This is a genomic window from Mesorhizobium sp. CU3 (genome assembly GCF_006442965.1).
Lineage (GTDB): Bacteria > Pseudomonadota > Alphaproteobacteria > Rhizobiales > Rhizobiaceae > Mesorhizobium.
Window position 1 is genome coordinate 1 of sequence record NZ_VFWX01000011.1, and the last position, 227,141, is coordinate 227,141.

Consider the following 227,141-nt stretch of genomic DNA (forward strand, 5'->3'; position numbering starts at 1 on the left):
GGTGGCCGCTGGCGAGCGCCCGCGCACGGCTAGCCTGCGGCACCTTCTTCAGCGTCACGTCGAGCCCGTGCTTCTCGAACAGCCCGGCCTGCTTGGCCAAGGTCAGCGGCGCGAAGCCGGTCCAGCCGCTGATGCCGATGGTGACCGCAGTGGCGGCCATCGCCGGCGCGGACAATGTGGCGGCGGCCATCATCGCCGCCGCGAAAATGGTGGGTCTTTTCATGGTGGTTCCCCTGTTTTAGGTGAGGCGCAATTGTGTCACAGAGGCCCAAAGGCTTGTCAATGAAGTGACGTTTCAACGAAACGTCATCCTGATCGAGCTGGAACTCAGCCAGCTTTTCCAACCCTCAGGGCGTGCCCCACCCGCGGTTGCGCCACATCCTCTCGCCGCTCAAGCAGTCGACGGGCGGCTGGTCTTCGGCCAGCGCCACCGGCGGGTGCGCGGCCTCTTCCGCCGCCCATTGCGGCGAAGCCGGACCGGCAAGCTCAAGCACCAGCTTGCGGCGGATCGCTTCGGGAAACTGCGTCCAGTCGTTGACCGGGATCATGAAGGCGCCCGGGCCGCCGATGACGCAGTTACTGTAATAGCGGTCGAGATTGGCAACGTCGAAGGCGCTGCCGAATCCGCTGCGCGTCATCAGTGGCAGTCCGTTGATGGTGATGCCTTGCTTCACCACTTCGTCGCGCGTGAGATTGACCGGTGGCCCCTGGTTGTTGGGTCCGTCCCCCGAAACATCAATGACGCGCTTGGCGCCCTGCACACCGCTTTCGGCGAAAAGATCGCTGGCAAAGGTCAACGCGCCGGAAATCGAAGTACGCCGCGCGCTGTCCGGATCACGCGCATTGAGCTGCGCGACGAAGCGTTCGGCGTCGGCGCGGTTGGCGATCACCGTCCACGGCACGATGACGCGCTGCCAGGTCGTGCCGGCCCATTCGACATAGGTGACGGCGATCTTGCCATAGGCGCCGTCGGTGATCGCCTTCAGCACATTGTCATGCGTCAGCGCCGCGGCGTAGCCATGGCGCTGGATTTCGAGCTCGGCCGGCGACATCGACAGCGATACATCCACCGCCAGCACCAGCTCGACATCGACCGGCTCGGCGGGAGAAGCCGCCGGCGTCAGCCAAAGCGACAGCGCCAGGGCGGCGCCGCCTGAGACGATATGCCTTGCGCGGGCATGAGCAGACATCGGCAAAGGTTAAGCGAAAATCGCCGCCCGCAAAAGCCGGCAATTCCTCGGCCTGGATTCCGCTGGCGCCGACCTTCTTAAAAATAGCGGGCGAGATTGGAACGGATGCGCGCCAGCACCGTGTCGCCGGAAAGATCGGGCACGAATTTCGCGCCGGTGATCGCCTCATAGGCCTGGATATAGACCTGCGAGGCCTGCTCGACGATCTCATCGGGAATATGCGGGATCGGATCCTTGTAGGGATCGCAGCGCGCCGCCACCCAGGAGCGGATGAAATCCTTGTCGAAACTCGCCGGCCGCCCGCCGCTTGCGAAGGCTTTGTCGTAACTCGCCGCGATCCAGTAGCGGCTGCTGTCGGGTGTGTGGATCTCGTCGGCAAGCACGATATCGCCGTTCGGCGCCGTGCCGAACTCGTATTTGGTGTCGGCCAGGATAAGCCCCCGTTCCGCGGCCCGCTGCTGGCCGCGCTTGAACAGCTGCAGCGCATAATGCGAGACGGTATCCCACTGCGCTTGGCTGAGCAGCCCCTGCTCGATGATCTCGGCCTCCGACAGCGGCTCGTCATGACCACCGCTTGCCGCCTTGCTGGTCGGCGTGATGATCGCTTGCGGCAGCATTTCATTGTCGCGCAGTCCATCCGGAAAACTGTGCCCGTAGAAGCTGCGTTCGCCTTTGCGGTACTTGGTCAGGATCGAGGTGCTGGTCGTCCCCGCCAGATAGCCGCGCACGACCATCTCGACCGGTAGCATGTTGAGGCGTGTCCCCACCACGACATTGGGGTCGGGATATTCCAGCACGTGGTTGGGGCAGATATCGGCAGTTTCCTCGAACCAGTATCGCGCCGTCTGCGTAAGCACCTCGCCCTTGAACGGGATCGAGGCCAGGATGATGTCGAACGCGCTCAGGCGGTCGGTCGCGATGATGATGCGGCGCCCGTCCGGCAGGTCGTAGTTTTCACGCACCTTGCCGTTGTAGCGGTTGGGCAGCTCGGGGATGAAGGCGTCGGACAGGATGCGCATGGGCGTGTGGCTTTCGCGGGCTTTTGATGCGGCCACATAAGCCGCTGTCCCCCTGCTCATCAAGCCGAACAGCGGGCCTTCCTCCAAAAGAAGGCCGGCTGTTACGATCAGCTCTCGCCCATCGGCCTCAGCTCCTCGGCTTGAGGTTCTCCGGGTCGTAGAGCGGCTTGTAGCCGACGCCGGCGACCTCGACCGGATAGGTCTCGCCGAAATATTCGACATTGAGCTTGCGGCCTTCCTGGGCGAAGGCAAACGGCAGATAGGCGAGCGCGATGTTCTTGCCGATCGTCGGGCCATAGGCCACCGAGGTGGTGAAGGAGCGGCGGCCGAGTTCGTCGACCAGCGTCTCGCCGGTCGCCGGGTCGAGCACCGGCATAGTGCCGACCGGATAGCGCGCGACGCCCTTGGCGTCCTTGTTGTCGGTCATCACCAGCGTGCACAGCATCGCCGGCTGGTGCTCGCGGGCGCGATACTCGACATGCTTGGCCTTGCCGCAGAAATCGTTCTCCTTGACCTTTGGACGGGCTAGATCGGCTTCGAGCAGGTTGTATTCGGTCAACAAGTCCGCGTTCTGCAGACGCAGGCTCTTTTCCATGCGGCGCGTGTTGGCATAGGTCTCGACGCCGAACGGCATGACGCCGGTCGAGCGCAGCGCGTCCCAGACGGCGAGACCGTCCTCGTAGCGCATATGCAGTTCCCAGCCCTGCTCGCCGACATAGGAGATGCGGAAGGCGGTAACGTCCTTGCCGGCGATCTTGATCGGCTTGATCGCGGCGAAGGGGAAATTCTCCGGCGTCAGGCCTTCGGGATTCTGGACCACCTTCTGCAAGGTCGTGCGGGCATTCGGCCCCCAAATACCGATGGTGACGTATTTTTCCGTCACGTCGGTGACGGTGGCATTGAAACCCTTGTCCTGCGCGGTGCGCTGCATGTAGCGGAAGTCGCGCGGGCCGGCGTCCGCCCCGTCGATGACGCGGCAGCGATCGGCCATGCGGATCACCGTGAAGTCGGCGCGCACCATGCCTTCCTCGTCGAGGAAGTGGGTGTAGATGCCCTTGCCGATATTGTTGTCGCCGCCGATCTTGGCCGCGCACAGCCATTCGAGCAGCGCGACATGGTCGGGGCCTTCGACGTCGTACATCGAGAAATGCGACAGGTTGACGATGCCGCAATCCTCGCTCATCGCCAGATGCTCGGCATTGGAGACCCGCCAGAAATGGCGGTTGTCCCACTCGTTCTCGCGCACCGGCACCCGATTGCCGTACTTCTCCAGAAGGTGCTCGTTGGCGGCATAGCCGTGGGCACGCTCCCAGCCGCCGAGTTCCATGAAATAGCCACCAAGCTCCTTCTCACGCTCCCAGAACGGCGAGCGGCGGATGTTGCGGCCCTTCGAGAAGGGCTCGCGCGGATGGACCGCCGGATTGTAGACCTTCATCGCCGTCTCGGTGCAGCGATCCCAGATGAACTGCTCCTGCGTCTGGTGCGGGTAGAAGCGCGAATAATCGATCTGGTGATGGTCGATCGCGGTGCGGCCGTCGGTCATCCAGTCGGCGATCAGCTTGCCCATGCCGGGCCCGTCCTTGACCCAGATGGCGACGGCGTACCACAGGCCCCTCACCTTCTGGCTTTCGCCCATCGAAGGCCCGCCATCGGTGGTCACCTGCAGAAGGCCGTTGAAGGAATGGCCCTCATTGTAGCCCAGCTCGCCCAGGATCGGCGTCAGTTCCATGGCGCGCTCCAGCGGCGCCAGGATCTGCTCCATGTCGAGGTCGCGCTGCGACGGCGAAAGCCGCGCCTGGTCCTTTTCGAGCAGGTCGCGCGGATGGCAGAGGCGCGGGTTGGTCTCTTCGTAGTAACCCCATTCGATCTGGCCGCCCTCGGCGGTCTTCGGATCGCCGGTGTCGCGCATATAGGCCGAGTTGCCCTGGTCGCGCAGCAGCGGCCAGCCGATCTCCTTGCCGGTGCCGGCAAACTCGTTGTAGGGGCCGAAGAAGGTAAGCGGATGGTCGATCGGCATCACCGGCAGGTCCTCGCCGACGAGTGCAGCGGTCAAGCGGCCCCAGATGCCGGTGCAGACGACCACATAGTCGGCCTCGATCGTGCCGCGCTCGGTCACCACGCCCTTGACGCGGCCGTTCTCGACCACCAGCGACTTGGCCGAGGTGTTGGCGAAGGCCTGCAGCTTGCCGACGGCGACACCTTGGTCGACCAGCTTGCCGGCAACCGTCTGCGAGCGCGGGATGACGAGACCGGCGTCCGGATCCCACAGGCCGCCCTGCACCAGATGCTCCTCGATCAGCGGGAATTTCTCCTTGATCTCGGCCGGCTCGATCAGCCGTGCGCGGGTGCCGAAGGATTTGGCCGAAGCGATCTTGCGCTTGATCTCGTCCATGCGGGCATCGTCGCCGACGCGCGCCACTTCGAGACCGCCGACGCGCGCGTAATGGCCCATCTTTTCGTAGAAATCGATGGAATAGAGCGTCGTCCAGCAGGACAGGAAATCGTGGCTGGTGGTGTAGCAGAAATCCGAGGCATGCGCCGTCGAGCCGATATCGGTCGGAATGCCCGACTTGTCGATGCCGACGATGTCGTCCCAGCCGCGTTCGATCAGGTGGTGAGCGACGGACGCACCGACGATACCGCCCAGACCGACGATGACGACCTTCGCCTTTTTCGGAAACTCTGCCATGGCCCGCGACTCCAGAAGGATAAAACGGGCGCGTCCGCGCCCTTTCGAATGGCGCACAATATGCAGAGGACGCGGATCGGGCTACCGCCTGTTTGCGACACGAGGCACGTGCGGCGCGACCCAACGCGCCGACCGTGCATCGATGATCATTTTACTCAGGAAAAGGCCCAGATGTCCTCCGCCTGGAAGCCGACCTGGTAGCCGGCGGTCTTGAGCTTGACCACGACCTGGCCGATCTCGGCCGCCGGCAGCGCGCCGACCTCGACCTTGATCATGCCGGGGCGGTAGCGCTTGAGGTCGAGCTGCTCGAACACCATCCAGTCGGCGCCTTCGCAGTCCACCAGGAAAGCGTCGATATGGGTAATGGCGTTGCGGTCGAGCAATGTCTGCAAGGTCTCCGACGGCACCTCGATGTCCTTCAGATGCGGCGCGAACTTGTTGAAGTTGGCATCCGCCTCGCCCCAGGCGTTCTTGCCCGACATCAGATTGGTGTCGGTGACCGACGAGCAGCCGATGAACTCGATCGGCAGCGTGCCGGCCTCGAGCGCCGCGGCGTCGAACGTGTGCACGGTGATGGTGCCCTTGGTTTTCGTGACAGCCACCGGTTCGATGATGAAGCGGCTCGCATCCGGGTAATTCGCGCGCAGCCGCTTCTGGTTGTACGGGATCGGTTCGACCAGCATGGCGCGCGCGCCCGGGATGCGGTGTAGCCACGGCGTCACGTCGTCGAACAGCGCACCGTCGCAGGCGCCGACATTGACCATCTGGAACGGCCGGCCGCCGAAGCGCGCTCTCAAGGCCGCCTTGGCGAGAAATTTCGTGCCGTGCAGCGAGGGGCTGCGGTCGAGAAGCCCGGCGGGCAGGCCGAGCGACAGGACGATGCGCGCCAGGTTGGAAAGCGAGCTCATGACTTGTCTCCGGGAAAGACCTGCAGCGCGGCGCGCCGGCCGCCCTGGCTTGCAGACGTCCACAGCGCCGTCAGCGGCGCGACGAGCAGCAGGAAGGGCGGCAGGAGGTTGGGGAAATAGATGCGGGTGTCGTGGATCGGAAAGACGGTGAACTTCGCCAGCACGCCGAGCACCAGCGCCGCCAGCAGGATGCCGGCGCGCCGGTCGAGCCGGAAGCCGGCGCGCTCCAGACCGAACCAGCCGGCCAAGGCCAGCACCGAGACGCCGACCCAGCTGTTGACGCTAACCGCCCGCACCACCGAGGCGGCGAAGGCCTTCAGGTAGGCCGCTATCGAAAACGGCGGCTCGAACCCGTCCATATTGTAGTGCTGCTCGATGCTGGAGAACCACAGATGCGGCCACCAGCCCGGATGCTGCGCCCAATGCGAGATGGCGAAATAGGCAACGAAGGAGGCGGCAAAGCCGGCCAGCGCGCCCCATGCCTTCTGGCGGAAGGCGATGACCAGCACGGCGAAGATGGCGAGAAAGACGATGTTGTCCGGCCGCGCCATAAACGCCAGGAAAAGCAGGATCGCGGTCGCTGCCTCTTGTTTGCGCACATAGGCAAACAGACCGCCGAGGAACAGCGCGGAGCAAAGTAGGTCCGGCGTCGAAGCGCGCGCCGCGTCGCCGAAATCGGCCATGATCAGAATAGCGCCTACCACCGGCGCCAGCGCCAGCGCGCCTTCCGCGCGCAGCCAGGCAAGCGTGATGGCGCCGAACAGCAGCACGGAAAACACCTGCACCAACCGCATCGCCTCGACTGGCGAGACGACATGGCTCAAATTGGACAGGATCTCGGCATAGAGGAACTTGATCCGGTACATGCCGAGCAGCGAATGGAAGTCGGCGGCATTGTCCGTCATGTGACTGCGGAAGCCGCCGCCATCGTCGGTCAGCGTCTTGTAATCGCCGGCCGAAACACCTGCCTTGACGGTGCTGTAAGCATAGTCATGCAGCGCCTGCGGGCTCGGATAGGCCCCCTCCTCGGCGATCGCCAGATAGGGGAGCATGTCCCAATTGGCGTCGGGCATGAACCAGGCCGTACAAGCGGTCAGCAGGATGTAGAGCGAAAACGCAACGGCTCCGATCGACGCCGCCCACCGCGCGTAAGTCCCCTCGCCCCATGCCAGACCGGCTTCCGCAAGCCGGTCGACAGGGTTGTTGGCAGGGGGCGACTTGGTCAGCATCGTCTCGCTCTGCGGCCTTTACTTGCCGACTTGGCTTTTCACGAAATCCTTCACGATCGCCACGATGCCGCGCGACAACAGGCTATCGAAGGCATCGACGAAGCGATCGACATGCTCGCGCTGGCAGATCAGCGGCGGCTCGAGCCGGATGACGTTGCGGTTGTACTCGGTAAAGGCCACCAGCACATCGTAGTCGCGCAACAAGAGCGAGCCGACAAAGCCCGATAGCGAGCCCTTCAGCTTATCGTCGAGCACGCTCACCACGGGACGCAACACCATTGGCAGGGTCTGCGAGAAATCGTGGAACTCCAGCCCGATCATGAAGCCTTTGCCGCGCACATCCTTGATGATCTTCGGGTATTTTTCCTTGAGCGCCTTGAGCCGCTGCAACAGGTACTCGCCGGTCGAGGCTGCGTTGTCGATCAGCCCCTCGTCATAAAGCACGTTGATGCCCTCGATCGCGGTGACGCAGGCTTCGCCCATGCCGCCGAACGTCGCCATGGCATGGATCATCGCCGTCTTCGGCGTGCCATAGGCCTTCATGTAGACGTCGCGCTTGGCGATCATGGCGCCGACCGCCGCCTTGCCGGCGCCGAGCGATTTCGCCAGCGCCGTCACATCCGGCACCACGCCATAATGCTCGAAGGCATAGAAGCGGCCCGAGCGGCCATAGCCGCACTGCACCTCGTCGGCGACCCAAAGCACGCCATGCCGGTCGCACAGCGCGCGCAGCTTCTGCCAGTATTGCGCCTCTGCCTGGATGATGCCGCCGCCGCCCTGGATGGTTTCGAGCACGATGACGCCGATCTCCGGATCGCTCTTGAACAGGCGCTCGACGGCGACGATGTCGGCAAAGGGAACGCGCACCACATTGTCCGCCACCTTGAAGTCGGCGCGGTAGAGCTGGCCGTCGGTGATCGCCAGCACGCCCTTGGTCTTGCCGTGGAAGGAATTTTCGGCATAGACCACCTTCGGCCGCTTCGGTCCTGCAGCGCGCTCGGCAAGCTTCACAGCCGCTTCCATCGCCTCCGAGCCGGAGGAGCCCAAGAACACCATGTCGAGCTCGCCGGGCGAGCACTTGGCGATGTTATGCGCAAGTGCGGCCGCATATTGCGACATGAAGGCGATGGCGATTTCCTGGCGCTTCTCCTCCTGGAATTTCTTGCGGGCTTCCAGGATGCGCGGATGGTTATGACCGAAAGCCAGCGAGCCGAAACCGCCGAAGAAGTCGAGGATCTTGCGGCCGTTCTGGTCGATATAGAACATGCCTTCGGCGCGCTCGATCTTGATCTTGTGGAAGCCGAGCAGCTTCATGAAATGCAGCTGCCCCGGGTTGAGATGCGCCTTGAACAGGTCGGTGATGCGGGCGACGTCCAGCGCCTTGGCCTGTTCGACGCTGATCAGCTCGGGCTTGGCGATGGTCGCGGGCGACAGCGCCGGCGCGTCGACCAGCGTACGCATTCCGGTGTGTTCCGGCTTGGCCATGACGGTCATCTCAGATCTCCCCTCGTCGCCCTTACTCGGCGGGAACGTGTTTGGTGGCGACGGCGTGGCCGTCCTTCTTTGCGCGGTATTCGCTGTAGGCGGCGATCAGCATGTCCTCGTCGCGATATTGCGGCACCCAGCCGAGCTGGCGCTCGGCCTTGGACACGTCGAGCACGCATTCCTCGTCGGCGATCAGATACTGCTCCGGATCCATGATCGGCATGTTCATGAGGTCGAGCAGGTCGAGCGTGCGCTTGACCGCCCATCCCGGCGTCGGCAGCAGGATCGACTTCGAGCCGGCATGGCGGATCAGGTCGCCGAGCAGCTTCTTTACCGGCGGCGGGTTGAGCGAACCGAGATTATAGGCCTCGTTCGGCACGCCGGCTTTCCAGGCCGCGCGGGCGGCCTCGGCGCAGTCGAACACCGAGATGAACTGGTACGGATTCCTGCCCGAGCCGATCATCGGCACCGGCAGATTCAGGTCGATCAGCTTGAACAGCTTTTCCAGGATGCCGAGGCGGCCGGGGCCGATGATCAGGCGCGGCCGAAACAGTGAGATCGACATGCCGCGCTTGCGCCATTCGGCGGCAAGCTCCTCGGTCTTCAGCTTCGACAGGCCGTATTCGCCGAGCGGCGAGACCGGGTGATCCTCGGTCATCGGCAGCACCACCGTGTGGCCATAGATCATGTCGGTCGTGTAGTGGACGAGCTTCGAGGCGCCGGCCTTGTCCATCGCCTGGATGATGTGCTCGGTGCCATGGAAATTCACCGGGAAGAAGAAGTCGTGCCGCTTGGCCCGTACCTGGATCGGCGACAGCATCTTGGCCGACAGATTGTAGACCATGTCGTCGGCCTGAAGCCCGACGCAGGACACCGAGGCTGGCGCGGTCACGTCGCAGGTGACGAAACGGACGTTGCGATAATGCGCAAGGTCGCTCTTGACGATGTCGGCGACGATCACTTCCTCACCGTCGGCGACGAGCTTTGGCGCAAGGTGACGGCCGACGAAACCGTCGCCGCCGAAAATCACATGTCTCATCGAACGATCTCGTTTGTCTGGATTTTGTCGGACGCGATGGAAGCGGTCTGGTCCTCATGCCCGCGCCCGCTCTGGGCGATCAGCACGGTGCCGACGCAGATGCAGGCGATGCCGGCCATGCGCCAGCCATTGAGGTCCTCGCGGAAGACGAAATAGGCGAAGATCGCGACGGCGACATAGGCAAGGCTGAGGAACGGATAGGCGAAGCTGAGCTCGACCTTGGACAGCACATAAAGATGCGAAGCCATCGAGATGACGAAGGTGCACAGCCCCAGGAAGACCCACGGGCTGAACACGATCTGCAGGAGTTTTATGATCGGATTGACGCCGTCGAACGAGATCGGCCCGATAGATATCATGCCTTGCTTCAGCATCAGCTGCGCCGCGGCATTGGTCATGACCGTGAAAAGAATGAAGACGATATATTTCATTGTTGCCACCCCGCCCGTGAGCGGTCCTATTACAAACCTGCAAACATTTCGTGAAGCCACAAGAATGTTTTGAGTAAATCGCGGTTTAACACTCTATTTACCATGATTTATTCAAACCTTATCTACTCTGCGGCTTCGGCAGTCCCCCTTCCGATATCCAGTCTCTTTGCCGTGCGTGCCCAAAAACTCGACAGGAAAGCCGGGTCGCGCAGCGCCTCCAGCCGTTGCCATTGCGGGAAGGACGCGGCGAAGGTCTCGGCCGGCATACGAGCGTCCTTGTAGGGATTGACCGCCCCGCCGGCCTCAACTGTGATGCGGTCGAGATCGGCAAGCAGCAGCAAGGTCTTTTCGCCCCGGTTGGGGAAATCCAGCGTCAGCGTGTAGCCCGGCCGCGGAAACGACAGCAGCCCAGGCGAGCGGATGCCGCCGAAGCGTTTCAGCACGGTCAGGAAGGAGCCCTGCCCTGCCCGCCTTGCGGCTTCGAGCAGCGCCGGCACGGCATGACGCGCATTGGCCTCCGGCACCACGCTCTGGTGCTGGAACAGGCCGCGCGGCCCGTAGAGCCGGTTCCAGTCGCGCACGCCGTCGAGCGGAAAGAAGAAGCTCTGGTAGCCAGCCTGGCGCGGACCCTGCGACCGGCCTTTCTTCCAGCGGTAGGCGGCATTGAAAGCGGTCAGGAACGGCCGGTTGAGGACGTTGAAAGGCGGCTGCACCGGCACGGAAAACCGGTTGCCGGCGCGCGTCGCGATGTGCCGGCCGTGCTCCGCATGATTGCCGGTGAACAAAAGCCCGCGCCCGCGCCCCTGGGCGCCGGCGAGTTGGTCGATCCAGGCAACCGCATATTCGTTGGCCTGGTCGGCGGCTTCGGCAAGATCGAAGAATTCCGAGAGATCGCGAAACCGCGTCGCCCGTTCCATGATGTCGAGCGAGGGCACGCGCATCAGCCGGATCGAAGCCGACAGGATCAGCCCGGTCAGTCCCATGCCGCCGATCGTCGCCTTGAACAGGCGGGCATTGTCGGTTTCGGAGCAATGGTAGGTCTTGCCGTCGGATCGGAGCAGCGTGAAGGCCTCGACATGGCAGCCGAAAGTGCCGCGCCGGTGGTGATTCTTGCCGTGCACGTCGTTGGCGATGGCGCCGCCCAGCGTGACGAACTGCGTGCCTGGAACGACCGCAGGAAAGAAACCATGGGGAGCGGCATGCGCAATGATGTCGCAAAGCAGCGTACCGGTATCGGCTTCCAGCTCGCCGGTTTCGACGTCGAAGGAGCGTATGCGGTCGAGCGGCCGCATGTCGACCACCATGCCGGCATCGTTCTGGCAGCTGTCGCCATAAGAGCGGCCATTGCCATAGCCGAGCAGCGATCCGGGTTTGGCCGCGCCGCTTTTCAGGAGCGCGATCGCCTCATCTGCCGGGATCGCCCGGCGCGCCGGCGGCGTCGCCAGGCCGAAGCTGCCGAGGCGCCTGGCCTGCATCACCAGCCCCCGGCGACGAGGAACACCGCGCCGATGGCGACGACGATCTGGCTGCGCCAATCGCGGATGATGAAGACGACCGGATCGTCATTCATCTCGTCGCGCCGGGCGAGGATCCAGACGCGCATCGTGAGATAAAGCACGATCGGCGCCAGCGGCCATATCAGCCAGGGATGCGGATAGAGCTCGCGCACCGCCGGGCTGTCCATGTAGAGCGCCAGAACCAGCGCTGAGGAGAACGCAGCCGCCATGCCTGCCTGCGCGACGATCTCCTGATCCTCGGTGCGATAGCCGCGGCCGGCGATGCGTTCGCCCGGCGGGATGGCCGTGGTGCGCAGTTCGACGAAGCGCTTCACCAGCGCCAGCGACAGGAAGAAGAAGATCGAGAAGGCGAGCAGCCAGAACGAGACGTCGACGCCGGTGGCGGCGGCGCCCGCCAGCACGCGGATCGTGTAGAGGCCGGCAAGCGTCAGCACATCGACCAAAAGCATGCGCTTGAACGACAGCGAATAGGCGGTGGTGACGGCCATGTAGCCTAAAAGCACCCCCAGGAACTGGATCGGCAGGAAGAGGCTCGTGGCGACGCCAAGCGTAAGCAGCACGGCGATCGCGCCGAGGCCGAAGGGGATGGACAGCGCGCCACTGGCGAAGGGCCTGTTGCGCTTCGTCGGATGCTTGCGGTCGAGCGCCAGGTCGAAGAAATCGTTGACGATGTAGATTGCCGACGCCACGGCGCTGAACGACACGAACGCCAGCAGGCATTCCCAGATCATATTGGGATTGAAATATTCGTGCGACAGCACCATCGGCACGGCGATCAGCGAATTCTTCAGCCACTGATGCACGCGCAGCATCTTGATGTAGGTCTTGAGCGTCCGCTTCGGCGCCGGCATGGCCTCGGCGCCATGCGCCGCCTGCCAGCGCCTGGCGCTGCGGTCAGGCGCCACGACGATTGCCACGCGCGCCGCGTCGAAAACCTTGAGGTCGTTGCGGCTGTTGCCGATATAGTCGAAGCCCGCATCGCCATAGGCGGCGACAAGCGCTGCGCACTTTCTGCCCGAAGTCATGTTGTGCGGCCCGTCGGTTGCCAGCACCCGGTCGAAGATGCCGAGATGCGCGGCGATCGCTTCCGCGAACTTGCGCGGCGTGCCGGTGGCCAGAACGATCTTGCGCCCTTCGCGGTGATCGCCCTGCAACCGGTCGAGCAGGTCACGGCGATAGGGCAGCGAGGCCGGATCGATGTCGACGCGTCTCGCGATTTCCTGCTTGAGTCGAGCCGGCCCGCCGGCCAGCCAGAGCGGCACCAGAAAGAGATAGAGCGGATTCTTCTTGAGCAGGACGAACAGACCTTCCCACAGAAGGTCCGTTGCAATCAGCGTGCCGTCGAGATCGACCGCAAGCGGAATTGCGTTCCTGTCCGACCGCGCGTCCATTGTCCTGCCCTGCTCAGGCGTGACCCATTTCGCGACGGGTCATCGCCACTGAAATCCGCGCCGTGTTCGGCGTCTCGCATCGGATATAGCTGGGGACGGCGTAGCGAACGTTAAAACGCCCGGTTGCAACGCGCGGTCATACCGGTATTTCGGGCGTCATCGTTAAGCGACGGCTACCGGAAACGATAAAAGGCCGGACATCCGCCCGGCCTTTGTCGAGTGTGCTGAGACGTTTTACTTGATGCGGGCGGCGCCGCCCGAGATCTCGACCGTCTCCGAACCGGTCAGCGCCTCGAGGTCGCCATTCGGCAAGGTGACGAAGCAGCCATTCGAGCAGAATTCCACCGTCTCGCCGGCCGCGAGCGTCAACTCGCTCTTGGCGCCGCCCTCGGTCACGATCAGGGTCCGCGTCTGGGCGTCCTTGTTGATCGCGCTGGCGGCGAAAGCCGAACCGCCCATGGCCAGCAAAGCGATGGCGGCAACGACAGACTTCCACATTGCATTTCCGGTGTTCTCACACCGCCTCTGTTCAAGATTTGCAAGGCATTCTCGCCCTTTGCATCGAAGCTTATATGAGATGTTACCTGAACCGCAACTGAATGCCGCATTCATGCCACAATCGGTTTTCGGCCGGCGTCGGCAAACTTAAGTTGGGTCGGGCTTGCGGCCCTTGCGCTTCATCTTGGCAAGCCGCGCCTCCTCGGCCGCTGCCTCCGCCTCGAGCTTTTGACGCTCGGCGAACTCCGCCTCGATCTTGTCGTCGTCGATCGGCCAGGTCTCTTGCTTCCTCGACTCGACGACGGCGCGCGGCGTCGACGGGATCTCGATATGCTCATCCTCGAAGATATCGAAGATGGCGAAGCGGATGTCGTTCTGGACGACGCTGCCGTTCATGATGTCAGCGACGAACACGCGGACCTCGAATTCGAGCGCGGCAAGCCCGAAATTGGCGAACAGCACGAAGGGTTCGGGATTCTTCAGCACCATCGGATGAGCGCGCGCTATGTCCAACAGGATGGCGTGGACCCGTTTGACGTCGCTGCCATAGGCGACGCCTACCTTGATGTCGACCCGGCCGAGCTTGTTGCGATGCGTCCAGTTTCCGACCGCATTGTTGATGAGGTTCGAATTGGGCAGGATTACCGACTGCCGCTGGAAAGTCTCGATCTCCGTGGCGCGCACGCTGATCTTGCGCACCGTGCCGCTGACGTCGCCGGCGACGATCCAGTCGCCGACCTTGAACGGCCGCTCAGCCAGCAGGATCAGGCCGGAAACGAAGTTCGACACGACATTCTGCAGGCCGAAGCCGATACCGAGCGAGAGCGCGCCGGCAACCAGCGCAAGGTTTGAAAGATCGATGCCCGCGGCCGAGATGCCGACCAGCCCCGCCATTGCCACGCCGGCATAGCCCACCCCCAGGCGGATGGAGTTGCGCACGCCGGTGTCGACCTTGCCGCGCGCCATCACCGAACCGTCGAGCCAGCCCTGGAACCAGCGCGTCAGGAAATAGCCGATGACGAAGACGACGATGCCGGTGAGGATGCCGAGGAAGGAGATCGTCACCGAGCCGATCTGGACGCCGGTCGCGAGCTTGTAGGCCCAGGCCTGGATATCGCCAGGCTGGAACCCCCACATCAAAAGGATCAGCGGCAGGAACACCAGCACGATCATCACATTGATGGCGATGCTGACGACAAGGCCGAGCTGGTCGAGCGTGGTGTCCTCATAGCTGGAGTTCTCGGCGAGCCAGCGCCCGACAGAGGTGTCGGCGAAGCTGCCCTCCTCGCCGATCGCGCGCGCCGACAGGAAGCCGATATAGGCGGTGATCAGCATGGTACCGGTGACGACGACCTGGATCGAAACGAACAGCGCCAAGCCGATATAGCCGAGCATTGCCGCGGCGATGGTGAAGAGGCCGAGCCCTATTGCGAGGAAGCGCAGCCATGCGGGCCACGGCCGCCATGATCCGTCCTTGGCCCTGAAGGGTCTGAGCAGGCCCATCAGGATCAGGATGACGCCGACGATGACGGTGGCGACGAAGCTCCTGGCGATCGTCAGCGACAGCGGCGAGCCCATCTTCTCGTTGACGACCGAGAGGAAGTAGTTGAAGCCGAGCACGATGGCCATCGCCGTCGCCAGGCCGACCAGCCAGCGCGCCGCGCCGGTCGCAACCGGGATGAGCCGCCAGTTCGGCAGCCGCGGCTCGAGCGCCGAATTGGTCAGCCGGTTGACGCAGAACACCATGCCGATCACGGTCAGCAGAGCGTTGAGGAAGATGCCGATGTCGCCGCGCAACACGCTGTAATAGTTGAAGAAGAGGACCGTACAGGCGAAGAAGGCGCCGAGCGCCACGGTCGGCAGCAGCGTCGACCAGAAGGCGACCGACAGACGGCTGAGATAGGAAGGTTCTTCGACGGTGGGGTCGGGCTCGAAGATACGGCCGAACAACCGCCTTCCGCCGATGAAAAGCACGACCGCCAGCGCGAGCGCCATCAGCGTCGCGGCAAGGATCGCCTGGAATTTGAACTTGAGGGCGAAACTCAGCCAGGAACTGACGGCTTTGTATAGGCCGGTGAACTGGTCATGGGCGTCTGAAAAAGCCTGCGGGCTCAGTGCGTCGGTCAGCTCATACTGCTTGGTGAGCACGTTGCGGAAAAGCGCGCTGCGCAATTCCGCTATCTTATCGACCAGCCCGTTGACGCGGATCGATAGGTTCTGGGCGCTGGCGACGACCGCGTTGATTTCCGCCTTTTCGGCGGAGAGAGCGGCACGCTCGCTGCTGACGATCGCAGGCTCGGGCGGCTGCCCTTGCGCCGGCGGCGGTCCGAGCACTTCGACACGGGCATTGATGTCGGTCAGCCGCTGGCGGAATGCCAGCGCGCTCTTCAGCGCCGCCTGCGAGATATCCTCGAGCTGCAGGCGGATATCGACCAGCCCGGCATCGTCCTGGCCGGGATCGTTCATTTTCTTCTCCAGCCCGTCGGTCCTGGTCGTCAGGTCCTGGATGACCTTGGTCTGGTCGGCGATGAGCTGCGAAGAACCATGCCCGATCGCCTGCGCCATCGCGTCAAGCGACGGCTGCGCCAGCGCGGCGACAAGCAGGACCAGGATCAGGCGTAGCAGTCGAAAGACCATGACGTTGTGGCGACTCGCGGCCGGAAATACCTTCGAAAATCCCGCCCTTGATAAAGACCGCCATTCCAGGCGGCAAGCCGTTGCCGTTTCGTGACCGGTGCGCAGGCCGAAGTCGGCCTGTCGAAAAGCCATGGCGCAATCCTGGCTTTGCGCTTCCCGCCCGCTCTATAGTGTGCCGCTTCGCACCAACAGGACGATGGTAAGAATGGCGGAATATTCAGCCTTTTCGCTGCTCAAGAACGCGCTGACCGGAAACAAGGACTGGAAGCCCGCCTGGCGCAAGCCCGACCCCAAAGCCTCCTATGACGTCATCGTCATCGGCGGCGGCGGCCATGGCCTCTCGACGGCCTATTACCTGGCCAAGGAGCACGGCATCACCAAAGTCGCGGTGCTGGAAAAAGGCTGGCTCGGTTCCGGGAATGTCGGCCGCAACACCACGGCCGTGCGCTCCAACTATCTCCTGCCGGAGAATACCCGCTTCTACGAGCATTCGATGAAGCTGTGGGAAAACCTCTCCCACGAGCTAAACTACAACGTCATGTTCTCGCAGCGCGGCTGCCTCAATCTCGCCCATACGCCAGCCCAGCTTGACGATTACGCCCGGCGCGGCAACGCCATGCGCCATCTCGGCGTCGACGCCGAATTGATGAACCTCGACCAGATCAAGCGGCTGGTGCCGGCGCTCGACCTCTCCGGCTCGGCGCGCTTTCCCGTGCTTGGCGGGCTGATGCAGCCGCGCGCCGGCACCGCGCGCCACGACGCGGTCGCCTGGGGCTACGCGCGTGGCGCCGATCGACGCGGCGTCGACATCGTCGAGAATTGCGAGGTCACCGGCTTCCTGCGCGACGGCGACCAGATCACCGGCGTGACCACGACGCGCGGCGACATCCGCGCCAGGAAGGTTGCGCTAGCCGTCGCCGGCAGCACCGGACATGTCATGCAGCTTGCCGGCATCTCGCATATGCCGATCGAAAGCCATGTGCTGCAGGCCTTCGTCTCGGAATCGCTGAAGCCGGTCATCGACACCGTTCTGACCTTCGGCATGGGCCATTTCTACATCTCCCAGTCCGACAAGGGCGGCCTCGTCTATGGCGGCGACCTCGACGGCTATAACAGCTACGCCCAGCGCGGCAGCCTGCCGATCGTCGACGAGGTGATGAGCGAGATGCTGGCGCTGTTCCCGGGGCTCGCGCGCGTGCGCATGCTGCGCTCCTGGGGCGGGCTTTGCGACATGACGATGGACGGCTCGCCCATCATCACCACCGGCCCGCTGCCCGGCATGTATCTCAATTGCGGCTGGTGCTACGGCGGCTTCAAGGCGACGCCGGCTTCCGGCTGGTGCTTTGCCTACACCATTGCCAAGGACGAGCCGCACTCGTTCAACGCGCCGTTCACGCTCGACCGTTTCTACCGCGGCCTGATCATCGACGACAAAGGCCAAGGCGCCAATCCGCGGCTGCATTAGGGAACCATGATCCCAAAAAGTGGGAACCGGCTTTGGAAAAGATCATGGTTGAACAAGAAGATACAAGAGAATGCTGATCACCTGTCCCTATTGCGGGCCGCGCGACGTCATCGAATTCACTTACCAAGGCGACGGCAACCGCGAGCGGCCGCAGCCCGCCTCGCAAGACCTCGACGCCTGGAACGCCTATGTCTACGATCGGCTGAACCCGGCCGGCGATCATAACGAGATCTGGCAGCATTCCGGCGGTTGCCGGTCGCATCTGAGGGTGGTGCGCAACACGATCACCCATGAAATCCTGAGCACCGAATTCGCCCGCGGCGGCCATAAGGCTGGAGGCCGCTCGTGAGCCCGCGTCGTGCCGAAGCCGGCGGCCGGATCGACCGGCTGCGCACCATCCGTTTCACCTTCGACGGCGCGCCCTATACCGGCCATGCCGGCGACACGCTGGCGTCCGCGCTGCTCGCCAATGGCGTGACCCTGTTCGGCCGTTCGTTCAAGTACCATCGCCCGCGCGGCCTGCTCGCCGCCGGCGTCGAGGAGCCGAACGCGCTGGTGACGGTGCTGCGCGGCGAGGTGCGCGAGCCCAACATCGCCGCCACCATGGTCGAGATCTATGACGGGCTGGTTGCGGTCAGCCAGAACCGCACCCCATCGCTCGCCTGGGATATCGGCGCCATCAACCAGCTCGGCGGAAAAATCCTGTCGGCCGGCTTCTACTACAAGACCTTCATGGGGCCGGTGATCGGCCCGCTGAAGGGCACGCGCTTCTGGATGTTCTGCGAGCATTTCATCCGCCGCGCCGCCGGCCTTGGCAGGGCCGGCACCGCTCCCGACCCGGCCCGCTATGAGCGCATGAACGCCTTCTGCGACGTGCTGGTCGTCGGCTCCGGCCCAGCCGGCCTGATGGCGGCCAAGGCCGCCGCCGACCAGGGCGCGCGTGTCATCCTCGCCGATCTGGAGGCAGGTTTCGGCGGCTCCGCCAATTGGTCCGGCGAAACCATCGACGGCATGCAAGCCGCCGACTGGGCGCAACGCATCGTCGGCCAGCTCGAAGGCAACGACAATGTCCGGCTTTTGCCGCGCACGACGGTGTGGGGCTATTACGACGGCAACACGCTGGCTGCGCTTGAACGCGTGACCGACCACAAGGAAGCGGCGGCCAAGGGCGAGCCGCGCCAGCGCTACTGGGCGATCCGCGCCGGCACGGTGGTTCTCGCCACTGGCGCGTTCGAACGGCCGCTGGTGTTTCCGGGCAACGACCGTCCCGGCGTCATGCTGGCGCACGCGGCCGAACGCTACGCCTATGAGTACGGCGTGCTGCCCGGGCAGCGCATCGCGCTCTTCACCAACAATGACAGCGCCTACGCCTCCGCCGTTGCCTTGAAGAAGGCCGGAGCGGCGGTCGTCGCCATCGTCGATGTTCGCAGCGATGTGACCGGCGACATGCGCAGGCTGGCGAGCGAGGCGGAAGCCGAGCTGCTCACCGGCCATGCGGTGATCGCCACCGAGGGCGGCAAGGCCCTCTCCGGCCTCAAGGTGCAGCGCTTCGATGCCATGAGCGGCGCGCTGAGCGGCGACGAGCGCAGCATCCACGCCGACTGCCTTTTGATGTCTGGTGGCTGGTCGCCGACCATCCATCTTGCCAGCCAGGCCGGTGCGAAGGCCGAGTGGGATCCGGCGCGACAAGCCTTCCTGCCGCCCAAGCCGACGCAGCGCTGGCCAAATCAGCACTGGATTGGCGCCGGCGCTTTCACTGGCGCTTTCTCGACCGCCGAGGCCATCGCGGAAGGCCGCGCCGCCGGCGTTTCGGCAGCCGGCGGAACGGCGACGCCGATTGCCCTCCCAGTCGTCGAAGCGGCACCCGGCGATCCCGATCCGGCGCCGGTCTTCGAGATCAAGGCCAAGGGTAAGAGCTTCGTGGACTTCCAGCACGATGTCACCGCCGAGGACGTGCGGCTGGCGCATCGCGAAGGCTTCGTCTCGGTCGAGCATCTGAAGCGCTACACCACGCTTGGCATGGCGACCGACCAGGGCAAGAACTCCAACGTCCCGGGCTTGGCCATCATGGCCGAGGCGCTCGGCAAGCCGATCCTCGAAGTTGGCACCACGCGCTTCCGCGCGCCCTATACGGCGGTGTCGATCGGCTCGCTGGCGGCCGAACGCTTCGGCGACCTCAAGCCCGAGCGGCTGACGCCGATGCATGACTGGCACATCGCCAATGGCGCAAGGATGTATTCGGCCGGCCTCTGGTACCGCCCGATGATCTATGGGCATGCCGGCGAGACCGTCGAGCAGGCCTATGTCCGCGAGGCCAAGGCAACGCGCGAAAGCGCCGGCATCGTCGACGTCTCGACGCTGGGCAAGATCGCGGTGCAGGGGCCGGACGCCGCGGAATTCCTCGACCGCGTCTACACCAACATGTTTTCGACGCTGGCCGTCGGTAAGGCCCGTTACGGCCTGATGCTGCGCGAGGACGGGCTTGCCTTCGACGACGGCACCACCTGGCGGCTCGGCGAGCAGGAATTTCTGATGACCACCACTACGGCCAATGCCGGCAAGGTGATGCAGCATCTGGAATATTTCCTCGATGTCATCTGGCCGGAGCTGAAGGTCACCGTCACCTCCGTCACCGACGAATGGGCGGGCGCGGCCATAGGCGGACCGAACGCGCGCGCCATTCTTGCCTCCTGCGTGAAAGGCACCGCCGTCGACAACGCGACGCTGCCCTTCATGGGCATCGTCCACGGCGAGATCGCCGGCGTCCCGGTGATGATCTGCCGCCTCTCCTTCTCCGGCGAGATGGCTTTCGAGGTCTATTCAGGCGCCGGCTACGGCACCCACGTCTGGGAAGCACTGATCGAGGCCGGCAAGCCGTTCGGCCTGGTCACTTACGGGCTCGAGGCGCTGGGTACCATGCGCATCGAAAAGGGCCATGTCACCGGCGCCGAGATCGACGGCCGCACCACAGCGCGCGACTTGCATCTCGACTGGATGCTGTCGAAGAAGAAGCCCTTCATCGGCTCAGCCATGATGGACCGCGAGGGTCTTGTCGCAAATGACCGGCTGCAGCTCGTCGGCCTGATCGCCCTCGACAACCGCCCGCTCAACGGCGGCGGCCATGTCGTCGAGCAGCTCGACGAGGAAAATCCGCACGATTCGCTCGGCCACATCACCGCCTGCTGCTATTCGCCGGCGCTCGGCCAGTACATCGCGCTGGCCCTGGTCAAGGGCGGCAAGGCAAGGCATGGCACCCGCGCCTTCGTCTCCGATCCGCTGCGCGACCGGTTCGGACCGGTCGAGATCGTCTCCAACCATTTCTACGACCCGGACGGGAGCCGCATGCATGGCTGAGCAATTGCCCGACCGCTTGTCGCCGCTCGAGCCGGACTATCATCCCGGATCGCACGGTAATTTCGAACAAGGCGTCGACGTCATCCTGTCCGAGACGCGGCCGGGCTCGATCCTGCAGCTCGCCGCCTGGCCGGGCGAGGAGAAGCGGTTGATCGAGGTTATCCGCAAGATTACCGGCCTCGCCCTGCCCGATGGCGCGGGCGGCGGCATCAGCAGCGGCGTCCGCGCCGTCTTCGGCTTCGCGCCGGGGAAATTCACGGTGGTGGACGAAGCCGAGGGTTTGGCTCAGGCCTTCGCCGGCGCCATCACGCCGGCCATCGGCACGCTGACCGATCTGTCGCATGGCCGCACCGCGCTTCGCATCGCCGGACCGAAGGCCGAATGGGTGATGGCGAAATTCTTCGCCATCGACTTCGCCCTGCCGGCCTTCCCGCTCGGCGCTGGACGTTCGACCAACCATCACGACGTCTTCGCACAGATCCAGCGCAGCGGCGCCGACCAGTTCGACATCTACGTCTTCCGCTCCTTCGCCCGCTCCTTCTGGAAGGCCTTGTGCCACGCCAGTGAGGAAGTCGGATACGAGGTGCAGTAATCCCGCAGGCAGGTCAGGAATTGGTCCAGCTGGTGATCTGGCACTACGAACGACCACAACTGCTGCTTGAGCGTTGGGCCAGCAAGGACGATAGCTAAGGAATCATCGGCGTTTGCCAGGGCAGACGTCCGCTCAAGCAACGAATTCGACCAACTCTCCCATGACTTTAGAGACTTCGGCGACGGCCACGACCCGCTTTGCTCCGGCGGACGGCCCGTCAATGCTGCTGCCGGCAACCGTCGCCTGCGGCGTGTTCATGACCAGCCTCGACCAGAATGTCATCGTCACCGCGCTGCCCGGCATCGGCGCAAGCCTCGACCGCCCGCCGAGCCAGCTCGGCCTCTTGATCACGGTCTATGTCGCCAGCCTCATCGTCACCATGCCGCTTGGCGGCTGGCTGGCCGACCGTTTCGGCCTGCGCAATGTCTATTGCTTCGCGCTGCTGGTGTTCGCCAGCGCGTCGGCGCTCTGCGGCTTATCGGAAAACATCTGGATGCTGGTCGGCTCGCGCGCCTTGCAGGGCTGCGGCGGCGCGCTGTTGGGCACGCTCGGCCAGGTCGTCATCCTGTCGAGCTTCCCGCGCGACCGCACGTTGAAGATCAACATGTACATCTCGCTCGCCGGCCAATCCGGGCCGCTGGTCGGCCCGCTGGTCGGCGGCGCGCTGACCACCTACATCTCCTGGCGCTGGATCTTCTACATCAACATCCCGATCGCGCTGACGGCCGCGCTGCTGGCCGCCTCGCTGTTTCCCTCAACCACCAAGCCTGTGCGAACGCCATTCGATTTTCCGGGTTTCCTGCTCGTCGGCAGCGGCATGGGGCTGCTGGTGTTCGGCATGGATTCGCTTGCCGCCAAGGATGCCGCGAGCAGTGTCATCGGCCTCGAGCTCGGCCTGGCGATCGCCATCCTGGCGGTTGCCGCCTTCTACTGCCTGCGTGCGCGCAACCCGCTCCTCGATCTCAAGCTTTTGCGCATCCGCACCTTCCGCATCTCCTTCCTCACCGGCGGCGGCCTCGACACGATCGGCTTGAGTTCCGTGGTTTTCCTGTTGCCGTTGATGTTCCAGCTCGGTTTCGGCATGAGCGCCGTACAGGCCGGATCGCTGACCTTCGTCGCCGCGATCGGATCGCTGATCATGCGCTTCTTCATGCCGCGCCTGTTGAACCGCTTCGGCTTCAGGCGCGTGCTGATCACCAACACGCCGATCGTCGCATCACTGGTCGCCGGCTTTGCCCTGATGCAGGCGAGCACGCCGACCTGGATCGTGCTGGCCTACATCTTCACCTTCGGCGTCTTCCGGTCCGTGCAATGGGCCTCGACCGGCAATCTCTCCTATTCGGACATCGCGCCGGAGCAGCTCGCCCGCTTCAGCGCGATCTACTACATTCTGTGGCAGCTTGCGGTGGCGATCAGCGTCGGCCTCGCAGCGGCAGTGCTGTCGCTGCTCGCCGGCGGCGGCCAGGCCAGCGTCAACGACTATCGCATCCTGTTCGTCATCGAGGGCCTGATCACGCTCTGCGCTCTCTCAGCCTATCTGCGGCTGACGCCGCAGGACGGCGCCCATGTCAGCGGCCACGGCGCGCATATGACGACGGACTGACCGGTGGAATCACTCGGCGGCACTATTCGCTGAACGTCACCCAGTCTTCGATCGCCGCGCGGTCGGTGCGGAACTCGTTCTCGGGCTTCGAGGTGTCCTCGTAACCCAACGCCATGCCGCAGACGACGATCTCTTCGTCGGGAATGTTGAGCACCGGCCTTATCTGCCGGTGATAGGGCGCAAATGCGGCCTGCGGGCAGGTGTGCAGGCCCCTGCCTCGCGCCGCGACCATGATGTTCTGCAGGAACATGCCGTAGTCGATCCACGACCCCTGGTTCAGCCGCCGGTCGATGGTGAAGATCATGCCGACAGGGGCGTCGAAGAAGATGAAGTTGCGGTCGTGCTGCGCCCGCATCTTGTCGACTTCGCGCCGGCCGATGCCGAGCGCGCCGTAGAGCCCGAAGCCATTGGCGCGGCGACGGGTCAAATAGGGCTCGAAGAACTGGTCGGGATAGTAGCGATACTCGTCCCACTCGACCTTCTCGGCGCGGATGCCGGAATTGAGGATGGCGTCGCTGATGCGCTGCTTGACCTCGCCTTTGGTCACATAGACGCGCCAGGGCTGCATGTTGGTGCCCGACGGCGCTCGCGCGGCAACCGCCAGTATGTCGCGGATCGTGCCGTCGTCGACCATATCGGGCAGGAAGGCGCGCACCGAACGGCGCGATATGATCGCCTCGTCGACGATCGCCGCATCCGATGCGATCCGCGGGTTTTTCTCAAGCATGGGCCGTCCCTTTGCGCATGGCCCGAAACCCGCAACCCCGGTTTCCCTGACGACCACCCGCAGACTACAAGCTAAAACTGGTCCCCGACCCGACGCCCCACTCGCCGCTCGTGCGCGAGCCTTTGCATCAACCGGCAAAATCGCGCAAGCAAATCTTGTGGCCTATGAAAATGCCCTTGATTTTTTCACTGGCTTAGCCTCCCATGAAATTTATCCGGATTTTTTCATGGAACCCGATTTGACCCCGACCGCCGCAAGATCGGATAAGGACAGTGGCGACCGGCTGCTTGCCGGAGACATCCGCGCGCTGCGCAAGGCGCGCGGCCTGACGCTGGCCGAGATAGCGCTGAAGCTCGGCCGCTCCGTCGGCTGGGTCAGCCAAGTCGAGCGCGGCCTGTCAGTGCCTTCGCTCGGCGACCTCAGGGCGTTCGCCGACCTCTTCGGCGTGCCGATCAGCCTGTTCTTCAGCCATGACGTTCCGGCCGAAGAAGAGCGCGGCGTGATCGTGCGCGCCGGCCGCCGGCGCGTACTTGGCACAAATGAATCGGGCTTCGTGGAAGAGCTTCTCTCACCCGATCTCGGCGGTAGCTTCGAGATGGTGCGCTCGGTGTTCGCGCCTGGCGCGGAATTGAAGGTCGCGGCGCTGCGGCCGACCGAAGAGGCCGGATACATCGCGTCCGGCCTGTTCGACATCGAAATCGGCGGCGTCTGGCATCATCTCGGCGAAGGCGACTCGTTCCGTTTCGAAGGCAAGCCCTATCGCTGGCGCAATCCGGGCACCGAACCGGCGATCGTCATCTGGGTGGTGTCGCCACCCGTGTATTGATCGATGTATGTCGCCCAAAAGTGCGAAGCGGTTTGGGATGGCGACATGCATCAAACAAAAATCGAAGCGCGAAGCGCTGAGACTTTGGAGGGAGAAACATGGCCGGTTTGCCGACCACGGCGCGCGTGGTGATCATCGGAGGCGGTGTCGTCGGCGCCTCCTCACTCTATCACCTGTGCAAGGCGGGCTGGACCGACTGCGTGCTCTTGGAAAAGAACGAGTTGACCTCGGGCTCGACCTGGCATGCGGCCGGCAACGTCCCGACCTTCTCGTCGTCCTGGTCGCTGATGAACATGCAGCGCTATTCGACCGAGCTCTATCGGGGCCTCGCCGAAGCCGTCGACTATCCGATGAACTACCACGTCACCGGCTCGCTGCGCCTCGCCCACACCAAGGAACGGATGCAGGAGTTCCAGCGCGCCAAAGGCATGGGCCGCTATCAGGGCATGGACATCGACGTCGTCGGCCTCGACGAGATCAAGCGCCGCTATTCCTTCATCGAGACGCATGAACTGAAGGGCGCGCTCTACGATCCGAGTGACGGCGACATCGACCCGGCGCAGCTGACCCAGGCTTTGGCCAAGGGCGCGCGCGACATGGGCGCCAAGATCATCCGCTTCTGCCCGGTCACCGGCGTGCGCCGCGAGAACGACGAATGGGTGGTCGAAACGCCGCAAGGCGAGATCCGCTGCGAGATCGTCGTCAACGCCGCCGGCTACCGCGCCGCCGAGGTCGGCAAGATGTTCGGCCGCGAAGTGCCGATGATGGTGATGAGCCATCAGTATATCCTGTTCGAGGAAATCCCCGAATTGGCGGCATGGTCGAAGGAACAGGGCAAGAAACTGCCGCTGCTGCGCGACGTCGATACCTCCTACTATCTGCGCCAGGAAAAGACCGGGATGAATCTCGGCCCCTATGAGCGCAATTGCCGCGCACATTGGGCGACCCACAACGATCCGATGCCGGAGGATTTCTCCTTCCAGCTGTTCCCCGACGATCTCGACCGTCTGGAGCACTACCTCGCCGACGCGGTCGCGCGCGTGCCGATCCTCGGCACCGCCGGCCTGTCGAAAGTCATCAACGGGCCGATCCCCTATGCGCCGGACGGCAATCCGCTGATCGGGCCGATGCCCGGCGTTCCCAACGCCTTCGAAGCCTGCGTCTTCACCTTCGGCATCGCGCAAGGCGGCGGCGCCGGCAAGGTGTTGGCCGAATGGGTTACCGAAGGCCAGACCGAATGGGACATGTGGTCCTGCGATCCGCGCCGCTTCACGAGCTTCGCATCCGCGCCTGACTATTGCGTCGCCAAGGGCATGGAAATCTACGGCAACGAATACGCCGTCCAGTTCCCGCGCCATGCCTGGCCGGAAGGGCGCAACCGCAAGCTCTCGCCGCTGCATGAGCGCATCAAGGCGCTTGGCGGCCAGTTCGACGCCTATAATGGCTGGGAGCGCGCCACCTGGTATGCGAAGCCCGGCGACGACACATCGGAAGAATCCACCCTCACCTTCCGCCGCGAAGGTCCGTGGCACCGCGCCGTGCGCGAGGAATGCCACGCGGTACGCGACGCCGCCGGCATCCTCGACCTGCCCGGCTTCTCGCGCTTCAACCTCGAAGGTCCAGGCGCGGCCGACTGGCTGGCGCAGCAGGTGACCGGCCTGGTGCCGAAGCCCGGCCGCATCGGCCTCGTCTATTTCTCGGACGACAAAGGCCGCATCGTCACCGAAATGTCGGTGGTGCGCCATGGCGAGGAGCAGATGACGCTGATCACCGCCGCGGTGGCGCAGTGGCACGACTTCGAATGGCTGAAGTCGCGCATGCCGGCCGACGCGACCTTCACTTTGACCGACCGCACCGAGGAATATTCGACGCAGATCCTCGCCGGCCCCAACTCGCGCAAAATCCTCGCCGAGGTTTGCGCCGCCGACCTGACACTGCCCTGGCTGACGCATCAGGAAACCACCATCGCCGGACGCTGGGCGAAGCTGGTGCGCGTCTCCTTCGCCGGCGAACTCGGCTGGGAAATCCACACCAAGGTCGCCGATACGCTGGCGATCTTCGACGCCGTCTGGGCTGCAGGCCAGAGGCACGGTCTGAAGCCGTTCGGAATGTATGCACTGGATTCGCTGCGGTTGGAAAAAGGCTACCGCGCCTGGAAGGGCGACCTGTCGACCGACTATTCGATCCTGCAGGGCGGGCTGGAGCGCTTCGTGAAGTGGGACAAGCCCGACTTCCGCGGCAAGGCGGCTCTGCTCAATGAAAAGCAGCATGGCGTGAAGAAGCGCTTCGTCACTTTGGTCGTCGAGAACCCCGGCGATTGCGATGCGCCCTATATGTCGACGCTCTGGCATGACGGCAGCATCGTCGGCGAGACGACCTCTGGCGGCTGGGGCCATCGCATCGACAAATCGATCGCGCTCGGCATGCTGCGCATTGATCTGACCGAGCCAGGCACGGCCGTCGAGGTCGAGATCTTCGGCGATCGCTTCAGGGCGGTCGTGCAGAACGACGAGCCGCTCTGGGACCCGAAGAACGAAAGGCTGCGCGCGTGACCTCCGTGATCCTCACCGACGGCGGCATGGGCCAGGAATTGGTCCGCCGCAGCAAATCCGAACCGACGCCGCTTTGGTCGGCCAGGGTGCTGATCGACGAGCCGGACCTGGTGCGCGACCTGCATGCGGAATTCATCCGCGCCGGCGCCCGCGTCATCACCATCAACACCTATTCGGCAACGCCGGAGCGCTTGGCGCGCGAGGGCGCGGAGGACCTGTTCAAGCCGTTGCAGAAGCGCGGCATCGAACTGGCAAGGCAGGCTTGCAATCAGGCCGGCGACGCGGCCATCGCAGGCTGCCTGTCGCCTTTGTTCGGCAGCTATGCACCGGCGCTGACCATCTCCTACGAAGAGACGCTCGATATCTATCGCCGCATCGTGGCCGAACAGGCCGATGGCGTCGACCTGTTCCTATGCGAGACTATGGCCTCGGCCGACGAGGCGCGCGCGGCCGTCACCGCGGCCTCGGAAAGCGGCAAGCCGGTATGGGTGTCGTGGACGTTGGCCGATCACGGCGCGCCGCGCCTGCGCAGCGGCGAAACCATCGCCGCGGCGTCCGCCGCGCTCGGCGACCTGTCGGTCGCGGCACGGCTGATCAATTGCTGCCGGCCGGAAGCGGTCAGCGCCGCGATGGCCGAGCTGATCGCGCTTGGCGGGCCGGTCGGCGCCTATGCCAACGGCTTCACCTCGGTCGAGGCGCTGAAGCATGGCGGCACCGTCGAGGTGCTGCATGCCCGCCACGATCTCGACCCGGAGGCCTATGCCGAACAGGCCATTGGCTGGGTCGAAGCCGGCGCCCATATCGTCGGCGGCTGCTGCGAGGTCGGACCCGCCCATATTGTCGCCCTGCGCGACCGGCTCGAGCAGGCAGGCCATCGCATTTCGGGAGTTCAGTGATGCCAAGACCATCAAAGCGCATTACGGGCATCGTGCCTTCGGGCAAGGACGGATGGGAGGTTCACTCCGCCGCCTGGGCGCGCAAGCAGGCCGGCGAGGACATCATCATGCTGTCGGTCGGCGACCACGATTTCGATACGCCGTCGGAGACGATCGAGGCTTGCGTCAACGCCGTGCGCGGCAGCAACCACCACTATACGCCGCTGCCCGGCCTGCCGCGCCTGCGCAAGGCGATGGCGGCGGCATCCACCGCTTGCACCGGCATCGAGACCGATCCCGACGAGATCATCGCCACGCAAGGCGGACAGGCGGCGCTCTACGCCGCCGTGCAGACCGTGCTCGATCCCGGCGACCACGCCATCGTGGTCGCCCCCTACTACGCCACCTACCCCAACACCTTCAGCGCCGCCGGCGCGACCTTCACCGTGGTGGAGACGCCGGCCGAGGACGGTTTTCAACCGCGCGCGGACATGATCCGCGCTGCGCTCAAGCCCAACACCCGGGCCATCCTGATCAACACGCCGAACAATCCGACGGGCGCTGTCTATTCGCGCGAGCGGCTGGAAGAGCTGGCCGCCATCTGCAAGGAGCACGATCTCTGGCTGCTGTCGGATGAGGTCTACTGGACGCTCGGCGGTGGCGAGCACATCTCGCCGCGTTCGCTACCCGGCATGGCCGAGCGCACGCTGGTCATCAACTCGATGTCGAAGAGCCATGGCATGACCGGATGGCGCATGGGCTGGCTGACCGGCCCGAAAGAGATGATCAGGTTGTTCACCGACCTCAATCTGGTGACAACCTACGGCCTGCCGGCCTTCATCTCGATCGCCTGCGCCAAGGCACTTGAGAACCACTATGGCGTGAAAGAGATCGCCGAGCGCTATGCGGCGCGCCGCACCCTGATGCTGGAGGCCGTGCGCGGTATGAACGACGTCACCGTGCACGGCTCGGAAGGCGGCATGTATGTCATGCTCGACATCTCGTCCATCGAGCCCGACGACGAGAAATTCGCCTGGGGCCTGCTCGACAAGGAGAACGTCGGCGTCATGCCGGGATCGAGCTTCGGCGAGGCCGCCGCCGGCCATATCCGCATCAGCCTCTGCCAGCCCGAACCCATCCTCAAGGAAGCAGCACTTCGCCTGCGCCGCTTCGCCTCCAACTATCGCCGCGAGGCCGCATGACCAAGACTGTTCCTGCAAAAGCCCGCGCCGTGATCATCGGCGGCGGCATCTCCGGCTGCTCGGTCGCCTATCACCTGGCCAAGCTCGGCTGGACCGACATCGTGCTGCTCGAGCGCAAGCAGCTGACCTCAGGCACCACCTGGCATGCGGCCGGCCTGATCGGCCAGCTGCGCGCCTCGCAGAACATGACGCGGCTAGCGAAATACTCGGCCGACCTCTACGTCAAGCTCGAAGCCGAGACCGAAGTCGGCACCGGCATGCGCCAGGTCGGCTCGATCACCGTGGCACTGACCGAGGAGCGCAAGCACGAGATCTACCGGCAGGCTTCCCTTGCCCGTGCCTTCGACGTCGACGTGCGCGAGATCTCGCCAAGCGAGGTCAGTGAGATGTATCCGCATCTCAATGTGTCCGACGTGGTCGGCGCCGTGCATCTGCCGCTCGACGGCCAGTGCGACCCGGCCAACATCGCCATGGCGCTGGCCAAGGGCGCGCGGCAGCGTGGCGCGACCATCATCGAGAATGTCAAGGTCACCAAGGTGCACACGAAGAACGGCCGGGTCTCCGGCGTCTCCTGGGCACAGGGCGAGGACCAAGGCACGATCGAGACCGACATCGTCATCAACTGCGCCGGCATGTGGGCGCGCGAGCTCGGACGGCAGAACGGCGTCACCATCCCGCTGCACGCCTGCGAGCATTTCTATCTCGTCACTGAGCCGATCCCCGGCCTATCGCGCCTGCCGGTGCTCCGTGTTCCGGACGAATGCGCCTACTACAAGGAAGACGCCGGCAAGATGATGCTCGGCGCTTTCGAGCCGGTGGCGAAACCCTGGGGCATGGACGGCATCCGCGAGGATTTCTGCTTCGACCAGTTGCCCGAGGACATGGATCATTTCGAGCCGATCCTCGAAATGGGCGTCAACCGCATGCCGATGCTGGGCACTGCCGGCATCCATACCTTTTTCAACGGCCCCGAAAGCTTTACCCCCGACGACCGCTACTATCTCGGCGAGGCGCCGGAGCTCGCCGGCTACTGGATGGCGACCGGCTACAATTCGATCGGCATCGTCTCGTCCGGCGGCGCCGGCATGGCGCTGGCGCAATGGATCAACGACGGCGAGGCGCCCTTCGATCTCTGGGAAGTCGATATCCGCCGCGCCCAGCCGTTCCAGAAGAACCGCCGTTATCTGAAAGAGCGCGTCTCCGAAACGCTCGGCCTGCTATATGCCGACCATTTCCCTTACCGCCAGATGGCGACATCGCGCGGCGTGCGCCGCTCGCCTTTGCACGAACAGTTGAAGGCGCGCGGCGCCGTGTTCGGCGAGGTCGCCGGCTGGGAGCGCGCCAACTGGTTCGCTAGGCCCGGCCAAGAGCGCGAATACCGCTATTCCTGGAAGCGGCAGAACTGGTTCGACAACCAGCGCGAGGAACATCTGGCCGTGCGCAACGGCGTCGGCCTGTTCGACATGACCTCCTTCGGCAAGATCCGTGTCGAGGGACGCGATGCCTGTGCCTTCCTGCAAAGGCTCTGCGCCAACGACATGGACGTGGCGCCCGGCAAGATCGTCTACACGCAGATGCTCAACGCCAAGGGCGGCATCGAGAGCGACCTCACCGTGACGCGGCTTTCGGAGACGGCCTATTTCCTCGTCGTGCCGGGCGCGACGCTGCAGCGCGATCTCGCCTGGTTGCGCAAGCACATCGCCGACGAATTCGTCGTCATTACCGACGTGACCGCCGCCGAAGCCGTGATCTGCCTGATGGGTCCGGACTCGCGAAAACTGATCCAGAAGGTCAGCCCGAACGATTTCTCCAACGAAGCCAATCCGTTCGGCACCTTCCAGGAGATCGAGATCGGCATGGGCCTGGCCCGCGCCCACCGCGTCACCTATGTCGGCGAGCTCGGCTGGGAACTTTATGTCTCGACCGACCAGGCGGCGCATGTCTTCGAGGCGATCGCGGAAGCCGGCACCGATGTCGGCCTGAAGCCATGCGGCCTGCATACGCTGGATTCCTGCCGCATCGAAAAAGCCTTCCGCCATTTCGGCCACGACATCACCGACGAGGACAATGTGCTGGAGGCCGGCCTCGGCTTCGCGGTGAAGACGAGCAAAGCCGGCTTCATCGGCCGCGACGCCGTGCTGCGCAAGAAGGAAGCCGGCCTGTCACGCCGGCTGGTCCAGTTCCGCCTGAAGGACCCTGAGCCCCTGCTCTTCCACAACGAGGCGATCCTGCGCGACGGCCGGATCGTCAGTCCGATCACCTCAGGCAATTACGGCCACCACCTCGGCGGCGCCATCGGCCTCGGCTATGTGCCGTGCCAGGGCGAGAGCGAGGCGGATGTGCTGGCCTCGTCCTACGAGGTCGAGATCGCTGGAGAGCGGTTTGCCGCCGAGGCCTCGCTGAAGCCGATGTACGATCCGAAGGCGGAACGCGTGAAGATGTAGGTTTCCTCTGTCCGCTTGAGGCAGGATGCCCGTAGGCGTGATCGTGGGCCGTTGTTACTTGTCCGGCATGGTTGAGGGATCGCGAGCACCGTGGCGAATACCGACAATCACGATTTCGTCGGCGGGAGGCTCGTAGTAGATCAGGTAGGGATAGGGCCTCACGACGATCCGGCGCATCGGCCTTTCGTCTGTAGCGACGCCGCTTAGGGGATGTTCAAGCAATAGATCGATGACCGCATGGAGTCTGGCTTGGATGCGCTTCGCTCCTTTGGGTGACTGCAATGCGATATCGCCGAGAACCTCATCCAACTCGGCTAACGCTGCCAGCGTATAGCGAAGCTTCACAGGCCGTGCTTCGCCCAAACAGCACGGACTTCCTCGTCGGTTGCAAATTCACCACGCGCAGCCTGCGCCCGGGACATAGCGAGTGAGGCTTTTTCCTGGCGGTCCAGTTGATGAACAGGTTCATCCCCCTCATCACCCGCGAGGCGCAAGAGGACACGCGCATACTCGTCCTGCAATTCAGAAGGCAGGGTGCGGACACGTTGGACGGCATGTTCGAAGAGCTTGGTCATGCGTTTAATATGCACTTCATTTCCGCATAAAAAAAGGCATCCGTTCGGCGCGCTCCCGCAGGGAAGCTGGAGCCCCTAAAACCGCTCCAGTGTCTTGCGAACTTTGACCAAAAACGCCGCCCTCGTCTTCGGCGTCGAGGCATCCATCAGGTAGTGCGCCAGGAAAAACGTCTTGCAGCGCCTGGCGCAGATCGCCCGCATGCCGCGCAGAATCGTCTTGCGGCCCGGCTGGCCGACGACGACGCTCCACCAGGTCGGCGCGCCGCAGGTGGTGATGACGCCGACCTTGGTGACATGCGTCATCAGCGATTTTATCCCGCCCTTTCCCGCCGGCAGCTGGAAGGCGATGTCGGTCGCCCACACCCGGTCGAACCAGCCCTTCAGCATCGCCGGCAGGCCGTACCACCAGGTCGGGTAGATGAAGAGGATCGCTTCGGCCCATTTCAGCAGCTCGAAATGCGGCTTGAGCGCCGGATCCTCCGGCGCACGGTCGTTGTAGGAGCGGCGCTCCTCGCAGCTCATCACCGGATCGAAATTCTCGGCATAGAGATCGAGCAGCCGCACCTCCCAGCCACGCGCTTTCAGCACATCGAGGGCGGTGTCGCGGATCGCCGCGCAGTAGCTTTCGGGAACCGGATGGCAGTAGACCACCAGCACGCGCATCAGAACTGATCCATCTTGGCCGCGACCTTGGCGGTGAAGGCCTTGCGCGTCTCGTCGGTCGAGAGGTTCATCGAGTAATGCGCGAGATAGGAGACGGAGGCGCCAGGCTTGATGGTGGCTCGCAGCATGCGTTTCACGATCTTGCGCGGCGGATCGCCCATCAGCATCGCCCGAAAGCGGCTGCCGCCATAGGTGGTCACGGCTGCGAGCTTACGGATGTTGTGCAGCGTCGGCTGCACCTTGCCGTCGACCAGCTTGAACGACACGCCGGGCAGGAAGACACGGTCGAAGAAGCCTTTCAGGATGGCCGGATAGCCGTAGTTCCAGACCGGAAATGACAGCACCAGCGCCTCGGCTTTTTTGAGCCGTTCGACATAGCCGGCGACGGCGTCGGCAGGGCTCCGCTGATCATGGTAGCCGAGCCGCTCGGCCCGTGTCAGGCGCGGGTCGAAATCCTCCGCATAGAGATCGCAGTCGTCGACCGTATGCCCCTTCGCGGAAAGCCGCTCGACGATCGTCCGGTGCAGGCCGGCATTGAAGCTGGTCTCCACCGGATGCGCGTAGAGCACGAGGATGTTCATCAGCCGGCCTTCTGCAGCCCCTTGAACAGGAACGGCTTGCCCGAGCGATAGTCGTAGGCGGGGTTCTCCCAGGCGATCATCTTGCCTGGATTGAGCAGCCCCTGCGGATCGGTGTCGCGCTTGAAGGCAAGCTGCACGTCGTCCGTACGCTTCATGCCGCCCTCTTCCAGCGTGTAGCGATGCGGATTGAAGATCCAGCAGCCATTGTCCTCATGGATGCGGATGATCTCGTCGAGTCGCTCTTCGGTGGTGTAGCGCACCAGCGGCAGGCCTGCGGCGCCGATCGCGCCGTCGAAGCGGATGAATTCGAGATGCGCCGGCACCTCGTCACCGAAACGCTCGACCATCGCCCTGACGTGGGCGAGATGATCCGGCGACGGATAGCGCGTCTGCAGATAGGTGATCGTCGGATCGACGCGGATCGCGCGCAGCGTCGTGTGGTTCCAGGTCAGTTCATAGGCCGGCGGCAGCCCCTTGAGATCGGCCTCCTGGTCGGCCCGGAACACGATCTCGCCCCTGGTGCTGCGCACGAATGCGACAAAGGCGTCCATTGCATGCGGCGCGATCATGCACACCACGATGCTCTGCTCGCGCCGGAAGAATTTCTGGTGCCGCTTGAAATAGTCGTAAGGGATGGGCGCGGCGATAGGCGTGATCAGCTTGGCCAATATGCCGTCTTGCTCTGCAAGACCGTTGCCGAAGCCGGCCGCATCCATGAAATCGTCGAAACCGACGATGACGTCGATCCAGTCATATCTGGCCGTCAGCGGCATCTCGACCTCGGTGATGATGCCGTTGGTGCCATAGGCATGCATGACCTTGAGCACGTCCTCGCCGGTCAGATCCATGACGCGCGGCTCGGCCTCCATCGTCACCGTCCGCAGCCGGATGACGTTGCCGAGGTCGCGCAATCCACCCCAGCGGATCGAGCCGACGCCCCCCGAACCGCCCGCGACGAAGCCGCCGATCGACGCGGTGTTGTAGGTCGAGGGCGACATGCGCAGTTCCTGGCTGGAATGCGCGCGCGTCGCCTTGTCGATGTCGGCCAGCACCGCGCCCGGCCCGGTGACCACGCGCCCCGGCGCGATCGACTTGACCGCGTTCATCTCGGCAAGGTTGAGCACCACTCCACCCGACAGCGGCATCGCCTGGCCGTAATTACCGGTGCCGCTGCCGCGCGGCGTCACCGGCACGCCGTGCCGATGACAGGCGGCAAGCACGCGGATCACCTCGTCCTCGCTCTTCGGCGTGACGATCAGGTCGCCCTTGACATGGTCGAGCTGCGCTTTCAGCACCGGGCTGTACCAGTAGAAGTCGCGGCTCTTCTGCTGCACGATCGCCGGATGGTCGTCGATCTTGATCCCGTCGAGGTCGCGCTTCAGCGCTGCGATATCCATCGTCACACCATCAATTCGTCGAGTTCGGCATAGTCGGGCAGTTTGCGCTCGATCGCCCTGCCGTCGCGCACGACGATGCGATCCGATTCGGGCCGCGACAGCAATTCGGTCCAACTCCGCCCTTTGAAGAGGATGAAATCGGCGCTGCCGCCGACGGCCAGCGTACCGGCGCCGTCGAGCCGCATCACCTCGGCCGGTGTCGCCGCCACCGCCTTCGGCCAATCGCTTACCGGATGGTCGAAATGCAGGATGCGCGTCGCCATGCGGTAGACCTCCAGCATGTCGAGATCGCCATAGGCGTAGAACGGATCGCGCGTGTTGTCGGAGGCGACCGCCACCTTGATGCCCCTCGCCTTCATCTCATGCAGCAGCGTCACGCCGCGCCAGCGCGGCGTGGTCTGATCGCCACGCCGGTCCTGCAGATAAAGGTTGCACATCGGCAAAGACACCACGGCCAGCCCCGCCTTCGCCACCTTGTCCAGCGTGTCGAGCACCTCGAGGTCCGGTTGCCGCGCCAGCGAGCAGCAATGGCCGACGAGGATGTTGCCGTCAAAACTGTTCCACAGCGCGGCTTCGGCGATCTTCTTCAGCGAGATCGCGGCGACGTCGTCGGTCTCGTCGGCATGGAAATCGAGGTCGAGCCCGTGCCTGATCGCTTGCGCAAACACCTGGTCGAGCAATTCCTCTAGGTCCGGCACCATATAGGTGACGACGCCGAGCACGCCCTTTGCAGCGGCGACACGCTTCGCCAGCTTCTCGAACCATGCCTTGTCGCGCACGCCTTCGATGCCGAGCAGGCAGGCGGCCTGCAGATCGATCCGGCCGCGCCATTTTTCTCGCATCGCCTCGAACACCGGCCACGAGATTTCTTCCTGTGGTGGCACGCTGTCGAGATGGGTACGCACCGCTTTGGTGCCGTGGGCAAAGGCCGAGCGCAGAGAGAAATCCATGCGCCGCGCGACGTCTTCGGCGCTCCAGCGCGCGGCGCGATCGGCGCCGGTGGCGTTAAGCGCGCCCATGAAAGTGCCGTCGGGATTGGGTTTGCGCGGCCAGATGTGACCCTTGTCGATGTGGGTGTGGCAGTCGACGAAGCATGGCAGCGCGATGCGTCCGCCGAGATCGATCGCCTCGGTCTCCGGCTTCGATTTGCCTGGTGCCGCGATACTGGAAATCCTGCCGTCGACGACGGCTATGTCGACAAGCGCGAAGCCATCGGCATCAAAAGCCGCGGCTAGGCCGGGCGTCAGCGAAGCATGCAGCCGGACATTGGCGAGCTGGTATGAGGCTTTGTCCGGAATCAAATGCGGCTCCCTTGGGTGACGGAACAAACCACCCTAGCGCTCCTGCTTCAGCGCGCTCTCGTGCCAGCGGCGCAGTATGAGATGCGACACGAGCGACAGCACCAGGAAGATCAATATGCCGGTCAGCGAGATCAGGATCAGCGCCGCGAACAGGCGTGGCGCATTGAGCCGGTAGCCGGCCTCGATGATGCGGGACGCCAGCCCCGACGACTGCCCCTGCGCGCCGGCGACGAACTCGGCCACGACAGCGCCAATCAGCGACAGGCCACCGGCGATCTTCAGCCCGCCGAGGAAGTACGGCATTGCCGCCGGCAGGCGCAGGTAGCGCAGTTGCTGCCAGCGCGTCGCGCCGTTGAGCTTGAACAGGTCGCGCAGGTTTCGGTCGACCGAATTCAGCCCGAGGGTCGTGTTGGACAGGATCGGGAAGAAGGCGACGATCCAGGCGCAGAGCAAGAGCTTCACCGTCTGGTTGTTCACATAGATGTTGATCAGCGGGAAGATGGCGACGATCGGCGTCACCTGCAGCACGATGGCGAAGGGGAAGAACGACATCTCCACCCATTTCGACTGCGCGAACAGCACCGCCAGCCCGACGCCGCCGATGACCGCGAGAAGCAGGCTGAGAAAGGTGATCCTCAGCGTCACCAGGAGCGAGGAAAACAACAGGCCGGCATCATTGTGCAGCGTCTGCAGCACGACGCCCGGGCGCGGCAGAATGTATTGCGGGATCTCGTTCCAGACGCAGATGCGGTCCCACAGCCAGATCGCCAGCACCATGATCGCCAGCGGCAGCACCCATTTGCCGATGCGCTCCAGCCGCTCCTGGCGCACGCGCCGCGCCTCTTCGGGATCGAGCTTCAGCGTGGTTTCTTCAATGGCCGTCATGGTGCGGTCCGGCGGTTGAGTTGATGGCATTGACCAGCACGTCCGAGGCCTGGCGGCAAAGCGCTGCATAATCGGGAGAGGTTCTGAAAACCTCGTCGCGCGGATAAGGTGCATCGACGGTCAGCTCGCCGAAGACACGGCCCGGACGCGCCGCCATGACGACGATGCGGCTGGACAGGAACACGCTTTCGAAGACGCTGTGAGTGACGAAGACGACGGTGAAGCGCTCGTCCTGCCACAGTTCCAAAAGGTCGTTGTTGAGCTTGAAGCGGGTGATCTCGTCGAGCGCCGCGAAGGGCTCGTCCATCAACAGGATGCGCGGCTTGGTCACCATTGCCCGCGCGATCGAGACGCGCATCTTCATGCCGCCGGAAAGTTCGCGCGGCACGGCGTTCTCGAAGCCCGTGAGATGGACGCGCGACAGCATCTCCATCACCGCCGGCTCCGCCTTGGCACGCGACACGCCCTTCAGCCTGAGCGGCAGCCAGACATTGTCGAAGACGCTGGCCCAGGGCAGCAATGTCGGCTCCTGGAAGACGAAGCCGATATTCGAGCGGTCGGCCGGGCCGCGCCAGTCGAGCTGGCCGGAGGTAGGCGTCGACAGGCCGGCAATCAGGCGCAGCGCGGTCGACTTGCCGCAGCCGGAGGGCCCGAGCAGGCTGAGGAAATCGCCCTCGCGGATGGCGAGATCGACCTTGCTCAGCGCCGTCACGCCGTTGGAGAAGACCTTGCCGACATTGCGCAGCGAAAGCAGCATCGGGGCCTCGCCCGATGCCGCTTTCTGCGCCACTTTCTCTTGGATCATCTCAGGCGGGCCGCCTTACTTCTTCAGCTCCAGCCCGACACCCTTGTTGATGAAGGCCAGCGTATAGGCCTTCTTGATGTCGATGCCCGGCTGCGCGACCTTGGCCTTCACCATCTTGTCGTAGAAGCTCTGGATGCGCGCGTCGGTCATGGCGCCGATGCCGAGCTTTTCCGAATCGCCGGAATCGACCACGCCGAACTTCTTCAGCTGTTCGATCGAGAAGGCGATCTGCTCATCCGTCATGTCCGGATTGTCCTTCTTGATCATGTCGTTGGCGGCCTTGTTGTCGCCGTAGAGATAATTGTACCAGCCCTTGGCCGAGCCATCGACGAAGCACTGGACGACCTCCGGCCGCTTGTCGATCGTATCCTGCATGACCTCGACAGTCGTCGCATAGGTATCCCAGCCATAGTCGGCGAGCAGGAACTGGTTCGGCACGAAGCCGCCGGCCTTCTGCACCGCGAACGGCTCGGACGTCACATAGCCCTGCTGGATCGACTTCTTGTTGGCGATGAAGGGCGCCGGGTTAAACGTGTAGGGCACGCGCTTGGCGGCATCGAAGCCGAGTTCGGTGACCATCCACTGGAAGAAGGTCTGCGCGCCTTCGTCGCCCAGGATGTACTGGTCGGCATTCTTGAGGTCTTCCCACTTGTCCAGCCCCTGCCCCGGCTGGGACATGATGACCTGCGGATCTTTCTGGAAGTCGGCGGCGACGACGCGCATCGGAATGCCCTGCTGCACGGCGTCGAAGGCCGAAAGCAGATTGCCGCCCATGTAGAAATCGATCTTGCCGGCCAACAGCATCGGCCGGCCGCTGACCTGCGGGCCGCCCTGCATGATGGTAACGTCGAGACCGCAGGCGGCATAGGTGCCGTCCGCCACGGCCTGGTAGTAGCCGCCATGTTCCGGCTCGGCCAGCCAGTTCGTGCCGAACGTCACCTTCTCGTTCGCAGCGGCCGTCAGCGTGCCCGCCACCAGCAAGGCGATCGAGCCCGCCAGGATCTTCCCATTTCCGATCATAAACTCACCCTCTCTTGGCTCCGGCGCGCTGCGCGCTGGGCTCGACACCATTGGTTCAAGAAGCAAGACACATGCCACCGCCCGGGCCGCCCGCTTGCGCGGCAGTCATTGCCGAGACCGGAAGGGTCATGCTGTACGAAAGGCATCGTGCCTATTTTTTGGACGCCTGTCCATAATCGCCCTGGCGGCATGCACCGCATCTTGAAGCTTTCATGAATCGAGCCTTAGTTTGCGGCACACAGGAGAATGCCATGCTGAAATACCTCGCCCCCAAGTCGATCAAGCCGCCCTTCGCCCGCTACAGCCATGGGGTCGAGATTCCCGCCGGGAAACGCCTGGTGCTCTGTTCGGGCCAGCTTGGCATCGGACCCGACGACCATGTTCCCGAGGACACGGGCGCGCAGACGGAATTGTGCTTCAAGAACATCGCGGCGATTCTCAGCGAAGCCGGGCTGACGCTGAACGACATCGTGCGCATCAACGCCTTCGTCACCGGGCGCGAGCACCTGCAGGCCTATATGGACGTACGCAACCGGCTGTTTTCCGACCCCGCGCCGGCTTCGACACTGATGATCGTTTCGGGCTTTGCCCGCCCCGAGTTCAAGGTCGAGGTCGAGGTGCTGGCCGCTGGCTAGCGGTTGCTCGGAGCTGTCAGGCCCATTAGACCGCTCAAGGCCGAACAAAAGAACCCATCGGGAGACGACAGTGACGAAAAAACGAGTGTGGTGGGGCGATTACCGGACGACGGAATACGCCTCGATCGATGCCGAAGCGACCATTGCCGTGCTGCCGGTGGCGGCGATCGAGCAGCATGGTCCGCATCTGCCTGTATCGACCGACACTTCGATCATGACGGGCATGCTGGAGACGGTGATCGCCCGCCTGCCTGACGATCTCGATATCCGTATCCTGCCGATACAGGCGATCGGCAAGTCGAACGAGCATCTGCATGCGCCGGGCACGCTTACGCTGCCGGCAACGACCTTGGTCGATGCCTGGACCGAACTCGGCCTGTCGATCGCCCGCGCCGGCGTCAGAAAACTGATCGTCGTCAATTCGCATGGCGGCAACGAGGAGATCATGGGCATCATCACGCGCGAGTTGCGCGTGCGGGCCAAGATGCTGGCGGTGAAGACGAGCTGGCAGCGCTTCGGCCGCCCGGCCGGCATGTATACCGAGCTCGAGGACCGGCACGGCATCCATGGCGGCGATGTCGAGACCTCGCTGATGCTGCATTTTCGGCCCGATCTCGTCGACATGGGCAAGGCGGATAATTTCGTCTCCAATGTCGGCCGCGCCGAAAAGGAATTTTCGCTGCTGCGCCACACCGGCACGCACGCCTTCGCCTGGATCGCCAGCGACCTCAATCCGAACGGCGTGGTCGGCGATGCCTCGATCGCCACCGCCGAGAAAGGCCGGCTGACCGCCGAGCATCAGGCCGATGGCTTCATCAGCCTGGTCAGAGATGTGCGAAAGGCGAAGCTTGCGGAGTGGCTGTCGTAGCGGCAGCGCTACTCTTCGATAGCAAGCTCGAAGGGTATCCCTTCGAAAGCGTCGGCGCCGCGGCCGATCGCTTCGATCGCCGCGACCATGCGGCCGTCGCGCTTCAGCAGCGTGTCGGCCACCGCGATCAGCCGCGGATTGGGCGTCGCCGTCGGCGAAAGAAAGCGCAGCGTCTGGGCGAGTTCCATTTCGTCGCGCTTGGGCGAAAGAGCCGCCGCGATGATGTAGGCCGAAGCGGTCGAGCGGCTGACCCCTGCATAGCAATGCACGACCATCGGCTTTGCCCGGTCCCAGCGATAGGCGAAATCGAGCAAGGCACGCACATGCTCTTCGCCGGGCATGGTCATGCCGTCCTGCGCGACCGCAATGTCGTGCATAACCAGATGCAGATGGTTTTGCGCCAGGATCGAAGCCGGCCGGACCACCTCCGTGCCGGCGGCGAGCAGCGACAGCAGGCGCTGCGCGCCGGTCCTTGCTACGGTTTCGTCGACCTTCGACAGCGAGCAGACATGGATCATCGTGTTTTATCCTCTGCCCGATCGTCGCGCCGCGCGGCCCAGGCCGCAAGCGCCGATTCGAAACGCCGCCATTCTTCGTCGCTGCCCGGCAGGCCGACGCGCAGCACTTGCGGCCGTCCGGCGAAGTGGCGGACCAGAACGCCACGCTCGCCGAGTGCCGAAAACAGGCCCGGAGCACTGGCGAAAGACAGATAGCGGAACAAGGACGTGCCGCCGGCCACCGGAATGCCAAAGCGGTCGAAGAGCGCGTCGAGCCGTCCGGCATCCGCCGCCAGACGACGGCGCATATCGGTTTGCCATCTTGTGTCCGACAGGGCGCGGATGCCATATTCGAGCGCCGGCCCCGCCACCGCCCAGGGACCGAGCTGCGTTTCCAGCCGCTCTGCGGTCAGCCGATCCGCCAGTGCGAAGCCCAGCCTGACGCCGGCAAGGCCGAAGAACTTGCCGAAGGAGCGCAGCACGACGATGCCGCCCTCGCCGGCATCGCCAGCCAGGCTTTGCTCGATCGGACCCACATCCATGAAGGCCTCGTCGACGACCAGCAAGCCACCCTTGGCGCGAAGCCGCGCGGCAAGGTCGAGCAGGCGCGGCCTTTCGATCAGCCGCCCGTCCGGATTGTTCGGATTTACCAGCACGGCAAGGTCGGCACCCGCCAGCGCATCGAATTCACCCACCTCCGCCACGGCATGGCCGGCGATTGCCGCCGCCCTCGCGTGCTCGGCATAGGTCGGACCGAGCACCAGCGCCTTGCCGGGCTTCACCAGCGAGGCGACGCGCGGCAACAGGATCTGCGTGCCCGGCCCCGCCGCCACATGCGCCGCCGAAGGCGCGCCATAGGCTTTGGCCGCAATTTCGGCCAATTCGCGCAATCGTTGCGATTCCGGCAAACGTGACAGGGCAGTGGCGGGCAGGTCGAAAAGCGGGTAGGAGTGCGGATTGATACCTGTCGAAAGGTCGACGAAAGGCCGTGGCGCGTGGGGGAAGAGCGCGCTCGCCCGGCCAAGGGATCCGCCGTGATCCACCGCAGCAATCGCTCCGTCAAGAAGCTTCATGTCGATCCTGATCGCTTTCCTGTCACTCGCCGTTGAACGGATCCTCGGTTATCCGGACTGGCTGTTCAACGCCATCGGCCATCCGGTCACCTGGATCGGCAGGCTGATATCCTTTCTCGATCGCCGGCTCAACCGCGCCACCGATTCCGACGAAATACGTCGCCGCCAGGGTGTGCGGGCGCTGCTGGTCATCCTTTTGGTTCCAGGCCTCATCGGCCTCGCCCTGCATATCCTGCTCTGGATGATTTTTCCCATGGGCCTGATCATCGCCGCCATCCTCGGCTCAACGCTCCTGTCGCAGAAAAGTCTCGCCGAGCATGTCGAGGATGTGGCGGACGCCCTGGAAACCGGCGGTCTGACGCTCGGCCGCATAGCCGTCTCGCGCATCGTCGGCCGCGACCCGGAAAAGTTGGACAAGGCCGGCGTTGCCCGCGCGGCGATAGAAAGCCTGGCCGAGAATTTTTCCGACGGCGTCGTTGCGCCCGCCTTCTGGACCGGCATTGGTGGTTTAGGTGGCGGAGCCGCCTACAAGGCCGCCAACACCGCCGATTCGATGATCGGCCACCGCACGCCGCAATATGAGGCTTTCGGTCGGGCGGCCGCCCGCTTCGACGACCTGATCAATCTGCCGGCGTCGCGGCTCACCGGCCTGCTCATCGTGCTGGCGGCATTTTTCGTGCCCGGCGCCGACCCGCGCGCGGCTTGGCAGGTGATGCGCCGCGACGCCAGAAAGCACCGCTCTCCGAATGCCGGCTGGCCGGAGGCCGCGATGGCCGGCGCGCTGGGGCTGTCGCTCGCCGGGCCGCGCAGCTATGGCGGCGAAATGGTCGAGGACGCCTATATGGGCGAAGGCGGCCGGCGCGAGGCCGAAAGCACCGACATCCGCCAGGCGCTGAAACTCTACCGCGTCGCCGACGCTCTGCTGCTCGGCCTGTTCGCGATCCTGTCGACGGCGGTGATCTACCTGACCATGATGATAAGCGGCCAGGGCGCTAGCCCGCTTTAAAACTCGATCCCCTGCTGGGCCTTCACCCCGGCAGAAAAATGGTGCTTGGTCAGCCCCATCTCGGTGACAAGGTCTGCCGCCTCGACCAGCAGCGGCTTGGCGTTGCGGCCGGTGACGATGACATGCAGGTCGTCCCGGCGCGCCTTCAGCGCCGCGACCACTCTCTCGAGGTCGAGATAGTCGTAGCGCAGCGCGATGTTGAGTTCGTCGAGCACGACCAGGCTGATCGACGGATCGGCCATCAATTCCAGCGCCTTGGCCCAGGCGGCTTCGGCGGCGGCGATGTCGCGCTTGAGGTCCTGCGTTTCCCAGGTGAACCCCTCGCCCATCGCATGCCAGACGACGCGGTCGCCGAAGGCGGCGAAGGCGTCCTTTTCGCCGGTGTGCCATTTGCCCTTGATGAACTGGACGACGCCGACGCGCTTGCCGTAGCCCAGCATCCTGAGCGCCAGCCCGAAAGCAGCGGTCGTCTTGCCCTTGCCCGGCCCGGTGTTGACGATCAAAAGGCCTTTCTCGATCGTCTTGCCGGCCACCTCGGCATCCTGCACCGCCTTGCGCTTGGCCATCTTGGCGCGGTGGCGCTCGGCGTCCTTGTCGTCAATGGGCTTGTCTTCGATCTCGGTCATGTCATTTCACCTTGAGCGGCAGCCCCGCCACCATCATCAGCACATTGTCGGCAACGGCCGCGACCTGCTGGTTCAACCGCCCGGCGGCATCGCGGAACCGGCGCGCCAGCGCATTGTCGGGCACGATGCCCAAGCCCACCTCATTCGAGACCACGAACCACGGTCCGCGCGGCCGCGACAGCACATCCGACAACCGCCGGCTTTCGGCCTCGACATCATGCTCGGCCAGCATGTGATTGGTGAGCCACAGCGTCAGGCAATCGATCAGCACCGGCTGGTGATCCGGCAAGGCTTCGATTGCGCCCACCAGGTCGAGCGGCGCATCGACCGTGACCCAGCCTTCGCCGCGCCGCGACCGATGCAGCGCGATGCGTTCGCGCATTTCGTCGTCATAGGCCTGCGCCGTGGCGATGTAGGCCCAGGGCGACGGAAAACCGGTCGTCAGGCCCTCGGCATGCGAACTCTTGCCCGAGCGCGCGCCGCCCAGGATAAAAGTCAGTTTGCCAGCACTAGCGGCCGTCACGCCGGTCATTTCCTGTCCTTATCCTTGGATGAATCGTGGCCATGAGGCCATTGGCGCGGGACTTTAGGCAGAAGCGCCGAGGCCGGCAAACCAATTTCCGCCCTGTCCCGGCGCGATTGCGGCACGCCTTCCGGCGCTACGAAGCCGCGATCCGGGCCGCGACCAGCTGCTGCAGCCGCCACAGGCGCGCATCGTGGATGCCGCGCCGCTCCAGGTTCTTCACCGTGTTGTAGAGATAGTCGGCGCCCGAGCCCCAATGACCGCAGGAGGTCGCCAGCCTTTCGACCACTTCGTCTTCGCTGAGCGGGCCGGCATAGGTGGTCCCCTGGCGATTGATGACGAAGGCCAGCGCCCGCAGCGGGCCGCCATCGCTTGCCAGATTGAGCAGGCGCGGATGATAGCTGGTCGGCTTCAGCGTCACCTCGCGCCGCAAGAGCTTGTCGAGCTGCTCGCGCCTGTCGCCGTCGCCCAGCCGAAAGGCGACGCCCTTGCATTGTCCGCCGCGATCCAAGGCCATCATCAGCCCGGGTTGCTCCTTGGTGCCGCGCCAGCGCGTCATCTTCATACAGAAGGATCTGTGCCAGCCGCGCGCCAGCGCCACGCGTTCCTCGGTGTGCTCGATCTCGGGCTTCCAGATCAGCGAGCCGTAGCCGAACAGCCAGAGCGGTTCGGTCGGCGCAAACTGCGCCTCGAGCGCATCGATCATCGCCGCGTAGTCGCCGTCATCCAGATGCGCCGCGTCGGGATCGGGTCCGCTGTCCTCGACGACGCGAAAGCAGCGGGCGACCAGTTCCTCGGTGAGCGACATGGTTCTTGGCAACATGCGGGCGACCATAGGGGCCTCGCGCAGCCACCACAATGCACGCGGGCCGGCAATTGACAACGACTTTGCCCGGGTGTCCGCTATCATCAGCCAGGAGAAGCCGATGCAGCCCAATCCAAGCGACCGCGCCCCCTATAACGGTCTGACCAGCCTCCAACCGACATTGCCGTCGGCCGCCTATTGGGACGCGGATGCTTATCGGCGCGACCTGGAGGCGATCTGGTACCGAAGCTGGCTGATGGTCTGCCGCGAAGCTGACCTCGCCGAGCCCCTCGCCTTCCGCACGTTCCGCGTCGGCACGCAGGAGATCGTCGTGCTGTGCGACGAGGCCGGCGCCCTACGCGCCTTCCACAACACCTGCCGCCATCGCGGCTCGCAGCTTTGCCAGGAAAGCGCCGGGCGGCTGAAGGCCAGGCTGCTCACTTGCCCCTACCACGCCTGGTCCTACTCGCTGCGCGGCGACCTCGTGCGCGTGCCGTCGAAATCGCTGCCCGAAGGCTTCGACAAGGCCGACTATCCGCTCTACCGCGTGGCGCTCTCGGTCTGGCGTGGCCTGGTCTTCATCAACCTCGCGGAAAATCCCGACGGATCGGCGGAAACCTCTTTCGATTGGGCCTCCGGCGACCTGTCCAACTGGCCGCTGGAGACGCTCGTCACGGGGCATCGGTTGACCAAGGTGATGAACTGCAACTGGAAGATTTTCTGGGAAAACTTCAACGAGTGCCTGCACTGCCCCGGCGTGCACAAGGATCTGTCGCGGCTGGTGCCGATCTACGGCCGCGGCCTGATGTCCCGGCATGACGATCCCGAATGGGTGCGCCATGCCGACAATGACGATCCGGAGTTTTCCGGCCGCCTACGCCCCGGCGCCGAAACCTGGTCCAAGGACGGCCGCGTTCACGGCCCGGTCTTTTCCGGCCTCACGCCGGCCGAGCGTGCCGCCGGCCAGACTTACGCGACCTCATTACCTTCGATGTTCATCGTCGGCCATGTCGATTACATGCGCACGGTGCGGCTCGCCCCGCTCGGCCCCGAGCAGACCGAGCTGACCGCCGAATGGCTGTTTTCGCCGGACGCGCTGGGCAAGACTGACATCGACAACATCGTCGCTTTCGGCACGCAGGTGCTCGAGGAAGACGCCGCGATCTGCGAGGTCAACCAGAAGGGCCTGCGCTCGATGCGCCATGAGGCCGGCGTGCTGATGCCGGAGGAATATGATCTGCACCGCTTCCACGACTGGGTGCGCGAACGGCACGCGCCGCTGGAAGCCAAATCAAAATGACTTCGGCAGGTAGCGCCAGGTGACGAAGCCGCAGAAGGTGGCGAGAAGGCCGAGCGTGACGAACACCGAGCCGAGGCCGAAGAAGGTGAGCACCACCGAATAGACCAGCGGCGGCGTCAGCTCGGAAAAGTCGAGATAGGTGCGGTAGACCGCCGCCATCTGTGCCCGTTCATAAGTGCGCACCGAGCGCATGAAGGCGGTCGAGCCCAGCGCATCGAGCGCGATCGTGAACAGCGCGCCGCAGAGCAGCAAACCGGCGGTGAGCAATGGCGCCGCCGCGCCGATGCCACCTGCCGCAAACAGCATCGCCGCCATGGCGAAATAGGCAAAGGTCATGACCTTTCGCCCGCCGAAGCGTTTTCCCGCCTTGCCCCAGAAGATCGCCATGAAAAGCAGCGCGTTGCCGGCCGAAACCAGCAGGCCGCCGGCGAGCTCGCCCTGGCCGGTGATCACCATGAACAACGGGCCGTAGACGAAGAAAGTGGTCCAGAAGCAGGAGCGGCCGAAGGCGATCAGCCAGGCAAGCCTCAGCCTCGGCTGCGCGGCGAAGCTGCCGATATTGGCGAGCGGATTGGCGGGGCGCGACTTGCCCGGCCGGATCGACTGGTTGTCGCTCAGCCGGTAGAACCAGAACAGACAAAGCAGCGCCAGCGCGAAGGCGACGACCGCGCCATGCGCGGCATAGATGCCGAAATGGGTGTAGAGGAAGATGCCGAGCGTCGGCCCGCCGGTCCAGGCAAACATCGACCAGGCCAAGCGCAGCGATTCCGCCTGGATGAAGTCGGTCTTGCGGATGTGGTCCATGATGTAGAGGTTGAGCGTGATCGACAGCGCGCTTGCCCCCATGACACGGCAGAGCATGCCGGCCAGTTGTCCGGGCAGTGTATGCGTGACGAAGAAAGCCGAGCCGATCGCCAGCAACAGGCAGCCCGCCGTGTAGACCCAGCGCCTGGCGAAGCGGCGGATGAGCATCGGCATGAACAGCGTCACCGAAAGCCCGGTCAGCGAGACGACAGTGTAGAGGATCGAAACGATCTGCTCGTTATGCAGGATCTCATAGGCCTGGATCGGGATGACGCTGGAGATCGTCGCGCGGGCGAAGGATTCCACCGCGTAGAGCGAGGCGAAGGTGCGCGCATCGGCCGGCCGCAGGGCAGGAAGCCAGATTGGATGGCGCACATGGGTGGACATCGGCCCTCCGAAGGTGAATCGCTAAATGTCGCCCAGAAGTGTGCAGCGGTTCTGGGGGAACGACATGCATCAAAACTTAATCGAATCTGGCCGGACCAGTCCCTGTCCGGTAGCAGGAAACCGACCCTGAACGGCCGAAAAACGAAGCTTGTCAAAGGCTTTCCGCCGCTGGCCCAAGGCGAGAATTGATGGCTGCCATGAAACGCATTGATGGCCGCCTGCTTCTGTCGTCCACTTGAACCGTGATAGTCGTTCGGCAGGACTGAATCGGATTGCGTGACGATGAGCTTTCAAACGACGAGCGAGCCTGTTCAGGACGCGCCCAAGCCCGGCCGCATCGTCGCCTTCGACGTCCTGCGCGGCATCGCGCTGATCGCCATGGCAAGCTACCACTTCACCTGGGACCTCGAAAATTTCGGCTACACCGTGCCCGGCCTCACCGCCTTCGGCTGGTGGAAATTCTATGCGCGCTGCATCGCCTCGACCTTCCTGTTCCTGGTCGGCGTCAGCCTGTTCCTCGCCCATGGCAGGACAATCCGCTGGCCGGGCTTCTGGAAGCGCTTCGCCATGGTCGCGGTGGCGGCGGCAGCCATTTCGGCGGTCACCTATTTCGTCACGCCGGACGGGTTCATCTTCTTCGGCATCCTGCACGAGATCGCGCTGGCCAGCCTGCTCGGCCTCGCCTTTCTCCGGCTGCCGGCCTTGCTGACGGCGATCGTCGCGGCGGCCGTCATCGCCGCGCCTTTCTATCTGAGGTCGGAATTCTTCGACCACCCGTGGCTGTTTTGGGTTGGTCTCTCCTCAACTAACCCGCGCTCCAACGACTACGTGCCGCTGTTCCCGTGGTTCGGCGCCGTTTTGATCGGCATTGCGGCGGTGAAACTCGCCTCGTCGTCGGGGCTGCTCGCCAGGCTGGGAAGCTGGGTGCCCGGCCGCTGGTCGAACCCGCTGACCTTCATCGGCCGGCACAGCCTGGCCTTCTACCTGATCCATCAGCCGCTGCTGTTCGGCTCGGTGTGGCTGGCCTCGCAAATCATGCCGGCTCCCCCGCAAGACAAGGAAGCCAGCTTCCTGCCAGCTTGCCAGGCGCAATGCGAGCAGCAGCGCGACAGCAAGTTCTGTTCAAGCTATTGTGGCTGCATGCTGGACACGCTGAAAAGCGAAGGCTCACTCGACAAGCTCTACAGCAACGACCAGTCCAGCATCTGGAAATCGCATCTCGAGGATCTGGCGGGCACTTGCACCGGCACGACCGAAGACGAGATGGAGGGAGGTCAGCAGCAATGACGGGGATCGCAAAGCCCAGGCACGGCATCATTCCCTGGCCGCCGGTCATCTATGTCGTGGCGATCGCGCTCAGCGTCGTGCTCGGCATGCTCTGTCCGCTGCCCTGGATCGGCGACATCTTCGGCGATATCCTGTTCGGTGTCGGCTGGGTGGCGCTGTTCGGCGTCGCCATGCTCTGGATCACCGCGATCCGCGCCATGTTCAAGGCAAAGACGACGCTCGATCCCAATGCTGAGCCCGATCATCTGGTGACGTCGGGACCGTTCGGCGTCACCCGCAACCCGATGTATCTCGCCAACACGCTGCTCCTGATCGGCGTCGCCTTCATCACCGGCATCGCCTGGTTCCTGCTCTTCGCCTTCCTCGCCGCCTTTGCCACGCAGAAGCTTGCGATCGAGAAGGAAGAGAAGGTGCTGACGGCCAAGTTCGGCAAAAAATACCGCGACTACGCCAAAAGGGTGCGTCGCTGGATCTGAGAGGCCGCTGCGCGGCGGCTACGTGTTCACGCCGAGCTCGACCAGCCGCTCGACGCATGACTCTTCGGCCTGGTCAAGCTCGGCCAGCGTCTCCTCGAGGTCGCGGCGCTTCTGGCGCAGGTCCTCGCGCTTTTCCTCGATGCGCTTGATCATCAGCTTGAGCTGTCCGACCTCGCCGGGCGGCTCCTTGTACATCTGGATGATCTCGCGGATCTCGTTGATCGAGAAGCCGAGCCGTTTTCCGCGCATGATCTGGCGGATCAGGTGCCGGTCGGACGGGCGAAACAGCCGCGTGCGGCCGCGCCTTACGGGCTGCACCAGCCCTTCGTCTTCGTAGAACCGCAATGTCCGCGTCGACACGTCGAACTCGCGCGTCAGCTCGGTGATCGTATAATATTCCCGCATTTTCACTCCCACGCCCAAACGTCCAGGCAACGCTGCCATTGAGCGCTGCCCTTCCCCTCGACCAAACCCGGCGCGTGCCGGAATCGGTCCATGACCCCGGGGCAACCTCGCACGGCATTTACGTAAAAGTCAATTAACGGCGACCTGTTATTTCAGGGAACGCTAAACCACCAAGTCGCCAGTCCCAGAAACGCGAAGAAACCGACGCAGTCGGTGACGGTGGTGACGAAGACGGCCGAGGCCACCGCCGGATCGACCTTGAAACGGTCGAGCACCAGCGGAATGAGGATGCCCGCAAGCGCGGCGGCAAACATGTTGATGATCATCGCGGCGGCAATAATGCCGCCCAGATTGGGATCGCGGAACCACAAGCCGGCGACCACGCCGATCAGCACCGCGAACACCGCGCCGTTGATGAAGCCGACACCCAGCTCACGGCGGATGATGCGGGCGGCGTTGTAGATGTCGAGATCCTTGGTCGCCAGCGCCCGCACCGTCACCGTCATGGTCTGCGAGCCGGCATTGCCGCCCATGCCGGCGACGATCGGCATCAGCACGGCGAGCGCAACGATATGCTCGATCGTGTGGTCGAACAGGCCGATCACCGAGGCCGCGAGGAAGGCCGTCAAGAGGTTGACCAGCAGCCACGGCACGCGCGAGCGCGAGGTGGCAAGCACCGTGTCGGACAGCTCTTCGTCGCCGACGCCGCCCATGCGCAGAAGGTCTTCCTCGGCTTCCTGCTGGATGACGTCGACGACGTCGTCGATGGTCAGCACGCCGACCAGCCGCTCATTCTCGTCGACCACCGCGGCGGAAAGCAGGTCGTATTGCTCGAACTCGCGCGCCGCCTCTTCCTGGTCCATTGTCGCCGGGATGGCATGGCGGGTTTCGCGCATGATGTCCCCGACCTTGACCGCGCGCTTGGCGCGCAGGATCTGGTCGAGATCGACGGCGCCCATCAGCTTGAAGCCCGGGTCGATGACGAAGATCTGGCTGAAGCGGTCGGGCAGGTCCTTGTCCTCGCGCATGTAGTCGATCGTCTGGCCGACGGTCCAGAACGGCGGCACGGCGACGAACTCCGTCTGCATGCGCCGGCCGGCGGTCTCTTCCGGATAGTCGAGCGCGCGCCTCAGCCTGATCCGCTCGGTGAACGGCAGCTGCGAAAGGATCTCGTCCTGGTCCTCCTGGTCGAGGTCTTCCAGGATGTAGACGGCATCGTCGGAATCGAGCTCCTGCACCGCCTGCGCGATCTGCTCGTTGGGCAGATTGTCGACGATGTCGAGGCGGATCGCCTCGTCGACCTCTGTCAGCGCGGAAAAATCGAAATCGGAGCCGAGCAGTTCGACCAGCGCCCGGCGCTGTTCGGGATGCAGCGCCTCCAGCACGTCGCCCAGCTCCGACTGGTGCAGGTCGTCGACTTCGCGTTTGAGGGTGATGGTGTCGCGGTCGGCGATCGCCGCGCCGATCTGGGCCAGGAAGGAGGCGCGCACCGCGCCGTCCTCGCCATAGATATCGGCATGCTCTTCCTCGGCGGGCGCGGCGCCGGTCGTCTCTGTGTCCTGGCCTTCCACCAGCGCCTCCCGCGAACAGGAATCCCGAAGGGTGTCGAATCAGGTCTAGCGCATGACCTCCAAAACCGGAAACCGCTTTTGGGAAAAAGCCAAACCTATGCGGCACATAGCGCGGCGGCGGGATTCGTCTTGCGAAGATGTCAACTTAGAGTCCGGAATAACCTATCGAAATCATATCGATGCGGCAGTCGGGAGGCGCTGGATTGAAAGGCGTCGCGGCTGCGACAATGGCTTCAGCCGGCGCGACAGTCCATGTCGCTGGGGAAAGAGCACCCCCTTACCGTTGCGGCAGAATTGCCATCGTGCGCGGTCCAGGAACGACAAAACGGATCACGGATCACCCAATCGATCGAGGACAAAAGCTGCCCTTGAACATCAAGTCGGGGAAGACGAACGAGAAAAATACCGGGCGGCGCGTTCGCGTGGTCGTGGCCGAACGCAATCCATTCGTCGTTTCGGCGCTGCGCGAGATGCTGGAATGCGACGGCCGCTTCGACCTGCTCGGCGCCGTGCACAGCGGCGCGGAATTCCTGGAGCTTGCCGCCGCCGCGAAATTCGATGTCGCCGTCATCGGCTGGAAGCTTGCCGACATGGACGGCGCCGACATCCTGGCCGAGATCCAGAACCGCCAGCTCGGCGTGCGCGTCACGGTCTTTTCCAACGACCACGACATCGGCATCCTGAAGCAATGCGTGCGCCTCGGCGCGCAGGGCTATTGCTTCCAGTTCGACGATCCGCCGATCATCTTCGACACCATCCTCGCCGTCGCGCATGGCCGCATCTGCATCCCCTATATCGACATCAACAAGGTCAACGACACGCCGCTGTCGCGGCTTACCGTGCGCGAGCGCGAGCTGCTTGCGGTGCTGTCGGACGGCTGGACGAACCTGCAGATCGCAACGCGGACCGGCATTTCCGAGAACACGGTGAAGTACCACCTCAAGAATCTCTACGACAAGCTGGACGTGCGCAACCGCGCCATGGCCGTCGCGCTCTACGCCAGCGAAAAGCGCCGCCCGCCGAAATCGCCTTTCGGGTAGGCCGCCCGGGTCGCCAATCGGGTAGGACCATCCCACCCGCGCGGGCCAACAACTTACCCGGCAAGGTGTTGTTGGCGAGCCGCTTCAAAACGAGAATTCCTCCACCATCCCAAACGATCGGAGGAGTTCGCGCATGGCTGGGTTCACGCATCTTTTCATCCCGGGGCCCACCAACATTCCCGAGCAGGTCCGGCAGGCCATGAACCTGCCGATGGAGGACATGCGCGCCGGCTCGTTTCCGGACCTGACGCTGCCGCTGTTCGAAGATATCAAGCGGGTTTTCAAGAACGAGACCGGCCGCGTCTTCATCTACCCGTCGTCCGGCACCGGCGCCTGGGAAGCCGCGATGACCAATGTGCTCAGCCCCGGCGACCGCGTGCTGATGTCGCGCTTCGGCCAGTTTTCGCATCTCTGGGTCGACATGGCCGAACGCCTCGGCTTCGAGGTCGATGTCATCGATTGCGAATGGGGCACCGGCGTACCGCTCGAGCTCTATGCCGAGAAGCTTCGTGCCGACAAGGCGCACACCATCAAGGCCGTGTTCTGCACGCAGAACGAGACCGCCACCGGCGTCACCAGCGATGTCGCCGGCTGCCGCGCCGCACTCGATGCCGCCAACCACCCTGCCCTGCTCTTCGTCGACGGCGTCTCGTCCATCGGCTCGATCGATTTCCGCCAGGAGGAATGGGGCGTCGACTGCGCCGTCAGCGGCTCGCAGAAGGGTTTTATGCTGCCCGCCGGCCTCGGCTTCCTGTCCGTCAGCAAGAAGGCGCTTGTGGCCTCGAGGACTGCCACCCACCGGCGCTGCTTCTTCTCCTTCGAAGATATGATCCGCGCCAATGATGCCGGCTATTTCCCCTATACGCCTGCCACCCAGCTGCTGCGCGGCCTGCGCGCCTCGCTCGACCTGATCGCTGACGAAGGGCTGGACAACATCTTCGCCCGCCACCATCGCCTGGCCGAGGGCGTGCGCAAGGCGGTCGACGCGTGGGGCCTGAAGCTCTGCGCCAAGGCGCCGAAATGGCATTCCGACACGGTGAGCGCCATCCTGGTGCCCGAAGGCATCGACAGCGGTGACGTCGTCAAGCGCGCCTACCGCACCTACCAGACATCGCTCGGCGGCGGCCTCAACAAGGTGATGGGCAAGGTGTTCCGCATCGGCCATCTCGGCTGGCTGAACGAGGTGATGGTGCTGGCCTCGCTGTCGGCCGCCGAGCTGACGCTGCTCGACTGCGGCGTCAAGCTGGCGCCGGGCTCCGGTGTCGGTGCCGCCATCCAGCACTTCCGCGCCTCGGCCGAAGTGCCGGTCGCCGAAGCGGCCTGAGCGGGAGCAGACCATGAGCCACACCATCAACCATTTGAAGAAGCTCAGGCTGCAGCGCAGCGAGCTGGCCGTTCCCGGCTCCAGCCCGGAGATGATCGACAAGGCGGCCAACAGCGCCGCCGACTTCGTTTTCCTCGACATCGAGGACGCGGTGGCGCCGCCGGACAAGGAACGCGCCCGCAAGAACATCATCCAGGCGCTCAACGACATCGACTGGCGCGCCAAGGGCAAGACCGTCTCGGTGCGCATCAACGGCCTCGACACCCACTACATGTACCGCGACGTCGTCGATGTGATGGAACAGGCGGGCGACCGGCTGGACACCATCCTGGTGCCGAAGGTCGGCGTCCCGGCCGATCTCTACATGGTCGAGGCCATGGTCAACCAGATCGAGATGGCCAAGGGTTTCAAGACCCGCGTCGGCCTCGAAGCGCTGATCGAAACCGCGCTCGGCATGGCCAATGTCGAGGCGATCGCCGCCACGCCGGGCCGGCTGGAAGCGATGCATTTCGGGGTCGCCGACTATGCGGCCAGCAACAAGGCGCGCACCGTCAACATCGGCGGACTCAACCCCGACTATCCCGGCGACCAGTGGCACTTTGCGCTGTCGCGCATGACGGTTGCCTGCCGGGCCTATGGCCTGCGCGCCATCGACGGGCCGTTCGGCGACTTCTCCGATCCCGAAGGCTACAAGGCGGCCGCCAGGCGCGCCGCCGCACTCGGCATCGAAGGCAAATGGGCGATCCACCCCTCGCAGATTGCCTTGGCCAACGATGTCTTCTCGCCGCCGGAAAAGGAGGTCACGCGCGCCCGCCGCATCCTCGAAGTGCTGAAGGAGGCGGAAGCGCTCGGCAAGGGCGCCGCCGCGCTCGACGGCAAGATGATCGATGCCGCGTCGGAGCGCATGGCGCGCAACGTGCTGGTGGTCAACGAGGCGATCGAGCGCGCCGGCCAGGCGCATGCCGCTGCCGCGCAGTAGAAAATACCGGGAGGACAAGATGGACATTCACGAATACCAGGCCAAGGAACTGCTGGCACGCCACGGCGTGCATGTGCCGCGCGGCGGCCTTGCCTACAGCCCCGAACAGGCGACCTACCGGGCGCGCGAGATCGGCGGTTCGAAATGGGTGCTGAAGGCGCAGGTTCATTCCGGCGCGCGCGGCAAGGCCGGCGGCATCAAGCTCTGCTCCAATGACGAAGAGATTTCCAACGCGGCGGAAGCCATGCTCGGCCGCAAGTTGGTGACCAACCAGACCGGTCCGCGCGGCAAGCTGATCTCGCGGCTTTATTTGGAGGAAGCCGTCGACATCGCGCAGGAGCTCTATCTCGGCTTCGTGCTCGACCGCAAGGAAGAGCGCGTCATGATCGTGGCTTCGGCGGCCGGCGGCATGGAGATCGAGGAAATCTCCGAAACGAAACCGGATTCGATCATCCGCGCCACCGTCGATCCGGGCGTCGGCATGCAGGGTTTTCAGGCGCGCGAGATCGCTTTTGGCCTCGGCCTGGAAAGCAATCTGATCGGCAAGGCGACCGAAACCATCCTCGGCTGCTATCAGGTGTTCCGCGACTACGACGCCTCGATGCTGGAGATCAATCCGCTGGTGGTGACGCGCGACGGCAGCCTGGTCGCGCTCGACGCAAAGATGTCATTCGACGAGAACGCGCTGTTCCGCCGTCCGGAAATCTCCGAGCTGCGCGACAAGAGCCAGGAAGACCCGCGCGAGACTTTCGCCAGCGACCGCGGCCTCTCCTATGTCGGGCTGGACGGCAATATCGGCTGCATCATCAACGGCGCCGGTCTCGCCATGGCGACGATGGACATGATCAAGATTGCCGGCGGCGAGCCGGCCAACTTCCTCGACATCGGCGGCGGCGCCTCGCCCGAGCGGGTGGCGAAGTCGTTCCGCGCCGTGCTCGGCGACAAGAATGTCGAGACCATCCTGGTCAACATCTTCGCCGGCATCAACCGCTGCGACTGGGTCGCCGAGGGCGTCATCAAGGCGATCCGCGAGGTCGGCGTCGAGGTGCCGCTGGTGGTGCGGCTCTCCGGCACCAAGGTCGAGGAAGGCCGCAAGATCCTGGCCGATTCCGGCGAGGCGGTGATCGTCGCCGAAACGCTGGCCGAAGCCGCCGAAAAGGCCGTCGCCGCCTGGCGCGCGGCTACGAAGAAGAAAAAAGCAGCCTGAGGGAGGAAGAAATGGCAATCCTGCTCAACCGCAGCACGCGCGTCATCGTGCAAGGTTTTACCGGCAAGATCGGCAGTTTCCATGCCGACGACATGAAGCGCTACGGCACCAAGCTGGTCGGCGGCGTCACCCCCGGCAAGGGCGGCCAGAGCCATCTTGGCCTGCCGGTCTTCAACACCGTCAAGGGCGCGGTGCGCGAGACCCGCGCCGAAGCCAGCATCGTCTTCGTGCCGCCGCCCTTCGCCGCCGATTCGATCATGGAAGCGGCCGATGCCGGCATCAAGCTCTGCGTCTGCATCACCGACGGCATCCCCTCGCAGGACATGATGCAGGTCAAGCGCTACATGCGCCGCTACCGCTTCGAGGACCGCATGCGCCTGGTCGGCCCGAACTGCGCCGGCGTCATCACGCCCGGACAGGCGCTGATGGGCATCATGCCGGGCAGCATCTACCTGCCCGGGCGCGTCGGCATCGTCGGACGGTCGGGCACGCTGGGCTATGAGGCCGCCTCGCAGATGAAGGCGTTGGGCATCGGCGTCTCGACCAGCGTCGGCATCGGCGGCGACCCGATCAACGGCTCGTCGTTCAAGGACATATTGCAGCTCTTCGAGCGCGACGACGACACCGACGCGGTGGTGATGATCGGCGAGATCGGCGGCCCGCAGGAAGCCGAAGCCGCGATCTGGGCGCGCGACAATATGAGGAAGCCGCTGATCGCCTACATCGCCGGACTTTCCGCTCCGAAAGGCCGCCGAATGGGTCATGCAGGCGCCATCATCTCCGCCTTCGGCGAGTCGGCGCAGGAGAAGGTCGAAATCCTCAAGGAAGCCGGCGTCGTCATCGTTCCGACCCCGGCCTCCTTCGGCGAGGTCGTAGCCGATACGCTGGCGCGGACCAAGAAGGCGGCGTGACGGCGGCCCCCAGTTGAAATCTGGTTTCGGGGTCGGCGCGAGCATCGCGGCGACCTCATCGACTGGCAGAAAATCCGATGAAACCGCGTTTGACCGGTGCCGCTTCCGATTCAGGGTGGCGGGAAATCGATACGTTCGGCTCAGGATAGCGGCTGTGGAACAGAGCAAACGCATAAAATTTCGTGAGGACGAGCGCAGCCTCTTGTTGCGGCTGCTGCTTCAGGTCGCAAGCGCGCGAGAGCCCGAGATCGCCGCGGTCCTGAGCGGACGCAGGTCGCTTGTCTCCCTCGCCCCCGAACAGCGCATCCCGGCGCTGCAGGCGAGCGGCGTGTGGTTCCAACTGCTGACGATTGCCGACGAGTTGCTCGCCATGCGGGCGCGGCGCGAACTCGAACAGGGCGCAGGTGTCGACGAGGTGCCCGGCTCCTTCGCCAGCGTGATCGCCGAGATGGCGGCGAACGGCCACTCGGCGGCGCAAGCCCAGGCGGCGCTCGACGCGCTTTGCGTCGGCCCGACCATGACCGCGCATCCGACCGAGGCCAAGCGCGTCACGGTGCTGGAGATCCACCGCCGCATCTATCGCAAGCTGACCGAGCTCGACCAGCCGCGTTGGGCGCCGCGCGAACGCGACCTCCTGGTCGCCGATCTGGAAAGCGAGATCGAGCTTCTGTGGATGACCGGCGAGCTGCGGCTGGAGCGCCCGACGGTCGAACGCGAGATCGCCTGGGGCCTGCATTTCTTTCGCGAAGTCATCTTCGAGGCGACGCCGCAGCTCTATGGAAAGCTTCAAGGCGCCTTTGAGCGCCATTATCCGGGCGAGCCGATCAGGATTCCCTCCTTCATGCGCTATGCCTCGTGGATCGGCGGCGACCGCGACGGCAATCCGAATGTGACGGCCGCGGTCACTGCGCACGCCATGGCGCAATACCGCGACACCGCCATAGGCTGGTATCTGACGCAGGTGCAGCGGCTGGTGACGGTGCTCAGCGCCAGCTCGAACGTCATCGAGCTGCCGGCCAGCTTCAAGCCGGTGCTGCAAACCGCGCTCGATAAGAGCGGCGAGGCTGACGAGATCGCCGCGCGCAACCCCGACGAACCGCTGCGCCAATTCGCTTCGGCCCTGCTGGCCCGGCTGGCCGCCACGCGCGACGGCGGCAAGGCGGCGTACCTGTCGGCGGAGGCGTTCCGCGCCGATCTCAACGCTCTGTCTTCGGTGCTTGAAGCGATCGGCGGGCGCGCGGTGGCCAGGCGTTTCGTCCAGCCTCTGCTCTGGCAGGTCGGCAGCTTCGGTTTCCGCACCGTCTCGCTCGACATCCGACAGAACTCCACGGTGGTCAACCGTGTGCTGGCCGAGCTGTTTGCGCTGGCGGACCCGGCCGACCCCGTCGCCCCCGGCACGCCGCAATGGTCGGCGCGCATTCGTACGGCGCTCAGCCAAAGCGATCGGCTGGAGATCGACGAAGGGCGGCTCTCGCCGGAAGCAGCCGAACTGCTTTCCACATTCTCCGTCATCGCCAAACAGATATCGGGCTCCGATGCCGACGCGGTCGGCTCTTTCATCCTCAGCATGACCCGCTCGGCCGACGATCTGCTCGCGGTCTATCTGTTGGCGCAATATTGCGGGCTTTCGGCCGCGCCCGGTGGCGGCGGCACGATCAGGCTGCGGATCGTGCCCTTGTTCGAGACCATCGCCGACCTGCAGGCCGCCCCGGCCATCCTGAATGGATTGCTCGGCGTTTCGCTGGTGCGGCGGACAGTGCGCGATTTCGGGGCGCGCCAGGAAATCATGCTCGGCTATTCGGATTCCAACAAGGACGGCGGTTTCCTCGCGTCCAATTGGGAGCTGGCAAAAGCGCAAAAGCGCCTCGCCGCCATCGGCCGCAAGCACAACACCAGGATCAGCTTCTTTCACGGTCGCGGCGGCTCCGTCAGCCGCGGCGGCGCGCCGACCGGCCGCGCAATCGCGGCGCAGCCGCAAGGCACTGTCGCCGGAGCCATGCGGGTGACCGAACAGGGCGAGGTCGTCTCGTCGAAATTCGCCAATCGCGGCACCGGCCTCAACCAGCTCGAGGTTCTCGCCGCCGCCGTGCTGGCGCATGGAGTCCGCGGCGATGCCGAAGCGAAGGAGGCGCCGGAGTTCGACGAAGCGCTGGAAGCGCTGGCGGGCATGTCGCAGGCGTCCTACGCCGGATTGATGGCCGAGCCGAGCTTCCTCGACTATTTCAATCAGGCGAGCCCGGTCGCGGAACTGGCGCTCTTGAAAATGGGCTCACGCCCGGATCGTCGCTTCGGCGCCAGCGGCATTGCCGATTTGCGCGCCATCCCTTGGGTGTTCGCCTGGAGCCAGAACCGTCATCTGTTGACCGGCTGGTACGGCATCGGCAGTGCGCTCAGCGCCTTCGTCACGGTGCGCGGCGAGGCCGGGCGCGAGCTTCTCGCCCGCATGTTCGAGCATTCGCGCTTCTTCCGCCTGATCGTCGACGAGGCGGAAAAGACGCTCTACCAGTCCGACATGGAGATCGCACGGCTCTATGCCGGCCTAGTGTCCGACAGCGATGCGGCCAGCCGGATCTACGCCCGCATCGCCGCCGAATACGAGCTGACGCGACGCCTGATCGGCGACCTCACCGGAGGCGACCTTTCCGCGCGCTTTCCAATGTTCAAGCGGCGGTTCGACAATCTGCGCCGGCAGATGGACGACATCCACCGCCTGCAGGTCGATCTGCTGCGCGAAGTTCGGGCAAACACCGGCACGGCACATCAGAAGCAGGCGACCGACGCTCTGCTTGTGTCGATCAACTGCATTTCGGCCGGGTTGGGATGGACGGGTTAGGGTCGTTCTGATCGAGCACTTGCTCGGCGCTCTGTGAGCCCGCACAAGAAAAAGATCAAAAACTTGAAGGATGCGGCTCCTTCAATGAAGTCCTGGCCGACACACTGGGACAGACGAAGAAGGTAGCCTGCGCGTATCCGGTGTAGGCATGAATTTTGATATTCCCTCCAGCCATCCACTGTTGCATTCTATTTGCAGGGATTTTGGGGGGAATAGAAAATTGGCACGTCGCGGCGGCTTCGAAAGATTCGTCATGTCTATGGCGCGGGAGGTTGCGCGACAACAGCGGGCTAGTGCAACCGCGCAAAGAATGCAAATTCGCGAAAACGAGCGCTTTCAAAAGCAACAGGAACGGGAAGCACAACGACTACAGAAGCACTTTTTAATGTCGCAGCGCGAGGCAGAGCGAGCCGCGAAGTTGCAATATCTGGAGGACCGCGAGGAGGAAGCGAACTATGAAACTCAAGCGATCAACGATTCGTTGGACCGTTTGAGAAACGTGCTTCAGGACACGTTATCAGTAGACGACACAATCAGTTTCGACAGTCTGAGAGTCCACGAAAAACCTCCAACGCTGTCGATTTCCAAATCTGTCCTCAACGGATCTGAAGCGCCCAAACTCGAAAATTTTCGCGCGCAGGTGGCGCAACCGAGCGGACTAGCCAAATTAATCCCCGGCGCGAAAAGCCGATATGCCAACGCTCTGACAGATGCGGATAGTCGCTATGAGGTTGCCCACATAGAGTGGACGAAAACGGAGAGGACTCGGATCGCAAAACTCGAGGATATGAAAGCCTCCCACTTTCAAGCACTATCCGCTTTCAAGAACAAGGTGGAACAAAGAAACGCTGAGGTCGATGATTTCAGAGACAGCTATCTTGCTTCCGATCCAGATTCGATCATCGCATACAATTCAATGGTACTTGAACGATCTGCTTATCCGCCTGGGTTTCCTCAAACCTTTTCAATAGCCTACACAGTGGCTTCAAAGCAGCTAGTTATCGAATATGAATTGCCGACAGCGGAAATCGTGCCGGCAAAAATTGAATGTAGATATGTGAAGACACGGGATCTGATAGAAGCGAAGGTTCGCAAAGCGGCCGAAATAAAAGAAATCTATCAGGACGTGATTGCTGCCTTAGCACTGCGAACGATCCATGAAGTCTTCGAGGCCGATCAGGCGGCATGTATCGAAACTTGCTGCTTCAACGGTTATGTCCGAACTGTTGATCCTGCCACCGGAGTCGATATCCAGCCTCATCTCATCTCGGTCCGAACCACAAAGGAGCGCTTTACTCAGATCAATCTGGCGCGCGTCGATAAAACTAGCTGCCTCCGCAATCTTGGTGCTCAGGTCTCCCGCCATGCCAGTGAATCTCAACCGATCAAGCCCATTGTCGAGTTCGACATGGCCGATGCTCGTTTCATCGATCAAGCGGACATGGTGTCGGGGCTGAATTCAGTACCCAATCTCATGGATCTAACTCCAGGAGAGTTTGAGCATCTTGTTGCAAATCTTTTCGGCAAGATGGGACTGGACTCCAAACTAACCCGATCATCTCGAGATGGTGGTGTTGATTGTGTCGCCTACGATTCGCGACCGATTTTAGGAGGCAAGGTTGTCATACAGGCCAAGCGATACAGACATACCGTAGGCGTATCGGCGGTCCGCGACCTATATGGAACGATGATGAATGAAGGGGCTAACAAGGGCATCTTGGTAACTACCAGTGGCTACGGCCCAGACGCCTTCAATTTCTCATCAGACAAGCCAATCGAGCTGATCGACGGAGGCGGACTACTGTTCCTCTTGCAGGAGGTAGGAATGCAAGCTCGGATATTAATTCAAGACGACGACTGAGACCAACAATCTGATCGCCACCTGAAGGCCGACTTAACCGGACTGTCGGTTAGAATTTGGTGCGGTCGAGAAGACTCGAACTTCCACGGGTTGCCCCACAGCGACCTCAACGCTGCGCGTCTACCAATTCCGCCACGACCGCACGTGGTAGGAGCCGGAACCGCCCGGCCCGGGGCCTGTAGCAAATCGTTCCCGGCGAAACAAGTGCGCCGTGCGGAATAATCGTCACCCGCTGGCACCAATGCTCCACAGACCCGCGACGGGCCGGCTGAACTGGACGTTTGGGCCGTTTGCCGCCATATGAATGGGGCATCGAGAAAGTTTCATGACAGAACGCAGCCAGATCGCCACGTCGTTCCTGCCGCTCTCGGGCTCAGCGCCGGTCGAGTGGGTGGTCGAGCCCGGCCTGACCGCATACCCGGATGCGCTGGCCTTCATGGAGGCGCGCGCCGAGGCGATCCGCGCCGGGGCGGCAAGCGAGATGGTCTGGCTGGTCGAGCATCCACCGCTCTACACCGCCGGCACCAGCGCCCGCAGCGAGGACCTGATCGATCCCGACCGCTTCCCGGTCTTTGCCGCCGGGCGTGGCGGCGAATACACCTATCATGGCCCGGGACAGCGGGTCGCCTATGTCATGCTCGATCTGAAGCGCCGGCGCGAGGATGTGCGCGCCTTCGTTGCGGCACTCGAGGACTGGATCATCGGCACGCTGGCCGCCTTCAACGTGCGCGGCGAACGGCGCGAGGACCGCGTCGGCGTCTGGGTGGTGCGGCCGGATCGCCCTGCCCTGCCCGACGGCACGCCTGCCGAGGACAAGATCGCGGCCATCGGCATAAGGCTCAGGCGCTGGGTGAGCTTTCACGGCATCGCCATCAATGTCGAGCCGGATCTCGGTCATTTTGGCGGCATCGTGCCTTGCGGCGTCTCGGACCATGGCGTCACCAGCCTCGTCGATCTCGGCCTGCCGGTGACGATGGCCGACCTCGATCTCGCGTTGAAATCAGCCTTCGAGGATGTTTTTGGCCCCGCCGCCGCGCCGACCGCCGAGATGGCCCGAAAGGCAGGCTGATCGCTACATTAACTGAGCAGACGCCCACAGCATGCCGTAGCCGTGGATGGCAAAGACGGCGATCAGCGCGCCGGCCATCGCCAGGCGGTCGAAAGGCTGAATCGGCTTCAGTTCGTGACGCGGCTTCACGCCGCTGCCCACGGTGAGCAGGCTGAGGATCGAAAACACCGCGCCCGCGATCAGCAGGAAGCTGGGCGAAAAGCCGGCGCGCCAGCCGAGCGCAAGCAGCGCCGACAGGAGGAGGAAGGACGCCAGCGCCAGCGCGATCGGTCCCGAACAGATCTGGCGCAGCACCTGGCCGCCGTCGAATTTCCACACCGGCACCAGATTGGCGATGTTGAACAGCGAGGCGCAGCCGGCAAGCGTCGCCAGCAGCGTGGCGGCGAGACGATGTCCTTCGGCATGGGCAAAGCCGCTGGCGGCGATCAGCACCGGCACCAGGAAGGCCGAGAAGCCGGCGCCCATCAGCGCCACGAACGCCACCTCGAAGCGGCTGTCATAGGGCCTGCCGCCCATGGCGATGCCGCCGAGCAGCGGAATGAAGATCATGCGCGCGCGGCGATGCCCGGTCAGCCGGAACGCCGCCATGTGGCCGAGCTCGTGCAGCGCGACAACCGAGGTCAGAATCGCGGCGAGCGCGAAGCCGCCGATGTTGAGGCCGAAGAACGGCCACAGGATGAAGGCCGAAAGCACGGCGAAGCCGACCTGGCTCACCGGATGCTCGAACCAGCCGCCCTTGCGGTACTGCCCGGTCGCCGCCCAGGTCTCCAGCTTGCGCAGCTCGCGGCGCATGGCGAAGAAGCGGAAGATGAGGAAGGCGACGCCGCGATAGCGGTCGGTCTGGCTGAGCGTGACCCGCGTCGCCTCGCCTTCCGGCGCAAGCTCGGCTGTCTCGCGATAGTTCGCCCAGAACGAAGGATCGAGCGCCGTATCCTCGATCACCCGCATTGCGAAACTCTTGCCCTCGACGACATCCTCGAACCGCGCCTTGCGGTCGATCGGCCGGCCGTCGCGGCCCTCCCAGGACAGTTTGATCAGCACTGTCCCTTCGCCGTCCAGCGGCTCGGCGGAGAGGATCTCGCCCGCCCAGCCGGCATCGCTGCCCAGCGGCCAAAGCGCCTGCCAGAGGCGGCCGCGATCGGCCCTGATCACACGGCTGACGGTGACGGTGCGCAGACCGAGCGGCGCCGTCATCAACAGAAAGATCAGTCCCAGATTTGCGGCCACAAGGCTGACCGTAACGATGACCGACACTGCCCTTGCTCCTTGCCTTGAGGAAGCAGCCTAGCGGCAGGCCGGCCAAGAAAGACTTAACAAGGGGCGGGCTCTCCCCGTCTCGGACGGACCCTTGCCCGTCCACACCAGGCGGGCACTTGCCCGCCCGCGCAGCAGCGCCAAAGGCGCGCAATCACATGGCGCCGATCCAGATCGCCATGGAAACCAGGAAGGTGCTCATGCAAACCAGCGAGATGACATCCTGAACCAGATCAGACATAACTTCTCTCCTGTTTTTAATATGTTCGTAATTTGTTCTAATTTTGTTCGAATGTCAACGACCTCTAGCGGCCCGTCCGAACGAATTCGGGCGGCGCGTTTTGGCAGGGTTAAGGAAAGGTTAGCGGGGCGCTGGGCGCATTTACGAAGGGGCAGGTCAAGCCGAGATTCGGATCAGGCTGAGTCGAGGACGGCAGGTTCCGAGAACCGGAACGGAGCGTACTTGAAGTACGTGAGTACCGGAAGCGCAGGAAACTGCCGTCCTCGACTCAGCCTCATCCGAATATCGGTTTGGCCTAAAGCGGGACGACTTTCCCCTCGGCCAACGTCACCCGCCGATCCATGCGGCCGGCCAGCTCGTGATTGTGCGTGGCGATCAGCGCCGCCAGTCCGGACTGCCTGACCAGCGCTTCCAGCGCGTCGAAAACATAGGATGCCGTCGTCGGGTCGAGGTTGCCGGTCGGCTCGTCGGCCAACAGCACCAGCGGTGCGTTGGCGACGGCACGCGCAATCGCCACGCGCTGCTGCTCGCCGCCGGAAAGCTCGGCCGGCCGGTGCTGGGCGCGCTTGCCGATCTGCATATAGTCGAGAAGCTGCGCCGCCCGCTCGGACGCATCCTTGCGGGCAAGGCCCTTGATCAGCTGCGGCATCATGATGTTCTCGAGCGCCGAGAACTCCGGCAGCAGGTGATGGAACTGGTAGACGAAGCCGACATCGTTGCGACGGATCGCCGTGCGTTCCTCATCTGACAGCCTGCCGCAGGCGCGACCGCCCAGGATCACATCGCCGGCGTCGGGCCGCTCCAGCAACCCTGCCGTATGCAGCAAGGTCGACTTGCCGGTGCCGGACGGCGCCACCAGCGCCACCATCTCGCCGCGCCTGAGCGAGAAATCGGCGCCGTTGAGAATAGTCAGCTTGCGCGGCCCCTGCACATAGTGCCGCTCGACGCCCTTCAACTCGATAATGGTTTCGGCCATCATTCGTACCGCAAGGCTTCGACGGGATCGAGCCGGGCCGCCCGCCAGGCCGGAAACACCGTCGCCAGGAACGACAGGCCGAGCGCCATGATCACCACATAGGTGGTCTCGCGCGGGTCCATCTTGGCCGGCAGCTGGCTGAGGAAATAGAGCTCGGGATTGAACAGGATCCGGCCCGTCATCCAGGAGAAGAACTGCCGGATCGATTCGATGTTGACGCAGATGACGACGCCGAGCAGCACGCCGGCGATGGTGCCGGTGACGCCGATCGCAGCACCCGTCATTAAAAAGATGCGCAGTATCGCGCCGCGCGAGGCGCCCATGGTGCGCAGGATGGCGATGTCGTGGCCCTTGTCCTTCACCAGCATGATGAGGCCGGAAATGATGTTGAGCGCCGCCACCAGCACGATCAGCGTCAGGATCATGAACATGACGTTGCGCTCAACCTGCAGCGCCGAGAAGAAGGTCTCGTTACGCTGGCGCCAGTCGACGATGTCGATCGGCCGCTGCGCCGCCTGCTCGACCAGCGGCTTCAACGCGTCGACATTGTCGGGGTTATCGACATAGATCTCGATGGTCTGCGCGCGCCCGTCCATGTTGAAATAGAGCTGCGCTTCGGAAAACGGCATGTAGACGATCGAGCTGTCATATTCCGACATGCCGACCTCGAAGATCGCCGCCACCTTGTAACCCTTCATGCGCGGCGTCGTGCCAAGCGGCGTCACGTCGCCGTCGGGCGAGATCAGCGTGATGGTGTCGCCGAGCACCAGGCCGAGATTCTCGGCCATGCGCTTGCCGATCGCCACGCCGTCGCCGCCATCGAAGCCGTCGAGCGTGCCCTGCTTGACGTTGCTGGAAACGATCGAGATCTTGCCGAGGTCCTCGCCGCGGATGCCGCGCACCAGGGCGCCGGTGCCGCCGCCGACATTGCCTTGCGCCAGCACTTGGCCGTCGATCAAGGGAATCGCGTACTTTACGCCTGCGACGCCGTTGATGCGGCTCGCCACCTGCGCATAGTCCTCTAGCGGCGAATCGAGCGGCTGCACGATGAGATGGCCGTTGACGCCGAGGATGCGGGTGAGCAGCTCGGCGCGAAAACCGTTCATCACCGCCATCACGACGATCAGCGTCGCGACGCCGAGCATGATGCCGAGGAAGGAGATCGAGGCGATGACCGAGATCACCGTTTCCTTGCGGCGCGAGCGCAGATAGCGCCACGCCACCATCCGCTCGAAGCCCGAAAAGGCGCCCGCCGCTGACCTGGCCGCTGCCGCCGCCTCGCTCATGCGGCGATACCCAGGCGCTTCCTGGCCTCCGCGAGCGGCAGCGTCTCGCGCTCACCGGACTTGCGGTTCTTGATCTCGACCTCGCCGCTAGCCACGCCGCGCGGGCCGACGATCACTTGCCAGGGCAGGCCGATCAGGTCGGCGGTGGCGAACTTGCCGCCCGGCCGCTGGTCGGTGTCGTCATAAAGCACATCCTTGCCAGCCGAAGTCAGCGCCGAATAGAGCTCGTCGCAGACGCGGTCACATTCGGCGTCGCCGACCTTCATGTTGATCAGGCCGATGTCGAAGGGCGCCACGGCTTCCGGCCAGATGATACCGTTCTCGTCATGGCTGGCCTCGATGATCGCGGCCACCAGCCGCGACGGGCCGATGCCGTAGGAGCCGCCCGAAGCGAAATGGTCCTTGCCGTCGGGGCCGGTCACCTTGGCGTTCATCGGCTTCGAATATTTCTCGCCGAAATGGAAGATGTGGCCGACCTCGATGCCGCGCGCCGAAAGCTGGTCGCCTTCGGGCACCTTCGCCCAGGCCGCCTCGTCATGCATCTCGTCGGTGGCGGCATAGGGCGTCGTCCAGGTCTTCACGATGTCGCCGATCTCGGCGTCGTCGGCGAAGTTGGTATTGGCGCCGGGGACGTCGAGCGCGAGATAGGCGCGGTCGCAGAACACCTGGCTTTCGCCGGTCTCGGCCAGGATGATGAACTCATGGCTGAGGTCGCCGCCGATCGGCCCGGTATCGGCGCGCATCGGGATCGCCTGCAGGCCCATGCGGGTGAAGGTCCTGAGATAGGAGACGAACATGCGGTTGTAAGCAGCCCGCGCGCCCTCGAAATCGAGATCGAAGGAATAAGCATCCTTCATCAGGAATTCGCGCGACCGCATGACGCCGAAGCGCGGGCGCACCTCGTCGCGGAACTTCCACTGGATGTGGTAGAGATTGAGCGGCAGGTCCTTGTAGGACTTGACGTAGGCGCGGAAGATCTCGGTGACCATTTCCTCATTGGTCGGACCGTAGAGCATGTCGCGGTCCTGCCGGTCCTTGATGCGCAGCATCTCCTTGCCGTAGTCGTTGTAACGGCCGCTCTCGCGCCACAGATCCGCCGACTGGATGGTCGGCATCAGGATTTCCAGCGCGCCCGCGCGGTCCTGCTCTTCGCGGATGATCCGGCAGACCTTGTCCAGCACCCGCTTGCCGAGCGGCAGCCACGAGAAACTGCCCTGCCCCTGCTGGCGGATCATGCCGGCGCGCAGCATCAGGCGATGCGAGACTATCTCGGCCTCGCGGGGGTTTTCTTTGAGAATGGGCAGAAAGTAGCGCGACAAACGCATGGACTGGTCCGTAAGTGAAAGATTGCGGCGCCAGAATCGGCGCGCCTCAGGCTGCTTGCCCGGGCTTCATAGCCATTTCATGGCCGAATGGAAACCCGAGCACCCCAAACTGTTGGGGGCTTGTGAACGTGACCGAAAAAGCGGTCAAAGGCCGCAAAATGGCGAATTTGCCGATTTGATCGATTCACAAGCAAGCCATGCTACACTATTGTGCACTGCAGCACGATATTGCCCGTTTGGAGGCAAAATTCTTCGTGACATTTTCATCTGCCTTGGTCTAGTGTGCGCCGATAACCGAGAGGGCAGAAGACAAATCTGCTCTCCTACGCGGTCAAAGTCTTGGGAGGATGCGATCTAGGCGCGGTTACTCGCTGCCGCCGGACACCGGAAACGGATCGGACGCGTTTAAATTGCAAGGCCTCGTGCCTTGCATTTTTTTTGTGCAATCATCTGCTTAGCAATCTCCTATGCCAAACAGCTTCATGCCTGAGCAGCCATTGAAATCGAAAGCCGGCTTCCGATTTCAACTTTAGCGCGCGTATGCCGCTCAATACTTGCGAAAACTGCAGCTTTAGTGACGGACGTCCGGCGTGAAGTCGGGCATGACCCGCATGATGTCGTCGAAGCTGAAGCCCAGCCCCACCGTCAGGCCATAGAGGATACCCATCACGACCACCGTCACGATGGTTGCGCGGATGCAGGCGCGCAGCATATGCGGGCCGCGCGGCGCACTGGACACGGTGCCGAGCGTCACATCCTGATCGTCGTCCTGCGTTCGCAGGCTGAACGGAAGCACGACGAACAGCGCCAGCCACCAGGTCACGAAGAACAGCGCCGCAAACAGAACCCAGTTCATGCCTGCTCCAGTTCGACCAGCGTGCCGAAGAAATCCTTGGGGTGCAGGAACAGCACCGGCTTGCCATGTGCCCCCGTCTTCGGGTTGCCGTCGCCCAGCACGCGCGCGCCGCTCGTCTTCAAATGGTCGCGCGCCGCTAGGATGTCGTCGACCTCGTAGCAGACATGATGCATGCCGCCCGACGGGTTCTTCTCCAGGAACGCCGCGATCGGTGAAGCCTCGCCCAGCGGCTCCAGCAACTCGATCTTGGTGTTGCCGACATCGACAAACACCACGGTCACCCCATGTTCCGGCAGCGCCTGCGGCGCGGTCACTTGAGCGCCGAGCGTGTCGCGATAAGCAGCCGTCGCCGCGGCCAGATCCGGCACGGCAAGCGCGACATGGTTGAGGCGTCCAAGCATAAAGCGCTCCGCTTTTAGGGAAGTAAGGCAGTAGGGCAGTAGGAAAAAAGCAAGACAGAAGAACGCAACTGCTCGTTCTTCCCTACTCCCCTACTGCCTTACTCCCCTATTCCCTTGTTCGTCACCGCGTGACGAATACAGTCACCAGCGGCTTCTTGCCCCAGGCTTCGTTGGCGGCGCCGCGCACGGCGCGCCGAACGGCTTCCTGCACCAGATCGAGATCCTTGCGGCGCTGGCGCGGAATGGAGTCCACCGCGCCGATCGCGGCATCGAGCATCAAATCTTCCAGCGTCTCGCCCTTGGCATCGGCCTCGGCGACGCCGATCGCCACCAGGTCCGGATCGCCGGCGAGCTCGTATTTGTCATCGAGCACGACATTGACTGCGACATGGCCGGCGAAGGAGAGCTTGCGGCGGTCGCGAATCCCCATCGCCTGGTCGGTGCCGATCAGCGAGCCGTCCTTGTAGAGGCGGCCGAACGGCACCTGGTCGATGATCGTCGCCGGCCCCGGCCAGAGCCTGAGCATATCGCCGTCGCGCACCTGCGCCACCTGGCCGATGCCCGACATCGACATCAGCGAGCCCTGCGCCACCAGATGCGCCGCCTCGCCATGCACGGGAACGCCGATCTGCGGCCGCACCCATTCATACATCTTGCGAAGTTCGCTGCGGCGCGGATGTCCCGATACATGCACCAGCGCATCGCCATCCTCGATGATCTTCATGCCGAGGTCGATCAGCCGGTTCTTGATCTCCAGGATCGCCTTCTCGTTGCCCGGAATGGTGCGCGAGGAAAACACCACCGTGTCGCCGGCGGTCAGCGCCACCGACTTCATCTCGTCGCGCGACAGCTTGGCCAGCGCCGCCAGCGGCTCGCCCTGGCTGCCGGTGCAAATGATCACAAGGTTCTCGCGCGGGATGAAGCCGTAGTCTTCCTCTGCGATGAATTCAGGCAGGCCGTCCATGTAGCCGAGCTCGCCGGCGACATCGATGACGCGCTTCAGGGAACGGCCGAGCACCAGGCATTGCCGGCCGGCATCGCGCGCCGCGCGCGCGATCGACACGATACGCCCGACATTGGAAGAGAAGGTGGTGACCGCGACGCGGCCCTTGGCTTTCTCGATGACGCCCTTAAGCCCCTCGCCGACTGCCACTTCCGAAGGCGACTCGCCTTCCCTCAGCGCATTGGTGGAATCGCAGATCAGCGCCAGCACGCCCTTGTCGCCATAGGCGCGGAAACGCGCTTCGTCGGTCTTGGGCCCGATCGTCGGCGCCGGGTCGATCTTCCAGTCGCCGGTGTGGATCACCGTGCCCGCCGGCGTGGTGATCGCCAGCGACATCGGCTCGGGAATCGAGTGCGCGACAGGGATGGCCTCGATCTCGAACGGGCCGACGGTGAATTTCTCGCCCGCACGGTAGATCGACGCCGGGATCTTCGGCGCGCCCTGCTCGCCCTGCCGCTTGGCTTCGAGCAGGCCGGCGGTGAACGGAGTCATCCAGACCGGCGCCTTCAGCTTTGGCCAGATGTCGAGCAGCGCGCCGTAATGGTCCTCATGCGCATGGGTGATGACGATGCCGCGCAGGCCGTCGATGTTTTCCTCGATGAAGCGCGTGTCGGGCAGGATGAGGTCGACGCCCGGATGCGCGCTGTCGGGAAACGTCACGCCGACATCGACGACGATCCATTCGCGCGCGTCGGCGGGCCCATAGCCGTAAAGGGCGAAGTTCATGCCGATCTCGCCGACGCCGCCGAGCGGCGCGAAGACGAGTTCGGCGTTTTCCTTGTTCGCCATAAATTTCTCTTCCTTCCTGGCCCTCAGGCCAAGCCAATCAAATCAAGCCACTCAGGCGCGGGCCGACGCGACAGCGCCGAAATGCACGTCGCCGGCGGCTATCGTCAAAACCGATCCCTCATCGTCGCGGATCACGAAACGGCAGTCCTCGTCAATGGTTTCGAAGACGCCGCGCACCACATTGCCGTCAATTCTGACCGCAACCTCGCCGCCAAGGCCCGCCGCACGCGCCAGCCAGCGCTGGCGGATGGCATTGAGCCCGCGCCCGTCGTCCCACAGCCGCGCATTCTCGCTCCAGGCATCCGACAGCGCCAGGAACAGCGTCTCGGCATCACAATCGGCGCCCAGCGCCTGCAACGACGTCGCCGGATAAGGCAGATCCTGCGGATAGGCCGCGACGTTGACGCCGATGCCGACGGCCACCGCGAAACGGCCGCCTTCCAGCATGGCCGATTCCAAAAGGATGCCGGCGAGCTTGGCGCCCGAGGCCAGCACGTCGTTCGGCCATTTCAACTCGAAACGGTTGCGGCCCTGGCTGGCGCCATCGATGGCGACCGCGATCCGCCCTTTCGGCACCACGGCGTCGAGCGCGTCGGCGAGCGCCAGCCCGGCGACGAAGCCGAGCGTCGCGGCAAGCTTGAGCTCACCGCCGGGAAGAATAAGCAGCGTCGCCGCCAGATTGCCCTCGGGCATCAGCCAGGCGCGCCCGCGCCGCCCGCGTCCGCTTTCCTGCTTCTTGGTGACGACCCAGAGCCTGCCGGGATCGCCGGCCCGCGCATGCTCCAGCGCCACCGTGTTGGTGGAGCCGACGCTGTCATGCGCCTCGAGCCGGAACCCCTCCGACGCCGCGGTTGGAGCCAGCCGAAACGCCATCCCGTCAGAAGAATGTTTTGGCTGCGGCTTCGGCATAATTGCCAATCGGCCCGCCGATCAGCACGTAGAACAGCACGAAGGCGCCGCTCAAGCCGAGCACGAGGCGCAGTTCGCTGGCCATCGGCACGAAGCCGCCGACCGGCTCGTCGAACCACATGATCTTGATGATGCGCAGATAATAGTAGGCGCCCACCACCGAGGCCAGCACGCCGATGATCGCCAGCGCGTAGAGATGCGCGTTGATCGCGGCGAGGAACACGTACCACTTCCCCCAGAAGCCGGCGAGCGGCGGAATGCCGGCCAGCGAGAACATCAGGATGGTCAGGATGGTGGCCATGATCGGATTGGTCGACGACAGGCCCGCGAGATCGCTGATCTGCTCGACATTGCCTTCCTTGCGCCGCATGGCGAGGATGAAGGCGAAGGTGCCCAGCGTCATCACCAGATAGATCAGCATGTAGATGGCGACGCCGCGCACGCCGTCCTGGCTGTTGGCGGCAAGGCCGACCAGCGCATAGCCCATATGGCCGATCGAGGAATAGGCCATCAGGCGCTTGATGTTGGTCTGGCCGATAGCCGCGAAAGCGCCAAGCGCCATCGAGGCGATCGAGATGAAGACGACGATCTGCTGCCAGTCGGCGGCGACCGGCTTGAAGGCGCCCATGGTGACGCGCACGATCAGCGCCATCGCCGCCATCTTGGGCGCCGCCGCCAGGAAAGCCGTGATCGGAGTCGGCGCGCCTTCGTAGACGTCCGGCGTCCACATATGGAACGGCACGGCCGAGATCTTGAAGGCCAAGCCGGCCAGCACGAAGACCAGGCCGAAGACGAGGCCGAGCTGGCGCTCGCCGCTGGAGAGCGCCGTCGCGATCTCATGGAAGCCGGTGTTGCCGGTGTAGCCGTAGACCAGGCTGATGCCGTAGAGCAGCATGCCCGACGACAGCGCGCCCAGCACGAAATACTTCAGGCCGGCTTCGGTCGAACGCACATTGTCGCGGTTGATCGCCGCCAGCACATAAATCGCCAGCGACTGCAGTTCGAGGCCGAGATAGAGCCCGATCATGCCGTTGGCCGAGATCATCAACAGCATGCCGAGCGTGCAGAGCAGCACCAGCACCGGGAACTCGAACTTGTCGAAATGCTCCTGCTTGGCAAAGCGCATCGACATGATCAGCGTCACCGCCGAGCCGACCAGCGCCAGCACCTTCATGAAGCTGCCGAAGGCGTCCTGCACGAAGGCGCCGCCATAGGCGGCGCCCTGCCCGCCCGAGAAGATCAGCCACAGGCCGGACAGCACCAGCACGGCGACGGCCAGGCCGGTCACCGTCATGGTGTTGTTGGAGCGTGAATAGGCGCCGACCATCAGCAGCGCCAGCGCGCCGATGGCGAGGATCAGCTCCGGCGTCGAGAGCGAAAGACTGGAGTAAAGGTCCGGCGTCATAGTCTATCCCCAGTCAGTTCGCCGCCGCGGTCTGCGCGGAATTGATGGATGCGGTGACGTTGGTGACGAGCGTCTTGACCGAAGCCGCCGTCGCGTCGAACACCGGCGCCGGATAGACGCCGAAGAAGATGACCAGCACCACCAGCGGATAGACGATCGCCTTCTCGCGGGTCGAAAGGTCGAGCAGGTTCTTCAAGCTGTCCTTGGTCAGCGCGCCGAAGATGACGCGGCGGTAGAGCCAGAGCGCATAGGCCGCCGACAGGATGACGCCGGTGGCGGAGAAGAACGCCACCCAGGTGTTGACCTTGAACACGCCGAGCATGGTCAGGAATTCGCCGATGAAACCTGAGGTACCCGGGAGGCCGACATTGGCCATGGTGAAGATCAGGAACACGGTGGCGTATTTCGGCATGTTGTTGACGAGACCGCCATAGGCGTCGATCTCGCGCGTATGCATGCGGTCGTAGATGACGCCGACGCACAGGAACAGCGCGCCCGAAACGAGGCCGTGGCTTAGCATCTGGAAGATCGCCCCCTGCACGCCTTCCTGGTTCATCGCGAAGATGCCCATGGTGACGAAGCCCATATGCGCGACCGACGAATAGGCGATCAGCTTCTTCATGTCCTCCTGCATCAGCGCCACCAGCGAGGTGTAGATGATGGCGACGACCGAGAGCGTGAACACCAGCGGCGCGAACATCGCCGACGCTTCCGGGAACATCGGCAGCGAGAAGCGCAGGAAGCCGTATCCGCCCATCTTCAGGAGGATGCCGGCCAGGATGACCGAGCCGGCCGTCGGCGCCTCGACGTGCGCGTCTGGCAGCCAGGTATGCACCGGCCACATCGGCATCTTCACCGCGAAGGAAGCGAAGAAGGCGAGCCACAGCCAGGTCTGCATGTTGGCCGGGAAATGATGCGTCAAAAGCGTCGGGATGTCGGTGGTGCCCGACTGGAAGAACATCGCCATGATGGCGAGCAGCATCAGCACCGAGCCGGCCAGCGTATAGAGGAAGAACTTGAATGAGGCGTAGACGCGCCGCTTGCCGCCCCAGACGCCGATGATGATGAACATCGGGATTAGGCCGGCCTCGAAGAAGACGTAGAACAAGACGATGTCGAGCGCGCAGAACACGCCGATCATGAGCGTCTCGAGGATCAGGAAGGCGATCATATAGGCCTTGACCCGCTTCTCGATCGCTTCCCACGAGGCGAGGATGCAGAACGGCATCAGGAAGGTGGTCAGGATGACGAACAGCATCGAGATGCCATCGACGCCCATGTGGTAGGAAATGCCCGAATCCAGCCAGGCATGCTTTTCGACGAACTGGAAGCCGGCCTGCGAATTGTCGAAGCCCGTCCAGATGAACAGCGACACCACGAAGGTGAACGCCGTCGTGATGAAGGCGATGGCGCGGATGTTGCGGCGCGCGTTCTCATTGTCATCGTTGATGAACAGGATGAGCAGAACACCAACCAGTGGCAGGAAGGTGACCAGCGAGAGGATTGGCCAGTCGGTCATCAGAGCATCATCCAGGTGACGAGAGCGGCCACACCGATCAGCATGGCGAAGGCGTAGTGGTAGAGATAGCCGGTCTGCAGCTTGACGACCCGGTTGGTGACGTCGACCACGCGCGCCGAGATGCCGTCGGGACCGAGCCCATCGATGATCGTGCCGTCACCGGTCTTCCACAGGAACCGTCCGAGACGCTTGGCCGGCTGCACGAACAGGAAGTCGTAGAGCTCGTCGAAATACCACTTGTTGAGCAGGAAGGCGTAGAGGCCGCGATGCTGTGCCGCCAGTTCCTTCGGCGCCTCCGGCTTGCGGATATAGAACTGCCAGGCGACCAAAAGGCCGATCAGCATGGCGACGAAGGGCGCTAGTTCCACCCACAGCGGCAATTCGTGGATCTCGTGCAGGATCTCGTTTTCCGGCAGCGTGAACAGCGACGCCTTCCAGAAGTCGTGATAGCCCTCGCCGATGAAGGCGCCGTGGAAGATGATGCCCGCGAACAGCGCGCCGGCGGCCAGCACATAGAGCGGCACCAGCATCACCGGCGGCGATTCATGGACATGGTGCATGACCTCGTGGCTGGCGCGCGGCTCGCCGTGGAAGGTCATGAAGATCAGCCGCCAGGAATAGAAGCTGGTGAAGCAGGCGGCGATCACCAGAAGCACGAAGGCAAGGCCCGCGACCGCATTGTGGCCGGCGAAGGACGTCTCGATGATGGCGTCCTTGGAGAAGAAGCCGGCGGTGCCGATCACCGTCGCCGGGATGCCGACACCGGTCAGCGCCAACGTGCCGATGATCATCATCCAGTAGGTGGTCGGGATCAGCTTCCTGAGACCGCCCATCTTGCGCATGTCCTGCTCGTCGGACACCGCATGGATGACCGAGCCGGAGCCGAGGAACAGCAGCGCCTTGAAGAAGGCGTGCGTGAACAGATGGAAGATCGCCGCGCCATAGGCACCGACGCCGAGCGCCACGAACATGTAGCCGAGCTGCGAGCAAGTCGAATAGGCGATGACGCGCTTGATGTCGTTCTGCACGAGGCCAACGGTCGCCGCGAAGAAGGCCGTGAAAGCGCCGATGAAGGTAACGACGGTCAGCGCCGTATGCGAGAGTTCGAACAGCGGTGAGAGCCTGGCCAGCATGAACACGCCGGCGGTCACCATAGTCGCGGCGTGGATGAGCGCGGAGACCGGCGTCGGACCCTCCATGGCGTCCGGCAGCCAGGTGTGCAGCGGCACCTGCGCCGACTTGCCCATGGCGCCCATGAAGAGCAGCAGGCAGACCACCGTCAGCGCCGACTGCTTGTCCAGCGCATGACCGAGGAAGGTCAGCACCGCGGCGCCCGCCGGCGCGCCTTCGGTCGGCAGGAAGGACGCCGCATTGGCGAAGATGGTGCCGAGGTTGACCGAGCCGAACAGCACGAACACGCCGAAGATACCGAGCGCGAAACCGAAGTCGCCGACGCGGTTGACGACGAAAGCCTTGATCGCCGCGGCATTGGCCGACGGCTTCTTGTACCAGAAGCCGATCAGGAGATAGGAGGCGAGACCGACGCCTTCCCAGCCGAAGAACATCTGGATGAGGTTGTCGGCGGTCACCAGCATCAGCATGGCGAAGGTGAACAGCGAAAGATAGGCGAAGAAGCGCGGCCTATTCGGGTCGTGGTGCATGTAGCCGATCGAATAGATATGGACCAGCGCCGACACGGTGTTGACGACGACCAGCATCACCACCGTCAGCGTGTCGATGCGGAGCGCCCAGGAGGCGTCGATGCCGCCCGACTGGATCCAGCGCAGCACCGGCACGGTGAACACCTCGCCATGGCCGAAGCCGACGGTGAAGAAGGCGATCCACGACAGCACCGCGGCGACCACCAGGAAGCCGGAGGTGATGTATTCGGATGCCTTGGCGCCGAGCGAATTGCCGAACACGCCGACAATCAGGAAGCCAAGCAGCGGGAGGAAGACGATAGCCTGATACATGGTGGTTCCCGTCAACCCTTCATCGCGCTCACGTCTTCGACCGCGATCGAGCCGCGGTTGCGGAAGAAGACGACAAGAATGGCAAGACCGATCGCCGCCTCGGCCGCCGCGACCGTCAGCACGAACAGGGCGAAGACCTGTCCGACGAGGTCATGCAGCGCCGCCGAGAAAGCGACGAAATTGATGTTGACCGCGAGCAGGATGAGTTCGACCGACATCAGGATGACGATGATGTTGCGGCGGTTCAGGAAGATGCCGAAGACGCCCAGCGTGAACAGGATCGCCGATACGGTCAGATAATGCGCGATGCCGACGACCATCTTCAGATACCCTCGCCCGACTTGACCTTGCGTATTTCCATGCCCGTCGCCGGCGTGCGGCCGACCTGGGCGGCGATCGACTGCCGCTTGACCCCTTCCTTGTGGCGCAGCGTCAAGACGATGGCGCCAATCATGGCGACCAGCAGCACCAGGCCGGAAATCTGGAAGTAGTAGAGGTAGTCCGTATAGAGGATGTCGCCGAGCGCTGCCGTGTTGGAGCGCGTGGCGAGGTCCGGCGTCTGTTTCGCCACCGTCGCGGCAAGCCGGGGCGCGAAGGTGTAGCCGCCGAGCACGATGATCAGCTCGGCCGCCAGGATAAGGCCGACCAGCGCGCCGATCGGCGCATATTGCAGCGCGCCCTGCTTCATCTCGGCGAAGTCGACGTCGAGCATCATGACGACGAACAGGAAAAGCACCATCACCGCGCCGACATAGACGACGAGCAGGATCATCGCCAGGAACTCGGCGCCCGTCAGCATGAACAGACCGGCGGCGTTGAAGAAGGTCAGGATCAGGAACAGCACGGAATGCACGGGGTTGCGCGACGAAATGACCATGAAGGCCGACGCCACGGCGATAAAGGCGAAGAGGTAGAAGAAAGCCGCCTCTAATCCAGTCAGCATGGGATTCCCCGGGTTCCTGTCCGGACAAAAGGCTCAGCGCCTCCTGCCCGATGTTCGCCGCCGCCTCCGGCTGGCAAAGTTGCGTGTTCCTTAGACGAGGCCCCTCGCCCCGTCCATGCGTCAAATGTCAGCGATAGGGCGAGTCCAGCGCGATGTTGCGCGCCAGTTCCCGCTCCCAGCGATCGCCGTTGGCGAGCAGCTTTTCCTTGTTGTAGTAGAGCTCCTCGCGCGTCTCGGTCGCGAATTCGAAGTTCGGCCCCTCGACGATGGCGTCGACCGGGCAGGCTTCCTGGCAGAAGCCGCAATAGATGCACTTCACCATGTCGATATCGTAGCGCACGGTGCGGCGCGTGCCGTCGTTGCGGCGCGGGCCGGCCTCGATGGTGATCGCCTGCGCCGGGCAGATCGCTTCGCACAGCTTGCAGGCGATGCAGCGTTCCTCGCCGTTCGGATACCGGCGCAGCGCATGTTCACCGCGGAAGCGCGGGCTGGTCGGCCCCTTCTCGTGCGGATAGTTGATCGTCTCCTTCGGCGCGAAGAACTGGCGCATCGACAGGAAGAAGGCGCTGACGAAATCCTTCAGCAGCAGCGATTTTGCGGCTTGGCCAAGAGCGGACATCACGCAAACCCCGTGATCTTGAGGAAGGCCGCGGTGGCGACGACCATGAAGAGCGAGATCGGCAGGAACACCTTCCAGCCCAGCCGCATCAGCTGGTCGTAGCGGTAGCGCGGCACGAATGCCTTCACCATCGAGAACATGAAGAACATCAGGCAAATCTTCAGCACGAACCAGATCACCCCTGGAACCCAGGTGAAGGGCGCGAAGTTGAACGGCGGCAGCCAGCCGCCGAGGAACAGGATGGTGGCCAAGGCGCACATCATGACGACGGCGACATATTCGCCGAGGAAGAACAGCAGGAACGGCGTCGAGGAATATTCGACCATGTGGCCGGCGACCAGTTCCGACTCGGCCTCGACGAGGTCGAAGGGCGGGCGGTTGGTCTCGGCCAACGCCGAGATGAAGAAGATCACGAACATCGGCAGCAGCGACAGCCAGTGCCAGTCGAGGAAGGTGTTGGGCAGGCCGAGCTTGGTGCCGAGACCATCCTGCTGCGACATGACGATGTCGGAGAGGTTGAGCGAGCCGACGCAGAGCAGCACCGTGACGATGACGAAGCCGATCGAGACTTCGTAAGACACCATCTGCGCGGCCGAACGCAGCGCGCCGAGGAACGGATATTTCGAATTCGACGCCCAGCCGCCCATGATGACGCCATAGACCTCGAGCGAGGAGATGGCGAAGACATAGAGGATGCCGACATTGATGTTGGCGATCGCCCAGCCCTCATTGACCGGAATGACCGCCCAGGCCGAGATCGCCAGCACCGCCGAGACCAGAGGCGCCAGCAGGAAGACGCCCTTGTTGGCGCCCGACGGGATCACCGGCTCCTTGAAGACGAATTTCAAAAGGTCGGCGAACGCCTGCAGCGTGCCGAACGGACCGACGACGTTCGGGCCGCGGCGCAACTGCACCGCCGCCCAGATCTTGCGGTCGGCATAGAGCAGATAGGCGACGCCGATCAGGAGCACGACGATCAGCACCACCGACTTCAACAGGATCAGCAGCGCCGGCAGCACGTAGAAGGAGAGGAAGGTGTCCATGCTTACTCCGCCGCCTGCTTGAAGCCGCTCTTGGCCAGCGCCGAGCATTCGGCCATCACGGCCGACGCCCGCGCGATCGGGTTGGTCAGATAGAAGTCCTTCACCGAAGAGGTGAAGGTGCCCTTGTTCAGGCGCCCGCCGAGCTTCGCCGCCTTGGCGACGTCGTCGGCGCTGCCGGCCAGAACCTGGTCGATGCGCGCGAGATGAGGGAACTCGCCATAGAGCTTGGCGCGCAGCTGCGGCAGCGAATCGAAGGGCAGCTTCTTGCCGAGCACGTCCGACAGCGCCCTCAGGATCGCCCAGTCCTCACGCGCTTCGCCCGGCGCGAAGCCGGCGCGGTTGGTCTGCTGCACGCGGCCTTCGGTGTTGACATAGGTGCCCGACTTCTCGGTGTAGGCCGCCGCCGGCAGGATGACGTTGGCGCGATGCGCGCCGGCATCGCCATGCGTGCCGATATAGACGACGAAGGCGCCGCCGGTCGCAGCCATGTCGATCTCGTCGGCGCCGAGCAGGAAGAGCAGATCCGTCTCGCCGAGCATGCCGGCGACGTTCTTGCCGCCCTCGCCCGGCACGAAGCCGACATCGAGGCCGCCGACGCGTGCCGCCGCATTGTGCAGCACCGCAAAGCCGTTCCAGTCGGCGGTGACTGCATTGACGGCCGCCGCGAGCTTCGCCGCCTGGCCGAGCACCGCCGCGCCGTCGCCGCGCGCCAGCGCGCCCTGGCCGACGATGATCAGCGGATGCGTGGCCTTGCTCAAGACCTCGAAGAACTTGCCAGTGCCGTCGGCCAGCCCCTTCAGGGACTCCGGACCGGCGCCGATCAGCTCATACTCGTAGCGGGTGTCGCCGATCTCGCCGATGACGCCGACCGGCAGATTGCCGACGCGCCAGCGCTTGCGGATGCGGGCGTTGAGCACCGAAGCCTCGAAGCGCGGATTGGCGCCGATGATCAGCACCGCGTCGGCCTGCTCGATGCCTTCGATCGTCGGGTTGAAGATATAGCTGGCGCGGCCGAGCGTGGGATCGAGCGCGGCGCCATCCTGACGGCAATCGATGTTCTTCGAGCCGAGCGCGCTCATCAGGAGCTTCAGCGCATAGATTTCCTCGACCGCCGCGAGGTCGCCGGCGATCGCACCGATCCGCTCGGGCGCGGTCTTGCCCACCTGTTCCTTGATCGCGGCGAAGGCTTCGGCCCAGCTTGCCGGTGCAAGCTTGCCGTTCTTGCGCACATAGGGGCGGTCGAGGCGCTGCGTGCGCAAGCCGTCCCAGATGAAGCGCGTCTTGTCGGAGATCCACTCCTCGTTCACCTGTTCGTTGACGCGCGGCAGGATGCGCATCACTTCGCGGCCGCGGCTGTCGACGCGGATCGCCGAGCCGACGGCGTCCATGACGTCGATCGATTCGGTCTTGGTCAGTTCCCACGGCCGCGCCTGGAAGGCGAAAGGCTTGGAGGTCAGCGCGCCGACCGGGCAAAGGTCGATGACATTGCCCTGCAGTTCCGACGTCATCGCCTGTTCGAGATAGGTGGTGATCTCGGCGTCCTCGCCGCGGCCAATCAGGCCGAGCTCGGAGATGCCAGCGACCTCGGTGGTGAAGCGGACGCAGCGCGTGCAGTGGATGCAGCGGTTCATCACCGTCTTCACCAGCGGGCCGATATACTTGTCTTCGACCGCGCGCTTGTTCTCGTGATAGCGCGAGGAATCGACGCCGAAGGCCATCGCCTGGTCCTGCAGGTCGCACTCGCCGCCCTGGTCGCAGATCGGGCAATCCAGCGGATGGTTGATCAGCAGGAATTCCATCACGCCTTCGCGGGCCTTCTTGACCATCGGCGTGTTGGTGAAGATTTCCGGCGGCTCGCCGTTCGGGCCGGGGCGCAGGTCGCGCACGCCCATGGCGCAGGAGGCCTGCGGCTTGGGCGGGCCGCCCTTCACCTCGATCAGGCACATGCGGCAATTGCCGGCGATGGACAGCCGCTCGTGGAAGCAGAAGCGCGGCACTTCCGCACCGGCATCCTCCGCCGCCTGCAGCAGCGTGTAGTGGTCGGGTACCGTGATCTCTTTCCCGTCGACCTTGAGCTTTGCCATTCGCCTCAAACCTCTGCGGATGTCCCGCAACCCATCTTTCCGGGCGCGGCTTGCGCCGCGCCCGGTATCTCAATCACTTCTTGGCGGCCAGTGCCGCCGCCTGCCGGGTCCAGTCGTCGCGGCCGATGCGGCCGGTAAGCGACAGATAGTCCTCGACCCAGGCGATCTCTTCCGACGTCCAGGCGGCGATCTGGCCATAGGTCCAGATGCCGAGCCCGTTGAGCACCTTCTCCAGCTTCGGACCGACGCCCGAAATCGCCTTCAGGTCCGACGGCTTCGCCGGCTTGTCGACCGCCTTCGGCTGGCGGAAATCTTCAGGCATCAGCGCCTGCGTCGCCGGCTCCTCGACGGCATCGGCGCCGATCGCCTTCTCGGTCGCGGTCGCAGCGATGTCGGTGACGTCGCGGGCAAAGGTCTGCGCCTCGGCGATCAGCGTCTCGGTCGCCTTGCGCGCCTTGGACGAATGGGCGGCCGCTTCCGTCTGCGCCTCGAGGTCGTCGAGGAACGGCTGGAACATGCGCTGCGAGGCTTCGAGCGCGCCGGTGAAGGCGCCCATCCACATGCCGACGGCGTGGTTGGCGAGGCCGATGCCGAGCGCCGACATCGCGGCGGCGCCGGCAACCGGATGCGCGAAAAGGTTGACGGCGCTGGCCATCTCCTTCGGCATCATCCTGGTCAGGTCCTGGTTCATCTTCTCGAGTTGTTCCAAATCAGGCATCAACGGGTAGGGTATCGAATACGGCGCCATAGAATTCTCCTGGTCGTTTCTTCGTTGCCCCGCCCCTGCGTTCCGTCCCGGGCTTTCGCCCGCATTCCAAAATCTATTCCGCCGCGACCATCACCGGCTCGACCCGGTGCGCGTTGCGGGAAAACTCGTCGATGCGGCGTTCCACCTCGCCGCGGAAATGTCGCATCAGGCCCTGGATCGGCCAGGCCGCCGCGTCGCCGAGCGCGCAGATCGTGTGACCTTCGACCTGCTTGGTGACGTCGAGCAGCATGTCGATCTCGCGCTTCTGCGCCTCGCCGCGCACCAGCCGCTCCATCACCCGCCACATCCAGCCGGTGCCTTCGCGGCACGGCGTGCACTGGCCGCAGCTTTCATGCTTGTAGAAGTAGGACAACCGGGCGATCGCCTTCACGACGTCGGTCGACTTGTCCATGACGATGACAGCGGCCGTGCCGAGGCCGGATTTGAGATCGCGCAACGCGTCGAAATCCATCGGCGCGTCGATGATCTGCTCGGCCGGCACCAGCGGCACCGAAGCGCCGCCCGGAATGACCGCAAGCAGATTGTCCCAGCCGCCGCGGATGCCGCCGCAATGCTCCTCGATCAGTTCGCGGAACGGGATCGACATCGCCTCTTCGAAGGTGCACGGGTTGTTGACGTGGCCGGAGACGCAGAACAGCTTGGTGCCGGCATTGTTCGGCCGGCCGAAGGACGAGAACCAGGCCGCGCCGCGGCGCAGGATGGTCGGCGCAACCGCGATCGACTCGACGTTGTTCACTGTTGTCGGGCAACCGTACAAGCCGACATTGGCCGGGAAAGGCGGCTTCAGCCTGGGCTGGCCCTTCTTGCCTTCCAGGCTTTCGAGCAGCGCGGTTTCCTCGCCGCAGATATAGGCGCCGGCGCCGTGATGCATATAGACGTCGAAATCGTAGCCGGACGTGTTGTTCTTGCCGATGAGCTTGGCGGCATAGGCCTCGTCGATCGCGCGCTGCAGCGCCTCGCGCTCGCGGATGAACTCGCCGCGCACATAGATGTAGGCGGCGATCGCGCCCATGGCGAAGCCGGCGACCAGCGCGCCCTCGACCAGCGTGTGCGGATCGTTGCGCAGGATGTCGCGGTCCTTGCAGGTGCCCGGCTCGGATTCGTCGGCATTGATGACCAGATAGCTCGGACGACCGTCGCTCTGCTTGGGCATGAACGACCATTTCAAGCCGGTCGGGAAGCCGGCGCCGCCACGGCCGCGCAGGCCGGACGCCTTCATCTCGTTGACGATCCAGTCGCGCCCCTTGGCGATCAGGCCCGGCGTGTCGTCCCAGATGCCGCGCGACTGCGCGCCGGCCAGCGACGTGTCGAAGAGGCCGTAGATGTTGGTAAAGATACGGTCTTTGTCCTGAAGCATTGTTCGTCCCTCAGACCGGCTTCTTGCCGAAGACACGGATGTATTCGGCGACGCCGCCCTTGGCGAGCGCCTTGGCCTGCTTCACCCAATCATCACGGTCGATGCGGCCATGGAAAGAAAGATATCCGTCGACCCATTCGCGCTCGGCCTTCTTCCACGAAGCGACCTGCGCAAAGGTGTAGATGCCCAACGAATGCAGCACGCCTTCGATCTTCGGGCCGACGCCGGAGATCAGCTTGAGATCGTCGACCGCCGCCGGCTTCTCGATGCCGGCCGGACGGTTCTTGTCGTCGAGCGAAGGCTTTGCCGGCTTGGCGGCGGCAGCCTTGGCCGGCGCGGTTTTCGCCGTGTCCACGGCCGCGAGCTTGGCCGGCGCGGGAGCCGAGGGCGCAGCCGCAGCAGGCGCCGCTGCTGCCGGCGCAGGAGCTGGTGTCGCCGGTGCGGCAGCCGGCGCCGCGGCAGCGGCGTCCTTGGCCGCCTTTGCGGCAGCCTTGGCTTCCTTGTCGCGGGTCGACTTCAGGATCGCCTTTTCGCTGGTCAGCGTCTTCAAGCCGCCGGCCGGCTCGGAACCGTGGCGGCCGTTCTGCGGACCGGGCTTGACCTCGGCGCCCTTGCCGGCGTCGTAGAGATCGATGATCTCGGCCAGCCGCTCCGGCGTCAGGTCCTCGAAAGTGTCCTTGAAGATCATGACCATCGGCGCGTTGACGCAGGCGCCGAGGCATTCGACCTCTTCCCACGACAGTGTGCCCTTGTCGTTGGTGTGGAACTGGTCGTGGTGGATTTTCGAGCGGCAGACGTCCATCAGCGCTTCCGAGCCGCGCAGCATGCAGGGCGTGGTGCCGCAGACCTGGATATGCGCGCGCGTGCCGACCGGATTGAGCTGGTACTGGGTGTAGAAGGTCGCGACCTCGAGACCGCGGATGCGTGGCATGCCGAGCATGTCGGAGATCGACTCGATCGCCGCCTTGGTGACCCAGCCTTCCTGCTCCTGCGCGATCATCAGCAACGGGATGATCGCCGACTGCTCGCGCCCCTTCGGATATTTGGCGATCCACTGCTCGGCCGCCGCCGCATTCGCCTTGTTGAAGGCGAAGGAGGCTGGCTGGACGCTGGCATCTGCGAGACGGCGGACTGACATTTAGCGATCGACCTCACCAAACACGATGTCGAGGGAGCCAAGCACGGCGGTGACGTCGGCCAGCATGTGGCCGCGGCACAGGAAATCCATGGCTTGCAGATGGGCGAAGCCGGGCGCGCGCAGCTTGCAGCGATAGGGCTTGTTGGTGCCGTCAGAGACCAGGTAGACGCCGAATTCGCCCTTCGGCGCCTCGACGGCGGCGTAAACCTCGCCGGCCGGCACGCGGTAGCCCTCGGTGTAGAGCTTGAAGTGATGGATCAGCGCTTCCATTGACCGCTTCATCGCCTGACGCTTCGGCGGCACCACCTTGCCGTCGAGGTTCGACACTGGGCCGGCGCTTTCCTTGCCGAGCAGCAGATCGACGCACTGGCGCATGATCTTGGCCGACTGGCGCATCTCTTCCATGCGCACCAGGTAACGGTCGTAGCAGTCGCCGTTCTTGCCGATCGGAATGTCGAAATCCATCTCCGAATAGCATTCATAGGGCTGCGATTTGCGCAGGTCCCAAGCGGCGCCCGAGCCGCGCACCATGACGCCCGAAAAGCCCCAGGCCCAGGCATCGGCCAGCGACACGATGCCGATATCGACATTGCGCTGCTTGAAGATGCGGTTGCCGGTCAACAGCGCGTCGAGATCGTCGATCGACTTGAGGAAAGGGTCGATCCACTTGCCGATGTCCTCGATCAGCTTCTGCGGCAGGTCCTGGTGCACGCCGCCCGGCCGGAAATAGGCCGCATGCATGCGCGAACCCGAAGCGCGTTCGTAGAACACCATCAGCTTTTCGCGCTCGACGAAGCCCCACAACGGCGGCGTCAGCGCGCCCACGTCCATCGCCTGCGTCGTCACATTCAAGATGTGCGACATGATGCGGCCCATCTCGGAATAGAGCACGCGGATCAGCTGGCCGCGCTTCGGCACCTCGATGCCGAGCAGACGCTCGGCAGCCAAAGCGAAGGCGTGCTCCTGATTCATCGGCGCGCAATAGTCGAGCCGATCGAGATAAGGCACGGCCTGCAGATAGGTCTTGGCCTCGATCAGCTTTTCGGTGCCGCGATGCAGCAAGCCGATATGCGGATCGACGCGATCGACCACCTCACCGTCAAGCTCCAGCACCAGGCGCAAAACGCCATGCGCCGCAGGATGCTGCGGACCGAAGTTGATGTTGAAGTTGCGGACGGAGGTTTCAGCCATTGTGGCGCCTCAATTCGTCTTGGCTTTTTCGTCCCCGGGCAGGACGTAGTCCGTCCCTTCCCAAGGCGAGAGGAAATCGAAATTGCGGAATTCCTGCTTGAGCTCGACCGGCTCGTAGATGACGCGCTTGGCTTCGTCATCGTAGCGAACCTCGACGAAGCCGGTCAGCGGGAAATCCTTGCGCAGCGGATGGCCGTCGAAACCGTAGTCGGTGAGGATACGGCGCAGGTCCGGATGGCCGGAAAACAGCACGCCGTAGAGATCGTAGGTCTCGCGCTCGAACCAGTCGGCGCCCGGGTAGACTGATGTCAGCGACGGCACCAGCGTTTCCTCGCCGGCGTGAACCTTGAGCCGAATGCGGACATTCTGCTTCGGCGACAGAAGATGGTAGACGACGTCGAAGCGCTCGGCGCGGGAAGGATAGTCCGCGCCGGAAATGTCGATGATCGAGATGAACTGGCAGCGCGGGTCGTCGCGCAGGAAGGTCGCCACCTCGATCAGATTGGCCGGCTCGACCAGAACCGTCAGCTCGCCATAGGCAAGCACGGCATCGCCGATGCGGCCGGAGAGCTTCTCGCCGAGATAGGTGGAGAGGTCGTTCAACGCCTGGGTCATCGACTCACCGTTCGATCGTGCCGGTGCGGCGGATCTTCTTCTGCAGAAGGAGAATGCCGTAAAGCAGCGCTTCGGCGCTCGGCGGGCAGCCGGGCACATAGATGTCTACCGGCACGATGCGGTCGCAGCCGCGCACCACTGAGTAGGAATAGTGGTAGTAGCCGCCGCCATTGGCGCACGAACCCATCGAGATGACGTAGCGCGGCTCCGGCATCTGGTCGTAGACCTTGCGCAGCGCCGGCGCCATCTTGTTGGTCAGCGTGCCGGCGACGATCATGATGTCGGACTGGCGCGGGGACGCGCGCGGCGCGACGCCAAACCTTTCCGAGTCGTAGCGCGGCATCGAGGTATGGATCATCTCGACCGCGCAGCAGGCGAGGCCGAAGGTCATGAACATCAGCGAGCCGCTGCGCGCCCAGGTAATCAGCGCCTCGGTCGAGGTCACAAGAAAACCCTTGTCGGCCAGCTCGTCATTGATCTGCAGGAAAAACGGATCGTCCTCGCCTACCGGCCGGCCGGTGTTGGGGTCGATGATGCCCTTGGGCTTCGGCGCGACGAGGGTGCCTGAACTGTCGTTCAATCCCATTCCAGCGCTCCTTTTTTCCATTCATAGGCAAAGCCGATGGTCAGCACCGCCAGAAACACCATCATCGACCAGAAGCCGAGCATGCCGACTTTAGAAAAGGACACCGCCCACGGGAACAGGAAGGCGACCTCGAGGTCGAAGATGATGAACAGGATCGACACCAGATAGAAGCGGATGTCGAATTTCATGCGGGCATCGTCGAACGAATTGAAGCCGCATTCATAGGCGGAAAGCTTTTCCGGGTCGGGATTGCGGTAGGCCACGAGGAACGGCGCCACCAGCAGCGCCAGGCCGACGACCAGCGCAATGGCGATGAACAGGACGATGGGCAGATACGAACTCAGGAGTGCGCTCATGCGGCGGCTTTCCGTTGGCGGGCCAGTTCACTTTGATTACAGCAACGAACTCTAATGCGGAAGCGTGACAGTTTAACCGCTGAACCGTTTTAAGAGGCCCATGCTGCAACGCGGCGACGGTTAGCGCAGCGGTTCCGGTGACGCAAGTCAAACCTTGTTCAAATCGCGGCCCTGGACGCCTTATCGGAAGAAACTGGTCCGATCCGCTCCCGTTTGATTTCCTTCACTTTTTACTCCACTTTTATCTCCTGACATATCTCCCGCCATTTGCCTGCTAGCATGAGCGGAATCACCGGCTAAAAATCCGGCAAACAATCAGGGCAAAGGCGCCTCGATGAAGGACAAGTTATCGCTCGCCATGGCCAGGCGCATTGCGCTCGGCGCGCAGGGTTTTACCGACCCGCGTCCAGGCGGCACGCCCGACCGGCGCCACCTCGCGCGCGTGCTCTCCCGCACCGGCCTTTTGCAGATCGATTCCGTCAGCGCCGTGGTGCGCGCGCACTACATGCCGCTTTACTCGCGCCTCGGCCCCTACCCGCTCGCGCTGCTCGACAATGCCGCCGTCACCCGCAAGCGCAGCGTCTTTGAATACTGGGCGCATGAGGCTTCCTTCCTGCCCGTCGAGACCTGGCCGCTGATGCGCTGGCGCATGCTGCGCGCCGAACAGGGCGACGAAATGTATCTCGGCCTCGCCAAATGGGGCCGCGAGCGCAAGGCAATGATCGACGAGATCTATAAGGAGGTGGCCGAACGCGGCCCGATCGCCGCTTCCGACATCGAGGGCCACAAGGGCAATGGCGGCTGGTGGGGCTGGAGCGAGGCCAAGCACGCCTTCGAATGGCTGTTCTGGGCCGGCCGCATCACCACCGCCTACCGGCGCGGCTTCGAACGCTACTACGACCTGCCCGAGCGTGTTTTGCCGCAAGCCGTGCTCGACCTGCCTGTACCCTCGGTCGAGGATGCGCACCGCGAATTGCTGCGCATTTCCGCCCGCGCCCACGGCATCGCCACCTATGGCGACCTGCGCGACTATTTTCGGCTTGCACCCGGCGACACGAAGGATCGCATCGAGGAACTGGTCGAGATGGGCGAGTTGCTGCCGGTTCAGGTCGAGGGCTGGGACAGGACTGCCTACCTCCACAAGGACGCCCGTTTCCCGCGCCGCATCGAAGCGCGCGCCCTGCTCGCCCCCTTCGACCCGGTCGTCTTCGAGCGCACGCGGACCGAAAAACTCTTCAATTTCCGCTATCGCATCGAAATCTACACGCCGGCCGAAAAGCGCCAATACGGCTATTACGTGCTGCCCTTCCTGCTCGGCGACCGGATCGTCGCCCGAGTCGACCTGCGCGCCGACCGCCCTGCCGGCGTGCTGCGCGTCCCTGCCGCCTATGCCGAGCCGGGCGCACCGCCGGAGACGGCCGCCCAGCTCTTCGAAGAACTGAAGCAGATGCAGGGCTGGCTCGGCCTGGAGCGGATCGAGGTCACGCCCGCCGGCGATCTCGGACCGGCGCTGGTTGACATCGCGACGTCGCACCCTGCGTTGACAGGTTAGCGCCTCTAAGCCTAAATCCGCCACAGACGGTCTTCTCCCGGCAAAGGGAGGAGCCAAGAGGGAATGCGGTGCGGGCGAAATGCTCAAATCCGCGGCTGTCCCCGCAACTGTAAGCGACGAGCCAAGGCCGAAAACCACTGGGATGTTCCCGGGAAGGCGGCATTCAAGGCGACGACCCGCGAGCCAGGAGACCTGCCGTCTGAGACAAATGAATCCGATCGCCCGGCGGGTTTCCGGGCAAGGAGCACGGTTTTTGGACCACAATGGCAGTTTTTCGGCTGGCACAGCGGGCAATGCGTCCGACGATGATGACGCTTTTGCCGGCGTGACGATCATCGTCTGCTCGTCCTGCCGCGACGAGACCGGTTCCGACGCCCATCCGCGTGCCGGCACGCTGCTCGCCGAGGACACGCGCCGGGCTGCCTCGGGCGATAAGATCAATATCCGCACTGTCGAATGCCTCGGCAATTGCAAGCGCCGGCTGAGCGCGGCGCTGCTGCGCGACGGCTGCTGGAGCTACGTCTTCGGCGATCTGACCGCAGCCAGCGGCGCCGACCTCGTCACCGGCGCAAAACTCTTCGCCACATCGAGCGACGGCCTCATCCCCTGGCGCGGCCGGCCCGATTCCCTCAAGCGCGGCCTTGTCGCCCGCATCCCTCCCCTCGACATGCTGAAGGACTGACCATGAACGCCCCAAACTCGGCCGCCAATCTCTCCCGTGTGCCTTGCACCGTCGTCACCGGTTTCCTCGGCGCCGGCAAGACGACGCTGGTCCGTCATTTGCTGGAGAATGCCGGCGGCAAGCGCATCGCCATCATCGTCAACGAGTTCGGCGACATCGGCATCGACGGCGAGATCCTGAAGGGTTGCGGCATCGACACCTGCCCGGAGGAGAACATCGTCGAATTGGCCAATGGCTGCATCTGCTGCACGGTCGCCGACGATTTCGTGCCGGCGCTCGACCAGATCCTGTCGCTCAGCCCCAAGGTCGACCACATCCTGATCGAGACGTCCGGCCTTGCTCTGCCGAAGCCGCTGGTCCAGGCTTTTCAATGGCCGACGGTGAAGAGCCGGGTGACGGTCGACAGCGTCGTTGCCGTGGTCGACGGCCCGGCGCTGGCCGAAGGCCGCGTCGCCAACGACATGGATGCGCTCCAGGCGCAGCGCGTCGCTGACGACACGCTCGACCACGACGACCCGGTCGAGGAAGTGTTCGAGGACCAGATCGCCTGCGCCGACCTGATCATCCTGTCGAAGAACGATTTGATGAACGCCGCAGGCTCGGCCCGCGCCAACACCATCATAAACGAACATTCGGCCCGCGCCGTGAAGATCGTGCCGACCTCGCATGGCAAGGTCGATCCCTCGGTGCTGCTCGGCCTCGGGCTCGCCGTCGAGGACGACATCGAGAACCGCAAGTCGCACCATGACGGCGCCTTCGACCACGAGCATGACGATTTCGACACTTTCATCGTCGACATTCCCGCGATCGCCAACCCGGACGAACTGGCCAGGCGTGTCGCCACCGCTGCCGAGCAGGAAAACGTCTTGCGCGTCAAAGGCTTCGTCGAGGTCGGCGGCAAGCCGATGCGGCTTCTGCTGCAGGCCGTCGGCCCGCGCGTCAACCACTATTACGACCGCGCCTGGACGGCCGAGGACGACCGCCGCTCGCGGCTTGTCGTCATCGGCCTCAAGGGGCTGAACCGCCCGGCGATCGAGCGTATCCTCGCCGGCTGAGGCAAAACCGGACTACGATGCATATCCTCACCACCACATCCGCTTCGCTCGACGATCTCGCCGAGCCGATCGATCTCAGGCAGACGCCTGCGGACGTGGTGGCGCTGTCCTTCACCGACAGCGACCTGGCAGGACTGGCGGCGGCGTGGAAGGCCGATGCGCAACGGCTGCCCTCGATGCGGCTGGCGGCATTGCGCGACCTGCGTCACCCGATGTCGGTCGACCTGTGGATCGACAGCGTCGCCCGCCACGCCAGGGTCATTCTGGTCCGCATCCTCGGCGGCTACGACTGGTGGCGCTATGGCTGCGACCAGCTTGCCGCAGTGGCGCGCGAACGCGGCATCAAGCTGGCGCTGCTCCCCGGCGAAAGCCACGACGAGGATTTGCGCCTGATCGAAGCCTCGACGCTGCCGCGCTCGGAGTTGGACGCGCTGCTCGGCTATTTCCGCGAGGGCGGCCCGGCCAATATGGCAGCGCTGGTGCGGAGGTTGGCGAGGCTTGCGGGGGCTGAGGCGGCGGTGGCTGAGCCAGTCGGCGTACCAAAGGCTGGGTACTATCAGCAGGGGGTTGGAGTTTTAGAGAAGCCAGACGTTTCGAAGGTCGGCGCTCCCGTCATCCCCATCCTCTTCTACCGCTCAATGCTGCTGGCCGCCGACGTCGCGCCAATCGACGCACTTGTCGACGCCCTGCGCTCGCAAGGCCTCACCCCGGTGCCGATCTTCGTGTCCAGCCTCAAGGACCCGGCATCTCTGGACTTCGTCGAAACAGCCCTTGCCGCACTGAAGCCGTCTGCCATCGTCACCGCCACCGCCTTCGCTTCCGGCGCCGAGCCCGGCACTGAGACCCTGTTCGACCGCTCCGGCGTCCCGGTGTTCCAGGTCATCGTCGCGACGACCAGGCGCGAGGTGTGGGAGCAGAACCAGCGCGGCCTGGCCCCCGCCGATCTCGCCATGCATGTCGTTCTGCCCGAGCTCGACGGCCGCATCCTCGCCGGCGCGATCTCCTTCAAGGGCGAGATCGAGACCGACCCGGCGCTGGCTTTTCGCGCTTTCGCCAACAGGCCAGAGGCGGATCGTATCGCGCAGGTCGCCAAGCGCATCGCGACGTTCATCCGCTTGCAAAAGACGGAGCGGTCCGAGCGCAAGCTGGCGATCTTCATCCCCGACTATCCGAGCGCGCCGGGGCGGACCGGTTACGCGGTTGGGCTGGATGTGCCGTCCAGCGTGCTTGCCTTGCTGCATGACCTGAAGGAACAGGGCTATGCGGTTGAAGGGATTCCGCAATCGCCGCGGGGGTTGTTGGATGCGTTGGAGGTTGGCGTATCCGGGCTTAGGTTGGAGGACTACGCCGCCTTTTCAGTTGAAATGCCTAAGGCAGCGCGTGATGCATTAGAGGCGGCGTGGGGAACGGCCAATGACGAAGGTCACGTCAATGCGCCCCCCTCTGGCCTGCCGGCCATCTCCCCCACGAGGGGGGAGATTGAGCTGTCGTCCGCGCTTTCGCCAATCTCCAGCCCTGTTAGGGATGAGCCGGCGTCGAAACTGCTGATCTCCCCCCTCGTGGGGGAGATGTCCGGCAGGACAGAGGGGGGCGCGACAGAACGCCAGCATTTGCCAGCCGCCCCCAAACACTTCCCCTTCCGCGCCGCCACCTTCGGCAACGTCACCGTGGCGCTCGCTCCCGATCGCGGCCGCTCGGCGGACCGCCGCGCCGACTACCACGACCCGACGCTACCGCCGCGCCACGAGCTGATCGCCTTCGGTCTCTGGCTGCAGAAATCGCTCGGAGCCCATGCCATCATCCATGTCGGCGCGCACGGCACGCTGGAATGGCTGCCCGGCAAGACCGTAGCGCTCTCCGACGCCTGTTTCCCCGAAATCGTCACCGGCTCGCTGCCGGTCATCTACCCCTTCATCGTCTCCAACCCCGGCGAAGCTGCGCAGGCCAAGCGCCGCATCTCGGCTGTCACGCTCGGCCATCTGCCGCCGCCGCTGACCGGCGCCGGCCTCGACGAGAACCAACAGAAGCTGGAACGGCTGGTCGACGAATATGCCCAGGCCGACGGTCTCGACCGCCGCCGCCGCGATCGTCTCGCCAAGCTGATCGTCGAGACGGCGCGGAAAACCGGGCTTGCCTCGGAAGCCGGCGTTGCCCGAACCGATGCGCCAGACGAGGCGCTGCGCCGCATCGATGCCTGGCTCTGCGACCTCAAGGATTTCGCCGTCAAGGACGGCCTGCACATCTACGGCCGTTCGCCGGACGGCGAGACCGATGCGCTGCGCCGCCAAAGCGCCGAAGCCGAACGGACCGCCCTGCTCGCCGCCCTCGACGGCCGTCATATCAAGGCTGGCCCCGCCGGCGCGCCGGCACGCGGCCGCTCCGACGTCCTGCCGACCGGCCGCAACCTCTTCACCGCCGACCCGCGCGCCATGCCGACGCCGACCGCCTACGATCTAGGCCAGGCGGCGGCGGAAGAAGTGGTGCGCAGCTATATGCAAAGCCATGGCGACTGGCCGCGCTCGCTGGTCATCGACCTTTGGGGCTCGGCCTCGCTGCGCACTGGCGGCGAAGAGATCGCGCAAGGCCTGGCGCTGATGGGCTGCCGCCCGCAATGGGATGCCGCGACCGGCCGCGTCACCGGCATCGAGGTGCTGCCGCCGGCAGCGCTCGGCCGCCCGCGCGTCGACGTCACCTGGCGCATTTCCGGCCTGTTCCGCGACATGTTCCCGACCCAGATCGCGCTCATAGACGCCGCGGCGAATGCGGTCGCCAGCCGCGACGAGGACGATTCGGAAAACCCCTTGGCCGCGGCGACCCGCGCACAAGGCAAGGTCGGCCCGCGCATTTTCGGCACTTCGCCCGGCACCTACGGCGCTGGCGTCGAGGATTTGCTGTCGCGCGGCGAATGGGGTGTCCGTGAAGAGATCGGCCGCGCCTATCTCGACGCCACCTCGCACGCCTATGGCGGCGCCGACGGCGAAGGCATCGCCTCCCCAGGCGCCTTCGAAACCCGCATCGCCGAGGCCGACCTGCTCGTCCACACCGGCGACGATCCCGGCCGCGATATCCTCGAAGGCTCCGCCGACGTCGCCTTCATCGGCGGATTCTCGGCGGCACTTGCTGCGCTTGGCAGGAACGCCGACGTCATCGTGCTCGACACCACCGATCCGCAGAAGCCGAAGCCGCGCTCGGTCGGCGAGGCGGTATCGCGCGTGGTCCGCGCCCGCGCCGTCAATCCGCGCTTCATTGCCGGCCAGATGCGTCATGGCCCGCGCGGCGCCTCGGAATTCGCCGAGACGGTCGACCGTCTTGTCGGCTTCGCCGAGACCACCCACGCCATTTCAGGCGCACTGATCGAGGCAGTACATGACGCCTATCTCGGCGATTCGGATGTCCGTGCTTTCATCCTGCGCGAGAACCCGGCGGCAGCAAAAGTCATCGCCGAGCGATTCCTCTCAGCGCGGCGGCGCGGCCTCTGGCACCCGCTCCGCAACTCCATCGACGACGATCTCACGGCGTTGATCGCAGAGGCCCAGGCAACCGGGGTGGCGGCATGAACGCCTTCTCGCGACGCGGCGCCTGCCCTGCCCTCAGCGCGCCGATGCAGACCGGCGACGGGCTGCTTGTGCGGCTCAATCCGGTCGCGGGAGGACTTTCTCCCAAGCAACTGATCGGACTCGGCGAATCCGCTTTGCGCCATGGCAACGGCATCATGGAGGTGACCGCACGCGGCAGCCTGCAGATACGAGGGCTCACGGCGGAAAGCGCAAGGCTGCTGGCGGCGGAAGTCGATGCGCTGGGCATTGCCGTGCGCAGCGGCGTGCCGGTCGAAACCGGGCCGCTGGCGGGGATTGATCCGCAGGAGATCGCCGATCCTCGCCCGCTGGCGGGGCGTATACGGACGGCGATTGAGGAGGTTGGGCTTACGGCAAGGCTGGGACCGAAAGTGTCGGTAGTTGTCGATGGCGGCGGGCAGCTGACGATGGATTCGGTGACGGCTGATGTCCGGTTGAAGGCTACAAGGACCGGCACCGACATCCTTTGGAGCGTTTCGGTTAGTGGCAACGGCCGAAGCGCGAAGCCGCTTTCGACGGTCGATCCGGATGCCGCACGCGACATCGCTGTGGCGGCACTACGGATGGTCGCTGAGAAGGGCAGAGAGGCGCATACCCGCGATTTGTCGGCGCGGCAGCTGGCCTCGCTCGCGGGCTGGCATTCCTTCGCGCCCCCCTCTGTCCTGCCGGACATCTCCCCCACGAGGGGGGAGATCAGCAGCTTCACTGCCGACTCCCTCCTTGTGGCGAACCCACGTGTTTCGACTTCCGCGAGTGGCGAAACCGTCGGCGACGGCTCAATCTCCCCCCTTGTGGGGGAGATGTCCGGCAGGACAGAGGGGGGCGCCGTAGAGCGCCCTCACCCGCCGATTGGCCTTTTCAACCTCGACACCAGCCACGCTCTCGGCATCGGCCTGCCCTATGGCAGCATGCCGGCCCAGCCCCTCGTCGACCTCACCAAGCAAGCCGCAAACCTCTGCGCCACCGAAATCCGCCTCGCCCCAGGCCGCGCTTTGCTCTTCCTCGGCCTCTCCCCATCCGCCTGCGCCTCGCTGCAAGCTACCGCCACCACCGTCGGCTTCGTCACCTCCGCCGCCGACCCGCGCACCCGCATCGCCGCCTGCCCCGGCACGCCGGCCTGCGCCTCCGGCCGCATCGCCACCCGCGACATCGCCGAGACGATCGCCAAACAAAGCCCCGACCTCTTCGACGCCTCGCTGACCCTTCACATTTCCGGCTGCGCCAAGGGCTGTGCGCATCCCGGCGCAGCCGCGCTCACAGTCGTCGGTGACGAAAACGGGGCCGGACTTGTCGTGGACGGGACGGCAAAGGCCCTTCCTGCCGGATACAGGCCGGGCTATGACGCCGCGCGCGGGGTCGCCGCCATCGCGGCGGCGGTCCGCGAACGACATCCTGGCGAAACCGCCGCCGCCTGCCTGGCAAGGCTTGGCGCGGCGAATGTCGCCGAACTCTATCGACGGAACCAGTGAATGGCCGCCTACGACTATATCCACGACGGCAACGCGATCTATGAGCGCTCCTTCGCCATCATCCGCGCCGAGGCGGACCTTTCGCGCTTCTCCGAGGCGGAAGCCGATGTCGCCATCCGCATGATCCATGCCTGCGGCCAGGTCGAAGCGGCCAGGAATTTCGTCTTCTCCAGCGATTTCGTCGCCGCCGCTCGTAGCGCCCTCGCCGCCGGCGCGCCGATCTTCTGCGACGCCGAAATGGTCGCCCACGGCGTCACCCGCGCCCGCCTGCCGGCCGGCAACGAGGTGATCTGCATGCTGCGCGATCCGCGCACGCATGAGATCGCGAAAGACATCGGCAACACCCGCTCCGCTGCGGCGATCGACCTCTGGGGCGAGCGCATGGCCGGCTCCGTCGTCGCCATCGGCAACGCGCCGACCGCGCTTTTCTATCTGCTCGAAAAACTGCGCGACGGCGCGCCGAAGCCGGCCGCGATCATCGGCATGCCGGTCGGCTTCGTCGGCGCCGCCGAATCCAAGGACGCGCTGGTGGAAAACTCCTATGGCGTGCCTTACGCCATCGTACGCGGCCGGCTGGGCGGCAGCGCCATGACCGCCGCCGCGCTGAATTCCCTAGCGAGGCCCGGCCTGTGAACGCGATCCCGAAAGGCCGCCTCGTCGGCGTCGGCACCGGTCCCGGCGACCCGGAGCTTCTGACGCTGAAGGCCGCGCGTGCGCTCGCCGAAGCCGACGTCGTCGCCTATTTCGCCAAGCGCGGCAACAACAGCAATGCCCGCGCCATCGTCGAGGCGCGCTTCCGGCCGGAGATGGTCGAGTTGCCGCTGCTCTATCCGGTCACGACCGAGATCGACAAGGATCACGACGACTACCGCGCGCAGATCGCCGATTTCTACGAGCGGTCCGCCGAGCAGGTCGCCGAGCATCTCGGCGCCGGCAGGATGGTCGCGGTGCTGTCGGAAGGCGATCCGCTGTTCTACGGCTCCTACATGCATTTGCATGTGCGGCTGGCGCATCGCTTCCCGACCGAAGTCATCCCGGGCGTCACGGCCATGTCCGGCTGCTGGTCGCAGACCGGCCTGCCGATCGTCCAGGGCGACGATGTGCTGACGGTGCTGCCCGGCACGATGAGCGAGTTCGAATTGACGCGGCGCCTCGCCGACACCGATGCCGCCGTCATCATGAAGGTCGGCCGCAACCTGCCAAAAATCCGCCGCGCGCTGGAAGCCACCGGCAAGCTCACAAAAGCTGTCTATGTCGAGCGCGGCACCATGCCGGGCAGCGTTTCCATGCGGCTCGCCGACAAGCAAGACGACAAGGCGCCCTACTTCGCCATCGTGCTGGTCGCCGGCTGGTCGGCCCGCCCGGGGGCCAAGCCATGAGCGGCCGCCTCACCGTCATCGGCCTCGGCCCCGGCAATGCCGACCAGGTTACGCCGCAGGCGGCTCAGGCCGTGGCGGACGCTGCCTTCTTCTATGGCTACAAGCCCTATCTCGACCGGCTCGAGCTGCGCCCGGACCAGACCCGCATCGCCTCCGACAACCGCGAAGAGCTTGCCCGCTCCAAAGAGGCGCTGACCAAGGCTGCCGAGGGCCATAGCGTCGCCGTCGTTTCCGGCGGCGACCCCGGCGTGTTCGCGATGGCTGCGGCCGTCTGCGAGGCGATCGAAGCAGGTCCCGCCGAATGGCGCACCATCGACCTCTCGGTCGTCCCGGGCGTCACCGCCATGCTGGCGGTTGCCGCCCGCATCGGCGCACCGCTCGGGCATGATTTCTGCGCCATCTCGCTCTCCGACAATCTGAAGCCCTGGGACCTGATCGAGCTGCGCCTGCTGGCCGCGGCCGGCGCCGGCTTCGTCATCGCGCTTTACAACCCGATCAGCAAGGCGCGTCCCTGGCAGCTTGGCCGCGCCTTCGAATGCCTGAAGGCGATCCTGCCCGGCACCACGCCGGTGATCTTCGGCCGCGCCGCCGGCCGGCCCGACGAGCGCATCGAGGTTTTTCTCTTGGCCGACGCCGATGCGGAGAAGGCCGACATGGCCACCTGCATCATCATCGGATCGCCCGAGACCCGCATCATCAGGCGCGGCGAGAAGCCGGCGCTGGTCTACACGCCGCGTTCGGCCACGGGCGCGAAAAGATGATCGACCTGGGCGGCCAACGCATCGATGGTTGCGGCCGACGGCACGTCCGGCAAGGGCGGGCGGCGGAGCATGACCACCTCGATGCCGAGCGCCCGCGCCGCGGCGATCTTGCCATAGGTCGCGTCGCCGCCGCTGTTCTTCGAAACGACGGCGTCGATGACGTATTGTTCGAGCAGCGCGCGCTCGTCCGCTTCCGGAAAAGGTCCGCGCGCCAGCAAATAGAGCGCATCCGGCACCGCCAGCTTCGGTTCGACCGGATCGACGCTGCGGATCAGATAATGGTGCTTCGGCGCGGCCTCGAAGGCGCCGGCCTCCTGCCGGCCGATCGCCAGGAAGACGCGGCGCGGCGCCTGACCCAGCGCCTTTGCCGCTTCGGCGACGCTGTCGACCAGCGTCCAGCGATCGCCCGCCGCAGGCTCCCAGCCCGGACGCCGCAGCGCCAGGATCAGCACGCCAGTCTGCCTAGCCGCTTCGGCGGCATTGGCCGAGATCCGGGCGGCGTATGGATGTGTGGCGTCGATCAGCAGATCGACGTGCTCTTCACGAAGATAGGCCGCCAACCCTTGAGCGCCGCCAAAGCCGCCGGTTCGCACCGGCACGCCTTGTGCGGCCGGGCTTTCGGTACGGCCGGCAAGCGACAGCGTGACCGCGAAATCCGCGCGGAGCGCCAGCTTTCCGGCCAGTTGCCGGGCTTCCGTCGTGCCGCCGAGGATCAGGATACTGTGGGTCATCATGCCTGCTAAGGGTCCGCGCGCCGCCAAGCCCGCCTCGAAGTGGCTCACCATCGTCGGCATCGGCGAGGACGGTGTAGCGAGTCTCGGCGACGAGGCCAAGCAGAGCATCGCCGAAGCGAAAATCGTCTTCGGCGGGAAGCGGCATCTCGCCCTCGTCGCAAACCTGACCAAGGGCGAAGCCCGCCCATGGCCGACGCCCTTCGACGCCGAAATGCGCGACGTGCTCGCGCTTGCGGGCAAGAATGTCTGCGTGCTGGCTTCCGGCGATCCGTTCTTCCACGGCGTCGGCGTCACGCTGGCGCGCAAGGTGAAGCCGGATGAGATGCTCGTCCTCCCGGCGCCCTCCTCTCTGTCGCTCGCGGCATCGCGCCTCGGCTGGGCTTTGCAGGATGTCGAAACCATCTCGCTGCATGGCCATTCGATCGACCTGATCCGGCCCCTGCTCCACCCCGGCGCGCGCATCCTGACGCTGACCTCCGACGGCGACGCCCCGGCAGCCATCGCCGCGCTGCTCGACGAACTCGGCTTCGGCCCGTCGCGGCTAACCGTCCTGGAGTCGCTTGGTGGTACGGATGAGGCGCGTCGCACCACCCGCGCCGACGCTTTCGATCTCAAAAACATCAACCCGCTCAACGTGCTGGCGCTCGACATTGAATCGACGCCGGATGCGCGTATCCTGCCTTTGACCGTCGGCCTCGCCGACCATCTGTTCGAGCATGACGGCCAGATCACCAAGCGGGAGATCCGCGCCATTACGCTGTCGGCGCTGGCGCCGCGGCGTCGCGAACTGCTGTGGGACATCGGCGCCGGCTCCGGCTCGATCGGTATCGAGTGGATGCTGGCACATCCGTCCATGCGCGCCATTGCCATCGAGGCCAATGGCGAACGCGCCGCGCGCATCACCCGCAACGCCGCGCATTGCGGCGTGCCCGGCCTTGTCGTGGTCGAAGGCGCCGCGCCCAAGGCGTTCGCCAAACTCGAAACGCCCGACGCCATCTTCATCGGCGGCGGCGGCAGCGATGCCGGCGTGCTGGAGAAGGCGATCAAGGCGCTGCGCCCCGGCGGCCGGCTCGTCGCCAATGCAGTGACGCTGGAGATGGAAGCGCTGCTGCTCGCCGAGCACAACAGGCGCGGCGGCGACCTCACCCGCATCGCGCTGTCGCGCGCGGCGCCCGTCGGCTCCATGCAGGCCTGGCGTCCGGCCATGCCGGTCACGCAGTGGAGCTGGGTGAAACCATGATGGTCGCGGGCATCGGCAGCCGCAAAGGCGTGAGCGTCGAAGAAGTGCTGGCGGCTATCGGGGCCGCGATTGAGGCGCATGGCCTCACAATAACGGCGCTTTCGGCGCTGGCGACGACCGAATTCAAACACAACGAAGATGCCATTTTCGCTGCCGGCCGTGAACTCAACCTCCCTGTAATAGTGGTTGATGCTTCCAGCTCCGACGCGTCACTCCCCCTCACCCGGCCTCCGCTTCGCTCGGCCGACCTCTCCCCAAGGGGAGAGGAGATGACCGGCGCCGCTGCCATTCTCTTCTCCCCCACGGGGAGAAGGTGGCCCGAAGGGCCGGATGAGGGGGCGTCTCTGCTCAGTCATTCGGATCTGTCGCAGAGCCGCGCCGGAACGCCGTCGGTTTCGGAGGCGTCCGCCCTTGCGGTTGCCGGGGCAGGTGCGAGGCTGCTGGGGCCACGCACCGTGCTTGGCCCGGTTACCTGCGCCATCGCCATCAGCGGAGACGCGCCATGACCGTACATTTCATCGGCGCCGGTCCGGGCGCGGCCGACCTCATCACGCTGCGCGGCGCGCGGCTCCTGGCCAGTTGCCCGGTGTGCCTCTATGCCGGCTCGATCGTCGCGCCGGAGCTGCTGGAACATTGCGCGCCGGGCACCAAGCTGATCGACACCGCGCCTATGTCGCTAGATGAGATCGAGGCCGAATATGTCGCCGCGCACAAGGCTGGCCACGACGTCTCCCGCCTGCATTCCGGCGACCTTTCGGTGTGGAGCGCCGTGGCCGAGCAGATCAGGCGCCTGGAAAAGCACGATATCCCCTATACGCTGACCCCTGGCGTGCCCTCTTTCGCCGCTGCCGCGGCCGCACTTCGCCGCGAGCTCACCATTCCGGAACTGGCGCAAAGCCTGGTGCTGACACGCGTCTCCGGCCGGGCCTCGAAAATGCCGCCGGGCGAGACGCTGGCCGGCTTCGGCCGCACCGGCGCCACGCTTGCCATACATCTTGCCATCCACGCCATCGACCGTGTCGTCGCCGAGCTGACGCCCTTCTATGGCGCCGAATGCCCTGTCGCGGTGGTCTTCCGCGCCTCCTGGCCCGACGAGCGGATTCTGACCGGCACGCTCGGCACCATCGAAGCGCTGCTGGCGAAAAATCCGATGGAGCGCACGGCCATCATCTTCGTCGGCAGCGCGCTCGCCGCGCAGGATTTCGGCGAAAGCTCACTCTATGACGCCCATTACCAGCGGCGTTTTCGCGGACGGGACGGACTGTGAACGGCAGCGCCAACATAAACGGACGGGCAAATGTCGAGCAGGCGCTGGCGCGGCTGAACTTCAAGCCGCGCGAACTGGAACCCGGCCATGTCTGGCTGGCCGGTGCCGGCCCCGGCGACCCTGGTTCGCTGACGCTGGAGGTGCTGGCCGCGCTCGGCCAATGCGACGCGCTGGTCTACGACGCGCTGGTCTCGCCCGATGTCGTCGCGGTCGCGCAAGGGGCCGAGCTGTTCTACGCGGGCAAACGCGGCGGCAAGCCGTCGATGAAGCAGGACGACATCACCGCCCTTCTGGTGAAGCTGGCGCGCGATGGCCGCCGCGTCGTGCGGCTGAAGGGCGGCGACCCCTATATCTTCGGTCGCGGCGGCGAGGAAGCGCTCGCTTTGGCGCGCGAGGGAATCCCGTTCCGCGTGCTGTCCGGCCTCACGTCCGGTCTAAGCGCTTTGGCCGCGACCGGTATTCCCGCAACCATGCGCGGCATCAACAAGGCCGTCATCCTCGCCACCGGCCATGCCGCCGGCACCGATGACGACATCGACTGGGCGGCGCTCGCTCGCACCGGGCAGCCGATCGTCGTCTATATGGGCATGGCCAATCTGCCGCTGATCGCGGCGGCACTGCTCGAAGGCGGGCTGGCGCCGTCGACACCGGTCGCTGTGATCGTTTCCGCGACCACGCCGCAGGAACGCATCCTCGTCGCCACGCTCACCACCATCGCCGAGGAAGCGGCTGCCGCCGGCCTCGCCTCGCCGGCACTGATCGTTGTCGGTGGCATCGTCGCCATGCGCGCGGCACTGGCGGGCGAAGCATGACGGCGCGCGCGATCATCATCGGCGCGCCGCGCTCCGGCTCTGGCAAGACCAGCGTCACCATCGGCCTGTTGCGCGCGCTGGCGCGGCGCGGCCTGAAGGTACGTGGCGCGAAATCCGGACCTGACTATATCGACCCCGGCTTCCACACCGCCGCGACCGGACTCTCCGGCGTCAATCTCGACAGCTGGGCGATGTCGCCTGCCCTGCTCAACGCGCTGGCCGCGCAGGCGGCCGACGACGCCGACTACATCATCCTTGAAAGCGCCATGGGCCTCTTCGACGGCATTCCGGCGCTCGAGGGCCGCACGGGTTCGGCCGCCGACCTCGCCCGGCTCTACGGCCTGCCGGTGCTTCTCGTCCTCGACGTTTCCGGGCAGTCGACCACGGCGGCCGCCGTCGCCAAGGGCTTTGCGACCTACGATCTCGATGTGCGCATGGCCGGCGTCGTGCTCAACCGCCTCGGCAGCGAGCGCCATCGCCGCCTCTCCGGCGACGCCATCGAGGCGATCGGCCTTCCGGTGGTCGGCGCCATCCTGCGCGATCCGACGCTCAATCTGCCGGAGCGGCATCTGGGACTTGTGCAGGCCGGCGAATACGAGAACCTGATGGCGCATCTCGACCGGCTCGCCGACATGGTCGAAAAATCGCTCGACATCGACGCCATCCTCAAGCTGGCGACACCTTTGCAGCCCACGCCCGGCAACTTCGCCGACGCCCTGCAGCCACCGGCGCAACGCATCGCGCTGGCGGAAGACGCGGCCTTCACCTTCCTCTATCCGCATGTCGCCAACCATTGGCGCAAGGCCGGCGCCGAGATCGTGCCGTTCTCGCCGCTGGCCGACGAAGCGCCGGCCGAAGACTGCGAGGTCTGCTGGCTGCCGGGCGGCTATCCCGAACTGCATGCCGGCAAGCTGGCCGCCGCGACGAACTTCCAGGCGGGAATGGCGCGCTTTGCGGCGACGAAACCGGTTCACGGCGAGTGCGGCGGCTTCATGGTGCTAGGCGAAGCACTGGAGGACGCCGACGGTCAAAGCCACAAGATGCTCGGCCTGCTCGGACATTCGACCAGCTTCGCCAAACGCAAGATGAACCTCGGCTATCGCGAGGCACGGCTGCGCGCCGCCTGCCCGCTGGGCCCTGAAGGCACGCTGATCCGGGGTCACGAATTCCACTATGCGCAGATGACCGCGACCGGCAATGACGAGCCGCTGGCCGATCTCGCCGACGGCCAGGGCAATCCGCTCGGCGCCTCCGGCTACCGGCGCGGCCATGTCAGCGGCACCTTCTTCCATGCCATTGCGAGGGGCGCATGAGCGGCCTGTCCGAACCGCGCCAGTTCCTCGACGATATTGGCCTCAGCCTCGTCTTCTTCACGCGGCTGAGACTGCCCTCGAGCGATTTCGGCGGCCGCAGCCTTGCCGATGCGATCTGGGCCGCGCCCTTCGCCGGTCTTGCCGTGGCGGTCATCGGCGCGCTGGTCTACGCGATCACCTCCAGACTTGGTCTCGCCAGCGGCCCGGCTTCGGCGCTGACGCTTGCCGCGACCATGCTCGCCACCGGCTGCCTGCATGAGGACGGGCTTTCCGACATCGCCGACGGTTTCTGGGGCGGGCGCACGCGCGATCGGAAGCTGGAGATCATGCGCGACAGCCGCATTGGCGCCTATGGCGCGGCGGCGCTGGGCGCCTCGCTGCTGATCCGCTGGAGCGCGTTGTCGGAACTGGCCGGCCCCGGCCACGTCTTCCTGGCGCTGCTCGCCGCCCATGCCGCCTCTCGCGGACTGTTCGGCGCCTTCATGCATCTGCTGCCGCCGGCTCGCGCCGACGGACTGTCGGCTGGTGCCGGCTCGGTCACCGCCGAAACCGCCATCATCGGCGCCGCGCTCGGCGCCGTGGCGCTGCTGGCGCTCGGCCTCGGCGGCGCCATCGTCGCGCTTATCCTGCTTGCCTTGCTCTTTGCCGCCTTTCGCGCGCTCTGCCTCAGCCAGATCGGCGGCCAGACCGGCGACACGATCGGCGCGCTGCAGCAGCTGGGCGAGATCGCGGTGCTGCTCGTCGCTTCCGTTTGCCTTTCCTGATTCTGTTTCGGAGACTTCTTCCCCATGCCCTTCAAATCGCTCGAAGACCTTCGCGCCGCCTGCCTCGACCTGTCCGCCGGCAGCGATAGCGCCGCCGCTGCCGTCGCCAAGCGCCAGGACACGCTGACCAAGCCGCCGGGCAGCCTCGGCCGTCTGGAGACGGTCGCCGCCTGGCTGGGCCGCTGGCAGGGCCGCGACATGCCGAAGCTCGACGATGTGAAAGTGTTCGTCTTCGCCGGCAATCACGGCGTCACCGCCCAGGGCGTCTCAGCCTATCCGTCCGAGGTCACCGTACAGATGGTGGCGAACTTCGCCGGCGGCGGCGCTGCCATCAACCAGTTGGCCCGCATCGCCGGCGCCAAGCTCGACGTCATCCCGCTCGATCTGGAGCACCCGACCGGCGATTTCACGCAAGTCCCGGCGATGGACGAACAGGCTTTCCTCGCCGCCGTCTCGGCCGGCTACGATGCGGTGAGCAAGGATCTCGACCTCGTCTGCTTCGGCGAGATGGGCATCGGCAACACCACGCCGGCCGCGGCGATCTCGACCGCGCTGTTCGGCGGCGGCGCGGAAAAATGGACCGGACGTGGCACCGGCGTCGACGATGCCGGCCTGCAGCGCAAGGTGGTGGCGATCGAGGCTGGCCTGAAGCGCCATGCCGACGCGCTGTCCGACCCGCTCAAGATCGCGGCTGCCTTGGGCGGGCGCGAGCTCGCCGCCATCTTCGGCGCCACGCTCGCCGCGCGCAAGAACAACGTGCCGGTGCTGCTCGACGGCTTCGTCTGCACCGCCGCCGCGGCACCCTTGGCCAGGCTGCATCCGACCGGCCTCGCCCACACCGTTGCCGCGCACGTCTCGGCCGAAGCCGGCCACCGGCGTCTGCTCGAAGCGCTCGGCCTGCCGCCGCTGCTCGACCTCGGTATGCGTCTCGGCGAAGGCTCCGGCGCTTGTCTCGCCGTCAACATCGTGCGCTCGGCGCTGGAGTGCCATACGAGAATGGCGAGCTTTGCCGAGGCAGGCGTATCGGAGAAGTAAACTCCGTCGAAATTTCAACACTGTTGAAACATCGAAATAACGTCATCTTGATCATTCCATGAGACGTAGATGTCTCATTGGGAGATCAAGCGATGTATTTGAAATGTCTAATATCCATTGCATTTCTTGCTGGGGCGGCTTTGCCCGCCCTTGCTCAGGAGCAGTATGTCCGGCCGCTTCGCCCCGGCGAGGATGGATCGTCCAGGATCCAGTCGTCGATCTCGATGACGCTTCCAGTCAAGGATGACGAGGATGCTACTGCACAGCAGCAGGTCGCGCTCCGCGCCTTCTACAAAACCGCTGCCGGCAGCTGCGCTATGGTGCTCGAGACCGTCGCCGACACCTGCGAGATCGTCGGCATGACAACCAACGTCAACGCCCGCGACCGCAGTGCCGGCGGCTATGGCGGCGCGCAGGTCACGGTGACCGGCCAGATCACGATGAAGGTCAAATTCAAGGCCAGCCTCAGCAAGACGGCGCAGTAGCCGGGCTCCATTGCCAGCGGAACCAGTTCCAGGCCGCCACGTTTCCGCTGGCGGCTCGGAGGATCACTGGAATGGGCAGCATTGCAGCCAAACCGCCGACACGCGGGATCTGGCCCTTGCAATTGTTGAATTTTTTCATGGCCGATGCCCAGGCAGGCATCGGCCCTTTCCTTGGCGTGTTCCTTCTGGCGCATGGCTGGGAAAGCGGCGCCATCGGCACCGTCATGACGATCGGCGGCGTGGCAGGTATGGTCATGACGACGCCCGCCGGCGCGCTGGTCGATGCGACCATGCGCAAGCGCCTCTATGTCGTCGTCCCCGGAGTTTGCGTGATCCTGGCCTCCGCGATCATCCTTCTGTCGCAGGAGTTCTGGCTGGTCGCCGCCTCGCAGATCGCGACCGCAATTGCCGGAGCCGCGATCGGCCCGGCGATCACCGGCATCACGCTCGGCATGGTCAACCAGCGCGGCTTCAACCGGCAGAATGGCCGTAACCAGGCCTTCAACCATGCCGGCAATGTGGTGGGGGCAGCGCTTTCAGGCTATCTCGGCTGGAAGTTCGGCTTCACCGCCGTGTTCTGGTTGGCCGCCGCCTTTGGCCTGCTTTCGATTGTCTCGGTTCTCGCCATTCCAAGCGATGCCATCGATCACCGTGTTGCACGCGGCCTGAGGGAAGATGGACCTGCGCAAGGTCATGTTAGCGGGCTTCAAGTTCTCGTCGAGTGCCGCCCGCTGCTGATTCTCGCGGCCGCACTGGCGCTTTTCCATCTCGGAAATGGTGCCATGCTGCCGCTTTACGGGCTGGCAGTCGTCGACAAGGCGGGAGCCGATCCGGCCGGCTTCGTCGCCATCACCATCGTTGTCGCGCAGGCGGTGATGATCGTCGTCTCGCTCCTCGCCATTCGTCTGGCCGAGAAGCGCGGCTACTGGCTTGTCCTGCTGATCTCGTTTCTGGCGCTGCCCATTCGGGGTCTGATAGCCGCCCATTCGATGTCGGTCTGGGGCGTGTATCCTGTCCAGGCGCTGGACGGCATAGGCGCCGGCCTGCAGGGCGTGGCGGTGCCGGGCCTTGTCGCCAGGATCCTCAACGGCACCGGCCGCATCAATGTCGGCCAGGGCGCGGTGATGACCGTGCAAGGGCTTGGCGCCTCGCTCAGCCCAGCGCTTGGCGGCTGGATTGCGCAGGAGATGGGCTATGGCGCGGCGTTCCTCATTCTCGGCGGCTTCGCGCTGGGATCGATTGCGTTGTGGCTCGGATTCGCCAAACTCCTCGGCCCAGCCTGCGCCTCGCAACCAGAGGAGAGCGCTGGCGCGCCTATGGCTCAGGCCAGTCCACCGGCGTAAGCGGCAAAGCCCGCCACCTGATCAGCGAAAATCTACTAAGTCTTTGAAAGATTTGGTGGGTGTGCACAGGATCGAACTGTGGACCCGCTGATTAAGAGTCAGCTGCTCTACCAACTGAGCTACACACCCACGCCGCCGGAAACTCAGCGTCGGCGGGCATATAGCCGCCGATGTCCGTCCTGTCCAGCCCTGCCTGAATCATTTCCCGACAAATCGCTAACGCATGATCCCGAAAAGTGGATTCCGGTTTTTGGAAGAGATCATGCGCGCAGTGAAACGGCGCAGGTGTCACACGAATAGCTTGCCTTCCGCGACCTTGATGGCATGACCACCGATGCGCGCCGAGGCCAGCTTGCCGCCATCGACATTGAGCTCCAGACGGATGCGCGAGGGCCGGCCCATTTCCAGCCCCTGCTCGATCCAGAGCTGCGAGGTGCCGTCGGTGGGAGCATCGAAATGCATGATGGCGCCGGCAAAGGCCGCCGCCGCCGAGCCTGTGGCCGGGTCCTCGTAGGACGGCGTGCCGGGCACGATCATGCGCACATGGAAGGCGCTGTCGTGGTGCACCGTCTCGCGGCAATAGACGTAAGGGCTGGCAAAGGCCCATTCGCTCTTGCGCGGCGCGAGTTCCGACCATGCCTGGTTGTCCAGCCTGATCTTGGCCGCCGCCTCCAGATCCGCGACCGGAATGGTGACGTAAGGCACGCCCGCAGACCAGAACGAGATGCGGTGATTCTCGAAACCGAGCTCGTGCGGGGCAAGGCCGAGGGCTGCGCCGATCGCCTCCGGATCGGCCTTGAGTTCCAGCTGGTCCGGCAGCTTCGCCAGATCGAACTCGGCGAAGGTCAAGCCATCATGCGCGCTGACCGCACAGCGGACCGGGCCGATATTCTCTTCCAGCACGAAGATACCAGCCTCCTCGCCGGCCAACTTTGCGAGCGCGATCGCCGAGCCGACGGTCGGGTGGCCTGCAAACGGCATTTCATAGTCGGGTGTGAAGATGCGGATGCGGTTGCGGTGCTTGGGATTGTCAGGCGGCAGCACGAACACTGTCTCCGACAGATTGAATTCGCGCGCGATCGCCTGCATGCCGGCAGTGTCGAGGCCATCGCAGTCGAACACCACGGCAAGCGGATTTCCAGCCAGCCGTTCCGTCGTAAACACATCGTAAAGCAAGTAATTGCGCGCCATGGGGAAAACCTTTCGCCTTGCCTCGAACTTCCGCCTCAATCCCAACATGAGGGAAATTTAATTTGAAATTCGAACCTTAAGGCCTGATTTGTACACGGATAGGGACATCAATTTTCAGCATAGGGGTCCGGCGTGGACCAGATTGTCAATCCGCCAAGGACGGAATCGGAGCCGTCCATAGAAACGGCCCTCGGTCTCGACCGCAAGGGCGTGAGTCGCAAGCGCCGCCGCTTCTGGCTTTACGCCGTAATGGCCATCGCGATCCTCCTGGTCGGGATCGGGGCCTACCAATGGTACGCTGCCGCGCCGCCCAGGTTCGAATACACGACCGTACAGGCCGCGAACGCCGATCTCACCGTCGAAGTCTCGGCGACGGGAACGCTGCAACCGCTGACCCAAGTCGATATCTCGAGCGAATTGTCCGGCATCGTCCGCTCGGTCGCGGCCGTCGAAAACCAGCAGGTCAAGAAAGGCGACGTGCTGGCGACGCTCGACACTGCCAAGCTGGAGGTACAGATCGAACGCGCCGAAGCCTCGGCCAAGGCGGCGGCGGCGAGCGTCGAGGACGCCAAGGTCACGCTGCAGGAAAACGAGAACGCCGTGGTGCGCGCCAGCGCGCTGACCAAGCGCGGTATGGCGACGGACCAGTCGCTGGAAGCGGCGACCGCGACCCGCGATCGCTCGAAGGCCGCGCTGGACAGTGCCGAGGCCAATCTCGCCATCGCCCAGGCCGATCTCAAGGCGCAGCAGACGGATCTGGCGAAAAGCACCATCTACGCGCCGATCGACGGCATCGTGCTGACGCGCTCGGTCGATCCCGGACAGACGGTCGCTTCCTCTTTGCAAGCGCCGGTGCTGTTCGTCATCGCAGCCGATCTCAGGAACATGGAATTGCAGGCGGCGGTCGACGAGGCCGATATCGGCCAGGTCAAGCCCAGCCAGCATGCCCGCTTCACCGTCGATGCCTTTCCTGACCGGCCCTTCGACGCCGAGATCCGCGACATCTCCTATGCATCCGTCACTACGGACGGCGTCGTCACCTACAACGCCAGGCTCGAGGTCGATAACAGCGAGCTTTTGCTGAGGCCCGGCATGACCGCGACAGTTTCGGTCGTCACCAAGCAGGAAAAGGGCGTGCTCACCGTGCCCTCGACCGCCTTCCGCTACCGCCCGGCGCAACAGGCCGAGCGCGGCTGGAGCCTGCGCGACCTGTTTACCGGCCGCATGGGCCGGCCGAACCGGCAGCGCGAGGCGACCAAAATGCCGACCGACGGCTCGCGCACGCTCTATGTGCTGGAAAACGGACGGCCGCGCCCGGTCAAGGTCAAGGTCGGCTCCAGCGACGGCGAGCTCACCGAAATCACCTCCGGCCTCGACGCAGGCGCCGAGGTCATCACCGGCGCGCAGCAGCGGAGCTGACGCGATGCCTTCTCCCTTGCTGATCACCTTCGACAAGGTCTGGAAGAGCTATGGCGAGGGCGAGGCGCGCGTGCATGCGCTGGCCGGCGTCGATCTCGCGATCCGCCGCGGCGAATTCGTCGCCATCATGGGACCCTCCGGCTCCGGCAAGTCGACGGCGATGAACATCATCGGCTGTCTCGACACGCCGACAGCCGGAACCTATTCCTTCATGGGCATCGACGCCGGCCGTCTCGACCGCAACCGCCGTGCACTGCTCCGCAACCTCTATGTCGGTTTCGTCTTCCAAGGCTACAATCTGTTGCCGCGCACCACGGCGGCCGAAAATGTCGAGCTGCCGCTGATCTATCGCGGCGTGGCCGCGCGCGAGCGCCGCGATCTCGCCATGCAGGCGCTGGCCGAGGTCGGCCTGGTCGGGCGCGAGCATCATACGCCTGCCGAGCTGTCGGGCGGCCAGCAGCAGCGTGTGGCCATCGCGCGCGCCATCGTCACAAGGCCGACGCTGCTTGTCGCCGACGAGCCGACCGGCAATCTCGACACTGCGCGCACGCATGAGATCATGGAACTGCTGACCAGGCTCAACGCCGATCTCGGGCTCTCCATCGTCATGGTCACGCATGAGGCCGATGTCGCCGACTATGCCGGCCGCACCATCCGCTTCCTCGACGGCCACGTCGCATCCGACACCTTGAAGACGGAGGCAGCGGCATGATCTGGGAGACCGTCCGCCTCTCGCTGCGCTCGATCCGCCGCAACGTGCTGCGCTCGTTCCTGACGCTGCTCGGCATCGTCATCGGCGTCGCCGCCGTCATCGCCATGCTCACCATCGGCTCCGGCACGACGCAAAAGGTCAAGGCCGATATTTCCAAGCTCGGCAGCAATCTGCTCGTCGTGCGCGCCGGCCGCCCGGCGGGTCCCGGCGGGCCGGGTGGCCTCGACCAGGCCGTGCGGCCGCTGGCCGAGAAGGATGTGACGGCGCTGGTCGCGCATCTCAGCGGTGCTCGCGCCATCTCGCCCGCCTCGCAAAAGCAGGTCCGCGTCATCTTCGGCACCGAAAGCCTGACCTCGGGCGTGACGGGCACCGACAGCGCCTATCTCGACGCGCGCGACTGGAAGCTGGTGTCGGGCCGGCCGTTCAGCGATTCCGAAACCCGAGCCGGCGCCGGCGTGTGCCTGATTGGCGAGACCGTGCGCCAGCAGTTCTTCGGCGCCGGCGATCCGGAGGGTGAGATCATCCGCGTCAACCGCACCTCCTGCAAGATCATCGGCTTGCTCGAGCCGAAGGGCTATACCGGCTTCGGCCAGGACCAGGACAATGTCGTCCTGATGCCGCTGCATGCCTATCAGCGACGCATTGCCGGCAACCGCGACATCGACAACATCTACATCGCCGCCGACGACCGCACGCCGACCAGCGAGCTACAGCCGCGCGTCGAGGACATTTTGCGCGACACGCGCCGCGTCACGCCGGATCGCGATCCCGATTTCGCCATCCGCGACATGACCCAGATCGCCGACGCCATGGCAAGCGCCACCACCACCATGACCGGCATGCTCGGCGCGGTGGCCGGCGTCAGCCTTCTCGTCGGCGGTATCGGCATCATGAACATCATGCTGGTCTCGGTGACCGAGCGCACGCGCGAGATCGGCATCAGGCTGGCGATCGGCGCCCACGAAAAGCACATCCTCATCCAGTTCCTGGTCGAGGCGACGGTGCTGTCACTGCTCGGCGGCATTATAGGCATCCTGATCGGGTTGGGCCTCGCCGGCCTCGCCTCGGCGACGCTGACGATACCTTTCGCGCCGAGCCCTGCCGTCATCCTGCTCGCCGTCGGCTTCTCGGCGCTGATCGGCATGGTGTTCGGCTTCTTCCCGGCGCTGCGCGGCGCAAGGCTCGATCCGATCGACGCGCTCAGGCACGAATAGCGGCCTGGCGGGGATCAGCCGTCAGAGTTCTGCACCGGCGCGACTTTGCGCGCCGAGCCAAAGCCGAATGACCAGCCAAGGTTCACGGCAAGTCCCGCCAGCAGGATCAGGACCAGCCCGGCGCCCTGCATGGCGGTTGTCGAGCGGCCGAACACAAAGAAGTCGGACAGCAGGGCGGCGACCGGATTGAGGAACGATCCCGCCGCAATGATCGTGATCGGCAGCCTTGGATATGACGAATAGAGCAGGATGTAGACGACGCCGGTGTGGATGACGCCGAGGCCGACAAGCCAGCCCCACATGCCGTTGCCGCCGTTTTGCAGCGCGGAGAGGTCGACGAACGGTGCGAAAACGACGATGCCTATCAGACAGTGAATGGCGCTGAGAACGCTGGGCTTCACCGATTTGACGGCGCGGGTGGTCAAGGTGGTGGCGGCGTAGAGCAACGACGCGACAAGCGCCAGGCCGACGCCGATCAGAAAGTCATGATCCGCCCGCATGACGCCGAGTTTCGGCACGATGGTGAGCACGAGGCCAAGGAAGGCTACGCAAATCCATCCCAATTTGTCCCGCGACAGTCCCTCCTTGAGCAAGAGCGCTCCGGCCAGCACGATCCAGAACGGCTGCAGATGATAGATGATCGTCGCAAAGCCGATCGAGGTCAGCTTGAAGGCCTGGAACAGGGCGACCCAGTTCAGGACCAAGCAGACGCCGCTGACGAGCACCAGCGGCCATAGCGGCCTCTGCGTGATGAAGAGGCTCCTCCACCCCTCCCGCAGGCAGCTCCAGCCGACAAGCGCTATCGTGCCGAAGACGCAGCGAAAGAAGATGACGTTGAGCGTCGGTTGGCCCGACTCGATGGAAAACAGGCCGGCCGTGCCGGATATCGCCATGCCGGCAGAGAGCATGATCGCCGCCTGGCCCAGCCCCGATCTCGCTTCCACTGCCATTCGATTTCGCTTTCACTCGGCTTCATTCACCGCTTCGCAGCCGAATAGTTGCGGGCTCCTCATGCATGAAGAGCCACTTGCAAAATGGCGCTCGACCAGCGGAAATGAAATCAGGCAATCGAAGCAGGAACGAACCAATGAGCTACAAGGGGCGGGTGTCGATCGCGGTCGTCGTCATCGAGGCTGCCCTTGCCGGCATCTGGTGGTATCTCGCCCGCTACGGCATGGCCAATCCCGACCGCGTCGCTTCCAACTTCCAGGAAGTGGTCGGCCAGACCATGGGAACGGCGATGGGCGGCTTTCTCGGCCTCAGCCTGATCCTGTTCTTCGTCGCCGCCCGCAACGACAGGAAAAAGCGGCAGGGCTGATCCGGTCCAAGCAGGTCAGAACGGCAGCCGCGCATTCTCCTTGACCTCCTTCATGACGAAGAAAGTTCGGGTTTGCCGAACCCCCGGCAGCGCGATCAGCTTCTGCCCGTGCAGCTTGTTGAAGTCCGCCATGTCGCGCACGCGGATCTTCAGCAGGTAGTCGAAGTCGCCGGCCACCAGGTTGCAGTCCAGAACTTCCTTGAGCTGCAGCGCGGCCTCCTCGAAAGCGGCGAAGCTTTCAGGCGTCGAGCGATCCAGCACGACGCCGACCATGACCAGCGCGCCCAGCCCGACTGTCGCGGGCGCGATCTCGGCCCGAACGCCGGTTATGTAGCCCTCTTCGAACAGGCGTTGCGTGCGCCGATGGCAGGTGGCGGCGCTGACATTCACGCGCGCGGCCAGCTCGGCATTGGTCAGCCGCCCCTCGGCCTGGAGCGCCCGCAGGATCCTGATATCGACTCGGTCCAAAGCTGGTGCGGAAGAATCTTCCATTTTATTGATCCAATATGGATGGCTTAGTCAATTTCCTCGCATCTTTATGCTTTCTAGGAAAATTTGGAAGGCAAGATCGAGAGCACCCCTCGCATGAGTCGGTCTATTCTCCGTCCAACGAAACCAACCACGGTGGAGACAAACCCCTTGTCGCTTCTCGCAAAATTCGAACGCTACCCGCTGACCTTCGGTCCGACGCCGATCGAGCATCTGCCGCGCCTCAGCGCGGCATTGGGCGGCAAGGTGCAGGTCTACGCCAAGCGCGACGACTGCAATTCAGGTCTGGCCATGGGCGGCAACAAATTGCGCAAGCTCGAATACATCGTGCCCGATGCCATTGCCTCCGGCGCCGACACGCTGGTCTCGATCGGCGGCGTGCAGTCGAACCACACGCGCATGGTCGCCGCGACGGCCGCCAAGATCGGCATGAAATGCGTGGTGATCCAGGAAAAATGGGTGCCGCACTACGACGCCGTCTACGACCGGGTCGGCAACATTCTTCTGACGCGCCTGATGGGCGCCGACAGCCGGCTGGTCGATGACGGCTTCGACATCGGCATCCGCAAGAGCTGGCAGGACGCCATCCAGTCGGTGAAGGATGCCGGCGGCAAACCCTATCCGATCCCCGCCGGAGCCTCGGTGCACAAATATGGCGGTCTCGGCTATGTCGGCTTTGCCGAGGAAGTGGCAAACCAAGAGGCCGATCTCGGCTTCAAATTCGACTACATCATCGTCTGCGTCGTGACAGGCTCGACACAGGCCGGCATGATCGTAGGTTTCGCCGCTCAGGAGCGCGCCGACCGGGTGATCGGCATCGATGCCTCCGGGACGCTCGACCAGACGCGCGCGCAGGTGCGCCGCATCGTCGACGACACCGCTGCCCTGGTCGGGTTCGGCCGCACCGTGCGCGAGGACGAAATCGTCATCAACCCCGACTATGCCTATCCCGCCTATGGCGTTCCGTCGCAAGAAACCAACGACGCGATCCGGCTTGCGGCCCGCACCGAGGCGATGATCACCGATCCGGTCTATGAGGGAAAGTCGATGCAGGGCCTGATCGACCTGGCCCGCAAAGGATTCTTCCCCGAGGGCTCAAAAGTTCTCTACGCGCATCTCGGTGGCGCGCCGGCGATCAACGGCTACAGTTATTACTACAAGGACGACGGCGGCAGCCGGAAAAGCGCTCCGCATGACGACGCGCTGCCACCGCTCTTCCCCTGAAGACTTAGCGGATCTCGCCGCCATTGGAGAAATGCCATTCGATCAGCGGCTTCATGTGCCCCATCAGCCCATCCGGCAGGTCGGTGCCATTGCGGATGATGACCGGACCCTCGATCTCCGGTTCATCTTCGCTGGCGACGAAAGCGCTGATGCGGCGCGCCAGTTCGTCTGCAGGTTCGGCCACCCGATAACGGCGGAAGATCACCGTTCCGCTCGGCGTGGAGAGCGCATGCCAGCGCCGTCCGCGCTCGGCCGTCGAAAGATCGATGCCCGTCTCCTCGCCCACTTCGCGGATCATGTTGAAGTCGACATCGATCAGGCCGTCGCGGAAATCGATCGGCTCGAACGAGCCGGCGGCGAAATAAATCCTCCCCGCATTGACCGTATGCGCGCCCATGCGGATCGCCACCAGCGCATTGTCGCCGGCAACCAGCACGGCGTGACCGTAGACATGCTCGGCGCCGCTCGCTTCGCGGTTCTTCCGCCACAGCATGAAGGTCGAATATTTCACCGCATGGCAGCGACCGGAGAGCCGGTTGTCGCGATAGCTGAGCGAGGAAAGCAGCACGACCGTACCGTCATACAGCGCCGGTTTCTCTTCGGTCTCGCGCCGCCAGTTCTCGGCGATCGCCGCTTGGTTCTCGCGTTCGAACGGGTGCTGTTCGGCGACGAGCCGCACGTCGATCGCGTCGACCGGCAGGATGGTGTTGCGAGGTAGGTCGAAGCTCATCAGCGTCACGCCATGTTCAAGGTGATGGCCACCGGGCAGTGGTCCGATGCCTTCGGCCTGTCCCAGCCGGCGCGGGGGAAACGCTCGACCTCCTGCCCGGCCGGGAAGATGGTGCGCCAGGGCTGGCCGTTGCGGATGATGTCGGGCACCGCCGTCGCGTTCTTCGCCGCCAGCCCCTTCGAAAGCAGGATGTAGTCGAGCTGGCACAAATGCCGCTCCTCCGGCCCGCGCGTATGGTAGAAACTCCAGCGGTCCATCTCCGGCCGCCGTTCGACGACGTTCTCGCAAAAACCGCCGGCGGTCAGCACATTGATCGACGACTGCGCCTCGTCGACCACCTCGAAGCGGTAGCCGTCGATCGAGTCGCCTTGGATCTTCACCCGCTGCCGGTAATCGTTCATGTCGCCGCAGATCGCCCAGCGCTTGTCGGAGGCCCCGCCCTTGCCAGCAATGTCCTTGCCGAAACGCTCCTCGATGATGCGGCGCACGGCTTGCGCCTCGGCGATGCGCAGCGGCATCGTCGCCTCGCGGCCATCGAGCCCGTTGCGCGGCGGACCCATCGATTTGAAATGCACGAGATAGAGCGTCAGCGGCGCGCCGCCGATCCTGAGGTCGATCTCGAGGCAGTCGCGCCGGAAGATGCGCTCGCTCGCCTGGTGCCCGAGCGCGGCGAGCTCCGGCGTGAACAGGCCGAACTCATCGAAGGTGACATAGGCATGGCTGGTCATGCGCACGAACTCGATCGGCTGGCCCTGCGCGGTCTCGTTGCGCATCATCAGCGCGACGTCGATGCCCCGCGTGTCGTTGCCGGCGGTAGTGTATTTCTGGCGGTAGCCCTGCCCGACCATCTTGAACAGATAGCCGTATTCGAAGGCTTTCAGCGCCTCGATATTGTCAACCTCCTGCATGCAGATGATGTCGGCGCGGGTTGCCGCAATCGCCAGTGCCGTCAGCTGGCGCGTATCGTCGGACTGCGCGATGGTGCGCGCCTGTTCGAGGATCCGGTATTCGGCCTCGCTCTGGATGTCGAACAGCGCCAGCGTGCGGTCTTCGTTAAGCTGGTTGCGGTAGCCCGAGAAATCGAACCTGTTCATCAGATTCTCGACGTTGAACGTGGCGAGGCGCAGCGACATGGCGCTGACCTTTGCCCGCAAGCACGGGCGAAGACAAGAGCCAGCCGCGATGCTCGCCATGGTTGACGGAACCTTTCCGTTCATCCTCCGTTCAGACGGAAAGTCCCAATAATAGGCCTCTTCCCGGGGTGTTCTGGGGCGTGGGGCCGTGGATCCTTGGAGAGTACAATGAAACCGCTCTTTTCTTCCCTCAAATCCGGGCTTCTTGCCCTGGGCCTTGTTGCTGGCGTGACGGCCCCGTCCGTGGCCGGCCCGATCCTGCAACCCGATCTTGGCGCGCCGACGAACAATGCCGCACCGAACATAATTCCGGTGCGTGACAGCTGGGCCGGCAACAACAACGCCAGCAACTTCGAGAACTGGCGCTGGCGCAATGGCCGGGGCGACTACAGATGGCGTGGCGGCAACCGCAACTTTTCCCGCAACTGGGATAACGGCGGCGACTGGCGCTGGCGGCATCATCGCCACCACCGGCGTTTCGATGGCGGCGACGCCGCTATACTGGGGCTTGGCCTTGGCCTCGGCTTGGGCAGCGTCTACGGCAACTACTATGATCCCTACCAGTATGACTATTACCCGCGCTACGTTCAGCCGCGGCGCGTCTATCGCACGCAGCGGCTGTCTCGCGCCCATGTCGAGTGGTGCTACGACCGCTACCGTTCCTACCGCGCCTGGGACAATACGTTCCAGCCCAACTACGGCCCGCGCAAGCAGTGCTGGTCGCCCTATAGTTGATATATTACTAATATAGAAAGAAACGGCGCCGATATGGCGCCGTTTCTATTTCTAAGGTCCGTATGAACGCTGTGATAACCTTAAATTTATCAACCAGACCTATTCCACCGTGCCGATGCCCCAAGTAATGATGCGCCGCGATGCACGTCGCGATGACATGCCCGCCATGGCCGAAGACCATAACAGATCCCAACACCGGCAGCGCGTGCTCAAGGGCGCCACGATCATAACCGGCGTCACCAATTCCGAGGTGAAGTGCACGGTGCGCAACATGCATTCCAAGGGCGCCGAACTGAAGGTGCCGATCGAGGCGCGCGTGCCCGACGAGTTCCTGCTCTACGTGCCGATCGACGGCATCGGCTACAAGGCAGTGGTCCGCTGGCGCCGCGAGGATCGCATGGGCGTCGAGTTTGTGGGCACAGAGCCGAAGCCGCGCTGGCACTACGGCTGAGGCTGGCTTCCCGGCCAACTGAGCAGCCAAGAAAAAGCCGGCGGATCGCTCCGCCGGCCTCGATAGTGCGAGCGAAAACCTTCGCTTAGTTCTTGGCCTTGTCGACCAGCTTGTTCTTCGAGATCCACGGCATCATCGCGCGCAGCTTGGCGCCGACTTCCTCGATCTGGTGGCTGTCATTGTTGCGGCGGATGCCCTTGAAGCGCGACAGACCGGCGCGGTATTCCTGCATCCATTCCGACGTGAACTTGCCGGTCTGGATGTCCTTCAGCACCCGCTTCATCTCGGCCTTGGTCTCGGCGGTGATGATGCGCGGTCCCGAGACGTACTCGCCCCATTCGGCGGTGTTCGAGATCGAGTAGTTCATGTTGGCGATGCCGCCCTCATAGATCAGATCGACGATCAGCTTCACCTCGTGCAGGCACTCGAAATAGGCCATTTCCGGCGCATAGCCGGCTTCCACCAGCGTTTCGAAACCAGCGCGGATCAGTTCGACCAGGCCGCCGCACAGCACGACCTGCTCGCCGAATAGATCGGTCTCGCATTCTTCACGGAAATTGGTCTCGATGATGCCCGAGCGGCCGCCGCCGACGCCGCAGGCGTAGGAGAGCGCGAGGTCGAGCGCATTGCCCGAAGCGTCCTGGTTGACGGCGACCAGGCACGGCACGCCGCCGCCCTTCTGGTATTCGCCGCGCACCGTGTGGCCCGGGCCCTTCGGCGCGATCATGACGACGTCGACGGTCGACTTCGGCTCGATCAGGCCGAAATGCACGTTGAGGCCGTGCGCGAAGGCGATCGCAGCGCCGTCGCGGATGTTCGGCGCGATCTCGTTCTTGTAGATGTCGGCCTGCAATTCGTCGGGCGTTGCCATCATCATCAGGTCGGCCCATTTGGCGGCTTCCGCCACGCTCATCACCTTGAGCCCGTCGGCCTCGACCTTCTTGGCGGTAGCCGAACCGGACTTGAGACCGATGGCGATCTCCTTGGCGCCGGAATCCTTGAGGTTGAGCGCATGAGCCCGGCCCTGGCTGCCATAGCCGATGATGGCAACCTTCTTACCCTTGATCAGATTGAGATCGGCATCACGATCGTAATAGACACGCATTTTGGTCTTCCTTCCCGTTTGAAGATCAGAGGCCTCACGGCCGGTTTTTTGCTCCGAAAAGAGCGAGAAACTGCTGCGTCGCGCGGCGGGCATCGCCGCCGATCGTCGCCTCAGTCAATTCCACCCGGTCGCCGAGCAAGAGACGGATCTGCACATCCCGGCCGACTAGTCCGAAAAAGGTGCGGAACGCCGTCTCGGCGTCGTCAAACTCGAGCAAACCGGCCTGGCGGCCTGCCTCGAGCACCGGCTTCAGCCGTCTGGCCAGCGCGAAGCGGCCGTTCTGCAGCACGACCGCGCCGAGATCGTCCTTGCCGGAACCCGCATGCCCGACGGCCACACGGTTCAACGCGATCGAAGTGTCGCTGGAGATAACCTTCAGCCAGTCCGAAGCGAAGCGCTCCAGGCTGGCTGTCAGCGAGCCGAGGTCGAGTGTGTCGCGATCGACCGCCGCGACGCGCACCTTGGATGCCTGCCACTGCACTGTGGCGGTGAGCAGCCCGTCGCGGTCGCCGAACCACTTGTAGAGCGTTTCCTTGGAGCAGCTTGCCCGCCGCGCCACCGCGGTCATGGTGAGGTTGTCGCCCTCCTCGACCAGCAGGCGCAGTGCTGCATCGAGAACGGCTTGCTGCCGCTCCGTCAGCGCTTCACTGGTGTCGATCTCGGCCGGTTGCAACACGAACTGTTCTCGATTCTCGGCTGCCTCAAGAGGCGTACCGTACGTTACGGTTCGGCTTATGGCGCATTCCGGCTCCCGGCGCAAGAGCCTGTACCTGACAATCGAGTTACTATCCGATAGGCGGGTGCCGCAGTCGCCCGAGCAGCGCCGCCAGCGCCTCCAGCTCTTCGGCCGAAAGCTTCTCATCCATCAGACCGGCAATCGAAGCGCCATAGACGCCCCAGATGCGGCGGCGCATATCGCGCCCGGCCGATGTGATACGCACGATCTGGCCGCGACCGTCGTCGGAGGCCGGCAGCTTCTCCACCAGCCCATCGGCTTCAAGCCGGCCGAGGAGCCGTGATACGCCGTACTGCGCCAGCAGAACGCGATCGATCAGTTCGAAGGGACGCAAGCCGCCCTCGCCTGTCTCGGCAAGTTCATGCAGCACATCGTACCAGGCAAGCGGAGGCAGGCCCGCTTCCTTCAAGGCGTCTTCCGCCTTTTCGACCAACTGGCGCGAGACACGCATCAAGCGAGCCCAGGCGGTGGCGGCTTGGTGGGAGGGGGATGCCTTGGTCATTGGCGCAGACTAGCGGATAGATGCATTTGCATCAAGATTGACTCTCGATGCACTTGCATCTATATAAATGCAAATGCATCGATATGGAGAAGTCCGATGAAGCATGAATCAACTGTGGCTGATGGGCGTGAAATGACCGCCAAACTCACGCTCGTCAGCCATCATTTATGCCCCTATGTGCAGCGCGCCGCGATTGCGCTTGCCGAGAAAGGCGCGCCGTTCGAGCGCATATACGTCGACCTTGCCGACAAGCCGGACTGGTTCAAGGCCATTTCCCCGCTCGGCAAGGTGCCCCTGCTCCGGGTAAGAAACGGCGGCGACGAGGAGACCATCTTCGAGTCCGCGGTCATCCTTGAATTCCTTGAGGAAACGGAGGCCAGTCCGCTGCATCCTGGAGATCCTCTCATTCGGGCCAGGCATCGCGCCTGGGTGGAATTCGGCTCGGCCATCCTCAACGCCATCGGCCGGTTCTACTCCGCCGCCGACGAAGCCGAGTTTGTGAAGGAAAGCAGAAGCCTGTCGGAAATGTTTGAACGAGTGGAGGCAGAGCTGGCGACCAGATCAAGCGACCCGTGGTTCGGCGGCGACAGCTTCTCAGTGGTCGATGCCGTCTACGGTCCGGTTTTCCGCTACTTCGACACATTCGACCGCATCGGTAATTTCGGCATTCTGGACGGCAAACCCCTCGTCCGGGCGTGGCGTGAAGCCTTGAGCAAGCGGAAATCGGTGAAAGAAGCCGTTGTAGCCAACTATCCGCAGCGGTTGCACGCCTTCCTGCTGGCGAAGAGATCCTATCTGTCCGAAATCATCCAGCGGCAGGCCATTGCGATTCCGCAAGCCCGATCCGCTTGAACGGGTCGACCAATGTTCCGGCCACCATGGCGGCGAGGAATTGCGGTCCCGGCGGGACCTTCGCCAGCCCCGCCACCAGGCGGTCGCGGATGAAGGGCAGCACGGATGAGTCCGACTGGTAGAACGGCGTCAGCGACAGGGACAGCGCCTGGAAGATGCGGACATGCCAGCGCCTGGCCTTGGCGTAGGCGTCGAGCGCGTCGTCGATGCCGTTGGCGTGCGCCACCGCGTGGCTGAGCGCCGCGGCGTCGAGCAGCGCCATATTAGCGCCCTGGCCAAGCTGCGGGCTGGTCGAATGCGCGGCGTCGCCGATCACCGCCAGCCTCCGGCTGGCCGGCCGCGTCATTGTGTGGTGACCGTAGCGGGCGAGAGACAATTGCTCGAAGCCGTCGATCTGGCCGGTGAAGGCTTCGCATGCCGGCCATACAGAGATCACCCTCGCCTTCCAGGCGTCGAGGCCCGCCGCCCTTACTTGATCGGCATCGTCCGGCTTCAGGCTCCAGAAGAACGCCGCCATATCTTCCGCACCAGGCTCCGGCCGGCCAATTGGCAGCACCCCGACCATGACGCTCGCTCGGTCGTAGCGCTGCAGCAGCGCCCCAGTATCGAAGCCGTCGCGCCAGGCCAGCGAGGCCCAGAAGGCGCCATAGGCGAGCGGGCGCGGCGTCGCCGCGTCGCCAAGCCACTGCCGCAGCTTTGAGCGCGCGCCGCTGGCATCGACGACCAGGTCGAACGGCCCGAGCCGCTTGCCGTTGGCGCATACAAGCGTAGCCCGCTCAGCCGTCTCGAGCGTTTCGATCTCGACATTGGTTTCGATCGCGATCGCCTCGCGCAAGGCGGCGCGGTGCAGCACACCGAACAGCGCCGCGCGATGCACGGCAAGGCCGAAGCGGCGGCCGCGCCGGGCGTCGTAACGGACTTCCAGCACCGTGCGCCCGGTCCGGGCATCCGTACCGTGCAGCCGCTCGATGCGGCTGCCGAGCGCCAGTATGTCGTCGAGCAGGCCGAGATCGGCAAGCACCGTCAGCCCGGTCGGCTGCAGCATGAGGCCGGAGCCGACTGGCTTCGGCTCGTCGAAACGCTCGAAAACGGTGACCCTGTGCCCTGCCCGGTTGAGATAGAGCGCGGCGGCCAATCCGGCCGGGCCGGCGCCGGCTATCGCGATCTCCAGATTTTTGCTCATTGCCCGCCCACACCCACCGGCGGGCAGATTTCCTGATCGACGGCGTCAAATCAACTTGGCGTTTTGACGCTTGCCAGTGGGAAAAGATCGCTCAGCGAAAAAAGACCGGGTTCAGATCCGGGCGTCGAAGGATGCCCGCGCCTCGCGCACCGCCTCGTGGTTGAGCTCGGCCCATTGTACAAGCTGATAAAGCGGAACGAACATCGATCGTCCGAGATCGGTCAGGCTGTATTCGACGCTCGGCGGCTTGGTCGGGAACACTTCGCGATGCACGTAGCCGTCGCGCTGCAGCTCATGCAGCGTCTGGGTGAGCATGCGTTGCGAGATGTCGGGAACCAGCCGCCGCAGTTCGCCGAAGCGATAGGGCTTTTCCGCCAACGCCATGACCAGCAACGGGCTCCATTTGCCGTTGATGCCATGGATGACGTCGCGAACCGGGCAATCGGCGAAATTGGCGCCGTCGGTCATGGCTTTGTAGATCTCGAGCTTCGTTTTCAGATTGACGATCTTGCCGTCCATCGGTGGTTCCCTGCCTGTGCCTACCTCCCGAAAAACTGCCTTCTTTACGACCGGGGGTCAATTCCTAATTTAGTGCTGGTCTCTTTTCGAGACCACCAACAGCACCCGCCAAAAGGCGCAATTCAGGAACCTCCCATGAGCGAAACCCTCCTCGTCACCGGCGCTTCCGGCCAACTCGGCCACGGCGTCATCAATCATCTGCTGGATGCGCAGAAAATTGCGCCGTCAAGCATCATCGCCGCGACCCGCAATCCCGAGAACCTCGCCGATCTCGCCGCGCGCGGCGTCACCGTCAGGGCCGCGGATTTCAACGACAGCGCTTCCCTGGAAAAGGCATTTGCAGGCGCCGACCGGGTGCTGATCATCTCGACCGGCGACCTCGACCTCAAGACTGGCCGGCGCCTGAAGCAGCATGAGACGGCGGTGGCCGCGGCAAAGGCGGCGGGCGTCTCGCATCTCGCCTACACCTCGATGCCCAATCCCGAGCCCGGCTCCCCGGTGCTGTTTGCCGGCGACCATTACGGCACCGAGCAGGCGATCAAGGCGAGCGGCATTGCCTACACCATCTTCCGCAACGGCTGGTACCAGGAGAACTTGTTCATGGCGCTGCCGCATGCCATTGCCTCGGGCAAATGGTACTCCTCGGCAGGCGACGGCCGCATCGCGCACGCCGCGCGCGACGACATGGCGGCCGCCATCGCCGCCAGCCTTGCATCCGGCTCCAAGGAGAGCCGCATCTACACGCTGACCGGCCCGCAGGCCTACACCACGAGCGAGGTAGCGGCGTTGGTCAGCGACGTCACCGGCAAGCCGATCGAAGTGATCCAGGTTCCGGACGAAGGCCTAGCCGAGGGCATCAAGGCAGCCGGCGTTCCGGAGGATTTCGCCCGCATCATCGCCTCTTTCGACACCAACACGCGTGCCGGCCGCATCGCCGAGGTGACGGACACGGTCGAGACACTGTCCGGCCGCAAGTCGCGGACGCTGAAGCAGTTCCTCGAAGCGAACAAGGCTGCCCTGCTCGGCTGATAACGTGGCGCCTCGGGGCTGTCCTCGGGGCGCTATTTCGGCTTCTTGAGCAAGCCAAGCCGGACCAGGCTTTCCCCGGTTGCGACGAGCGCCTCTTCGCGCGAGCGCGGCGCCCAGCCGAGAAGGCGGACCGCCTTGGCGCTTGTCGCGTTCCTCGGTTTGCCCAGTTCCGTCACGATCTGCGCCGCCTGCCCGTCGAACAGCCCGACGATCCTGACCAGCCAATCCGGCAGCACCCGCGTCGTCACGCGCGACGCGGAGGTGCCCAGCCGCGCCTTCAAGGTCCGCGCGATCTCCAGCATGGTCATGAAGTCGCCGCTGATGGCCAGGAAGCGCTCGCCCTTGGCGGCGGGATCGACCATGGCGCGCAGATGCAAATCCGCCACGTCGCGCACGTCGACCACGCCGAACACCATGCGCGGCAGGCCGGGCAACTCGCCGTTCAGCATGCGTCCTATGAAATCCGTGGAGGTCGAATGGTCCGCTCCCAGCACCGGGCCGAAGATGCCGACCGGATTGACGACCGCCAGTTCCAGCGCGCCGCCCTCGCCGGCGATGAAATCCCAGGCCGCCCGCTCGGCAAGCGTCTTCGATTTGACATAGGCGCTCACCTTCTCGGAGAGATTGGTCCAGTTCGCCTCGGTGAAGGGCTGGCCGGCAACCGGCGTCTGGCCGTAGCCGATAGCGGCGAAGGATGAGGTGAGCACCACGCGTTCGACGCCGGCATCGCGCGCGGCGCGCAGCACGCGCAACGCGCCCTCGCGGGCCGGAACGATCAGATCGTCCTCATGTTTCGGCACGCCGGGCGGGAATGGCGAAGCGACGTGAAGCACATACCGGCATCCGGATACCGCCTCCGGCCATCCATTGTCGCTCATCAGATCGGCATAGGCGAAGAAAAGCGCGTCGCCCGGCTCGGCGCCGCCGATCTTCAGCATGGCGAGAACATCAGCCTCGCGCTTGGCGGAGCGCACCGTGGTGCGCACGCGGTAGCCTGCGTTCAAAAGCGCCAGGATGCAGTGGGCGCCGAGGAAGCCGGAGCCGCCGGTCACAAGCACCAATTCGCCGCTCATGCCCGCCTCCCGCCGAACCAGCCGATGCGAGGCAGTCTGTCAGATCGCGACCTGCGTGCCAATCTCGACGACGCGTCCTGTGGGAATCTGGAAATACTCCGTCGCGTCCGCCGCTGTCTTGGCCAGGCCGATGAACAACCGATCCTGCCAGATCGGCATGCCGGAATTGGGCGAGGCTTTCAGCGAACGTCGCGACAGGAAGAAGGACGTCGTCATGATGTCGAACTTCCAGCCCTGCTTGCGGCAGATGGCCAGCGCGCGCGGGATGTTCGGCTGCTCCATATAGCCGAAGGTCAGCGTCACCCGCATGAACAGCTCGTTGACCACCTCCAGCTTCACCCGCTCGCTGTCGGGCACCACCGGCTGCGGCGCCGTCACCACCGACAGGATGACGTTCTTTTCGTGCAGCACCTTGTAGTGCTTGAGGCTGTGCATCAGCGCCGTCGGCGCGCTCAGCGGATCGCTGGTCAGGAACACCGCCGTGCCCGACACCACCTGCGGCTTCTTCTTCAGAAGATTGGCCGCCAGGAAGTCGAGCGGGATTTCGTTGCGTCGGGTCTTGTCGAACAGATAGCGGCTGCCGCGCACCCAGGTCCACATGCCGAGGATGATGGCGAAGGCCACCGCCAGCGACGCCCAGCCGCCTTCGAACACCTTGACGATGTTGGAGGCGAAAAAGCCGATGTCGATGAAGGCAAACACCACCGTCAGCGCGGCCGCCGGCCAGATGTTCCATTTCCAGATGCGCGTCATGATGATGAACAAAAGCGTCGTCGTCACCAGCATGTTGCCGGTGACCGAGATGCCGTAGGCGGAAGCCAGCTTGCTGGATTCGCCGAAGCCGACCACCAGCATCATCACCACCAGCGCGATCAGCATGTTGACGCGCGGCATGTAGATCTGGCCGGACTGTTTCTCCGACGTGTGCAGGATTTCAAGGCGCGGCAGCATGTTGAGTTGCACGGCCTGGCGGGTCAGCGAATAGGCGCCGGAGATCACCGCCTGGCTGGCGATGACCGTCGCCGCCGCGGCAAGCACCACCATCGGGATGAGCGCCCAGCCCTCGTTCATCTCGAAGAACGGGTGGCCGACCACGCCGCCCTTGGCGAGCACGAAGGCGCCCTGCCCGGCATAGTTCAGAAGCAGGCAGGGAAACACGATCGCCAGCCAGGCCAGCACGATCGGCTTGCGGCCGAAATGGCCGAGGTCGGCATAGAGCGCCTCGGCGCCGGTGACGGCCAGGAACACGGCGCCGACGGTGACGAAAGACACGTCCGGCGAATTGATGAAGAAGGCCACGATGTAATGCGGGCTGATCGCCCACAGGATCTCCGGATCCGTAATGATGTGGTTCAGGCCCGAAAGGCCGATGGCGAGGAACCAGATGGCGGTGACGGGGCCGAACACCAGGCCGACGCCGCCGGTGCCGAAGCGCTGCACCGCAAACAGCATCGCCAGGATCAGCAGCGTCAGCGGCACGACATAGGGCTGGAAGGCAGGCGTGACGACATTCATGCCTTCGACCGCCGACAGCACCGAGATCGCCGGCGTGATGACGGCATCGCCGAAGAACAGCGAAGCGCCGACGATGCCGATGCCGAGCACGATCGCCGAGCGCGTCGGGAAAGTGCCGCGCGCCAGCGCCATCAGCGACAGCACGCCGCCCTCGCCGCGGTTGTCGGCGCGCAGCACGAACATGATGTATTTCACCGTCACCGTGATGGTGAGCGACCAGATGATCAGCGATAGCACGCCGAGAATGTCGGCGCGGTTGGCGACGTCGCCGCCCGAGGAAGCATGCAGCGCCTCGCGGAAGGCGTAGATCGGGCTGGTGCCGATGTCGCCATAGACGACGCCCAGCGCGCCCAGCATCAGCACCTTGGTGCTGTGCTGCCCGGTTTCCGGGTGGCTCGACTGGTCGACGGGTTCTGCCTCAGCACCATTGGCAAGGGCCATGGACGACACTCCGATAAAACGCGCGGTGCTCTACGCTTGCTGCAGTGCAATATCAAGTGCCCTTGCGTGAGGGCACCCATGCCGCGGGTGCACGGCTTTGCGTATACGGAGCGCAGAAGCCTGTTCATCCGACGCAAAGCAGCAGCGTCAGATCGCGACCTGGGTGCCGATCTCCACCACGCGTCCGGTCGGGATTTGGAAGTACTCGGTCGCATCCGCCGCCGAGCGCGCCAAGCTGATGAACAGCCTGTCCTGCCAAACCGGCATGCCGGAGTTGGGCGAAGCCTTGAGCGAGCGCCGCGACAGGAAGAAGGACGTCGTCATGATGTCGAACTTCCAGCCCTGCTTGCGGCAGATGGCCAAAGCGCGCGGAATGTTGGGCTGCTCCATATAGCCGAAGGTCAGCGTGACCCGCATGAACAGCTCGTTGACGGTCTCCATCTTGACCCGCTCGCTGTCGGGCACCACCGGCTGCTGCGCCGTCACCACCGATAAGATGACGTTCTTCTCGTGCAGCACCTTGTAGTGCTTCAGGCTGTGCATCAGCGCCGTCGGGGCGCTCAGCGGATCGCTGGTCAGGAACACGGCCGTGCCCGAAACCAGCTGCGGCTTTTTCTTGAGAAGATTGGCCGCCAGAAAATCGAGCGGGATCTCGTTGCGGCGGGTCTTGTCGAACAGATAGCGGGTGCCGCGGATCCAGGTCCACATGATCAGCCCCATGAGGGCGGCAACCGTGATCGACACCCAGCCGCCTTCCACGATCTTGACGACATTGGCCGAGAAGAAGCCGAGATCGATGACGCCGAACAGCAGCGCCAGCGCCAGGGCGATCGCCAGCTGCCACTTCCAGCGCCAGCGCATGACGACGAACAACAGGATCGTCGTCATCAGCATCTCGCCGGTGACCGAGATGCCATAGGCGGAAGCGAGCGCGCTCGAACTGCCGAAGCCGACGACCAGCAGCATCACGCCGAGCGCGACCAGCAGATTGACCCGGGGCATATAGATCTGCCCGCTCTGCATCTCGGAAGTGTGCTGCACCTCGATGCGCGGCAGAAGGTTGAGCTGCACCGCCTGCCTGGTCAGCGAGAACGCGCCGGAAATCACCGCCTGGCTGGCAATGACGGTCGCCGCCGTGGCCAGCCCGACCATCGGCATCAGCGCCCATTCCGGCAGCATCTGGAAGAACGGATTGGTCGGCTTGCCGCCATGCGACAGCACGAAGGCGCCCTGGCCGAAATAGTTGAGCAGAAGGCACGGGAACACGATGGCGAACCAGGCCATGACGATCGGTTTGCGGCCAAAATGGCCGAGATCGACATAGAGCGCCTCGGCGCCGGTCACCGCCAGGAACACCGCGCCGACGGTGACGAAGGCGCCCGTCGGCGTCGTGGCGAGATAATGGATCGCATAATAGGGATTGATCGCCAGAAGCACCGACCAGTCGTCGACGATGTGGTAGAGGCCGGCGGCGCCGATCGCCAGGAACCATGTCGCCGTGACCGGTCCGAACACCGCCGCCACCTTGCCGGTGCCGAAACGCTGCACGGCGAAAAGCACCGCCAGGATGACAAGCGTGATCGGAACGACATAGGCGTCCAGCGCCGGCGTGACGACTTCGAGGCCTTCCACCGCCGAAAGCACCGAGATGGCCGGCGTGATGATTGAATCGCCGAAGAAAAGTGCTGCGCCGCAAAGGCCGATCACCAGGATGAGCTTCGATCCCGGCGGATAGGCGCCGCGCGCAAGCGCCATCAAGGACAGCGTGCCGCCCTCGCCATTGTTGTCGGCCCGAAGCACGAAGGCGACATATTTGATGGTGACGATGATGGTCAGCGCCCAGACGATGAGCGACAAAACGCCAAGCACGTCGTTACGCGCCACGACGCTGCCCGAGGCATGCAGCGCCTCGCGGAAGGCATAGATCGGGCTGGTGCCGATATCGCCATAGACCACGCCGAGCGCACCGAGCATCAGCAACCGGATGCTGTGTTGGCGCTCCTTTTCGCCATGGCTTGCTCGTTCGAGGGTTTCCGCCTCGCCGTTGGCATTGGCTAGCACCATGAACCCCACTTCGTCAGCCGCACGGCGCTTTCCACGCGCCGCGATGGGCAGGATCCACGAAAACACCCGGAGCTACGCAAGGCTTCCTCGCCCTACCATCCACAAGCCTTCAGGAACCGTCCCACCGTGCCGGCCATGCCATACTCCAGCGCATCCGCTGTCAACCCATGTCCGATCGATACTTCGGCCAATGCCGGGATACGTTTTGCCAAGGCAGGCAGATTGCCGACGGTGAGATCGTGGCCGGCATTGACCTGAAGCCCCGCAGCCGCAGCGGCGTCGGCGGTTTTTCCCAATCGTTCCAGGATCTTGCCGGCCTTGGCGGAATCCGAATGGCAGCTGCCATAAGGGCCGGTATAGAGCTCGATCCGGTCGGCGCCGGTGTCGCGCGCGGCATTTATGCCGGCCGGATCGGCATCGGAAAACAGCGACACGCGAAAGCCGCCTTTCTTCAATCGCTTGACGATCGGAGTGAGGAACGCGGCCTGGGCGACGAAGTTCCAGCCATGGTCGGACGTCGCCTGCGCCGGATCATCCGGCACCAGCGTCACCTGCTCCGGCTGATTCTTCTCGATCAGCGCCAGGAAATCCTCGCTCGGATAACCTTCGATGTTGAATTCCGCGCTTGGAAACTCGTCGTCGATCAGCGCCCGGATTTCCGGCAGGTCGGAATGCCTGGTGTGGCGCTCGTCGGGTCGCGGATGCACCGTCAATCCATGCGCGCCCGCGGCGAGCGCGAGGCGGCCTAGGCCGATAACGCTCGGCCATGGCAAATCGCGCCGGTTGCGCAGCATGGCGATGGCATTGAGGTTGACCGAAAGCTTGGCGGGCATGAACGAGGGGTCCAGTGGATCGGCGGGCATCTATAGCGCCTTTGCAGGGAACAGATAGAGGGTTTCGGGTGTTCCAGGGGATGGATGGAGGATCGCTCATGAATTTCCTCGAAGCCGTGCCGGCCATACGCCGTATCGACACCGACCGCGACACGCTGTTTGCCATCGATGTGGTCGGCGATGTCTCGCCCGCCGATGCCGAAAACCTGTTCGGCCTGCTGGAAGCAGCTTATGCGCTCCACCCCAGGACGGATGTGCTGGTGCGGCTGACCGACGAGGAAAGCGTGGATTGGGCCAACATAGCGCCACAAACGCTCCGCCAGGGCGTGGCGGATGCGCTTGAGCATATCGAACGCTGCGCGGTGATCGGCAAACCGGGCTGGGTCTCGGTGGTCAGCGGCGTGTTCCCCAGAACCTTGCCCTTCGAGGTCAGGCGTTTCGACGTCGACGACGAAGACGCGGCCTGGCAATGGTTGGGCGCGAGGCCGACGGATTAGTTGCGCACCACTGTCAAACGCTCGGCCGCGCGTGTTATCGCGGTGTAGAGCCAGCGCTGCCGCGTCTCCTTGAAAGCCCAGCTCTCGTCGAACAAAACTACGTCGTTCCACTGCGAGCCCTGCGCCTTGTGCACGGTCAGCGCATAGCCGTAATCGAAATCGTCGAAACGTTTCTTCTGCTGCCAGGGGATTTCGGCGTCCGGGTCCTCGAACGCCGCCTTGAGCAGCTTTATCTTGGCGACGCCGCGGTCGGGATCGTCCTCTTCCGGCGAAACCAGCAGGTTGATGCCGGGCTTCACCGTCTCGCGCGACGAGGTCATCACCTTCCACAGCGAGCCGTTGAGCAGGCCCTTGGCCGGGTCGTTGCGCAGGCAGACAAGCTTGTCGCCGGCCTGCGGGAAATCGGCGTTGAAACCCTTCAGCTCGCGCAGCCGCTGGTTATAGCGCCGCCTCGTGCGGTTGGTGCCGACCAGCACCTGGTCCGCCTTCAAGACCAGCTCCTGCGTGACGCCTTCCCTGCCGATCACCTGCGCCGTGCCGTAGTCGCCATGCATGAATTCGCGGCCCTCGCGCACGTCGAGCGCAAGGCGGATGATCGGATTGTCGCGCGCCTGGCGGTGGATTTCGGTCAACAGCACATCCGGTTCATGCTCGGTGAAGAAGCCGCCACCCGAGATCGGAGGCAGCTGCGCCGGATCGCCGAGCACCAGGATCGGCGTGCCGAAACTCAGGAGGTCACGGCCGAGCTGCTCGTCGACCATCGAGCACTCGTCGATGACCACGAGTTTTGCGCGCGAGATCGGGCTTTGCCGGTTGAGCGAGAAGGTCGGCGTCATCGAGGTCTTGCCGGTCACCTCGTCCTCGACCGATTCCTCGCCCTTGGGCCTATAGATCAGCGAATGAATGGTGCGGGCATTGACCGCGCCCTTGGAGCGCAGCACCTGGGCGGCCTTGCCGGTGAAGGCGGCGAACTGCACCTGGCCGTCGACATGCTCGGAAAAATAACGCGCCAGCGTCGTCTTGCCGGTGCCGGCATAGCCGAACAGCCGAAAGATCTGCGGCCGGCCTTCCTTGAGCCAGCGCCCGACCGCTTTCAAAGCCTCATCCTGTTGGGGGGAGAATTCCATCGGTTCGACAGACCGGATTCGCGAGAGAAAGACAAGCTTGGCCGCACCGGCACGACATCGCCTACGGCAATATCGTTGCTTGCAGAATAGACAAACTAGCAGGCCAGAAATAGAACGTAAAGTGAACAAAATATAGGGTGAGCGCTAGCTATCAAACCCTGGATCGTTCTCCAGCAAGATCGGCTTGCCGTGCGGCGTGGCATGCGCGGCGCGCTCCCAGGCGGCGGCGAGAGTATCGACATCGTTCTTGCCGGCGACGCCTTTGGCCGCCAGCAATGTCTCCAGCGCCGCCAGCCAATGCTCGTAATAGTCGTGCCCGTCCGTCGCCGCGCCCGGCTTCTTCACCTCGGCTGCGAGCGCCTCGGCCCATTCGCTCCACGAAAACAGACCTTTGTCGTGCAGCGCCACCGTCATGGCGAAGGCTTCCGCTTGCCATGGCTCGGCGAAGACCGGCTCGTCGAAGCCCGCCGGCAAAGCGCCTTCAGGCCGGCTCAAGATAGCTCTCCCAGGCATCGATGGAGACGGTCAAAGTCAGATCGGCGCCCTCTCCCCAGATTTCCGGCCCGTCAAACACCACCGTGTAGACCCATTGCGGGTTCTCGCCCTTGCCATGCGCATTGCTGTCGGGAAACACGAAGCCGTCGCGGACGGCCTCGACGGTGCCGTTCTTGCCGCGCGCATAGCGCGGCAATCGGGTGTGACCGGTCGGGCTGAAATTCTTTGTCCTGACGCGGTCGCCTGCACGAAAACGCGCCGGCGTGGCGACCGGTCGGTCGCACGGCCCGCCCTTGGCGAGCACCGCCGGCACGTCGGCCGCCTTCAGCACCCGCTTCGGCGTCGCGGCCGGGTCGAGCGCCTTGCCGGCGGCAAGGTCGCGCTCCGAAACGAAGCCGTGGCGCTTCAGGAGCACTTCCAGCGCCTTGATCCAGATCTGATAGTAGCTCGACGAATAATAATCCGCCGGATGCAGCGATTCCCGCGCATGCCGGCTTTCGTCGATGTTCCAGGCGCCCATCGACCCGGCGGTGAGCGTCACGCCAAGCGCCCGCCTTTCCCAGCCGGCATGGAAGTAGGGTTCGTCCGTCTCCGGCGCGACCGGCCCGAAGCCCATCTGTCCGCCAAGATCCTGCGGTCCGTTCATGCCGGCTCCCCTTATTCCGGCTCTTTGGCGAGCGCCGTGCCGATCATCGCATCGCGGCTGACCAGCTCGGACAACCGCTCCTCGCTCCAGCCTTCGGTGCCCTTCGGCCGCATCGGCACCACCAGATAGCGCAGCTCGGCCGTCGAATCCCAGACGCGGATTTTCTTGTCCGACGGCAGCGTCAGCCCGAATTCCTCCAGCACGCCGCGCGGATCGATCACTGCCCGCGACCGGTAAGGCGGCGCCTTGTACCAGACCGGCGGCAGGCCGAGCACCGACCATGGATAGCAGGAGCAGAGCGTGCAGACGACGAGGTTGTGCGTGCCCTCGGTGTTGAAAACGGCCTGCATGTGCTCGCCTTGCCGACCAGTGTAGCTCAGCGAGGCGATCGCTCCCGTCGCATCGCGCTTCAGCCAGTCGGCGTAAACCGGATCGCTCCAGGCCTTCGCCACCACCCTGGCGCCGTTGCGCGGGCCGATCTTTGTCTCATAGGTATCGACGATGACGTCGATGGCCGCCGGATCGATCAGCCCTTTCTCAGTCAGGATCGTCTCCAGCGCGCGCACGCGCGCGGCGAAAGGATCGAGCTCGTTGTCGTGGTCATGATCATGGGACATGACGTCAAAGTACGGCTCGGACCCGCCGGCCGCAAGCATGACAGCTTGGGCCAGGAACGAGGCGCTATTCAGCCGCCGTCTTCTGCGGTTCGCGCGGCATGTCGTCGTTGTTGCCGAACAGCGAAGGCTGTTCGGCACTTCTGGCCACATCGAGCTCGGCCTGGCGCTTCGGCATCAGCCCGACCAGCCAGCCGGAGAAGGTCTCGAAATAGACATAGATCACCGGCGTGACGAACAGCGTCAGCGCCTGCGAGGCGAGCAGGCCGCCGACCACGGCGACGCCGAGCGGCTGGCGCAGTTCGGCGCTGGCGCCGGTGCCGAGCGCGATCGGGAACGTACCCATCAGCGCTGCCAGCGTGGTCATCATGATCGGCCTGAAACGCATCAGGCAGGCCTTGTGGATGGATTCTTTCGCCGACATGCCTTGTCGCCTGAGCTCCAGCGCGACGTCGACCATCATGATGCCGTTCTTCTTGACGATGCCGATCAGCATCAGGATGCCGATCACCGCGATCACCGAAAGGTCCATGCCGGCAAAGCGCAGCGCGAGAACGGCGCCGAGCACCGCCGAAGGCAGACCGGTCAGGATGGTGAGCGGGTGGATGAAGCTCTCATAGAGCATGCCGAGCACGATATAGATCGTCAGGATAGCGCCGCCGATCAGCAGGCCCTGGTTGGCGAGCGAATCCTGGAAGGTCTTGGCGGTGCCGGCAAAGCTGGTGCCGATCGACGTCGGCATGCCGATCTGCTCCTTCAGCTGGTCGATGCGGGTCACGCTGTCGCCCAGCGCCACGCCCTGCGGCAGGTTGTAGGAGATCGTCACCGCCGGCAGCTGGCCAAGCTGGTTGACCGTCAAGGCGCCGGCCGTGCGGTCGACGCGGGCAAAGGCCCCCAGCGGCACGAGGCTGCCGCTTGCCGTCCGCACCTGGATGGCCAGCATGCGCTCGGGCGACCATTCGATCTTGGGGTCAAGCTCGGTGATGACCTCGTAGCTGTCGGCCGAACCGAAGATGGTCGACACCTGGTCGGTGCCGAAACCGCCATAAAGCGCGGAGCGCAGCGTGTCGGTGTCGATGCCGAGCTGGGCGGCCTTGTCGCGGTCGATCACCAGCGACGCCTGCAGGGCGTTGTTCTGCAGGTCGCTGGTTACGTCGGTGAAGGTCTTATGGTCGGCGGCCATCGCGTCGTTGAGCTTCTGCGCCCACTGATCGGTCAGGCCGGTATCGAGCCCCTGCACCACCAGCTGGTAGGCGCTGGCCGAGGACCGCGAGCCGAGTCGCAGATTCTGCACCGGCTGCATATAGGCTTCGATGCCCGGCACATTGGCCAGTTGGCGCCTCAGATCCGAAAGCACCTTCTCGATGTCGGGGCGCTTGGCCTTGTCCTTCAACTGTACGAACAGCTGGCCCTGGTTGAGCGCGTTGTTGCCGCTGCCCGCCGACCAGGCGACATGGTCGACATAGGGCGAATGCGAGAACACGCTCGCCACCTGCCCCTGCAGCTTGGCCATGGCATCGAAGGAAATGTCCTGGCGGGCGATCGTCGTCACCGAGATCTGGCCGATATCCTCCTGCGGGAAGAAACCCTTCGGCGAGACCTGGATCAGCCACACCGAAGCCGCCGCGGTGCCGACAAAGACGAGGAACACCAGGAAAGTGTGCCGCAGGCAGAAGCTCAAGAGCCGGTCGTAGCCGCGCGTGATGAAGTCCGGCCGGTGGCCGGGGGCATGCTTATCGCGGTCCGCCTTGCTGACCGACAACAGCCGCGAGCACAGCATCGGCGTCAGCGTCAACGACACGAACATCGAGGCCAGAATGGCGACCGTCACCACCACGGCGAATTCGTTGAAGATGCGGCCGATGACGCCGCCCATCAGAAGGACGGGGATGAACACCGCCACCAGCGAGATCGAGATCGAAATGATGGTGAAGCCGATCTCGCGCGCGCCTTTCAGCGACGCCTCGAAGGCCGACAAGCCGTCCTCTTCCATGTGGCGGAAGATGTTCTCCAGCATGACGATGGCGTCGTCGACGACAAGGCCGACGGCCAAGGTCAGACCCATCAGCGAGATGTTGTCGATGGAGAAGCCGAACAGGAACATGGCGCCGAGCGTGGCGATCAGCGAGATCGGCACCGCCACGGCCGGAATGATGGTCGCCGTGATCCGGCGCAGGAACACGAAGATGACCATCACTACCAGCGCGATGGTCAGAAGCAGCGTGAACTGCACGTCGTCCACGGCCTGACGGATCGAGGTCGAGCGGTCGTTGAGCAGCTTGATCGAGGCCGCGGCCGGCATCTGCTCCTGGAAGGAAGGCAGCATCGCTTTGACCTTGTCGACGACGTCGACGGTGTTGGCGTCGGGCTGGCGCTGCACGGCAAGGATGATCGCGCGGGTACCATCGTACCAACTTGCGGTCGTGGTCGTCTGGACGGAATCGACGACGCGCGTCACCTCGCCCAGCCGCACCGGGTGGCCGTTCTTGGTGGCGATGATCAGGTTCGAGAAGCCGGCGGCGTTGTCGAGCTGCGTGTTGGCGGTGATGGTCAGCTGCTGCTTGTTGTTCTGCAATACGCCGAGCGGCGTGTTGCTGTTGGCCGACGCGACCGCCGCCTGCAACTGGTCGATCGAGATGCCGCGCGCCGCAAGCGCGGTCGGATCGATCTGGATGCGCACCGCATATTTCTGCTGGCCGAAGATCGAGACCTGGGCCACGCCGTCGATCGTCGACAGCGACGGCGAGATGACGTTTTCGGCGAAGGCGTCGAGATCGGTCATCGGAACCGTGTCGCTGACCAGCGACATAAGTAGGATCGGCGCGTCGGCCGGATTGACCTTCCGGTAGCTCGGCGGCGCCGTCATTTCCGGCGGCAGCGATTTTTGCGTGCGCGCGATCGCCGCCTGCACGTCCGCGGCAGCAGCGTCGATATCGCGGTTGAGCACGAACTGGATGGCGATCGAAGTCTGGCCGAGCGAATTGGTGGTCGAGATGGAATCGATGCCGGCGATAGTCGCGAACTGCTTGATCAGCGGCGTCGCGACGGACGTCGCCATCGTCTCCGGCGAAGCGCCGGGCAATTGCGCCGAGACGTTGACCACCGGGAATTCGGCGCTGGGCAGCGCCGCGACCGGCAGGAACTTGTAGGCAAAGATGCCGCCCAGCACGAGGGCGAGCGACATCAGCAATGTGGCGACGGGTCTGCGAATGCAGAATTCGGAGATCATTGGCTGACCCCACCCGCCTTGTCGGCTTCCGCGACCTTGGCGCCGCCTTGGTCGCCGCCATTGGCTGTCGCCTTGCCTTCATGCACGGCAGCGCCGTCCTTCAGCCTGGTCTGGCCTTCGACCACGACCTTCTCGCCGCTCTTCAGGCCCTGGCTGATGGCGCTGTTTTCGCCTTCCGTCAGCGCCACCTGGACAGGGCGCATCTCGACCGTGTTGTCCGGCTTGACGACATAGACGAACGGCCCCTTCTGGCTGGGCTGCACCGCGACCGTCGGAACCGAGGTCATCTGCGGCATCGTGCCGGCGTCGAGCACGACATTCACATATTGGCCCGGCCACAGCGAAAGATCGGGGTTCGGGATGCTCGCCCGCGTGGCGATGGTGCCGGATGCGGTGTCGACGCTGGAATCGACGAAGTCGAGCGTGCCCTTGCCGATCGGCGTCGGATCGCCGTCCTTGGTCAGGGTCACGTTGCCCTGCTGCGGCTCGGCAAGCGCCTTGTGCAGCAGCGCAAGGTTGCTCTCCGGCAAGGTGAAATTGACCTGCAGCGGATCCATCTGGGTGATGGTGACGAGCGGCGTCGAAGTGCTGCTCCCGTTGCTGACAGTGACCAGATCGCCGACCGACACATTCACCGCGCCGAGCCTACCGGCGATCGGCGCCGCGATCGTGGCAAAGCCGAGCTGGACATTGTCGGCGTCGATCGTCGCCTTGTCGGCGTCGACGGTCGCGGAGGCCGCCTTCTGCGCGGCGACCGCCTGGTCGTAGGTCTGCTGGGTGCCGGCCTGCTTGGCGACGAGGTCCTTGGCGCGCTGCAGGTCCGAATTCGAGCTGATGAGCAGCGCCTGGTCCTTGGCCAAAGTCGCCTGATCCTTGGCAAGCTGCGCCTTCAGCGCGCGGTCGTCGAGCTGGAACAGCACGTCGCCGGCCTTCACCATCTGGCCGTCCTTGACGTCGATCGACACGATCTGGCTGGACACGCGCGCATTGATGTTGACCACCGCCGGCGAGGAAACGAAGCCGATGGCATAGCGGCGGATCGGGAAATCGGCGGTGCTGGCGGTGGCGGACAGGATCGAGGCGGAACGCGCGCCGCCGCCCTTCTGCTTGTCGCCGCCGCCGGAATTGTCCGCTGCCTTGGCTGTCTTGTCGGCGTTGGCCGCGTCCGCCTTCTGGCCCGAAATCAGTTGCTGCACCTTGCCCAGCGTCGCCGGCGAAAAATAAAGACCGGCGCCCGCCAGACAGGCGATCGCAATGACTGCAAAGGCGATTTTCCCGCGCATCGACAAATAAGCCCTCTACCCGACACGCCGATCCCGGTGGTCCATTATAGCTCGATTCACGGCCTTTCGCCGCGATTTTGCTGCAATAGATAGGACACGGCTCTGGCGGAAAAGGGCCAAAACGCGGCATTACGAATATTTAATGTGCACTGCACAAGCGTTGGGCAGCCGGCTAACACGCCGCCGCCGCCCTGTCGTGACGCCGAAACTTACGTCAGCGAAGCATAGGCCAGAGCGTTGCGGCCAGCAACACGCCCATGGCAATGTTGAACCATTTCAGCCGCACCGGATCCGACAGGAAGCCGCGCAACGCCGTGCCGAATCCGGCCCATATCGAGACGCTGGGCAGGTTGACGATGGCAAAGGCGGCCGAGATCAGCATCACCGAAACGAACGGGTGGTCGGAATTGGTGTAGACCGCCATGGCGGTGATCGCCATCACCCAGGCTTTCGGGTTGACCCACTGGAACGCCGCCGCGTCGATGAAGCGCATCGGCTTCGCCTCAGTCTCCCCCTTGCCGCTCATCGAGCGCGACATGGCGATCTTCCAGGCGAGATAGAGCAGGTAGGCGGCGCCGGCGATCTTCAAGGCCGTGTGCAGCGCCGGAAACGCCGTCAGCACGGCGCCGAGCCCAAACCCCACCGCCAGCAGCAGGACGAAAAAGCCGATGCTGATGCCCAGCATATGCGGGATCGTCCGCACGATGCCGAAATTGACGCCGGATGTGAGCAGCATCAGATTGTTTGGCCCCGGCGTGATCGAGGTCACGAAGGCGTAGACCAGCAAGGCAAGGAATGCGTCGAGCGACATGATCTCCTCCCAGATATGTCAGCCTTATTGACCTTTTAGCACACGCGCAAAAGCCACGGGATGAACGGCTGCCGGGCCAAGACCCGAAAGCGGGTCGACGTTCCCTTTTACATCCCCTGCGGGCCGCGGTTCATCGCCGCCACGCCGGTGCGGCAGATCTCGACCAGGCCGAGCGGCTTCATGATGGCGATGAACTGGTCGAGCTTGGAGCCCTTGCCGGTGATCTCGAAGATGAAATGCTCGGTGTTGGCGTCGATCACCGAGGCGCGGAACGCGTCCGCCAGCCGGAGCGCTTCGACGCGGGCATCGCCGGTGCCGGCGACCTTGACCAGCGCCAGCTCCCGCTCCAGCGGCCGCTCCTGGCCAAGCTCGTGCGAGCGCACGGAAAGGTCGACCACCCGGTGCACCGGCACGATGCGCTCGAGCTGATGCTTGATCTGCTCAAGCACATGCGGCGTGCCGCGCGTCACGATGGTGATGCGCGACAGATGCTTTTCGTGCTCTGTCTCCGAGACGGTCAGGCTTTCGATGTTGTAGCCGCGCCCCGAGAACAGGCCGATGACCCGGGCAAGCACACCCGGCTCGTTGTCGACCAGCACGGAGAGCGTGTGGTTCTCCGGCTTTTCCGTTTCCTTGGCGATGAAATAGGCCGAGCCGGTCGGTTGTAGCTGTGCGTTCATGACTTGAATCTCGATTTCAGGCTTTTGCGCTAATTCTCTGTTCGTGAACGGCTTTCTAGACCAGTTCCCTGCCCTTGGCGTCGATGGCGTTGGCGACCGCCTCATCCGTCGCCTCGTCCGGCAGGAGCATTTCGTTATGCGCCTTGCCCGACGGGATCATCGGGAAGCAGTTGGCCAGCGTCGCCACCCGACAGTCGAACAGCACCGGCTTCTTGACCGAGATCATCTCCTTGATCGCATCGTCGAGCTCGTTCGGCTTGTCGCAGCGTATGCCATGGCCGCCATAGGCTTCCGCCAGCTTGACGAAGTCCGGCATCGCCTCGGTGTAGGAATGCGACAGCCGGTTGCCGTGCAGCAGCTGCTGCCACTGGCGCACCATGCCCATATACTGGTTGTTCAAGATGAAGATCTTGATCGGCGCGTTGTACTGCACCGCCGTGCTCATCTCCTGCATCGTCATCTGCACCGAGGCGTCGCCGGCGATGTCGATGACCAGCGAATTGGGATGCGCGATCTGCACGCCGAGCGCTGCCGGCAGGCCGTAGCCCATCGTGCCCAGCCCGCCCGACGTCATCCAGCGGTTCGGCTTTTCGAAATGATAATGCTGCGCCGCCCACATCTGATGCTGGCCGACCTCGGTGGTGATGAAGGTGTCCATGTCCTTGGTCAGCGCGTAGAGCCGCTGGATGGCATATTGCGGCATGATGACGTCGTTGTTCGGCTTGTAGGCAAGCGAATCGCGCGCGCGCCATTTGGCGATCTGCTCCCACCATGGATAGAGCGCCTTCTTGTCGGCCTTGACGGTCGCCCGCCACAGCCGCACCAGGTCCTCCAGCACGCGGCCGACATCGCCCAGGATGCCGACATCGGCACGGACGTTCTTGTTGATCGAGGACGGATCGATGTCGATATGGATCTTCTTCGAGTTCGGCGAGAACGCGGTGAGCCGGCCGGTGATGCGATCGTCGAAGCGCGCGCCGATGCAGATCATGACGTCGCAATCATGCATGGCCATGTTGGCTTCGTAGGTGCCGTGCATGCCGAGCATGCCGACCCAGTTCTTGCCCGAGGCCGGATACGCGCCGAGCCCCATCAGCGTCGAGGTGATCGGGAAGCCGGTGAGGTCGACCAGTTCGCGCAGCAAATGGCTCGCTTCCGGGCCGGAATTGACGACGCCGCCGCCCGAATAGATGATCGGCTTCTTCGCGCCGGCCATCAGCTCGACAGCGGCCTTGATCTTTTCCAGGTCGCCCTGGACCTTCGGCTGATAGCTGGTGCGCGGCGCCGTCTGCGGCGGCACATAGATGCCCTTGGCGAACTGCACGTCCTTCGGGATGTCGACCACGACCGGGCCGGGACGCCCGGTGGTCGCGACATGGAAGGCCTCATGGATGGTGGCGGCGAGCTCGTTGACGTCCTTCACCAGCCAGTTGTGCTTGGTGCAGGGCCTGGTGATGCCGACCGTGTCGCATTCCTGGAAAGCGTCCGAGCCGATCAGCGAAGTCGGCACCTGGCCGGTCAGGCAGACCAGCGGAATGGAATCCATCAGCGCATCCTGCAGCGGCGTCACCGCATTGGTGGCGCCGGGGCCGGAGGTGACCAGGAGCACGCCGGCCTTGCCGGTCGAGCGCGCATAGCCTTCGGCCGCGTGGCCGGCGCCCTGCTCGTGGCGGACCAGAATGTGCTCGACCTCGTCCTGCTGAAAAATCTCGTCATAGATCGGGAGAACGGCGCCGCCCGGATAGCCGAAGACATGCTTGACGCCATTGTCCTTCAGCGCCTGCACCACCATCTCGGCGCCAGTCATTTCCCTGCTTGCCATCTCGCGCCGCTCGTTCTGTCCGTTGCTCATCGGTCTGGTCCCGTACTGTCGCCATTTCGGCGTTTGCTGGTCGTTTAGTTGGATTTCAGGCAATAAAAAAGGCCCCCGGGGGAGCCTGTGTGATGCGCATGGGAGGTTTTCGCCCGGCGGTTACACCGCCTTGCCCACGCGCAAGCCTACGAGAATGAGTGCCTTTTTCATGGGCGCGGACAATAAGGGCGAAAACGCCGGCTCGTCAATGGGGTGCCGCGCGAATTCACCCGCCTGTGAGAACGGCGTCGGCGCGCGCTACCATAGTACAGTTGAGCGCCTGCCCCCGACGAACCACTATGCGCTGGCAAAGGACGTTGGCTGCGAGGAGGACGCATGGCTGGCGAACGGGAGCATATCCGCGAGATCGAGCAGGTCCTGTCCGGCGCCCGGTCGGCCCGGGACAATGTGGTGGTGCAGTCCTGGCTGCGCTGCGTCGACACGCATCGGCTCGATCCAGCGCGGCCTACGGAAGCCTACATCGTCCCGGACACCCAGCTGCGCGAGCACCGCGAGCAGTCCGAACGGCTGATCGCGATCGCCCGCAGCGGGCTGGAGACCTTGTTCAAGCAGGTGGCTGGCCAGAACTATGTGCTGCTTTTAGCCGATGCCAAGGGCGTGACCGTCGATTTCCTCGGCGACCCGTCCTTCATGGATCAGTTGCGCGCGGCCGGCCTCTATCTCGGTTCGGAGTGGTCCGAAAGCCGCACAGGCACCTGCGGCGTCGGCTCCTGCATCGTTACCGGCGAGGCAATGACGATCCACCAGACCGACCATTTCGACACCACCCACACGCCGCTCTCCTGCACGGCGGCGCCGATCTTCGACACCAAGGGCGAACTGACTGCCGTTCTGGACATTTCGCTGCTGCGTTCGCCGCAGCCGAAGGTCAGCCAGAACCTCGCCCTGCATCTGGTGACGGCGTCGGCGCGGCGCATCGAGCTCGCCAATCTCATGGCTCAGATGCGCTCCGACTGGGTATTGCGCTTTTCCCGCTCGCCGGAGTTCCTCGACGTCGATCCGGAGGCCGCCATCGCGCTCGATGCCTCCGGCCGCATCCTCGGCACCACGCGCGGCGCGGCGCTGCTTCTGGCGCAAGCCGGCGGCGTCGACTGGAAGTGCCTTTCGCCGATCGGCCAGCCGATCTCGCGCTATTTGGATATCGGCATCGATGACCTGCCGAACCTGACCCGCGGACGCCCCACCGAGGAACGGCTGGTGTTCGGCCGCAACGGCAGCGCCCTCTTCGCGCATGCGATCGAGCCGCAGCCGTCGAGCGGACGCCGAGCGCCCGTCGAGGTTTTGCCCAAACCGATCGCCGAGCTTTCCGGCGGCGACCCGGCCATGGCGGCAATGCAGCTCCGAGCCGCCAAGCTGGCCCGCACCACAATCCCGACGCTCATCCATGGCGAGACCGGCTCCGGCAAGGAATATCTCGCCCGCGCGCTGCATGACAGCTCCGGGCGCACGGGCCCGTTCGTGGCCATCAATTGCGCGGCGATTCCTGAGCATCTGATCGAGAGCGAACTGTTCGGGCACGCGGCGGGCGCCTTTACCGGCGCCACGGCCAAGGGGCGCAAAGGACTGATCGAAACCGCCGATGGCGGCACGCTGTTTCTCGACGAGATCGGCGACATGCCCTATCCGCTGCAGTCGCGCCTGCTGAGGGTGATCGCCGAGCGCGAACTGGTCCCGGTCGGCGGCACAGCACCCCGGCCCGTCGACATCAAGATCATCTCCGCCTCGCATCACGATCTTCACCATCGGGTTGCCGAGGGCCGTTTCCGTGAGGACCTGTATTACCGGCTGAACGCCGCCTCGCTGACCTTGCCGGCGCTGCGCGAACGCACCGATTTCGAATGGCTGCTGGAACGGCTGGTCAGCGAACGCGCGCATCGAGCCGGTCGGCCGGCAAGACTGTCGCCGGCGGCGCGTCTAGCGCTGATCCGCCATGGCTGGCCCGGCAACATCCGCGAACTCGTCAACGCCGTGGATCTGGCGGTTGCGCTTTGCGACGATGAGACGATCCAGCCAGCCGACCTGCCGGATTTCGCCGCGTCCAGCGCGGCACCTTCTGCGTCGTCCGCCAGCTTTGTCGCGCTTCGCGCCCCCTCTCCCGAGGAAGAGCGCACCGCCCTGCTCGCCGTGCTGGCTGCCACCGGCTGGAACATTTCCGAGGCTGCGCGGCGCCTCCGCGTCGACCGCACCACCGTGCATCGCCGCATGAAACGCCTGCGGCTGGAAGCCCCGAATTAAACACAACGCGCCCTGGTGTTGCAGGGCTGTGGCGCGCCGTGGCGCATGCAACACCAACGCAGCAGGCAAGACGACGGAAGAACGCCCTAACAGATTGTTTTCATTGCAATCGCGAATGAGCGCCACGGTTGGCACACTGCTTGCTGTTCATACCGGACTCTAGCAATCGGAGGAGAAAATGCTCGAGAGAACACCCACAACCAAGGCGCAGGCGCTGCTCGACAAGTTCGGCAAGGCGCTGGAGGCTGGCGACATCGATGCCGCTGCCAATTGCTTTCAGGAAGATTGCTACTGGCGGGATCTCGTCACCTTCACCTGGAACATCAAGACGATGGAGGGCCGCGACCAGATCCGCGACATGCTGAAGTCGACGCTGGCCGGCACCAAGCCGTCCGACTGGGCGGTGGCCAAGGGCGAGGAAGCGACCGAGGATGGCGGCATCATCACCGCTTGGATCACCTTTGAGACCAAGGTGGCGCGTGGCTTTGGCCTCGTGCGTTTCAAGGGCGATCTGATCTGGACGCTGCTGACCACCATTGCCGAGTTGAAGGGCCACGAGGAGAAAGCCGGCTTCACGCGCCCGCTCGGCGCCAAGCATGGCCACGGCAAGGACCGCAAGACGTGGCGCGAGGAACGCGACGACGAGATCGCCGAGCTCGGCCATTCCAAACAACCCTATGTTCTGATCATCGGCGGCGGCCAGGGCGGTATCGCGCTCGGCGCCCGGCTGAAGCAGCTCGGCGTGCCGGCCATCATCGTCGAGAAGAACGAGCGGCCGGGCGATTCCTGGCGCAAGCGCTACAAGTCGCTCTGCCTGCACGATCCGGTCTGGTACGATCACTTGCCCTATATCGACTTCCCGAAGAACTGGCCCGTTTTCGCGCCGAAGGACAAGATCGGCGACTGGTTGGAAATGTACACCAAGGTGATGGAGCTGAATTACTGGTCCTCCACTTCGGCGAAATCTGCCAAGTATGACGAAAAAACCAAGGAATGGACGGTCGTCGTCGAGCGCGATGGCAAGGAGATCACGCTGAAGCCGAAGCAACTGGTGCTGGCCACCGGCATGTCGGGCAAGGCAAACTGGCCGAAATACAGGGGCCAGGACGTCTTCAAGGGCGAGCAGCAGCACTCCTCGACCCATCCCGGCCCCGACAAGTACCGCGGCAAGAAGGTCGTGGTCATCGGCTCCAACAACTCGGCGCACGACATCTGCGCGGCATTGTGGGAAGGCGGCGCCGACATAACGATGGTGCAGCGTTCCTCCACCCATATCGTCAAGTCCGACACGCTGATGGATATCGGGCTGGGCGCGCTCTATTCCGAGCAGGCGGTGGAGAACGGCATGACGACACGCAAGGCCGACATGATCTTCGCCTCGCTGCCCTACCGCATCCTACACGAATTCCAGATCCCGCTTTACCAGCAGATGAAGGAGCGTGACGCCAAGTTCTACGAGGATTTGGAAAAAGCCGGCTTCATGCTCGACTGGGGCGATGACGGCTCAGGCTTGTTCATGAAGTATCTGCGCCGGGGCTCCGGCTATTACATCGACGTCGGCGCCTGCGACCTCGTCATCGACGGCTCGATCAAGCTCAAGAGCGGACCGGGTGCGGCGGTGGAGGAGCTCACGAAGACCGGTGTCAAATTCGTCGACGGCACGGAACTGCCGGCCGATCTGGTCATCTACGCCACCGGCTACGGCTCGATGAATGGTTGGGCGGCCGACCTCATCTCGCAGGAGGTGGCCGACAAGGTCGGCAAGGTCTGGGGCCTCGGCTCCAACACCACCAAGGATCCCGGTCCCTGGGAAGGCGAGCAGCGCAACATGTGGAAGCCGACGCAGCAGGAGGCGCTGTGGTTCCACGGCGGCAATCTGCACCAGTCGCGTCACTATTCGCAGTATCTGTCGCTGCAACTGAAGGCCAGGCAGGTTGGTTTGCCTACTCCGGTCTATGGGCTGCAGGAGGTCCATCACAAAGGCTAGTTGCCGCCTGTTTCATGACCACGGCAAGGGCGTTGCTCACGGCGCGCCTTTGCCCGCCGATCAGAGCTTGAGCCGAAAACGGTCGCGATGAGATGATACTGGCGAAGGAAAGGTGTTCGCTGCATCCATCCGCTCGATGGGCAACCAGACCATTTTGGCCGTCGAAGTAGAAACACATCGGCTTTCTCCTTCTTGGCTAAGGTGTGTTGAGATTCAGGTCAGGCCGAGCCGAAAACGGTGGTTTTCGAGAACCGGAGCGGAGCGTACTTAAAGTACGTGAGCACCGGAAGCGCAGGAAACCGGCGTTTGCAGGCCGGCCTGACCTGAATATCAACACACCTTAAGCCGCCTTGTCGGCCGCAAACCTTTCCACCACGCGCCGCAGCAGCGGCACGTAGTCGCGAAAGGCGCGCGTCTTCATGTCGGCGACCTTGCCGCCCTCGTCCCAGATGCGCACACGCACCGCTTCCTCGTGGAACGGATTCCGGCGGAATTCCGCCACCTCGTCGGCGCTCATCGGGCCGCCCTGCAGCGACAGCGTATGCACCGAGGCCGGCGAGAGCTTGCCGAAATAGGTCGGGTCAGTGGCGCAGAGATAGCGTTTTGCCGAGACGTGAAGCCTGACGCACTCGACGATCACCGGCGGGAAGAATGGCGCCAGCACCTCGCCGCCTGCTTCGTCATGATGCTTGTCCTCGACGTCATCAGGCGAATAGGTGCCGAACTCGCTGGTATAGTGGCCGATGTCGTGCAGCAGTGCTGCCGCCACCAGTTCTTCGGGCGCGCCGTCCTGCTCGGCAAGCCATGCACCCTGCAGCATGTGCTCCGACATGGTGACCGGCTCGCCGAGATAGGACTCCGCGCCCCGGCGTTCGAAGATGTCGGCGATGAACTCGACGATGTTGGCGCTGTTGAGCTCCTGCGGGTTCATTCCGCGGCCTCCTTGAACTGGTGCTCGATCGCCGCAAGCGTCGACAGCAGCCCGTCCTTGTCGGCGTAGCAACCTTGCAGCCAGCGCTTGCCCGATCCGGAAAACGCCTTGCGGGCATGCATGACGCGCGTGTTGTCGACGATGAAGGACTGCCCTGCCTCGAGCTTGAAGGTCACCTCGAAGGACGGATCCTCGATCAGTTCGGCGAACCGGCGGTAGGCCGCGTAATATCTGTCCATCTCGGCGAACGGCACGTCGACCGTCGGCGCCAGCGAGCGGTTGTTGAAGCGGATGCAGATCAGTTCGCCGTCCGGCCCGAGCTCGATCATCGGCCGCTTGGCCTGCAGCCGCACGCCGGAGGATCCGGCATACTCGAAACGCGCCGGGTAAGAGGACAGCAGCCGGAAACCTTCCGGGTTCTCGGCCTGAAGCGCTGCCGCCACGGCAAAGCCGTCGACCACGCTGGATTCGCCGCCATCCACCGTGTTCTCGACGCAGGCCAGTATCTGCAGCGTCGGCACCGGATCGCGGTATGGGTTGTCGGTATGCGCCTGCAGGCCGAGATTGGTGTAGGCGAGATTGCTTGGATTGACCTCGGCGCGTACGTCGAACCAGCGGCCGTAATTGGTCTCGCGGATATAACCGAAGAGATCGACGACCTTGCAGAGCGCACCCGACTCCGCCGGCAGCCCGTCCATGACGGCAAAGCCATAGGCCCTCACCGCCGAAAGCCATTCGCGCAGGACGTCGCTGTCATGAGCAGCGGCGGCATAGCCGGCACGCGGTACAGAATTCTGCATCGTCGCCCCGGTCCAGCGCCGGATGGCGTCGCCCGTCCACCCAGCTTTGCGCGACGCATCACGATCGTAAGCGTTGGCAGTCAGCCAGGCTGCCGGAAAACTGACCGTCTTCTGATCCGGCGCAAAGGTGATTTCGAGATCGCCATCCTTGATCGATGCCGCGCCGATCCGCGTCTCGGCTGGAATGTCGAGGATAGTGATCAGCCGCTGGCCGTTGCCGGCGCTGCGCGTCTTGTCGTCGAGCGCGTTGTCGCGCAGCCACATGGCATGGAACCTCGAGCGTGCCCCGCCCTTCCAGCCCAGTTCGATCGTTTTTCCTGCGTCGCCTATCAGCGCGTGGGTCAACATGAAGATGTGTTCCTGTCCGCTTCGTCCCGCGGCCCGATCCGCAGGACTATGATTGCATGTTGATCGTGCGACAGGCATAACTCAAATTATCATTTTTTGGCCAATGGCTATAAAATTCTAATGTCTGCGAAAACCGTTCCAATGCTCCCTCCGCTCGACTGGCTGCGCAGTTTCGAGGCGGCGGCGCGGCTGTCCAACTTCACCGCCGCCGCTGCCGAACTCGGCCTGACGCAGGCCGCCGTCAGCCAGCACATCCGCGCCCTGGAAGAGCGGCTGAAGACCCGCCTGTTCCAGCGCCTGGCGCGCGGCGTCGCGCTGTCGCCGGAAGGTGCGGCCTATCTGCCGCACATCCAGTCGGCATTCGCCACCATCGGCAACAGCACGAGCGAGCTGTTCGAACCGCGTGCGCTGCAGACCGTGACCATCCGCGTTCCGATCTCCTTTGCCCTGCTGATGCTGGTCCCAGCCCTGCCCGATCTGGCAACGGCGCTGCCGCAGATCCAGCTCGATCTGGTCACCATTCACCGGCCGGCCGACTACGATCAGCCGGGCTCGGCGCTCGACATCCGCTTCGGCAACGGCGCCTTTCCGGGGCGCGAGGCCGACCGGCTGACCGCCGAGCACCTTGTTCCGGTCGCCGCCCCAGCCCTTGCCGGCGATGCCGAATGGATGTCGCGGCCGCTGCTGCTGGTCGCCGGCGCGCGCGAAATGTGGGCGGAATGGTTCGCCGCCGCCGGGTTGTCCGGACATTCCCGGCGCTCGCACCGCTTCGACAGTTTTGTCGCCGCCATGGAAGCGGCAAAGGCCGGCGCCGGCGTCCTGCTCGGCTCGCGTCCGCTCATTGACAAAGCGCTTGATGGCGGTGTGCTGGTCAGGCTCGCCGACTTCGAGCTTTCCAGCCCATCGGGCCATTTCCTGACCCGTGCGGCATCCTCGCGTCTGACCGCTGCGGAACAGGATGTTCGCCGCTGGCTTCTGTCGCGTGTTGCCGGTCTTGCCGGGTAATGTTGCTATCGCCCGGGAGGCCCGATCCGCTTCCAGTAGACCAGCGTGCCGGTCAGCCCGCCATGCGGCTTCAAAGCAAAGTCCGGGATCTCGCCGGTGAGCGAAAAACCGAGTTTCTCATAGAGGCCGGAAGCGCCCTCCTCGCTCGCCGTGTCCAGCACCAAAAGCGTCTTGCCTTTCTCGACGGCAAGGGTTTCCGCTGCCCGCATCAATCGGGTCGCGATGCCTTGTCCGCGGCGGTCGAGCCTGGTCATCAGCTTGGCGATCTCGGCGCGATGTGGCTGGTTGGGCGGATAGTCGAGGAGCAAGGTGACGGTGCCGGCAAGGACATCGCCGTCCCATGCGCCGAGCACGGATCTTTCGCCACGCGCCGCCGCGGCAAGCGACTTGCGCCAGAAGTCTTTGGCCATATCGGGCGACAGCGGATGCATGAAACTGACCGATCCGCCGGCGGCGACCGTTTCGATCAACAGCTCGGCGAGGATGGCCGTGGTCGCCGCGTCGCCGGTCAGCGGCCTGATTTCGAGGGCGTCGATAGTGTTGCGTGCCATGGATTGGGTCCGGCTCTCTGCTATTCGAAATGGCTGATCCGCCGATGGCGCCGCGCCCGGCGGATCTCCGCGACCCGCTCGGCATCTTCCTCGCTGAGATGACGCCCGCGTTCCAGGATCTCGAGCGTGTATTCTTCGTAAGTGAGACCGAGCCGTTCGGCCCGCTCCAGGCGCATCAGCATGATCGTGTGGCTCGGCGCCTTCCAGGCCTTGTCATGCGCGGCGCGCCAGGCAAGGAAGAGATAGGCGTCGCCCTTGCCCCAGGGCGGGCCGTCATAGTCCTCGAGCGGCGGCCCGCCATTGTGCGAGCGTTTCGGTCGGCGCGGCATCGAGGTCAGTCCCTGACCAGCGCCACGAGATAGTCGGCCGCCTTCGGTCCAGGGGCATGGAAGGTGCAGTCCGACGGCGCGCCGAGCGCCAGGCAGTCGCCGGGCTCCAGCTTGTGAACGACATCGCCCTCGGTGAAGTCGAGGCGGCCGTCGATCAGCCAGATCTGCTGCTTGATGAAGGCATAGGATGCCGCGGGCAAGCTCACCTTGGCCCCGGCCGGCAGGCTGACCCTGATCAGCTCCAGCGGCATCTGCGAGATCGGCGACAGGTGCCGCCTGATATAGCCGGTCTGGGGGTCCTGCCACACCGGCTGGTCGGCCTTGCGCAAAAGCCCGCCACCTTGCATTTCAGCCCTGGCGATCAACGTCGACAAAGTCATGCCGAAGGCCGCCGCGATGCGCACCAGGAGCACGGCGGTTGGACTGGTCATGCCGCGTTCGATCGCGCTCAGCATGGCTTTCGAAACACCGGAGCGCTCGGCAAGCTCGGCAAGCGACCAGTTCCGCATCGTCCTTTCGGTGTGGATCCGCCTGCCTATGGTCGCAGCTATTTCATTCGATATATCATTCATACGTCCAATATATCGAAATCTCATCGATTGGAAAGTGCCCGGTTCGATCGAATTGCGTGGGCCGCCTTAACGCCGCCTACACCATCAGACCTCACGTGACTTTAACCCCGATTGGCTAGGGTCGACGCTCCAGGGGAATGGGATCGGATCACCGATGTTTGTCGAACGTGAAGCCTCCGTGGGCGAACTGACTTCTCAGGAACGGCGTGAGGTTGACCAGGACGATAGCCGAATTCTAGGCAATGTCGTTCAGTGCGACGGCGCCCGCGCCACCATCAGCGCCTACGCCGAGGATGCCGACGGCGCGGTGACCGGCCAGTGGACCGTCGGCAGGATGATCTCGATCAACCTCGGCACCGCGCGCACGGTCGGCCTGGTTTACGAGATCGGCAAGTCCGATCGCGCCTGGAGCAATGAGGGCCAGAATCCGATCGAGGTCAGTGTCGAGCTGATCGGCGAGGTGCGAGAAGGCGCACAGCCGGGCGCCAAGCCGGTCTTCGATCGAGGCATCACCATCTATCCGCATATCGGCGCCGTTGCGCACCGCATCCGCAGCCGCGACCTGCAGGCGGTCTACGATCTCGCTGGTCGTCATTCGGTCACCATCGGCAAGCTGTCGCAGGATGAGGCGATCGACGCCAATATCGCCATCGACGACACGCTTGCGCGCCATTTCGCCATCGTCGGGACCACCGGCGTCGGCAAATCCACCGCTGTCTCGCTTTTGCTGCGCAAGTCCATCGAGGCGCGGCCGGACCTGCGCGTGCTCATCCTCGACCCGCACAACGAATTCGCCGCCTCGCTGCCGGAATATTGCGTCAAGGTCGATTCCAAGACGCTCGACCTGCCGTTCTGGATGTTCAGGCTGGAGGAATTCGCAGAAGTCCTGTTTCGTGGCCGCGAGACCGTGCCGGAAGAAGTCGATGTCCTGCGCGACCTGATCCCCGCCGCCAAGAACCTCTATCGCAACCCGAATTCCGGCACCTATATCAGGCGCGGCAGCGACGCGCTGACGGCCGACACGCCGGTGCCCTACCGTATCGCCGATCTCATCAAGCAGATCGACGAGCGCATGGGCATGCTGGAAAGCAAGAATGACCGCCCGGCGCTGAAATCGCTGAAGACGCGCATCGAATCGGCGGCAGCCGACCCGCGCTATCGCTTCATGTTCAATTCGCGCCTGATCGAGGACACGATCCACGAAACGATCGGCAACATCTTCCGCGTTCCCAGCCACGGCCGCCCGGTGACCTGCTTCGAGATGGCGGGCATGCCGTCCGAAGTGGTGAATTCCGTCTGCTCGGTGCTGGCGCGCCTGGCCTTTGACCTTGCGCTATGGAGCGAGGGCAGGCTGCGGCTGCTGCTGCTTTGCGAGGAGGCCCATCGCTATATGCCCGCCGATGCGCGCCTCGGCTTCGCGCCGACCAGGCACGCGCTGTCGCGCATTGCCAAGGAAGGCCGAAAATATGGCTGCTACCTCGGTGTTGTCACCCAGCGCCCGGGCGAGCTCGACCCGACTATCCTGTCGCAGTGCTCGACCTTCTTCGCCATGCGCCTCGCCAACGAGCAGGACCAGGCCATCATCCGCTCGGCGATAGCCGACTCCTCGGCCTCGACGCTGGCCTTCCTGTCCTCGATGGGCCAGCGCGAAGCCATCGCCTTCGGCGAGGGTGTGGCGACGACCATGCGGCTGAAATTCGAAAAGCTGGCGCAGGAGTTCATTCCGGGCACCCAGAAAGGCGAACAGACCGAAGCGTCCATCGACGGCAACGATGTCGACCTAGCCATGATCGTCGAGCGCCTGCGCAACGTGCCGAAGCCCCAGCAGTCCATGGCCTTCGCCGAAGTGGTGGATTCCTCGCGTCAGGCCGGCGACCCGGACTACAAGAAGCCGGCCGCCGCTACGCGTGCGCAGCCCGACGACGACTTCGACACACGCTACGGCCTGAAGCCCTCGACCTTCGGCATGCGCCAATTCAACGATTGAGAGCGCTCACCTCTTAAATTGCCTCCGATCCTCTTGGGTAAATCCCGCCAGGAAATTCGTCAGGCTGAGCCGGCTGAAGTTACCTTCGAGAACCGGAGCGGAGCGGACATTCAAGTCCGTGAGCACCGGAAGCGCAGAGGGTGGCTTCAGACGGCCAGCCTCACGAATTTAAAGGTGGGATTTTAGGCGCAGACGCGGTTGCGGCCTTGCTTTTTCGCCTCGTAGAGCTGGCGGTCGGCGCGGCGGTAAAAATCCTCGGCGCTTTCCTTGTGGTCCCAGACGGCGAGACCGACGCTGGTGGTGACCTTCAGCCGCACATTGCCCGACATGATGGACATGCCGGCGATCGCCTTGCGGATGCGCTCGGCGAACCTGCCGAGCAGCTCGATCTCCATATTGGGCGTGACGACGGCGAACTCCTCGCCGCCCAGGCGCGCCACCACGTCGTGATAGCGCGTCATGCCTCTCAGGCATGTCGCGACCGCCCTCAGCACCTCGTCGCCGACATCGTGGCCGTGCGTATCGTTGACCTGCTTGAAATGGTCGAGGTCCAGGATCATCAGCCCGATCGGCCTGTCTATGCGCCGGAATTCCTCGAGATATTCGCGCAGTGCGTCGTCGAAATAGCGACGGTTCTGCATGCCGGTCAGGCCATCGGTGAGCGCTGCCTGCTCCAGCGTCTGCGAACGGGCGCTGAGCGACACGGTCATGGCGCGCAGCTTGCCTTCCTCGCGCACCTGGCCACGGATCAGCGGATAGATGAAAAAGACGCCGAAGAACAAAGCCGTCGCCAGCAAGGCTCCGGTCCCGAACAGCAATTTGTTGAGATAGACGATCTTGCCGATGCGGGATGCGGAGTCGAGATCGGTGGCGATGCCCTGCAACTGCGTATAGGCGTAGGCCGTCACCAGGCCGGCTGCCAGGATCACAAAAATGAAGACAAAAAAAGCGGATTCCGCCTTATGAAAACGCATCAACTCCCCGCGGCACTGCAACCTCGAAGGTTATGGCATGGCCGGCCTTACGGCGGGGTTAACCCGGACAACCCTGGCGGGAAGTTGAACGAAATATTCTAAGTTTCTGATTGAAAATGGTATTACCCGGTTAGGATCGCCGATACGTCGCCCGGCTGGAGCCTGCGCCACTCCGATCCCAGTTGATGCCTAAACCATGTACTCTGCCGCTTGGCATATTGCCGGGTCGCAATCTTCGCGCGCTCGATTGCTTCGGGAAAAGCCAACTGCCCGCCCATTGCCGCCTGCAACTCGCGCACGCCGATCGCTTTCATCGCCGGCAGGGCCGGATCGAGGTCGAGCGCCGTGAGGTGCCGAACCTCGTCGAGCGCGCCCTTGTCGAGCATCTGGTCGAAACGCGTCTCGATGCGCCGCACCAGCTCCGCCCGGTCGGGCTCGATCACCATGAAGCGCGCGCTGTCGCGGTCGATCAGCGGCCGGCCGCGCGCCGCCTGCCAGTCGAGGATGGAACGCCCCGAGGCATCGAGCACTTCCAGCGCCCGCACAATGCGCTGACTGTCGGTGGCCTTAAGCTGCATGGCGACCGCCGAATCCTCGCGCATCAGCAGACGATGCAGCCTTTCGGCGCCTTGTTCCTTGAGCTCATAGCGCCAGCGGTCGCGCACCGCCTGTGGAATGTCGGGCATGTCCGAAATGCCCTCGGCCAGCGCGCGGAAGTAAAGCCCGGTGCCGCCGACGAATATCACGGGACGATCCGACAACACGCCATCGTCGATCAGCTTCGTCACGTCGCGCAGCCAGGCGCCGGTGGAATAGGCCGTCGAGGGATGCACATGGCCATAAAGCAAATGCGGCGCGCGCGCCATTTCGGCGGCGCTCGGCCGCGCTGTCAGAACGTCGAGCACGGAATAGCCCTGCATGGAATCGGTGTTGACGATGACGCCGCCTTTGCGTTCGGCGAGATCGAGCGCCAGCGCCGACTTGCCGCTTGCGGTCGGCCCGGCTATCAGGATCGCGTTTTTCACGCGGCCTTCGCCCGCCTGCCTGCCGGAATTGTCGATGCTGTTGATCGCCACGCTCGTGTCCCGTCCCGAAGCCCGCTCCGTGCCGGCCTCGCTAGCGAATATGGCCTCGCGGGCCGTCGGCGCAAGCGCCGTTCGGTGGCTGGCCGAAGACGTCGCCTGCGATCTCACCCTGCCGGAAGGACCAGATGCCGGCGAACTGACGGCCAAACTGCGCGCGGCACTGGCCTCAGAACCCGTCGATGTCATCGTCCAACCGGCCGACGGCAGGCGAAAGAAGATCCTGCTGGCAGACATGGATTCGACCATGATCGACCAGGAATGCATCGACGAGCTGGCAGACGAGATCGGCGTCAAGGACCATGTCGCGCAAATAACCGCGCGCTCGATGAATGGCGAGATCGCCTTCGAGCCCGCCTTGCGCGAGCGCGTCGCCTTGCTGAAGGGCCTCGACACCGGCGTGGTCGATCGCATCATCGCCGGCCGGCTGACGCTCGCCGCCGGCGGCCGCGCCCTGGTGCAAACCATGCGCGCCAACGGCGCGTGGACGGCGCTCGTCTCCGGCGGCTTCGACGTCTTCACCAGCCGCATCGCCGCCATGCTGGGTTTTCAGGAGAACCGAGCCAACCGCTTGCTCGAGGACGATGGGAAATTCACCGGCATGGTGGCCGAGCCGATCCTCGGCCGCGCCGCCAAGGCCGAGGCCCTCATCGACATCGCGGCCAGGTTTGGCCTGACGAGCGGGGACGCCATTGCCGTCGGCGACGGCGCGAACGACCTCGACATGATCCGCCTTGCCGGGACGGGGATCGCGCTGCACGCCAAGCCGTCCGTGGCGGCACAGGCCAAGGTGCGCATCGACCATGCCGACCTGACCGCCCTGCTCTATCTGCAGGGCTATCGCCGCGAGGAGTTCGCCAAGTGAGACCCATTCGAACCGAGCGCTTGATCCTGCGCAACTGGGAAGATCGCGACCGCGAGCTCTTCCACCGCATCAACTCCGACGAACGCGTCATGGAGTTCTTCCCGTTCCGGCGTGACCGCGCGACCGCCGACGCCAAGATGGACGAACTCCGCGGCTGGATCGACGAAGACGGCTACGGCTTCGCCGCCGCCGAGATCGCGGCCACCGGCGAATGCATCGGCTTCGTCGGTCTCCTGGATACGGATGATGTGCCATCGCTGCCGGACGGCGCGATCGAGATCGGCTGGCGGCTGGCGCCGGAATTCTGGGGCAAGGGCTATGTCACAGAGGCCTCGGAAGCCTGGCTCGCCTTCGGCTTCGAAACGCTGGCCGTCGACGAGGTCGTTTCCTTCGCGGTTGCCGAAAACCATCGCTCGACCGCGGTGATGAAGCGGCTCGGCATGCACGCCGATCCCGCCAACGACTTCGATCATCCCGACATCCCGGACAGCCACCCTCAGCTCAAGCGGCATGTCCTCTACAGGCTGAAGCGCAAGGAATGGCAGGCAAGAAAAAAGGCGGCTCAATAGCCGCCTTTTTCTTTTCAAACCAAGCGGTTGCCGACCTTCTGCGACTCAATCCATCCGGATCGTCACGAAGCGCAGCTCGCCGGTCTTCGAGGCCAGCATCAGGAGCGCGTTCTTGCGGCCCTGCTCCTTCAGCGCGCCGATCCGGTCCATCACGTCCTTCGGCGTGGCGACCGATTCCTGCGCGATCTCGGTGATCACCTCGCCCGGCTGGATGCCGCGCTCGGCGGCGGCCGAATCCTTGGCGACGTCGGTGACGACGACGCCCGACACATCGGCGGCGATGCCGAATTTCTGCCGTGTAGCATCGTCAAGCTCGCCGATCGTCATGCCGAGCACCGAAGCAGTCGAGACCGCTGGCGCCTTGTCGCCATTGTCCTGATCGGTGGTGGTGCCGTTCTCGCCGCTGGCGAGCTTCTCGCCATCCTCGAGTCGGCCCAGCGTGACCTTGACCGTCTGCTCGACGCCCTTGCGCACGATGACGACGTCGACTGCCTTGCCGACCGGGCTTTCGGCGACGACGCGGGGCAGGTCGCGCATCTCGTGGATGTCCTTGCCGTCGAACTTGATGATGACGTCGCCGGCCTGGACCGAACCGTTGTCGACCGGGCCGCCCTTGATGACGCCGGCCACCAGCGCGCCCTTGGCGGTCGCCATGCCGAGGCTTTCGGCGATGTCGTCGGTCACCGGCTGGATGCGCACGCCGAGCCAGCCGCGCCGCGTCTCGCCAAATTGGCGGAGCTGGTCGACCACGCCGGCGGCGAGCTGCGAGGGGATCGAGAAGCCGATGCCGATCGAGCCGCCCGACGGCGAGATGATCGCCGTGTTGATGCCGATGACCTCGCCCTGGTCGTTGAACAGCGGACCGCCGGAATTGCCGCGGTTGATGGCAGCGTCGGTCTGGATGAAATCGTCATAGGGGCCGGAGTTGATGTCGCGGTTGCGTGCCGAGACGATGCCGACCGTCACCGTGCCGCCGAGGCCGAACGGATTGCCGATCGCCATCACCCAGTCGCCGACGCGCATCTTGGTGGAATCGCCGAACTTCACCGCCGTCAGCTTGTGGCCCTTGGGCTCGACCTTCAGCACGGCGACATCGGTCTTGGTGTCGGTGCCGACAAGCTTCGCCTTCAGCGTCACGCCGTCGGAGAAATTGACCTCGATGTCGTCGGCATCGGCAATGACGTGGTTGTTGGTCACCACGATGCCCTGGTCGGCGTCGATGACGAAGCCGGAGCCGAGCGACTGCACCTTCTGCGCAGCGCCGCCCTTGTCGCCGCCGCGGTTCTTGAAGAAATCGTCGAAGAAGTCCTGGAACGGCGAGCCCTCGGGCAGTTGCGGCATCGGCACCGCGCCCGGCCCTTCCGTGCCCTTCACCGTCTGCGAGGTCGAGATGTTGACCACAGCACCCAGCAGGCGCTCAGCCAGATCGGCGACCGAAGGCGGACCGTCTGAGGCGATGGTCGGCGTGACGAAAGACGGAACGGCAACGATGCCGACCACGAAGGCCGTGGCGCCGGCGAAAAGCGTGCGACGCGCCGCGCGCAAAAAGGTCTCGGATGTCATCGTGGCCTCCCGGTATGTCTGAAAAGGACAGGCGTTTTCCGCAAAGGCGCCCATCGGCTCATGTTGGCAAGAAATAAGGCACGTTTGCGGCTATGGCTATCTAAAGCAACTCCAGGAAAAAGTGTGAAACGGTTTTCCGTCCGGAATTGCGCCAAACAAAGAACTGGAGCGGTTCGCCGTTTCCGTGGAAACGGTGAGCCGATCCAGGATAAATCGTCGACGGTTGCGTCACCAATAAATTCAGTCAACCGCGCACCAGCCAGACGACGGCGACACCGACGGCGATCGCCGCCAGTCCGCCGATGCGAAGGGCATTTTCCGGCATCGACAGCACTTCGCTCGCCAGTTTCCGGGCAAGGCCCGGAAACCCGCCATAGATCAGGCCTTCGATCACGAAGACCAGGCCGATTGCCGCCAGAAAATCCTGCACCGCCCGTTACTGGGCGGTGCTGGGTTGCGCGGCCGGGGCCGCCGGCGCGGTGGTCGCGGCCGGCGCCGGCAGCGACGCCGCCGGCTGTCCGGGCTCCGGCTTCGCCTCCGGATCGCGGAAGTAGCGGAAGAACTCGGACTGCGGCGACAGCACCATCGTCGTCCCGGTGTTATCGAGCGCCGTGCCATACGCATTCATCGAGCGATAGAACTCGAAGAAGGCCGGATCGCGCTTGTAGGCGTCGGCGAAGGTCGCGGCGCGCTGCGCCTCGCCCTCGCCGCGCAGGATTTCCGAATCCTTCTGCGCCTCGGCAACGGTCTCGACCACTTCGCGGTCGGCCCGCGCCCGGATGGTCTGCGCCGCCACGTTGCCTTGCGCCCTCAGCCGCTCGGCTTCGGCCAGGCGCTCGGCCTTCATGCGGTCGTAGGTCTGCTGCGAGACCTCCGCAGTGAGATCGGTCCGGCGGATACGCACATCTTCGACGTCGAGACCGAGCGAGGTCGCGTCCGGACGCAACTGGTCGCGCACCTCGCGCATCATGTTGCCGCGCTCTTCCGAAAGCGCGGCCTCGAAGTCGCGCAGGCCGTAGACGCGGCGCAGCGCCGCATCGAGACGCGTTCTGAGACGGGCCTCGGCGAGTTCGATCTGCCCGGACACTGCCGCGCGGAAGGTGCGCGGGTCCGAGACGCGGTAGGCGATGAAGGCGTCGACCTCGTAGAACTTGCCGCCGGAAACCTGGACGCGGATGTCGTCGAGATCCAGGCGCATCACCCGCTTTTCGATCATTTGCACGCTGTCGGCATCGAAGAAGGCGAACGGCGCCTTGAAGTAGACCCCGGGTTCGTTCTTGACATCGATGATCTCGCCGAACCTCAGCACGATCGCCTGCTGGCCGGCATTGACCACGAAGATGGAAGAGTAAAGCAGGAACAACAGGACAGCCGCAATGACGGCGATGATGGGAAGACGGCTGGCCATTACTGGTTACCTCCCGTCGTGGTGCCCAGCGGGGCCGGCGCCGGCGACGCCTTCGGCTGCAATGCCGGCAGCGGCAGGTAGGGCAGCACGCCCTGACCGTTGCCCTGCTCGACGACGACCTTGTTGGAGTCTTTCAGAATCTTCTCCATGGTTTCGAGATAGAGCCGCTTGCGCGTCACGTCGGGAGCCTTGGCATATTCGTTGTAGACGGAGATGAAGCGCTTCGCCTCGCCTTCCGCCTCCTGCATGACGCGGTTCTTGTAGGCGGTCGCGTCTTCGCGGATCTGCGCCGCCTCGCCTCGCGCCTGGCCGAGCTTTTGGTTGGAATACTGGTTGGCCTGCGCGACGAATTTGTCCTGATCCTGCTCGGCGCGTTGCACCTCGTCGAAGGCATCGGCCACCTCGCGCGGCGGCGCGGCGTCTTCGATCGAGACTGCATTGACCTGCAGGCCAGTCTTATAGCGATCGAGCGTATCCTGGATGATCTCGCGCACGGAGGTTGCGATACCTTGGCGATCGTCGCGGAAGATGTCGAAGGCCGGGCGCCGGCCAACGACTTCGCGCATCGCGCTCTCGGCGACCTGCGCCAGCATGCCGTCGGGATCGGAAACGTCGAAAAGATAGGCCTTGGGATCGGAAACCTGGTAGGCCACCGAGAACTGCACGTTGACGATGTTCTGGTCGCCGGAAAGCATCAGCCCGGAGCCGCTGCTCGCGCCGCCGCCGACGCTGACCAACTGTTCGGAGATCTTGACCGTCTCGACCGTTTCGACCGGCCACCAATGGAAATGCAGGCCGGGCTCCGAAAGCTCGGCCTTCGGCTTACCGAAGCGCAACTCGACCGCGACTTCATCAGGCTGCACGGTGTAGATCGCCTTGAACGCCCACAGCACGATCAGCACCAGCGCGATCAGCCCCAGCACCGCGGGGCTGGCGCCGCCGCCGCCCGGAAGCGCGCGCCGCAGCCGATCCTGGCCGCGACGGATGATGTCTTCGAGATCGGGAGGTGAGCCTTGCGGGCCGCTCGGCCCTTTCGGTCCCTGCCCCCAGGGCCCCTGATTGCCGCCGCCGCCCCATGGGCCGCCGCCACCGCTCTTGTCGTTCCAGGGCATGAATGTCCTTTCGCTTCGGTTCCCTCAGGCCTTACGGCGCAATCCTAGCGCATGACCCCGAACCGGAAGTTCGGAAAGGATCATGCGCCAAATCAAAGTTTTACAGCGTCCTTTTTGCGCGTCCGGCTGGACGCGCGGCGCTGTAACGTCGTTCATCTATAGGGACGCCGTGGCACGCTTTCAACGCGATGTGCCACCGCAACCGTCCGATTTGGCTTGGCAGCGACCGTTTGTCGTCGTCAATCAGCGTCGCGACGGCGTTCGTAGACGATGTATCGCGTCGCGTGGCTGTCTTTCTCGCCGGCCGGAAAATCGTCCGAGCGCACCACCTGCCAGACCTTTGGATCGATCGGCGGGAAATGCGCATCGCCATCGACTTTGGCCAGAACATGCGTGACATGCAGCCGGTCGGCGCTTGGCAAAGCCTGCGCATAGATTTCGCCGCCGCCGACGATGCAAATCTCTTCGGCACCTGCCATGCAGCGGCCGCGCACCTTGGCCAGCGCTATCGCATCGTTCAGCGAATGAGCGACCTCGATGCCTTCGGTGCGCCAGGCCTTGTCGCGCGTCACCACGATGTTAAGCCTGCCGGGCAGCGGCCGGCCGATGCCTTCATAGGTCTTGCGCCCCATGATGATCGGCTTGCCCATCGTGTCGGCCTTGAAGCGCTTGAGGTCGCTGGAAAGCCGCCACGGCAGGCCGCCCTCGCGCCCGATCACGCCGTTTTCGGCGATGGCGACATAGATCGCGATGTCCATCAGCCGCCGTTCCCGCCATTGTCCGACGGCTCGAGCAACAGGATGTCGATGTCATGCTCGGGATAGAAATCCTTGGCGGTCATCTCGAATGTGGTGGGCCCGATTTTTTTGACATTGTCGCCGCAGAACGAGATCAGGGCTTTCGCATTGCCCTTGTCGACGGTCAGCTTGAAGTTGCCGATCGTGCCTGCCGCCCAGTTGCCGCCGGTGGTCAGGATATAGGCGATGCGGCTCTCATAGTATCTCGGATATCCGTCGGCATTGTCCTTGGCCGCCTTGCGCACCGCGTTCTCGAACGCGTCGTCCATGCAATAGCGGGTCTTGTAGGTGCTGTATTGCGGATCCTGGAACTTGCCTTCCGAGAAGAAGCTGACCGAGGAGGTGCCGCCGACGCTCGGTTTGTAGCGGTGCGAGACCTGCACGTCCTTGTTGGCCGGGAAGGTCGAACGCCACCAATAGGTCGAGCGCAGTTGCCAGAACGGCGTGTAGGCCGGCGCGGCGCCCTGGCTGGTATCCGACTCCGGATCTTCGATGACGATGCCGCGGCTCTCCCAATCGGTGAGGACCGCCTTCGGCAGCTTCGCCAGCGCCGCCTTGGCGGCGTCGCCGAACGGGTTGAACGGCACGTTCTGCGCCTTCAGGTCGGCGCTGACGTCGATGCCCAGCGCAAACACCTTCTGCTCGAGCTGCGGCTTTGCCGCGACGCCGTCGATCGTCAGCTCGAAACCGAGAAAATTGTCGCTCTGGTTCTCGGGGATCGCCGGCATTTCCTCCGGATCGCCCGAAATGTCGGGCAATGGGAAAGCGACGATCGCGTCGACATCCTTGTCGGTGTTGTTGTGGAAGACGTAGTCGACAGTGACCTTTTCCGGCGAGATGAAGAGGTCCTCGCTCTGCATCGCCACCGCGTCGCTGCGCGACAGGATCAGGCCGCCTGTGCCGAGCTCGGCGGTGGAATCATTGGCAAAAGCCGGCGCGGCCAGCATGGCGAGCGCTGCGGTCAGGACAGTGCGAAACATGGATCCCCCTCTCGACGGCGTACCGGTATGAACCGGACGCCGTCTTCATCTACCCGTTTCAATGTAGCGTTTCAAAGCCCTTCGCAACCGGATAGCGGGACTTCTGGACAGCGCGCCGCCGATCGGGCAGGAGATCGCCATGCGCAAGCTTCTCGTCATCGGCATCGGCGCCGGCAATCCCGAACACATGACTGTCCAGGCCATCAACGGCCTGAACCGCGCCGACGTGCTGTTCATCCCCGATAAGGGCGCCAAAAAGAACGATCTCGCCGAATTGCGGCGTCAGATCTGCGACCGCTTCGTCACCAACCCGAAATCGCGCCGGGTCGAGTTCGACGTGCCGGTGCGGGCGGAGCCGACATCGTCCTACCGCTCGACAGTCGACGACTGGCACGAGGCGATCGCGGAGATCTATGAAAGCCTGATCCGCGACGAGCTTGCCGAACACGGCTGCGGCGCGTTCCTGATCTGGGGCGATCCGTCGCTCTACGACAGCGCGCTGCGCATCCTCGAACGCGTGCGGCAAAGGGACAACGTCCAATTCGAACTCGAAGTAATCCCCGGCATTACCGCCGTCCAGGCGCTTGCGGCGGCCCATGCGACCGCGCTCAATCGCATCGGCGATTCGATCCTCGTCACCACCGGCCGGCGCCTGACCGAGGAAGGCCTGCCCGAGAATGCCGGCTCGACCGTAGTCATGCTTGACGGCAAATGCGCCTTCAACACGCTGGCCGACAAGGACGTGCTTATACAATGGGGCGCGTATCTCGGCACGCCGGACGAAATCGTCATCTCCGGCCGGGTCAGCGAGGTAGGCGCCGAGATTGAGAAAGTCCGCGAGGAAGCCCGGCACAAGAAGGGCTGGATCATGGACACGTATTTGCTACGCAAGCCGGGCGAGCCTGAGGAATAGGCACCTCACCCCGCATCAATCTCCGCCTGCAAAGCCTGCATATGCACGGCCGCGGCCGAAGCGGCAGCCCGCTCGATCGCCCTGAAGCGGCTGACCACCGCCAGACCGACCGACGTCAGTTGCGCGCCGCCGCCCTTGCGGCCGCCCGTCTGCGCCGAAACCAGCGGCTTGCCGAACACCCGGTTCATGTCCTCGACCAGGTCCCAGGCGTGCTTGTAGGACATCTCCATGCCGCGCGCCGCGGCCGAGATCGAGCCGAAGGCGGCGATCTGCTCCAGAAGCTCGATCTTGCCCGGACCGATCCGGCCGTCGGGGTCGAGATTTATCCGCAGGCTGAGCGACGGCATTTCATCTCCTCGGATTTACAGCGCGATAGTAACCCCTGCCGGGAAAGAGCGCTATTCCAAATGCACATAGCGATATAACGGCATTCCTCAAACGCCTACCTCCGCCGGCAGGCCGGCGCCGGTGTTGGCCCGGTCGAAGCTCACCGTCTTGATGACCGCGAACACCTTGCTCCCCAGCTTCAGCTGGAGTCCCTGCCGCGACTGTTCGGTGATCCGCGCAATGACAACCGCGCCGTCGCAGTCGATGCCGATCTCGACCTCCGGCCCCTCGCCCGGCTTCATGCTGACGATCGTGCCCGGCAGGATGTTGAGCGCGCTGAGGCCGGTGGGCTTCTCGGTGGCGACCATCACGTCGCGGGCGCGGATGCGCAGCCGGATTGGCGCCCCGACCGCCCTTGCCAGCTTCGACACGCGGATCTCGCCGGCCCGCGCGCCAAGCACTGTCATGCCAAACGCCTCGTCATGGCGCAGAACCTTGGCGTCGAGCACCGCGCCGCCCTCACCCCGCTCCTCCGCCGGCAACAGGTCGAGCCGCTGCATGATCGCCTCGGTCGGGCCGGCTGCCACGACCTTGCCTTGCGCCAGCACCACGACGTCGCTCGCCAGCCGCGCCACTTCGGCGACGGAATGGCTGACATAGACGATCGGAAGCTTGGTCTCGTCGCGCAGCCGCTCGATATAGGGTAGGATCTCGGCCTTGCGGGCTTCGTCCAGCGAAGCCAGCGGCTCGTCCATCAAGAGCAATTTCGGGCTGGCGAGCAGCGCGCGGCCGATCGCCACGCGCTGCTTTTCGCCACCCGACAGCTTCGCCGGCCGCCGGTTGAGCAATTGCCCGATGCCGAGCAGGTCGACCACGGCGTCGATATTGGCGTAACGCTCGGCCGGCGGCGTGAACCAGAGGCCGTAGCGCAGATTGGCGGCGACACTCATATGCGGGAACAGCCGCGCATCCTGGAACACCATGCCGATCCGCCGCTTATGCACCGGCACGAAGATACCGGCTTGCGTGTCGACCAGCACCCGCCCGTCGACCGTGATGCGGCCCTTGTCGGGCCGGATCAAGCCGGCGATCAGGTTGATCAGCGTCGACTTGCCCGAACCCGAAGGCCCGAACAGCGCAGTCAGCCGGCCGGCGCTGTCGAATTTGGCTTCGAGGACGAAATCTCCCAGACGATGGCTTATATCGACCGCGAGCGTCATTCGATATCCATCCGCCTGCCGACGCGCCGCGCCAGCACTTCAGAAGCAACGAGTGCCGCCATCGAGATGATGATGGAGATCAGCGTGAGCCTCAGAGCGCCCTCGTCGCCACCGGGCACCTGGGTGAAGGTGTAGATCGCCGACGGCAGCGTCTGCGTCTCGTTGGGGATGTTGGAGACGAAGGTGATGGTGGCGCCGAACTCGCCCATCGCCTTGGCGAAGGCAAGGATCGCGCCGGCAATCAGCCCGGGCAGGATCAGGGGCAGCGTGACGGTGGCAAACACCCAGAGCCGATTGGCGCCGAGCGTGCCGGCGGCCGCCTCCAGCTTGCGGTCGACCGCCTCGATCGACAGCCGGATGGCTCGTACCATCAGCGGAAAGCCCATGACGCCGCAGGCGAGAGCCGCGCCCGTCCAGCGGAACGAAAAGACGATGCCGAAATGCTCGGCGAGAAAGGCACCGGCCGGTCCGCGCCTGCCGAAGGTCAGCAGGAGCAGATAGCCGGTGACGACGGGAGGCAGGATCAACGGCAGGTGCACCACGCCGTTAAGCAGTGTCTTGCCCCAGAAGCGCCCTCGCGCGAGCAGGAGCGCGATCAGGATGCCGGGTGGCAGGCTGAAAACCATCGCCACCAATGCCACCTTGATGGACAGCCGGACCGCATTCCATTCGTCGGGAGTGAGGTCCAGCAGCCAATCCATAATGCGATTGTCTAAGCTTCTTGCTTATTTCTTCTTAAGGACGGTGAAGCCCTGTTCCTTGAAGATCTTCGCGGCGGCCGGCGATTCCACGCATTTCAGGAAGGCAGGCGCATCTTTGTCCTTGGAATCCGCGGTCTGCGCGATCGGGTAGATGATCGGCGGATGCGAATCCTCCGGGAAGGTGCCGACGACCTTGACCGTCTTGTCGGCCTTGGCGTCCGTCGCATAGACGATGCCGAGCGGCGCTTCGCCGGTCGAAACCAGCTTCAGCGCGGCTCGCACATTCTCGGCCTGCGCGACCTTGCCTTCGACCGACGACCAGACGCCGAGGGCGTCCAGGGAGGCCTTGCCGTATTTGCCGGCCGGCACCGCCTTGACATCGGCCATGGCGAGCTTGCCGTCGCCGACGAGCTTGGCGAGATCGAAGCCCTTCTCGATCTTGACCTTGGCCTTCGAGTCCTTCGGCGCCACCAGCACGATCTGGTTGCCGAGCAGCTGCACTTCGGTCTCCGGCTTGGTCAGCTTCTTGTCGGAAAGGTACTTCATCCAATCGAGGTCGGCCGAAACGAAGACATCGGCCGGCGCGCCGCCCTCGATCTGCTTGGCCAGCGCCGAGCTTGCCGCATAGGAGATGGTGGCGGCTTCGCCGACCTTCTTCTCGCAGGCCTTGTTGACCGCATCGAGCGCGTCCTTGAGGCTCGCGGCCGCGAACACAGTCACCTTGCTGTCGTCGGCATGCGCCGGCACGGCAGCCATCAGCATCGCGGTCAAACCGCCCATGGCGATTGCCTTCAACCCAAAACCCTTGCCCGTCATGAAACACTCTCCCTGGTTTCTCAAAAATTCGTACGGCCCAAAGCCTTGGTCCGATATATCCGCATGAACATAACAAGGGAAGGCCCGCCGCCGCTTGAAACGCTTGTCGAGATCGCCCCTCCTCGTGCGGCGTGGCATCAGGCGATTGTTCTGATAAGAGGATGCCCCAAACAACCGGAAAGGAAAGCATCCATGAAGATCAGCGCCCGCAACATCCTCAAGGGTAAGGTCACCGAAATCGTCAAGGGAGCCACCACCTCGCATGTGCGGATCGACATCGGCGGCGGCGTCATCGTCACCGCATCGATCACCAACGAGGCGGTTGCCGACCTGGCGCTCGAAAAGGGCAAGCAGGCCTATGCGGTGATCAAGGCCTCCGACGTTATGGTCGGCATCGACTGAACCGGCATCCGGCATGGTCCGCGAGAACGAGATCAGGCCGGGCGAAGTCGCCGTGGCTCCACCGCAGGCGACCGATGCCGGCCTGGTCTTCGTCGGCTTGATCCGCACGCCATGGACCTCGCGACTGGTCACGCCGCGCCAAGGCCGGGCCGACGGCCCGGTCTGCCGCCTCGAAATCTTTCAGCCATGGCGGCAGGCGCTCAGCGGCGTCGACCAATTCGAGCGCCTGGAAGTGCTCTACTGGCTGCATTTGTCGCGTCGCGACCTGGTGATGCAGAGCCCGGCCAATGACGGCACGGCGCGAGGCACCTTTGCGCTCCGCTCGCCGGTGCGGCCGAACCCGATCGGCACCTCGATCGCGACCTTCGTCGGCATCGAGGACGGCACGCTGCTTGTGCGCGGGCTCGACTGCGTCGACGGCACGCCGCTGCTCGACATCAAGCCCGACCGCACCCTGTTCAAGCCGATCGCGCCGCCGCAGGCGGGTGATTTCGAGACGGGTTAGCTACGCGGCCTAGGTTTGTCGAGATTCAGGTCAGGCCGAGCCGAGAATGGTGGCGTTCGAGAACCGGAGCGGAGCGTACTTACAGTACGTGAGCACCGGAAGCGCAGAACGTCGCCGTTCGCAGGCCGGGCTCACCTGAATATCGACAAACCTAAACGGCGATCGGCGCCTTGATGTTCGCATCCGCAAAGTAGTTTTCGAGGCGGAAATCCTCGAAGCGGAAGGCGAAAAGATCCTTCACCTCCGGATTGATCCACATCGTCGGCAGCGCCTTCGGTGTGCGCCGCATCTGCTCGCGCGCCTGCTCGAAATGGTTCGAATAAAGATGCGCGTCGCCCAGCGTGTGGACGAAATCGCCCGGCTTCAGCCCGGTGACCTGCGCCACCATCAGCGTCAACAGCGCGTAGGACGCGATGTTGAACGGCACGCCGAGGAAAATGTCGGCCGAACGCTGGTAGAGCTGGCAGGACAGCCGGCCTTCCGAGACATAGAACTGGAACAGGCAGTGGCAGGGCGGCAGAGCCATCGCCTCGACCTCGGCTGGGTTCCAGGCTGACACGATCAGCCGGCGCGAATTAGGATTCCTGCGTATCTCCTTCAAAAGATTCGCGATCTGGTCGATCTCGCCGCCATGACCATCCGGCCATGAGCGCCACTGCTTGCCGTAGACCGGGCCGAGATCGCCGTTCTCGTCGGCCCACTCGTCCCAGATGCTGACGCCATTGTCGTTGAGATACTTGATGTTGGTATCGCCGGCCAGGAACCACAATAGCTCATGGATGATCGACTTCAGATGCAGCTTCTTGGTAGTGGTGACTGGGAAGCCACGCGACAGGTCGAAGCGCATCTGATAGCCGAACACCGAGCGCGTGCCAGTGCCGGTGCGGTCGCCGCGATCGACGCCGCTCTCCAGCACATGCTTCAACAGGTCGAGATATTGGCGCATCGGCTCCGCCTCGATTCGGGCTTTCAGCCAATCATAGCCGACTGGTCGGCATTCGAACACCGAATAGCCCGCGGCAGGTGTGGATCGTGACGCAAACTTCGGCACCGGCACTGCTTGGTGCCGGCGACCGAATGCTTTCGCGCTTCAGAGAGAACCCAGTTTGCCGAGATCCTTGGCGACCAGATAGTAAAAGGTCACGCGGCTCTTGGTGCTGTCGGCATGCATGGCCTTGCAGGTCTTCTCGATCGAGGCATTGGCCTTGGCCGCGTCGGCGACGCCAAGCTTCTTGCCGATCCAGTTTTCCCGGACGCGATCGAGTTCCTTCGGGTCGGTGCAGGACACCAGCGAGGAATCGCGGTTCCTGAGCGCAATGCCCAGATGCTTGACGATCTTGTCGACCGCGTCAGCGCTGGCGCCGGCATCGTATTTCTTCACATCCGCAAGATAGTCGGCCATCAAACTTCCCCTCCTCGGCGCCACCGATCCGATCGGTGAGGGTTGTGGCGCGCTACGCAACCTGTGCGCTAGGTCGAAGACTCCTCACCGGCAGGGAGCTTCGATTGAGTGCGCTCGCAAGTCAACCCTGCGCCGCACGCTTTGCCGCGGGGACAAGTGCCGGTTTGGCCTTTCTTTTTCCCTGATCGATCCCTATATTCGCTTCGTCGGCTTGACCGACTATGGCGATAAACAGGCGATGAAATAAGCCGTTCGGACCCGGGGGCGGTACCCGGCGCCTCCACCAAAAACCGCTCTGGATGACGGAGCGGCTTTTGCTGGGGGCGAAATAGGATCGACGAAGGTGTAAAGATCGTACTTTTGCCCGGCATTGTACCACCGTCATCGGGCTAAACTTATAGTTGCCAACGACAACTATGCGGAAGCTCGTCTCGCTGCTTAATGCGGCGCGAACGCTTCAAATCAAGTCCTAGCGGTTCGCACTTCTAGGCGGGGTTCGGAGGTACCTGGCAACAGAAACCTCCACTTTCCCCTTTGCTCTCCCATCAACCGAACGGCCAAGGTGTGCCCTGCGCTCTATGCGCGGCCTCGCCCTGCCGCTCGTCACCCCGGACAAGCCATGCAAAACGACAGCGATCGATTTTTCGTGCTGACCGGCGGCCCCGGCTCCGGCAAGACGACGCTGATCGAAGCGCTCAAAGCGAAGGGCTTCGCGACCGCGCCCGAGGCCGGACGCGGCATCATCCGCGACCAGACGGCGATCGGCGGGTCTGCCCTGCCCTGGCAGGATCGTGCACTGTTTGCCGAGCTGATGTTGTCGTGGGAACTGCGCTCCTGGCATGCCGCGCAGGCCGAGCCCGGCCCGGTCTTCTTCGACCGCGGCGTCGCCGATACGATCGGCTATCTCAGGCTTTGCGGCCTGCCGGTGCCCGATCACATCAAGAGCGCGGAGAAATTCCGCTACGCGCGCCGCGTCTTTGTCGCGCCACCCTGGCCAGAAATCTTCACCCAGGACGAGGAGCGCAAGCAGACGCTTGACGAAGCCGAGCGCACCTTTCTGTCGGTAACTGGTGTCTATACCGAACTCGGCTATGAGTTGGTGCCCCTGCCCCTCGCTCCGTTCGAGGAGCGGGTGGGCTTCGTCCTCGATCGGGCCGGTTTGCAACAGACATGAAAAAGGCCGGACAAGCCGGCCTTTTCCAATGCTTTGATCCGCCTCATTCCGCCGGCGCTTCGACCGCTTCCCGGGAGCGGCCGAGCGTGAGCTTGGCCAGCGTGAAGGAGATCACCGCGCAGAGCGTGATGCCGGCGACCATCGGCAGCGGCGTGCCGTCGAAGAAGATGCCGGCGACGCCCATCGCCAGCGCGCCGATGGCGAAGTGCAGCGTGCCCATCAGCGCAGACGCCGTGCCGGCGATCTCGCCATGCTCTTCCATCGCCAGCACCGAGGTGGTCGGGATGACGAGGCCGAGGAAGCCGTAGCCGACGAAGAGCAGCGCCGCCATCACGTCGAGCCGGTCGACGCCCGAAGCCATGATCGCGAACAGCGCCACCATCACCGTCGCATAGCCGGTGACCGCCACCCACACGACGCGCTTCAGGCCAAAACGGTCGGCCAGCATTCCGGTCAGCTGCGACATGCCGATGAAGGCGACCGCGTTGATCGAGAAGAACACGCTGTAGACCGACGGCGACAGGCCGTAATGGTCGATCAGGATGAAGGACGAGCTCGACAGATAGACGAAGAAGCTGGCGATGCCGAAGCCCGCGATCGCCACCAGGCCGAGAAAATTGAGATCGCCCATCAAATGCCGATAGCCGGCCAAAGCCGTGCCGAAGGACGAGCCTGCGCGCTCCTCAGCCGACCGCGTTTCCTTAAGCGAGGTTGCGAGCAGGATGGCGGCCAAAGCCGCCGCGCCCGTTACCGTCCAGAACACGGCGCGCCAGCCGAAATTCTCGATGATCTGGCTGCCGGTCAGCGGCGCGAGAATGGGCGACACGGAGAACACCAGCATCAAGAGCGACATCAGCTTGGCGGCCTCGTTGCCGGTATGCAGGTCGCGCACGATGGCGCGCGGAATGGCCATGCCGGCGCTGGCGCCGAGCCCTTGCAGGAAGCGGAAGGCGATCAGCCATTCGATCGTCGGCGCCATCGCCGAGCCGACGCCGCCGACCATGAACAGCGCAAGGCCGGCATAGAGCGGCGCCTTGCGCCCGACCATGTCGGAGATCGGGCCGACGACGATCTGGCCGAACCCCATCGACAGAAAGAAGATCAAGAGGCTCATCTGCACGGCGGCCGTGCCGGCATGGAGATCCTGGCCGATCGAGGGCAGCGCGGGAAGATACATATCGATGGCGAACGGGCCGATTGCCGACAACAAGCCGAGCACGACCGCGATACGGAGGAATTTGGGACTCATGATAAAGGCTCTTTTCAAATCTGGTTTGCCGCCGCGAAGTCCGGCGTCTAAACCCAGGACGTTCCATCCCGTGGCAATCCGACACAAAAGAGCGACATCATCCGTCCCGTAAGAGCGAATTCGCACGTCTCTCGAAGCGTGGATTTCCCTTTATTGTGTCCACAAATTTAGACACACTTGTCCAATTCGTCAATCACCGCTATATAGATTTCGATGAAGCACGGCATCTCTCCTGACACTTTCCCGCCACGCAGCCATGAGGCCAAACGCGTATCGGTGGTCGGCGCTGCCGCTTCCGTCTTCTGCCGCGAAGGTTATGCAGGCGCCAATATCGACCTGATCGCCGCCGAGGCCGGCGTATCGCGCCAGACCGTCTACAACCATCATGGCGACAAGGAAAAGCTCTTCGTCGCGGTGGTGCGCGACCTGACCGAGCGCTGCAATGCCGGCATCTTCGCCACCATCGCCACCTTCCCCGACCAGCCGGGCAATCTTGAAGCCGACCTTATCGCCTTCGCGGTGCGCATGAACCGCAACTGCATCTGCAACCGCGACGGCCGCTTCCTTCGCAAGCTGATCCAGGCCGAAGGCGAACGCTATCCGGAACTGTTTGCCGATTGGCGCGAACAGGGACCGGGCCGCACCTGGTCGGCGCTTGCCGCCCGTTTCGCACGGCTGGCATTTGCCGGCCACCTGTCTATCGGCGATCCCGACGTCGCGGCGCGCCAGTTCCAGGCGCTGGTCAATGCCGAGCTGCAGATCACCTTCATGCTCGGCGGCACGCCGACCGAGGAAGAGGTGTTGCGCTCCGCCACCAATGGCGTGCGCACCTTCCTCAGCGCCTTCGCCCGGAAGAGACAGCCAGCCGGCAAACAGCCCGTGCTGGCCCACGCCTGAGCGATCAAATCGCTGGCACCCCCCTTGGCCTCGGCGCTTTGCGCCTATATGCGGTTTACGCCGCGCCTAAGCTTGATTACAGCTATGCGGACGATTCAACGGAACCCGACCAGCACATGGCCGACGACCACATTCGCTACGACATTCTGGCCCAGGAGGCTCTGCGCGGCGTCATGCGCAAGGTCCTGGCCGAAGTCGCGCGCACCGGCCTTCCGGGCAATCATCATTTCTTCATCACCTTCCTGACCGGCGCGCCGGGCGTGCGCATCTCGTCCAGGCTGCGCGAGCGCTATCCGGAGCAGATGACCATCGTCATCCAGTTCCAGTACTGGGACCTCAAGGTGACCGACGCCGGCTTCGAGGTCGGCCTCTCCTTCTCCGACGTTCCGGAAAAGCTCGAAATCCCCTTCTCGGCCGTGCGCGGCTTCTACGATCCGTCCGTCAATTTCGAGCTCGAATTCGACGTCAAGACCGAGACTATGGAAGAAGAAGCCCCGGCTCCCGAGCCGGTCGCCGTCGTCCCGGAAAAGAAGCCGGAATCGAAGAAGAAGGCCGCCGAAGCCGAGAAGAAGCCGGCCGTCGCCGAGACCGGCGGCAAAGGCGCCGACGTGGTTTCGCTCGACGCCTTCCGCAAGAAGTAAGCCGGCGCGATGGGCGAGGTCGTCAATCTCCGCCAGGCCCGCAAGCAGAAAGCGCGCACCGAGAAGGAACGCCTGGCAAGCGAGAACCGGGCGTTGCACGGTCGTTCGAAGGCCGAACGCGAGCGCGACCGGCTGACAGCGGACAAGACCGAAAAGTTCATCGCCGGCCATCGTCGGGAAAAGCCTGACGATCCCGGCGAGCGCTGAGGCATCTTCGATGGCCGCGGTCGAGAAACGTTCAGTGACGATCCGCGGCCACCGCACCAGCTTTTCGCTGGAGCAGCCCTTCTATGACGACCTTATCGCCATAGCGGCGCAGCGCTCGCTGTCGCTTGCGGCGCTGGTGGGCGAGATCGATGAGACGCGCACGCGCGACGCCAACCTGTCGTCGGCGCTGAGGCTCTATGTGCTCGCCTGGGCGAAGCGCGGCGGCGGCAAGACGTCGTGAAGATCAAACCGGGTCGCTGACGCCCTGCTCCGCCTTGCGCCTGGCACCGAAACTGAGCAATGCCGAACGGTCGCGCTCCTCCGCCTGCTTCTTCGAGCGCACGCCCATCATATCTTTCCAGCCGATATAACCGACGAGCCGCTCATCCTCGCGTGAGACCACAGGCAGATGCGAGACATTGGCGGTGAGCAGCTTGTCGGAAAGCGCCTCCAGATATTCGTCCGGATAAGCGAGCGTGATCTTGCTCCCCGCGAGCAATTCGCCGAGCGTCGTGCTGCGATGCTTGCCGGCGCGGCGCCAGCGCAGGATCGCCGGCGGATCGATGACGCCGAGCACATGCCCCTCCCCGTCGATCACCGGGAAGCTGGGATGTTTCGTCTCCGGCGCGGTGAGGAAGGCGGCTGCGCCATGCAATGTCATCGACGCCGGCACGCTCTCGACCTTGGTCGTCATCACCTCGCGCACCCGGGTCAGCGCGAAGGGGTCGACGCGGTATTCGCGCACCAGATGATGGCCGCGCCTGGCTACTTTCTCGGTCAGGATCGAGCGTTTCATCAACAGCACGGTGACGGCGTGCGCGGTGGCGCAGGCTGCGATCAGCGGCACCAGCACATGCGTGTTGCCGGTCAGCTCGGTGGCGAAGAAGGTCGCCGTCAGCGGCGCGCGCATGGTGCCGCCCATGGTCGCGGCCATCGCCAGCAGCGGCCAGAAGCCGGGGCTTGCCTCGGGCAGGATGCCTGAGAGTACCGCTCCCATCGCGCCGCCCATGATCAGAAGCGGCGCCAGCACGCCGCCCGAAGTGCCGGACCCCAGCGCGACCGACCAGATGATCGCCTTGACCACCAGAAGCATCAGCGCGGCGCCCGCAATCATGCGGCCATCCAGCATATTGGCGATATTGTCGTAGCCGACGCCCAGCGCGTGCGGCTCGATCAGTCCGCCGATGCCGACCACCAGGCCCCCGATCATCGGCCACCACATCCAGTGTATCGGCAGCTTCAGGAAAGCGTCCTCGCAGGCATAGACCAATTGCGTCAGCAGGCCGGACAGCAGGCCGGCACAGATGCCGATCAGCACCCAGCCGCAAAGCCCGGTGATCGAGGCGTCCATGCTTCCGGAGAATGGGAAGATCGGCCCCGGCAGATGCAGCAAGGTGCGTTCGACTTCCGCCACGATCGCCGCGACGGCGACAGGGATGAAGCTGCGCGGCGTCCATTCGAAGAGCAGCAGTTCGACGGCAAGCATGATGGCGGCGATCGGCGTGCCGAACACCGTCGTCATGCCGGCCGCCGCGCCCGCGACCAAAAGCGTCTTTCGCTCATTGTCGCTGACCGGCAGCATCTGCGCGATCAGCGAGCCGATGGCGCCGCCGGTCATGATGATCGGACCCTCGGCACCGAACGGTCCGCCCGAGCCGATCGAGATCGCCGACGACAACGGCTTCAGCACCGCGACTTTCGCATCGAGCCGCGAGCGTCCCAGAAGAATGGCTTCGATGGCTTCGGGAATGCCGTGGCCGCGGATCTTCTCGCTGCCGAAGCGCGCCATCAGGCCGATGATCAGCGCGCCGATCACCGGCACGATGACGGCGGCAAGCCCAAGCGGCGTGTCTTCGAGCCTCAGATCGGCAAGCGAGAACTGGCCGAAATAGGCGATGTTGGTGGCAAGCCGGATGAGCTTCAGCAGCACGATGCCGGCAAACAGCCCGGCGGTCGCCACCACGACGGCAATGGCGGCGATCAGCAACACACGCGGATCGGTGGTGAAGTCGCGAAGATGGCCGTTGCCGGCATTGGCGGATTTCATGGGAACTCAGCTTTCTGGCGGCGCGATTGCCGACCTTTCGTCGGGCGGCTACATATCGTAACACGATATAATTCATCAAGACCGTTTCGACCGCTGTTGCCGCGTCATTTTGGACAAGGATTGCGCCAGGCATCGAAAGCGCCATAAGTCGAGACATGACGACGCCGCAGAAACCACGCCCCGACATCAGCCAGGCCGATTACCAGCGGCTGTCGGAGTTCCGCTATCTCATCCGCCGCTTTCTCGAGTTCAGCCAGATCCAGGCCAATGATGCCGGCCTCACGCCCCGCCAGCATCAGGCGCTGCTGGCGATCAAGGGCTATCCCGGCGGCGGACCGGTGGCGGTCGGCGACCTGGCGGAGCGGCTGCGCATCCGCCACCACAGCGCGGTCGAACTGGTGAACCGGCTTGCCGAGGCTGGGCTGGTCGTCCGGGATCAGGACAAGGCCGACAACCGGCGTGTGCTCTTGCAACTGACGCCTTTGGCGGACGACCGGCTGGCGGATTTGTCAGCGACGCATCTCGACGAGTTGTCGCGCATCGAACCGATGCTGCGGCGTCTGCTCTCACGCCACGAGCCGTCCTGATCGCCGCAACGTTTTCAGCCCGATACTGGCAGTGAAGCTCAACCGCCGTCGAGCGACTTCAACAGATTGTCGATGGTGAACGGATTGGCCTTCGGCTTGGCCGGCACCGAGGTCGAACCGTCGACATTGACACCAGGAAGCGAGTTGTCGGCCTTCGGCGTCTGCCCGGCCGCCTTGCGCGCAGCCTCCAGCTTGGCCTGCTCGGCCTTCTTGCGGTCGGCCTCCGCCTTGGCCTTTGCGGCCTGATCGGCAGCCCGTTGGTCTGCCTGGGCTTTCGCTTCGGCATCAGCCTTGGCCTTTGCGTCCGCCTCGGCCTGAGCCTTTGCCGCCTCATCCGCCGCCCGCTGTTCCGCCTGGGCTTGCGCCTCGGCATCCGCCTTGGCCTTTGCATCCGCATCGGCCTGCGCCTTGGCGTCAGCCTCGGCCTTGGCTTTCGCCTCCTCCTCCGCCTTGGCTTTCGCTTCGGCTTCCGCCTGGGCCTGCGCTTCGGCTTCAGCTTTCGCCCTGGCCTCGGCCTCCGCCTTCTGCCGCGCTTCTTCCTGCTGGCGGCGCAATTCCTCGGCGGCTCTCTCGCGCTCGGTCTCCAGCGCCGCGTAGTAACGCACCTCGCGCCGCAGCCTCTGCTTTTCGAGCAGCGCCGCCTGCATCGCCTCGACCCGCTGCTGTTCCTTTTCCAGCGCGCGCTGCGTCAGGAACTGCGCCAGCGGCTCGCTGTCGAACTGAGGAGCGGCCGCTCCCAGCGGCCCGGTGAGGTTGAAGTTGATGCTCGGCTCCGAGCCGACCAGCGCCTCGTCGGCGGGGCGGTAGGTGATCGCGCCTTTGGCCGTCACGGTTTCCGTGTTGAGATCGGCGGCGACATCGGCCGACAGGATTGCCGCCGGATTGTTCAGGCTGATCGGCGGTGCGCGCAGCGTGCCGTTGGCAACGGTGAAGGCGACATCCGTATCGCCGGCGGCAAAACTGCCCTGCCCGGCGATCTGCGGCGCGAAGCCCGCCGTCTTGGCGGCGTCGATATCGCGCCCGACCGCGTCGGCCTTGGCGATCATGGCGGCAAACCCGTCCGGATTGATGCCATCGATCTTCAACCCCTTCAAAGCGGCAGTGCCGGACCCCGACAGAGCCGCAACCATCCCGTCCATCGACTTGCCGCTGGTCGACAATACAGCCGAGATGTCGCCGCCGCCGCTGATGCCGGCGCCCGGCAATACGTCGGGAAGATCGCCGCCGGTAAGCTTCATCTGGCCGGAGAACAGTCCGGTGCCTTCCGTGTTCTTGAGCTCGAACAGGCCGGTCAGCGCTCCGCCATAGAGCTTGGCCTTGAGGTCGGAGACATGGATGCCTTCGCGGTCGAGCTTCAGCGAGAAACTCGCGTCATGCGCGGTGGCGAACGGCCCGACGGCGAGCGCCGACGCATTAAGGTCGAGATCGGCATTGAACGGCAGCGTCGACTTCTGGCTGAACGGCGCGGTCGGCCATCCGCCTTTGGCGGGCGCGAAGGACTGGTCGCCGAACAGAGACACCGCCAGCGGATCGAGATCGAGCTCGTCGAGCGCCAGCGCGCCGGCAAGATGCGGCAGCCCGTCCTTGGCATCGACATTGACGTCGCCCGAAATCGCCGCCTTGTTGATCGAACCGGTCAGCCCACTCAGTACCAAAAGCCCGTTGCCGAAATCGGCATCGGCCGAGAGCGTAGTCGACGTGCCGGTGCCCATGCCCGGCAGGCCGACGCCGGTCGTCATCAGCCACGGCTCGATATCGGCGGCGTCGAGGTTGACCTTGCCCTTGGCGGTGGCGCCTTGCGGCGTCTCGGCGACGGTTCCGGCAAAGCTTGCCTTGAAGTCGTCGGCGGTCAGGTTGAAGCTGGTCGCGAGACCGCCGGCAAACGAGCCTTTCGCCGAAACATCGGTGCTGGCGTGGCCAAGCATGCCGAGCGGCAGCGCGGGCAGGCCATAAAGCGCAAGCAGCGTGGTGGCGTTGTCGTTGCGGGCATTGAAGGTGATCGAGACCGGCGCATCGAGCAGCTTGTCGGCCGAGCCCTGGCCGGAGAGCGACGCCGAGAAGGCCGAGCCGCCGGCCTTGCCCTGGGCGGAGACTGCCAGGCCGGTGGTGCCGTCGCCATTGTCGGCCGCACTCGTCAGGAGATCGATGCGAGCGTCCTGGAACAATTCGGGATAGGCGGCGACGCGCCCGGACAGGCCTTTCAGCAGCGCATTGTCGGGATAGTGCTGCGCCGCCACATCGATCAGCGGTTTCAGATCCACCGCCACGATCGAGGCGTTGAGCTTGCCTGTCGGCGCCTGCGGGAAATCCTTGACCCGGCCGGTGGCGCTGATCGAGGCGCCGGCAAGCCCGCCGATCGAGAGCCGGTCGATCTCCAACAGGCCTTCGCGCAGCCTGAGCGCCGTGTCGATCGTGTCGGCGGTGAGCCCGCCGGCGCTGACCGGACCTGCCTTGATCTGGAAGTCGAGATCGTGATCGGAGAAGCGGTTCGCGCCCTTGTCGCTGATGAAGATCGAGGCGAAGGCGGCCAGCCCGTCGACATCCATGTCGCCGCCGGTGAGCCGCATCAACACCGATGGCCTGGCGCCGTCCGGTTGGCTGGAATCGATGGAACCCGAGAACTTGGCCTTGCCGAGGATGAGTTCGAGATCGCTGAAAGACTGGCGGTTCTGGCTGAGATCGACCTTGGCCTTGAAGCCGGCAGCCGGCAGCCGGCGGATCGCTTCATCGACATCCTTCGACAGCCAGGCGGCAAAGCCGGAGGGCTGCCCGACGGCAAGCAACAGCGAGCCGGTGAAGCCGAAACGGTCTTCGACGTTCAGCATGCCGTCGGCTTCGAGCGTCGTGCGGCCAGGCAGCGTCGCAGCGAGCGATTTCACCGACCAGCCGCCCTGGACCGGCTCGGCCGAAAGCCGCACGTCGCGCACCGTCGTGTCGCCCGCCACGACCGCCGGCAGCCTGATCTCAAGCGTGCCCGGAATGGTCGGCTTCGGCATGTGCTGCAGCGTCTGCTCGAAGGCGGCGATACGCTGGTCGAGCGTCAGCCCGGCGCCGGCATTGGCGCCGACCGCCTCGTCGAACTGCACCTGCGCGCCGCTCGCTTCGATCGCGAAATGCGGCTTGAGGCCGAGGTCGACGGAGGCCTTGCCGTCGGCGGTATAGGGATTGTCGAGAGGTCCGGTCTCGAAGCGGAACTCGTCGACATTGAGCTTATGATGGTCGAGTGCGAACTTGCCGTTGAGGCGGAAGCCGGGATCCGGCTTGCCGGTGCTGACCTTGACCGGCTCACCATCCGTGCCGCGCAGCTCGGCCGAGTTCTTGTCCGCACCCGAAATCTTGAACTGGCCGGAATAGACGGCGGCGCCCTTGACGATGCCGGCATTGCCGTCGGTCTCGACAACCAGCGGATAGGCGTCGGGGTCCGCCTTGAGCCTCAGCCGCATCTGGCCGTCCGCCTCCACCTTTCCGGTCGAGGCGGAGACTTCCGCGCGCAGGCCGTCGAAGCGCAACGAGCCGTCCATGCGCCATGGGCCGGCAAGCGACTTGGCCGAAATCGTCGAATTGAACTCCGTGATCAGATGGCTGCGGCCGCCGGCGGCATGGCGCAGCTCGATCCGGCCTTCGGTAACGGTCAGCTTCTCGATGGCGATCTGGCCGGCATCGAAGGGCGAGGACGGCCGGATCGCCCAGTCGACCGTGCCGTCATTGGCGACGTCGATGGTGGCCTTCGGATGCACCAGCCGCATGTCGAAGATCAGCACCTCGCCGCGCAGGAAAGGCGCGAGTTCGGCATCCATCGAAAAAGTCTCGACCGTCATCGCCGGCTGACCGCCCGGCCCGCCCGCGACCTCGACATTCGAGAAGGTCACCGACGGGAAAGGCAGCAGCCGCGCGGTGGCGTCGCCCTTCACCGTCACCTTGCGGCCGAGGACGGCGCTCGCCTCGCGCTCGAAATCGCCGCGGTAACCCGTCCAGTCGATAAAATATGGCACCACCAGCGCCGCGCACAGCACCAGCACGAACAGGCCACCGAAGATCACGAACAAACGTGCGAGCATCTGCTCCAGGCGGTTGGGTTGAAAGTCAGCCGCACTCTACCTGCATCCGCGTGTCGATAAAGAGGCAATTGCGCGGTGTCGGCCGCAATCCCGAGCACTGTCCGCAGCGCGCGGACACTCATCATCCCACTGCCGGCAGGATCTTGCCCGGGTTCATGATGTTTTGCGGGTCGAGCGCCTGCTTGATCGTGCGCATGATGTCGACGCCGTGGCCGAGCTCGTGGCGCAGGAAGCCGACCTTGCCCTGGCCGATGCCGTGCTCGCCGGTGCAGGTGCCTTCCATGGCGATGGCGCGCATGTTCAGCCTGGCGACGAATTTTTCGGCGAGCGCGACCTCGGCCGGATTGTCGACATCCATCAGCACCAGAACATGGAAATTGCCGTCGCCGGCGTGGCCGACGATCGGCGCGATCAATCCCATCTCGGCGATGTCGGCCTCGGTCTCGGTGACGCATTCGGCCAGCCGCGAGATCGGAACGCAGACATCGGTCGACAGCCCCTTGGCGCCGGGGCGCAATGTCAGCGACGACCAATAGGCGTCATGCCGCGCCTTCCAGAGTTTCGTGCGCTCCTCCGCGACGCTGGTCCACAGGAACGGCCCGCCGCCATTCTCCTCGGCGATCATGCCGAACGTCTCGGCCTGTTCGGCAACGCCCGCGTCGCTGCCGTGGAATTCGACGAACAGGCATGGGCTCTCAGGATAGTCGAGCTTGGAATAGTTCTTCATCGCCCGCATCTGCAGCGCGTTGACCAGTTCGATGCGCGCCACCGGAATGCCCATCTGGATCGTCGCGATCACCGTGTTGCAGGCGGCTTCCAGGCTGGGAAACGGGCAGACGCCGCCGGAGATCGCCTGCGGGATGCCCTGCAGCCTGAGCGTCAGCGAGGTGATGATGCCGAGCGTGCCTTCCGAGCCGACCAGCAGCCGCGTCAGATCGTAGCCGGCCGAGCTCTTCTTCGCCCGCTTGCCGGTCGTCACTGTCTCGCCGTCGGCCATCACGGCGGTCAGCGACAGCACGTTCTCGCGCATCGTGCCGTAGCGCACCGCATTGGTGCCGGAGGCTCGCGTTGCCGCCATGCCGCCCAGCGAAGCATTGGCGCCGGGATCGATCGGGAAAAACAGGCCGGTGTCGCGCAGGTGACGGTTGAGAGCCTCGCGCGTCACGCCGGGCTCGACCGTGCAGTCGAGATCCTGCGGATTGACCGACAGGATGCGGCTCATGCGCGAGGTGTCGATCGAAATGCCGCCGCCCGGCGCATTGGTGTGGCCCTCGAGCGAGGAACCGACGCCGAATGCGATGACGGGCACGCGATGCTCGGCACAGGCACGCACGATCTCCTGCACTTCTGCCGTGCTCTCGGCGAAGGCGACGCCGTCCGGCGCCTGCGTCGGAATATAGGTCGTGGTGTGCGCATGCTGGCCCCGGATCGCCTCGCCGGTCTGGAAGCGCTCGCCGAAACGCTGCTTGAGGATGCCGAGAACCGCGGCGATGCCTTCCTCGTTGCGCTCGACCGGGTTGAGGTCGCTCAAAGCCATGAATTCCTCCGCGAATGGACCAGCGGCCACCCTTGTCATGCAGCTATGGATGATGCCTAAAGCAATTCCGGCAAAAGTGTGAAGCGGTTTTCCGTCCGGGGTTGCGCCAGAACAAAGACACTTCACCAGCCACGTCCTGTCCAGCCGAGGATAACACGATGACCATTCCCGCCCCCTTCATCTCCGACCCGATGGGCATCGAGAAGGAATGGATCGACTATAACGGCCACCTCAACATGGCCTATTACAATGTGCTGTTCGACCGCTGCTCCGACGTCGCCTTCGAGATGATGGGCATGGGGCCGAACTACGCCAAGGATCGCCGCCTCACCATCTACACCGCGGAAGTCCATGTCTGCTACGTCCAGGAGCTGCACCTCGACCACAAGGTGAAAGTCTCCTTCCAGCTCATCGACCATGACGAGAAGCGTCTGCGCGCCTATCAGGAAATCCGCCATGTCGACGGCTGGCTGGCCGCCACTTCCGAGCAGCTCGCGCTGCATGTCGACATGGCCGGACCGAAGGTCGCCCCCTTCCCCGCCGATGTGATGGAAAAGGTCGAAGCCATGCGCGCCGCCCATGCCGTGCTGCCGATGCCGGAGCGCGCCGGCCGCGGCATCGGCATCAAGCGCAAGACCGCTTGAAGGCCCTCCGCAGCCGCGTTAACCTTACCAAGGTTTTAACGTGAACAAGCCAGTTGAGTCCGTTGAACGACTCAGCGGCCCGTTCGAAAACCGCCGCACCGGGTTGCGCACGGGCGGCTGGCGGGATGCGGTGCGAGGACAGTGCATGAAAACCGACATCAAGGTCGAGGTGGAACGGTTGGCGGCCGATCCACGCATCACCGACTATGATTTCTGGCGATCGCTGAAGAACGTGAACAATGAGATCTTCCACATCGCCAACAACAACGAGCCTATCCCCTTCGACATGATCCGCTGGCGCGCGATCCTGACCCAGGCGCGCATGCGGCGCGGGCACGGCTGATCATCGGGGCCCTTCAGTTCTGCTTTAACCCGCCGAGCGGCGAGCGCGGCTCGACCGGCGACGACTGGATGATCGCGGTGTTGGTCATCGCATAGGGAATGATACGGTCGATCACCCGCTCGAGCTCGCTCACCGAGCCGACATGCGCCAGCGCGATGAAGCAGTCCTCGCCGGTCACCCGGTCGCACTGCGCGATCTCAGGCAGCTCGCGGATGATCTCGGCCACCACCGACAGCTGCCCCGGCACCGGCCTGATCCTCAGCCACGCCGACAGTTTCAACCCGAGCGCCGCCGGATTGATCCGGACCGTATAGGCCTCGATCACGCCGTTCTCCTGCAGCTTGCGGATGCGCTCGGCCACGCTCGGCGCCGACAGTCCGACGGCGCGCGCCAGCTCGGCAGTGCTGGTGCGGGCGTCCTTTTCCAGGAGCCGCAGGATTTTGAGATCGGCCGCGTCGAGATCGGCATTTTCGTTTAGAAGGCGTTTCACCAGAATTGTCTTTCTTCACAAATAAGAATGGCTGTTCTGCCGCTCATCTTCCATGTCTTCGATGGAATTTGCCTGCGATAATTAGTGCATGGAAACCTCAACGCAAGCCCCGGCTGAAAGCCCTGTCCGCCCCGCTCTTGCCGGATTGGCCAACACGCTGCCGCCGCATGTCTGGTTCTGCGTCAGCGCCGTCTTCCACTATCTTGGCCCCGCCTTCGCGGTGCTCTTGTTTGCTGAGGTCGGCGTGCTCGGCATGGCCTGGCTGCGCATCGCCACCGCGGCGCTCATCTTCGCGCCCTTGACCAGACCCTGGCGGGTGCTGGCACGCGCCGATCGCTCCGGCCGGCTGCTGTTCATCGCCTTCGGCGTTTGCCTTGCGGTGATGAACTGCTCCTTCTATCTGGCGCTCGAACGCCTGCCGATCTCGCTGGTCGCCGCGATCGAGTTCGTCGGCACCATCGGCGTGGCGCTGGTCGGATTGCGCAGCCCGCGCAATGTCGCCGCCCTAGCCATCGCCGTCGCCGGCACCTTGCTGCTCATCGACGTGAAATGGGGAAGCGACCCCGCCGGCCTGTTCTGGGCCTTCCTCAACGGCGCGCTCTTTGTCGGCTACATCGTCATCGGCCACAGGGTTGCGCAAACCGGCCTCGGCATTGCCGGCCTCGGTACAGCCATGGCGATCGCGTTCTTCGTCGTGCTGCCCATCGGCTTCAGCGAGGCGCTGCCGGCTTTCTCGGTGCCGCAATTGTTGCTCGCCGCCATCGGCGTCGGTATCTGCTCGTCGGTCATCCCCTATATATGCGACCAGCTTGCCATGGCGCGCTTACCCCGCGCCAGCTTCGCGCTGATGCTCTCCCTGCTGCCGCTGACCGCTACGCTGATCGGCGTCGTGGTGTTGCACCAGATGCCCGGCATCACCGATTGTTTCGGGATTGCGCTGGTTGTGACCGGCGTCGCCATGCACAAGCCAATGCCGCGCTAGGTTAGAAAAAGTATTTCAGCTCATAAGCTTACAAAACCTGCCCTTTGGTTCCGTCACTTTCCCGCGTGCGACAACAAATCCCTGGGTTGAACCAATTCGAAGCTTGGGCCGTTGTGGCGGCAAAACTGGCTTGGAGTTGGAAAATGGACGAAAAACGCACAAGAGAGCCGCCTGACGCATGGCACATGACCGACGATCTTCACGTCGAACATGGCAAGGGCGATCCGTTCGCGGCGGCGATCCGCGCCACGCGCATGTCGATGCTGATCACCGATCCGCGCAAGCCGGACAACCCGATCGTTTTCGCCAACGACTCGTTCTTGCGGCTGACGGGATACGCGCGTGAAGAGATCATGGGCAAGAACTGCCGCTTCCTGCAAGGGCCGGACACGGACCCCGATGCCATCGAGGAATTGCGGAAGGCGATTGCGGAAGGTAACGACATCAGCGTCGACCTTTTGAACTACCGCAAAGACGGGTCGAGCTTCTGGAACGCGCTCTACATCAGCCCGGTCTCGAACGACAAAGGCGAGCTTTTGTTCTTCTTCGCCTCGCAGCTCGACGTCACCGACCGCAAGCAATCGGAGCATCGGATCACGGCGGACAAGGAACGCTTCGAGGAAGCCGTCAAGGAACGTACGGCGGAACTTCAGGCAGCGCTTGAGACGCAGACCGCCCTGCTGCACGAGGTCGACCACCGGGTGAAGAACAATCTGCAGATGATATCGTCGCTGATCCTGATGCAAAGCCGCACCATAAAGGACGAAGCTGTCAGGAACTCGCTTGCCACCATGCTGGAACGGATCGAGGCGCTGAGCACCGTGCATCGCCGGCTCTACCAATCGAAGGACGTCAGCCAGTTCGATGTCTCCGATTTCGCCAGAGACCTGGTTTCGGATCTGCTCGCCGCTTCCGGCAGGCCGCAGATCAAATCTAAGCTGGATCTGGAGCCGATCGTAGTCCCTGCCGACAAGGCGACGCCGGTGGCGCTCATCGTCAACGAGCTCATCACCAACGCGTTGAAGCACGCATTCAAGGACAATGCCGCGCCTGGAAGGATAGGCGTCAAGATGAGCCAGCCGGACGGGCACCTGATCATCGAGGTGTCCGATGATGGTGTCGGCATGAACGGAGCCAATGGCGATGCCTCGTTCGGCATGCGGCTGATCCGTCAGCTCGGGCGGCAGCTTCACGCAGATGTCGAATGGCGGAACTCAACCCCTGGTACGCATGTTGTTATCAAAATGCCGAACGGGCCGCAGAGTAAGGGTGATGCGTCATGACCGAGCCATTGAAGGTGCTCATTGTCGAGGATCAAGCTTTGCTGGCGATGGAACTGGAAAGCCTGATCGAGGATGCAGGCCACAATGTCATCGGCTGGGCGATGTCATCGATGGAAGCCAGGACAATGGTCGATGCCAGCGAAGCCGACATCGCCTTCGTCGACATACATCTGTCCGATGGACCGACAGGCGTCGACGTCGCGGAGCATATCAGGCGTTCCGGCCGCTCGATGGTTGTGTTCATGACCGCCAACCCCAAACGCATCCCGGACAATTTCGCCGGCGCCGTCGGCGTTATTTCAAAGCCCTATACGATGAACGGGCTGATGTCGGCGCTGCGCTATCTCCATGAAGGCGTCAGGCGACCGCCGCCTGTCTCGGCGCTGCCGGCCGGCTTTACGCTGTCGCCAGCCTTCTCGACAGTCTGGGCGCCATCGACCGCGTGATCGCTACGCCAGCTTCGCCTTGAGGAAAGCGACCGTGCGCCCCCACGCCAGGTCGGCCGCCTTCTTGTCGTAGCGCGCGGCCGAGGTATCGTTGTTGAAGGCGTGATTGGCGCCGTCATAGACATAGACGGTGTTTTCGACATGGGCCGCATCGAGCGCCTTCTTGTAGGCGTCGATGCCGGCATTGGTGCGCTCGTCCAGTCCGGCATAGTGAAGCAGCAGCGCCGCCTTGATCTTCGGCACGTCCTCGGCCTTCGGCTGCATGCCGTAATAGGCGACTCCGGCTGCAAGGTCCGGCGCATTGACGGCAAGCTGGTTCACTGCGCCGCCGCCCCAGCAGAAGCCAACCGCGCCGACCTTGCCGTTGCCGTCCTTGTCGCTCTGGAGGTAGGCGATGGTCGCCTTGCCGTCGGCAACGACCTGCGTCCCGGCCAGCTTGGTAAACATGTCGCGCGCCTTGTCCTCGTCGGACGGCGTGCCGCCAAGCGGCGACAGGAAGTCGGGCGCCAGCGCCACGAAGCCTTCCAGCGCGACGCGCCGGGCGACGTCGCGGATATGGGCGTTGAGCCCTCTATTCTCGTGAATGACGATGACGGTGCCGAGCTTGCCCGATAGGCTCGCTGGCCTGACCAGATAGGCTTTCATCTCGCCGCTAGACCCGCGATAGGTGATGTCCTCGCCCTTCACTCGTTTGTCGTCCTCGGCGACGATCGCCGCCTGCGCCGAATTCGCCGCCAGCATCGGCGCGATCACCGCAGCGGCGGCACCCGAACCCGCCAGTTTCGTCAATTGATCCATGAAGCGGCGCCGATCGAGCGTCAGATGCGTGTATTCGTCATAGGCATCGATCATCGCCTGGGTAACGACGGGCTTGGCTGGTTCGGTCATGGCGCTTCCTCGAGGGGATGGTGGAGGGTGTCCGCAAGATAGGGCCGCGATCCGCCCGGTCCAGTCACGGTCCAATGACGATTGCGGGCGACCTTTGCGTCCATCACGTTTTGGTCATTTCCGAAAGCCTTGATGATGCTGTCACATTGCGACGGGAAGCTGCTCAAAGCCGCCTCGCCGGTTCGATCGACGCAAAGGGGAATGCCATGAACGTCCAGGATATCGTCAACACCGTTTCGCAAAAGGCCGGGCTCGACCAGGCGACCACGGAGAAGGTCGTCGGCACCATCTTCTCGGTGCTCGAGCACGAGGCGGAAGGCACCAGCGTGTCTTCCTTCTTCGCCCAGATCCCCGGCGCCGATGCGCTGGCCCAGAAATACGATGTCATGGCAGCCGGCGCCGCGGCCGGTTCGGGCGGTGGCTTCCTGTCTTCGTTGGAGGGCGCGCTTGGCGGCGTGCTCGGCGGAAAGGCCGGCGCCTTGATCAACGGCGTCGCCGCGCTCAAGGCCTCCGGCCTTGACATGGCGCAGATCCAGGAAGCCGGCGAGACGCTGATCAAGCAGGCCGAGGCCGCTGCCGGTCCGGATCTCACAAACCAGGTTCTCGGCCAGGTGCCCGGCTTGAAGAGCCATCTCGGCCTTTAATGCATGTCGCCCAGAAGTGCGCAGCGGTTCTGGGATAACGACATCCATCGAGACACCAGGCCGGCGCCTCGAACATCTTTCAGCCCTGAGTTGCGCCCTTGGGCGAAGGATGTTGCGGCTCCGCCCATCATGATTTGCCTAGCCGGCTGTAGACCTCTCCCGGCTGGAACGGAGCCTGCACGCGAGAGATAAAAATATCGATATTATAAGCACGGCTGCATTATCATACATATTCCAGAAACCATGCCGCAGCCCTGAAGGGGCGCGTTTCATTGCAATTAACCATCTATTATAAGTTGCATCGCAGGTTGTAGGCCGAACTATCGGTATCCGCATTGGGGGCGGCTGCCTTTTATCGCCTGTGTCACCACCCTCGCCGACAAATCGGATGCTCCCGTCGACGGGCACCGGGCGATCGTGGACAGGCAGGAAGGCCAGGCACCTCCGCGTTCGAAGAGAGCAACCCGGCTAATGATGCGCGTCATATCCTGCGTGACAATGAACCACAATTTGTGGCTCGTGCTCGTCGCGGCGCTGGTCTGCAGCGCCGGCTCCTGGGCGACGATCAGGCTCTTTCTTCGCTCGCACGAATCCACCGGGCTGCAGCAGATCGGCTGGCATTTCCTCACCGCGGTCTGCACCGGATCCTCGATCTGGTGCACGCATTTCGTCGCCATGCTGGCCTACGATCCCGGCGCGCCGATCACCTTCGATCCGGTGCTGACGATTGTCTCGCTGTTCATCGCCATCGCCGGCACCGCGGCCGGCTTCATCGCCGCGACCGGCCGCGCCCCGCTGATCTCGCCCCTGGTCGGCGGCACGATTATCGGCCTCGCGATCTCCGGCATGCATTACACGGGCATGGCCGCCTATCATGTCGACGGCATCATCGAATGGAACACGACCTACGTCGCAGCCTCGGTCCTGCTTTCGGTGGTGTTTGCCTGTCTCGCCATCACCATCGCGCTCAACGAACGGATATCGGCCCGCAAATACTGGGCGGCCGCGGTTCTGGTGCTGGCCATCGTCACCCTTCATTTCACCGCGATGTCGGCGGTGCAGGTAACACCGCTTATAATGCGCAGTTCCAATGCCGACGCGGTGGCGCTGCAAGCCATGGCGCTCGGCGTCGCCGTCGCCGGCCTGATCATCATCGGCACCGGCCTCGCCAGCTATCTGATCGATGACCAGACGCGCTCGGAGGCCTTTCAGCGCCTCCAGCACCTGGCGATGAACGACACACTGACCGGCTTGCCGAACCGCGCGAACTTCAACGACCATCTCGACCGCGAGATCGACCGTGCGGACGAAGTCGCCGGCAAGGTCGCGGTGATCGGCATCGATCTCGACCGCTTCAAGGAAATCAACGACATGTGGGGGCACCACGCCGGTGACCTGGCTTTGAAGACACTCGCCGAACGCATGGGCGCGCTGCTGCAGGACGGCGAGTTCGTCGCCCGTCTCGGCGGCGACGAGTTCGCCGGCGTCAAGCGCATGAAGAACCAATCGGACCTCGTCGAATTTGTAGCGCGCCTCGAGACGGCGCTTTTCGCGCCGGTCAGGATTGGCGAGATGGAGACCACCACCGGCGCGAGCCTCGGCGTCGCCATCTACCCGAACGACGCGCACAACCGCGAGGCGCTGGTCAACAACGCAGACCTCGCCATGTACCGCGCCAAGGCAAACGTAACCCAGACCGTCTGTTTCTATGAGCAGGCCATGGATGAAGCCGTGCGCGCCAACCGCACACTGGTCAACGATCTGCGCGACGCGGTCGAGAACGGCCAATTCGACCTGCACTACCAGGTCCAGACCTCCGTCTCGACCGGCGACATCCGCGGTTATGAGGCGCTGCTGCGCTGGAAGCATCCGACCCGCGGCAGCATCTCGCCGGCCGAGTTCATTCCGCTGGCCGAAGAGAGCGGTTTGATCCTGCCGCTCGGCGAATGGGTGCTGCGCACCGCCTGCGCCAAGGCCGCCTCGTGGGATCACCCCTACAAGATCGCGGTCAATCTCTCGCCGGTGCAGTTTGCCCATGCCGACCTGCCGAAGCTCGTGCACGAGATCCTGCTCGAGACCGGTTTGAAGCCGAGCCGGCTCGAGCTCGAGATCACCGAGACCACCATCATCGCCGACAAGAACCGCACGCTGAACATCCTGCGGCGCATCAAGGCGCTTGGCGTCACCATCGCCATCGACGATTTCGGCACCGGCTATTCCTCGCTGGAGACGCTGCGCGCCTTCCCCTTCGACAAGATCAAGCTCGACCGCTCCTTCATGTCCGAGGTCGAGACCAGCCCACAGGCCAAGGCCATCATCCGCGCCGTGCTGGCGCTCGGCCAGAGCCTGCATATCCCGGTGCTGGCCGAAGGTGTCGAGACGCACAGCCAACTCTCGATCCTGCGCGCCGAAGGCTGCAACGAAGCGCAAGGGTTCCTGCTCGGCCGTCCCGCGCCTTTCGGCGAGATCTTCGCGCTCATGCATGGCCGGGAGATCGGCAGCGCTGAAACCCGGCGGGCCGTCCGGCGGGCGGCCGCTGTTGCGTAGCTGAAACCTCCGCGCCGTCGTCATCCACGGGCGGAGCAAGGAGCGAAGCGACGCGCGCAGACCCGAGGATCCATTCCGTGACATCCGAGCGCTGCGACGGTGCAGAATTCTCCACCGCTGCGCTCCTCGATTAAGGTAACGGAATGGATCCTCGGGTCTGCGCTCCGCTTCGCGTCGCTCCGCCCGTGGATGACGAAGTCGCGAAGGCTTCGGCCAATCTCCAGCATATGCGAAACAAGTGGCCGGAAGCGCAGGAACTCGCCGTTCGCAGGCCGGCCTCACCTGAACCTATTTCGGCAAAGCATAGGCCATCACATAGTCACCCGGCTTGGTGCCGACCGAGCCGTGACCGCCGGCGACGATGACCACGAACTGGCGGCCATCGGCCACCGTATAGGTCATCGGCGTCGATTGCCCGCCGGCCGGCAGCCGCGCCTGCCAGAGCTGCTTGCCGCTGGCAAGATCGTAGGCGCGCAGATAATCGTCGACCGCGGCACCCAGGAAGGCGACGCCGCCGGCCGTGATCATCGGCCCGCCGATGCCCGGAACACCGACCTTGAGCGGCAGGGGCAGCGGCGTCATGTCATAGACGGTGCCGTTGCGGTGCTTGTAGGCGATGTTGCCGGTCTTGAGGTCGACGCCGGCGACATAGCCCCAGGGCGGCGCCTGGCAGGGAATGCCGAGCGGCGACAGGAACGGCCCCATAACCACGGCATAGGGCGCGCCTTCGTTGCGGTTCAGCCCCTGCTCGCTGCCCTTGGTGTTGTCGCCCGGCGGCGGCACGTCCGCGCGCGGGATAAGCCTTGACGTGAACGCCAGATAGGTCGGCATGCCGAACATCACCTGGCGCACAGGATCGACGGCGACGCCGCCCCAGTTGAAGACGCCGAAATTGCCCGGATAGATCAGCGAGCCCTGCAGCGAAGGCGGCGTGTAGCGGCCCTCATAGCGCAATTTCTTCAGCTCGATCCGGCACGCCAGCTGATCGAATAGGGTCACGCCCCACATGTCGGCTCCGGTCAGCGGTTTCGGATTGAAGGAGAGGTCCGAGCTCGGCTGTGTCGGCGAGGCATGGTCGCCCTCGATCGCGCCACCCGGCGCCGGCACTTCCTTGACCGGAATGATCGGCTCGCCGCTGCGCCGGTCGAGCACATAGAGATCGCCCTGCTTGGTCGGCCCGACCAGCGCCGGCACCACGCCGCTCGCGGTGGTGATGTCGACCAGCGACGGCTGCGCCGGTACGTCCATGTCCCACAGATCGTGATGCACCGTCTGCCGCACCCAGCGCAACTGCCCGGTGGCGAGGTCGAGCGCGGTGATCGAGGAGGAGAATTTCTCGACATTGGCGCTGCGCCCGGCGCCGAGCTGGTCGGGAGTCTGATTGCCGAGCGGCACGTAGAGCAGGCCGAGCTTCTCGTCGGCGCTCGCCGTCGACCACATGTTGGGCGAGTTGTGCGTGTAGGTCTGACCGACGGGCAGCGGCGTCGTCACGTCCGGATTGCCGGAATCCCAGTTCCAGATCAGCGCGCCGGTATCCACGTCGAAGGCGCGGATGACGCCGGACGGCTCCTCGGTCGAGTAATTGTCGTTGACCGCGCCGCCGACGATGATCTTGCCGGCGACGATCAGCGGCGCCGAGGTCGAATAGTAGTAGCCCGACTTCGGATAAGGCATGTTGGCCATCAGGTTCAGCGTGCCACCCTCGGCGAAGGACGGGCAGAGCTGCCCGGTGGCGGCATCGAGCGCGATCAGTCTGGCGTCCGAGGTCGGCAGATAGATGCGCGCCGCGCACGGCTGGCCGGCGGCGGTCTTGGCGTCGGCATAATAGGAGACGCCGCGGCAGGTCTGGTGCTGGCGGTTGGGATCGAGCTTGATCTTCGGATCGTAGCGCCATTTCTCCTGGCCGGTCGCGGCATCGATGGCGATGGCGAAATTATGCGGCGTGCAGATGTAGAGCGCATCGCCGATCTTCAGCGGCGTCACCTGGTAAGTCGTCTCGCCGATATCGTCGGGGCCCTTCACATCGCCGGTGCGATAGGTCCAGGCCGGCTGCAGCTTCGCGACATTGTCGGGCGTGATCTGGTCGAGCGGCGAATAGCGCTGGCCGAACGGCGTGCGACCGTAGAAGTGCCATTCGCCCGCAGGCATGTCGCCGCCAAGATTGGCGGTGGGCGTTACCTTGTCCATGCCGAGCGTGCCGCCGATGTCGTGCGGATCGGCCGTCATCGAATAGCCAGCGACCGCAAGCGATGCGAGCACGGCCAGGATCAGCGGCGCGCGCCCGTCGGGACCTCTTAGGTCCCGCCTTGCCCAGGGCGTCAGCAGCCAAAGCGCGATCAGCACGATGACGCCGCCGCGCGGACCGAGCTGCCACCAGTCGAAACCGATTTCCCACACCGCCCAGCACAAGGTGGCGAGCACGAAGAACGCGTAGAGCCAGAGCGAGGTCGACCGGCGACTGAGCAGCAGCCAGCCGGTGATCAGGAACACCAGGCCGGCGATGACGTAGTACCAGCTGCCGCCCAGAACGGCGAGCCAGATGCCGCCGCCGCCGAGGATGAGACCGATGAGGAAGAGGACGAGGGCGGTGATGGTAACAGCCAAGGCGGTGCTCCTTCGACTTTCAGGCGACGGCATGCCGTCCCTGCCCTGCCGGCAGCTTTCCCCTGCCCGCCCCGGCTGTCAAGCTGGCGCCAGACACGCAAAACTAGAACAAAACGTAGACAGTTCTGGTCTTTCGCTGCCGAATCACTACATTCGGGAGCGATGTCGGGCTTTTCCGAGGACATGCCTTTTTTCGATGAACCGAATGCGCGGCCGGCACCGGCCCCATCCGGCATAGCCGCGCGCGCCATGGCTGCCCGCAGCGGCCAGAACAGCCAGCCCGATTATTTGAAGGGTTTGAACCCCGAACAGCGGCTTGCGGTCGAGACGACCGAAGGCCCGGTCCTGGTGCTGGCCGGCGCCGGCACCGGCAAGACACGCGTGCTCACCACCCGCATCGCCCACATCCTCGCCACCGGCCGGGCGTTCCCGTCGCAGATCCTGGCGGTCACCTTCACCAACAAGGCCGCGCGCGAGATGAAGCAGCGCATCGGCCACCTGATCGGCGAAGGCAATGTCGAGGGCATGCCGTGGCTCGGCACCTTCCATTCGATCGGCGTCAAGCTATTGCGCCGCCACGCCGAGTTGGCGGGGCTGAAATCCGATTTCACCATCCTCGACACCGACGACGTGGTACGGCTGATCAAGCAGTTGATCCAGGCCGAGGGACTTGACGACAAGCGCTGGCCGGCCAAGACCTTCGCCCAGATGCTCGACAACTGGAAGAACAAGGGACTCGGTCCCGACGAGATCGCCGAAGGCGATGCGCGCAGCTTCGCCAACGGCAAGGGCCGTCAGCTCTACAAGGCCTATCAAGAGCGGCTGCAGACGCTGAACTCCTGCGACTTCGGCGACCTGCTCTATCACCCCATCCGCATCTTCCGCGCCAATCCGGACGTGCTGAAGGAATATCACCGCAAGTTCAAATACATACTGGTCGACGAATACCAGGACACCAACACCGCGCAATACATGTGGCTGCGGCTCTTGGCGCAGCGGCCCAGCGCCGGGCGGGCGCCATCGGCCGGCCAGGCCGCCCCTGCGGAGGCCAGCGAGCGGAGCGAGCGCGCGGCCGCGAGCGAAAACAAAGTCAACATTTGCTGCGTCGGTGACGACGACCAGTCGATCTATGGCTGGCGCGGCGCCGAGGTCGACAACATCCTGCGTTTCGACAAGGATTTCCCGGGCGCCACCATCATAAGGCTGGAGCGTAACTACCGCTCCACCGCGCATATCCTCGGCGCCGCCTCACATCTCATCGCCCACAATGAAGGCCGCTTCGGCAAGACGCTCTTCACCGACCGCGACGACCCCGAGGACGACAAGGTGCATGTCCATGCCGCCTGGGATTCCGAGGAGGAAGCGCGCGCCATAGGCGAGACGATCGAGGCCTACCAGCGCCAGAAGCATCCCCTCAACGACATGGCGATCCTGGTGCGCGCGTCCTTCCAGATGCGCGCCTTCGAAGACCGCTTCATCACGCTGGGCCTGAATTACCGCGTCATCGGCGGCCCGCGCTTCTACGAGCGCCTCGAAATCCGCGACGCGCTGGCCTTCTTCCGCGTCGTCGCCAACAGCGGCGACGACCTCGCCTTCGAGCGCATCGTCAACACCCCGAAGCGCGGACTGGGCGAAGCCACCATCCGCCAGATCCACGACACGGCCCGCGCGATGCGCATTCCGATGCTGGAGGCCGCCGCCACGCTTGCCGAAAGCGACGAGCTGAAGCCGAAGCCGCGCGCGGCCTTGCGCGAAGTCGCCGCCAATTTCGAACGCTGGCAGAAGGCGCTGGAAACGACGCCGCACACCGAGCTTGCCGAGACCATTCTCGAGGAGAGCGGCTACACCGACATGTGGAGGAACGACCGCTCGGCCGACGCGCCCGGGCGGCTGGAGAACCTGAAAGAGTTGATCCGCTCCATGGAGGAGTACGAGTCGCTCCGCTCCTTCCTCGAACATGTCGCGCTGGTCATGGACGCCGAGCAGAATGCCGAGCAGGACGCCGTCTCGATCATGACGCTGCACTCGGCCAAGGGCCTCGAATTCGAGACCGTGTTCCTTCCCGGCTGGGAGGAAGGCCTGTTTCCGCATCAGCGCGCGCTGGACGAAGGCGGGCGTTCGGGCCTGGAGGAAGAGCGGCGGCTCGCCTATGTCGGCCTGACGCGGGCGAAGAAGAACCTGCACATCTGGTTCGTGTCCAACCGTCAAATCCACGGTCTTTGGCAGTCGACGATCCCGTCGCGCTTCGTCAATGAACTGCCGGAAACCCATGTCGATGTCGCCGACGGCGGCAGCAGCTATGGCGGCTATGGCAATCCCTATGGCGGTGGAGCCTTTGCCTCAGGGCGCGGTGGCGGCGGCCGGCAGAACCCTTACGGCGCCTCGCGCTTTGACAATATCGGCGCCAAGGATCAGGGCTCCTTCTCCAACACCTATGCCACGCCCGGCTGGCAGCGCGCCCAGGCGAACCGCACCGAGGCGACCGACCGCAACTGGGGCACCCGCTCCGGCCACCAGGTCGAGCGCATCGGCTATGGCGAGACCGATAGCGGCTACGGCGCCGGCCGCACCTCGGTGAAGGGCCGCACCATCGAAGGCGAGCTGGTCGCCAAATCCGTCGCCGACACCCCGTCAGCCTTCAATGTCGGCGACCGCGTCTTCCACCAGAAATTCGGCAACGGCAACATATCGGCGATCGAGGGCAACAAGCTCACCATCGACTTCGACAAGGCCGGCCAGAAGCGCGTGCTGGACGGCTTCGTCGCGCCGGTGTGAACGGCCCTTCGACCAACCTGCCGATTCTTGTTTCATCAGCGTCAGCTAACCCAGTCTCCTGTCACGCAACCATCACGTTCGCGTCCTAGACCGCTCGGCGGAGAGGTGCTGGCGGCATGTCGATGCGACGCTCGCGCCGGCTGGTTTGTCAGGAAGGGGATAGTCCATGAAACATCTCAACCGAACCGTCGCGCTGGGCGCGGTGCTTGCCCTGTTCACCGCCCCGGCGCTCGCCGATGGCGTCGCCTATGTCAACAAGGGCCTGGTCGGCGTCGGCCATATTCCGGCGAGCCAGAAGGACAAGTTCGGCGAGACCTTCGGCTCGGGTTCCGGCATGGCGATCGACACCAAGGGCTGGACGCGCGACGGCGCGAGCTACAAGGGCTCGCTCTGGCTGCTGCCGGACCGCGGCTACAACGTCGTCGGCACCACCGACTACCGCGCCCGCGTCAACACCATCGCCATCGAACTGACGCCTGCGGCGCCGGGCGCCGCCCGTGGCAGCGAGCAGTCCGGCGTCAAGGCGACACTTGCCGACACCACGCTGTTGACCGACGACAAGGGCGTCGACACCACCGGCCTCGATCCGCTGAACGGCGTGCGTGAAGCCGCCGGCGACATGCCGATCCTGCCGCAGGCCGACAATGGCAAGCTGGCACTGGACGACGAGGCGATCGTGCGCCTGCCCGACGGCACCATGTTCATTTCCGACGAATATGGCCCCAACATCTACCGTTTCTCGGCCGAAGGCCGGCTGATGTCTGCAACGCAGCCGCCGGCCGCCCTGGTGCCGATGCGCCACGGCAAGCCGAACTTCGCCTCCGACAATCCCGGCCCCGGCGCCGCCGAGCCCGATCCCAAAGATCCGGAGACCGGCCGCCAGAACAACCAGGGCCTCGAAGGCATGTCGCTGACGCCGGACGGCAAGTTCCTGATCGCCGTGCTGCAGTCGGCGGCCCGCCAGGACGGCGGCGATTCCGGCGCGACGCGCCAGAACACTCGCGCGCTGGTCTACGACGCCTCCGACCTCGGCCATCTCAAGCTCGCGCATGAATATGTCGTGCCGCTGCCGGTGTTCAAGGACGCCAAGGGCAAGACCAAGGTGGCCGCGCAGAGCGAGATCCTGGCGCTCTCCGACACCAGCTTCCTGATGCTGGCGCGCGACTCCGGCAACGGCCAGGGCCTGAAGGACGCCGAGTCGCTCTACCGCAAGATCGAGATCGTCGACCTTGCCGGCGCCACCGACATCGCCAACGGCCCGTTGACGCCGCCGACAAGCCGGTTGCGCCCAAGGGCGTGCTCGATCCGTCGGTGACCCCGGCCAAGCGGACCGCGTTCATCGACATCAACGACAAGGCCGAGCTTGCCCGCTTCGGCCTGCACAACGGCGCGCCGAACGACAAGAACAACCTCTCCGAAAAGTGGGAGGCAATGTCGATGGCAAGCGTCCTCGATCCGAAACTGCCCGACGACTATTTCCTGTTCGTCGCCAACGACAACGACTTCCTCACCCAGGACGGCTTCCAGGTCGGCGCGCCCTACAAGGCCGAGGATGGCGCCGATGTCGATACGCGCTTCCTGGTGTATCAAGTCACCCTGCCAGGCCTGTCGGGCAACACCGTCGCCGGCCAGTAATCGACGGTTGGGGCGGATACCGCGCGGCATCTGCCCACCCGGACAGGGGTGCATGTGCATCAGGCCTGCGATAGCATCGCGGGCCTGATTCAGTTTCGGTACCCGCCATGGATGACGACAAGCCCGCCCGCCCACGCGTCGGCGACCTGACCAGCGGGCCGATCCCGCGCACGCTGCTGCTGTTTGCTCTGCCGGTGCTGGGCTCCAATGTGCTGCAGTCGCTCAACGGCTCGATCAATGCCGTCTGGGTCGGCCGCTTCCTCGGCGAGGCGGCACTGACGGCGACCTCCAACGCCAATCTGGTGCTGTTCCTGATCCTCGGCACGGTCTTCGGCATCGGCATGGCGGCAACCATCCTGGTCGCACAATCGGTCGGCGCGCGCGACCTGCCCGAAGCCAAGCGCATCGTCGGCACAAGCGCCACCTTCTTCTTCCTCATATCGGTCGTGTTCGCCGTCTGCGGCTGGATCTGGGTCGACGCCATCCTGACCGGGCTCGGCACGCCTGCCGACGCGCTGCCGCTGGCGCGCTCCTATCTGCGCATCATCTTCGTCGCCGTGCCGATGATGAACCTTCTGTCCTTCGTCATGACCGTGCTGCGCGGCGCCGGCGACTCGCGAACGCCCTTCCTCTTCATGGCGGTGGCGGTGGTTCTCGACGTCGTGCTCAATCCGCTGCTGATCCGCGGCATCGGCCCCTTCCCCGCGCTCGGCATCGCCGGCTCGGCGACCTCGACTTTGTTCGGCCAGACGGTCAGCGTGATCGCCATCCTGATCGTGCTTTATGCGCGCAAACACCCGCTGCGGCTGGCGGGCGCCGACCTCGCACTGCTGAGACCCGATCCGGCCCTGCTGCGCATCATCGTTTCCAAAGGTATTCCGATGGGCCTGCAGATGATCGTCATCTCGGCCGCGGCGCTCACCGTCATGGGCATCGTCAACTCCTATGGCTCGCAGGTCGCCGCCGCTTACGGCATCGCAGCCCAACTCTGGACCTATATCCAAATGCCGGCGCTCGCCATCGGTGCGGCAGTGTCTTCGATGGCGGCGCAGAATGTCGGCGCCGGCCGCTGGGACCGCATCGGCAAGGTCGCGGCCTCAGGCGTCGGCTTCAACCTGGTGCTGACCGGCGCGTTGGTAGCGCTGCTTTTCGTCTTCGACCGCCCCGTACTCAGCCTTTTCTTGAGCGGCGACGGCACCGCCATCGACATCGCCGCCCACATCAACAAGGCAGCGTCCTGGTCATTCATCCTGTTCGGCGTCACCATCGTGCTGTTCGCCACTGTGCGCGCCACCGGCGCCGTCATGCCGCCGCTGATCATCCTGGTCATCTCGGTGCTGATCGTACGCACCGGCTTTGCCTATTACTTCAGGAGCTGGATCGGCCAGGAGGCTCTGTGGTGGAGCTTTCCGGCCGGCTCGATCACCTCGCTGGCGCTGGCCATCGCCTATTATCGCTTCGGCCAATGGCGCACCATGCACCGCATCGAGGACAGGCCGGCCGCCGGCGAGCCGCCGGATACCGGCCTCGGCATGCCGCGCCAGCGCGCGCGGCTCTCGCCGGAGACCCCGAACGGCTGATCAGATGGTCAGTATGGCGCCGCACGAAATCCTCCCGTAACGTTCGCTAGTTCAACGGGGGAGGAATCGATGGGCAAGGGACGGGTCGAGGCTTTCACCGATGGCGTCGTCGCCATCATCATCACCATCATGGTGCTGGAGCTGAAGGTGCCGCATGGCGAGGATTTCTCGGCGCTCTTGCCGCTGTGGCCGATCTTCTTCTGCTATGTCCTGTCCTTCATCAATGTCGGCATCTACTGGAACAACCTGCACAACATGTTCCACACAGTGCAGCGTGTCGACGGCCGCGTCCTGTGGGCCAATTTGAACCTGTTGTTCTGGCTGTCGCTGATGCCGGTGACCACGGCCTTCATGGGCGAGAACCACTTCGCGCCGGCGCCTGTGGCCGTCTATGGCGTCGATCTCGCGCTCTGCGCCGTCGCCTACACCATTCTGGTGATCAAGCTGCGCCATCTGCATGGCGCCGACACCACCTTCGCCAAGGCGGTCGGTCACGACAAGAAGGGCAAGATTTCGCTGGCGCTCTATATCGCCGCTGTGCTGCTCAGCTTCCTCAACCAATGGGTCAGCGTGGCAATCTATGTGTTCGTGGCCCTCATCTGGTTCGTGCCCGACAGGCGCTTCGAACGGCTGGTTGAGAAATAGGGCTATTCCAGGAAAAGTGTGAAGCGGTTTTCCGTCCGGAATTGCGTAAAAACAGAGAGATAGAGCGGTTCGCCGTTTCCCATGAAACGGCGAACCGCTCTAGCGCTTACTGCCGCATCGCTTTGAGCTTCTCGGCTGCCGAGGCGGCGAGGTCGGCATAGCGCTCCTCCAGCCGCTCGGCCGCCTTGATGATGCGGAAGTCATGGCCGAATTTCTCCAGCGCCATGCGCAGCTTCTCGGCGAAATCGGCCTGCTTCTCCAGCGCCGAGAACAGCGTCTTCACCTGCGCTTCGCTGATGTCGGGATTGGCGAGCATCTTCGGCACCTCGCGGCCCATCTGGTCGCCGTTGACGGTCTGCTCCTTCAGAATTCCGATCCAGTCGGTCAATCGCGAGACTCCTTCTCGGCGACAAACATGCGCGGCGGGCGTTGCCGCGGTCAACCCGGCGCATCGCGGTCGACCCGTTGCGCTCTTGCGGTCAACCAGTTGCCGCTCTTGCGGTCAACCGTTTGCCGCGTTGCGCTCTTGCCTCGGCGGCGACGGGCGTTAAGTTCGGCCCGAACCCGAACGAGGACAAAAAGATGGCCAGCGACGCCGATATCCAGACCGCCCTTCCCGCCTTCGCCCCAGGCAATGTCGCCGTCGTCACCGGCGGCGCCAGTGGCATCGGCCTCGCCGCGGCGAAGCGGTTCGCAGCCATGGGCATGAAGACGGTGCTTGCCGATATCGGCGGGGTGCGCCTCGACCAGGCGAGGCAGGCCGTCGCGGCGATCGCCGGCGACGATGCCGTGCTGCCGATCCCGACGGATGTCTCCAGGGCCGACGAGGTCGACAGGCTGGCCGAGCTTGCCAACGGCGCCTTCGGGCCGGCCTCGGTGCTGATGAACAATGCCGGCATCGGCAACAATCCCGGCAAACCGTGGGAGAACCGCGACGCCTGGAAGCGGCTGCTCGACATCAATTTCTGGGGCGTCGTGCATGGCGTCGAGGCCTTCGCGCCGCGCATGCTGGCGGCGGGCAAGCCGGGCTTCATCATCAACACCGGCTCCAAGCAGGGCATCACAACGCCGCCTGGCAATCTCGCCTACAACGTCTCCAAGGCCGGCGTGAAAACCTTCACCGAAGGCCTCGCGCACGCGCTGCGCAACGAGCCGGGAGCGAAACTGTCCGCTCACCTCTTGATACCCGGCTTCACCTTCACCGGCCTGACCGAAGGCGCGACCGAAAAGCCCGCCGGCGCCTGGACTGGCGAACAGGTGATCGACTTCATGCTGGCATCTCTCATCGACGGTGATTTCTATATCCTGTGTCCCGACAACGAGGTGGCGCGGCCGATGGATGAAAAGCGCATGGCCTGGGCGATCGGCGACATCATCGAGAACCGTCCGGCGCTGTCGCGTTGGCATCCGGACCACAAGGACGCTTTCGCAGCCTTCATGGGCCGCTGACGGCCGCCTTTTTCTTCGGCTTGCCGGACTTCAAGGAGCCCGCCTTTTTGGCGAGTTCCGCAAGCTTGCGGTCGTGCCGCTTGGCCGCCGCTTCGCATTTGTCGCGGATTTCCTCGACCTCGGATTCCGTCAAATGCTCGATGCCGATGAAGTGGTTATGGGCGCGGCCGACCCGGATCAACTCATCGAGTTTGGCCTGGATCGCGGCGCCGTCGCGGTTCTGCGTGTTCTGGATCAGGAACACCATCAGGAAGGTGATGATGGTGGTGCCGGTGTTGATGACCAGTTGCCAGGTGTCCGAGAAGCCGAAGAACGGCCCGCTGACCGCCCATACAACCACGATCAGCACGCAAACGGCGAAGGTGGACGGCAATCCGGCCAGATGCGCGACCCAATTGGCAACCCTGGTGAAGAGTTTCTCGATCATGCAAATCCCTCGGGAAACCGCGCAAGGCGCGGGATTTGCTTAAAAACAAACTGCCGCCGCGTCGGGTTCCAAAAGATCGAGTTTCGCGCGGAGCATGCAGCCGCAATCGGATACACGTGGAAGACGCAGGCGCTTGAAAAGCCGCCTTATCCGTTTGTTGCGATAGTGCCGGTGCAGGTAAGAGAGCCTGTTCCTTCCGCTTTACGGCGGTTTACCTCCAGCCCCTTCCGCTGCGCCACCCCCGCATGGCGGAAGGGGCATTAATTCCCGACAGCGAAGCGTCGCATCCAGATAGCGCCGTCATCCTTTTTGACGGCGTTCTCCATGTGTCAGTGAGTATTGTCTTCCCAGCAATCGAGAAAGGCTTCGATCGGCATGGTCTGCATGTCGGGAATGGCCCGGGCCAATTTCTCAGGCGCCCAGTCCCACCAGGCGAGGTTTTCGATACGTGCAGCGATGTCGGGTTCAAATCGCTGACGCAGCGGCTTTGCCGGAACGCCTGCGGCGATCGTGTAGGCCGGCACGTCATGCGTGACCACAGCATTGGCGCCGACGATGGCGCCGTTGCCAATGGCGATGCCCGGCATGATCACCGCGCCGTGGCCGATCCAGACATCATGGCCGATGCTGACGGACTTGGCCTGACGCCGCTGGCGAAAAGCCGCATCGACGCCCAGCCACCGGAAATATTCATTCGGCCGATAGCTGACCTTGTGCTGGGTCAGCCGTTCGATCGGATGTTCCAGCGCATTGATGCGGCTGTTGGCGGCGATCGAGCAGAATTTGCCGATCGTCGTGTAGATCGCCTCGCAATGGCGTTCGAAATAGGAGAAGTCGCCGACGCTCACCTCACGCAGGATCACCCGCTCGCCGATCGAAGCGTAGCGGCCGAGCTTGCACGCCTTCAATTCCGCAGTCGGATGGATGCGCGGTTCGGGATCTTTCAGGACAAGGTTTTCAGGGCGGTCCATAGCTGCGGCTTTACGCCGGCTCAGGCTGCCCTGCAAGCCTGCCCCATTGGCCGAGCAATCGCCTCTATTGCGGCTTGCCCTTCGTCCACACCACGTTCTGGCCGTAGAGCGGCACGGTGGTTACCGACATCTTGGCCGAGCCGTTCTGCACCTGGCGCGAATGCGAGAGATAGATCAGCGTCTCGTTCTTCTTGTCGTAGATGCGGTTCACCACCTGTTTCTTCCAGATCAGGCTGAGGCCCTGCTTGAACACTTCCTCGCCGCCCTCGCTCATGTCGATGTCGCCGATGCTGATCGGCCCGGTCTGGCGGCAGGAGATCGAGGAATCGGACGGATCCTCGAACCAGTTACCCTTGTGCAGCCGGTCGATGACGCTGCGGTCGAAATAGGCGACATGGCAGGTGACGCCCTCGACCTTCGGGTCCTTGATGGCGTCGATCATGATGTCGTTGCCGACCCAGTCGACGCCGACTTTGCCAACCTCGTCGGCGGCGGCCGCACCTGCTCCGGACAACAGACATACGGCCAATAAGCCCATCAGTTTTCGCAAGGATGCCTCCTCGGTTCGCGTTGCCGGTGTCAGGTGGGACAGGATCGTGGCGTTTACAAGCCGCCCAATGACCGCGAAGAGCCTATGCCTGGCGGAAGGCCAGCATCTGCCGCAACACGTTCGACTTGAGAACAAAGTGCTGGACGAGCGCGCCGGCGATGTGGAGCAGCACCACATAGAGCAGGATGTTCTTGCCGAGGACATGCACCAGACCCGCGCCGGGCACCTGCAGGAACCATGCCGCGGCGCCGGAAAGCGGCACGATGAAGATCAGCGCGTAGATGACCAGATGCGTTGCCTTGGCGAGCAGCCGCAGCGCCGGATGCTCCATGCGTGAAACCGGCGGAACACCGCGTGTCGCCCGCAGCCATAGCCGCCAAACGGCAAGGACCAGCACCGCCAGCCCGAGCACGACATGCATATAGGCCAGCGGCAAGTCGCCGGCGGCGGCTTCCTGCCCGCGGCGCAGCGCGCGCCACACATGCTCCATGCCGTCATGGGCGAGAAACTGGACAAGGATGAGCGCCGCGATGCTCCAATGCAGCCAGATCTGCGTCTTGGAATAGGACGATACTGGCGTGCCGGCCATCGGGCTCTCCATCACGAAAGTCTTGTCGAAGATAGGTGGGAGGCAAAGCCGGTCAAATTAAGGATCGGTAAGGCCCCGGTGAGCGCCAGCCGATTGCGGCAACGCGACATCTTTGCGCCTGCAGTGTCGAACCGCTAAGACTGGTTGCCAAAATGGAACTGTCTCGGCCCGGCGCGGTCCCGGCAAAAATCATGACGGACACTTTCTGATGATGCGTTCAATCCTGGTCGGCATTCTCGTCCTGATGGTGGCGGGCATCGGCTGGCTCACCTTCGACTGGTATCGCGGCCATTATGGCGGCGAGCCCTTCGGCGCCCCATTCACGCTTACCGACCAGAAGGGCCAGCCGATCACCGAAGCCGCGTTCCGGGGCCGCCCCAGCGTCGTCTTCTTCGGCTTCACCCACTGCCCGGAAGTCTGCCCGACCACCCTGTTCGAACTCGCCGGCTGGCTGAAGACGATGGGTGACAGCGGCAAGAACCTCAACGCCTATTTCGTCACCGTCGACCCGGAGCGCGACACGCCCGAAACGATGAACACCTATGTCAGCAATTTCTCCGACCGCATCACCGGCATCACCGGCGATCCGGACAAGGTGCACGCCATGGCCAAGGCCTTCGGCATCTACTGGAAGAAGGTCGACACCGGTGACGGCGACTACACGATGGACCATACCGCCTCGGTGCTGCTGCTTAAAGCCAATGGCGATTTCGCAGGGACCATCGCCTATGGCGAAAGCGCCGACACCGCCATCGCCAAGTTGAAGCGCCTCGCAGCGGGCGACCAAACCTGATGGGACAGACCCGAATTCACCTCACTGCCGGCAAGGCCGACGCGGATCGGATATTCGCTGCGCTCGATCAGGCTTTCGAGGATGACGGCCTGCCTATAGCCGTGCTCGAAGTCGACGAGGATAAAGACATCCACGAAGTGTCGCTCTACGCCGACGGCGACATCGATCCTATCGAGGCGCGGGTCAAGGATGTCCTTGCCGACTTAGGCCTTGCCAAGCCGGTCGAGCGCGAGATCCTGCCCGACGTGGACTGGGTGTCGCGCTCGCTGGAAGGCCTGAAGCCGGTGCGCGCCGGCCGCTTCCTGGTCCACGGCTCGCATGACCGCGCCAAGCGCCATGCCGGCGATCTCGCCATCGAGATCGAGGCCGGCCTTGCCTTCGGCACCGGCCATCACGGCACCACCGCCGGCTGCCTCGAAATGCTGGAGCAGGTGGTGCTGCGCGAAAAGCCGCGCAACGCGCTCGACCTCGGCACCGGCAGCGCCGTGCTGGCGATCGCGCTGGCAAAACTCGCGCATATCCCGGTGCTGGCGACCGACATCGATCCGGTCGCCGTCCGCGTCGCCGCGGCGAACGCCCGCCTCAACCACGTCAAGGCGCAGGTCGAGACCGTGACGGCGCCGGGCTTCCACAATCCCATTTTCGCCAGGCGCGCGCCCTTCGACCTCATCGTCGCCAACATCCTGGCGCGACCGCTGATGCGCCTGGCGCCTGAGATGGCCAGGCACATCAGGCTCGGCGGCTCGCTGGTGCTGTCCGGCATCCTTGACCGGCAGCGCGACGCGGTGGTCTCGGCCTATGTCGGCCAGAGCTTCCGCCACGTCCGCACGCTGCATCGCGAGGGCTGGGTGACGATCCACCTCAAGCGTTGAGGCCGGGTCGGGGCCCTCACTGGCCCTGCCGAAATTCGTTCCGGTTTCGGGGAGCATGCGCTACGGTCGCGGCTCGCATGCAAGAGGGAGCCAGACATGTTCCAGACCTTTGATTCCGCTGGCGATCCGGCCGTCGGCAAGCCGCGCGTGGCGCTGCTGCGGCAATGGCTGGCCGAGAACAAACTCGATGGTTTCATGGTGCCCCGCGCCGACGAGCATCAGGGCGAATATGTCGCCGACCGCTCGGCGCGGCTGAAATGGCTGACCGGCTTTTCCGGCTCGGCCGGTGTCGCCATCGTGCTGCGCGAGCGCGCCTTCATCTTCGTCGACGGCCGCTACACGCTGCAGGTGCGCGGCGAGGTCGATCTGTCGATCTTCGCCGTCGAGAGCCTCGTCGACAATCCGCCCGCAAGCTGGATCAAGGACAATCTCGGCAAGGGCGCGCGGCTCGGCTTCGATCCGTGGCTGCACACGATCGGCGAGGTCAAGGCGCTGAGAGCCTCGGCCGAGCAATCCGGCGCGACCTTGGTGCCGCTGGCCAAGAACCCGATCGACGTCATCTGGGAGGACCAGCCCGAACCGCCGCGGGCGCCGGTGGAGCTTCACCCGATCGCCTTTGCCGGCGAGCTCGCCAAGGACAAGCTGGCGCGGCTGGCCGGCGCGATCGAAAAGGAGGGCGCCACCCATGCGGTGCTCACCGACCCCTCCTCCATCGCCTGGGTGTTCAACATCCGCGGCGGCGACGTGCCGCACACGCCGCTGGCGCTCGGCTTCGCCATCCTCGCCGCCGACGGCAAGCATCAGTTGTTCATGGACCAGCGCAAACTTCCGCGCCAGGTCGCGGCCTATCTGACCCAGCTCGCCGACCTGCACGATCCGAACGAGTTCGAAGCCGCAATCGCGGAGCTGGCCAAGGCAGGCGCCAAGATCGCGCTCGATCCGGTGCTGGCGGCGGAAAAGCTTCGAATGCTGGTCGAGGACAATGGCGGCTCGGTCGTGCTGGCCGCCGATCCGGCGCGCATACCGCGCGCGACGAAAAATCAGGCCGAGATCGCCGGCAGCCGCGCCGCGCATCGTCGCGACGGCGCCGCGGTCGCCAAGCTGCTCTGCTGGCTTGACCGGCAGCAGCCCGGCACGCTCGACGAGATCGCGGTCGTCACCAGGCTGGAGGAAGTGCGCCGGCAGACCGGCGAGGAAACGCAGATGCCGCTGCGCGACGTGTCCTTCGACACGATTTCCGGCGCCGGTCCGAACGGAGCGATCATGCACTACCGCGTGTCGCGCGCCACCAGCCGCAAGCTCCAGAACGGCGAGCTGTTCCTGCTCGATTCCGGCGGCCAGTATCAGGACGGCACCACCGACATCACCCGCACCGTGCCGATCGGCCAGCCGACGCAAGAGATGCGCGAGCGTTTCACTTTGGTGCTGAAAGGCATGATCGGCATCTCGATGCTGCGTTTCCCCGCCGGCACGCGCGGCTCGGAGATCGACGCCGTCGCGCGCATGGCGCTGTGGAAGCATGGCTGCGACTTCGCCCATGGCACCGGCCACGGCGTCGGCTCCTATCTTGCCGTGCATGAAGGGCCGCAGCGCATCGCCCGCACCGGCACCGAAAAGCTGCTTGCAGGCATGATGCTGTCCAACGAGCCGGGCTACTACAAGGAAGGCGCCTACGGCATCCGCATCGAGAACCTGATCTTGGTCACATCAGCCGAACAGATCGAAGGCGGCGACATCGCCATGCATGCTTTCGAGACGCTGACCCTGGCGCCGATCGACAAGCGGCTGATCCGCTCCGACCTCTTGAACCGGGACGAGTTGCAATGGCTTGACCAGTACCACGCGTGGGTGCTGGCCGAGATCGGCCCGATGGTCGACGGCGAGACGCTTTCCTGGCTTGAGAAAGCCACAGCGCCGTTGCCGCACGACGCCAAGATTTGAGGTTAGCCTCTTTCTCCCCGTTCTACGGGGAGAAATGCCCGGCAGGGCAATGAGGGGCAGTGCCAACGTTCCGAAACGATCGCGCCGGCAAGCTCTTACCCGACGAACTGACGCGCCAGTATCAACACCGCCGCACCCGCCAGAAACATCGCCATCAAGCCGCCGCGCAGCGACACCAGCGCAGTGACGGCGAGCGCCGCCCATTCCGCCGGTCCGGCATGCAGCAGCTCCGGCGCCACCAGCGTCGTCAGCACCGCGGCCGGCACGGCATTGAGGCCAGCCTCGACGCGCGGATGGACTGTCTCGAAGCGCGAGATGATCAGGTGGCCGCCGACACGCGTCAGGTAGGTGGCGACAGCGCCTGCCAGGATGATCCAGAGGGTCGTGCTCATGGCCGCTTGCCAACCCCGCTGTGATGCGGCGGCAGGATCACCGCCAGAAGCACGCCGGCGAGCGCGCCGATGGACACATGCCAGGGCGAGCCGACCGTTCGATAGGCGATGATCGAGGCGATGGCGCTGGCGGCGACGACGGGCGCCCAGAGCGGCCGCTTGCGGAAGCCGAGCACCAGGCCGAGGAAATAGATCGGCAACAGGAAATCGATGCCCAGCGCATGCGTGTCGGGGATCAGCTTGCCGAACACCGCGCCGAGCGCGCTTTCGATCACCCAGAACACGTAGACCGGCAGGCCAAGGCCGAGATACCAGGCAAAACCGACCGTCTGGCCCGACTGTGCCCGCGCCTCGGCGACCGCATATTGCGGATCGGTCATGATGAAATAGCCGAGCGCCTGCTGCAGCACCGGCCAGTGCGCGATGCGCCGGCCAAGGCCGGCCGAATAGAGCACATGGCGGAAATTCACCGCGAAGATCGATAATACGATCAGCCAGGGCGCGACATGCTGGCCGAACAGTTCGATGCCGACCATCTGGCTGGCCCCGCCGAAGATCAGCGCGCTCATCAGGAACGCTTCGAGGACGGAAAACCCGTTGTCGACGGCCAAAGCCCCGAACAGGATCGCGAACGGCGCCGAGGCGACAACGACCGGCATCGACAGGCGCGCGCCGGCCCAGAAATCGCTGCCCGACCTGCCCTCAGAAATTGCTTCCGCCGCCATCTGCTGCTCCTTGAGCGGCTGATTTAGGGAGCGTCGCCCTCAATGTCACACGAATTCGCTTGAGCCTGACGATCAGCGGAACTGATGGTTTCAATCCGGGAGATTGACGGCCGTGCCCTGGATCGCCCTACCCCAGTCGAGCAGCGGCTTGGCGGCAAGCGTGAAATCGACCAGATCGTCGACCAGCTTCGGCGAATGGATCGACGCCGGATCGATATCGTGGCGCACCACGAAATGCCGGTTGCGCACCGCCTGGGCAAGATCGTCGTCGCTGACATCTTCGAAGCCGCGCGGCGCGCGCTTCAGGCGCTCCTCCGGATCGAGCTCGAGACCCACCTTCTTGAGCGATGAAACCATGCCGCGAAACGCAGCCGGCCTGGTCACGATCGCCTTGCGCATCGCCTGCAAGAGTTCCGGCGCCGGCTGCCACCAGGCCACGCCGGCAAAGCAGCGCTCCAGCCCGATATGCACGTAGAAAACGCCTTGCGACATCTTGGTGCCGTCCGGCGACAGGATCGCCGACAGATGGCGGTTGTAGGGCCGCTTGTCCTTGGCGAAGCGCACATCGCGATTGATGCGGAACATCGACTTCTTGCGGTCGCCGCGCAGGCCGAGCTTTGCCTTCCCGAAACGTTCGGTAAGCGTCTCGACCAGGTCGCCGAACGGTTCGTGCAGCTCGCTGTCGAACAGGTCGCGATTCTCCTGGAACCATTCGCGGCTCTGGTGGAAGTCGAGCGCCTTGAAGAAGGGAATGGCCTTCTGCCCGAACCCCTTGAACGCGCCGGCCATCAGCCGCCCCTGCCGACGCGCCGCAGCCAGGTGTCCTCGTCGATGACCTCGATGCCGAGCGCGGTGGCATCCTTGAGCTTCGAGCCGGCGCCCGGACCCGCCACCACCAGATCGGTCTTGGCCGAAACCGAGCCCGCGACCTTGGCGCCGAGCCGCTCAGCCATCGCCTTGGCTTCGGAACGCGTCATCTTCTCCAGCGTGCCGGTGAACACCACCGTCTTGCCGGAGACTTCGCTATCGGCCGAGATTTCAACGACATAGGGCTTCGGACGAACCTGCGCGAGCAGCGCATCGAGCACATCGTCGTTACGCTCGTTGCCGAAGAAATCGCGCAATGCGTTGATCACCGTGTCGCCGATGCCGTTGATCGACGGGAAGACGCTGTGCGGATCTTCGGCCTTTGCCGTCTCCTTGCCGACCCGGATCAGTTCCTCGATGGTCGAGAACTGGCGGGCGAGCACGGCGGCCGTCGTCTCGCCGATATGGCGGATGCCGAGCGCGAAGATAAAGCGGTCGAGCTCCGGCTCGCGACGCGCATCGATGGCCGCGAACAATTTGTCGAGGCCTTCATAGTTGCGCTCCTCGACGCTGCGCACATTCTTGCGCGTCTTGCCCGAAGCCGCCTCGCGCAGTTTCGCCTGCTCCTCGCGCCGCTCGGCCAAGGCCTTGGTCACGGCCGGCCGGCGGTCTTTCAGCGTAAAAATGTCGGCGGCGGTTTTCACCAGCCCGGAATTGAAGAAAAGATCGATGTTTTCAGCGCCCAGGCCCTCGATATCCAGCGCGCCGCGCGACACGAAATGGCGCAGCCGCTCGACGGCCTGCGCGGCGCAGATCAGTTCGCCGGTGCAGCGGCGCCGCGAATCCTCCTTGCCCGTCTTCTCGTTGATCTCGCGCGTCGCCGGCGAACCGCAGACCGGGCAGGTATGCGGGAATTCGTAAGGCACGGCGCCGGCCGGCCGCTTGTCGATGACGACGCTGACGATCTGCGGGATGACGTCGCCCGCCCGCTGGATGACAACCGTGTCGCCGATGCGCACGTCGATGCCGTCGCGGATCGGCTGGCCGTTGCTATCGAAGCCCTTGATGTAGTCCTCATTGTGCAGCGTGACGTTTTCGACCACCACGCCGCCGACCGTGACCGGCGCCAGCCGCGCCACCGGCGCCAGCGTGCCGGTGCGCCCGACCTGGATGTCGATCTTCTCGACCGTCGTCATCGCCTGCTCGGCCGGGAATTTATGTGCCACCGCCCAGCGCGGCTCGCCGGTGACGAAACCCCAGCGGCGCTGCAGCTCGAGCTGGTCGACCTTGTAGACGACGCCGTCGATATCGTAGCCGAGCGACGAGCGCAGCTCCTCGATATGGTGGTACTGCGCGATGAGGTCCTCGACCGACTTCGCCCGCACCATCAGCGGGCTGATCTTGAACCCCCATTCGCCGAATTTCTGCACCGCTTCGTACTGCGTCGGAGCTGGCTCCGCCGTCGTGTAACCCCAGGCATAGGCGAAGAATTTGAGGTTGCGGCTGGCGGTGACGGACGGATCCTTCTGGCGCAGCGATCCGGCCGCCGTGTTGCGCGGGTTGACGTAATCCTGGCCGCCGACCGCGGCCGAGCGCTCCTTCAGCGCCTCGAACTCGGCATAGGTCATATAAACCTCGCCGCGGATCTCGATGGTCTGCGGCCAGCCCGAGCCCTTAAGCTTCGCGGGAATATCGGCGATGGTCCTGAGATTGGCGGTGATGTCCTCGCCGACCGCGCCATCGCCGCGCGTCGCGCCCTGCACGAACACGCCGTTCTCGTAACGCAGCGAGGCCGACAGCCCATCGATCTTCGGTTCCGCGGTGAAGGCGATGTCGAGGTCCTTGTCGCGATCGAAGAAGCGCCGGCCGCGCTCGATGAAATCGGTGACGTTCTCGTCGGTATAGGCCTTGGCGAGGCTGAGCATCGGCACGGCGTGGCGCACCTTGGCAAAACCTTCCGCAGGCGCGGCACCGACCCTGAGCGACGGCGAATCCTCACGCACCAGGCCTGGAAACTGCTCCTCGATGGCAAGATTGCGCCGGCGCAGCGCATCATATTCGGCGTCGGTGATCGTCGGCGCGTCTTCCGTGTGATAGCGACGATCGTGCTCGGCAATCTCCGCCGCCAAGCGCTTCAGCTCGTCCGCGGCTTCGCTTTCACTGAGCGATTCGACTGGTTTTTCCGACATGCGACGCGGTCCTCGAATGATGGCGGGCCACTATAAATCAGGATTCGCCGGCCGGGAGATGCCCTGTGGAAAAATCATTGACCGACAGGAGGATACAGCCATCTCCTGACTCTGCTTCCGAACGCTATGGGACGAAATCTACGCTGCCGCGGTGTTCTCACGCAGCAGCCGGTCCGCCGCCGCGCGGGCTTCGTCGGTGATGGTGGCGCCGGCCAGCATGCGCGCGATCTCTTCCTGGCGCGCGGCGCGGTCCATCTCGGCAATGCCCGTGGCGACACGATCCTTGCCCCCTGATTTGGAGATCAGGAAATGCGTCGCCGCGCGCGCCGCCACCTGCGGCGCATGCGTGACCGAAAGCACCTGAACCCGCTTCGATAGCCGCGCCAGCCGCTGGCCGATGGCGTCCGCCACGGCGCCGCCGACGCCTGTGTCGATCTCGTCGAAGACCAGCGTCGGCGCCGAGCCGCGATCGGCGAGCGCCACCTTCAACGCCAAGAGGAAGCGCGAAAGCTCGCCGCCGGACGCGACTTTCATCATCGGCCCCGGCCTGGTTCCCGGATTGGTGCGCACCCAGAACTCGACCTGGTCGATGCCGTCTTCCATGCGGCTTTCGGCATCGGTCGCCATCTCGACGATGAACTCGGCCCGCTCGAGCTTGAGCGCCGGCAGTTCGGCCATCACCGCCTTTGTCAGGCCGCTCGCAGCCGCGTGACGCAGCGAGGAAAGCTGCGCCGCCGAAATGTCATAGGCCTCGCGCGCGGCCGCAGCCTGCTTCTCCAGCCCGTGCAGCCGCCCCTCGCCGGCATCGAGGTCGGCAAGATCGGCCACCATCGTGTCGCGCAGCTGCGCCAGATCGTCGACCGCGACATTGTGCTTGCGCGAGGCGGCGCGCAGCGCAAACAGCCGCTCCTCGGCTTTCTCCAGGCGCTGCGGATCATATTCGGTAGCGCGCAGCGCTGCCTCGACGCCGGACTGCGCGGCATCCAGCGAAATCATCGCCTCGTCGAGCGACTTCACCACATCGTCGAGCAGGCCGGGCGCCTCGCCCGACTTGCGCTGAAGCCGGCGCAGCAGGCTGGCGAGCTGCGGCAGCGGCGAGGACGGGCCCGACAGCGTGTCCTGCGCGTCATGGATTTCGCCGGCGATCTTTTCGACGCGCATCATCTGGGCGCGCAATTCGGCAAGCTCGCTCTCCTCGCCGGGCTGCGGATCGAGCTTGGCGAGCTCGGCGACGGCGGCGCGCAGGTAGTCGGCCTCGCGCGCCGCCGCTTCGACCTTGGCGCGGTGCCTGGAAAGCTCCTGCTCGCAGCCGCGCCAGTAGCGCCAGGCTTCGCCGGCACCCCGCACGGCGCCGAGATGGCCGCCAAAGCTGTCCAGCAACTCGCGATGCGCGCCGGGGTCGACCAGCGCGCGCTCGTCATGCTGGCCGTGGATCTCGACCAGCGCGCGGCCGACATCGCGCATCAAGGTGACACTGGACGGCTGGTCGTTGACGAAGACGCGCGTGCGTCCGTCCGCCGTCTGCACGCGGCGCAGGATGATGTCGCCGTCGTCCTCGATGTCGTTGCCGGCAAGCAGCGCGCGGGCCGGATGGTTGCGCGGCACATCGAACACAGCGATCACCTGGCCTTGCGCCGCGCCATGGCGGACGAGCGAGGCATCGCCGCGCGCCCCGAGCGCCAGCGACAAAGCATCGAGCAGGATGGATTTGCCGGCGCCGGTTTCGCCGGTCAGCACCGAAAGCCCGGGCAGGAAGTCGATGTCCAGCTTCTCGATCAGGACGATATCGCGGATCGACAGTCTGGACAGCATCAGAACCCGGACCTATTGCACGTCGCCCAAAGTGGACCGGGTTTGGGAAGACCTGCGCAAAGACAAAAACTGGAGCGCGTCGCATCGGCCCGTTCACGCGCGGCGCACCTTGAAGCGGCTTGCGACCGTCGGAGTCGCAGCGCCGCACTATCTTTTTGTTTTTGCGCCGGATCAATCCGAAAAGCGCGTTATGCGCCTCGGCAGGTCTCCGGCCTCAGGCGCCGGTGATCAGCTTGCCGGCCTTGGAGATCCACGACCCGGCATTCTCGCGCGGCTCAAGCCCGTTGCTCTGCAGGAGCTTGTAGGAATCCTTGTACCACTGGCTGTCCGGATAGTTGTTGCCGAGCACGGCCGCGGCCGTCTGCGCTTCCGAGGTCAGGCCGAGAGCGTAGTAGGCCTCGGTCAGGCGCGCGAGAGCCTCCTCGACATGGCGGGTGTTGGAGTAGCTCTCGACCACGGTGCGGAAACGCTTGACCGCGGCGATGTATTCGCGGCGCTCGAGATAGTAGCGGCCGACCTGCATTTCCTTGCCGGCGAGCTGGTCGGTGGCGAAGCGGATCTTGTCCTTGGCGTCGGGAACATACTCGGAGTTCGGCCAGCGCGTCACCAGATCCTGCATGGTCTGGATGGTCTGGCGCGCTTCCTTCTGATCCTGGGTGACGTCCTTGATCTGGCGGTAGTAGCTGAGCCCGATGATGTACTGCGCGTAGGCCGCGTCGTCGGTCGACGGATAGAGCGTCAGATAGCGCTTGGCGGTGCTGATCGCGTCGTCATAATTACCGCCGCGATAGTCGGCGAAGGCGCCCATCACCATCGATTTGCGGGCCATTTCCGAATAGGGATGCTGGCGGTCGACGGCGTCGAACTTCTTGCTCGCCTCGTCGAGGCGGCCGGCATTCATGTTGGCCAGGCCCTGATTGTAGAGAACGTCGGCCGGTTCGGTCTGGTCGACATAGGTCGCCAGGTTGACGTCCTTCTTCTCCGACATGCAGGCCGACAGCACGAGCGCAGGAGCAATCACCGAGAGCGCAAGAATAACGGGGCGACGCGGCGCTACCGATTGACTAACTCGCGAAAAAAACATGCTTGAATTCCGCCCCTTCGGCGTCGTTTCGGTCCGGGCCGCAGCCATAGACCATTATCCCCTGACCCGGCAACGCTATGTCCGGGCAATCGCACATTTTTGTGGCAGCCCCGGGGCGCCGTAACCACGATGCAATTTGACGCCCCTGTGATGCAATAATACCACACAGCCCTGCCCCATATCAAATCCGAGGGCTGCGTGTTGCCACGAAACGCGATATTGCCCATCGATCGCAAAGGAACCGTTACGTGCAGCAGGACCTGGAAACGCCGCGCCTGCGCCTCAGGCCTGTCAGCCCGGCCGACCGCGACGACCTTTTCGCGCTGGAGCAGGACCCGCAGGTGATGCGCTTTCTCAACGGCGGCAGGCCGACGCCGCTCGACGGGACCGATCCGTCCGTCGATTTCCTGATGCCGCGCGGCACCGAACAGGATGTCTGGAGCGCGCGGGAGAAGGTCTCCGGCGCCTTTGTCGGCTGGTTCGCGCTATATGATCGCGGCGACGGTTCGGCGGAACTGGGCTACCGCTTGCGGCGCGCGGTGTGGGGCCTCGGCTATGCCAGCGAAGGCGCGAGAGCGCTGGTTGAAGCTGGTTTCTCCTGCTTTGGTTTTGCCCGCATCATTGCCAACACCATGGCTATCAACGAAGCTTCGCGCCGTGTCCTGGAAAAGACCGGGTTCACCCATGTCCGCACATTTCATGTCGAGGGGCTCGACAGGCTACCGGGCGCCGAGCATGGCGATGTGGAGTACGAGATCAGGCGCAAAGCCTAGGACGAATCAGTCCTAGATCACCCAGGGCGCGTAGACAGGCCGACTGACGGCGATCATCTCCGCGACGCGGCCACGCTCGCGGCGACGCGTCTCGACGATTTCGAAGGCCGTGTGGTCAGACAACAGTCGCCGCAAGGCCGAAGCGTTCATCCGATGGCCGCCGCGATAGGAGCGGAAGCAGCCGATAAAACGCGCGCCTGCCAGCGCAAGATCGCCCATCGCGTCGAGCGTCTTGTGCCGCGCGAATTCATTGGGATAGCGCAGTCCACCGACATTGATGACGCGATTGTCGTGGCCGATGACCAGCGAATTCTCCAGCGACGACCCAAGCGCATAGCCCGCAGCCCACAGCCGCTCGACATCCTTCATGAAACCAAAGGTGCGGGCGCGCGCGATATCGCGGCGGAAAATGTCGGGGTTGATGTCGGAAGCGAATTGCTGCCGGCCGATCGCCGGGCTTTCGAAATCGATCTCGACCTCGAAGCGCGTGCCGTCATAGGGCCGGAACTCGGCCCAGGACGCGCCGGCCTCGACGCGCACAGGCTTGAGCACGCGGATATAGCGGCGCTTCACGGCCAGCGTCTCGATGCCGGCCAGGTCGAAGGCATCGATGAAGGCCATGGCGCTGCCGTCGAGGATCGGAACCTCTGAGCCGTCGATCTCGATGATCAGATTGTCGATGCCGAGCCCGAACACGGTCGCCATCAAATGTTCGATGGTTCCGATATGCGCGCCGGCGGGGTCGCCCAGCATGGTGCAAAGATCGGTGGCGCCGACCTCCGAGACCAAAGCGCGGAACTCATGCCCCCCCTCTTCATTCGAAAGATGGCCATCCTTCAAGAGGTGGAAAACGATACCCGTATCGGCGTCGGCCGGAAGGAAATGCACGGTAACCGGATTGCCGCTGTGGACGCCGATGCCGGTCAGCGTCGCGCGCGTTTTCACTGTTGTCTGATGGTCGTGCAAGACAAACCCCGTAGCCCTAACTGCCTGCGTCCGCTTCATCAGCCTTGCGTGTCTCACGGGCCAGTTTCATCCGGCGCTCGCACAAAGGCGGCAAGACGAGCAAGAGCATGCGGCTCTGTATGATCGGCAGGCAGGGCTACTCCCCGAATCCCGGCAGGCCGACTTTGGTCGGACGGAAGATAATGACCCGCCCGGGAGACTCCAAATCACGGTTTCTTTCCCCGTGTAACCACGGAAAGGCGTAAGGAAACCAAGCTAACATTTTGTTTTTAATAAGTTTTATAAAAGGAACAGGCAGACGATTTCCCGTCTGCCTGTTAACAACCGTTATATAACGTTAACGATCAGCTATCCGCTGTATCGCTCAGTTGGCCTGGCGGCGCAGGAAGGCCGGGATTTCCAACTGGTCGTCTTCCTGGACCGTGCGGGCCTGCGGCATCAGCCGGCCCTGATCATCGAGCTGGCCGCGGCGCGGCGCATAGAGCGCCGGATCCTGGCTGGCGAGGCGGCGCATTTCTGGCGCTGCCTGGCGCAGTTTCGGCTCGCGTGGCTGCGCCGGCTGCAACCGGGCCGGTTCTTCCTCGCGGCGGGTCAGGCCGTTGGTCAACCGCTTGATCAGGCCCATCGGGCCGCTGTTCTCATGGTCGGCGGGACGAGTCTTGGCTTCGACTTCGGCTCTGACAACCGGCGGAAAGTCTTCCACGCGCGGCATGCGCTGCGGGGCGGCCTGCACAGGCTGCGGCATCTCGCGCTGCGGCGCGGGCTGCATGACCTGCTGCGGCGCGACCGGCTGCGGCCGCGGCTGGGCCGGCGGCGCCTGGAAGATCTTGCTCTGCGGCTGGAAGTCGTCGACCGGCACGGCGCGCGCCTGCGCCATGGCGGCTGCATTGGCTTCGGCAAGCTGGATCGCCTCGGCGACCGGATCGGCCGCGCGCGGCTCGTAGGCCTGCGGCTGAACCGGAGCGGGGCGGATCTCAGCGACCGGAGCCGCCGCCGGACGGCCGGCAGCCGGCTTCTGCGGTGCGCGGATCGAGATCGGCGCCGCCGCGATTTCGGCCGCCGACTTGTCGATGCCGGTGGCGACGACCGAGACGCGGATCACGCCTTCCAGTTCCTCGTCGAAGGTGGCGCCCAGGATGATGTTGGCGTCCTGGTCGACCTCCTCGCGGATGCGGGTCGCGGCTTCGTCGACCTCGAACAGGGTGAGGTCGCGGCCGCCGGTGATTGAGATCAGCAGGCCCTTGGCGCCCTTCATCGAGGTCTCGTCGAGCAGCGGGTTGGCGATCGCGGCTTCCGCCGCCGCCATCGCGCGGCCCTCGCCCGAGGCTTCACCGGTGCCCATCATCGCCTTGCCCATCTCGCGCATCACCGAACGCACGTCGGCGAAGTCGAGGTTGATCAGGCCTTCCTTGACCATCAGGTCGGTGATGCAGGCGACGCCCGAATAGAGCACCTGATCGGCCATGGCGAAGGCGTCCGCGAAGGTGGTCTTGTCATTGGCCAGCCGGAACAGGTTCTGGTTGGGGATGACGATGAGGGTGTCGACACATTTCTGCAGTTCCTCGATGCCCATGTCGGCCGTCTTCATGCGGCGCTGGCCTTCGAAGTGGAACGGCTTGGTGACGACGCCGACGGTGAGGATACCCTTTTCGCGCGCCGCGCGGGCGACGACCGGAGCAGCACCCGTGCCGGTGCCGCCGCCCATGCCGGCGGTGACGAAGCACATATGGGTGTTGGAGAGGTGATCGATGATCTCGTCGATGCACTCTTCCGCCGCCGCGCGGCCGACTTCCGGCTGCGAGCCGGCGCCGAGGCCTTCGGTGACATGCGCGCCGAGCTGGATCAGCCGCTCGGCCTTCGACATCGTCAGCGCCTGCGCATCGGTGTTGGCAACGACGAATTCGACCCCGCGCAGACCGGCGGTGATCATGTTGTTGACGGCATTGCCGCCGCCGCCGCCGACACCGAACACGGTGATGCGCGGCTTAAGCTCGGTGATGTCCGGCTTCTGCAGATTGATGGTCATTGTCTCCGTCCTTTGCCTTTCCCGCCGCTTCGCCGCTGCGGCCGCCTATGGGGCTGTCCCCGTCAATTAAAAACTGTCTCTCAACCACTGACTCATGCGATGCAGTTTTCCGCCCGTCCCGGTCATCCTGAAACCGGAAAGTCCTTTCGCCGAATGGCTCTCGAAGCTCGCCATCTGCGGATAGATCAGCAGTCCGACCGGCGTCGAGAACGCCGGCCCCTTCGCCGCTTCCGGCAGGCCCGCCACACCGAGCGGCCGGCCGATGCGCACATTGCGCCCGAGAATGCGGCGCGCCGCTTCCGGCAGACCGGAGAGCTGGCTGGCGCCGCCGGTAAGCACGACGCGTTTTCCCACGGCATTGCCGTAGCCCGACTTGTTCAGCCGGTCGCGCAACAGCTCCAGCGTCTCGTCGATGCGGGCGCGCACGATGCGCGTCATCACCGAGCGCGGTATCTGCAGCGGCACCTCGCCTTCCTCGCCGATCGGCTGGATCGAGACCAGGTCGCGGTCGTCTGCGCTGCCGGGCAGCGCCGAGCCGTGCATCACCTTCAGCCGCTCGGCCGCGTCGAGCGAGGTCGACAGGCCCTTGGCCATGTCGAGCGTCACATGGTTGCCGCCGATGGCGATGGCATCGCCATGCACGAACTTGCCTTCCGAAAACACCGAGATCGTCGTGGTGCCGCCGCCCATGTCGATACAGGCGGCGCCCATTTCGAGCTCGTCGTCGACCAAGGCGGCAAGCCCACTGGCATAGGGCGTCGCCACCATGCGCTCGACCGACAGATGCGAGCGGTTGATGCAGAGCTCCAGATTGCGCATGGGTGCCGCGTCACCGGTCAGCACATGCATGTCGACGCCAAGCGCATCGCCGACCATGCCGCGCGGATCGCGCATGCCGCGCTCGGCATCGAGCGAGAAGCCGACGGGCAGCGAATGGATGACCTCGCGCTCGGCCCTCAGCGCCTGCTTGGCGCCGGCCGCGAGCACGCGCTTGATGTCGGCTTCCTCGACCTGATGGCCGCCGAGATTGATGGTCGCCGAGAAGGCCTCGCTCTTCAGGCGGCCCGCCGTCATGTTGACGATGAGCGAATCGACCGTAAGCCCGGCCATGCGCTCGGCCGCGTCGACAGCGAGGCGAATGGCGTGCTCGGCGCGATCGAGGTCGACCACGACGCCCGACTTCACGCCTTGCGATTTCTGATGGCCGATGCCGATCACCTGGATGCGGTGCGAGCGCCCGCGCAACAGCTTGCCGTCCTCGTTCGGCTTGAGCTTCGCCACCACGCAGCAAACCTTGCTCGAGCCAACATCGAGCACGGTGAGCGTGCCCGACCGGCGCGAAGACTGATCACTGCCGCCACCAAGCCAGCTCATATCTTCGTCCCCGCTTTGTGCTTGGTCGGGCTCTTCGGCTTGTCGGTGAGCGCGGCCTCGCGCTGCGTCGCCGCTTCCGGCGACAGCTCCACGACCAGCCGGTCGGTGAGCCGCATGTCGACCGCAGCGATGTCGCGCGTCAGCAAGCCATCGTCATGATCGATCTTGACGAGCTCGGCGATCGCCTGGTCCTCGCCGTCTTCCGGCAACTTGATGGTGATGCCGTTCTCGAGCCTCAGGTCCCAGCGCCGTTCGCCGACCCGGATATAGCCTTTGACCCGCGCGGCAAGCTCGGGATAGCGCTTGATCTTCTCAACGAAATCCGGCGCCACAGCCGGCGCGCCGGTGCCGATGATCAGCGGCAGCAAGGCCTGCCTGCCGCCCGAAAAGGGTGCGATCACCTCGCCGGAACGCTCGATGACCGAAACCGAATCGCCCTGCTGCCAAAGCGCGAAAGGCTCGCGCTCATCGATATGAACTTCGAGCGTATGCGGATAGATCTTGCGCACCGAGGCGCCCTCGACCCAGGGCAGCGTCGCGATGCGTTCGCGCGCGGCCTCGGCATCGAAGCCGATCAGCGAGGTCCAACCGTCGAGGCCGATCCGGTCGAGCACGTCGATCTCGGATGTCTGGCGGTTGCCGATCACTTTGATCTGGTCGACGGCGAAGCCGGTACGCGCCGTCACGCCCTGCACGATGCTGTCGCCATAGCCGCCGAGATAGGCGCCATAGGCGCTGCTCGATGCGATCAGGGCAGCGGACAGGATCGCCGCCGAAAAGCGCGGCGCCTCGTACTCGCCGCCGCACAGGCGCCCGAGCAGACGGACCGGCCTGCGCAACTGGCGCGGCAAAACGAAATGGTCGAACGACAGCGGCATGCCGAACAGCGCGAAACCGGCCGCGCCGCTGCCCTTGCCCTGTCCCAACCTCAACGCAGACACGAAGCGTCCTCCACCATCCAACTCAACAAATCGCCGAACGAGTGTCCCGCTTGCGCGGCGATTTCAGGCACAAGAGACGTCGGCGTCATGCCCGGCTGGGTGTTGACCTCGAGCCAGACAACCTCGCCGTTTTCGGAGTGACGGTCGTCGTAACGGAAGTCCGACCGGGAGACGCCCCGGCAACCGATGGCAAGATGAGCCTTGAGGGCCAGTGTCTGTATTTTTTGGTAAATATTCGGTGAAATTTTAGCAGGGATTTCGTGTTTTGATCCGCCCGGCACGTATTTTGAATCGTAGTCGTAGAAGGAATGCCCGGTCGGGATGATCTCGCAGACGCCGAGCGCCACATCGCCCATCACCGCGCAGGTCAGCTCGCGCCCATGGACGTAGCGCTCGACCATGACGATCTCGCCATATTTCCATTCCGACGAGCCGATCACCTGCGGCGGATGCGACTGCCCCTCATGCACGATGACGACGCCGAAGCTCGATCCTTCATTAACCGGCTTGACCACGTAAGGCGGCTTCATCGGATGCTTGCTCTGGATGGCGAAGCGATTGACCACCTTGGATTCCGCGACCGGAATGCCGGACGCCTTGGCGACCTTCTTCGCCTGCTCCTTGTTCATGGCCAGCGCCGATGCGAGCACACCCGAATGAGTGTAGGGAATTCCAAGATATTCGAGAATTCCCTGGATGGTGCCGTCCTCGCCGAACGGACCGTGCAGCGCATTGAAGGCGACGTCGGGCTTGAGCTCGGCGAGCACAGCCCCGACATCGCGCGAAACATCGACGCGGGTGACCTTGTAGCCTTCATTCTCGAGCGCATCCGCACACGCCTTCCCCGAGGACAGAGACACGGGCCGTTCCGAGGAGAATCCACCCAGGAGCACAGCCACATGTTTCTTCTTCATTCCCGCCATTTCCCCTCTCACGCCGGGCCTGCAACCGAAATTCCAGCAGCGCATTCCCGAGCATTGAGTCCGAGTCTTCCGGCAGGTTGCCCCCCAGACGGAAAACGCGACTTAACGCGTCGAACGACTCAAATCAGGAAACGCTTTAGGGCAGAGAATCAGAGAGTTGATTCCCTGGCAAGTGCCTATGAATCCGAGAGATTCACTTTCCGCGAAAATAGCCGCAAAAAGTGAATTGTGAGTCTTTAAGGCAACGGTTTTGCGATCATTCAGACCTTCTGGAAGTTCAAGTATCACTTGAACTTCAGACTTAGCTAAAGGAGTTGCCCCAGGAACTCCTGCACCGCATGATCGGGACGGAAATTGCCGAGCCGCTTGATTTCCCAATGCAGCCGGATGCCCGAATTCTCGAGCACGCGCGCGCGCACCGTCTCGCCGAGATATTCGAGATCGTAGCCGGTCGCGGTGCCGGTGTTGATCATGAAGTTGCAGTGCATCGGCGACATCTGCGCACCCCCGATCATCAGCCCGCGGCAGCCGGCCTTGTCGATCTCCTTCCAGGCCGAGGTGCCTTCCGGATTCTTGAAGGTCGAACCGCCGGTCTTCTCGCGGATCGGCTGCACCGTCTCGCGGTGGTTCTGCACCGCATCCATCTGCGCCTTGATCGCCCCCTTGTCCTCGGCGACGCCTTCGAAAATCGCCGAGGTGAAGATCAGTCCGGCGGGCGCTGAGGAATGGCGATAGGCGTAACCCATATCGGCATTGCTCAGTGTGTGAAGATTGCCCTTGCGGTCGAGCGCCCGCACCTCGACGACGCGCTCGCGCGTCTCGACGCCGTTGGCGCCGGCATTCATCCGAAGCGCGCCGCCGATGGCGCCCGGAATGCCGTGATAGAAATGGAAGCCGCCGATGCCGGCTTCATAGGCGACAGCCGCGACACGCTTGTCCGGCGTGGCAGCACCTGCCTTGATCGTGGTCGGTCCGGTGACTTCGGCCTCGCCGAAACCCTTGGCCGAAAGCCTGACGACGAAACCGGGAATGCCGCCGTCGCGCACCAGAAGGTTGGAGCCGACGCCGACCACCATGATCGGTATTTCCTCCGGCACGGCGCGCAAGAATGCCGCGAGGTCTTCCTCGTCGGCCGGCTGGAACAGCGCTTCCGCCAGGCCGCCGGCGCGGAACCAGGTAATCTTGTCCATCTCGGCATTGGGCGTGACGCGGCCGCGCAGGCCGGCAAGCCGCTCGCCAAGCTTGTCGATGAGCGCCTGGCCACGCATCATGCCGGCGTCCCCCCGAGCTCCCTGGGCAGCGCATAGGCCCATTGCGTGATGTTGCCGGCGCCGAGGAAGACGACGAAGTCGCCGGGCTTGGCAAGCTCGCGGATGGCTGGCGCGATTGCCGCCGCGCCGTCGATATAGCGTGCGTCGCGGTGGCCGCCGGAGCGGATGCGCGACACCAGCGCGTCGGAAGTCACGCCTTCGATCGGCTCTTCACCGGCGGCATAGACCGGCGCCACCATCACGGTGTCGGCATCGTTGAAGCAGACGGAGAATTCCTCGAACAGGTCGTGCAATCGGGTAAAGCGATGCGGCTGCGCAATCGCGATCACCCGCCCCTTGGTGGCGCTGCGCGCGGCCTTCAGCACCGCCGCGATCTCGACAGGATGGTGGCCGTAATCGTCGAACACCTCGACGCCGTTCCAGGTCCCGGTGTGGGTGAAGCGGCGCTTGACGCCGGCAAAGGACGACAGACCCTTCTTGATCGCCTCGGGCGAGAGGCCGAGCTCATGCGCAACCGCGATTGCGGCGGTCGCGTTCGAGACGTTGTGGCGGCCGGGCATCGGCAACCGCAGGCCGTTGATCGCCGTCGTGCCGCGTCCCTTGCGGTCGCGGATCACCACGTCGAATTCGGAGGTCGCGCCCTGCATGCGGTGATTGGCGAAGCGCACGTCGGCCTGCGCGTTCTCGCCATAGGTGATGACGCGCCGGTCCTCGATGCGGCCGACCAGCGCCTGGACTTCCGGATGGTCGGTGCACATCACGCCGAAACCGTAGAACGGCACGTTCTCGACGAACTGGCGAAACGCCTCGCGCACCTTGTCGAAGCTGCCATAGTGGTCGAGATGCTCGGGGTCGATGTTGGTGACGACGGCGATGTCGGCCGGCAATTTCAGGAAGGTGCCGTCGCTCTCGTCCGCCTCGACCACCATCCATTCGCCGTCGCCCATGCGCGCATTGGTGCCATAGGCATTGATGATGCCGCCATTGATGACGGTCGGGTCGAGCCCGCCGGCCTCGAGCAGCGTCGCCACCATCGAGGTGGTGGTCGTCTTGCCATGCGTGCCGCCGATGGCAATCGCCTGCCGGAAGCGCATCAGCTCGGCCAGCATCTCGGCGCGGCGCACGATCGGCAGATTTTTTTCGCGCGCGGCCTTGAGTTCCGGGTTCGACTTCTTGATGGCCGTCGATACCACCACAACCTCGGCGTCGCCGAGATTCTCGGCCCTGTGGCCGACGAAGCATTCGATGCCCTTGTCGCGCAGGCGCTGCACATTGGCGCCGTCGGCCTGGTCGGAGCCTTGCACCTTGTAGCCCAGATTGTGCAGCACCTCGGCAATGCCGCTCATGCCGATGCCGCCGATGCCGATGAAATGCACGAGGCCAATCGTCTGCGGCATCTTCATGCGCGCGTCCTCCTGTAGTCCGAAACCGTTTTGCCGGACGCAATAGCCTCTGTGAGATCGGCGAGCAACCGCGCCGCGTCGGGCTTTCCGGCGGAACGGGCGGCGGCGGCCATGGCCGACAGCCGGCCAGGATCCTTGATCAGCCCGCCGACCAGTTCCGCGACCCGCTCCGGTGAGAGCGTCGATTGCGGGTGAAGCTCGGCGCCGCCGGCCGCGGCAAGGGCTGCTGCGTTCGCCGCCTGGTCGTGGTCGAGCGCGTGCGGATAAGGCACCAGCAGCGCCGGCCGGCCGATGACGGCGATCTCCGAGACCGTCGAGGCGCCGGAGCGCGACATCACCAGATGCGCCGTCGCCATGCGCGCCGCCATGTCAGTGAAGAAAGGCGAGACCTGCACGTCAACGCCGAGTTCGGCGTAGGCGGCCTTGACCCGCGCCACATCCTCCGCGCGCGCCTGCTGCGTGATCACCAGCCGCTTGCGCTGGTCTTCCGGCAGCAGTGCGATCGCCGCCGGCACCGCGTCGGAAAAGAACTGCGCACCCTGGCTGCCGCCGAACACCAGGAAGCGGAACGGCTCGCCGTCATTGGACGCCACATAAGGCGTCTTCGCAGCTTCCAGCACCTGCGGCCTGACCGGATTGCCTGTGGTTACGGTTTTGGCGCCGTCGGCACTTTCCCCCTCGGGTAGGAAGCCGCCGGCGATCGCGTCGACGCGGCTTGCCAGCGCCTTGTTGGCGCGGCCCATGACGGCATTCTGCTCATGGATCAGCGTCGGCACCTTGCGCCGCGTCGCGGCATAGAGCGGCGGCAACGTCGGATAGCCGCCGAAGCCGACGACGGCCCCGGGCTTGATCTTGCCGATCACCCGTCCCGCTTTACGCACCCCTTGCCAGATCATCCAGAAGGCCGACAGCACTGCGATCGGATTCTTCGAGCCGAGCGTCGCCGACGGGATCGCGTGGATGTTGACGGCGGGGAACTGGGCCGAATAGCGCTCGGCGCGGTGGTCGGTGGCCAGATGCACCTTCCAGCCGCGCTCGATCAGCTCATGCGCCAGCGCCTCGGCCGGGAACAGATGCCCGCCCGTGCCGCCGGCCGCCAAAAGGATGACACCTTTTGCCATCCCGCCTCATTCCGCCGGCATAGGGCGCTGCGACAGCGCGAAGCCCATCTGCTTGCGCTTTTCCGGCCGCTTGCGCGTCAGCGCCAGCACCATGCCCATCGAGATGGCGATCGCTATCTGCGAGGAGCCGCCATAGGAGATGAAGGGCAGCGTCATGCCCTTGGCCGGCATCAGTTGCAGGTTCACGCACATGTTGATCGCCGACTGCAGCCCGAAGACGGTGACCAGCCCGCCGACGGAGTAGCGGGTGAAATCGTCATGCTCCTTGAGCGCGATGTTCAAGCCGCGCAGCACGATGAAGGCGAAGATCGACATGATGAAGAAGCACATGATCAGGCCGAACTCTTCGCCGGCGACCGAGAAGACGAAATCGGTGTGAGCATCCGGAACGATGCGCTTTACGGTTCCCTCACCCGGCCCGACACCGAACCAGCTGCCGTTGATCAGCGCCTCGCGGCCCATGTCGACCTGGAACGTATCGCCTTCGCCGGTCAGGAACTTGTCGATGCGTAGCGCAACGTGCGGGAACACCGAATAGGCGGCGAACAGGCCGCTTGCGCCGATGACGCCGAGAGCGGCGATCCACAGCCATGGCAGGCCGGCCATGAAGAACATGACGCCCCAGGTGCCGGTCACCAGCATGGTCTGGCCGAGGTCGGGCTGCGCCACCAGAAGCGAGATCACCAGCACCAGAAGCAAAAGAGCGAACAGGTTGCCGGGGATATCCGGCTGGCGCTTGTGCTCGGCAAACAGCCAGGCGCAGATGATGACGAAGGCGGGCTTCAGGAATTCGGACGGCTGGATGGAAAGGCCGGCGAGCGACACCCAGCGCCGCGCGCCCTTCACCTCGACGCCGACATAGAGCACCGCCACCATCAGCACCAGCATGATGCACAGCATCACCAGCGACATGCGCCTTATCTGCCGCGCCTGCAGGAAGGAGACGGCAAGCATGACGATCAGCGCCGGGATGGTGAAGATGACCTGTCGGGTGGCGAAGTGGAAGCTGTCGAGACCGATACGCTCGGCCACCGCGGGGCTCGCCGCGAAGGACAAGATGATGCCCAGTCCCATGAGTGACAGGAACGCGGCCAGGAACCAGCGATCGATCGTCCACCACCAGGTGGCGACAGGACTTTTGTCGAGACGGCTTTGCATCAACGTGGCCCTCCGATGGGTATCACCCCATCAATAGCAGCCGCAGCTTGCCTGAAGGCTTCGCCGCGAACTTCGAAATTCTTGAACTGGTCGAAACTGGCGCAGGCCGGCGACAACAGCACCACGGCCTCGCCGCCACCGTCATTCGCCGCGTCGTTGGCGGCGTGTTCGACCGCGGCCGCAAGCGTTCCGGATATTTCGTAAGGCACCGCCTCGCCGAGCGTCGCCGAAAAGGCCGGTGCGGCCTCGCCGATCAGATAGGCCTTGGCGATACGCGGGAAGAAACCGCGCAGCGGCTCGATGCCGCCTTCCTTGGGCAGGCCGCCGGCGATCCAGTAGATGCGGTTGGGAAAGCTCGACAGCGCGGGCGCGGCCGCATCGGCATTGGTCGCCTTGGAATCGTTGACGAACAGCACATGGCCTTTGCGGCCGACCTGCTCCATGCGGTGCACCAGCCCCGGGAAGCTTTCGAGTCCGGCCTGGATCTCGCCAAGCTCCAGCCCGACCTTCAGGCAGGCGACGACGGCGGCCAGCGCATTCTGCGCATTGTGCTGGCCGCGCAGCGAGCCGATGCCTTGGAGGAAGGCGACGCGGCTGTAGCGGCCATCCACGGCTTCCATCAGATTGGTGCCGTCGGCGAAATAGCCGTCGGTCAGCGGCAGGCGCTTGGAGATGCGCACGACCTGCCGGCCCGCCCGCTCCAGCCGGTCGGCGATCTGCGCGCACCAGGAATCGTCGACGCCGACGATCGCGGTGTCCGAGCCAGCGACCAGCCTTTCCTTGATCGAGGCGTAATGCGCCATCGTGCCGTGCCGGTCGAGATGGTCGGGCGTCAGGTTGAGCAGGATGCCGGCGGTCGGGTTGATCGAGGGCGCGAGGTCGATCTGGTAGGACGAACACTCTACCACGTAGTGCCGCGTAGGTTCGGGCGGATCGAGCGTCATGACGGCGCGGCCGATATTGCCGCCCATCTGCGTGTCGCGCCCGGCCGATTTCAGGATATGCGCCGTCAGCGCCGTCGTCGTCGACTTGCCGTTGGTGCCGGTGATGGCGATGAACGGTGCGCTTGGGGCACGCTGGATGCGCTCGCGGCAGAACAGCTCGATATCGCCGATCACCTCGACGCCGGCGCCGCGCGCCAGTTCCACCGTCCAGTGCGGCTTGGGATGGGTCAACGGCACGCCGGGCGACAACACGAAGGCGGCGAAGCGCTGCCAGTCGGCGGCGCGCAGGTCGCCGGTCGCAATGCCGGCGGCCGCCGCCTTGGCGACGCTGTCGGGATTGTCGTCCCAGGCCAGCACCTCGGCGCCGCCCGCGATCAGCGCATGCGCGGTCGCGATCCCCGAACCGCCAAGCCCGAAGAGCGAAACGCGTTTGCCAGAAAAGGATGCGGCGGGGATCAAGCGGCGTCCTATCTGAGCTTGAGGGTGGAGAGGCCGACCAGCGCCAGGATCACCGCGATGATCCAGAAGCGGATCACCACCTGGCTTTCGGTCCAGCCGAGCTTTTCAAAATGATGATGGATCGGCGCCATCAGGAAGACGCGCTTGCCGGTCATCTTGAAATAGCCGACCTGGATGATGACCGACAGGATCTCGACCACGAATAGGCCGCCGACGATGACCAGCACGATCTCGTGCTTGGTGGCGACCGCGACGGTGCCGATCAGGCCGCCCATCGCCAGCGAGCCGGTGTCGCCCATGAAGATCGCGGCCGGCGGCGCGTTGAACCACAGGAAGCCGAGGCCGGCGCCGATCACCGCGCCGAGCACGACGGCCAGTTCGCCGGTGCCGGGCACGAAATGGATCTGCAGATATTCGGCGAAGATCGCGTTGCCGGAGAGATAGGCGATGACGCCGAAGGACGCCGCCGCGATCATGATCGGCACGATCGCCAGGCCGTCGAGGCCGTCGGTCAGGTTCACCGCATTGCCGGCGCCGACGATGACGAAGCAGGAGAACGGCACGAAGAACCAGCCGAGATTGATCAGGAACTCCTTGGCGAACGGAAAGGTCAGCGACGACGAGAACGGCGCCTGGCCGTTGTGCATGATCACCCAGGCGGCGATGCCGGCGATGATGAATTCGAGCCCCAGCCGCGCCTTGCCGGAAAAGCCCAGATGCGACTGTTTGGTGACCTTGAGGTAGTCGTCATAGAAGCCGATGGAGCCGAAGCCGACGGTGACCAGAAGCACCACCCAGACATAGATCGAGGAAAGGTTCGCCCACAAAAGCGAGGAGCCGATGATGCCGGACAGGATCATCAGCCCGCCCATGGTCGGGGTTCCGGCTTTCTTGAAATGCGTCTGCGGGCCGTCGGCGCGGATCGGCTGGCCCTTGCCTTGCCGCAGGCGCAGCGAATTGATGATCGTCGGCCCGAAGATGAAGACGATCAGCGCCGAGGTGATCAGCGCGCCGCCGGTGCGGAAGGTGATGTAGCGGAAGACGTTGAAGAGCGAGATCTTGTCCGCGAAATCGACGAGCAGTGTGAACATGGTCTTTCCGTCCCCCGGAGCCCGACGCTCAAGTCGGATGAATGTTGGTGGCTTCCGCCGGAAATTTGCCGAGCAAGGCCTCGACGAGCTTTGAGAAGCCAATGCCTTTCGACGACTTCACCATCACCACGTCGCCGGGCCTCAGCGCCGAGATCACGATCGGCTTCAGCTCTTCCGCGCCGGCGCGGTATTCGGTCTCGATGTCGGATGGCAGGATCTCGGCCAGCGCCCGCATCTCCGGGCCGCCGAGAAACACGTTGCGCGTTCCCGTACCGATGATCAGTTCGGCAAGGTCGGCATGCAGCCTGGCCGAATGACTGCCGAGCTCCAGCATGTCGCCGAGCACGGCGATGCGCCTGCCCTCGCCCGAGACCGGCGTAGCGTTAAGCAGCGCCATGGCGGCGGCCATCGACGCCGGATTGGCGTTGTAGCTCTCGTCGATCAGCGTGATCGGCCCGTTCGGGTGGCGTAGGACATGGCGGCGGCCGCGCCCGCGCTCGGCCGACAGGTCGGCGAGCGCCGCCGCGACCTTGTCGAGATCGGCGCCGGCCAGCTTCGAGGCGCCCAGCACGGCCAGCACGTTCTGCACCATATGCCGGCCCGGCGCGCCGATCCGCGCCGTCACATCCTGCTTGCCGATCTTGGCGGCGATGTCGGAATGGTCGGCGTAGAGCTCGCAACTGGTGAGCCGGAAGGTCGAGCGCCCGTTCTCGCCGAAACCGAAGATATGCTCGACGCCGGCTTCCTTCGCCATTTTCTCGAGCAGCTTCCAGCGCGCATCGTCGCGGTTCAGCACCGCAGCACCTCCGGGCTCCAGCCCTTCGAAAATCTCGGCCTTGGCCTTGGCGATCTCGTCGAGATTTTTGAAGAAGCCGAGATGCGCCGCAGCGATGATCGTGACGATGGCGACATGCGGCCTCACCATCTTGACCAGCGGCCTGATCTCGTCGGGATGGTTCATGCCGATCTCGAAGACGGCGTAGTCGCAATCCTCGGGCATCCGCGCCAAGGTCAGCGGCACGCCCCAATGGTTGTTGAACGACTGCGCCGAGGCATGCACCTTGCCGACGGCCGACAGCACATGGCGCAGCGCTTCCTTGGTCGTCGTCTTGCCGGCCGAACCAGTCACCGCGATGATCCTGGCCTTGGCGCGGGCACGCGACGCGACGCCAAGCTTCTCCAGCGCCGCAAGCACGTCCTGCACGACGATCATCGGCGCCGTCAGCCGGCCGAGTGACGGCAGCTTGCCTTCGGCGACGACCAGCACCGCGGCACCCGCTTTCACCGCGGCGGTCGCGAAATCATGGCCGTCCATGGCTTCGCCCTTGATGGCGAAGAAAGCGTCGCCTGGCTCCAGGCTGCGGCTGTCGATGGAAATTCCGGTGATGCCTTCGGGCAGCGAGCCGATGGGCCTGCCGCCCATGGCATCGACCAGCGCTTCGGACGTCCACAAAAGACTCATGCAGCGCGCTCCGTCAGCGCTTCGCGCACTTCCTCATGGTCGGAGAAATGGAAGGTTTCGCTGCCGATGGTCTGGCCTTCCTCATGCCCCTTGCCGGCGACGATCAGCGTGTCGCCAGCATGCAGCATCG

At 64.4% G+C, this 227,141-nt stretch carries 209 protein-coding genes, 2 tRNA genes, 1 other RNA gene, 1 pseudogene and 1 riboswitch (1 of these 214 running past the window's edge); of the genes and pseudogenes, 83 read left to right on the forward strand and 130 right to left on the reverse strand.

Annotated features, from left to right (window positions below; translation table 11 throughout):
* The 13 genes from FJ988_RS17795 to FJ988_RS17855 form a co-directional block, all read right to left on the reverse strand.
* A partial coding sequence (locus FJ988_RS17795) for an ABC transporter substrate-binding protein (RefSeq protein WP_181183575.1) occupies positions 1–223 on the reverse strand: 223 nt, incomplete at its 3' end.
* 124 nt (positions 224–347) lie between these two features.
* Positions 348–1,190: a DUF1194 domain-containing protein gene (locus FJ988_RS17800; protein ID WP_140819658.1), complete on the reverse strand. Its 843-nt coding sequence runs from the start codon at positions 1,188–1,190 to the stop codon at positions 348–350.
* 77 nt (positions 1,191–1,267) lie between these two features.
* Positions 1,268–2,209: a phosphoribosylaminoimidazolesuccinocarboxamide synthase gene (locus FJ988_RS17805; RefSeq protein WP_140819866.1), complete on the reverse strand. Its 942-nt coding sequence runs from the start codon at positions 2,207–2,209 to the stop codon at positions 1,268–1,270.
* Between the two features lie 127 nt (positions 2,210–2,336).
* Positions 2,337–4,898, reverse strand: coding sequence for an FAD-dependent oxidoreductase (locus FJ988_RS17810; protein WP_140819659.1), 2,562 nt, complete (start codon positions 4,896–4,898; stop codon positions 2,337–2,339).
* Between the two features lie 155 nt (positions 4,899–5,053).
* The gene (locus tag FJ988_RS17815; RefSeq protein ID WP_140819660.1) at positions 5,054–5,806 is read right to left on the reverse strand and encodes an FkbM family methyltransferase; all 753 of its coding nucleotides are present in this window, start codon (positions 5,804–5,806) and stop codon (positions 5,054–5,056) included.
* The gene (locus FJ988_RS17820; protein ID WP_140819661.1) at positions 5,803–7,035 is read right to left on the reverse strand and encodes a hypothetical protein; all 1,233 of its coding nucleotides are present in this window, start codon (positions 7,033–7,035) and stop codon (positions 5,803–5,805) included. The genes FJ988_RS17815 and FJ988_RS17820 overlap by 4 nt, the downstream gene beginning before the upstream one ends.
* A gap of 18 nt (positions 7,036–7,053) precedes the next feature.
* Entirely contained in the window at positions 7,054–8,496 is a 1,443-nt protein-coding gene (locus tag FJ988_RS17825; protein ID WP_181183584.1) for an aspartate aminotransferase family protein, read from the reverse strand.
* A 55-nt stretch (positions 8,497–8,551) separates the two neighbouring features.
* Entirely contained in the window at positions 8,552–9,559 is a 1,008-nt protein-coding gene (locus FJ988_RS17830) for an NAD(P)-dependent oxidoreductase (protein WP_140819663.1), read from the reverse strand.
* On the reverse strand, positions 9,556–9,990 hold the full coding sequence (locus tag FJ988_RS17835) for an EamA family transporter (protein ID WP_140819664.1): 435 nt from the start codon (positions 9,988–9,990) through the stop codon (positions 9,556–9,558). Before FJ988_RS17835 ends, FJ988_RS17830 begins: the two co-directional genes overlap by 4 nt.
* A 122-nt stretch (positions 9,991–10,112) precedes the next feature.
* Positions 10,113–11,465, reverse strand: a complete 1,353-nt coding sequence (locus tag FJ988_RS17840) for an FAD-binding oxidoreductase (RefSeq protein WP_140819665.1) — start codon at positions 11,463–11,465, stop codon at positions 10,113–10,115.
* Positions 11,465–12,898, reverse strand: a complete 1,434-nt coding sequence (locus tag FJ988_RS17845; protein WP_140819666.1) for a UbiA family prenyltransferase — start codon at positions 12,896–12,898, stop codon at positions 11,465–11,467. The genes FJ988_RS17840 and FJ988_RS17845 overlap by 1 nt, the downstream gene beginning before the upstream one ends.
* Positions 12,899–13,132: 234 nt before the next feature.
* Complete coding sequence (locus tag FJ988_RS17850; RefSeq protein WP_140819667.1) at positions 13,133–13,396, reverse strand: hypothetical protein; 264 nt, start codon at positions 13,394–13,396, stop codon at positions 13,133–13,135.
* 147 nt (positions 13,397–13,543) lie between these two features.
* Positions 13,544–16,033, reverse strand: a complete 2,490-nt coding sequence (locus FJ988_RS17855) for a mechanosensitive ion channel family protein (RefSeq protein ID WP_140819668.1) — start codon at positions 16,031–16,033, stop codon at positions 13,544–13,546.
* A 205-nt stretch (positions 16,034–16,238) separates the two neighbouring features.
* Here FJ988_RS17855 and FJ988_RS17860 point away from each other — a divergent pair, with 205 nt between their 5' ends.
* From FJ988_RS17860 to FJ988_RS17880, 5 genes are all read left to right on the forward strand, one after another.
* Entirely contained in the window at positions 16,239–17,498 is a 1,260-nt protein-coding gene (locus tag FJ988_RS17860) for a sarcosine oxidase subunit beta (RefSeq protein WP_140819669.1), read from the forward strand.
* Positions 17,499–17,568: 70 nt separating this feature from the next.
* A complete protein-coding gene (locus tag FJ988_RS17865; protein WP_140819670.1) occupies positions 17,569–17,847 on the forward strand; it encodes a sarcosine oxidase subunit delta in 279 nt (92 codons plus the stop codon).
* A complete protein-coding gene (locus tag FJ988_RS17870) occupies positions 17,844–20,852 on the forward strand; it encodes a sarcosine oxidase subunit alpha (RefSeq protein ID WP_140819671.1) in 3,009 nt (1,002 codons plus the stop codon). The genes FJ988_RS17865 and FJ988_RS17870 overlap by 4 nt, the downstream gene beginning before the upstream one ends.
* A 4-nt stretch (positions 20,853–20,856) precedes the next feature.
* A complete protein-coding gene (soxG, locus tag FJ988_RS17875; RefSeq protein ID WP_140819867.1) occupies positions 20,857–21,444 on the forward strand; it encodes a sarcosine oxidase subunit gamma family protein in 588 nt (195 codons plus the stop codon).
* 220 nt (positions 21,445–21,664) lie between these two features.
* A complete protein-coding gene (locus tag FJ988_RS17880) occupies positions 21,665–23,047 on the forward strand; it encodes an MFS transporter (RefSeq protein WP_246688584.1) in 1,383 nt (460 codons plus the stop codon).
* A 22-nt stretch (positions 23,048–23,069) separates the two neighbouring features.
* Here FJ988_RS17880 and FJ988_RS17885 read toward each other — a convergent pair whose 3' ends face one another.
* Positions 23,070–23,774, reverse strand: a complete 705-nt coding sequence (locus FJ988_RS17885) for a nitroreductase (RefSeq protein WP_140819673.1) — start codon at positions 23,772–23,774, stop codon at positions 23,070–23,072.
* A 226-nt stretch (positions 23,775–24,000) separates the two neighbouring features.
* Between FJ988_RS17885 and FJ988_RS17890 the strand changes: the two genes are divergently transcribed.
* From FJ988_RS17890 to FJ988_RS17910, 5 genes are all read left to right on the forward strand, one after another.
* Complete coding sequence (locus tag FJ988_RS17890) at positions 24,001–24,600, forward strand: helix-turn-helix domain-containing protein (protein WP_140819674.1); 600 nt, start codon at positions 24,001–24,003, stop codon at positions 24,598–24,600.
* 98 nt (positions 24,601–24,698) lie between these two features.
* Positions 24,699–27,152: an FAD-dependent oxidoreductase gene (locus FJ988_RS17895; RefSeq protein WP_140819675.1), complete on the forward strand. Its 2,454-nt coding sequence runs from the start codon at positions 24,699–24,701 to the stop codon at positions 27,150–27,152.
* Positions 27,149–28,048 carry a homocysteine S-methyltransferase family protein gene (locus FJ988_RS17900; protein ID WP_140819676.1) on the forward strand — a complete coding sequence of 300 codons (900 nt, stop codon included), beginning with the start codon at positions 27,149–27,151 and terminating at the stop codon, positions 28,046–28,048. The genes FJ988_RS17895 and FJ988_RS17900 overlap by 4 nt, the downstream gene beginning before the upstream one ends.
* Positions 28,048–29,229, forward strand: coding sequence for a pyridoxal phosphate-dependent aminotransferase (locus tag FJ988_RS17905; RefSeq protein WP_140819677.1), 1,182 nt, complete (start codon positions 28,048–28,050; stop codon positions 29,227–29,229). Before FJ988_RS17900 ends, FJ988_RS17905 begins: the two co-directional genes overlap by 1 nt.
* The gene (locus FJ988_RS17910; RefSeq protein ID WP_140819678.1) at positions 29,226–31,673 is read left to right on the forward strand and encodes an FAD-dependent oxidoreductase; all 2,448 of its coding nucleotides are present in this window, start codon (positions 29,226–29,228) and stop codon (positions 31,671–31,673) included. Before FJ988_RS17905 ends, FJ988_RS17910 begins: the two co-directional genes overlap by 4 nt.
* Before the next feature lie 54 nt (positions 31,674–31,727).
* Here FJ988_RS17910 and FJ988_RS17915 read toward each other — a convergent pair whose 3' ends face one another.
* The 9 genes from FJ988_RS17915 to FJ988_RS17955 all read right to left on the reverse strand — a co-directional run bounded on the left by FJ988_RS17915 (position 31,728) and on the right by FJ988_RS17955 (position 38,900).
* Positions 31,728–32,018, reverse strand: a complete 291-nt coding sequence (locus FJ988_RS17915; RefSeq protein WP_140819679.1) for a type II toxin-antitoxin system RelE/ParE family toxin — start codon at positions 32,016–32,018, stop codon at positions 31,728–31,730.
* Positions 32,015–32,248 carry a hypothetical protein gene (locus FJ988_RS17920; protein WP_140819680.1) on the reverse strand — a complete coding sequence of 78 codons (234 nt, stop codon included), beginning with the start codon at positions 32,246–32,248 and terminating at the stop codon, positions 32,015–32,017. The genes FJ988_RS17915 and FJ988_RS17920 overlap by 4 nt, the downstream gene beginning before the upstream one ends.
* Positions 32,249–32,323: 75 nt before the next feature.
* A complete protein-coding gene (locus tag FJ988_RS17925) occupies positions 32,324–32,911 on the reverse strand; it encodes an NAD(P)H-dependent oxidoreductase (protein ID WP_140819681.1) in 588 nt (195 codons plus the stop codon).
* On the reverse strand, positions 32,911–33,492 hold the full coding sequence (locus tag FJ988_RS17930; protein WP_181183576.1) for an NAD(P)H-dependent oxidoreductase: 582 nt from the start codon (positions 33,490–33,492) through the stop codon (positions 32,911–32,913). Before FJ988_RS17930 ends, FJ988_RS17925 begins: the two co-directional genes overlap by 1 nt.
* The gene (locus tag FJ988_RS17935; RefSeq protein ID WP_140819683.1) at positions 33,492–34,889 is read right to left on the reverse strand and encodes an FAD-binding oxidoreductase; all 1,398 of its coding nucleotides are present in this window, start codon (positions 34,887–34,889) and stop codon (positions 33,492–33,494) included. Before FJ988_RS17935 ends, FJ988_RS17930 begins: the two co-directional genes overlap by 1 nt.
* 2 nt (positions 34,890–34,891) lie before the next feature.
* The gene (locus FJ988_RS17940; protein ID WP_140819684.1) at positions 34,892–36,190 is read right to left on the reverse strand and encodes a cytosine deaminase; all 1,299 of its coding nucleotides are present in this window, start codon (positions 36,188–36,190) and stop codon (positions 34,892–34,894) included.
* 33 nt (positions 36,191–36,223) lie between these two features.
* Positions 36,224–37,075: an ABC transporter permease gene (locus FJ988_RS17945; protein WP_140819685.1), complete on the reverse strand. Its 852-nt coding sequence runs from the start codon at positions 37,073–37,075 to the stop codon at positions 36,224–36,226.
* Complete coding sequence (locus tag FJ988_RS17950; RefSeq protein ID WP_140819686.1) at positions 37,062–37,880, reverse strand: ABC transporter ATP-binding protein; 819 nt, start codon at positions 37,878–37,880, stop codon at positions 37,062–37,064. Before FJ988_RS17950 ends, FJ988_RS17945 begins: the two co-directional genes overlap by 14 nt.
* 15 nt (positions 37,881–37,895) lie before the next feature.
* Positions 37,896–38,900 carry an ABC transporter substrate-binding protein gene (locus FJ988_RS17955; RefSeq protein ID WP_140819687.1) on the reverse strand — a complete coding sequence of 335 codons (1,005 nt, stop codon included), beginning with the start codon at positions 38,898–38,900 and terminating at the stop codon, positions 37,896–37,898.
* A gap of 251 nt (positions 38,901–39,151) precedes the next feature.
* Between FJ988_RS17955 and FJ988_RS17960 the strand changes: the two genes are divergently transcribed.
* Positions 39,152–39,535 (forward strand): RidA family protein, encoded by a 384-nt coding sequence (locus FJ988_RS17960; RefSeq protein ID WP_140819688.1) that lies wholly within the window; start codon positions 39,152–39,154, stop codon positions 39,533–39,535.
* A 70-nt stretch (positions 39,536–39,605) separates the two neighbouring features.
* Positions 39,606–40,403 (forward strand): creatininase family protein, encoded by a 798-nt coding sequence (locus FJ988_RS17965; protein WP_140819689.1) that lies wholly within the window; start codon positions 39,606–39,608, stop codon positions 40,401–40,403.
* A gap of 8 nt (positions 40,404–40,411) precedes the next feature.
* Here the strand turns inward: FJ988_RS17965 and FJ988_RS17970 are convergent, their stop codons facing one another.
* Both FJ988_RS17970 and cobD read right to left on the reverse strand, forming a co-directional pair.
* Positions 40,412–40,921, reverse strand: a complete 510-nt coding sequence (locus FJ988_RS17970; RefSeq protein ID WP_140819690.1) for a tyrosine phosphatase family protein — start codon at positions 40,919–40,921, stop codon at positions 40,412–40,414.
* Entirely contained in the window at positions 40,918–41,973 is a 1,056-nt protein-coding gene (gene cobD, locus FJ988_RS17975) for a threonine-phosphate decarboxylase CobD (RefSeq protein ID WP_181183577.1), read from the reverse strand. Before cobD ends, FJ988_RS17970 begins: the two co-directional genes overlap by 4 nt.
* Here cobD and cbiB point away from each other — a divergent pair.
* Positions 41,972–42,979, forward strand: a complete 1,008-nt coding sequence (cbiB, locus tag FJ988_RS17980; protein ID WP_140819691.1) for an adenosylcobinamide-phosphate synthase CbiB — start codon at positions 41,972–41,974, stop codon at positions 42,977–42,979. The two genes, cobD and cbiB, sit on opposite strands and share 2 nt — an antisense overlap.
* Here cbiB and cobO read toward each other — a convergent pair.
* The 3 genes from cobO to FJ988_RS17995 all read right to left on the reverse strand — a co-directional run bounded on the left by cobO (position 42,976) and on the right by FJ988_RS17995 (position 44,951).
* Positions 42,976–43,605 carry a cob(I)yrinic acid a,c-diamide adenosyltransferase gene (cobO, locus tag FJ988_RS17985; RefSeq protein WP_140819692.1) on the reverse strand — a complete coding sequence of 210 codons (630 nt, stop codon included), beginning with the start codon at positions 43,603–43,605 and terminating at the stop codon, positions 42,976–42,978. The two genes, cbiB and cobO, sit on opposite strands and share 4 nt — an antisense overlap.
* Before the next feature lies 1 nt (position 43,606).
* Positions 43,607–44,137, reverse strand: a complete 531-nt coding sequence (gene cobU / locus FJ988_RS17990) for a bifunctional adenosylcobinamide kinase/adenosylcobinamide-phosphate guanylyltransferase (RefSeq protein WP_140819693.1) — start codon at positions 44,135–44,137, stop codon at positions 43,607–43,609.
* Between the two features lie 127 nt (positions 44,138–44,264).
* Positions 44,265–44,951 (reverse strand): gamma-glutamylcyclotransferase, encoded by a 687-nt coding sequence (locus tag FJ988_RS17995; RefSeq protein WP_140819694.1) that lies wholly within the window; start codon positions 44,949–44,951, stop codon positions 44,265–44,267.
* A 103-nt stretch (positions 44,952–45,054) separates the two neighbouring features.
* On the opposite strand from FJ988_RS17995, the gene FJ988_RS18000 reads away from it, so the two are divergent.
* Positions 45,055–46,233 carry an aromatic ring-hydroxylating dioxygenase subunit alpha gene (locus FJ988_RS18000; RefSeq protein WP_140819695.1) on the forward strand — a complete coding sequence of 393 codons (1,179 nt, stop codon included), beginning with the start codon at positions 45,055–45,057 and terminating at the stop codon, positions 46,231–46,233.
* Here the strand turns inward: FJ988_RS18000 and FJ988_RS18005 are convergent.
* Positions 46,225–47,424 (reverse strand): MFS transporter, encoded by a 1,200-nt coding sequence (locus FJ988_RS18005; RefSeq protein WP_140819696.1) that lies wholly within the window; start codon positions 47,422–47,424, stop codon positions 46,225–46,227. The genes FJ988_RS18000 and FJ988_RS18005 overlap by 9 nt on opposite strands.
* Positions 47,425–47,706: 282 nt before the next feature.
* Here FJ988_RS18005 and FJ988_RS18010 point away from each other — a divergent pair, with 282 nt between their 5' ends.
* Positions 47,707–48,711 (forward strand): heparan-alpha-glucosaminide N-acetyltransferase, encoded by a 1,005-nt coding sequence (locus FJ988_RS18010; protein ID WP_140819697.1) that lies wholly within the window; start codon positions 47,707–47,709, stop codon positions 48,709–48,711.
* Positions 48,708–49,187, forward strand: coding sequence for an isoprenylcysteine carboxylmethyltransferase family protein (locus FJ988_RS18015; RefSeq protein WP_140819698.1), 480 nt, complete (start codon positions 48,708–48,710; stop codon positions 49,185–49,187). The genes FJ988_RS18010 and FJ988_RS18015 overlap by 4 nt, the downstream gene beginning before the upstream one ends.
* Before the next feature lie 18 nt (positions 49,188–49,205).
* Here FJ988_RS18015 and FJ988_RS18020 read toward each other — a convergent pair whose 3' ends face one another.
* Both FJ988_RS18020 and mgtE read right to left on the reverse strand, forming a co-directional pair.
* The gene (locus tag FJ988_RS18020; RefSeq protein ID WP_112618641.1) at positions 49,206–49,592 is read right to left on the reverse strand and encodes a MerR family DNA-binding transcriptional regulator; all 387 of its coding nucleotides are present in this window, start codon (positions 49,590–49,592) and stop codon (positions 49,206–49,208) included.
* Positions 49,593–49,744: 152 nt separating this feature from the next.
* Complete coding sequence (gene mgtE, locus FJ988_RS18025; protein ID WP_140819699.1) at positions 49,745–51,163, reverse strand: magnesium transporter; 1,419 nt, start codon at positions 51,161–51,163, stop codon at positions 49,745–49,747.
* A gap of 368 nt (positions 51,164–51,531) precedes the next feature.
* Between mgtE and FJ988_RS18030 the strand changes: the two genes are divergently transcribed.
* The 7 genes from FJ988_RS18030 (at position 51,532) to FJ988_RS18060 (ending at position 61,318) form a co-directional block, all read left to right on the forward strand.
* Positions 51,532–52,203, forward strand: a complete 672-nt coding sequence (locus FJ988_RS18030) for a response regulator transcription factor (RefSeq protein WP_140819700.1) — start codon at positions 51,532–51,534, stop codon at positions 52,201–52,203.
* A 133-nt stretch (positions 52,204–52,336) separates the two neighbouring features.
* The gene (locus tag FJ988_RS18035; protein WP_140819701.1) at positions 52,337–53,527 is read left to right on the forward strand and encodes an aminotransferase class V-fold PLP-dependent enzyme; all 1,191 of its coding nucleotides are present in this window, start codon (positions 52,337–52,339) and stop codon (positions 53,525–53,527) included.
* Positions 53,528–53,540: 13 nt separating this feature from the next.
* Complete coding sequence (locus tag FJ988_RS18040) at positions 53,541–54,506, forward strand: CoA ester lyase (RefSeq protein WP_140819702.1); 966 nt, start codon at positions 53,541–53,543, stop codon at positions 54,504–54,506.
* 19 nt (positions 54,507–54,525) lie between these two features.
* Entirely contained in the window at positions 54,526–55,713 is a 1,188-nt protein-coding gene (locus FJ988_RS18045; RefSeq protein ID WP_140819703.1) for a malate--CoA ligase subunit beta, read from the forward strand.
* Between the two features lie 11 nt (positions 55,714–55,724).
* Entirely contained in the window at positions 55,725–56,624 is a 900-nt protein-coding gene (gene sucD / locus FJ988_RS18050; protein ID WP_140819704.1) for a succinate--CoA ligase subunit alpha, read from the forward strand.
* Between the two features lie 154 nt (positions 56,625–56,778).
* Entirely contained in the window at positions 56,779–59,457 is a 2,679-nt protein-coding gene (locus FJ988_RS18055; protein WP_140819705.1) for a phosphoenolpyruvate carboxylase, read from the forward strand.
* 148 nt (positions 59,458–59,605) lie between these two features.
* A complete protein-coding gene (locus FJ988_RS18060; protein ID WP_210242772.1) occupies positions 59,606–61,318 on the forward strand; it encodes a restriction endonuclease in 1,713 nt (570 codons plus the stop codon).
* Between the two features lie 57 nt (positions 61,319–61,375).
* Here FJ988_RS18060 and FJ988_RS18065 read toward each other — a convergent pair.
* Positions 61,376–61,460: transfer RNA gene (locus FJ988_RS18065), tRNA-Leu, on the reverse strand.
* Positions 61,461–61,643: 183 nt separating this feature from the next.
* Here FJ988_RS18065 and lipB point away from each other — a divergent pair.
* A complete protein-coding gene (gene lipB, locus FJ988_RS18070; protein ID WP_140819706.1) occupies positions 61,644–62,387 on the forward strand; it encodes a lipoyl(octanoyl) transferase LipB in 744 nt (247 codons plus the stop codon).
* 3 nt (positions 62,388–62,390) lie between these two features.
* Here lipB and FJ988_RS18075 read toward each other — a convergent pair whose 3' ends face one another.
* The 23 genes from FJ988_RS18075 to FJ988_RS18185 form a co-directional block, all read right to left on the reverse strand.
* Entirely contained in the window at positions 62,391–63,641 is a 1,251-nt protein-coding gene (locus FJ988_RS18075) for a site-2 protease family protein (protein WP_140819707.1), read from the reverse strand.
* Positions 63,642–64,177: 536 nt separating this feature from the next.
* A complete protein-coding gene (locus tag FJ988_RS18080; RefSeq protein ID WP_181183578.1) occupies positions 64,178–64,861 on the reverse strand; it encodes an ABC transporter ATP-binding protein in 684 nt (227 codons plus the stop codon).
* Entirely contained in the window at positions 64,858–66,144 is a 1,287-nt protein-coding gene (locus FJ988_RS18085; protein WP_140819709.1) for a lipoprotein-releasing ABC transporter permease subunit, read from the reverse strand. Before FJ988_RS18085 ends, FJ988_RS18080 begins: the two co-directional genes overlap by 4 nt.
* Entirely contained in the window at positions 66,141–67,469 is a 1,329-nt protein-coding gene (proS, locus tag FJ988_RS18090) for a proline--tRNA ligase (RefSeq protein WP_140819710.1), read from the reverse strand. The genes FJ988_RS18085 and proS overlap by 4 nt, the downstream gene beginning before the upstream one ends.
* Positions 67,470–68,040: 571 nt before the next feature.
* The gene (locus FJ988_RS18095; RefSeq protein WP_140819711.1) at positions 68,041–68,325 is read right to left on the reverse strand and encodes a DUF1467 family protein; all 285 of its coding nucleotides are present in this window, start codon (positions 68,323–68,325) and stop codon (positions 68,041–68,043) included.
* Positions 68,322–68,726: a methylmalonyl-CoA epimerase gene (gene mce / locus FJ988_RS18100; RefSeq protein ID WP_140819712.1), complete on the reverse strand. Its 405-nt coding sequence runs from the start codon at positions 68,724–68,726 to the stop codon at positions 68,322–68,324. The genes FJ988_RS18095 and mce overlap by 4 nt, the downstream gene beginning before the upstream one ends.
* Before the next feature lie 121 nt (positions 68,727–68,847).
* Positions 68,848–70,518: a ribonuclease J gene (locus FJ988_RS18105; RefSeq protein WP_140819713.1), complete on the reverse strand. Its 1,671-nt coding sequence runs from the start codon at positions 70,516–70,518 to the stop codon at positions 68,848–68,850.
* A 51-nt stretch (positions 70,519–70,569) separates the two neighbouring features.
* Complete coding sequence (locus tag FJ988_RS18110) at positions 70,570–71,391, reverse strand: biotin--[acetyl-CoA-carboxylase] ligase (protein WP_140819714.1); 822 nt, start codon at positions 71,389–71,391, stop codon at positions 70,570–70,572.
* Positions 71,392–71,395: 4 nt separating this feature from the next.
* The gene (gene nuoN, locus FJ988_RS18115) at positions 71,396–72,832 is read right to left on the reverse strand and encodes an NADH-quinone oxidoreductase subunit NuoN (protein ID WP_140819715.1); all 1,437 of its coding nucleotides are present in this window, start codon (positions 72,830–72,832) and stop codon (positions 71,396–71,398) included.
* A 13-nt stretch (positions 72,833–72,845) separates the two neighbouring features.
* Entirely contained in the window at positions 72,846–74,351 is a 1,506-nt protein-coding gene (locus FJ988_RS18120; RefSeq protein WP_140819716.1) for an NADH-quinone oxidoreductase subunit M, read from the reverse strand.
* Complete coding sequence (nuoL, locus tag FJ988_RS18125; protein ID WP_140819717.1) at positions 74,351–76,324, reverse strand: NADH-quinone oxidoreductase subunit L; 1,974 nt, start codon at positions 76,322–76,324, stop codon at positions 74,351–74,353. The genes FJ988_RS18120 and nuoL overlap by 1 nt, the downstream gene beginning before the upstream one ends.
* A gap of 11 nt (positions 76,325–76,335) precedes the next feature.
* Positions 76,336–76,644 (reverse strand): NADH-quinone oxidoreductase subunit NuoK, encoded by a 309-nt coding sequence (gene nuoK / locus FJ988_RS18130; RefSeq protein ID WP_040982022.1) that lies wholly within the window; start codon positions 76,642–76,644, stop codon positions 76,336–76,338.
* A gap of 2 nt (positions 76,645–76,646) precedes the next feature.
* On the reverse strand, positions 76,647–77,267 hold the full coding sequence (locus FJ988_RS18135; protein WP_140819718.1) for an NADH-quinone oxidoreductase subunit J: 621 nt from the start codon (positions 77,265–77,267) through the stop codon (positions 76,647–76,649).
* Between the two features lie 127 nt (positions 77,268–77,394).
* Positions 77,395–77,886: an NADH-quinone oxidoreductase subunit NuoI gene (nuoI, locus tag FJ988_RS18140; RefSeq protein WP_140819719.1), complete on the reverse strand. Its 492-nt coding sequence runs from the start codon at positions 77,884–77,886 to the stop codon at positions 77,395–77,397.
* Positions 77,886–78,929 (reverse strand): NADH-quinone oxidoreductase subunit NuoH, encoded by a 1,044-nt coding sequence (gene nuoH / locus FJ988_RS18145; RefSeq protein WP_140819720.1) that lies wholly within the window; start codon positions 78,927–78,929, stop codon positions 77,886–77,888. The genes nuoI and nuoH overlap by 1 nt, the downstream gene beginning before the upstream one ends.
* A gap of 2 nt (positions 78,930–78,931) precedes the next feature.
* The gene (gene nuoG, locus FJ988_RS18150; protein ID WP_140819721.1) at positions 78,932–81,013 is read right to left on the reverse strand and encodes an NADH-quinone oxidoreductase subunit NuoG; all 2,082 of its coding nucleotides are present in this window, start codon (positions 81,011–81,013) and stop codon (positions 78,932–78,934) included.
* Positions 81,014–81,086: 73 nt separating this feature from the next.
* Positions 81,087–81,761 (reverse strand): NADH-ubiquinone dehydrogenase, encoded by a 675-nt coding sequence (locus FJ988_RS18155; protein ID WP_140819722.1) that lies wholly within the window; start codon positions 81,759–81,761, stop codon positions 81,087–81,089.
* Positions 81,762–81,834: 73 nt separating this feature from the next.
* Positions 81,835–83,139 (reverse strand): NADH-quinone oxidoreductase subunit NuoF, encoded by a 1,305-nt coding sequence (gene nuoF / locus FJ988_RS18160; RefSeq protein ID WP_140819723.1) that lies wholly within the window; start codon positions 83,137–83,139, stop codon positions 81,835–81,837.
* A gap of 10 nt (positions 83,140–83,149) precedes the next feature.
* The gene (gene nuoE / locus FJ988_RS18165) at positions 83,150–84,277 is read right to left on the reverse strand and encodes an NADH-quinone oxidoreductase subunit NuoE (RefSeq protein WP_140819724.1); all 1,128 of its coding nucleotides are present in this window, start codon (positions 84,275–84,277) and stop codon (positions 83,150–83,152) included.
* Entirely contained in the window at positions 84,278–85,468 is a 1,191-nt protein-coding gene (locus tag FJ988_RS18170) for an NADH-quinone oxidoreductase subunit D (RefSeq protein ID WP_112099997.1), read from the reverse strand.
* Positions 85,469–85,477: 9 nt separating this feature from the next.
* The gene (locus tag FJ988_RS18175; protein ID WP_140819725.1) at positions 85,478–86,083 is read right to left on the reverse strand and encodes an NADH-quinone oxidoreductase subunit C; all 606 of its coding nucleotides are present in this window, start codon (positions 86,081–86,083) and stop codon (positions 85,478–85,480) included.
* A 4-nt stretch (positions 86,084–86,087) separates the two neighbouring features.
* Positions 86,088–86,669 carry an NADH-quinone oxidoreductase subunit B family protein gene (locus FJ988_RS18180; RefSeq protein ID WP_140819726.1) on the reverse strand — a complete coding sequence of 194 codons (582 nt, stop codon included), beginning with the start codon at positions 86,667–86,669 and terminating at the stop codon, positions 86,088–86,090.
* Positions 86,660–87,025: an NADH-quinone oxidoreductase subunit A gene (locus tag FJ988_RS18185; protein ID WP_140819727.1), complete on the reverse strand. Its 366-nt coding sequence runs from the start codon at positions 87,023–87,025 to the stop codon at positions 86,660–86,662. The genes FJ988_RS18180 and FJ988_RS18185 overlap by 10 nt, the downstream gene beginning before the upstream one ends.
* Positions 87,026–87,359: 334 nt before the next feature.
* Here FJ988_RS18185 and FJ988_RS18190 point away from each other — a divergent pair, with 334 nt between their 5' ends.
* From FJ988_RS18190 to FJ988_RS18225, 8 genes are all read left to right on the forward strand, one after another.
* Complete coding sequence (locus tag FJ988_RS18190; RefSeq protein WP_140819728.1) at positions 87,360–88,577, forward strand: winged helix-turn-helix domain-containing protein; 1,218 nt, start codon at positions 87,360–87,362, stop codon at positions 88,575–88,577.
* A 10-nt stretch (positions 88,578–88,587) separates the two neighbouring features.
* Positions 88,588–88,792: riboswitch (cobalamin riboswitch) on the forward strand.
* Positions 88,793–88,830: 38 nt separating this feature from the next.
* Positions 88,831–89,259, forward strand: coding sequence for a DUF1636 family protein (locus FJ988_RS18195; RefSeq protein ID WP_140819729.1), 429 nt, complete (start codon positions 88,831–88,833; stop codon positions 89,257–89,259).
* Positions 89,260–89,261: 2 nt separating this feature from the next.
* Positions 89,262–90,314 carry a cobalamin biosynthesis protein CobW gene (gene cobW, locus FJ988_RS18200; protein ID WP_140819730.1) on the forward strand — a complete coding sequence of 351 codons (1,053 nt, stop codon included), beginning with the start codon at positions 89,262–89,264 and terminating at the stop codon, positions 90,312–90,314.
* A gap of 17 nt (positions 90,315–90,331) precedes the next feature.
* The gene (gene cobN / locus FJ988_RS18205; RefSeq protein WP_140819731.1) at positions 90,332–93,871 is read left to right on the forward strand and encodes a cobaltochelatase subunit CobN; all 3,540 of its coding nucleotides are present in this window, start codon (positions 90,332–90,334) and stop codon (positions 93,869–93,871) included.
* Positions 93,868–95,358, forward strand: a complete 1,491-nt coding sequence (cobG, locus tag FJ988_RS18210; protein WP_140819732.1) for a precorrin-3B synthase — start codon at positions 93,868–93,870, stop codon at positions 95,356–95,358. The genes cobN and cobG overlap by 4 nt, the downstream gene beginning before the upstream one ends.
* Positions 95,359–95,991: a precorrin-8X methylmutase gene (locus tag FJ988_RS18215; RefSeq protein WP_140819733.1), complete on the forward strand. Its 633-nt coding sequence runs from the start codon at positions 95,359–95,361 to the stop codon at positions 95,989–95,991.
* Entirely contained in the window at positions 95,988–96,737 is a 750-nt protein-coding gene (locus FJ988_RS18220) for a precorrin-2 C(20)-methyltransferase (RefSeq protein WP_140819734.1), read from the forward strand. The genes FJ988_RS18215 and FJ988_RS18220 overlap by 4 nt, the downstream gene beginning before the upstream one ends.
* Complete coding sequence (locus FJ988_RS18225; RefSeq protein WP_140819735.1) at positions 96,734–97,498, forward strand: precorrin-3B C(17)-methyltransferase; 765 nt, start codon at positions 96,734–96,736, stop codon at positions 97,496–97,498. Before FJ988_RS18220 ends, FJ988_RS18225 begins: the two co-directional genes overlap by 4 nt.
* Here the strand turns inward: FJ988_RS18225 and FJ988_RS18230 are convergent.
* Complete coding sequence (locus tag FJ988_RS18230) at positions 97,462–98,229, reverse strand: cobalt-precorrin-6A reductase (protein ID WP_140819870.1); 768 nt, start codon at positions 98,227–98,229, stop codon at positions 97,462–97,464. The genes FJ988_RS18225 and FJ988_RS18230 overlap by 37 nt on opposite strands.
* Position 98,230: 1 nt before the next feature.
* Between FJ988_RS18230 and cbiE the strand changes: the two genes are divergently transcribed.
* From cbiE to FJ988_RS18280, 9 genes are all read left to right on the forward strand, one after another.
* Positions 98,231–99,472 carry a precorrin-6y C5,15-methyltransferase (decarboxylating) subunit CbiE gene (gene cbiE / locus FJ988_RS18235; protein ID WP_140819736.1) on the forward strand — a complete coding sequence of 414 codons (1,242 nt, stop codon included), beginning with the start codon at positions 98,231–98,233 and terminating at the stop codon, positions 99,470–99,472.
* A complete protein-coding gene (locus tag FJ988_RS31200; protein WP_246688585.1) occupies positions 99,469–99,978 on the forward strand; it encodes a cobalamin biosynthesis protein in 510 nt (169 codons plus the stop codon). Before cbiE ends, FJ988_RS31200 begins: the two co-directional genes overlap by 4 nt.
* Positions 99,975–100,739: a precorrin-4 C(11)-methyltransferase gene (cobM, locus tag FJ988_RS18250; protein WP_140819737.1), complete on the forward strand. Its 765-nt coding sequence runs from the start codon at positions 99,975–99,977 to the stop codon at positions 100,737–100,739. Before FJ988_RS31200 ends, cobM begins: the two co-directional genes overlap by 4 nt.
* The gene (gene cobA / locus FJ988_RS18255) at positions 100,736–101,551 is read left to right on the forward strand and encodes a uroporphyrinogen-III C-methyltransferase (RefSeq protein ID WP_140819738.1); all 816 of its coding nucleotides are present in this window, start codon (positions 100,736–100,738) and stop codon (positions 101,549–101,551) included. The genes cobM and cobA overlap by 4 nt, the downstream gene beginning before the upstream one ends.
* Positions 101,548–102,864 (forward strand): cobyrinate a,c-diamide synthase, encoded by a 1,317-nt coding sequence (locus tag FJ988_RS18260; protein ID WP_140819739.1) that lies wholly within the window; start codon positions 101,548–101,550, stop codon positions 102,862–102,864. The genes cobA and FJ988_RS18260 overlap by 4 nt, the downstream gene beginning before the upstream one ends.
* Positions 102,861–103,628 carry an adenosylcobinamide-GDP ribazoletransferase gene (locus FJ988_RS18265; RefSeq protein WP_140819740.1) on the forward strand — a complete coding sequence of 256 codons (768 nt, stop codon included), beginning with the start codon at positions 102,861–102,863 and terminating at the stop codon, positions 103,626–103,628. The genes FJ988_RS18260 and FJ988_RS18265 overlap by 4 nt, the downstream gene beginning before the upstream one ends.
* 24 nt (positions 103,629–103,652) lie before the next feature.
* Positions 103,653–104,663 (forward strand): nicotinate-nucleotide--dimethylbenzimidazole phosphoribosyltransferase, encoded by a 1,011-nt coding sequence (cobT, locus tag FJ988_RS18270; protein ID WP_140819741.1) that lies wholly within the window; start codon positions 103,653–103,655, stop codon positions 104,661–104,663.
* Between the two features lie 140 nt (positions 104,664–104,803).
* Positions 104,804–105,148 (forward strand): hypothetical protein, encoded by a 345-nt coding sequence (locus FJ988_RS18275; protein WP_246688586.1) that lies wholly within the window; start codon positions 104,804–104,806, stop codon positions 105,146–105,148.
* A gap of 80 nt (positions 105,149–105,228) precedes the next feature.
* A complete protein-coding gene (locus FJ988_RS18280; RefSeq protein WP_210242774.1) occupies positions 105,229–106,491 on the forward strand; it encodes an MFS transporter in 1,263 nt (420 codons plus the stop codon).
* A 53-nt stretch (positions 106,492–106,544) separates the two neighbouring features.
* Here FJ988_RS18280 and FJ988_RS18285 read toward each other — a convergent pair.
* Together FJ988_RS18285 and FJ988_RS18290 are read right to left on the reverse strand one after the other, a co-directional pair.
* Positions 106,545–106,620: transfer RNA gene (locus FJ988_RS18285), tRNA-Lys, on the reverse strand.
* A gap of 159 nt (positions 106,621–106,779) precedes the next feature.
* A complete protein-coding gene (locus FJ988_RS18290; protein ID WP_140819744.1) occupies positions 106,780–107,682 on the reverse strand; it encodes a PhzF family phenazine biosynthesis protein in 903 nt (300 codons plus the stop codon).
* Between the two features lie 132 nt (positions 107,683–107,814).
* On the opposite strand from FJ988_RS18290, the gene FJ988_RS18295 reads away from it, so the two are divergent.
* The 3 genes from FJ988_RS18295 to FJ988_RS18305 are packed head-to-tail and all read left to right on the forward strand — an operon-like array spanning position 107,815 to position 111,027.
* Positions 107,815–109,101: an efflux RND transporter periplasmic adaptor subunit gene (locus FJ988_RS18295; protein ID WP_140819745.1), complete on the forward strand. Its 1,287-nt coding sequence runs from the start codon at positions 107,815–107,817 to the stop codon at positions 109,099–109,101.
* Positions 109,102–109,105: 4 nt separating this feature from the next.
* The gene (locus FJ988_RS18300) at positions 109,106–109,813 is read left to right on the forward strand and encodes an ABC transporter ATP-binding protein (protein ID WP_140819746.1); all 708 of its coding nucleotides are present in this window, start codon (positions 109,106–109,108) and stop codon (positions 109,811–109,813) included.
* Positions 109,810–111,027 carry an ABC transporter permease gene (locus FJ988_RS18305; RefSeq protein ID WP_140819747.1) on the forward strand — a complete coding sequence of 406 codons (1,218 nt, stop codon included), beginning with the start codon at positions 109,810–109,812 and terminating at the stop codon, positions 111,025–111,027. Before FJ988_RS18300 ends, FJ988_RS18305 begins: the two co-directional genes overlap by 4 nt.
* Positions 111,028–111,041: 14 nt before the next feature.
* Here FJ988_RS18305 and FJ988_RS18310 read toward each other — a convergent pair whose 3' ends face one another.
* On the reverse strand, positions 111,042–111,977 hold the full coding sequence (locus tag FJ988_RS18310) for a DMT family transporter (protein WP_140819748.1): 936 nt from the start codon (positions 111,975–111,977) through the stop codon (positions 111,042–111,044).
* A 137-nt stretch (positions 111,978–112,114) separates the two neighbouring features.
* Here FJ988_RS18310 and FJ988_RS18315 point away from each other — a divergent pair, with 137 nt between their 5' ends.
* Positions 112,115–112,345: a hypothetical protein gene (locus FJ988_RS18315; RefSeq protein WP_140819749.1), complete on the forward strand. Its 231-nt coding sequence runs from the start codon at positions 112,115–112,117 to the stop codon at positions 112,343–112,345.
* Positions 112,346–112,360: 15 nt separating this feature from the next.
* On the opposite strand, the gene FJ988_RS18320 is transcribed toward FJ988_RS18315, so the two are convergent.
* On the reverse strand, positions 112,361–112,837 hold the full coding sequence (locus FJ988_RS18320; protein WP_140819750.1) for an Lrp/AsnC family transcriptional regulator: 477 nt from the start codon (positions 112,835–112,837) through the stop codon (positions 112,361–112,363).
* A 147-nt stretch (positions 112,838–112,984) separates the two neighbouring features.
* On the opposite strand from FJ988_RS18320, the gene FJ988_RS18325 reads away from it, so the two are divergent.
* Complete coding sequence (locus FJ988_RS18325; RefSeq protein WP_140819751.1) at positions 112,985–114,058, forward strand: 1-aminocyclopropane-1-carboxylate deaminase; 1,074 nt, start codon at positions 112,985–112,987, stop codon at positions 114,056–114,058.
* 4 nt (positions 114,059–114,062) lie between these two features.
* Here FJ988_RS18325 and FJ988_RS18330 read toward each other — a convergent pair whose 3' ends face one another.
* Positions 114,063–114,788 (reverse strand): hypothetical protein, encoded by a 726-nt coding sequence (locus tag FJ988_RS18330; protein ID WP_140819752.1) that lies wholly within the window; start codon positions 114,786–114,788, stop codon positions 114,063–114,065.
* Positions 114,789–114,793: 5 nt separating this feature from the next.
* The gene (locus FJ988_RS18335; RefSeq protein WP_140819753.1) at positions 114,794–115,921 is read right to left on the reverse strand and encodes an endonuclease/exonuclease/phosphatase family protein; all 1,128 of its coding nucleotides are present in this window, start codon (positions 115,919–115,921) and stop codon (positions 114,794–114,796) included.
* A 168-nt stretch (positions 115,922–116,089) separates the two neighbouring features.
* On the opposite strand from FJ988_RS18335, the gene FJ988_RS18340 reads away from it, so the two are divergent.
* On the forward strand, positions 116,090–116,656 hold the full coding sequence (locus tag FJ988_RS18340) for a BA14K family protein (protein WP_140819754.1): 567 nt from the start codon (positions 116,090–116,092) through the stop codon (positions 116,654–116,656).
* A 166-nt stretch (positions 116,657–116,822) separates the two neighbouring features.
* Positions 116,823–117,107, forward strand: coding sequence for a PilZ domain-containing protein (locus FJ988_RS18345; RefSeq protein WP_140819755.1), 285 nt, complete (start codon positions 116,823–116,825; stop codon positions 117,105–117,107).
* Between the two features lie 85 nt (positions 117,108–117,192).
* Here FJ988_RS18345 and ilvC read toward each other — a convergent pair whose 3' ends face one another.
* The 3 genes from ilvC to FJ988_RS18360 all read right to left on the reverse strand — a co-directional run bounded on the left by ilvC (position 117,193) and on the right by FJ988_RS18360 (position 119,399).
* On the reverse strand, positions 117,193–118,212 hold the full coding sequence (ilvC, locus tag FJ988_RS18350; RefSeq protein ID WP_140819871.1) for a ketol-acid reductoisomerase: 1,020 nt from the start codon (positions 118,210–118,212) through the stop codon (positions 117,193–117,195).
* A 34-nt stretch (positions 118,213–118,246) separates the two neighbouring features.
* A complete protein-coding gene (locus tag FJ988_RS18355; protein ID WP_181183579.1) occupies positions 118,247–118,888 on the reverse strand; it encodes a TetR/AcrR family transcriptional regulator in 642 nt (213 codons plus the stop codon).
* Positions 118,889–118,997: 109 nt separating this feature from the next.
* Positions 118,998–119,399, reverse strand: a complete 402-nt coding sequence (locus FJ988_RS18360; RefSeq protein ID WP_407067733.1) for a MarR family winged helix-turn-helix transcriptional regulator — start codon at positions 119,397–119,399, stop codon at positions 118,998–119,000.
* A gap of 183 nt (positions 119,400–119,582) precedes the next feature.
* Here FJ988_RS18360 and FJ988_RS18365 point away from each other — a divergent pair, with 183 nt between their 5' ends.
* Positions 119,583–120,302, forward strand: coding sequence for a glutathione S-transferase family protein (locus FJ988_RS18365; protein ID WP_140819872.1), 720 nt, complete (start codon positions 119,583–119,585; stop codon positions 120,300–120,302).
* On the opposite strand, the gene FJ988_RS18370 is transcribed toward FJ988_RS18365, so the two are convergent.
* Positions 120,256–121,485 (reverse strand): NAD(P)/FAD-dependent oxidoreductase, encoded by a 1,230-nt coding sequence (locus tag FJ988_RS18370; protein ID WP_140819757.1) that lies wholly within the window; start codon positions 121,483–121,485, stop codon positions 120,256–120,258. The two genes, FJ988_RS18365 and FJ988_RS18370, sit on opposite strands and share 47 nt — an antisense overlap.
* A gap of 111 nt (positions 121,486–121,596) precedes the next feature.
* On the reverse strand, positions 121,597–122,004 hold the full coding sequence (locus FJ988_RS18375; RefSeq protein WP_140819758.1) for a helix-turn-helix domain-containing protein: 408 nt from the start codon (positions 122,002–122,004) through the stop codon (positions 121,597–121,599).
* A 135-nt stretch (positions 122,005–122,139) separates the two neighbouring features.
* Here FJ988_RS18375 and FJ988_RS18380 point away from each other — a divergent pair, with 135 nt between their 5' ends.
* On the forward strand, positions 122,140–123,033 hold the full coding sequence (locus tag FJ988_RS18380; RefSeq protein ID WP_140819759.1) for an SDR family oxidoreductase: 894 nt from the start codon (positions 122,140–122,142) through the stop codon (positions 123,031–123,033).
* A gap of 32 nt (positions 123,034–123,065) precedes the next feature.
* Here the strand turns inward: FJ988_RS18380 and FJ988_RS18385 are convergent, their stop codons facing one another.
* From FJ988_RS18385 to FJ988_RS18400, 4 genes are all read right to left on the reverse strand, one after another.
* Positions 123,066–124,106 (reverse strand): aldehyde reductase, encoded by a 1,041-nt coding sequence (locus tag FJ988_RS18385; RefSeq protein WP_140819760.1) that lies wholly within the window; start codon positions 124,104–124,106, stop codon positions 123,066–123,068.
* A 39-nt stretch (positions 124,107–124,145) separates the two neighbouring features.
* On the reverse strand, positions 124,146–126,062 hold the full coding sequence (locus FJ988_RS18390; RefSeq protein ID WP_140819761.1) for a potassium transporter Kup: 1,917 nt from the start codon (positions 126,060–126,062) through the stop codon (positions 124,146–124,148).
* A 147-nt stretch (positions 126,063–126,209) separates the two neighbouring features.
* On the reverse strand, positions 126,210–128,126 hold the full coding sequence (locus FJ988_RS18395) for a potassium transporter Kup (protein WP_140819762.1): 1,917 nt from the start codon (positions 128,124–128,126) through the stop codon (positions 126,210–126,212).
* A gap of 92 nt (positions 128,127–128,218) precedes the next feature.
* A complete protein-coding gene (locus tag FJ988_RS18400; RefSeq protein ID WP_140819873.1) occupies positions 128,219–128,959 on the reverse strand; it encodes a pyridoxine 5'-phosphate synthase in 741 nt (246 codons plus the stop codon).
* A 98-nt stretch (positions 128,960–129,057) separates the two neighbouring features.
* Here FJ988_RS18400 and FJ988_RS18405 point away from each other — a divergent pair, with 98 nt between their 5' ends.
* Positions 129,058–129,456 (forward strand): STAS/SEC14 domain-containing protein, encoded by a 399-nt coding sequence (locus FJ988_RS18405; protein ID WP_140819763.1) that lies wholly within the window; start codon positions 129,058–129,060, stop codon positions 129,454–129,456.
* On the opposite strand, the gene FJ988_RS18410 is transcribed toward FJ988_RS18405, so the two are convergent.
* The 9 genes from FJ988_RS18410 to FJ988_RS18450 form a co-directional block, all read right to left on the reverse strand.
* Positions 129,453–130,583, reverse strand: coding sequence for an ATP-dependent RecD-like DNA helicase (locus FJ988_RS18410; RefSeq protein ID WP_140819764.1), 1,131 nt, complete (start codon positions 130,581–130,583; stop codon positions 129,453–129,455). The genes FJ988_RS18405 and FJ988_RS18410 overlap by 4 nt on opposite strands.
* A gap of 144 nt (positions 130,584–130,727) precedes the next feature.
* A complete protein-coding gene (locus FJ988_RS18415; RefSeq protein ID WP_140819765.1) occupies positions 130,728–131,078 on the reverse strand; it encodes a nitrile hydratase accessory protein in 351 nt (116 codons plus the stop codon).
* On the reverse strand, positions 131,065–131,724 hold the full coding sequence (gene nthB / locus FJ988_RS18420) for a nitrile hydratase subunit beta (RefSeq protein ID WP_140819766.1): 660 nt from the start codon (positions 131,722–131,724) through the stop codon (positions 131,065–131,067). The genes FJ988_RS18415 and nthB overlap by 14 nt, the downstream gene beginning before the upstream one ends.
* Before the next feature lie 11 nt (positions 131,725–131,735).
* A complete protein-coding gene (gene nthA, locus FJ988_RS18425; RefSeq protein ID WP_140819767.1) occupies positions 131,736–132,341 on the reverse strand; it encodes a nitrile hydratase subunit alpha in 606 nt (201 codons plus the stop codon).
* A 64-nt stretch (positions 132,342–132,405) separates the two neighbouring features.
* Complete coding sequence (locus tag FJ988_RS18430; protein WP_140819768.1) at positions 132,406–135,567, reverse strand: efflux RND transporter permease subunit; 3,162 nt, start codon at positions 135,565–135,567, stop codon at positions 132,406–132,408.
* Positions 135,564–136,850 carry an efflux RND transporter periplasmic adaptor subunit gene (locus FJ988_RS18435; RefSeq protein ID WP_140819769.1) on the reverse strand — a complete coding sequence of 429 codons (1,287 nt, stop codon included), beginning with the start codon at positions 136,848–136,850 and terminating at the stop codon, positions 135,564–135,566. The genes FJ988_RS18430 and FJ988_RS18435 overlap by 4 nt, the downstream gene beginning before the upstream one ends.
* Before the next feature lie 214 nt (positions 136,851–137,064).
* Complete coding sequence (locus tag FJ988_RS18440) at positions 137,065–137,661, reverse strand: LysE family translocator (RefSeq protein WP_140819770.1); 597 nt, start codon at positions 137,659–137,661, stop codon at positions 137,065–137,067.
* Between the two features lie 107 nt (positions 137,662–137,768).
* Positions 137,769–138,341, reverse strand: coding sequence for an acetolactate synthase small subunit (gene ilvN, locus FJ988_RS18445; protein WP_140819771.1), 573 nt, complete (start codon positions 138,339–138,341; stop codon positions 137,769–137,771).
* Positions 138,342–138,396: 55 nt separating this feature from the next.
* A complete protein-coding gene (locus FJ988_RS18450; RefSeq protein ID WP_140819772.1) occupies positions 138,397–140,193 on the reverse strand; it encodes an acetolactate synthase 3 large subunit in 1,797 nt (598 codons plus the stop codon).
* A 336-nt stretch (positions 140,194–140,529) separates the two neighbouring features.
* Between FJ988_RS18450 and FJ988_RS18455 the strand changes: the two genes are divergently transcribed.
* Entirely contained in the window at positions 140,530–142,449 is a 1,920-nt protein-coding gene (locus FJ988_RS18455; RefSeq protein ID WP_140819773.1) for a sigma-54-dependent Fis family transcriptional regulator, read from the forward strand.
* Positions 142,450–142,627: 178 nt separating this feature from the next.
* A complete protein-coding gene (locus tag FJ988_RS18460; protein WP_140819774.1) occupies positions 142,628–144,436 on the forward strand; it encodes an NAD(P)/FAD-dependent oxidoreductase in 1,809 nt (602 codons plus the stop codon).
* Positions 144,437–144,776: 340 nt separating this feature from the next.
* On the opposite strand, the gene FJ988_RS18465 is transcribed toward FJ988_RS18460, so the two are convergent.
* Both FJ988_RS18465 and FJ988_RS18470 read right to left on the reverse strand, forming a co-directional pair.
* Positions 144,777–145,367 (reverse strand): HD domain-containing protein, encoded by a 591-nt coding sequence (locus FJ988_RS18465; protein WP_140819775.1) that lies wholly within the window; start codon positions 145,365–145,367, stop codon positions 144,777–144,779.
* Entirely contained in the window at positions 145,364–146,515 is a 1,152-nt protein-coding gene (locus FJ988_RS18470) for a gamma-butyrobetaine dioxygenase (RefSeq protein ID WP_140819776.1), read from the reverse strand. The genes FJ988_RS18465 and FJ988_RS18470 overlap by 4 nt, the downstream gene beginning before the upstream one ends.
* A gap of 120 nt (positions 146,516–146,635) precedes the next feature.
* Here FJ988_RS18470 and FJ988_RS18475 point away from each other — a divergent pair, with 120 nt between their 5' ends.
* On the forward strand, positions 146,636–147,520 hold the full coding sequence (locus FJ988_RS18475; RefSeq protein WP_140819777.1) for a LysR family transcriptional regulator: 885 nt from the start codon (positions 146,636–146,638) through the stop codon (positions 147,518–147,520).
* Between the two features lie 5 nt (positions 147,521–147,525).
* On the opposite strand, the gene FJ988_RS18480 is transcribed toward FJ988_RS18475, so the two are convergent.
* The 3 genes from FJ988_RS18480 to FJ988_RS18490 are packed head-to-tail and all read right to left on the reverse strand — an operon-like array spanning position 147,526 to position 148,972.
* Complete coding sequence (locus tag FJ988_RS18480; protein WP_181183580.1) at positions 147,526–148,071, reverse strand: GNAT family N-acetyltransferase; 546 nt, start codon at positions 148,069–148,071, stop codon at positions 147,526–147,528.
* A 20-nt stretch (positions 148,072–148,091) separates the two neighbouring features.
* Positions 148,092–148,400: a hypothetical protein gene (locus FJ988_RS18485; protein WP_140819778.1), complete on the reverse strand. Its 309-nt coding sequence runs from the start codon at positions 148,398–148,400 to the stop codon at positions 148,092–148,094.
* Between the two features lie 5 nt (positions 148,401–148,405).
* A complete protein-coding gene (locus FJ988_RS18490; protein WP_140819779.1) occupies positions 148,406–148,972 on the reverse strand; it encodes a helix-turn-helix domain-containing protein in 567 nt (188 codons plus the stop codon).
* A gap of 154 nt (positions 148,973–149,126) precedes the next feature.
* On the opposite strand from FJ988_RS18490, the gene FJ988_RS18495 reads away from it, so the two are divergent.
* On the forward strand, positions 149,127–150,959 hold the full coding sequence (locus FJ988_RS18495) for an ATP-binding protein (RefSeq protein ID WP_140819780.1): 1,833 nt from the start codon (positions 149,127–149,129) through the stop codon (positions 150,957–150,959).
* 182 nt (positions 150,960–151,141) lie between these two features.
* Here FJ988_RS18495 and FJ988_RS18500 read toward each other — a convergent pair whose 3' ends face one another.
* Positions 151,142–151,933: a GGDEF domain-containing protein gene (locus FJ988_RS18500; RefSeq protein WP_140819781.1), complete on the reverse strand. Its 792-nt coding sequence runs from the start codon at positions 151,931–151,933 to the stop codon at positions 151,142–151,144.
* A 122-nt stretch (positions 151,934–152,055) separates the two neighbouring features.
* Positions 152,056–153,003: a tRNA (adenosine(37)-N6)-dimethylallyltransferase MiaA gene (gene miaA / locus FJ988_RS18505; protein ID WP_140819875.1), complete on the reverse strand. Its 948-nt coding sequence runs from the start codon at positions 153,001–153,003 to the stop codon at positions 152,056–152,058.
* Between miaA and serB the strand changes: the two genes are divergently transcribed.
* Positions 152,993–153,880 (forward strand): phosphoserine phosphatase SerB, encoded by an 888-nt coding sequence (gene serB / locus FJ988_RS18510; RefSeq protein WP_140819782.1) that lies wholly within the window; start codon positions 152,993–152,995, stop codon positions 153,878–153,880. The genes miaA and serB overlap by 11 nt on opposite strands.
* Positions 153,877–154,449, forward strand: coding sequence for a GNAT family N-acetyltransferase (locus FJ988_RS18515; protein WP_140819783.1), 573 nt, complete (start codon positions 153,877–153,879; stop codon positions 154,447–154,449). Before serB ends, FJ988_RS18515 begins: the two co-directional genes overlap by 4 nt.
* A 45-nt stretch (positions 154,450–154,494) precedes the next feature.
* Here FJ988_RS18515 and FJ988_RS18520 read toward each other — a convergent pair whose 3' ends face one another.
* The 6 genes from FJ988_RS18520 to FJ988_RS18545 all read right to left on the reverse strand — a co-directional run bounded on the left by FJ988_RS18520 (position 154,495) and on the right by FJ988_RS18545 (position 160,309).
* Positions 154,495–156,012 (reverse strand): DegQ family serine endoprotease, encoded by a 1,518-nt coding sequence (locus tag FJ988_RS18520; RefSeq protein ID WP_140819784.1) that lies wholly within the window; start codon positions 156,010–156,012, stop codon positions 154,495–154,497.
* A gap of 244 nt (positions 156,013–156,256) precedes the next feature.
* A complete protein-coding gene (locus tag FJ988_RS18525; RefSeq protein ID WP_140819785.1) occupies positions 156,257–156,442 on the reverse strand; it encodes a DUF2065 family protein in 186 nt (61 codons plus the stop codon).
* A gap of 6 nt (positions 156,443–156,448) precedes the next feature.
* On the reverse strand, positions 156,449–157,420 hold the full coding sequence (gene hflC / locus FJ988_RS18530; protein ID WP_140819786.1) for a protease modulator HflC: 972 nt from the start codon (positions 157,418–157,420) through the stop codon (positions 156,449–156,451).
* Positions 157,420–158,532 carry an FtsH protease activity modulator HflK gene (hflK, locus tag FJ988_RS18535; RefSeq protein ID WP_140819787.1) on the reverse strand — a complete coding sequence of 371 codons (1,113 nt, stop codon included), beginning with the start codon at positions 158,530–158,532 and terminating at the stop codon, positions 157,420–157,422. Before hflK ends, hflC begins: the two co-directional genes overlap by 1 nt.
* Positions 158,533–158,771: 239 nt before the next feature.
* Positions 158,772–159,290: a dihydrofolate reductase gene (locus tag FJ988_RS18540; protein ID WP_140819788.1), complete on the reverse strand. Its 519-nt coding sequence runs from the start codon at positions 159,288–159,290 to the stop codon at positions 158,772–158,774.
* Positions 159,290–160,309, reverse strand: a complete 1,020-nt coding sequence (locus FJ988_RS18545; RefSeq protein ID WP_140819789.1) for a DUF4424 domain-containing protein — start codon at positions 160,307–160,309, stop codon at positions 159,290–159,292. The genes FJ988_RS18540 and FJ988_RS18545 overlap by 1 nt, the downstream gene beginning before the upstream one ends.
* Positions 160,310–160,448: 139 nt before the next feature.
* Here FJ988_RS18545 and cobF point away from each other — a divergent pair, with 139 nt between their 5' ends.
* Positions 160,449–161,222 carry a precorrin-6A synthase (deacetylating) gene (gene cobF / locus FJ988_RS18550; protein WP_140819790.1) on the forward strand — a complete coding sequence of 258 codons (774 nt, stop codon included), beginning with the start codon at positions 160,449–160,451 and terminating at the stop codon, positions 161,220–161,222.
* A 5-nt stretch (positions 161,223–161,227) separates the two neighbouring features.
* On the opposite strand, the gene FJ988_RS18555 is transcribed toward cobF, so the two are convergent.
* From FJ988_RS18555 to modA, 4 genes are all read right to left on the reverse strand, one after another.
* Positions 161,228–161,569: a winged helix-turn-helix domain-containing protein gene (locus FJ988_RS18555; RefSeq protein WP_140819791.1), complete on the reverse strand. Its 342-nt coding sequence runs from the start codon at positions 161,567–161,569 to the stop codon at positions 161,228–161,230.
* An 87-nt stretch (positions 161,570–161,656) separates the two neighbouring features.
* Positions 161,657–162,769: a molybdenum ABC transporter ATP-binding protein gene (gene modC / locus FJ988_RS18560; RefSeq protein ID WP_140819792.1), complete on the reverse strand. Its 1,113-nt coding sequence runs from the start codon at positions 162,767–162,769 to the stop codon at positions 161,657–161,659.
* Positions 162,766–163,470, reverse strand: a complete 705-nt coding sequence (modB, locus tag FJ988_RS18565) for a molybdate ABC transporter permease subunit (protein ID WP_140819793.1) — start codon at positions 163,468–163,470, stop codon at positions 162,766–162,768. Before modB ends, modC begins: the two co-directional genes overlap by 4 nt.
* Before the next feature lie 24 nt (positions 163,471–163,494).
* Positions 163,495–164,286 (reverse strand): molybdate ABC transporter substrate-binding protein, encoded by a 792-nt coding sequence (modA, locus tag FJ988_RS18570; RefSeq protein WP_140819794.1) that lies wholly within the window; start codon positions 164,284–164,286, stop codon positions 163,495–163,497.
* Positions 164,287–164,478: 192 nt separating this feature from the next.
* Here modA and FJ988_RS18575 point away from each other — a divergent pair, with 192 nt between their 5' ends.
* The gene (locus tag FJ988_RS18575; RefSeq protein ID WP_027168771.1) at positions 164,479–164,688 is read left to right on the forward strand and encodes a molybdopterin-binding protein; all 210 of its coding nucleotides are present in this window, start codon (positions 164,479–164,481) and stop codon (positions 164,686–164,688) included.
* 13 nt (positions 164,689–164,701) lie between these two features.
* The gene (gene tsaA / locus FJ988_RS18580) at positions 164,702–165,193 is read left to right on the forward strand and encodes a tRNA (N6-threonylcarbamoyladenosine(37)-N6)-methyltransferase TrmO (RefSeq protein ID WP_140819795.1); all 492 of its coding nucleotides are present in this window, start codon (positions 164,702–164,704) and stop codon (positions 165,191–165,193) included.
* A gap of 151 nt (positions 165,194–165,344) precedes the next feature.
* Here tsaA and FJ988_RS18585 read toward each other — a convergent pair whose 3' ends face one another.
* Positions 165,345–166,139: a thymidylate synthase gene (locus FJ988_RS18585; RefSeq protein ID WP_140819796.1), complete on the reverse strand. Its 795-nt coding sequence runs from the start codon at positions 166,137–166,139 to the stop codon at positions 165,345–165,347.
* Between the two features lie 144 nt (positions 166,140–166,283).
* Positions 166,284–166,595: a DUF2853 family protein gene (locus tag FJ988_RS18590; RefSeq protein WP_140819797.1), complete on the reverse strand. Its 312-nt coding sequence runs from the start codon at positions 166,593–166,595 to the stop codon at positions 166,284–166,286.
* 166 nt (positions 166,596–166,761) lie between these two features.
* Between FJ988_RS18590 and ssrA the strand changes: the two genes are divergently transcribed.
* Both ssrA and FJ988_RS18600 read left to right on the forward strand, forming a co-directional pair.
* Positions 166,762–167,122: a transfer-messenger RNA gene (gene ssrA / locus FJ988_RS18595) on the forward strand.
* Between the two features lie 92 nt (positions 167,123–167,214).
* Positions 167,215–167,769 (forward strand): AAA family ATPase, encoded by a 555-nt coding sequence (locus tag FJ988_RS18600; RefSeq protein WP_140819798.1) that lies wholly within the window; start codon positions 167,215–167,217, stop codon positions 167,767–167,769.
* A gap of 43 nt (positions 167,770–167,812) precedes the next feature.
* On the opposite strand, the gene FJ988_RS18605 is transcribed toward FJ988_RS18600, so the two are convergent.
* Positions 167,813–169,018 (reverse strand): multidrug effflux MFS transporter, encoded by a 1,206-nt coding sequence (locus FJ988_RS18605; protein WP_140819799.1) that lies wholly within the window; start codon positions 169,016–169,018, stop codon positions 167,813–167,815.
* A gap of 213 nt (positions 169,019–169,231) precedes the next feature.
* Here FJ988_RS18605 and FJ988_RS18610 point away from each other — a divergent pair, with 213 nt between their 5' ends.
* The 4 genes from FJ988_RS18610 (at position 169,232) to FJ988_RS18625 (ending at position 171,004) form a co-directional block, all read left to right on the forward strand.
* The gene (locus FJ988_RS18610; RefSeq protein WP_140819800.1) at positions 169,232–169,915 is read left to right on the forward strand and encodes a TetR/AcrR family transcriptional regulator; all 684 of its coding nucleotides are present in this window, start codon (positions 169,232–169,234) and stop codon (positions 169,913–169,915) included.
* A gap of 116 nt (positions 169,916–170,031) precedes the next feature.
* Complete coding sequence (locus tag FJ988_RS18615) at positions 170,032–170,556, forward strand: SspB family protein (protein ID WP_140819801.1); 525 nt, start codon at positions 170,032–170,034, stop codon at positions 170,554–170,556.
* 9 nt (positions 170,557–170,565) lie between these two features.
* Positions 170,566–170,763 carry a DUF4169 family protein gene (locus tag FJ988_RS18620; RefSeq protein ID WP_140819802.1) on the forward strand — a complete coding sequence of 66 codons (198 nt, stop codon included), beginning with the start codon at positions 170,566–170,568 and terminating at the stop codon, positions 170,761–170,763.
* A gap of 10 nt (positions 170,764–170,773) precedes the next feature.
* Positions 170,774–171,004 (forward strand): ribbon-helix-helix domain-containing protein, encoded by a 231-nt coding sequence (locus tag FJ988_RS18625; protein ID WP_140819803.1) that lies wholly within the window; start codon positions 170,774–170,776, stop codon positions 171,002–171,004.
* A 3-nt stretch (positions 171,005–171,007) separates the two neighbouring features.
* Here FJ988_RS18625 and FJ988_RS18630 read toward each other — a convergent pair whose 3' ends face one another.
* Positions 171,008–172,810 (reverse strand): chloride channel protein, encoded by a 1,803-nt coding sequence (locus FJ988_RS18630; RefSeq protein WP_140819804.1) that lies wholly within the window; start codon positions 172,808–172,810, stop codon positions 171,008–171,010.
* A 155-nt stretch (positions 172,811–172,965) separates the two neighbouring features.
* Here FJ988_RS18630 and FJ988_RS18635 point away from each other — a divergent pair, with 155 nt between their 5' ends.
* Positions 172,966–173,397: a MarR family winged helix-turn-helix transcriptional regulator gene (locus FJ988_RS18635; RefSeq protein WP_140819805.1), complete on the forward strand. Its 432-nt coding sequence runs from the start codon at positions 172,966–172,968 to the stop codon at positions 173,395–173,397.
* Positions 173,398–173,435: 38 nt separating this feature from the next.
* On the opposite strand, the gene FJ988_RS18640 is transcribed toward FJ988_RS18635, so the two are convergent.
* Together FJ988_RS18640 and FJ988_RS18645 are read right to left on the reverse strand one after the other, a co-directional pair.
* A complete protein-coding gene (locus FJ988_RS18640) occupies positions 173,436–177,455 on the reverse strand; it encodes an AsmA-like C-terminal region-containing protein (RefSeq protein ID WP_140819806.1) in 4,020 nt (1,339 codons plus the stop codon).
* Between the two features lie 121 nt (positions 177,456–177,576).
* Positions 177,577–178,992, reverse strand: a complete 1,416-nt coding sequence (locus FJ988_RS18645) for an FAD-binding oxidoreductase (protein ID WP_140819807.1) — start codon at positions 178,990–178,992, stop codon at positions 177,577–177,579.
* 158 nt (positions 178,993–179,150) lie between these two features.
* On the opposite strand from FJ988_RS18645, the gene FJ988_RS18650 reads away from it, so the two are divergent.
* Positions 179,151–179,636 carry a thioesterase family protein gene (locus FJ988_RS18650; protein ID WP_140819808.1) on the forward strand — a complete coding sequence of 162 codons (486 nt, stop codon included), beginning with the start codon at positions 179,151–179,153 and terminating at the stop codon, positions 179,634–179,636.
* Between the two features lie 145 nt (positions 179,637–179,781).
* On the forward strand, positions 179,782–179,979 hold the full coding sequence (locus tag FJ988_RS18655; protein WP_140819809.1) for a hypothetical protein: 198 nt from the start codon (positions 179,782–179,784) through the stop codon (positions 179,977–179,979).
* A gap of 13 nt (positions 179,980–179,992) precedes the next feature.
* Here the strand turns inward: FJ988_RS18655 and FJ988_RS18660 are convergent, their stop codons facing one another.
* Positions 179,993–180,469 carry an Lrp/AsnC family transcriptional regulator gene (locus tag FJ988_RS18660; RefSeq protein ID WP_140819810.1) on the reverse strand — a complete coding sequence of 159 codons (477 nt, stop codon included), beginning with the start codon at positions 180,467–180,469 and terminating at the stop codon, positions 179,993–179,995.
* Between the two features lie 88 nt (positions 180,470–180,557).
* Here FJ988_RS18660 and FJ988_RS18665 point away from each other — a divergent pair, with 88 nt between their 5' ends.
* The 3 genes from FJ988_RS18665 (at position 180,558) to FJ988_RS18675 (ending at position 183,180) form a co-directional block, all read left to right on the forward strand.
* Positions 180,558–181,451, forward strand: a complete 894-nt coding sequence (locus tag FJ988_RS18665) for a DMT family transporter (RefSeq protein ID WP_140819811.1) — start codon at positions 180,558–180,560, stop codon at positions 181,449–181,451.
* Positions 181,452–181,594: 143 nt separating this feature from the next.
* On the forward strand, positions 181,595–182,734 hold the full coding sequence (locus FJ988_RS18670; RefSeq protein ID WP_140819812.1) for a histidine kinase dimerization/phosphoacceptor domain -containing protein: 1,140 nt from the start codon (positions 181,595–181,597) through the stop codon (positions 182,732–182,734).
* On the forward strand, positions 182,731–183,180 hold the full coding sequence (locus FJ988_RS18675) for a response regulator (protein ID WP_140819813.1): 450 nt from the start codon (positions 182,731–182,733) through the stop codon (positions 183,178–183,180). Before FJ988_RS18670 ends, FJ988_RS18675 begins: the two co-directional genes overlap by 4 nt.
* 3 nt (positions 183,181–183,183) lie before the next feature.
* Here FJ988_RS18675 and FJ988_RS18680 read toward each other — a convergent pair whose 3' ends face one another.
* Positions 183,184–184,068 (reverse strand): dienelactone hydrolase family protein, encoded by an 885-nt coding sequence (locus tag FJ988_RS18680; protein WP_140819814.1) that lies wholly within the window; start codon positions 184,066–184,068, stop codon positions 183,184–183,186.
* A gap of 206 nt (positions 184,069–184,274) precedes the next feature.
* Between FJ988_RS18680 and FJ988_RS18685 the strand changes: the two genes are divergently transcribed.
* Positions 184,275–184,712 (forward strand): hypothetical protein, encoded by a 438-nt coding sequence (locus FJ988_RS18685; RefSeq protein WP_140819815.1) that lies wholly within the window; start codon positions 184,275–184,277, stop codon positions 184,710–184,712.
* A 498-nt stretch (positions 184,713–185,210) separates the two neighbouring features.
* A complete protein-coding gene (locus FJ988_RS18690) occupies positions 185,211–187,259 on the forward strand; it encodes an EAL domain-containing protein (protein WP_348644315.1) in 2,049 nt (682 codons plus the stop codon).
* 288 nt (positions 187,260–187,547) lie between these two features.
* Here FJ988_RS18690 and FJ988_RS18695 read toward each other — a convergent pair whose 3' ends face one another.
* Positions 187,548–189,863: a glucose/quinate/shikimate family membrane-bound PQQ-dependent dehydrogenase gene (locus tag FJ988_RS18695; RefSeq protein WP_140819817.1), complete on the reverse strand. Its 2,316-nt coding sequence runs from the start codon at positions 189,861–189,863 to the stop codon at positions 187,548–187,550.
* Positions 189,864–190,025: 162 nt separating this feature from the next.
* Here FJ988_RS18695 and FJ988_RS18700 point away from each other — a divergent pair, with 162 nt between their 5' ends.
* From FJ988_RS18700 to FJ988_RS18715, 4 genes and pseudogenes are all read left to right on the forward strand, one after another.
* Positions 190,026–192,638 carry an ATP-dependent helicase gene (locus tag FJ988_RS18700; RefSeq protein ID WP_140819818.1) on the forward strand — a complete coding sequence of 871 codons (2,613 nt, stop codon included), beginning with the start codon at positions 190,026–190,028 and terminating at the stop codon, positions 192,636–192,638.
* Between the two features lie 166 nt (positions 192,639–192,804).
* Positions 192,805–194,273: pseudogene (locus FJ988_RS18705) on the forward strand (esterase-like activity of phytase family protein).
* A 107-nt stretch (positions 194,274–194,380) separates the two neighbouring features.
* Positions 194,381–195,853 carry an MATE family efflux transporter gene (locus FJ988_RS18710; RefSeq protein ID WP_140819819.1) on the forward strand — a complete coding sequence of 491 codons (1,473 nt, stop codon included), beginning with the start codon at positions 194,381–194,383 and terminating at the stop codon, positions 195,851–195,853.
* Positions 195,854–195,922: 69 nt separating this feature from the next.
* A complete protein-coding gene (locus tag FJ988_RS18715; RefSeq protein WP_140819820.1) occupies positions 195,923–196,498 on the forward strand; it encodes a TMEM175 family protein in 576 nt (191 codons plus the stop codon).
* A gap of 106 nt (positions 196,499–196,604) precedes the next feature.
* Here the strand turns inward: FJ988_RS18715 and FJ988_RS18720 are convergent, their stop codons facing one another.
* Positions 196,605–196,886: a hypothetical protein gene (locus tag FJ988_RS18720; protein ID WP_140819821.1), complete on the reverse strand. Its 282-nt coding sequence runs from the start codon at positions 196,884–196,886 to the stop codon at positions 196,605–196,607.
* Between the two features lie 194 nt (positions 196,887–197,080).
* Here FJ988_RS18720 and FJ988_RS18725 point away from each other — a divergent pair, with 194 nt between their 5' ends.
* Complete coding sequence (locus FJ988_RS18725; protein WP_140819822.1) at positions 197,081–197,947, forward strand: SDR family NAD(P)-dependent oxidoreductase; 867 nt, start codon at positions 197,081–197,083, stop codon at positions 197,945–197,947.
* On the opposite strand, the gene FJ988_RS18730 is transcribed toward FJ988_RS18725, so the two are convergent.
* The 4 genes from FJ988_RS18730 to FJ988_RS18745 form a co-directional block, all read right to left on the reverse strand.
* Positions 197,934–198,374 (reverse strand): low affinity iron permease family protein, encoded by a 441-nt coding sequence (locus FJ988_RS18730; protein WP_181183582.1) that lies wholly within the window; start codon positions 198,372–198,374, stop codon positions 197,934–197,936. The genes FJ988_RS18725 and FJ988_RS18730 overlap by 14 nt on opposite strands.
* A gap of 329 nt (positions 198,375–198,703) precedes the next feature.
* Positions 198,704–199,345 carry a DapH/DapD/GlmU-related protein gene (locus FJ988_RS18735; RefSeq protein WP_140819823.1) on the reverse strand — a complete coding sequence of 214 codons (642 nt, stop codon included), beginning with the start codon at positions 199,343–199,345 and terminating at the stop codon, positions 198,704–198,706.
* A 64-nt stretch (positions 199,346–199,409) separates the two neighbouring features.
* Positions 199,410–199,883, reverse strand: coding sequence for a CreA family protein (locus FJ988_RS18740; RefSeq protein ID WP_140819877.1), 474 nt, complete (start codon positions 199,881–199,883; stop codon positions 199,410–199,412).
* A gap of 94 nt (positions 199,884–199,977) precedes the next feature.
* The gene (locus FJ988_RS18745; protein WP_181183583.1) at positions 199,978–200,484 is read right to left on the reverse strand and encodes a cytochrome b; all 507 of its coding nucleotides are present in this window, start codon (positions 200,482–200,484) and stop codon (positions 199,978–199,980) included.
* Between the two features lie 208 nt (positions 200,485–200,692).
* Here FJ988_RS18745 and FJ988_RS18750 point away from each other — a divergent pair, with 208 nt between their 5' ends.
* The 3 genes from FJ988_RS18750 to FJ988_RS18760 all read left to right on the forward strand — a co-directional run bounded on the left by FJ988_RS18750 (position 200,693) and on the right by FJ988_RS18760 (position 204,090).
* A complete protein-coding gene (locus tag FJ988_RS18750; protein ID WP_140819825.1) occupies positions 200,693–201,277 on the forward strand; it encodes an SCO family protein in 585 nt (194 codons plus the stop codon).
* A complete protein-coding gene (locus FJ988_RS18755; protein WP_140819826.1) occupies positions 201,277–202,149 on the forward strand; it encodes a 50S ribosomal protein L11 methyltransferase in 873 nt (290 codons plus the stop codon). Before FJ988_RS18750 ends, FJ988_RS18755 begins: the two co-directional genes overlap by 1 nt.
* A 96-nt stretch (positions 202,150–202,245) precedes the next feature.
* Positions 202,246–204,090, forward strand: a complete 1,845-nt coding sequence (locus FJ988_RS18760; RefSeq protein WP_140819827.1) for an aminopeptidase P family protein — start codon at positions 202,246–202,248, stop codon at positions 204,088–204,090.
* A gap of 95 nt (positions 204,091–204,185) precedes the next feature.
* Here FJ988_RS18760 and FJ988_RS18765 read toward each other — a convergent pair whose 3' ends face one another.
* The 6 genes from FJ988_RS18765 to FJ988_RS18790 form a co-directional block, all read right to left on the reverse strand.
* Positions 204,186–204,482, reverse strand: coding sequence for an AzlD family protein (locus FJ988_RS18765; protein WP_140819828.1), 297 nt, complete (start codon positions 204,480–204,482; stop codon positions 204,186–204,188).
* Positions 204,479–205,207, reverse strand: a complete 729-nt coding sequence (locus FJ988_RS18770) for an AzlC family ABC transporter permease (protein ID WP_140819829.1) — start codon at positions 205,205–205,207, stop codon at positions 204,479–204,481. Before FJ988_RS18770 ends, FJ988_RS18765 begins: the two co-directional genes overlap by 4 nt.
* 90 nt (positions 205,208–205,297) lie before the next feature.
* The gene (locus FJ988_RS18775; RefSeq protein ID WP_140819830.1) at positions 205,298–205,996 is read right to left on the reverse strand and encodes a DUF2461 domain-containing protein; all 699 of its coding nucleotides are present in this window, start codon (positions 205,994–205,996) and stop codon (positions 205,298–205,300) included.
* Positions 205,996–208,203: an NAD-dependent DNA ligase LigA gene (ligA, locus tag FJ988_RS18780; protein ID WP_140819831.1), complete on the reverse strand. Its 2,208-nt coding sequence runs from the start codon at positions 208,201–208,203 to the stop codon at positions 205,996–205,998. The genes FJ988_RS18775 and ligA overlap by 1 nt, the downstream gene beginning before the upstream one ends.
* Before the next feature lie 138 nt (positions 208,204–208,341).
* Positions 208,342–210,015, reverse strand: a complete 1,674-nt coding sequence (recN, locus tag FJ988_RS18785; protein ID WP_140819832.1) for a DNA repair protein RecN — start codon at positions 210,013–210,015, stop codon at positions 208,342–208,344.
* Positions 210,016–210,229: 214 nt separating this feature from the next.
* Entirely contained in the window at positions 210,230–211,099 is an 870-nt protein-coding gene (locus FJ988_RS18790) for an outer membrane protein assembly factor BamD (protein WP_140819833.1), read from the reverse strand.
* 248 nt (positions 211,100–211,347) lie between these two features.
* Here FJ988_RS18790 and FJ988_RS18795 point away from each other — a divergent pair, with 248 nt between their 5' ends.
* Complete coding sequence (locus FJ988_RS18795; protein ID WP_140819834.1) at positions 211,348–211,872, forward strand: GNAT family N-acetyltransferase; 525 nt, start codon at positions 211,348–211,350, stop codon at positions 211,870–211,872.
* Between the two features lie 12 nt (positions 211,873–211,884).
* On the opposite strand, the gene lpxC is transcribed toward FJ988_RS18795, so the two are convergent.
* The 13 genes from lpxC to FJ988_RS18860 all read right to left on the reverse strand — a co-directional run.
* On the reverse strand, positions 211,885–212,877 hold the full coding sequence (gene lpxC / locus FJ988_RS18800) for a UDP-3-O-acyl-N-acetylglucosamine deacetylase (protein WP_140819835.1): 993 nt from the start codon (positions 212,875–212,877) through the stop codon (positions 211,885–211,887).
* 325 nt (positions 212,878–213,202) lie between these two features.
* Positions 213,203–214,864 (reverse strand): cell division protein FtsZ, encoded by a 1,662-nt coding sequence (gene ftsZ, locus FJ988_RS18805; RefSeq protein ID WP_140819836.1) that lies wholly within the window; start codon positions 214,862–214,864, stop codon positions 213,203–213,205.
* Between the two features lie 66 nt (positions 214,865–214,930).
* Positions 214,931–216,238, reverse strand: a complete 1,308-nt coding sequence (gene ftsA / locus FJ988_RS18810) for a cell division protein FtsA (protein WP_140819837.1) — start codon at positions 216,236–216,238, stop codon at positions 214,931–214,933.
* On the reverse strand, positions 216,235–217,179 hold the full coding sequence (locus tag FJ988_RS18815; RefSeq protein WP_140819838.1) for a cell division protein FtsQ/DivIB: 945 nt from the start codon (positions 217,177–217,179) through the stop codon (positions 216,235–216,237). Before FJ988_RS18815 ends, ftsA begins: the two co-directional genes overlap by 4 nt.
* Entirely contained in the window at positions 217,167–218,093 is a 927-nt protein-coding gene (locus FJ988_RS18820; protein ID WP_140819839.1) for a D-alanine--D-alanine ligase, read from the reverse strand. Before FJ988_RS18820 ends, FJ988_RS18815 begins: the two co-directional genes overlap by 13 nt.
* A gap of 314 nt (positions 218,094–218,407) precedes the next feature.
* On the reverse strand, positions 218,408–219,373 hold the full coding sequence (murB, locus tag FJ988_RS18825) for a UDP-N-acetylmuramate dehydrogenase (protein ID WP_140819840.1): 966 nt from the start codon (positions 219,371–219,373) through the stop codon (positions 218,408–218,410).
* Complete coding sequence (gene murC / locus FJ988_RS18830) at positions 219,370–220,776, reverse strand: UDP-N-acetylmuramate--L-alanine ligase (RefSeq protein ID WP_140819841.1); 1,407 nt, start codon at positions 220,774–220,776, stop codon at positions 219,370–219,372. The genes murB and murC overlap by 4 nt, the downstream gene beginning before the upstream one ends.
* Positions 220,773–221,897, reverse strand: coding sequence for an undecaprenyldiphospho-muramoylpentapeptide beta-N-acetylglucosaminyltransferase (murG, locus tag FJ988_RS18835; protein WP_140819842.1), 1,125 nt, complete (start codon positions 221,895–221,897; stop codon positions 220,773–220,775). The genes murC and murG overlap by 4 nt, the downstream gene beginning before the upstream one ends.
* A gap of 6 nt (positions 221,898–221,903) precedes the next feature.
* Complete coding sequence (ftsW, locus tag FJ988_RS18840; RefSeq protein WP_140819843.1) at positions 221,904–223,055, reverse strand: putative lipid II flippase FtsW; 1,152 nt, start codon at positions 223,053–223,055, stop codon at positions 221,904–221,906.
* The gene (gene murD / locus FJ988_RS18845; RefSeq protein WP_140819844.1) at positions 223,055–224,458 is read right to left on the reverse strand and encodes a UDP-N-acetylmuramoyl-L-alanine--D-glutamate ligase; all 1,404 of its coding nucleotides are present in this window, start codon (positions 224,456–224,458) and stop codon (positions 223,055–223,057) included. Before murD ends, ftsW begins: the two co-directional genes overlap by 1 nt.
* 8 nt (positions 224,459–224,466) lie before the next feature.
* Complete coding sequence (gene mraY, locus FJ988_RS18850; RefSeq protein ID WP_140819845.1) at positions 224,467–225,549, reverse strand: phospho-N-acetylmuramoyl-pentapeptide-transferase; 1,083 nt, start codon at positions 225,547–225,549, stop codon at positions 224,467–224,469.
* A gap of 28 nt (positions 225,550–225,577) precedes the next feature.
* Positions 225,578–227,011 (reverse strand): UDP-N-acetylmuramoylalanyl-D-glutamyl-2,6-diaminopimelate--D-alanyl-D-alanine ligase, encoded by a 1,434-nt coding sequence (locus FJ988_RS18855; protein WP_140819846.1) that lies wholly within the window; start codon positions 227,009–227,011, stop codon positions 225,578–225,580.
* Positions 227,008–227,141: the 3' portion of a UDP-N-acetylmuramoyl-L-alanyl-D-glutamate--2,6-diaminopimelate ligase gene (locus tag FJ988_RS18860; RefSeq protein ID WP_140819847.1), read on the reverse strand. 1,321 nt of this gene lie beyond the right edge of the window; the window shows 134 of its 1,455 coding nt (coding positions 1,322–1,455); its start codon lies beyond the right edge, outside the window; it ends in the stop codon at positions 227,008–227,010. Before FJ988_RS18860 ends, FJ988_RS18855 begins: the two co-directional genes overlap by 4 nt.

What these genes read in the sequence shown, in the direction of transcription:
- FJ988_RS17800 (WP_140819658.1), bottom strand. Translation starts at nt 1,190, where the DNA reads ATGTCTGCTCATGCCCGCGCAAGGCATATCGTCTCAGGCGGCGCCGCC.
- FJ988_RS17805 (WP_140819866.1), bottom strand. Translation starts at nt 2,209, where the DNA reads ATGCGCATCCTGTCCGACGCCTTCATCCCCGAGCTGCCCAACCGCTAC.
- FJ988_RS17810 (WP_140819659.1), bottom strand. Translation starts at nt 4,898, where the DNA reads ATGGCAGAGTTTCCGAAAAAGGCGAAGGTCGTCATCGTCGGTCTGGGC.
- FJ988_RS17815 (WP_140819660.1), bottom strand. Translation starts at nt 5,806, where the DNA reads ATGAGCTCGCTTTCCAACCTGGCGCGCATCGTCCTGTCGCTCGGCCTG.
- FJ988_RS17820 (WP_140819661.1), bottom strand. Translation starts at nt 7,035, where the DNA reads ATGCTGACCAAGTCGCCCCCTGCCAACAACCCTGTCGACCGGCTTGCG.
- FJ988_RS17825 (WP_181183584.1), bottom strand. Translation starts at nt 8,496, where the DNA reads ATGCGTACGCTGGTCGACGCGCCGGCGCTGTCGCCCGCGACCATCGCC.
- FJ988_RS17830 (WP_140819663.1), bottom strand. Translation starts at nt 9,559, where the DNA reads ATGAGACATGTGATTTTCGGCGGCGACGGTTTCGTCGGCCGTCACCTT.
- FJ988_RS17835 (WP_140819664.1), bottom strand. Translation starts at nt 9,990, where the DNA reads ATGAAATATATCGTCTTCATTCTTTTCACGGTCATGACCAATGCCGCG.
- FJ988_RS17840 (WP_140819665.1), bottom strand. Translation starts at nt 11,465, where the DNA reads ATGCAGGCCAGGCGCCTCGGCAGCTTCGGCCTGGCGACGCCGCCGGCG.
- FJ988_RS17845 (WP_140819666.1), bottom strand. Translation starts at nt 12,898, where the DNA reads ATGGACGCGCGGTCGGACAGGAACGCAATTCCGCTTGCGGTCGATCTC.
- FJ988_RS17850 (WP_140819667.1), bottom strand. Translation starts at nt 13,396, where the DNA reads ATGTGGAAGTCTGTCGTTGCCGCCATCGCTTTGCTGGCCATGGGCGGT.
- FJ988_RS17855 (WP_140819668.1), bottom strand. Translation starts at nt 16,033, where the DNA reads ATGGTCTTTCGACTGCTACGCCTGATCCTGGTCCTGCTTGTCGCCGCG.
- FJ988_RS17860 (WP_140819669.1), top strand. Translation starts at nt 16,239, where the DNA reads ATGGCGGAATATTCAGCCTTTTCGCTGCTCAAGAACGCGCTGACCGGA.
- FJ988_RS17865 (WP_140819670.1), top strand. Translation starts at nt 17,569, where the DNA reads ATGCTGATCACCTGTCCCTATTGCGGGCCGCGCGACGTCATCGAATTC.
- FJ988_RS17880 (WP_246688584.1), top strand. Translation starts at nt 21,665, where the DNA reads ATGCTGCTGCCGGCAACCGTCGCCTGCGGCGTGTTCATGACCAGCCTC.
- FJ988_RS17885 (WP_140819673.1), bottom strand. Translation starts at nt 23,774, where the DNA reads ATGCTTGAGAAAAACCCGCGGATCGCATCGGATGCGGCGATCGTCGAC.
- FJ988_RS17890 (WP_140819674.1), top strand. Translation starts at nt 24,001, where the DNA reads ATGGAACCCGATTTGACCCCGACCGCCGCAAGATCGGATAAGGACAGT.
- FJ988_RS17895 (WP_140819675.1), top strand. Translation starts at nt 24,699, where the DNA reads ATGGCCGGTTTGCCGACCACGGCGCGCGTGGTGATCATCGGAGGCGGT.
- FJ988_RS17905 (WP_140819677.1), top strand. Translation starts at nt 28,048, where the DNA reads ATGCCAAGACCATCAAAGCGCATTACGGGCATCGTGCCTTCGGGCAAG.
- FJ988_RS17910 (WP_140819678.1), top strand. Translation starts at nt 29,226, where the DNA reads ATGACCAAGACTGTTCCTGCAAAAGCCCGCGCCGTGATCATCGGCGGC.
- FJ988_RS17920 (WP_140819680.1), bottom strand. Translation starts at nt 32,248, where the DNA reads ATGACCAAGCTCTTCGAACATGCCGTCCAACGTGTCCGCACCCTGCCT.
- FJ988_RS17925 (WP_140819681.1), bottom strand. Translation starts at nt 32,911, where the DNA reads ATGCGCGTGCTGGTGGTCTACTGCCATCCGGTTCCCGAAAGCTACTGC.
- FJ988_RS17930 (WP_181183576.1), bottom strand. Translation starts at nt 33,492, where the DNA reads ATGAACATCCTCGTGCTCTACGCGCATCCGGTGGAGACCAGCTTCAAT.
- FJ988_RS17935 (WP_140819683.1), bottom strand. Translation starts at nt 34,889, where the DNA reads ATGGATATCGCAGCGCTGAAGCGCGACCTCGACGGGATCAAGATCGAC.
- FJ988_RS17945 (WP_140819685.1), bottom strand. Translation starts at nt 37,075, where the DNA reads ATGACGGCCATTGAAGAAACCACGCTGAAGCTCGATCCCGAAGAGGCG.
- FJ988_RS17950 (WP_140819686.1), bottom strand. Translation starts at nt 37,880, where the DNA reads ATGATCCAAGAGAAAGTGGCGCAGAAAGCGGCATCGGGCGAGGCCCCG.
- FJ988_RS17955 (WP_140819687.1), bottom strand. Translation starts at nt 38,900, where the DNA reads ATGATCGGAAATGGGAAGATCCTGGCGGGCTCGATCGCCTTGCTGGTG.
- FJ988_RS17960 (WP_140819688.1), top strand. Translation starts at nt 39,152, where the DNA reads ATGCTGAAATACCTCGCCCCCAAGTCGATCAAGCCGCCCTTCGCCCGC.
- FJ988_RS17970 (WP_140819690.1), bottom strand. Translation starts at nt 40,921, where the DNA reads ATGATCCATGTCTGCTCGCTGTCGAAGGTCGACGAAACCGTAGCAAGG.
- cbiB (WP_140819691.1), top strand. Translation starts at nt 41,972, where the DNA reads ATGTCGATCCTGATCGCTTTCCTGTCACTCGCCGTTGAACGGATCCTC.
- cobD (WP_181183577.1), bottom strand. Translation starts at nt 41,973, where the DNA reads ATGAAGCTTCTTGACGGAGCGATTGCTGCGGTGGATCACGGCGGATCC.
- cobO (WP_140819692.1), bottom strand. Translation starts at nt 43,605, where the DNA reads ATGACCGAGATCGAAGACAAGCCCATTGACGACAAGGACGCCGAGCGC.
- cobU (WP_140819693.1), bottom strand. Translation starts at nt 44,137, where the DNA reads ATGACCGGCGTGACGGCCGCTAGTGCTGGCAAACTGACTTTTATCCTG.
- FJ988_RS17995 (WP_140819694.1), bottom strand. Translation starts at nt 44,951, where the DNA reads ATGTTGCCAAGAACCATGTCGCTCACCGAGGAACTGGTCGCCCGCTGC.
- FJ988_RS18000 (WP_140819695.1), top strand. Translation starts at nt 45,055, where the DNA reads ATGCAGCCCAATCCAAGCGACCGCGCCCCCTATAACGGTCTGACCAGC.
- FJ988_RS18005 (WP_140819696.1), bottom strand. Translation starts at nt 47,424, where the DNA reads ATGTCCACCCATGTGCGCCATCCAATCTGGCTTCCTGCCCTGCGGCCG.
- FJ988_RS18010 (WP_140819697.1), top strand. Translation starts at nt 47,707, where the DNA reads ATGAGCTTTCAAACGACGAGCGAGCCTGTTCAGGACGCGCCCAAGCCC.
- FJ988_RS18015 (WP_140819698.1), top strand. Translation starts at nt 48,708, where the DNA reads ATGACGGGGATCGCAAAGCCCAGGCACGGCATCATTCCCTGGCCGCCG.
- FJ988_RS18020 (WP_112618641.1), bottom strand. Translation starts at nt 49,592, where the DNA reads ATGCGGGAATATTATACGATCACCGAGCTGACGCGCGAGTTCGACGTG.
- FJ988_RS18035 (WP_140819701.1), top strand. Translation starts at nt 52,337, where the DNA reads ATGGCTGGGTTCACGCATCTTTTCATCCCGGGGCCCACCAACATTCCC.
- FJ988_RS18040 (WP_140819702.1), top strand. Translation starts at nt 53,541, where the DNA reads ATGAGCCACACCATCAACCATTTGAAGAAGCTCAGGCTGCAGCGCAGC.
- FJ988_RS18045 (WP_140819703.1), top strand. Translation starts at nt 54,526, where the DNA reads ATGGACATTCACGAATACCAGGCCAAGGAACTGCTGGCACGCCACGGC.
- sucD (WP_140819704.1), top strand. Translation starts at nt 55,725, where the DNA reads ATGGCAATCCTGCTCAACCGCAGCACGCGCGTCATCGTGCAAGGTTTT.
- FJ988_RS18060 (WP_210242772.1), top strand. Translation starts at nt 59,606, where the DNA reads ATGAATTTTGATATTCCCTCCAGCCATCCACTGTTGCATTCTATTTGC.
- lipB (WP_140819706.1), top strand. Translation starts at nt 61,644, where the DNA reads ATGACAGAACGCAGCCAGATCGCCACGTCGTTCCTGCCGCTCTCGGGC.
- FJ988_RS18080 (WP_181183578.1), bottom strand. Translation starts at nt 64,861, where the DNA reads ATGATGGCCGAAACCATTATCGAGTTGAAGGGCGTCGAGCGGCACTAT.
- FJ988_RS18085 (WP_140819709.1), bottom strand. Translation starts at nt 66,144, where the DNA reads ATGAGCGAGGCGGCGGCAGCGGCCAGGTCAGCGGCGGGCGCCTTTTCG.
- proS (WP_140819710.1), bottom strand. Translation starts at nt 67,469, where the DNA reads ATGCGTTTGTCGCGCTACTTTCTGCCCATTCTCAAAGAAAACCCCCGC.
- FJ988_RS18095 (WP_140819711.1), bottom strand. Translation starts at nt 68,325, where the DNA reads ATGAACTGGGTTCTGTTTGCGGCGCTGTTCTTCGTGACCTGGTGGCTG.
- mce (WP_140819712.1), bottom strand. Translation starts at nt 68,726, where the DNA reads ATGCTTGGACGCCTCAACCATGTCGCGCTTGCCGTGCCGGATCTGGCC.
- FJ988_RS18105 (WP_140819713.1), bottom strand. Translation starts at nt 70,518, where the DNA reads ATGGCGAACAAGGAAAACGCCGAACTCGTCTTCGCGCCGCTCGGCGGC.
- FJ988_RS18110 (WP_140819714.1), bottom strand. Translation starts at nt 71,391, where the DNA reads ATGGCGTTTCGGCTGGCTCCAACCGCGGCGTCGGAGGGGTTCCGGCTC.
- nuoN (WP_140819715.1), bottom strand. Translation starts at nt 72,832, where the DNA reads ATGACGCCGGACCTTTACTCCAGTCTTTCGCTCTCGACGCCGGAGCTG.
- FJ988_RS18120 (WP_140819716.1), bottom strand. Translation starts at nt 74,351, where the DNA reads ATGACCGACTGGCCAATCCTCTCGCTGGTCACCTTCCTGCCACTGGTT.
- nuoL (WP_140819717.1), bottom strand. Translation starts at nt 76,324, where the DNA reads ATGTATCAGGCTATCGTCTTCCTCCCGCTGCTTGGCTTCCTGATTGTC.
- nuoK (WP_040982022.1), bottom strand. Translation starts at nt 76,644, where the DNA reads ATGGTCGTCGGCATCGCGCATTATCTGACCGTATCGGCGATCCTGTTC.
- FJ988_RS18135 (WP_140819718.1), bottom strand. Translation starts at nt 77,267, where the DNA reads ATGCTGACTGGATTAGAGGCGGCTTTCTTCTACCTCTTCGCCTTTATC.
- nuoI (WP_140819719.1), bottom strand. Translation starts at nt 77,886, where the DNA reads ATGTCCGCTCTTGGCCAAGCCGCAAAATCGCTGCTGCTGAAGGATTTC.
- nuoH (WP_140819720.1), bottom strand. Translation starts at nt 78,929, where the DNA reads ATGGACACCTTCCTCTCCTTCTACGTGCTGCCGGCGCTGCTGATCCTG.
- nuoG (WP_140819721.1), bottom strand. Translation starts at nt 81,013, where the DNA reads ATGGCAAAGCTCAAGGTCGACGGGAAAGAGATCACGGTACCCGACCAC.
- FJ988_RS18155 (WP_140819722.1), bottom strand. Translation starts at nt 81,761, where the DNA reads ATGGCGCCGTATTCGATACCCTACCCGTTGATGCCTGATTTGGAACAA.
- nuoF (WP_140819723.1), bottom strand. Translation starts at nt 83,139, where the DNA reads ATGCTTCAGGACAAAGACCGTATCTTTACCAACATCTACGGCCTCTTC.
- nuoE (WP_140819724.1), bottom strand. Translation starts at nt 84,277, where the DNA reads ATGTCAGTCCGCCGTCTCGCAGATGCCAGCGTCCAGCCAGCCTCCTTC.
- FJ988_RS18170 (WP_112099997.1), bottom strand. Translation starts at nt 85,468, where the DNA reads ATGGCTGAAACCTCCGTCCGCAACTTCAACATCAACTTCGGTCCGCAG.
- FJ988_RS18175 (WP_140819725.1), bottom strand. Translation starts at nt 86,083, where the DNA reads ATGACCCAGGCGTTGAACGACCTCTCCACCTATCTCGGCGAGAAGCTC.
- FJ988_RS18180 (WP_140819726.1), bottom strand. Translation starts at nt 86,669, where the DNA reads ATGGGATTGAACGACAGTTCAGGCACCCTCGTCGCGCCGAAGCCCAAG.
- FJ988_RS18185 (WP_140819727.1), bottom strand. Translation starts at nt 87,025, where the DNA reads ATGAGCGCACTCCTGAGTTCGTATCTGCCCATCGTCCTGTTCATCGCC.
- FJ988_RS18190 (WP_140819728.1), top strand. Translation starts at nt 87,360, where the DNA reads ATGAAGGACAAGTTATCGCTCGCCATGGCCAGGCGCATTGCGCTCGGC.
- cobW (WP_140819730.1), top strand. Translation starts at nt 89,262, where the DNA reads ATGAACGCCCCAAACTCGGCCGCCAATCTCTCCCGTGTGCCTTGCACC.
- cobN (WP_140819731.1), top strand. Translation starts at nt 90,332, where the DNA reads ATGCATATCCTCACCACCACATCCGCTTCGCTCGACGATCTCGCCGAG.
- cobG (WP_140819732.1), top strand. Translation starts at nt 93,868, where the DNA reads ATGAACGCCTTCTCGCGACGCGGCGCCTGCCCTGCCCTCAGCGCGCCG.
- FJ988_RS18215 (WP_140819733.1), top strand. Translation starts at nt 95,359, where the DNA reads ATGGCCGCCTACGACTATATCCACGACGGCAACGCGATCTATGAGCGC.
- FJ988_RS18225 (WP_140819735.1), top strand. Translation starts at nt 96,734, where the DNA reads ATGAGCGGCCGCCTCACCGTCATCGGCCTCGGCCCCGGCAATGCCGAC.
- FJ988_RS18230 (WP_140819870.1), bottom strand. Translation starts at nt 98,229, where the DNA reads ATGACCCACAGTATCCTGATCCTCGGCGGCACGACGGAAGCCCGGCAA.
- cbiE (WP_140819736.1), top strand. Translation starts at nt 98,231, where the DNA reads ATGCCTGCTAAGGGTCCGCGCGCCGCCAAGCCCGCCTCGAAGTGGCTC.
- FJ988_RS31200 (WP_246688585.1), top strand. Translation starts at nt 99,469, where the DNA reads ATGATGGTCGCGGGCATCGGCAGCCGCAAAGGCGTGAGCGTCGAAGAA.
- cobM (WP_140819737.1), top strand. Translation starts at nt 99,975, where the DNA reads ATGACCGTACATTTCATCGGCGCCGGTCCGGGCGCGGCCGACCTCATC.
- FJ988_RS18260 (WP_140819739.1), top strand. Translation starts at nt 101,548, where the DNA reads ATGACGGCGCGCGCGATCATCATCGGCGCGCCGCGCTCCGGCTCTGGC.
- FJ988_RS18265 (WP_140819740.1), top strand. Translation starts at nt 102,861, where the DNA reads ATGAGCGGCCTGTCCGAACCGCGCCAGTTCCTCGACGATATTGGCCTC.
- cobT (WP_140819741.1), top strand. Translation starts at nt 103,653, where the DNA reads ATGCCCTTCAAATCGCTCGAAGACCTTCGCGCCGCCTGCCTCGACCTG.
- FJ988_RS18290 (WP_140819744.1), bottom strand. Translation starts at nt 107,682, where the DNA reads ATGGCGCGCAATTACTTGCTTTACGATGTGTTTACGACGGAACGGCTG.
- FJ988_RS18300 (WP_140819746.1), top strand. Translation starts at nt 109,106, where the DNA reads ATGCCTTCTCCCTTGCTGATCACCTTCGACAAGGTCTGGAAGAGCTAT.
- FJ988_RS18305 (WP_140819747.1), top strand. Translation starts at nt 109,810, where the DNA reads ATGATCTGGGAGACCGTCCGCCTCTCGCTGCGCTCGATCCGCCGCAAC.
- FJ988_RS18310 (WP_140819748.1), bottom strand. Translation starts at nt 111,977, where the DNA reads ATGGCAGTGGAAGCGAGATCGGGGCTGGGCCAGGCGGCGATCATGCTC.
- FJ988_RS18315 (WP_140819749.1), top strand. Translation starts at nt 112,115, where the DNA reads ATGAGCTACAAGGGGCGGGTGTCGATCGCGGTCGTCGTCATCGAGGCT.
- FJ988_RS18320 (WP_140819750.1), bottom strand. Translation starts at nt 112,837, where the DNA reads ATGGAAGATTCTTCCGCACCAGCTTTGGACCGAGTCGATATCAGGATC.
- FJ988_RS18330 (WP_140819752.1), bottom strand. Translation starts at nt 114,788, where the DNA reads ATGAGCTTCGACCTACCTCGCAACACCATCCTGCCGGTCGACGCGATC.
- FJ988_RS18335 (WP_140819753.1), bottom strand. Translation starts at nt 115,921, where the DNA reads ATGTCGCTGCGCCTCGCCACGTTCAACGTCGAGAATCTGATGAACAGG.
- FJ988_RS18340 (WP_140819754.1), top strand. Translation starts at nt 116,090, where the DNA reads ATGAAACCGCTCTTTTCTTCCCTCAAATCCGGGCTTCTTGCCCTGGGC.
- FJ988_RS18345 (WP_140819755.1), top strand. Translation starts at nt 116,823, where the DNA reads ATGGCCGAAGACCATAACAGATCCCAACACCGGCAGCGCGTGCTCAAG.
- ilvC (WP_140819871.1), bottom strand. Translation starts at nt 118,212, where the DNA reads ATGCGTGTCTATTACGATCGTGATGCCGATCTCAATCTGATCAAGGGT.
- FJ988_RS18360 (WP_407067733.1), bottom strand. Translation starts at nt 119,399, where the DNA reads ATGCGTGTCTCGCGCCAGTTGGTCGAAAAGGCGGAAGACGCCTTGAAG.
- FJ988_RS18365 (WP_140819872.1), top strand. Translation starts at nt 119,583, where the DNA reads ATGACCGCCAAACTCACGCTCGTCAGCCATCATTTATGCCCCTATGTG.
- FJ988_RS18370 (WP_140819757.1), bottom strand. Translation starts at nt 121,485, where the DNA reads ATGAGCAAAAATCTGGAGATCGCGATAGCCGGCGCCGGCCCGGCCGGA.
- FJ988_RS18375 (WP_140819758.1), bottom strand. Translation starts at nt 122,004, where the DNA reads ATGGACGGCAAGATCGTCAATCTGAAAACGAAGCTCGAGATCTACAAA.
- FJ988_RS18380 (WP_140819759.1), top strand. Translation starts at nt 122,140, where the DNA reads ATGAGCGAAACCCTCCTCGTCACCGGCGCTTCCGGCCAACTCGGCCAC.
- FJ988_RS18385 (WP_140819760.1), bottom strand. Translation starts at nt 124,106, where the DNA reads ATGAGCGGCGAATTGGTGCTTGTGACCGGCGGCTCCGGCTTCCTCGGC.
- FJ988_RS18390 (WP_140819761.1), bottom strand. Translation starts at nt 126,062, where the DNA reads ATGGCCCTTGCCAATGGTGCTGAGGCAGAACCCGTCGACCAGTCGAGC.
- FJ988_RS18395 (WP_140819762.1), bottom strand. Translation starts at nt 128,126, where the DNA reads ATGGTGCTAGCCAATGCCAACGGCGAGGCGGAAACCCTCGAACGAGCA.
- FJ988_RS18400 (WP_140819873.1), bottom strand. Translation starts at nt 128,959, where the DNA reads ATGCCCGCCAAGCTTTCGGTCAACCTCAATGCCATCGCCATGCTGCGC.
- FJ988_RS18405 (WP_140819763.1), top strand. Translation starts at nt 129,058, where the DNA reads ATGAATTTCCTCGAAGCCGTGCCGGCCATACGCCGTATCGACACCGAC.
- FJ988_RS18410 (WP_140819764.1), bottom strand. Translation starts at nt 130,583, where the DNA reads ATGGAATTCTCCCCCCAACAGGATGAGGCTTTGAAAGCGGTCGGGCGC.
- nthB (WP_140819766.1), bottom strand. Translation starts at nt 131,724, where the DNA reads ATGAACGGACCGCAGGATCTTGGCGGACAGATGGGCTTCGGGCCGGTC.
- nthA (WP_140819767.1), bottom strand. Translation starts at nt 132,341, where the DNA reads ATGTCCCATGATCATGACCACGACAACGAGCTCGATCCTTTCGCCGCG.
- FJ988_RS18430 (WP_140819768.1), bottom strand. Translation starts at nt 135,567, where the DNA reads ATGATCTCCGAATTCTGCATTCGCAGACCCGTCGCCACATTGCTGATG.
- FJ988_RS18435 (WP_140819769.1), bottom strand. Translation starts at nt 136,850, where the DNA reads ATGCGCGGGAAAATCGCCTTTGCAGTCATTGCGATCGCCTGTCTGGCG.
- FJ988_RS18440 (WP_140819770.1), bottom strand. Translation starts at nt 137,661, where the DNA reads ATGTCGCTCGACGCATTCCTTGCCTTGCTGGTCTACGCCTTCGTGACC.
- ilvN (WP_140819771.1), bottom strand. Translation starts at nt 138,341, where the DNA reads ATGAACGCACAGCTACAACCGACCGGCTCGGCCTATTTCATCGCCAAG.
- FJ988_RS18450 (WP_140819772.1), bottom strand. Translation starts at nt 140,193, where the DNA reads ATGAGCAACGGACAGAACGAGCGGCGCGAGATGGCAAGCAGGGAAATG.
- FJ988_RS18455 (WP_140819773.1), top strand. Translation starts at nt 140,530, where the DNA reads ATGGCTGGCGAACGGGAGCATATCCGCGAGATCGAGCAGGTCCTGTCC.
- FJ988_RS18460 (WP_140819774.1), top strand. Translation starts at nt 142,628, where the DNA reads ATGCTCGAGAGAACACCCACAACCAAGGCGCAGGCGCTGCTCGACAAG.
- FJ988_RS18465 (WP_140819775.1), bottom strand. Translation starts at nt 145,367, where the DNA reads ATGAACCCGCAGGAGCTCAACAGCGCCAACATCGTCGAGTTCATCGCC.
- FJ988_RS18470 (WP_140819776.1), bottom strand. Translation starts at nt 146,515, where the DNA reads ATGTTGACCCACGCGCTGATAGGCGACGCAGGAAAAACGATCGAACTG.
- FJ988_RS18475 (WP_140819777.1), top strand. Translation starts at nt 146,636, where the DNA reads ATGTCTGCGAAAACCGTTCCAATGCTCCCTCCGCTCGACTGGCTGCGC.
- FJ988_RS18480 (WP_181183580.1), bottom strand. Translation starts at nt 148,071, where the DNA reads ATGGCACGCAACACTATCGACGCCCTCGAAATCAGGCCGCTGACCGGC.
- FJ988_RS18485 (WP_140819778.1), bottom strand. Translation starts at nt 148,400, where the DNA reads ATGCCGCGCCGACCGAAACGCTCGCACAATGGCGGGCCGCCGCTCGAG.
- FJ988_RS18490 (WP_140819779.1), bottom strand. Translation starts at nt 148,972, where the DNA reads ATGAATGATATATCGAATGAAATAGCTGCGACCATAGGCAGGCGGATC.
- FJ988_RS18495 (WP_140819780.1), top strand. Translation starts at nt 149,127, where the DNA reads ATGTTTGTCGAACGTGAAGCCTCCGTGGGCGAACTGACTTCTCAGGAA.
- FJ988_RS18500 (WP_140819781.1), bottom strand. Translation starts at nt 151,933, where the DNA reads ATGCGTTTTCATAAGGCGGAATCCGCTTTTTTTGTCTTCATTTTTGTG.
- serB (WP_140819782.1), top strand. Translation starts at nt 152,993, where the DNA reads ATGCTGTTGATCGCCACGCTCGTGTCCCGTCCCGAAGCCCGCTCCGTG.
- FJ988_RS18520 (WP_140819784.1), bottom strand. Translation starts at nt 156,012, where the DNA reads ATGACATCCGAGACCTTTTTGCGCGCGGCGCGTCGCACGCTTTTCGCC.
- hflC (WP_140819786.1), bottom strand. Translation starts at nt 157,420, where the DNA reads ATGGCCAGCCGTCTTCCCATCATCGCCGTCATTGCGGCTGTCCTGTTG.
- hflK (WP_140819787.1), bottom strand. Translation starts at nt 158,532, where the DNA reads ATGCCCTGGAACGACAAGAGCGGTGGCGGCGGCCCATGGGGCGGCGGC.
- FJ988_RS18540 (WP_140819788.1), bottom strand. Translation starts at nt 159,290, where the DNA reads ATGGACATCGCGATCTATGTCGCCATCGCCGAAAACGGCGTGATCGGG.
- FJ988_RS18545 (WP_140819789.1), bottom strand. Translation starts at nt 160,309, where the DNA reads ATGTTTCGCACTGTCCTGACCGCAGCGCTCGCCATGCTGGCCGCGCCG.
- cobF (WP_140819790.1), top strand. Translation starts at nt 160,449, where the DNA reads ATGCGCAAGCTTCTCGTCATCGGCATCGGCGCCGGCAATCCCGAACAC.
- FJ988_RS18555 (WP_140819791.1), bottom strand. Translation starts at nt 161,569, where the DNA reads ATGCCGTCGCTCAGCCTGCGGATAAATCTCGACCCCGACGGCCGGATC.
- modC (WP_140819792.1), bottom strand. Translation starts at nt 162,769, where the DNA reads ATGACGCTCGCGGTCGATATAAGCCATCGTCTGGGAGATTTCGTCCTC.
- modB (WP_140819793.1), bottom strand. Translation starts at nt 163,470, where the DNA reads ATGGATTGGCTGCTGGACCTCACTCCCGACGAATGGAATGCGGTCCGG.
- modA (WP_140819794.1), bottom strand. Translation starts at nt 164,286, where the DNA reads ATGACGGGCAAGGGTTTTGGGTTGAAGGCAATCGCCATGGGCGGTTTG.
- FJ988_RS18575 (WP_027168771.1), top strand. Translation starts at nt 164,479, where the DNA reads ATGAAGATCAGCGCCCGCAACATCCTCAAGGGTAAGGTCACCGAAATC.
- tsaA (WP_140819795.1), top strand. Translation starts at nt 164,702, where the DNA reads ATGGTCCGCGAGAACGAGATCAGGCCGGGCGAAGTCGCCGTGGCTCCA.
- FJ988_RS18585 (WP_140819796.1), bottom strand. Translation starts at nt 166,139, where the DNA reads ATGCGCCAATATCTCGACCTGTTGAAGCATGTGCTGGAGAGCGGCGTC.
- FJ988_RS18590 (WP_140819797.1), bottom strand. Translation starts at nt 166,595, where the DNA reads ATGGCCGACTATCTTGCGGATGTGAAGAAATACGATGCCGGCGCCAGC.
- FJ988_RS18600 (WP_140819798.1), top strand. Translation starts at nt 167,215, where the DNA reads ATGCAAAACGACAGCGATCGATTTTTCGTGCTGACCGGCGGCCCCGGC.
- FJ988_RS18605 (WP_140819799.1), bottom strand. Translation starts at nt 169,018, where the DNA reads ATGAGTCCCAAATTCCTCCGTATCGCGGTCGTGCTCGGCTTGTTGTCG.
- FJ988_RS18610 (WP_140819800.1), top strand. Translation starts at nt 169,232, where the DNA reads ATGAAGCACGGCATCTCTCCTGACACTTTCCCGCCACGCAGCCATGAG.
- FJ988_RS18615 (WP_140819801.1), top strand. Translation starts at nt 170,032, where the DNA reads ATGGCCGACGACCACATTCGCTACGACATTCTGGCCCAGGAGGCTCTG.
- FJ988_RS18620 (WP_140819802.1), top strand. Translation starts at nt 170,566, where the DNA reads ATGGGCGAGGTCGTCAATCTCCGCCAGGCCCGCAAGCAGAAAGCGCGC.
- FJ988_RS18625 (WP_140819803.1), top strand. Translation starts at nt 170,774, where the DNA reads ATGGCCGCGGTCGAGAAACGTTCAGTGACGATCCGCGGCCACCGCACC.
- FJ988_RS18630 (WP_140819804.1), bottom strand. Translation starts at nt 172,810, where the DNA reads ATGAAATCCGCCAATGCCGGCAACGGCCATCTTCGCGACTTCACCACC.
- FJ988_RS18635 (WP_140819805.1), top strand. Translation starts at nt 172,966, where the DNA reads ATGACGACGCCGCAGAAACCACGCCCCGACATCAGCCAGGCCGATTAC.
- FJ988_RS18640 (WP_140819806.1), bottom strand. Translation starts at nt 177,455, where the DNA reads ATGCTCGCACGTTTGTTCGTGATCTTCGGTGGCCTGTTCGTGCTGGTG.
- FJ988_RS18645 (WP_140819807.1), bottom strand. Translation starts at nt 178,992, where the DNA reads ATGGCTTTGAGCGACCTCAACCCGGTCGAGCGCAACGAGGAAGGCATC.
- FJ988_RS18650 (WP_140819808.1), top strand. Translation starts at nt 179,151, where the DNA reads ATGACCATTCCCGCCCCCTTCATCTCCGACCCGATGGGCATCGAGAAG.
- FJ988_RS18655 (WP_140819809.1), top strand. Translation starts at nt 179,782, where the DNA reads ATGAAAACCGACATCAAGGTCGAGGTGGAACGGTTGGCGGCCGATCCA.
- FJ988_RS18665 (WP_140819811.1), top strand. Translation starts at nt 180,558, where the DNA reads ATGGAAACCTCAACGCAAGCCCCGGCTGAAAGCCCTGTCCGCCCCGCT.
- FJ988_RS18670 (WP_140819812.1), top strand. Translation starts at nt 181,595, where the DNA reads ATGGACGAAAAACGCACAAGAGAGCCGCCTGACGCATGGCACATGACC.
- FJ988_RS18675 (WP_140819813.1), top strand. Translation starts at nt 182,731, where the DNA reads ATGACCGAGCCATTGAAGGTGCTCATTGTCGAGGATCAAGCTTTGCTG.
- FJ988_RS18680 (WP_140819814.1), bottom strand. Translation starts at nt 184,068, where the DNA reads ATGACCGAACCAGCCAAGCCCGTCGTTACCCAGGCGATGATCGATGCC.
- FJ988_RS18685 (WP_140819815.1), top strand. Translation starts at nt 184,275, where the DNA reads ATGAACGTCCAGGATATCGTCAACACCGTTTCGCAAAAGGCCGGGCTC.
- FJ988_RS18690 (WP_348644315.1), top strand. Translation starts at nt 185,211, where the DNA reads ATGAACCACAATTTGTGGCTCGTGCTCGTCGCGGCGCTGGTCTGCAGC.
- FJ988_RS18700 (WP_140819818.1), top strand. Translation starts at nt 190,026, where the DNA reads ATGTCGGGCTTTTCCGAGGACATGCCTTTTTTCGATGAACCGAATGCG.
- FJ988_RS18710 (WP_140819819.1), top strand. Translation starts at nt 194,381, where the DNA reads ATGGATGACGACAAGCCCGCCCGCCCACGCGTCGGCGACCTGACCAGC.
- FJ988_RS18715 (WP_140819820.1), top strand. Translation starts at nt 195,923, where the DNA reads ATGGGCAAGGGACGGGTCGAGGCTTTCACCGATGGCGTCGTCGCCATC.
- FJ988_RS18725 (WP_140819822.1), top strand. Translation starts at nt 197,081, where the DNA reads ATGGCCAGCGACGCCGATATCCAGACCGCCCTTCCCGCCTTCGCCCCA.
- FJ988_RS18730 (WP_181183582.1), bottom strand. Translation starts at nt 198,374, where the DNA reads ATGATCGAGAAACTCTTCACCAGGGTTGCCAATTGGGTCGCGCATCTG.
- FJ988_RS18735 (WP_140819823.1), bottom strand. Translation starts at nt 199,345, where the DNA reads ATGGACCGCCCTGAAAACCTTGTCCTGAAAGATCCCGAACCGCGCATC.
- FJ988_RS18740 (WP_140819877.1), bottom strand. Translation starts at nt 199,883, where the DNA reads ATGGGCTTATTGGCCGTATGTCTGTTGTCCGGAGCAGGTGCGGCCGCC.
- FJ988_RS18745 (WP_181183583.1), bottom strand. Translation starts at nt 200,484, where the DNA reads ATGGCCGGCACGCCAGTATCGTCCTATTCCAAGACGCAGATCTGGCTG.
- FJ988_RS18750 (WP_140819825.1), top strand. Translation starts at nt 200,693, where the DNA reads ATGATGCGTTCAATCCTGGTCGGCATTCTCGTCCTGATGGTGGCGGGC.
- FJ988_RS18755 (WP_140819826.1), top strand. Translation starts at nt 201,277, where the DNA reads ATGGGACAGACCCGAATTCACCTCACTGCCGGCAAGGCCGACGCGGAT.
- FJ988_RS18760 (WP_140819827.1), top strand. Translation starts at nt 202,246, where the DNA reads ATGTTCCAGACCTTTGATTCCGCTGGCGATCCGGCCGTCGGCAAGCCG.
- FJ988_RS18765 (WP_140819828.1), bottom strand. Translation starts at nt 204,482, where the DNA reads ATGAGCACGACCCTCTGGATCATCCTGGCAGGCGCTGTCGCCACCTAC.
- FJ988_RS18770 (WP_140819829.1), bottom strand. Translation starts at nt 205,207, where the DNA reads ATGGCGGCGGAAGCAATTTCTGAGGGCAGGTCGGGCAGCGATTTCTGG.
- FJ988_RS18775 (WP_140819830.1), bottom strand. Translation starts at nt 205,996, where the DNA reads ATGGCCGGCGCGTTCAAGGGGTTCGGGCAGAAGGCCATTCCCTTCTTC.
- ligA (WP_140819831.1), bottom strand. Translation starts at nt 208,203, where the DNA reads ATGTCGGAAAAACCAGTCGAATCGCTCAGTGAAAGCGAAGCCGCGGAC.
- recN (WP_140819832.1), bottom strand. Translation starts at nt 210,015, where the DNA reads ATGCTGTCCAGACTGTCGATCCGCGATATCGTCCTGATCGAGAAGCTG.
- FJ988_RS18790 (WP_140819833.1), bottom strand. Translation starts at nt 211,099, where the DNA reads ATGTTTTTTTCGCGAGTTAGTCAATCGGTAGCGCCGCGTCGCCCCGTT.
- lpxC (WP_140819835.1), bottom strand. Translation starts at nt 212,877, where the DNA reads ATGAAGCGGACGCAGGCAGTTAGGGCTACGGGGTTTGTCTTGCACGAC.
- ftsZ (WP_140819836.1), bottom strand. Translation starts at nt 214,864, where the DNA reads ATGACCATCAATCTGCAGAAGCCGGACATCACCGAGCTTAAGCCGCGC.
- ftsA (WP_140819837.1), bottom strand. Translation starts at nt 216,238, where the DNA reads ATGAGCTGGCTTGGTGGCGGCAGTGATCAGTCTTCGCGCCGGTCGGGC.
- FJ988_RS18820 (WP_140819839.1), bottom strand. Translation starts at nt 218,093, where the DNA reads ATGAAGAAGAAACATGTGGCTGTGCTCCTGGGTGGATTCTCCTCGGAA.
- murB (WP_140819840.1), bottom strand. Translation starts at nt 219,373, where the DNA reads ATGATGCGTGGCCAGGCGCTCATCGACAAGCTTGGCGAGCGGCTTGCC.
- murC (WP_140819841.1), bottom strand. Translation starts at nt 220,776, where the DNA reads ATGAAGATGCCGCAGACGATTGGCCTCGTGCATTTCATCGGCATCGGC.
- murG (WP_140819842.1), bottom strand. Translation starts at nt 221,897, where the DNA reads ATGGCAAAAGGTGTCATCCTTTTGGCGGCCGGCGGCACGGGCGGGCAT.
- ftsW (WP_140819843.1), bottom strand. Translation starts at nt 223,055, where the DNA reads ATGCAAAGCCGTCTCGACAAAAGTCCTGTCGCCACCTGGTGGTGGACG.
- mraY (WP_140819845.1), bottom strand. Translation starts at nt 225,549, where the DNA reads ATGTTCACACTGCTCGTCGATTTCGCGGACAAGATCTCGCTCTTCAAC.
- FJ988_RS18855 (WP_140819846.1), bottom strand. Translation starts at nt 227,011, where the DNA reads ATGAGTCTTTTGTGGACGTCCGAAGCGCTGGTCGATGCCATGGGCGGC.